This window comes from Aeromicrobium fastidiosum (assembly GCF_017876595.1).
Taxonomy (GTDB): domain Bacteria; phylum Actinomycetota; class Actinomycetes; order Propionibacteriales; family Nocardioidaceae; genus Aeromicrobium; species Aeromicrobium fastidiosum.
Genome location: NZ_JAGIOG010000001.1, coordinates 896,117 through 1,120,905 on the forward strand (window position 1 = coordinate 896,117; position 224,789 = coordinate 1,120,905).

Annotated in this window: 225 protein-coding genes, 3 tRNA genes and 1 riboswitch (2 of these 229 running past the window's edge); of the genes, 113 read left to right on the forward strand and 115 right to left on the reverse strand. The window is 69.8% G+C overall.

Annotated features, from left to right (window positions below; all coding sequences use genetic code 11):
• Both JOF40_RS04425 and JOF40_RS04430 read left to right on the forward strand, forming a co-directional pair.
• Positions 1–337: the 3' end of a DMT family transporter gene (locus JOF40_RS04425; RefSeq protein ID WP_129180459.1), read on the forward strand. Its footprint begins 578 nt before the window's first position; the window shows 337 of its 915 coding nt (coding positions 579–915); its start codon lies beyond the left edge, outside the window; the stop codon is at positions 335–337.
• Between the two features lie 104 nt (positions 338–441).
• On the forward strand, positions 442–645 hold the full coding sequence (locus JOF40_RS04430; protein WP_129180461.1) for a hypervirulence associated TUDOR domain-containing protein: 204 nt from the start codon (positions 442–444) through the stop codon (positions 643–645).
• 3 nt (positions 646–648) lie between these two features.
• Here the strand turns inward: JOF40_RS04430 and JOF40_RS04435 are convergent, their stop codons facing one another.
• Complete coding sequence (locus tag JOF40_RS04435; protein WP_129180463.1) at positions 649–1,080, reverse strand: DUF3293 domain-containing protein; 432 nt, start codon at positions 1,078–1,080, stop codon at positions 649–651.
• Positions 1,077–2,978 carry an anthranilate synthase family protein gene (locus JOF40_RS04440; RefSeq protein WP_129180465.1) on the reverse strand — a complete coding sequence of 634 codons (1,902 nt, stop codon included), beginning with the start codon at positions 2,976–2,978 and terminating at the stop codon, positions 1,077–1,079. Before JOF40_RS04440 ends, JOF40_RS04435 begins: the two co-directional genes overlap by 4 nt.
• A 216-nt stretch (positions 2,979–3,194) precedes the next feature.
• Here JOF40_RS04440 and JOF40_RS04445 point away from each other — a divergent pair, with 216 nt between their 5' ends.
• Genes JOF40_RS04445 through JOF40_RS04455 form a run of 3 tightly spaced genes read left to right on the forward strand, consistent with a single transcriptional unit; the run spans position 3,195 to position 4,959 of the window.
• Positions 3,195–3,398, forward strand: a complete 204-nt coding sequence (locus JOF40_RS04445) for a ribbon-helix-helix protein, CopG family (RefSeq protein ID WP_129180467.1) — start codon at positions 3,195–3,197, stop codon at positions 3,396–3,398.
• Positions 3,395–3,769 (forward strand): type II toxin-antitoxin system death-on-curing family toxin, encoded by a 375-nt coding sequence (locus JOF40_RS04450; RefSeq protein ID WP_129180469.1) that lies wholly within the window; start codon positions 3,395–3,397, stop codon positions 3,767–3,769. The genes JOF40_RS04445 and JOF40_RS04450 overlap by 4 nt, the downstream gene beginning before the upstream one ends.
• Positions 3,748–4,959: an ArgE/DapE family deacylase gene (locus JOF40_RS04455; protein ID WP_129180471.1), complete on the forward strand. Its 1,212-nt coding sequence runs from the start codon at positions 3,748–3,750 to the stop codon at positions 4,957–4,959. Before JOF40_RS04450 ends, JOF40_RS04455 begins: the two co-directional genes overlap by 22 nt.
• A gap of 12 nt (positions 4,960–4,971) precedes the next feature.
• Here JOF40_RS04455 and JOF40_RS04460 read toward each other — a convergent pair whose 3' ends face one another.
• Entirely contained in the window at positions 4,972–6,588 is a 1,617-nt protein-coding gene (locus JOF40_RS04460) for a metallophosphoesterase family protein (protein WP_129180473.1), read from the reverse strand.
• Complete coding sequence (locus tag JOF40_RS04465) at positions 6,585–8,711, reverse strand: HelD family protein (protein ID WP_129180475.1); 2,127 nt, start codon at positions 8,709–8,711, stop codon at positions 6,585–6,587. Before JOF40_RS04465 ends, JOF40_RS04460 begins: the two co-directional genes overlap by 4 nt.
• 164 nt (positions 8,712–8,875) lie before the next feature.
• On the opposite strand from JOF40_RS04465, the gene JOF40_RS04470 reads away from it, so the two are divergent.
• The gene (locus JOF40_RS04470) at positions 8,876–9,685 is read left to right on the forward strand and encodes a hypothetical protein (protein ID WP_129180477.1); all 810 of its coding nucleotides are present in this window, start codon (positions 8,876–8,878) and stop codon (positions 9,683–9,685) included.
• 107 nt (positions 9,686–9,792) lie between these two features.
• The gene (locus JOF40_RS04475) at positions 9,793–10,674 is read left to right on the forward strand and encodes a hypothetical protein (RefSeq protein WP_129180478.1); all 882 of its coding nucleotides are present in this window, start codon (positions 9,793–9,795) and stop codon (positions 10,672–10,674) included.
• Here the strand turns inward: JOF40_RS04475 and JOF40_RS04480 are convergent.
• From JOF40_RS04480 to JOF40_RS04530, 11 genes are all read right to left on the reverse strand, one after another.
• Positions 10,668–11,468 (reverse strand): amino acid ABC transporter ATP-binding protein, encoded by an 801-nt coding sequence (locus JOF40_RS04480; protein WP_129180481.1) that lies wholly within the window; start codon positions 11,466–11,468, stop codon positions 10,668–10,670. The genes JOF40_RS04475 and JOF40_RS04480 overlap by 7 nt on opposite strands.
• Entirely contained in the window at positions 11,465–12,943 is a 1,479-nt protein-coding gene (locus JOF40_RS04485) for an ABC transporter substrate-binding protein/permease (protein WP_129180483.1), read from the reverse strand. Before JOF40_RS04485 ends, JOF40_RS04480 begins: the two co-directional genes overlap by 4 nt.
• 132 nt (positions 12,944–13,075) lie before the next feature.
• Positions 13,076–14,275, reverse strand: a complete 1,200-nt coding sequence (locus JOF40_RS04490) for an Ig-like domain repeat protein (RefSeq protein WP_129180485.1) — start codon at positions 14,273–14,275, stop codon at positions 13,076–13,078.
• Positions 14,276–14,370: 95 nt separating this feature from the next.
• Entirely contained in the window at positions 14,371–15,117 is a 747-nt protein-coding gene (locus JOF40_RS04495) for an enoyl-CoA hydratase-related protein (protein ID WP_129180487.1), read from the reverse strand.
• 12 nt (positions 15,118–15,129) lie between these two features.
• Complete coding sequence (locus JOF40_RS04500) at positions 15,130–16,293, reverse strand: acyl-CoA dehydrogenase family protein (RefSeq protein WP_129180489.1); 1,164 nt, start codon at positions 16,291–16,293, stop codon at positions 15,130–15,132.
• Positions 16,290–18,254, reverse strand: a complete 1,965-nt coding sequence (locus JOF40_RS04505; protein ID WP_129180491.1) for an ATP-binding protein — start codon at positions 18,252–18,254, stop codon at positions 16,290–16,292. The genes JOF40_RS04500 and JOF40_RS04505 overlap by 4 nt, the downstream gene beginning before the upstream one ends.
• A 121-nt stretch (positions 18,255–18,375) precedes the next feature.
• Positions 18,376–19,980: an acyl-CoA carboxylase subunit beta gene (locus JOF40_RS04510; RefSeq protein WP_129180493.1), complete on the reverse strand. Its 1,605-nt coding sequence runs from the start codon at positions 19,978–19,980 to the stop codon at positions 18,376–18,378.
• 112 nt (positions 19,981–20,092) lie between these two features.
• Positions 20,093–21,238, reverse strand: coding sequence for an acyl-CoA dehydrogenase family protein (locus JOF40_RS04515; RefSeq protein WP_129180495.1), 1,146 nt, complete (start codon positions 21,236–21,238; stop codon positions 20,093–20,095).
• Entirely contained in the window at positions 21,235–23,025 is a 1,791-nt protein-coding gene (locus tag JOF40_RS04520) for an acyclic terpene utilization AtuA family protein (RefSeq protein WP_129180497.1), read from the reverse strand. The genes JOF40_RS04515 and JOF40_RS04520 overlap by 4 nt, the downstream gene beginning before the upstream one ends.
• 154 nt (positions 23,026–23,179) lie before the next feature.
• Positions 23,180–23,971 (reverse strand): TIGR03084 family metal-binding protein, encoded by a 792-nt coding sequence (locus JOF40_RS04525; RefSeq protein ID WP_129180498.1) that lies wholly within the window; start codon positions 23,969–23,971, stop codon positions 23,180–23,182.
• Positions 23,972–23,996: 25 nt separating this feature from the next.
• Positions 23,997–24,605, reverse strand: a complete 609-nt coding sequence (locus JOF40_RS04530) for a TetR/AcrR family transcriptional regulator (RefSeq protein ID WP_246152741.1) — start codon at positions 24,603–24,605, stop codon at positions 23,997–23,999.
• Between the two features lie 180 nt (positions 24,606–24,785).
• On the opposite strand from JOF40_RS04530, the gene JOF40_RS04535 reads away from it, so the two are divergent.
• Positions 24,786–25,388, forward strand: coding sequence for a PepSY domain-containing protein (locus JOF40_RS04535; RefSeq protein ID WP_188111674.1), 603 nt, complete (start codon positions 24,786–24,788; stop codon positions 25,386–25,388).
• A 77-nt stretch (positions 25,389–25,465) separates the two neighbouring features.
• Positions 25,466–27,295: a DUF3352 domain-containing protein gene (locus JOF40_RS04540; RefSeq protein WP_129180502.1), complete on the forward strand. Its 1,830-nt coding sequence runs from the start codon at positions 25,466–25,468 to the stop codon at positions 27,293–27,295.
• A 16-nt stretch (positions 27,296–27,311) separates the two neighbouring features.
• Here the strand turns inward: JOF40_RS04540 and JOF40_RS19915 are convergent, their stop codons facing one another.
• Both JOF40_RS19915 and JOF40_RS04550 read right to left on the reverse strand, forming a co-directional pair.
• A complete protein-coding gene (locus JOF40_RS19915; RefSeq protein ID WP_188111675.1) occupies positions 27,312–28,346 on the reverse strand; it encodes an alpha/beta hydrolase in 1,035 nt (344 codons plus the stop codon).
• A 141-nt stretch (positions 28,347–28,487) separates the two neighbouring features.
• On the reverse strand, positions 28,488–29,147 hold the full coding sequence (locus tag JOF40_RS04550; RefSeq protein ID WP_188111676.1) for an SIMPL domain-containing protein: 660 nt from the start codon (positions 29,145–29,147) through the stop codon (positions 28,488–28,490).
• A 103-nt stretch (positions 29,148–29,250) separates the two neighbouring features.
• On the opposite strand from JOF40_RS04550, the gene JOF40_RS04555 reads away from it, so the two are divergent.
• From JOF40_RS04555 to metX, 4 genes are all read left to right on the forward strand, one after another.
• Positions 29,251–29,751 (forward strand): PaaI family thioesterase, encoded by a 501-nt coding sequence (locus JOF40_RS04555; RefSeq protein ID WP_129180509.1) that lies wholly within the window; start codon positions 29,251–29,253, stop codon positions 29,749–29,751.
• A gap of 50 nt (positions 29,752–29,801) precedes the next feature.
• The gene (locus JOF40_RS04560; RefSeq protein ID WP_129180512.1) at positions 29,802–31,121 is read left to right on the forward strand and encodes an ATP-dependent 6-phosphofructokinase; all 1,320 of its coding nucleotides are present in this window, start codon (positions 29,802–29,804) and stop codon (positions 31,119–31,121) included.
• Positions 31,122–31,214: 93 nt separating this feature from the next.
• Positions 31,215–32,504, forward strand: coding sequence for a bifunctional o-acetylhomoserine/o-acetylserine sulfhydrylase (locus tag JOF40_RS04565; protein ID WP_129180514.1), 1,290 nt, complete (start codon positions 31,215–31,217; stop codon positions 32,502–32,504).
• Positions 32,501–33,613, forward strand: coding sequence for a homoserine O-acetyltransferase MetX (gene metX / locus JOF40_RS04570; RefSeq protein ID WP_129180516.1), 1,113 nt, complete (start codon positions 32,501–32,503; stop codon positions 33,611–33,613). Before JOF40_RS04565 ends, metX begins: the two co-directional genes overlap by 4 nt.
• 47 nt (positions 33,614–33,660) lie before the next feature.
• Here the strand turns inward: metX and JOF40_RS04575 are convergent, their stop codons facing one another.
• The 3 genes from JOF40_RS04575 to JOF40_RS04585 form a co-directional block, all read right to left on the reverse strand.
• On the reverse strand, positions 33,661–34,269 hold the full coding sequence (locus JOF40_RS04575) for a hypothetical protein (protein ID WP_129180518.1): 609 nt from the start codon (positions 34,267–34,269) through the stop codon (positions 33,661–33,663).
• Between the two features lie 81 nt (positions 34,270–34,350).
• On the reverse strand, positions 34,351–35,109 hold the full coding sequence (locus JOF40_RS04580) for an SDR family oxidoreductase (protein ID WP_129180520.1): 759 nt from the start codon (positions 35,107–35,109) through the stop codon (positions 34,351–34,353).
• 1 nt (position 35,110) lies between these two features.
• Entirely contained in the window at positions 35,111–35,911 is an 801-nt protein-coding gene (locus tag JOF40_RS04585) for an SDR family NAD(P)-dependent oxidoreductase (RefSeq protein ID WP_129180522.1), read from the reverse strand.
• A 192-nt stretch (positions 35,912–36,103) separates the two neighbouring features.
• On the opposite strand from JOF40_RS04585, the gene JOF40_RS04590 reads away from it, so the two are divergent.
• Both JOF40_RS04590 and JOF40_RS04595 read left to right on the forward strand, forming a co-directional pair.
• Positions 36,104–36,940 (forward strand): variant leucine-rich repeat-containing protein, encoded by an 837-nt coding sequence (locus JOF40_RS04590; protein ID WP_129180524.1) that lies wholly within the window; start codon positions 36,104–36,106, stop codon positions 36,938–36,940.
• Between the two features lie 111 nt (positions 36,941–37,051).
• Positions 37,052–37,876 (forward strand): variant leucine-rich repeat-containing protein, encoded by an 825-nt coding sequence (locus JOF40_RS04595; RefSeq protein WP_129180526.1) that lies wholly within the window; start codon positions 37,052–37,054, stop codon positions 37,874–37,876.
• A 43-nt stretch (positions 37,877–37,919) separates the two neighbouring features.
• On the opposite strand, the gene JOF40_RS04600 is transcribed toward JOF40_RS04595, so the two are convergent.
• From JOF40_RS04600 to JOF40_RS04620, 5 genes are all read right to left on the reverse strand, one after another.
• Positions 37,920–38,561, reverse strand: a complete 642-nt coding sequence (locus JOF40_RS04600; protein WP_129180528.1) for a histidine phosphatase family protein — start codon at positions 38,559–38,561, stop codon at positions 37,920–37,922.
• Positions 38,562–38,586: 25 nt separating this feature from the next.
• Positions 38,587–39,417, reverse strand: a complete 831-nt coding sequence (locus JOF40_RS04605) for an ABC transporter permease (RefSeq protein WP_129180530.1) — start codon at positions 39,415–39,417, stop codon at positions 38,587–38,589.
• Entirely contained in the window at positions 39,414–40,388 is a 975-nt protein-coding gene (locus JOF40_RS04610) for an ATP-binding cassette domain-containing protein (RefSeq protein ID WP_209674383.1), read from the reverse strand. Before JOF40_RS04610 ends, JOF40_RS04605 begins: the two co-directional genes overlap by 4 nt.
• 131 nt (positions 40,389–40,519) lie before the next feature.
• The gene (locus tag JOF40_RS04615; RefSeq protein WP_129180534.1) at positions 40,520–41,188 is read right to left on the reverse strand and encodes a fasciclin domain-containing protein; all 669 of its coding nucleotides are present in this window, start codon (positions 41,186–41,188) and stop codon (positions 40,520–40,522) included.
• A 66-nt stretch (positions 41,189–41,254) separates the two neighbouring features.
• Positions 41,255–42,814 carry a molybdopterin-dependent oxidoreductase gene (locus JOF40_RS04620; protein WP_129180536.1) on the reverse strand — a complete coding sequence of 520 codons (1,560 nt, stop codon included), beginning with the start codon at positions 42,812–42,814 and terminating at the stop codon, positions 41,255–41,257.
• Positions 42,815–42,927: 113 nt separating this feature from the next.
• Here JOF40_RS04620 and JOF40_RS04625 point away from each other — a divergent pair, with 113 nt between their 5' ends.
• The 5 genes from JOF40_RS04625 (at position 42,928) to JOF40_RS04645 (ending at position 47,729) form a co-directional block, all read left to right on the forward strand.
• Positions 42,928–44,346, forward strand: a complete 1,419-nt coding sequence (locus JOF40_RS04625; protein ID WP_129180538.1) for a hypothetical protein — start codon at positions 42,928–42,930, stop codon at positions 44,344–44,346.
• Between the two features lie 84 nt (positions 44,347–44,430).
• Positions 44,431–45,534, forward strand: a complete 1,104-nt coding sequence (locus JOF40_RS04630; protein WP_129180540.1) for a glycosyltransferase family protein — start codon at positions 44,431–44,433, stop codon at positions 45,532–45,534.
• Between the two features lie 5 nt (positions 45,535–45,539).
• On the forward strand, positions 45,540–46,094 hold the full coding sequence (locus tag JOF40_RS04635; RefSeq protein ID WP_188111677.1) for a tetratricopeptide repeat protein: 555 nt from the start codon (positions 45,540–45,542) through the stop codon (positions 46,092–46,094).
• 65 nt (positions 46,095–46,159) lie between these two features.
• Positions 46,160–47,275, forward strand: coding sequence for a hypothetical protein (locus JOF40_RS04640; RefSeq protein ID WP_188111678.1), 1,116 nt, complete (start codon positions 46,160–46,162; stop codon positions 47,273–47,275).
• Between the two features lie 169 nt (positions 47,276–47,444).
• Positions 47,445–47,729 carry a hypothetical protein gene (locus tag JOF40_RS04645; RefSeq protein ID WP_129180544.1) on the forward strand — a complete coding sequence of 95 codons (285 nt, stop codon included), beginning with the start codon at positions 47,445–47,447 and terminating at the stop codon, positions 47,727–47,729.
• Between the two features lie 5 nt (positions 47,730–47,734).
• On the opposite strand, the gene JOF40_RS04650 is transcribed toward JOF40_RS04645, so the two are convergent.
• The 3 genes from JOF40_RS04650 to JOF40_RS04660 form a co-directional block, all read right to left on the reverse strand.
• A complete protein-coding gene (locus JOF40_RS04650) occupies positions 47,735–48,133 on the reverse strand; it encodes a cupin domain-containing protein (protein WP_129180546.1) in 399 nt (132 codons plus the stop codon).
• Positions 48,134–48,302: 169 nt separating this feature from the next.
• On the reverse strand, positions 48,303–48,992 hold the full coding sequence (locus tag JOF40_RS04655) for a nitroreductase (RefSeq protein WP_129181907.1): 690 nt from the start codon (positions 48,990–48,992) through the stop codon (positions 48,303–48,305).
• 14 nt (positions 48,993–49,006) lie between these two features.
• Positions 49,007–49,762: an enoyl-CoA hydratase-related protein gene (locus JOF40_RS04660; RefSeq protein WP_129180548.1), complete on the reverse strand. Its 756-nt coding sequence runs from the start codon at positions 49,760–49,762 to the stop codon at positions 49,007–49,009.
• A 57-nt stretch (positions 49,763–49,819) separates the two neighbouring features.
• On the opposite strand from JOF40_RS04660, the gene JOF40_RS04665 reads away from it, so the two are divergent.
• The 3 genes from JOF40_RS04665 (at position 49,820) to JOF40_RS04675 (ending at position 51,590) form a co-directional block, all read left to right on the forward strand.
• Positions 49,820–50,677 (forward strand): SDR family oxidoreductase, encoded by an 858-nt coding sequence (locus JOF40_RS04665; RefSeq protein WP_129180550.1) that lies wholly within the window; start codon positions 49,820–49,822, stop codon positions 50,675–50,677.
• Between the two features lie 23 nt (positions 50,678–50,700).
• Positions 50,701–51,174 (forward strand): VOC family protein, encoded by a 474-nt coding sequence (locus tag JOF40_RS04670; protein ID WP_129180552.1) that lies wholly within the window; start codon positions 50,701–50,703, stop codon positions 51,172–51,174.
• 95 nt (positions 51,175–51,269) lie between these two features.
• Entirely contained in the window at positions 51,270–51,590 is a 321-nt protein-coding gene (locus JOF40_RS04675; protein WP_129180554.1) for a hypothetical protein, read from the forward strand.
• Between the two features lie 4 nt (positions 51,591–51,594).
• On the opposite strand, the gene JOF40_RS04680 is transcribed toward JOF40_RS04675, so the two are convergent.
• Together JOF40_RS04680 and JOF40_RS04685 are read right to left on the reverse strand one after the other, a co-directional pair.
• Positions 51,595–52,023: an OsmC family protein gene (locus JOF40_RS04680; RefSeq protein WP_129180556.1), complete on the reverse strand. Its 429-nt coding sequence runs from the start codon at positions 52,021–52,023 to the stop codon at positions 51,595–51,597.
• A complete protein-coding gene (locus JOF40_RS04685) occupies positions 52,023–52,322 on the reverse strand; it encodes a DUF2470 domain-containing protein (protein WP_129180558.1) in 300 nt (99 codons plus the stop codon). Before JOF40_RS04685 ends, JOF40_RS04680 begins: the two co-directional genes overlap by 1 nt.
• A 71-nt stretch (positions 52,323–52,393) precedes the next feature.
• Between JOF40_RS04685 and JOF40_RS04690 the strand changes: the two genes are divergently transcribed.
• The 5 genes from JOF40_RS04690 to JOF40_RS04710 are packed head-to-tail and all read left to right on the forward strand — an operon-like array spanning position 52,394 to position 56,932.
• A complete protein-coding gene (locus JOF40_RS04690; RefSeq protein ID WP_129180560.1) occupies positions 52,394–53,875 on the forward strand; it encodes an SDR family oxidoreductase in 1,482 nt (493 codons plus the stop codon).
• Positions 53,872–54,684, forward strand: a complete 813-nt coding sequence (locus tag JOF40_RS04695) for a DUF1206 domain-containing protein (protein WP_129180561.1) — start codon at positions 53,872–53,874, stop codon at positions 54,682–54,684. Before JOF40_RS04690 ends, JOF40_RS04695 begins: the two co-directional genes overlap by 4 nt.
• 52 nt (positions 54,685–54,736) lie before the next feature.
• Positions 54,737–55,000 carry a type II toxin-antitoxin system Phd/YefM family antitoxin gene (locus JOF40_RS04700; RefSeq protein WP_188111679.1) on the forward strand — a complete coding sequence of 88 codons (264 nt, stop codon included), beginning with the start codon at positions 54,737–54,739 and terminating at the stop codon, positions 54,998–55,000.
• Positions 54,997–55,395 carry a type II toxin-antitoxin system VapC family toxin gene (locus tag JOF40_RS04705; protein WP_129180565.1) on the forward strand — a complete coding sequence of 133 codons (399 nt, stop codon included), beginning with the start codon at positions 54,997–54,999 and terminating at the stop codon, positions 55,393–55,395. The genes JOF40_RS04700 and JOF40_RS04705 overlap by 4 nt, the downstream gene beginning before the upstream one ends.
• A 43-nt stretch (positions 55,396–55,438) precedes the next feature.
• Positions 55,439–56,932 carry an amino acid permease gene (locus JOF40_RS04710; protein WP_129180567.1) on the forward strand — a complete coding sequence of 498 codons (1,494 nt, stop codon included), beginning with the start codon at positions 55,439–55,441 and terminating at the stop codon, positions 56,930–56,932.
• Here JOF40_RS04710 and JOF40_RS04715 read toward each other — a convergent pair.
• Positions 56,910–57,527 (reverse strand): TetR/AcrR family transcriptional regulator, encoded by a 618-nt coding sequence (locus JOF40_RS04715; RefSeq protein ID WP_129180569.1) that lies wholly within the window; start codon positions 57,525–57,527, stop codon positions 56,910–56,912. The two genes, JOF40_RS04710 and JOF40_RS04715, sit on opposite strands and share 23 nt — an antisense overlap.
• Before the next feature lie 45 nt (positions 57,528–57,572).
• Here JOF40_RS04715 and JOF40_RS04720 point away from each other — a divergent pair, with 45 nt between their 5' ends.
• Both JOF40_RS04720 and JOF40_RS04725 read left to right on the forward strand, forming a co-directional pair.
• Positions 57,573–58,895, forward strand: coding sequence for a cytochrome P450 (locus tag JOF40_RS04720; RefSeq protein WP_246152754.1), 1,323 nt, complete (start codon positions 57,573–57,575; stop codon positions 58,893–58,895).
• Positions 58,896–58,939: 44 nt separating this feature from the next.
• Complete coding sequence (locus JOF40_RS04725; RefSeq protein WP_129180573.1) at positions 58,940–59,761, forward strand: SDR family oxidoreductase; 822 nt, start codon at positions 58,940–58,942, stop codon at positions 59,759–59,761.
• Here the strand turns inward: JOF40_RS04725 and JOF40_RS20170 are convergent.
• Positions 59,758–60,222: an Lrp/AsnC family transcriptional regulator gene (locus tag JOF40_RS20170; protein WP_129180575.1), complete on the reverse strand. Its 465-nt coding sequence runs from the start codon at positions 60,220–60,222 to the stop codon at positions 59,758–59,760. The genes JOF40_RS04725 and JOF40_RS20170 overlap by 4 nt on opposite strands.
• A gap of 143 nt (positions 60,223–60,365) precedes the next feature.
• Here JOF40_RS20170 and JOF40_RS04735 point away from each other — a divergent pair, with 143 nt between their 5' ends.
• Positions 60,366–63,278 carry an aminotransferase gene (locus JOF40_RS04735; protein ID WP_129180577.1) on the forward strand — a complete coding sequence of 971 codons (2,913 nt, stop codon included), beginning with the start codon at positions 60,366–60,368 and terminating at the stop codon, positions 63,276–63,278.
• Positions 63,279–63,293: 15 nt separating this feature from the next.
• On the opposite strand, the gene JOF40_RS04740 is transcribed toward JOF40_RS04735, so the two are convergent.
• The 7 genes from JOF40_RS04740 to JOF40_RS04770 all read right to left on the reverse strand — a co-directional run bounded on the left by JOF40_RS04740 (position 63,294) and on the right by JOF40_RS04770 (position 71,392).
• Positions 63,294–64,163: an aldose 1-epimerase family protein gene (locus JOF40_RS04740; protein WP_129180578.1), complete on the reverse strand. Its 870-nt coding sequence runs from the start codon at positions 64,161–64,163 to the stop codon at positions 63,294–63,296.
• A 1-nt stretch (position 64,164) separates the two neighbouring features.
• Positions 64,165–64,785 carry an LON peptidase substrate-binding domain-containing protein gene (locus JOF40_RS04745; RefSeq protein ID WP_188111680.1) on the reverse strand — a complete coding sequence of 207 codons (621 nt, stop codon included), beginning with the start codon at positions 64,783–64,785 and terminating at the stop codon, positions 64,165–64,167.
• Between the two features lie 52 nt (positions 64,786–64,837).
• Positions 64,838–65,659 (reverse strand): ABC transporter ATP-binding protein, encoded by an 822-nt coding sequence (locus JOF40_RS04750; protein ID WP_129180583.1) that lies wholly within the window; start codon positions 65,657–65,659, stop codon positions 64,838–64,840.
• The gene (locus JOF40_RS04755; RefSeq protein ID WP_129180585.1) at positions 65,656–66,693 is read right to left on the reverse strand and encodes a FecCD family ABC transporter permease; all 1,038 of its coding nucleotides are present in this window, start codon (positions 66,691–66,693) and stop codon (positions 65,656–65,658) included. Before JOF40_RS04755 ends, JOF40_RS04750 begins: the two co-directional genes overlap by 4 nt.
• 5 nt (positions 66,694–66,698) lie before the next feature.
• Entirely contained in the window at positions 66,699–67,751 is a 1,053-nt protein-coding gene (locus JOF40_RS04760) for a FecCD family ABC transporter permease (RefSeq protein WP_129180587.1), read from the reverse strand.
• A gap of 187 nt (positions 67,752–67,938) precedes the next feature.
• The gene (locus tag JOF40_RS04765) at positions 67,939–70,125 is read right to left on the reverse strand and encodes a 3-hydroxyacyl-CoA dehydrogenase NAD-binding domain-containing protein (protein WP_129180589.1); all 2,187 of its coding nucleotides are present in this window, start codon (positions 70,123–70,125) and stop codon (positions 67,939–67,941) included.
• A 49-nt stretch (positions 70,126–70,174) separates the two neighbouring features.
• The gene (locus JOF40_RS04770; RefSeq protein WP_129180591.1) at positions 70,175–71,392 is read right to left on the reverse strand and encodes an acetyl-CoA C-acetyltransferase; all 1,218 of its coding nucleotides are present in this window, start codon (positions 71,390–71,392) and stop codon (positions 70,175–70,177) included.
• 122 nt (positions 71,393–71,514) lie between these two features.
• On the opposite strand from JOF40_RS04770, the gene JOF40_RS04775 reads away from it, so the two are divergent.
• Entirely contained in the window at positions 71,515–72,237 is a 723-nt protein-coding gene (locus tag JOF40_RS04775; protein ID WP_246152760.1) for a MerR family transcriptional regulator, read from the forward strand.
• A 132-nt stretch (positions 72,238–72,369) separates the two neighbouring features.
• Here JOF40_RS04775 and JOF40_RS04780 read toward each other — a convergent pair whose 3' ends face one another.
• From JOF40_RS04780 to JOF40_RS04790, 3 genes are all read right to left on the reverse strand, one after another.
• Positions 72,370–72,549: a hypothetical protein gene (locus tag JOF40_RS04780; protein WP_129180595.1), complete on the reverse strand. Its 180-nt coding sequence runs from the start codon at positions 72,547–72,549 to the stop codon at positions 72,370–72,372.
• 64 nt (positions 72,550–72,613) lie between these two features.
• The gene (locus JOF40_RS04785) at positions 72,614–73,756 is read right to left on the reverse strand and encodes an acyl-CoA dehydrogenase family protein (RefSeq protein ID WP_129180597.1); all 1,143 of its coding nucleotides are present in this window, start codon (positions 73,754–73,756) and stop codon (positions 72,614–72,616) included.
• 41 nt (positions 73,757–73,797) lie between these two features.
• Positions 73,798–74,949, reverse strand: a complete 1,152-nt coding sequence (locus tag JOF40_RS04790; RefSeq protein WP_188111681.1) for a CaiB/BaiF CoA transferase family protein — start codon at positions 74,947–74,949, stop codon at positions 73,798–73,800.
• A gap of 85 nt (positions 74,950–75,034) precedes the next feature.
• On the opposite strand from JOF40_RS04790, the gene JOF40_RS04795 reads away from it, so the two are divergent.
• The gene (locus JOF40_RS04795; RefSeq protein ID WP_129180599.1) at positions 75,035–75,841 is read left to right on the forward strand and encodes an alpha/beta fold hydrolase; all 807 of its coding nucleotides are present in this window, start codon (positions 75,035–75,037) and stop codon (positions 75,839–75,841) included.
• 10 nt (positions 75,842–75,851) lie between these two features.
• Here JOF40_RS04795 and JOF40_RS04800 read toward each other — a convergent pair whose 3' ends face one another.
• On the reverse strand, positions 75,852–76,193 hold the full coding sequence (locus tag JOF40_RS04800; RefSeq protein ID WP_129180601.1) for a hypothetical protein: 342 nt from the start codon (positions 76,191–76,193) through the stop codon (positions 75,852–75,854).
• A 145-nt stretch (positions 76,194–76,338) separates the two neighbouring features.
• Between JOF40_RS04800 and JOF40_RS04805 the strand changes: the two genes are divergently transcribed.
• Positions 76,339–77,439, forward strand: a complete 1,101-nt coding sequence (locus JOF40_RS04805; protein ID WP_129180603.1) for an NAD(P)-binding domain-containing protein — start codon at positions 76,339–76,341, stop codon at positions 77,437–77,439.
• On the opposite strand, the gene JOF40_RS04810 is transcribed toward JOF40_RS04805, so the two are convergent.
• Genes JOF40_RS04810 through JOF40_RS04830 form a run of 5 tightly spaced genes read right to left on the reverse strand, consistent with a single transcriptional unit; the run spans position 77,420 to position 81,944 of the window.
• Positions 77,420–78,457 carry an alpha-hydroxy acid oxidase gene (locus JOF40_RS04810; RefSeq protein WP_129180605.1) on the reverse strand — a complete coding sequence of 346 codons (1,038 nt, stop codon included), beginning with the start codon at positions 78,455–78,457 and terminating at the stop codon, positions 77,420–77,422. The genes JOF40_RS04805 and JOF40_RS04810 overlap by 20 nt on opposite strands.
• Entirely contained in the window at positions 78,454–79,188 is a 735-nt protein-coding gene (locus JOF40_RS04815) for an amino acid ABC transporter ATP-binding protein (RefSeq protein WP_281064695.1), read from the reverse strand. The genes JOF40_RS04810 and JOF40_RS04815 overlap by 4 nt, the downstream gene beginning before the upstream one ends.
• On the reverse strand, positions 79,188–80,039 hold the full coding sequence (locus tag JOF40_RS04820; protein ID WP_129180607.1) for an amino acid ABC transporter permease: 852 nt from the start codon (positions 80,037–80,039) through the stop codon (positions 79,188–79,190). Before JOF40_RS04820 ends, JOF40_RS04815 begins: the two co-directional genes overlap by 1 nt.
• A complete protein-coding gene (locus tag JOF40_RS04825; protein ID WP_129180609.1) occupies positions 80,036–80,926 on the reverse strand; it encodes an ABC transporter substrate-binding protein in 891 nt (296 codons plus the stop codon). Before JOF40_RS04825 ends, JOF40_RS04820 begins: the two co-directional genes overlap by 4 nt.
• Positions 80,927–80,942: 16 nt before the next feature.
• The gene (locus JOF40_RS04830; RefSeq protein ID WP_129180611.1) at positions 80,943–81,944 is read right to left on the reverse strand and encodes an adenylate/guanylate cyclase domain-containing protein; all 1,002 of its coding nucleotides are present in this window, start codon (positions 81,942–81,944) and stop codon (positions 80,943–80,945) included.
• A gap of 80 nt (positions 81,945–82,024) precedes the next feature.
• Between JOF40_RS04830 and JOF40_RS04835 the strand changes: the two genes are divergently transcribed.
• Positions 82,025–82,573 carry a PadR family transcriptional regulator gene (locus JOF40_RS04835; protein WP_129180613.1) on the forward strand — a complete coding sequence of 183 codons (549 nt, stop codon included), beginning with the start codon at positions 82,025–82,027 and terminating at the stop codon, positions 82,571–82,573.
• On the opposite strand, the gene JOF40_RS04840 is transcribed toward JOF40_RS04835, so the two are convergent.
• Complete coding sequence (locus JOF40_RS04840; protein WP_209674385.1) at positions 82,540–82,788, reverse strand: SCO4848 family membrane protein; 249 nt, start codon at positions 82,786–82,788, stop codon at positions 82,540–82,542. The two genes, JOF40_RS04835 and JOF40_RS04840, sit on opposite strands and share 34 nt — an antisense overlap.
• Positions 82,789–82,814: 26 nt before the next feature.
• Between JOF40_RS04840 and JOF40_RS04845 the strand changes: the two genes are divergently transcribed.
• From JOF40_RS04845 to JOF40_RS04865, 5 genes are all read left to right on the forward strand, one after another.
• A complete protein-coding gene (locus JOF40_RS04845; protein WP_129180617.1) occupies positions 82,815–84,824 on the forward strand; it encodes an NADPH-dependent 2,4-dienoyl-CoA reductase in 2,010 nt (669 codons plus the stop codon).
• A 53-nt stretch (positions 84,825–84,877) separates the two neighbouring features.
• Complete coding sequence (locus JOF40_RS04850) at positions 84,878–85,219, forward strand: hypothetical protein (RefSeq protein WP_129180619.1); 342 nt, start codon at positions 84,878–84,880, stop codon at positions 85,217–85,219.
• A 16-nt stretch (positions 85,220–85,235) separates the two neighbouring features.
• Positions 85,236–85,763 (forward strand): DUF1697 domain-containing protein, encoded by a 528-nt coding sequence (locus JOF40_RS04855; protein ID WP_129180621.1) that lies wholly within the window; start codon positions 85,236–85,238, stop codon positions 85,761–85,763.
• Between the two features lie 105 nt (positions 85,764–85,868).
• The gene (locus JOF40_RS04860; protein ID WP_129180623.1) at positions 85,869–86,447 is read left to right on the forward strand and encodes a hypothetical protein; all 579 of its coding nucleotides are present in this window, start codon (positions 85,869–85,871) and stop codon (positions 86,445–86,447) included.
• A 9-nt stretch (positions 86,448–86,456) separates the two neighbouring features.
• Entirely contained in the window at positions 86,457–87,260 is an 804-nt protein-coding gene (locus tag JOF40_RS04865; RefSeq protein WP_246152762.1) for an NAD-dependent protein deacetylase, read from the forward strand.
• A 1-nt stretch (position 87,261) separates the two neighbouring features.
• On the opposite strand, the gene JOF40_RS04870 is transcribed toward JOF40_RS04865, so the two are convergent.
• From JOF40_RS04870 to JOF40_RS04890, 5 genes are all read right to left on the reverse strand, one after another.
• Entirely contained in the window at positions 87,262–87,780 is a 519-nt protein-coding gene (locus JOF40_RS04870) for an RDD family protein (protein WP_129180625.1), read from the reverse strand.
• 42 nt (positions 87,781–87,822) lie between these two features.
• A complete protein-coding gene (gene serA / locus JOF40_RS04875) occupies positions 87,823–89,067 on the reverse strand; it encodes a phosphoglycerate dehydrogenase (RefSeq protein ID WP_245343094.1) in 1,245 nt (414 codons plus the stop codon).
• Positions 89,068–89,111: 44 nt separating this feature from the next.
• A riboswitch (ZMP/ZTP riboswitch) is annotated at positions 89,112–89,211 on the reverse strand.
• Between the two features lie 18 nt (positions 89,212–89,229).
• Complete coding sequence (locus JOF40_RS04880) at positions 89,230–89,667, reverse strand: PaaI family thioesterase (RefSeq protein WP_129180629.1); 438 nt, start codon at positions 89,665–89,667, stop codon at positions 89,230–89,232.
• A 19-nt stretch (positions 89,668–89,686) separates the two neighbouring features.
• Positions 89,687–90,961 (reverse strand): SLC13 family permease, encoded by a 1,275-nt coding sequence (locus tag JOF40_RS04885; protein WP_129180631.1) that lies wholly within the window; start codon positions 90,959–90,961, stop codon positions 89,687–89,689.
• Positions 90,958–91,665 carry a GntR family transcriptional regulator gene (locus JOF40_RS04890; protein ID WP_129180633.1) on the reverse strand — a complete coding sequence of 236 codons (708 nt, stop codon included), beginning with the start codon at positions 91,663–91,665 and terminating at the stop codon, positions 90,958–90,960. The genes JOF40_RS04885 and JOF40_RS04890 overlap by 4 nt, the downstream gene beginning before the upstream one ends.
• A gap of 83 nt (positions 91,666–91,748) precedes the next feature.
• Between JOF40_RS04890 and JOF40_RS04895 the strand changes: the two genes are divergently transcribed.
• The 5 genes from JOF40_RS04895 to JOF40_RS04915 all read left to right on the forward strand — a co-directional run bounded on the left by JOF40_RS04895 (position 91,749) and on the right by JOF40_RS04915 (position 97,049).
• Entirely contained in the window at positions 91,749–92,522 is a 774-nt protein-coding gene (locus JOF40_RS04895; RefSeq protein ID WP_129180635.1) for an amidohydrolase family protein, read from the forward strand.
• 29 nt (positions 92,523–92,551) lie between these two features.
• Positions 92,552–92,836 carry a metal-sensitive transcriptional regulator gene (locus tag JOF40_RS04900; protein WP_129180637.1) on the forward strand — a complete coding sequence of 95 codons (285 nt, stop codon included), beginning with the start codon at positions 92,552–92,554 and terminating at the stop codon, positions 92,834–92,836.
• 11 nt (positions 92,837–92,847) lie between these two features.
• A complete protein-coding gene (locus tag JOF40_RS04905; protein ID WP_129180639.1) occupies positions 92,848–93,060 on the forward strand; it encodes a heavy-metal-associated domain-containing protein in 213 nt (70 codons plus the stop codon).
• Positions 93,057–95,288 carry a heavy metal translocating P-type ATPase gene (locus JOF40_RS04910; protein ID WP_129180641.1) on the forward strand — a complete coding sequence of 744 codons (2,232 nt, stop codon included), beginning with the start codon at positions 93,057–93,059 and terminating at the stop codon, positions 95,286–95,288. The genes JOF40_RS04905 and JOF40_RS04910 overlap by 4 nt, the downstream gene beginning before the upstream one ends.
• A gap of 165 nt (positions 95,289–95,453) precedes the next feature.
• Positions 95,454–97,049, forward strand: coding sequence for a sigma-70 family RNA polymerase sigma factor (locus tag JOF40_RS04915; protein WP_129180642.1), 1,596 nt, complete (start codon positions 95,454–95,456; stop codon positions 97,047–97,049).
• A 57-nt stretch (positions 97,050–97,106) separates the two neighbouring features.
• Here the strand turns inward: JOF40_RS04915 and JOF40_RS04920 are convergent, their stop codons facing one another.
• Positions 97,107–103,307, reverse strand: coding sequence for a DUF5979 domain-containing protein (locus JOF40_RS04920; protein ID WP_129180644.1), 6,201 nt, complete (start codon positions 103,305–103,307; stop codon positions 97,107–97,109).
• 130 nt (positions 103,308–103,437) lie between these two features.
• Positions 103,438–105,948 (reverse strand): LuxR C-terminal-related transcriptional regulator, encoded by a 2,511-nt coding sequence (locus JOF40_RS04925; RefSeq protein ID WP_129180646.1) that lies wholly within the window; start codon positions 105,946–105,948, stop codon positions 103,438–103,440.
• Positions 105,949–106,078: 130 nt separating this feature from the next.
• Here JOF40_RS04925 and JOF40_RS04930 point away from each other — a divergent pair, with 130 nt between their 5' ends.
• From JOF40_RS04930 to JOF40_RS04945, 4 genes are read left to right on the forward strand one after another with little or no spacing between them, the layout of a single operon-like run.
• Positions 106,079–106,798 (forward strand): DUF4184 family protein, encoded by a 720-nt coding sequence (locus JOF40_RS04930; protein WP_129180647.1) that lies wholly within the window; start codon positions 106,079–106,081, stop codon positions 106,796–106,798.
• 15 nt (positions 106,799–106,813) lie between these two features.
• Positions 106,814–107,653 (forward strand): SDR family oxidoreductase, encoded by an 840-nt coding sequence (locus JOF40_RS04935; protein ID WP_129180649.1) that lies wholly within the window; start codon positions 106,814–106,816, stop codon positions 107,651–107,653.
• Between the two features lie 9 nt (positions 107,654–107,662).
• Entirely contained in the window at positions 107,663–107,971 is a 309-nt protein-coding gene (locus JOF40_RS04940) for a YbaY family lipoprotein (RefSeq protein WP_129180651.1), read from the forward strand.
• A 4-nt stretch (positions 107,972–107,975) separates the two neighbouring features.
• A complete protein-coding gene (locus JOF40_RS04945) occupies positions 107,976–109,973 on the forward strand; it encodes an ABC transporter ATP-binding protein (RefSeq protein WP_209674387.1) in 1,998 nt (665 codons plus the stop codon).
• A gap of 12 nt (positions 109,974–109,985) precedes the next feature.
• Here JOF40_RS04945 and JOF40_RS04950 read toward each other — a convergent pair whose 3' ends face one another.
• Positions 109,986–110,570, reverse strand: coding sequence for a hypothetical protein (locus JOF40_RS04950; RefSeq protein ID WP_129180652.1), 585 nt, complete (start codon positions 110,568–110,570; stop codon positions 109,986–109,988).
• 9 nt (positions 110,571–110,579) lie between these two features.
• Positions 110,580–111,287: a DUF3558 domain-containing protein gene (locus JOF40_RS04955; protein WP_188111682.1), complete on the reverse strand. Its 708-nt coding sequence runs from the start codon at positions 111,285–111,287 to the stop codon at positions 110,580–110,582.
• 113 nt (positions 111,288–111,400) lie between these two features.
• On the opposite strand from JOF40_RS04955, the gene JOF40_RS04960 reads away from it, so the two are divergent.
• Positions 111,401–111,895 carry a DUF3592 domain-containing protein gene (locus JOF40_RS04960; protein WP_129180654.1) on the forward strand — a complete coding sequence of 165 codons (495 nt, stop codon included), beginning with the start codon at positions 111,401–111,403 and terminating at the stop codon, positions 111,893–111,895.
• A gap of 6 nt (positions 111,896–111,901) precedes the next feature.
• Here the strand turns inward: JOF40_RS04960 and JOF40_RS04965 are convergent, their stop codons facing one another.
• Entirely contained in the window at positions 111,902–112,564 is a 663-nt protein-coding gene (locus JOF40_RS04965; RefSeq protein ID WP_129180656.1) for a DedA family protein, read from the reverse strand.
• Here JOF40_RS04965 and JOF40_RS04970 point away from each other — a divergent pair.
• On the forward strand, positions 112,563–114,080 hold the full coding sequence (locus JOF40_RS04970; protein WP_129180658.1) for a hypothetical protein: 1,518 nt from the start codon (positions 112,563–112,565) through the stop codon (positions 114,078–114,080). The two genes, JOF40_RS04965 and JOF40_RS04970, sit on opposite strands and share 2 nt — an antisense overlap.
• A gap of 9 nt (positions 114,081–114,089) precedes the next feature.
• On the forward strand, positions 114,090–114,971 hold the full coding sequence (locus JOF40_RS04975) for a hypothetical protein (RefSeq protein WP_129180659.1): 882 nt from the start codon (positions 114,090–114,092) through the stop codon (positions 114,969–114,971).
• Here the strand turns inward: JOF40_RS04975 and JOF40_RS04980 are convergent.
• Together JOF40_RS04980 and dnaB are read right to left on the reverse strand one after the other, a co-directional pair.
• Positions 114,968–116,656 (reverse strand): RNA-binding domain-containing protein, encoded by a 1,689-nt coding sequence (locus tag JOF40_RS04980; RefSeq protein ID WP_129180660.1) that lies wholly within the window; start codon positions 116,654–116,656, stop codon positions 114,968–114,970. The genes JOF40_RS04975 and JOF40_RS04980 overlap by 4 nt on opposite strands.
• Positions 116,657–116,718: 62 nt before the next feature.
• Positions 116,719–118,131, reverse strand: a complete 1,413-nt coding sequence (gene dnaB / locus JOF40_RS04985) for a replicative DNA helicase (RefSeq protein WP_129180662.1) — start codon at positions 118,129–118,131, stop codon at positions 116,719–116,721.
• 377 nt (positions 118,132–118,508) lie between these two features.
• Between dnaB and JOF40_RS04990 the strand changes: the two genes are divergently transcribed.
• Together JOF40_RS04990 and JOF40_RS04995 are read left to right on the forward strand one after the other, a co-directional pair.
• On the forward strand, positions 118,509–119,828 hold the full coding sequence (locus tag JOF40_RS04990; protein WP_129180664.1) for an MATE family efflux transporter: 1,320 nt from the start codon (positions 118,509–118,511) through the stop codon (positions 119,826–119,828).
• 4 nt (positions 119,829–119,832) lie between these two features.
• Positions 119,833–120,522, forward strand: coding sequence for an alpha/beta hydrolase (locus JOF40_RS04995; protein WP_129180666.1), 690 nt, complete (start codon positions 119,833–119,835; stop codon positions 120,520–120,522).
• On the opposite strand, the gene JOF40_RS05000 is transcribed toward JOF40_RS04995, so the two are convergent.
• The 6 genes from JOF40_RS05000 to JOF40_RS05025 form a co-directional block, all read right to left on the reverse strand.
• Complete coding sequence (locus JOF40_RS05000; protein ID WP_129180668.1) at positions 120,519–122,225, reverse strand: ABC transporter family substrate-binding protein; 1,707 nt, start codon at positions 122,223–122,225, stop codon at positions 120,519–120,521. The two genes, JOF40_RS04995 and JOF40_RS05000, sit on opposite strands and share 4 nt — an antisense overlap.
• A 71-nt stretch (positions 122,226–122,296) precedes the next feature.
• Entirely contained in the window at positions 122,297–122,743 is a 447-nt protein-coding gene (rplI, locus tag JOF40_RS05005) for a 50S ribosomal protein L9 (protein WP_129180670.1), read from the reverse strand.
• 9 nt (positions 122,744–122,752) lie between these two features.
• Complete coding sequence (gene rpsR / locus JOF40_RS05010) at positions 122,753–122,989, reverse strand: 30S ribosomal protein S18 (RefSeq protein WP_056604045.1); 237 nt, start codon at positions 122,987–122,989, stop codon at positions 122,753–122,755.
• A gap of 33 nt (positions 122,990–123,022) precedes the next feature.
• Positions 123,023–123,589, reverse strand: coding sequence for a single-stranded DNA-binding protein (locus tag JOF40_RS05015; protein WP_129180672.1), 567 nt, complete (start codon positions 123,587–123,589; stop codon positions 123,023–123,025).
• A 96-nt stretch (positions 123,590–123,685) separates the two neighbouring features.
• Positions 123,686–123,976: a 30S ribosomal protein S6 gene (gene rpsF, locus JOF40_RS05020; RefSeq protein ID WP_119704154.1), complete on the reverse strand. Its 291-nt coding sequence runs from the start codon at positions 123,974–123,976 to the stop codon at positions 123,686–123,688.
• 229 nt (positions 123,977–124,205) lie between these two features.
• Positions 124,206–125,192 (reverse strand): putative endonuclease domain-containing protein, encoded by a 987-nt coding sequence (locus JOF40_RS05025; RefSeq protein ID WP_129180674.1) that lies wholly within the window; start codon positions 125,190–125,192, stop codon positions 124,206–124,208.
• Positions 125,193–125,385: 193 nt separating this feature from the next.
• Here JOF40_RS05025 and JOF40_RS05030 point away from each other — a divergent pair, with 193 nt between their 5' ends.
• On the forward strand, positions 125,386–125,958 hold the full coding sequence (locus JOF40_RS05030; RefSeq protein WP_188111683.1) for a molybdenum cofactor biosysynthesis protein: 573 nt from the start codon (positions 125,386–125,388) through the stop codon (positions 125,956–125,958).
• A 19-nt stretch (positions 125,959–125,977) separates the two neighbouring features.
• On the opposite strand, the gene hrpB is transcribed toward JOF40_RS05030, so the two are convergent.
• The 6 genes from hrpB to JOF40_RS05060 all read right to left on the reverse strand — a co-directional run bounded on the left by hrpB (position 125,978) and on the right by JOF40_RS05060 (position 133,694).
• Positions 125,978–128,461: an ATP-dependent helicase HrpB gene (gene hrpB / locus JOF40_RS05035; RefSeq protein WP_246152764.1), complete on the reverse strand. Its 2,484-nt coding sequence runs from the start codon at positions 128,459–128,461 to the stop codon at positions 125,978–125,980.
• A 5-nt stretch (positions 128,462–128,466) separates the two neighbouring features.
• A complete protein-coding gene (mgrA, locus tag JOF40_RS05040) occupies positions 128,467–129,537 on the reverse strand; it encodes an L-glyceraldehyde 3-phosphate reductase (RefSeq protein WP_129180676.1) in 1,071 nt (356 codons plus the stop codon).
• Between the two features lie 27 nt (positions 129,538–129,564).
• Complete coding sequence (locus tag JOF40_RS05045) at positions 129,565–130,185, reverse strand: CG0192-related protein (protein ID WP_129180678.1); 621 nt, start codon at positions 130,183–130,185, stop codon at positions 129,565–129,567.
• Positions 130,186–130,303: 118 nt separating this feature from the next.
• The gene (locus tag JOF40_RS05050) at positions 130,304–131,146 is read right to left on the reverse strand and encodes a transglutaminase family protein (protein WP_129180680.1); all 843 of its coding nucleotides are present in this window, start codon (positions 131,144–131,146) and stop codon (positions 130,304–130,306) included.
• The gene (locus JOF40_RS05055) at positions 131,146–132,072 is read right to left on the reverse strand and encodes an alpha-E domain-containing protein (protein WP_129180682.1); all 927 of its coding nucleotides are present in this window, start codon (positions 132,070–132,072) and stop codon (positions 131,146–131,148) included. The genes JOF40_RS05050 and JOF40_RS05055 overlap by 1 nt, the downstream gene beginning before the upstream one ends.
• Positions 132,066–133,694, reverse strand: a complete 1,629-nt coding sequence (locus JOF40_RS05060) for a circularly permuted type 2 ATP-grasp protein (protein ID WP_246152766.1) — start codon at positions 133,692–133,694, stop codon at positions 132,066–132,068. The genes JOF40_RS05055 and JOF40_RS05060 overlap by 7 nt, the downstream gene beginning before the upstream one ends.
• Positions 133,695–133,845: 151 nt before the next feature.
• Between JOF40_RS05060 and JOF40_RS05065 the strand changes: the two genes are divergently transcribed.
• Positions 133,846–134,283 carry an HNH endonuclease gene (locus JOF40_RS05065; RefSeq protein WP_129180684.1) on the forward strand — a complete coding sequence of 146 codons (438 nt, stop codon included), beginning with the start codon at positions 133,846–133,848 and terminating at the stop codon, positions 134,281–134,283.
• 154 nt (positions 134,284–134,437) lie between these two features.
• On the opposite strand, the gene JOF40_RS05070 is transcribed toward JOF40_RS05065, so the two are convergent.
• Entirely contained in the window at positions 134,438–135,319 is an 882-nt protein-coding gene (locus tag JOF40_RS05070; protein WP_129180686.1) for a siderophore-interacting protein, read from the reverse strand.
• Between the two features lie 89 nt (positions 135,320–135,408).
• Between JOF40_RS05070 and JOF40_RS05075 the strand changes: the two genes are divergently transcribed.
• Together JOF40_RS05075 and JOF40_RS05080 are read left to right on the forward strand one after the other, a co-directional pair.
• Complete coding sequence (locus JOF40_RS05075; protein WP_246152774.1) at positions 135,409–136,545, forward strand: lipid II:glycine glycyltransferase FemX; 1,137 nt, start codon at positions 135,409–135,411, stop codon at positions 136,543–136,545.
• A 112-nt stretch (positions 136,546–136,657) separates the two neighbouring features.
• Positions 136,658–137,719 carry an alanine racemase gene (locus JOF40_RS05080; RefSeq protein WP_129180688.1) on the forward strand — a complete coding sequence of 354 codons (1,062 nt, stop codon included), beginning with the start codon at positions 136,658–136,660 and terminating at the stop codon, positions 137,717–137,719.
• A gap of 9 nt (positions 137,720–137,728) precedes the next feature.
• Here JOF40_RS05080 and JOF40_RS05085 read toward each other — a convergent pair whose 3' ends face one another.
• Entirely contained in the window at positions 137,729–139,993 is a 2,265-nt protein-coding gene (locus JOF40_RS05085; RefSeq protein WP_188111684.1) for a transglycosylase domain-containing protein, read from the reverse strand.
• A gap of 191 nt (positions 139,994–140,184) precedes the next feature.
• Between JOF40_RS05085 and JOF40_RS05090 the strand changes: the two genes are divergently transcribed.
• Positions 140,185–140,799, forward strand: a complete 615-nt coding sequence (locus JOF40_RS05090) for a PadR family transcriptional regulator (RefSeq protein WP_129180692.1) — start codon at positions 140,185–140,187, stop codon at positions 140,797–140,799.
• Positions 140,800–140,822: 23 nt separating this feature from the next.
• The gene (locus JOF40_RS05095) at positions 140,823–141,914 is read left to right on the forward strand and encodes an inositol-3-phosphate synthase (protein ID WP_129180695.1); all 1,092 of its coding nucleotides are present in this window, start codon (positions 140,823–140,825) and stop codon (positions 141,912–141,914) included.
• 82 nt (positions 141,915–141,996) lie between these two features.
• On the opposite strand, the gene JOF40_RS05100 is transcribed toward JOF40_RS05095, so the two are convergent.
• Positions 141,997–142,917 (reverse strand): DUF808 domain-containing protein, encoded by a 921-nt coding sequence (locus JOF40_RS05100; protein WP_129180696.1) that lies wholly within the window; start codon positions 142,915–142,917, stop codon positions 141,997–141,999.
• A gap of 82 nt (positions 142,918–142,999) precedes the next feature.
• Here JOF40_RS05100 and JOF40_RS05105 point away from each other — a divergent pair, with 82 nt between their 5' ends.
• Complete coding sequence (locus JOF40_RS05105) at positions 143,000–143,620, forward strand: LysE family translocator (protein WP_129180699.1); 621 nt, start codon at positions 143,000–143,002, stop codon at positions 143,618–143,620.
• A 19-nt stretch (positions 143,621–143,639) separates the two neighbouring features.
• Here the strand turns inward: JOF40_RS05105 and JOF40_RS05110 are convergent, their stop codons facing one another.
• Positions 143,640–145,073: a CCA tRNA nucleotidyltransferase gene (locus tag JOF40_RS05110; RefSeq protein WP_246152776.1), complete on the reverse strand. Its 1,434-nt coding sequence runs from the start codon at positions 145,071–145,073 to the stop codon at positions 143,640–143,642.
• A 73-nt stretch (positions 145,074–145,146) separates the two neighbouring features.
• Here JOF40_RS05110 and JOF40_RS05115 point away from each other — a divergent pair, with 73 nt between their 5' ends.
• The 5 genes from JOF40_RS05115 to trxA all read left to right on the forward strand — a co-directional run bounded on the left by JOF40_RS05115 (position 145,147) and on the right by trxA (position 151,934).
• On the forward strand, positions 145,147–147,207 hold the full coding sequence (locus JOF40_RS05115; RefSeq protein ID WP_129180701.1) for a DUF6049 family protein: 2,061 nt from the start codon (positions 145,147–145,149) through the stop codon (positions 147,205–147,207).
• Positions 147,200–148,846, forward strand: coding sequence for a murein biosynthesis integral membrane protein MurJ (gene murJ, locus JOF40_RS05120; RefSeq protein WP_129180703.1), 1,647 nt, complete (start codon positions 147,200–147,202; stop codon positions 148,844–148,846). The genes JOF40_RS05115 and murJ overlap by 8 nt, the downstream gene beginning before the upstream one ends.
• A 78-nt stretch (positions 148,847–148,924) precedes the next feature.
• Positions 148,925–150,493 (forward strand): protein kinase family protein, encoded by a 1,569-nt coding sequence (locus JOF40_RS05125; RefSeq protein WP_129180705.1) that lies wholly within the window; start codon positions 148,925–148,927, stop codon positions 150,491–150,493.
• A 76-nt stretch (positions 150,494–150,569) separates the two neighbouring features.
• Positions 150,570–151,553 (forward strand): thioredoxin-disulfide reductase, encoded by a 984-nt coding sequence (gene trxB / locus JOF40_RS05130; protein WP_129180707.1) that lies wholly within the window; start codon positions 150,570–150,572, stop codon positions 151,551–151,553.
• A 48-nt stretch (positions 151,554–151,601) separates the two neighbouring features.
• Positions 151,602–151,934, forward strand: a complete 333-nt coding sequence (trxA, locus tag JOF40_RS05135) for a thioredoxin (RefSeq protein WP_129180709.1) — start codon at positions 151,602–151,604, stop codon at positions 151,932–151,934.
• A 117-nt stretch (positions 151,935–152,051) separates the two neighbouring features.
• Here the strand turns inward: trxA and JOF40_RS05140 are convergent, their stop codons facing one another.
• The 8 genes from JOF40_RS05140 to rpmH all read right to left on the reverse strand — a co-directional run bounded on the left by JOF40_RS05140 (position 152,052) and on the right by rpmH (position 156,923).
• The gene (locus tag JOF40_RS05140) at positions 152,052–152,942 is read right to left on the reverse strand and encodes a ParB/RepB/Spo0J family partition protein (protein ID WP_129180711.1); all 891 of its coding nucleotides are present in this window, start codon (positions 152,940–152,942) and stop codon (positions 152,052–152,054) included.
• Positions 152,939–153,910, reverse strand: coding sequence for a ParA family protein (locus JOF40_RS05145; RefSeq protein ID WP_129180713.1), 972 nt, complete (start codon positions 153,908–153,910; stop codon positions 152,939–152,941). The genes JOF40_RS05140 and JOF40_RS05145 overlap by 4 nt, the downstream gene beginning before the upstream one ends.
• A 34-nt stretch (positions 153,911–153,944) precedes the next feature.
• A complete protein-coding gene (gene rsmG, locus JOF40_RS05150; protein ID WP_246152778.1) occupies positions 153,945–154,520 on the reverse strand; it encodes a 16S rRNA (guanine(527)-N(7))-methyltransferase RsmG in 576 nt (191 codons plus the stop codon).
• Between the two features lie 74 nt (positions 154,521–154,594).
• Positions 154,595–155,065, reverse strand: coding sequence for a Jag family protein (locus JOF40_RS05155; RefSeq protein ID WP_129180717.1), 471 nt, complete (start codon positions 155,063–155,065; stop codon positions 154,595–154,597).
• A complete protein-coding gene (yidC, locus tag JOF40_RS05160; protein WP_129180719.1) occupies positions 155,062–156,141 on the reverse strand; it encodes a membrane protein insertase YidC in 1,080 nt (359 codons plus the stop codon). Before yidC ends, JOF40_RS05155 begins: the two co-directional genes overlap by 4 nt.
• Positions 156,126–156,404 (reverse strand): membrane protein insertion efficiency factor YidD, encoded by a 279-nt coding sequence (yidD, locus tag JOF40_RS05165; protein WP_307800757.1) that lies wholly within the window; start codon positions 156,402–156,404, stop codon positions 156,126–156,128. The genes yidC and yidD overlap by 16 nt, the downstream gene beginning before the upstream one ends.
• Positions 156,401–156,781 carry a ribonuclease P protein component gene (rnpA, locus tag JOF40_RS05170; RefSeq protein WP_188111685.1) on the reverse strand — a complete coding sequence of 127 codons (381 nt, stop codon included), beginning with the start codon at positions 156,779–156,781 and terminating at the stop codon, positions 156,401–156,403. Before rnpA ends, yidD begins: the two co-directional genes overlap by 4 nt.
• Positions 156,782–156,785: 4 nt before the next feature.
• Positions 156,786–156,923 carry a 50S ribosomal protein L34 gene (gene rpmH, locus JOF40_RS05175; RefSeq protein WP_056210619.1) on the reverse strand — a complete coding sequence of 46 codons (138 nt, stop codon included), beginning with the start codon at positions 156,921–156,923 and terminating at the stop codon, positions 156,786–156,788.
• Positions 156,924–157,273: 350 nt separating this feature from the next.
• On the opposite strand from rpmH, the gene dnaA reads away from it, so the two are divergent.
• The 5 genes from dnaA (at position 157,274) to JOF40_RS19595 (ending at position 162,834) form a co-directional block, all read left to right on the forward strand.
• Positions 157,274–158,731, forward strand: a complete 1,458-nt coding sequence (gene dnaA, locus JOF40_RS05180; protein ID WP_129180721.1) for a chromosomal replication initiator protein DnaA — start codon at positions 157,274–157,276, stop codon at positions 158,729–158,731.
• A gap of 349 nt (positions 158,732–159,080) precedes the next feature.
• Positions 159,081–160,223 carry a DNA polymerase III subunit beta gene (gene dnaN, locus JOF40_RS05185; RefSeq protein ID WP_129180722.1) on the forward strand — a complete coding sequence of 381 codons (1,143 nt, stop codon included), beginning with the start codon at positions 159,081–159,083 and terminating at the stop codon, positions 160,221–160,223.
• A gap of 4 nt (positions 160,224–160,227) precedes the next feature.
• Positions 160,228–161,205 carry a phosphogluconate dehydrogenase (NAD(+)-dependent, decarboxylating) gene (gene gnd / locus JOF40_RS05190; RefSeq protein WP_281286506.1) on the forward strand — a complete coding sequence of 326 codons (978 nt, stop codon included), beginning with the start codon at positions 160,228–160,230 and terminating at the stop codon, positions 161,203–161,205.
• A 20-nt stretch (positions 161,206–161,225) separates the two neighbouring features.
• Complete coding sequence (gene recF / locus JOF40_RS05195) at positions 161,226–162,350, forward strand: DNA replication/repair protein RecF (RefSeq protein WP_129180727.1); 1,125 nt, start codon at positions 161,226–161,228, stop codon at positions 162,348–162,350.
• Positions 162,343–162,834, forward strand: a complete 492-nt coding sequence (locus JOF40_RS19595; RefSeq protein ID WP_129180729.1) for a DciA family protein — start codon at positions 162,343–162,345, stop codon at positions 162,832–162,834. The genes recF and JOF40_RS19595 overlap by 8 nt, the downstream gene beginning before the upstream one ends.
• 163 nt (positions 162,835–162,997) lie before the next feature.
• On the opposite strand, the gene JOF40_RS05205 is transcribed toward JOF40_RS19595, so the two are convergent.
• Complete coding sequence (locus tag JOF40_RS05205) at positions 162,998–163,792, reverse strand: phosphatase PAP2 family protein (protein WP_129180731.1); 795 nt, start codon at positions 163,790–163,792, stop codon at positions 162,998–163,000.
• Positions 163,793–163,999: 207 nt separating this feature from the next.
• Here JOF40_RS05205 and gyrB point away from each other — a divergent pair, with 207 nt between their 5' ends.
• The 5 genes from gyrB to JOF40_RS05230 all read left to right on the forward strand — a co-directional run bounded on the left by gyrB (position 164,000) and on the right by JOF40_RS05230 (position 169,790).
• The gene (gene gyrB / locus JOF40_RS05210) at positions 164,000–166,006 is read left to right on the forward strand and encodes a DNA topoisomerase (ATP-hydrolyzing) subunit B (RefSeq protein ID WP_129180733.1); all 2,007 of its coding nucleotides are present in this window, start codon (positions 164,000–164,002) and stop codon (positions 166,004–166,006) included.
• 18 nt (positions 166,007–166,024) lie between these two features.
• On the forward strand, positions 166,025–168,598 hold the full coding sequence (gene gyrA / locus JOF40_RS05215) for a DNA gyrase subunit A (RefSeq protein ID WP_129180735.1): 2,574 nt from the start codon (positions 166,025–166,027) through the stop codon (positions 168,596–168,598).
• Positions 168,595–169,413 (forward strand): DUF3566 domain-containing protein, encoded by an 819-nt coding sequence (locus JOF40_RS20175; RefSeq protein WP_246152780.1) that lies wholly within the window; start codon positions 168,595–168,597, stop codon positions 169,411–169,413. Before gyrA ends, JOF40_RS20175 begins: the two co-directional genes overlap by 4 nt.
• A gap of 53 nt (positions 169,414–169,466) precedes the next feature.
• Positions 169,467–169,541 (forward strand) — tRNA-Ile (locus tag JOF40_RS05225).
• Between the two features lie 173 nt (positions 169,542–169,714).
• Positions 169,715–169,790: transfer RNA gene (locus JOF40_RS05230), tRNA-Ala, on the forward strand.
• A gap of 184 nt (positions 169,791–169,974) precedes the next feature.
• Here the strand turns inward: JOF40_RS05230 and JOF40_RS05235 are convergent.
• Positions 169,975–170,133 carry a hypothetical protein gene (locus JOF40_RS05235; protein WP_245343096.1) on the reverse strand — a complete coding sequence of 53 codons (159 nt, stop codon included), beginning with the start codon at positions 170,131–170,133 and terminating at the stop codon, positions 169,975–169,977.
• A gap of 170 nt (positions 170,134–170,303) precedes the next feature.
• Here JOF40_RS05235 and JOF40_RS05240 point away from each other — a divergent pair, with 170 nt between their 5' ends.
• From JOF40_RS05240 to JOF40_RS05250, 3 genes are all read left to right on the forward strand, one after another.
• On the forward strand, positions 170,304–172,481 hold the full coding sequence (locus JOF40_RS05240; RefSeq protein WP_129180737.1) for a glutamine synthetase III family protein: 2,178 nt from the start codon (positions 170,304–170,306) through the stop codon (positions 172,479–172,481).
• A gap of 94 nt (positions 172,482–172,575) precedes the next feature.
• On the forward strand, positions 172,576–173,661 hold the full coding sequence (locus JOF40_RS05245) for an S-(hydroxymethyl)mycothiol dehydrogenase (RefSeq protein WP_129180739.1): 1,086 nt from the start codon (positions 172,576–172,578) through the stop codon (positions 173,659–173,661).
• Entirely contained in the window at positions 173,661–174,287 is a 627-nt protein-coding gene (locus tag JOF40_RS05250; protein WP_129180741.1) for an MBL fold metallo-hydrolase, read from the forward strand. Before JOF40_RS05245 ends, JOF40_RS05250 begins: the two co-directional genes overlap by 1 nt.
• A 3-nt stretch (positions 174,288–174,290) precedes the next feature.
• Here JOF40_RS05250 and JOF40_RS05255 read toward each other — a convergent pair whose 3' ends face one another.
• The 4 genes from JOF40_RS05255 to JOF40_RS05270 all read right to left on the reverse strand — a co-directional run bounded on the left by JOF40_RS05255 (position 174,291) and on the right by JOF40_RS05270 (position 175,470).
• Positions 174,291–174,491 (reverse strand): DUF3618 domain-containing protein, encoded by a 201-nt coding sequence (locus tag JOF40_RS05255; RefSeq protein WP_129180743.1) that lies wholly within the window; start codon positions 174,489–174,491, stop codon positions 174,291–174,293.
• Positions 174,491–174,907, reverse strand: a complete 417-nt coding sequence (locus tag JOF40_RS05260) for a phage holin family protein (protein WP_209674389.1) — start codon at positions 174,905–174,907, stop codon at positions 174,491–174,493. The genes JOF40_RS05255 and JOF40_RS05260 overlap by 1 nt, the downstream gene beginning before the upstream one ends.
• Positions 174,904–175,212 carry a YtxH domain-containing protein gene (locus JOF40_RS05265; RefSeq protein WP_129180745.1) on the reverse strand — a complete coding sequence of 103 codons (309 nt, stop codon included), beginning with the start codon at positions 175,210–175,212 and terminating at the stop codon, positions 174,904–174,906. The genes JOF40_RS05260 and JOF40_RS05265 overlap by 4 nt, the downstream gene beginning before the upstream one ends.
• A 78-nt stretch (positions 175,213–175,290) precedes the next feature.
• Positions 175,291–175,470, reverse strand: coding sequence for a hypothetical protein (locus tag JOF40_RS05270; protein ID WP_129180747.1), 180 nt, complete (start codon positions 175,468–175,470; stop codon positions 175,291–175,293).
• 117 nt (positions 175,471–175,587) lie between these two features.
• Here JOF40_RS05270 and JOF40_RS05275 point away from each other — a divergent pair, with 117 nt between their 5' ends.
• Complete coding sequence (locus JOF40_RS05275) at positions 175,588–176,160, forward strand: TetR/AcrR family transcriptional regulator (protein ID WP_129180749.1); 573 nt, start codon at positions 175,588–175,590, stop codon at positions 176,158–176,160.
• A 48-nt stretch (positions 176,161–176,208) separates the two neighbouring features.
• Here JOF40_RS05275 and JOF40_RS05280 read toward each other — a convergent pair whose 3' ends face one another.
• A complete protein-coding gene (locus tag JOF40_RS05280; protein ID WP_129180751.1) occupies positions 176,209–176,871 on the reverse strand; it encodes an FMN-dependent NADH-azoreductase in 663 nt (220 codons plus the stop codon).
• 115 nt (positions 176,872–176,986) lie between these two features.
• Here JOF40_RS05280 and JOF40_RS05285 point away from each other — a divergent pair, with 115 nt between their 5' ends.
• Complete coding sequence (locus JOF40_RS05285; protein WP_129180753.1) at positions 176,987–177,469, forward strand: MarR family winged helix-turn-helix transcriptional regulator; 483 nt, start codon at positions 176,987–176,989, stop codon at positions 177,467–177,469.
• Between the two features lie 13 nt (positions 177,470–177,482).
• On the opposite strand, the gene JOF40_RS05290 is transcribed toward JOF40_RS05285, so the two are convergent.
• From JOF40_RS05290 to JOF40_RS05310, 4 genes are all read right to left on the reverse strand, one after another.
• On the reverse strand, positions 177,483–178,352 hold the full coding sequence (locus JOF40_RS05290) for an oxygenase MpaB family protein (RefSeq protein ID WP_129180755.1): 870 nt from the start codon (positions 178,350–178,352) through the stop codon (positions 177,483–177,485).
• Positions 178,353–178,385: 33 nt separating this feature from the next.
• Positions 178,386–181,097 carry an ABC transporter ATP-binding protein/permease gene (locus tag JOF40_RS19605; RefSeq protein ID WP_129180757.1) on the reverse strand — a complete coding sequence of 904 codons (2,712 nt, stop codon included), beginning with the start codon at positions 181,095–181,097 and terminating at the stop codon, positions 178,386–178,388.
• Positions 181,097–182,185: an ABC transporter permease gene (locus JOF40_RS05305; RefSeq protein WP_129180759.1), complete on the reverse strand. Its 1,089-nt coding sequence runs from the start codon at positions 182,183–182,185 to the stop codon at positions 181,097–181,099. The genes JOF40_RS19605 and JOF40_RS05305 overlap by 1 nt, the downstream gene beginning before the upstream one ends.
• A 71-nt stretch (positions 182,186–182,256) precedes the next feature.
• Positions 182,257–183,894 carry an ABC transporter substrate-binding protein gene (locus JOF40_RS05310; protein ID WP_129180761.1) on the reverse strand — a complete coding sequence of 546 codons (1,638 nt, stop codon included), beginning with the start codon at positions 183,892–183,894 and terminating at the stop codon, positions 182,257–182,259.
• Between the two features lie 471 nt (positions 183,895–184,365).
• Here JOF40_RS05310 and JOF40_RS05315 point away from each other — a divergent pair, with 471 nt between their 5' ends.
• The 5 genes from JOF40_RS05315 to JOF40_RS05335 are packed head-to-tail and all read left to right on the forward strand — an operon-like array spanning position 184,366 to position 189,026.
• Entirely contained in the window at positions 184,366–185,955 is a 1,590-nt protein-coding gene (locus JOF40_RS05315; protein ID WP_129180763.1) for a GAF domain-containing sensor histidine kinase, read from the forward strand.
• Complete coding sequence (locus JOF40_RS05320) at positions 185,955–186,614, forward strand: response regulator (RefSeq protein WP_129180765.1); 660 nt, start codon at positions 185,955–185,957, stop codon at positions 186,612–186,614. Before JOF40_RS05315 ends, JOF40_RS05320 begins: the two co-directional genes overlap by 1 nt.
• Positions 186,615–186,639: 25 nt before the next feature.
• Positions 186,640–187,917, forward strand: a complete 1,278-nt coding sequence (gene glyA, locus JOF40_RS05325; RefSeq protein WP_129180767.1) for a serine hydroxymethyltransferase — start codon at positions 186,640–186,642, stop codon at positions 187,915–187,917.
• A gap of 10 nt (positions 187,918–187,927) precedes the next feature.
• Entirely contained in the window at positions 187,928–188,686 is a 759-nt protein-coding gene (locus JOF40_RS05330) for an SURF1 family protein (RefSeq protein WP_129180769.1), read from the forward strand.
• A gap of 4 nt (positions 188,687–188,690) precedes the next feature.
• Positions 188,691–189,026: a DUF3817 domain-containing protein gene (locus JOF40_RS05335; RefSeq protein ID WP_246152783.1), complete on the forward strand. Its 336-nt coding sequence runs from the start codon at positions 188,691–188,693 to the stop codon at positions 189,024–189,026.
• On the opposite strand, the gene JOF40_RS05340 is transcribed toward JOF40_RS05335, so the two are convergent.
• Together JOF40_RS05340 and JOF40_RS05345 are read right to left on the reverse strand one after the other, a co-directional pair.
• On the reverse strand, positions 189,023–189,799 hold the full coding sequence (locus tag JOF40_RS05340) for an enoyl-CoA hydratase/isomerase family protein (protein WP_129180771.1): 777 nt from the start codon (positions 189,797–189,799) through the stop codon (positions 189,023–189,025). The genes JOF40_RS05335 and JOF40_RS05340 overlap by 4 nt on opposite strands.
• Complete coding sequence (locus JOF40_RS05345; protein ID WP_209674391.1) at positions 189,796–189,945, reverse strand: hypothetical protein; 150 nt, start codon at positions 189,943–189,945, stop codon at positions 189,796–189,798. Before JOF40_RS05345 ends, JOF40_RS05340 begins: the two co-directional genes overlap by 4 nt.
• A 90-nt stretch (positions 189,946–190,035) precedes the next feature.
• On the opposite strand from JOF40_RS05345, the gene JOF40_RS05350 reads away from it, so the two are divergent.
• Together JOF40_RS05350 and JOF40_RS05355 are read left to right on the forward strand one after the other, a co-directional pair.
• Complete coding sequence (locus JOF40_RS05350; protein WP_129180773.1) at positions 190,036–190,566, forward strand: peptidylprolyl isomerase; 531 nt, start codon at positions 190,036–190,038, stop codon at positions 190,564–190,566.
• A 105-nt stretch (positions 190,567–190,671) separates the two neighbouring features.
• Positions 190,672–191,406 (forward strand): rhomboid family intramembrane serine protease, encoded by a 735-nt coding sequence (locus tag JOF40_RS05355; RefSeq protein ID WP_129180775.1) that lies wholly within the window; start codon positions 190,672–190,674, stop codon positions 191,404–191,406.
• Between the two features lie 64 nt (positions 191,407–191,470).
• Here the strand turns inward: JOF40_RS05355 and JOF40_RS05360 are convergent, their stop codons facing one another.
• Complete coding sequence (locus JOF40_RS05360; protein WP_246152784.1) at positions 191,471–191,716, reverse strand: cell division protein CrgA; 246 nt, start codon at positions 191,714–191,716, stop codon at positions 191,471–191,473.
• A gap of 90 nt (positions 191,717–191,806) precedes the next feature.
• Between JOF40_RS05360 and JOF40_RS05365 the strand changes: the two genes are divergently transcribed.
• Positions 191,807–192,535 (forward strand): DUF881 domain-containing protein, encoded by a 729-nt coding sequence (locus JOF40_RS05365; protein WP_129180779.1) that lies wholly within the window; start codon positions 191,807–191,809, stop codon positions 192,533–192,535.
• Between the two features lie 9 nt (positions 192,536–192,544).
• On the opposite strand, the gene pknB is transcribed toward JOF40_RS05365, so the two are convergent.
• The 6 genes from pknB to JOF40_RS05395 are packed head-to-tail and all read right to left on the reverse strand — an operon-like array spanning position 192,545 to position 199,739.
• A complete protein-coding gene (gene pknB, locus JOF40_RS05370) occupies positions 192,545–194,335 on the reverse strand; it encodes a Stk1 family PASTA domain-containing Ser/Thr kinase (RefSeq protein WP_129180781.1) in 1,791 nt (596 codons plus the stop codon).
• A gap of 43 nt (positions 194,336–194,378) precedes the next feature.
• Positions 194,379–195,851: a peptidoglycan D,D-transpeptidase FtsI family protein gene (locus tag JOF40_RS05375; RefSeq protein WP_129180783.1), complete on the reverse strand. Its 1,473-nt coding sequence runs from the start codon at positions 195,849–195,851 to the stop codon at positions 194,379–194,381.
• The gene (locus JOF40_RS05380) at positions 195,848–197,221 is read right to left on the reverse strand and encodes an FtsW/RodA/SpoVE family cell cycle protein (RefSeq protein WP_129180785.1); all 1,374 of its coding nucleotides are present in this window, start codon (positions 197,219–197,221) and stop codon (positions 195,848–195,850) included. Before JOF40_RS05380 ends, JOF40_RS05375 begins: the two co-directional genes overlap by 4 nt.
• Positions 197,218–198,546 carry a PP2C family protein-serine/threonine phosphatase gene (locus tag JOF40_RS05385; protein WP_129180788.1) on the reverse strand — a complete coding sequence of 443 codons (1,329 nt, stop codon included), beginning with the start codon at positions 198,544–198,546 and terminating at the stop codon, positions 197,218–197,220. Before JOF40_RS05385 ends, JOF40_RS05380 begins: the two co-directional genes overlap by 4 nt.
• 3 nt (positions 198,547–198,549) lie before the next feature.
• On the reverse strand, positions 198,550–199,020 hold the full coding sequence (locus JOF40_RS05390) for an FHA domain-containing protein FhaB/FipA (RefSeq protein ID WP_129180790.1): 471 nt from the start codon (positions 199,018–199,020) through the stop codon (positions 198,550–198,552).
• On the reverse strand, positions 199,020–199,739 hold the full coding sequence (locus JOF40_RS05395; protein WP_129180792.1) for an FHA domain-containing protein: 720 nt from the start codon (positions 199,737–199,739) through the stop codon (positions 199,020–199,022). The genes JOF40_RS05390 and JOF40_RS05395 overlap by 1 nt, the downstream gene beginning before the upstream one ends.
• A gap of 147 nt (positions 199,740–199,886) precedes the next feature.
• Between JOF40_RS05395 and JOF40_RS05400 the strand changes: the two genes are divergently transcribed.
• A tRNA-Leu gene (locus JOF40_RS05400) sits at positions 199,887–199,969 on the forward strand.
• 116 nt (positions 199,970–200,085) lie between these two features.
• On the opposite strand, the gene JOF40_RS05405 is transcribed toward JOF40_RS05400, so the two are convergent.
• The gene (locus JOF40_RS05405; protein WP_209674393.1) at positions 200,086–201,012 is read right to left on the reverse strand and encodes an NADP-dependent oxidoreductase; all 927 of its coding nucleotides are present in this window, start codon (positions 201,010–201,012) and stop codon (positions 200,086–200,088) included.
• 183 nt (positions 201,013–201,195) lie between these two features.
• Here JOF40_RS05405 and JOF40_RS05410 point away from each other — a divergent pair, with 183 nt between their 5' ends.
• The 5 genes from JOF40_RS05410 (at position 201,196) to JOF40_RS05430 (ending at position 204,113) form a co-directional block, all read left to right on the forward strand.
• A complete protein-coding gene (locus JOF40_RS05410) occupies positions 201,196–201,450 on the forward strand; it encodes a type II toxin-antitoxin system Phd/YefM family antitoxin (protein WP_129180796.1) in 255 nt (84 codons plus the stop codon).
• Positions 201,443–201,847 (forward strand): type II toxin-antitoxin system VapC family toxin, encoded by a 405-nt coding sequence (locus JOF40_RS05415; RefSeq protein WP_307800758.1) that lies wholly within the window; start codon positions 201,443–201,445, stop codon positions 201,845–201,847. Before JOF40_RS05410 ends, JOF40_RS05415 begins: the two co-directional genes overlap by 8 nt.
• 201 nt (positions 201,848–202,048) lie before the next feature.
• Positions 202,049–202,468 (forward strand): GNAT family N-acetyltransferase, encoded by a 420-nt coding sequence (locus tag JOF40_RS05420; RefSeq protein WP_246152786.1) that lies wholly within the window; start codon positions 202,049–202,051, stop codon positions 202,466–202,468.
• Positions 202,469–202,518: 50 nt separating this feature from the next.
• Positions 202,519–203,760, forward strand: coding sequence for an MFS transporter (locus JOF40_RS05425; protein ID WP_246152787.1), 1,242 nt, complete (start codon positions 202,519–202,521; stop codon positions 203,758–203,760).
• Complete coding sequence (locus tag JOF40_RS05430) at positions 203,757–204,113, forward strand: ArsR/SmtB family transcription factor (protein WP_129180802.1); 357 nt, start codon at positions 203,757–203,759, stop codon at positions 204,111–204,113. The genes JOF40_RS05425 and JOF40_RS05430 overlap by 4 nt, the downstream gene beginning before the upstream one ends.
• A gap of 9 nt (positions 204,114–204,122) precedes the next feature.
• On the opposite strand, the gene JOF40_RS05435 is transcribed toward JOF40_RS05430, so the two are convergent.
• Entirely contained in the window at positions 204,123–204,278 is a 156-nt protein-coding gene (locus JOF40_RS05435) for a hypothetical protein (protein ID WP_188111686.1), read from the reverse strand.
• 99 nt (positions 204,279–204,377) lie between these two features.
• On the opposite strand from JOF40_RS05435, the gene JOF40_RS05440 reads away from it, so the two are divergent.
• The gene (locus JOF40_RS05440) at positions 204,378–204,938 is read left to right on the forward strand and encodes a SigE family RNA polymerase sigma factor (protein ID WP_129180804.1); all 561 of its coding nucleotides are present in this window, start codon (positions 204,378–204,380) and stop codon (positions 204,936–204,938) included.
• Complete coding sequence (locus JOF40_RS05445; RefSeq protein WP_129180806.1) at positions 204,938–205,600, forward strand: hypothetical protein; 663 nt, start codon at positions 204,938–204,940, stop codon at positions 205,598–205,600. Before JOF40_RS05440 ends, JOF40_RS05445 begins: the two co-directional genes overlap by 1 nt.
• Here JOF40_RS05445 and JOF40_RS05450 read toward each other — a convergent pair whose 3' ends face one another.
• Together JOF40_RS05450 and JOF40_RS05455 are read right to left on the reverse strand one after the other, a co-directional pair.
• Positions 205,601–206,479, reverse strand: a complete 879-nt coding sequence (locus JOF40_RS05450) for an alpha/beta fold hydrolase (protein WP_129180808.1) — start codon at positions 206,477–206,479, stop codon at positions 205,601–205,603.
• 32 nt (positions 206,480–206,511) lie between these two features.
• Positions 206,512–206,943 carry an SRPBCC family protein gene (locus JOF40_RS05455; RefSeq protein ID WP_129180810.1) on the reverse strand — a complete coding sequence of 144 codons (432 nt, stop codon included), beginning with the start codon at positions 206,941–206,943 and terminating at the stop codon, positions 206,512–206,514.
• A gap of 101 nt (positions 206,944–207,044) precedes the next feature.
• On the opposite strand from JOF40_RS05455, the gene JOF40_RS05460 reads away from it, so the two are divergent.
• From JOF40_RS05460 to JOF40_RS05515, 12 genes are all read left to right on the forward strand, one after another.
• Entirely contained in the window at positions 207,045–207,539 is a 495-nt protein-coding gene (locus JOF40_RS05460; protein ID WP_129180812.1) for a DUF2975 domain-containing protein, read from the forward strand.
• Positions 207,539–207,757: a helix-turn-helix domain-containing protein gene (locus JOF40_RS05465; RefSeq protein ID WP_129180814.1), complete on the forward strand. Its 219-nt coding sequence runs from the start codon at positions 207,539–207,541 to the stop codon at positions 207,755–207,757. Before JOF40_RS05460 ends, JOF40_RS05465 begins: the two co-directional genes overlap by 1 nt.
• Before the next feature lie 210 nt (positions 207,758–207,967).
• Positions 207,968–208,963 (forward strand): ABC transporter substrate-binding protein, encoded by a 996-nt coding sequence (locus JOF40_RS05470; RefSeq protein WP_129180816.1) that lies wholly within the window; start codon positions 207,968–207,970, stop codon positions 208,961–208,963.
• 107 nt (positions 208,964–209,070) lie between these two features.
• On the forward strand, positions 209,071–210,693 hold the full coding sequence (locus JOF40_RS05475; protein ID WP_209674396.1) for a sugar ABC transporter ATP-binding protein: 1,623 nt from the start codon (positions 209,071–209,073) through the stop codon (positions 210,691–210,693).
• On the forward strand, positions 210,686–211,735 hold the full coding sequence (locus JOF40_RS05480) for an ABC transporter permease (RefSeq protein WP_245343097.1): 1,050 nt from the start codon (positions 210,686–210,688) through the stop codon (positions 211,733–211,735). Before JOF40_RS05475 ends, JOF40_RS05480 begins: the two co-directional genes overlap by 8 nt.
• Position 211,736: 1 nt before the next feature.
• Complete coding sequence (yjfF, locus tag JOF40_RS05485) at positions 211,737–212,750, forward strand: galactofuranose ABC transporter, permease protein YjfF (RefSeq protein WP_129180821.1); 1,014 nt, start codon at positions 211,737–211,739, stop codon at positions 212,748–212,750.
• Positions 212,751–212,776: 26 nt separating this feature from the next.
• Positions 212,777–213,772, forward strand: coding sequence for a LacI family DNA-binding transcriptional regulator (locus tag JOF40_RS05490; RefSeq protein ID WP_129180823.1), 996 nt, complete (start codon positions 212,777–212,779; stop codon positions 213,770–213,772).
• Positions 213,769–215,454 carry a ribulokinase gene (araB, locus tag JOF40_RS05495; protein WP_129180825.1) on the forward strand — a complete coding sequence of 562 codons (1,686 nt, stop codon included), beginning with the start codon at positions 213,769–213,771 and terminating at the stop codon, positions 215,452–215,454. The genes JOF40_RS05490 and araB overlap by 4 nt, the downstream gene beginning before the upstream one ends.
• Positions 215,451–216,125 (forward strand): L-ribulose-5-phosphate 4-epimerase, encoded by a 675-nt coding sequence (locus tag JOF40_RS05500; protein ID WP_129180827.1) that lies wholly within the window; start codon positions 215,451–215,453, stop codon positions 216,123–216,125. Before araB ends, JOF40_RS05500 begins: the two co-directional genes overlap by 4 nt.
• A 15-nt stretch (positions 216,126–216,140) precedes the next feature.
• On the forward strand, positions 216,141–217,658 hold the full coding sequence (gene araA / locus JOF40_RS05505) for an L-arabinose isomerase (protein WP_129180829.1): 1,518 nt from the start codon (positions 216,141–216,143) through the stop codon (positions 217,656–217,658).
• Positions 217,655–218,068 carry a hypothetical protein gene (locus JOF40_RS05510; protein WP_129180831.1) on the forward strand — a complete coding sequence of 138 codons (414 nt, stop codon included), beginning with the start codon at positions 217,655–217,657 and terminating at the stop codon, positions 218,066–218,068. Before araA ends, JOF40_RS05510 begins: the two co-directional genes overlap by 4 nt.
• 13 nt (positions 218,069–218,081) lie before the next feature.
• The gene (locus JOF40_RS05515) at positions 218,082–218,831 is read left to right on the forward strand and encodes an enoyl-CoA hydratase (RefSeq protein WP_129180833.1); all 750 of its coding nucleotides are present in this window, start codon (positions 218,082–218,084) and stop codon (positions 218,829–218,831) included.
• Positions 218,832–218,848: 17 nt separating this feature from the next.
• On the opposite strand, the gene JOF40_RS05520 is transcribed toward JOF40_RS05515, so the two are convergent.
• From JOF40_RS05520 to JOF40_RS05540, 5 genes are all read right to left on the reverse strand, one after another.
• Positions 218,849–219,034 carry a hypothetical protein gene (locus JOF40_RS05520; RefSeq protein WP_129180835.1) on the reverse strand — a complete coding sequence of 62 codons (186 nt, stop codon included), beginning with the start codon at positions 219,032–219,034 and terminating at the stop codon, positions 218,849–218,851.
• Positions 219,035–219,062: 28 nt separating this feature from the next.
• Positions 219,063–219,572 (reverse strand): mycothiol transferase, encoded by a 510-nt coding sequence (locus JOF40_RS05525; protein WP_129180837.1) that lies wholly within the window; start codon positions 219,570–219,572, stop codon positions 219,063–219,065.
• Positions 219,573–219,574: 2 nt separating this feature from the next.
• Positions 219,575–219,892 (reverse strand): DUF4235 domain-containing protein, encoded by a 318-nt coding sequence (locus JOF40_RS05530; protein WP_129180839.1) that lies wholly within the window; start codon positions 219,890–219,892, stop codon positions 219,575–219,577.
• Positions 219,893–219,901: 9 nt separating this feature from the next.
• Positions 219,902–220,504 (reverse strand): type 1 glutamine amidotransferase domain-containing protein, encoded by a 603-nt coding sequence (locus tag JOF40_RS05535; RefSeq protein WP_129180841.1) that lies wholly within the window; start codon positions 220,502–220,504, stop codon positions 219,902–219,904.
• Positions 220,505–220,568: 64 nt separating this feature from the next.
• A complete protein-coding gene (locus JOF40_RS05540) occupies positions 220,569–220,856 on the reverse strand; it encodes a WhiB family transcriptional regulator (RefSeq protein WP_129180843.1) in 288 nt (95 codons plus the stop codon).
• Positions 220,857–220,970: 114 nt separating this feature from the next.
• Here JOF40_RS05540 and JOF40_RS05545 point away from each other — a divergent pair, with 114 nt between their 5' ends.
• From JOF40_RS05545 to JOF40_RS20180, 4 genes are read left to right on the forward strand one after another with little or no spacing between them, the layout of a single operon-like run.
• Positions 220,971–221,930, forward strand: a complete 960-nt coding sequence (locus JOF40_RS05545; RefSeq protein ID WP_129180845.1) for a MerR family transcriptional regulator — start codon at positions 220,971–220,973, stop codon at positions 221,928–221,930.
• Positions 221,931–221,952: 22 nt separating this feature from the next.
• Positions 221,953–222,753 (forward strand): crotonase/enoyl-CoA hydratase family protein, encoded by an 801-nt coding sequence (locus tag JOF40_RS05550; protein ID WP_129180847.1) that lies wholly within the window; start codon positions 221,953–221,955, stop codon positions 222,751–222,753.
• Positions 222,754–222,789: 36 nt separating this feature from the next.
• The gene (locus JOF40_RS05555) at positions 222,790–223,557 is read left to right on the forward strand and encodes a class I SAM-dependent methyltransferase (protein ID WP_129180849.1); all 768 of its coding nucleotides are present in this window, start codon (positions 222,790–222,792) and stop codon (positions 223,555–223,557) included.
• Positions 223,558–223,595: 38 nt separating this feature from the next.
• Complete coding sequence (locus JOF40_RS20180) at positions 223,596–224,168, forward strand: IMPACT family protein (protein WP_342780108.1); 573 nt, start codon at positions 223,596–223,598, stop codon at positions 224,166–224,168.
• 36 nt (positions 224,169–224,204) lie between these two features.
• Here JOF40_RS20180 and JOF40_RS05565 read toward each other — a convergent pair whose 3' ends face one another.
• Positions 224,205–224,789 carry the 3' end of a glycerophosphodiester phosphodiesterase gene (locus JOF40_RS05565; RefSeq protein WP_129180851.1) on the reverse strand. The gene runs 627 nt beyond the window's last position, so only the last 585 of its 1,212 coding nucleotides appear in the window; the start codon falls outside the window, past its right edge — the gene reads right to left on this strand; it ends in the stop codon at positions 224,205–224,207.

Genomic DNA, 224,789 nt, shown 5'->3' on the forward strand with positions numbered 1-224,789 from the left:
GGGAGTCGTCGTCTGCCTCCCCTTCGCGCCGGCCTTGGTGTCCGAGGTCTCGGGGGCCTCGTTCCACGACCTCGCGTGGCTGGTCTACCTCGGGGTCTTTCCCACGGCGATCGGCTTCAGCACGTGGTCGTACGCGCTCCAGCGCATCTCGACGGGCCAGGCCGCGTCCACGACGTATCTCGTGCCGGCCGTCACGACGCTGATCTCGTGGGTCGTGCTCAGCGAGGTGCCGGCGGCCCTGGCCTTCGTGGGCGGCGGGATGTGCCTGATGGGCGTCGCCATCACCCGCATCAGGCCCCGCACGCCTGCGCCGGCCGATCCCGGCCCGGTGCCGTAGCACCGAGGACGGATCTGTCGACCAATCGGTCGTCCCGGCGACCCAAAAGCATCGAGATCAGGCCTCAGCATGCGCCGACTCCTGCCACGACGCACGATGGAGTCATGAAGATCGGCGACAAGGTCAGCTGGGACACCTCCCAGGGCCGCACGCACGGCACGATCGTGGAGAAGAAGACCAAGGACTTCCAGCTGGCCAAGCAGACGTTCACGGCGTCCGACGACGAGCCGAAGTTCATCGTCGAGAGCGACAAGACCGGCGCGAGGGCCGCTCACGCCCCGTCGGCGCTCAACGTCCTGAAGGGCTGACCCTCACGACGTCATGACGTCGGACAGCACGAGCCTCGCGGCTGCCCCGCGCTGCACGACCACCACGGCGTTCTGGTCGAACTCGACCGCGATCTCCAGCGCGTCCCGCTCCGCCAGGTCGAGCACGAAGAATCCGTGCTCGGCACGCCAGGCCGGGTCCTCACCGAACCCGGCATGCGGCAGCGCCGTGTAGCCACGGTCCGACAGCAGGGCCGACATGCGAGCGTGGGCCTCGGCGTTCGCGGTGTCGTCGGTGGGGACGCTGCGCGGGTTCCATGCCGTGATGAAGACACCTGATGCGGCACCCTGCGCCTGCAGCACGCTGTCGACGTCCGGGCGGTGACGGCCGATCAGCGCCTCCGCCACCGAGCCACCGTCGACGTCGAGGACGGCGTACCGCGTGCCGCGGTAGGCAGCCAGCAGCTCGTCGGTCATCCGATCAGATCGGTGACGAGGTCGCGCAGGATGCCGAAGCCGTTCTGGGTCAGGATCGACTCGGCGTGGAACTGCACCCCGCGGTAGTGCGGCCCAGCCACCAGGTGGATGTCGCCGGTCGCCGGATCGGTCTCGACCGTCACACCGTCCGGCAGACCGGAGTCGGGCACCCGCGCCACGAAGGTGTTGTAGAAGCCCACGGTCTCAGGGCGATCGAGCACCGTGAGTCGGCTCTGCGTGCCCTGGAAGACGATGTCCTTGAACACCAGGTCGAGACCGATCTGGTGGCTGAGGGTCTGGTGGCCGAGGCACACCGCGAGGAACGGCCGCTCGGTGTCGAGCAGGCCCCTCACGACCCGGTGCAGCGTCGCCATCTTCGGGTCGGCGAGGTCGCGGGGGTCTCCCGGTCCGGGGCCCACCACCACGAGGTCGTACCCGTCGAGCGCACCGGCGCCGTGCTCGCGCAGCGCCTCGGCGTCGTGCCGGACGATGTCGGTCGACATGCCGAGCACGCCGAAGACATGCGACAGCATGTTGACGAAGTCGTCCTCGCCGTCAACGACGACGACCCGCTTGCCGACCAGGGACGGCACCGGGGCGGCTCCCGACTGGTCGGTCAGCCAGAACTGGCTGAGCCGCTGGTTGCGCGACCCGAGGGCGATGAGGACCTCGTCCTCGCGGGTGAACGCGTCCCAGGCGTGGGCCTCGCGCGACGCGTCGAGAGCCGGGGCGGCGTCGACCAGCCCGAAGGCACTGAGGATGCCGCCGGCCTTGGCCCACGTCTCGGACGTCTCGTAGTCGGCATCCGAGTCGCGCACCAGGGTCGCCCCTGCCGTGACCTTGAGGTTGCCGGCGAGGTCGACGTCGGCGGTGCGGATGAGGATCGGCGCATCGGCGAGCTGCTCGCCCTGCTCGTCGTGGCCGATCAGCGCGGCCACCGAGGCGTAGTAGCCGCGGCCCTCGGGCTCGTACTGCTTGATCAGTCGGCACGCGTTCTCGACGGGGCTGCCGGTCACCGTCGCGGCGAACATCGAGTCGCGCAGCACCTCGCGGACGTCACGGTTCGTGCGGCCGGCCAGCAAGTACTCGGTGTGCACCAGGTGCGTCATGGGCTTGAGGTACGGACCGAGCACGAGGCCGCCCTCGTGACAGATGTCGCACATCATCTTGAGCTCTTCGTCGACGACCATGAAGAGCTCGTAGATCTCCTTCTCGTCCTGGAGGAACGAGAGCAGCTCGCGCTTGCGATCGGCGTGGGTCTCGAGGCCGCGCATGCGGAACGTGCCGCTGATGGGGTTCATGCGCACCTGGCCGGCCTCGAGGCTGACGTGCCGCTCGGGGCTCGCGCCGATGAGGTAGCGGTCGCCCGTGAAGATCAGGAACGTCCAGAACGCTCCCCGCTCGCGCTCGAGCAGCCGGCGGAACACCGTCAGGGCAGCGTCGTGACCCCAGTCGGCGACCTGCGCTCGGTAGTGCCGCCCGATGACCAGGTTGGCACCCTCCCCCTGCCCGATCTCGTCGTCGATGATCTGCCGGACGATGCCGGCGTACTGCTCGTCGGACGTCTCGAAGCCACCACGGTCGGTGAACTCGACCGGCACGTCGGGCAGCTGCTCGAGCAGCTCGGCGAGCGGCACCTCGGCGCTGTGCCGGATCTCGATCGCCGACAGCGGCGTGCCGTCCTGGTGCGCCTCGAAGCCGCGCTCCCGCGCCTGCGCGTAGGGCACCAGCACCAGGTGGTCCCAGGCGCGCTCCCCCTCGACGCCGGTGCGCACGGGCACGTCGGCCAGCACGTCGAGATCGGTGCGGGGGCCGCCGACCAGCGTGACGGTGTCGGACTCGCGCACGCGGATCAGGGCGAACGCCGGCTGGGCGAGGGTCTCGTCGAGGGCGGTCATGTGATTCCTTCGATTGTTCGGGCCGGCGAGGGCACGTCCCGCAGAGACGACGAAGCCCAGAGCCGGCCATGAGGCGGTCTGGGCAGAAGTCGACAGGCCACCGTTTACAGGCGGCGCCACCAGGAGAGGTGCGAGGTCGACATGGCAGGAGCCTATCGCAGGGCTGCGACGACAGATGGTCTTGTCCCGGTGGTATCACACCGATACCATCGAAGGATGACCATGACACTGCGACTGAGCGATGAGGACGACGCCCGACTGACCAAGATGGCGCAGGCAGAGGGCATCAGCAAGAACGAGGTTGCTGTCCGGGCGATCCGTGAACGCGCTGAACGCTTCGCGAGCAACGACGAAGTGCGTCGGCTCACGCGCGAGGCGGTCCAGCAGTATGGCCCGCTGCTCGACCGATTGGCCCAGTGACCGTCTATCTGACGCTCGACAACCTGATGGCGATGGTCGGCGAGGCTGGCCTGCAGGCAGTCCGCGACGTCGGCCTGCTCGACTCAGCGGCACAACGCCCGCGAACGACCGTGTTCGGCGAGGACGCCTATCCCACTCTCGACGAGAAGGTCGCCGTTCTTCTCGAGTCGATCGTCCGCAACCATCCCCTGATCGATGGCAACAAGAGACTCGGGTGGTTGTCGGCGACGGTGTTCTACGGCATCAACGGGGTATTCCTGAACGCCCCCGAGGATGACGCCTACGACCTCGTCATCGCGGTGTCGACCGGGGTCATGAGCTATCCGGAGTCTGCTGCCAGACTCGCCTCATGGACATCGACGTCGACCTGATCCGCCGCGACCTGGCGCAGCTCGTCAACATCCCCAGCACCGGCGGATCCGATGCCGAGATCGCCGCACAGCGATGGTGCGCCGCGACGCTGACGGGCCTCGGGCTCGACGTCGACCAGTGGCGGCTCGACCTCGACGCCCTGCGCTCCGACCCCGACTACCCCGGCGAGGAGGTCGAGCGCGAAGAGGCATGGGGCGTCGTCGGCACGTCCGGCCCCGGCACCCCGGCGCTGATCCTCAACGGACACGTCGACGTGGTGCCGTCCGGCGACCCGGACACGTGGACGGGCTCCGATCCCTGGCACGTGCGCGAGATCGACGACCGCTGGTTCGGCCGCGGCGTCTGCGACATGAAGGGCGGCGTCGTCGCGATCATCGCCGCCGCCCGCGCCGTCAGCGACCTGCCGCTCACCCGGCCGTTCGCGGTGCACACAGTGGTCGGCGAGGAGGACGGTGGCATCGGCACGTTCGGCACCCTGCGCCGCGGGCACACCGGCGATGCGTGCATCATCGCCGAGCCGACCGCGGGCCAGGTCGTCGCGGCCAATGCCGGCTCGCTGACGTTCCGCATCGAGGTGCAGGGCCGGGCCACGCACGGATCGATGCGCTCCACCGGCCACAGCGCGATCACGGCGTTCGAGCTCGTGCACCGGGCCCTGGCCGAGCTCGAGGACGTCCGCAACACGGCACCGCCGGAGCCGTTCGGGTTCCTCCCGTGGCCCATCAGCGTGGGCATCCTGCACGCCGGCGACTGGGCCAGCACGGTGCCCGACCAGCTCGTGGCCGAGGGGCGCTACGGCGTCATGCCGGGCGAGTCGTTCGCCGATGCCAAGGCCGTGTTCGAGCGGACCGTCGCCCGGGTCGCGTCGTCCGACACCTGGCTGTCGGCGCACCCGCCCGTCGTCACGTGGCCCGGCGGTCACTTCGCGGCGGGCCGGCTGCCCGAGGGCGACCCGTTCGGCGACCAGGTCGCCACGGCCGTGGTTGCCTCGGGGCAGCCGTTGCCGCCGCTGGTCGGCGCGCCCTACGGATCCGACCTGCGGCAGTACGCCGCCGCCGGCATCCCGACGGTGCAGTACGGACCCGGCGACATCGCCGACGCCCACGCGGTCGACGAGGCCGTCGACATCGCCGATGTCGTGGCGTGTGCCATCGCGTACGCCGAGCTCATCGTCGCCCGCTGCAGCTGAGCGCAGACGGCCTCACGGGGTCGTCGGCAGCTGCTCGGGCGCGCCCGTCTCCTCGGCGCTCGGATCCTCGACCGGATCGGGTGCTGCCGGCGTCGCGCCCTGCGACGACAGCGGCAGCTCGACGTAGTCGGCGACGACGATCTCCTTGGACGGGTTGAACGACACGACCTGCACGCCCACGGGGACGCCGTCGGCGTCGAACGTCACGATCGACACCTGGGCCTGCCGCCGCAGGCTGCTGCCCAGCGCGATGGGCAGCACCGCGCCGCCCGTCGTCCCGGTGGTGAGGCGGGTCGTGGGGGTCGCTCCGGGGCCGTCGATCGCGGCCGGTCCGACCTGGTAGTGCAGGTGACCTGTCAGCACCAGGTCGACGCACCCGCTCGCGGCGACCTCGCTCGCCGAGGCCCAGGAGTGCACTGCCAGCACCCCGACCCGGTCGCCCGCGGCATCGGCCTCGCACGCTGTGTCGCGCAGTGATGTGTCCTGCTCGGCCAAGCCGCCGTTGCGGGTCTCGGCGTCCTCGGTGTAGCCCGTGAGCTTCGTGCCACGAGGATCGCTGGCGCCGAGGAACCGAACACCGCCGACCGTGACGGGCTTGCCCCTGAGCACCGTGAATCCCTTGTCGGCCATCTGATCGGCCACGGCGTCGGTGTCGTGGTTGCCGGCGACGGCAACGGTCTTGAAGCCGTCGAACTCACGGGCCAGGGAGTTGATGCTGAACGACTCCCACGACGCCCCCTGCCCCGTGTCGTCACCGAGGTCGATCAACAGTCGCGCCTGGGCGCGGTCGGCGATCGTGCGCACGACGGGGTCCATGCCGATGTTGTCGTGCCGGTCGGTGACGACGAGCGCCGTCGTCTCGCCGTCGGTCGGGGTGCGGAGCACGGCCTCCTGGGCGTTCTTCTCCAACGCCTCGTAGAACGTGACCGAGTCGCGGTACAGGTACAGCGCTCCCTCGACGAGCGCGCGGCTCGAGCTCGTGGCCGATCCCCGGGCGAGCTCGATCTGCCGGATGCCCGCGATGTCGCCGGGCACCTCGGGGAACTCCTGCGTCAGCGGCACCCACTGCCGCGACGGGCTGCCGTCGTCGCCCGGCACCGCGACGAGCACCAGCGCGCCCACGACCACCAGCGTCGTGGCCGCCGCCGTCAGCCCCTGCCTGCGCGTGGGACGGAGCAGCCGGGTGCGCAGCTCGCTGCGGCGGCTCCGCCCCAGGGCCGTCCAGACCAGCACCGTCGCCGTGCCTGCGAGCAGGCCCATTCCGAGCCCGCGCAGTGCTGCCGACGCGGCCATGCCCACGACGGCCGACCGCACCGCGCGGATCTCGCCCTCGGGCTGGCTCGCGATGACGGCATCGCGGGCCAGCACCTGCTCGAGCCCCTCGCCCTGGCTGTCGCCGAGATCGATCGCGACGCCGATGTCGCCCGGCGCGTCGATCGGCACCCTCACCTGCGGCACGAGCGCACCGAAGTCGAGCGTCGCGTGCCCGTCGGTGACAGGTCGCACCGTGGCGTCGTGCGCGCCGATGACGAGGTATCGCTCGCTCTGCAGGAACAGCGTCCACGTCGTGGGCGCGGCGACCGCGAGCACCACGACCACGACCGCCAGGACCTTGCCGAGCAACCTCATCCGATGCGGTCGCTCCACCGGTCGGTCGTGCCGACCGTCGACAGCAGCTGGGTGGCACGGGTCAGGACGACGTACAGCGTGCGCCATCCCGCCGCGGCCTCGTCGGTGATGGCGTCGGGCTCGACGACGACGACACCGTCGAACTCCAGGCCCTTGGTGTCGAGCCCGTCGAGGACGCGGAGCCGGTCGGGGTGCTGGCTCGTGAGCTCGGCCAGGTCGTCGCGCAGCCGTCCGAGCGAGGCGCGGGGTGCCACGACGGCCACGGTGCCGTCGACCCGGTCGAGCATCTCGCGGGCGCTGCGGCGGACGGTGCCGACGAGCTCGTCGGCGGACACCAGCAGGTGCTGCGGCAGCTCGCCCGTGCGGCGCACCGCGTCTGCAAGGTCGGGGTCGGGCACGCCGATGACGGCGACCTTGGCCGCGAGCTCGTAGATCTCGGCGGAGTTGCGGTAGTTGGTCGAGAGCCGGAAGGCGTGCTCGGGCTTGCCGTCGAGCGCGGCCTTGCGGGCCGACGCCGACTCCTGCGGGTGCGGCCACGACGACTGCGCGTCGTCACCCACGATCGTCCAGCTGGCGTGCCGGCCACGACGTCCGAGCATGCGCCACTGCATGGGCGACAGGTCCTGCGCCTCGTCGACCAGCACGTGCGCGAATCCGTCGTCCTCGATGCTCTGGGTCGTGCGGTTGCGGTCGACGCGCTCGTCGCGCTCGCGTCGCTCGAAGCTCATGAGCTGCTTGGGCCCGTCGTCATCGTCGTCGGTGACCTCGGGCAGCTCGCCCAGCAGGTAGCGCAGCTCGTCGACGAGCGGGACGTCCTGGATGCTCGGCTCGCCCGCGGCCCACGAGGCCTTGAGCGCGGCCACTTCGACGCGGCTGAACGTGCCCTCGCCCCCGTGACCAGCACTGAGTCGGTCGATGACGTCGGGCAGCATGCGCCAGATCTCGATCGGCTCGACCGGAGGCCACCACTGCTCGACGAAGTCGATGAAACGGTCGTCGGTCGTGACGATCTCGACGAAGTCGTCGCGTCCCTTGTCGAGGGCTCGCTCGCCCCGCACCTGGCGCCAGAGCGCCTCGACCAGCACGGCAGGCGCCTGCGCGTACGCGCGGTTGCGCTTGGCGTTGTTCAGCAGCTGGCGACGGAGCTTGTCGAGCTGCGCCGCGTCGAGCCGCAGGACATCGTCCTTGAAGAAGTAACGGAACTCGGTCGGGGCGCCCGCCATGGGGGCGGCCGCGGCCTTGGCCAGGAAGCCCGTCATGCGCGACGACCCCTTGGCCGCCGCGGCGACCGACTCGTCGTGCCGCGCGGCCCGGATGCCGTCGACGACCTCGCCGAGCGAGCGCAGCGTCACGCTGGTCTCGCCGAGGCTGGGCAGCACGCGCTCGATGTAGTTCATGAACACCGTCGACGGACCCACCACGAGAACGCCGCCCGACTCGAACCGGCGGCGGTCGGTGTAGAGCAGGTAGGCCGCCCGGTGCAGGGCGACGACGGTCTTGCCGGTGCCGGGGCCTCCGCCGATCGTGGTCGCGCCGCGACTGGGGGCGCGGATCGCCTCGTCCTGCTCCTTCTGGATCGTCGCGACGACCGAGTGCATGGTGCTGTCGCGCGCTCGGGTGAGGCTCGCGAGCAGGGCTCCCTCGCCGATCACGACGAGGTCGTCGGGGGCGTTGTCGGCGTCGAGCAGGTCGTCCTCGACACCGATGACCTTGTCGTTGGCGCAGCGCAGCACCCGACGCCGGACGACGCCGGACGGCTCCTGCGCGGTGGCCTGGTAGAAGATCGCCGCGGCGGGGGCACGCCAGTCGATCAGCAGGATCTCGCGGTCGGCGTCGCGGATGCCGATGCGCCCGATGTAGCGCGACTCCCCGTTCAGCATCGAGAGGCGTCCGAACACCAGCCCGTCGTGCGCCGCGTTGAGCGCCGAGAGGCGCCGCTGCGCCTGGAACACCATGGCGTCGCGCTCGACGAGACCGCCCTCGTTGCCGACGTGACCACGCGCCATGCCCTCGACGACGAGCGACTGGGCGACCTTGGCGGATGCGTCGAGTCGCTCGTAGACCGTGTCGACGTACGACTGCTCGGCCTCGATCTCGCGCTGTTCCGCGTTGTGTGAGCTCACCCCACTCCTTCGGTGCTGGGAGAACTCACCATTCTAGGACGTCGGGTCGTGGCGTCGCAGGCGGATGCTCGCAGTCCGGACGGTCGTGGGGCCGTCGCCCGGGTGGCCGGCCGCCGGTTCGCGTCGTACCGTCGGAGGACACGCTCTCACCATCAGGGGAACCCATGCGCAAGACACTCGTCGCCCTCGCCGTCACGGCCCTCGTCGTCGCTCCTCTCACAGCGGCCGAGGCCGCACCATCCCGCTACAAGGTCTCGGTCGGCTCGTCCGACAAGACCCTCGACCTCACGTCGGACGACGGGACGAACCGCACCACGGTCATCAAGGGACGTGTCCGTGGCGGGTCGGTCAAGGGCACCAAGGTGTACGTCTACGCCGCCAACACGAGCGCTCGCAACCAGTCGTTCCGCTACATCGGCTCCGACCGGGTGTCGTCGAAGGGCCGGTTCGCCAAGAAGTGGAAGCCGCGCGACGGCGGCAGCTACGTCGTCAAGGTGGTCAAGCGCAAGGGCAAGGGCCGCGCCGAGGGCACCGGCACCACGCGGGTCAACGTGTTCCAGTTCGTCAGCCTCAGCAACTTCTACGTCCCCGCGGCGAGCGCCGGCGTGAGCCGCGTCGACAAGGCAGGGTCCATCAACGGACAGAACTGGTCGACGGCCTACCAGCTCGAGCCCGGCGGATCGGCCGTCTTCGCGACGCAGGGCTTCCGGTGCCTGCGCATCAACTTCAAGATCGGCGTCGCCGACGTGGCTCGCGGCGGATCGGGCTCGTTCCGCGTCGGGCAGGCCAGCCGCACTATCCTGGCCGGCTCGCACAGCTTCGGCCAGTCGTTCATCCAGCCGTCGACGAGCCAGCAGAAGCGGATGACCGCGAGCCAGCCCGTCACGGTGTCGGTGGCCGGCAACGCGCCGTTCGTCCTCGGTCTGCCCAAGGCCGCGTGCACGTACCCGATCCGCACGGCACCCAAGGCCTGACGGCCGTGGCATGACAGTGGTCCCCCTGCTCTGACCGTTCGGCGACGCTGCGGATGTTGTCGCCGTACCCTTGGGGGACCTAAGTCCCGCCTCCCAAGGATGTCATCGTGCGCAAGATCTTCGTTCTGCTCGCTGCGGCCGTCGTCGTCCTGGGACTCTTCAGCCCTGCCGAGGCGGCCCGCAAGAAGAGCTTCGGCGTCTCGCTGAGCCCGACGCCGAGCGGCACCCAGAAGACCTACAACGACACGAGCCTCGACCTGAGCTCGGCCCACGGCGAAGCGCACGGGCGGACCACGATCCGCGGACGGGTCAAGGGCGGCAAGGTCGTGGGCAAGAAGGTGCAGGTCTACGCCACCAACATGCACAGCGCGTCGCGCACGCGCACGTCGCTCGGCTCGGCACGCATCGGCAAGGGCGGCGTGTTCACGAAGGCCTTCAAGCCGGCCAACGGCCACGCGGGCACGTACAAGATCGAGGTCGTCAAGAGCGCCGGCGGCGGCCGCAAGGCCAAGGTCAAGACCTTCTCCATCCGCGTGTACGAGTGGGTCAGCCTCTCGTCGTTCTACCAGCCCGCAGCCAGCACGGGCAGCGTCACGGTGGCCGACAAGGAGCAGACCGGCAGCGGCACCAACCCGAACGAGCGCTGGAGCACCGCGTACGCGCTGACCGGCGACTCGACCGCGGTGTTCAGCTTCGCCGGATACCGCTGCATGCGCTTCAACCTCAAGCTCGCGCTCTCGCAGGTCTCGCGGGTCGGCGACGCCAGCTACCAGGTCTCGCAGCCGGGGCGCGGCATCATGGCCGGCGCACTGACCAAGGGGGGCGCGTATGCCGAGCCCACCCGCGCGCAGTCCGAGAACATCGACCCGAACGCACCGTTCACGGTGTCTGTGACCGATGCCGAGGCCGGGGCGGATGCCCGGACGATCCTCGGCCTCCCAAAGGTCGCGTGCATGTGGCCCTACAAGGTCGCCGCCGCGCCCTACTGACGGGCAGCGCCGGAACCGCCCGGGTCGAGGATCCGCTTCAAGAACTGCCGCGTGCGCTCCTGCGCCGGATCGCCGATGACCTGGGCGCTCGTCCCGCGCTCGACGACGACTCCGCCGTCGAGGAACAGCACCTGGTCGGCCACCTGCTCGGCGAAGCGGATCTCGTGCGTCACGATGACCGTCGTCCAGCCCTCGGTCGCGAGGTCCTTGATGACGTCCAGCACCTCGCCGACGAGCTCCGGGTCGAGCGCCGACGTCGGCTCGTCGAACAACACGACCTTGGGCTTGAGGGCCAGCGCACGGGCGATGCCGACCCGCTGCTGCTGACCGCCGGACAGCTCGAACGGGTGCTGGTCTGCCTTCTCCGACAGGCCGACCTGGTCGAGCAGCCGGCGTGCATCGGCGACGGCGTCCTCACGAGGACGCCGCTGCACCTGGACAGGACCCTCGATGACGTTCTCGAGCACGGTCTTGTGCGGGAAGAGCTGGTGCGACTGGAAGACCATGCCGCTCTGGGACCGCAGGCGGGACGTCCGCGCCCGGGCCGCCTTGGCGCGGTGCGGCAGCGCGGCGAAGTCGACCTCGACGTCGTCGATGCGGACGGTGCCGGTGTCCGGCACCTCGAGCACGTTGAGCGAGCGCAGGATCGTGGTCTTGCCGGAGCCCGACGGGCCGATCAGCACGGTCGTCGTGCCGGCGTCGGCCGCGAAGTCGACACCCTGCAGGACGCGGTTGTCGCCGAAGGACTTCTCGAGGCCCCTGACCTCGACGAGGGGTGCGGAGGTGTCGGTCATCTGGCCACGAACCTGTTCAGTCGAGTCTCGATCCTGCCCTGGCCGGCAGCCAGAGCCGCGCACACGACCCAGTAGTACAGGCCGGCGAGCAGGTACAGCGGGAAGAACACCTGTGCCGCGGACGCCGCGTTCTGCGCCTCACGGAACAGCTCGGTGACGAGGACGACCGACAGCAGCGACGTGTCCTTGAGCAGCGAGATCAGGGTGTTGGACAGGGGCGGGACGGCGGTGCGCGCGGCCTGCGGGAACACGATGCGGCGCAGCCCCTGCCAGTAGCCCATCCCGATCATCGACGCCGCCTCGAACTGCCCCTTCGGCACCGACAGGATCGCCGATCTCACGATCTCGGCGGCATAGCCACCCACGTTGAGACTCAGGGCCAGCACCGCCGCAGGCCACGGCCCGAGGTCGATCCCGATCTCGGGCAGGCCGTAGAAGACGATGAACAGCTGCACCAGCAGCGGCGTCCCGCGGATCACGGAGATGTAGCCGCGGGCGATGCCGTGCAGCACCCGACTGCCGGAGATGTTGGCCAGCGCGGCGGCGACCGCCAGTGCCAGACCCAGCACGAAGCTGATGACCGTGATCGGGATCGTCGCGATCACCAGCTTCTGCAGCATCGGCCCGGCGGCGTCCTTGACGATGTCGGCGTCGCTGCGCACCGCCCGGCCACCCGACAGGTCGGCCTCGCCGGAGTTCTCGACCGAGACGTCGATCTTGAAGTACTTCTGGGAGATCTCGGCGATCGTCCCGTCGGCCTTGAGCGCCGCGAGTGCCTCGTTGGCCTGCTGCAGCAGCGCCGTGTCGTCCTTGCGGAACGCCAGCTTCTGCTGGTTGACCTCATCGCCTGCGGTGCCGACGATCTCGATCTCGTCCGAGCCCGTCGTGTTGAGGTAGTCGAGGGCCGCGAGGTTGTCGTTGAGGAGGGCGTCGACGCGGCCCTGCACGACGAGCGCGGCCGCCTGTGCGAACCCCTCGACGCCCTCGACCTTCGCGCCCGCATCGCGCGCGGTCTTGGCGTAGTTGGTGGTCAGCGACTGCGCCGTCGTCTTGCCCTTGAGGTCGGAGAGCTTGGTGATGCCCTTCGTGCCGGTCTTGACCACGATGACGCCGCGCGAGTACGTGTAGGTGTCGGACAACCCGTAGCGGGCGGCGCGCTCGGGGTTGTCGGTCACCTGGTTGGCGATGACGTCGATGCGGTCGGCGTCGAGCGCCGCGAAGATCGCGTCGAACGTCGTCTCGACGAACTCGAGCCGCCAGCCGGCCTTCTTCGCGACGGCCTTGATGACGTCGATGTCGAAGCCGGTGAGGTCGTTCGTGGCGGAGTCGTGGAACGAGAACGGCGGATACGTGCCCTCGGTGCCGACCCGGACGACGGGGCGGTCGTCCTGCGCGGCGTGCGCGGCACCGCCCGGGACGACCACGACCGTCAGCGACAGCAGGACGAGCGCGAGCGCCCTCAGTACGTGCCGCATGTCGTCCCCTCGTCGCGTGTGTGCTCCGACCGTACGGGGATGCCGCCCGCGGCGCACGCGGTCCAGCATCCGGACGGGAGGACAGCGACGCCCCGGCCTGGAAGAGGCCGGGGCGTCGCTCGTGGTGTGGTGCTACTTCTTGATGCGCACGGTCTTGGAGGTGCCGGCGAGGTTCTTCTTGCCGTCGAAGACGATCGTGAGCTTGTGCTTGCCCTTCTTCAGGCCTGTGACCTTGACCGTGGTCGTGCCGGCCTTGATCGAGGCGCGCTTGAGGGTCTTGCCGTCCTCGAGGACGATGATCTTGCCCTGCGACTTCCTGGATGCCTTCGGCGAGACCGCGACCTTGATCGTGGCCGTCTTCTTGCTGACGCTGGTGCGCGCGGAGATCTTGCCCTTGTTCTTCGGGACGAAGGCGGGAGCGACCGTGCGGGCGACCGTGGAGTAGCCGAGCGTCTTGTAGGTGACGACCGCGGTGATCTTCTTCTTGTAGTCGGCCTTGGCGACGCGATAGGTGCGAGCCGTCTTGCCCGGCAGCGCGGCACCGTTGCGGAACCACTGGTAGCTCACCGAGGCACCCGGCACGAGAGCACCCGGCGATGCCGCGATCGTCCGACCGACGACCGGCAGGCCGTTGACCTTGGGACCGGTCCTGAAGACGTAGTCGCCACGCCTGACGATCGCCTCCGTGGGCGATGCCCTGAAGATCTTGGTCGGCAGGGACGAGGCAACCGTCACCTCGACGTAGATGTCGCTGCCCACGTCGTCGGCGGTCGGCACGTACGTCGTGCCCGACGCACCGGCGATGGCCGCGGATCCTGAGTACCACTGGTACGAGATCGACGACACGGGCTGGGCGTACGTACCGGACGAGACCGTCAGCGGCACGCCGACCTGCGGCAGACCGGCGACCTTGGGCTGGACTCGCGCGCAGAGAGCAGTCGGTGCCGTGGCCTCGGCGGCGGTGAACTGAGGGTTGAAGGCCTGCTCGACGCCACCGGCGACGGTGATCGGCGTGGCGAAGTCGTCGAAGACCTGGCAGTTGTCGTAGACCTGGGCGACATAGCTGCCTGCCGGAACGGCTGCGGCGAACGTACCGTCCTCGTTGACCTCGAACGAGCGGCTGACGTTGTCGGCCGAGCCCGGGCCGTTCTCCGCGAAGAACGTGATGGACGTCCGAGCCAAGGCGCCACCGCCGGGCTGGCTCACGGTGCCGGTGACGATACCGGCCGTGCCGGCGGCGCTGGCCGTCACGGCCGTGGCGGCGAGGGTGCCGGCAGCGAGGGCGAGGGTGGCGACGAGCGCCCCCGTCCTGCGCAGAGGAGTGATTTTCATCTGGTCGTGCTCCTTGGTGGGAGGTGGGTGCGGTGAGACCACCTGACGCTAACCCAGGAACCCGTCCCGTGCACAGCACGGCGCGACGCGAACCGCTACTTCGTGCGGTGCAGGAACGCCGTCATCGCCTCGCGCGCCTGGTCGCTGCCGAACAGCTCGCCCGAGAGACGGGCCAGATCGTCCCCGAGGGCGTCGATGCGGGCCACGAGGTCGTGGTTCAGCAGGGTCTTGGTCTCGCGCAGGCCCTGCGGGTAGCCCTTGACCAGGTCGCCGAGCGAACGGGCCACCTCGGCCTGCAGCTCCGCGTCGGGCACGGCGCGGGTCACCAGCCCGTGCTGCGCGGCCTCGGTCGCGTCGAACGTCCGTCCGGTCAGGAACAGGTCGGCGGCAGCACGCGCGGTGAACCGAGGCAGCAGGCTCACCGAGATCACCGCCGGTGCCAGCGCGAGCCGTACCTCGGTGAGGGCGAAGGTCACCGACTCGGCGGCGATGACGAGGTCTGCGGCACCGACGATGCCGAGGCCGCCGGCCCGCACGGCTCCCGCGAGCTCGACCACGACGGGCTTGGGCAGGGTCGCGATCTGGCGCTGCAGCGCGATGAGCGCCTTCGCGCCCTCGACCATCCCGCCGCCGGCCGCCTCCGTCAGGTCGGCCCCGGAGCAGAACACCGTGCCGGCCGATCGGACGAGCACCGCACGAGCAGAGTCGTCGTCTCCGGCGTCGTCCAGTCGTCGCGACAGCTCGCTCACGAGCTGCCGGCTCAGCGCGTTGCGGTTGTGCTCGCTATCGAGGGTGATGGTGGCGACGTCGTCGGCGACGTCGAGGTGGACAAGCTCAGACATGCTGGAACTCCTCTAGTAGGACTTCGGCAGGCCGAGGCTGAACTGGGCCACGAAGTTGAGTGCCATCTCGCGGCTGACCGGCGCGATGCGCGACAGGCGCGACCCGGCCAGCATCTGCACCAGACCGTACTCGTTGGCCAGCCCATTGCCACCGTGGGTCTGGATGGCGCGGTCGACCGCGTTGCAGACCGCCTCGCCCGCGGCGTACTTGGCCATGTTGGCGGCCTCCGCGGCCCGCATGACGTCACCCGCGGCGTAGAGCGCAGCGGCCTTCTGCGTCATGAGCCGGGCCATCTCGATCTCGATGTGGGTCTGCGCGAGGGGGTGCGCGATGGCCTGGTGGGCACCGATGGGCGCGTCCCAGACCTTGCGCTCCTTGGCGTACTCGGACGCCTTGGCGAGCGCGAGCCTGGCCGTGCCGAGCGCGAACGACGCCGCCATGATGCGCTCGGGGTTGAGGCCCGCGAACAGCTGCTCGATGCCGGCACCCTCGCCGCCGATCAGCGCGTCGGCCGGTACCCGGACGTCGTCGAAGAACAGCGTGAACTGCTTCTCCGGCGAGCTGATGCCCATGTCGATCTCCTGGTAGGTGAACCCCTCGGAGTCGGTCGGGACGAGGAACAGCGCTGGCTTGAGCTTGCCGGTGCGCGAGTCCTCGGAGCGGGCCACGACCAGCACGGCGCTGGCCTCGTCGACGCCCGAGATGTAGGTCTTGGTGCCGGTGAGCCGGTAGCCGTCCGCCTCGCGGAACGCCGTCGTGATGATGTTGTGCGAGTTCGATCCCGCATCGGGCTCGGTGATGGAGAACGCGAATGTCGACGTCCCGTCGGCCAGGCCGGGCAGCAGCGCCTGCTTCTGCTCGTCGCTGCCGAACTGGGCGATGATCGTGCCGACGATCGCGGGCGACACGACCATCAGCAGCAGGGGGCTGCCCGCGGCGGCGAGCTCCTCGCACACCGCGGCGAGGTCACCGATGTCGCCACCGCCTCCGCCGTACTCCTCGGGGATCGCGACGCCGAGGAACCCGTTGCGTCCGGCCTCGGCCCACAGCTCCGTGGTCTTCTTGCCGGTGCGGGCCGCCTCCTCGAAGTAGCTGCGCCCGTACTTGTTGCCCAGGGCGGCGACGGACCTGCGCAGCGCGATGCGCTCGTCGGACTCGGTGAAGGCGATGGTCATGACGGTTCTCCTGTGGGATCGGACGGATCTGCGATGACGGCCAGCACGGCTCCGGACTCGACCTGTGAGCCCTCCGTGACCGACAGCCCGGTGACGACACCGTCGGTCGGTGCCGTGATGGTGTGCTGCATCTTCATGGCCTCCAGCACGACGACGACGTCGCCCCGGCTGACCTGCTGCCCGTCGACCACGGCGACGCTGACGACCGCGGCCGGCATGGGTGCCAGCAGCGATCCCTCGGCGACCACGTCGGCCGGATCGACGAAGACCGGCACCGGCACGAGGTCGATCGAGCCGTGCGGCCCGTCCACGTCGACGGATGCGGTGCCGATCGAGACGTCGTAGGTCTCCCTGACGCCGTCGACGTCGAGGACGACGCGGCTGGGGCCGGACTCCACGACCGCGACCGGCACACCCGTCACGAGCGCCAGACGTCCGCCCCGACTCTCGTACATGACCCCGACGTGCACGTCGGGAGAGACGGCGTAGGTGCGGACTCGCGGCGCGAACGGCACGTTGCGGTAGGCCGGGGGGATGCGGCTCAGCACCGTCGCGGTCGACGCCGCGGCGGACGCCTCGGCGAGCGCTGCCGCCCACACGCACCGGTGCATCGGCAGCTCGTCGATCGCCGGTGCCGTCCAGGCCTCCAGGCGGTCGTCGAGCAGCGTCGTGCGCAACCGCGCCGCCCTGAAGTCGTCGTCGGCGAGGATCGCCCGGAGGAAGTCGAGGTTGGTCGTCACTCCGTGCACCCGTGCGCGACGGAGGGCGTCGCCGAGGCGGCGGACCGCGGTCGTCCGGTCGGTCCCGTGGGCCACGACCTTGGCGATCATCGCGTCGTAGTGGATGCCCACGACCGAGCCCGTCTCGACCCCGGAGTCGACGCGCACACCCGGCCCTGCGGGGACGTCGAACGTCCGCAGCGTGCCGGTCTGCGGCTGCCAGTCGTCCGCGGGGTCCTCGGCATAGAGGCGCACCTCGACGGCGTGTCCGGACGGGGCGGGAGGCTCGCCGACCAGAGGGTGCCCCTCTGCCACCGCGATCTGCAGCGCGACGAGATCGAGGCCGAAGACCTCCTCGGTGACCGGGTGCTCGACCTGAAGGCGGGTGTTCATCTCCAGGAAGAACACCTTCTGGTCGTCCGGCCCGGTCCCGGCGACCATGAACTCGACCGTGCCGGCACCGACGTAGTCGACGGCCTGCGCAGCCGCGCGGGCCGCGTCGTGCAGGGTCGCGCGTGTCGCGTCGGACAGGCCCGGGGCAGGCGCCTCCTCGACGACCTTCTGGTGCCGGCGCTGGATCGAGCAGTCGCGGTCGCCCACGACCCACGTCGTCCCGTGCATGTCGGCCATGACCTGCACCTCGACGTGGCGTGCGGACTCGAGGTAGTGCTCCACGAACACCGTGGCGTCGCCGAATGCCGACGCCGCCTCCGCGGACGCCTGCTCGATCGTCGACGACAGCTCGTCGAGGTCGCGGACGACACGCATGCCGCGACCACCGCCGCCCGCCGACGCCTTCAGGAGGACGGGCAGGTCGGCGGCCGTCACGACCTCGGGCTCGAGCCGTCCCAGCTGCGGCACGCCCGCGTCGAGCATGAGCTCCTTCGCACGGATCTTGTCGCCCATCGAGTCGATGGCCGACGGCGTCGGACCGATCCAGGTCAGCCCAGCCGCCTCGACGTCGCGGGCGAATTGGGCGTTCTCCGACAGGAAGCCGTAGCCGGGGTGCACGGCGTCCGCCCCGGCCTTGAGCGCCGCCGCGATCACGAGATCGCCCCGCAGGTACGTGTCGCCGGGCGCGTTGCCCGGCAGCCGCACCGCGACATCGGCCTCAGCGACGTACGGCGCACCGGCATCGGCGTCGGAGAACACGGCGACGGTGGAGATGCCGAGCTCCCGGCACGTCCGGAACACCCGCCGCGCGATCTCCCCCCGGTTGGCCACGAGAACAGAGCGGATCACGAAAGAACCCCTTGATGAGTGGAAGACGCCCGACCACTGGCCGAGCGGAGCGAGGCTGCCGCCTGGGCGAAGCCCAGTCGCGGGGAGGAACGACCCGCGAGGCGCGCGAAGCGCGCGCGGCTCATAGGCGGAACACTCCGTATCCATCGGTGCCCTCGACGGGTCTGGTGTTGATCGCGCTCAGGCAGATGCCGAGGATGGTCCTCGTGTCGCGGGGGTCGATGACGCCGTCGTCGTAGAGCATCCCCGACGTGAAGTAGGCCAACGACTCCTTCTCGATCTGCTCCTCGATGTAGGCGCGCATCGCGACGTCACCCTCCTCGTCGTACGGCTGCCCCTTGGCCTCGGCGGCACCGCGGGCGACGATCGAGATGACGCCGGCGAGCTGCGCGGGGCCCATGACGGCCGACTTGGCGTTGGGCCAGCTGAACATGAAGCGCGGGTCGTAGGCGCGCCCGCTCATCCCGTAGTGACCGGCACCGTACGACGCGCCCATCACGACCGACAGGTGCGGGACGGTCGAGTTGCTGACCGCGTTGATCATCTGCGCGCCGTGCTTGATGATGCCGCCCTGCTCGTACTCCGCACCGACCATGTAGCCCGTCGTGTTGTGCAGGAACAGCAGTGGCGTGTCGATCTGGTTGGCCAGCTGGATGAACTGCGCGGCCTTCTGGGCCTCCTCGCTGAACAGGACACCCTGGGCGTTGGCGAGGATGCCGATGGGGTGGCCGTGCAGGCGCGCGTAACCCGTGACCAGCGACGTCCCGTAGAGCGGCTTGAACTCGTCGAACGGCGCTGAACCGTCCGGGGTCCCGTCGACGATGCGCCAGATGACCTCGCGCGGGTCGAACGGGATCTTGAGATCGGTCGGGACGATCCCGAGCAGCTCCTCCGGGTCGTGCACCGGCTCGGCGTACGTCGGCTCCGGCGTGACGCCGCCCTTGCGCCAGTTGAGGTTCTTGACGATCGAGCGGCCGATGCGGATCGCGTCGCGCTCGTCGACCGCGAGGTAGTCGGCCAGGCCCGACTGGCGGGCGTGCATCTCCGCACCGCCGAGCGACTCGTCGTCGGACTCCTCGCCCGTCGCCATCTTGACCAGCGGCGGGCCGCCGAGGAAGACCTTGGCACCCTCCTTGACCATCACGACGTAGTCGCTCATGCCCGGCACGTACGCCCCGCCGGCCGTCGAGTTGCCGAACACCAGGGCCACGGTGGGACGCCGGTCGGCGCTGGCGCGGGTGATGTTGCGGAACGAGCGGCCGCCGGGGATGAAGATGTCCTTCTGCGTCGGCAGGTCGGCACCTCCCGACTCGACCAGGTTGACCGTCGGCAGACCGCATTCCTCGGCGATCTGGGCCGCCCGCTGCACCTTGCGCAGCGTGCTGGGGTTGGTCGAGCCGCCCTTGACGGTGGGGTCGTTGGCGACGACCAGCACCTCGACGCCCTCGACGACGCCGATGCCGGTCACGACCGAGGCACCCACCGCGAAATCGGTGCCCCAGGCCGCCAGCGGCGACAGCTCGAGGAACGGCGCGTCGGCGTCGATCAGCAGCTCGATGCGCTCGCGTGCCGTCAGCTTGCCCCGTCGGTGGTGGCGCTCGATGTTGCGCTCGCCACCGGCGTCGACCGCCAGGAGGTGCTGCGCGGCGAGGTCGGCGACGCGCTCGAGCATCCGCTCGCGATTGGCGCGGTACGTCTCCGAGGTGGTGTCGACCGTCGTCCTCATCGCACACCTCCCCCGTCTCGCGAGTGGTGCGGAGTGGACATTGTGGGACGGCGTGTCTGACCACGACGCACCACTCGAGGCCCGGAATCCAGCACTCCCCGCTCAGTCCTCATCACAGTCCCATCAGCTTGGCGGCCAGATCGGTCATGACCTCGGTGGCACCGCCGCCGATGCCGAGGATGCGGGCGTCGCGGTAGTGCCGCTCGACCTCCGACTCGCGCATGTAGCCCATGCCGCCGAAGATCTGGACGGCCTCGGACACGACCCACTCGCAGGCCGCGACCGAGACGTTCTTGGCCACGACCGCCTCGAGCAACGGGCTCTGACCGGCGGCAGCCTGCTCGACCGCCTCGCGGGTCAGGGCCCGGGCGGCGGCGGTGCGGCTGTGCATCTCGACGAGCTTGTGGCGGATGACCTGGCGCGTGGCCAGCGGCTTGCCGAACGTCTCGCGCTGCTTCGAGTAGGCGATCGCGAGGTCGAGGGAGCGCTGGGCCGTGGCATAGGCCTGGGTCGCGAGGCTCAGGCGCTCGTTGACGAACTGGTTGACGATGAGGCCGAAGCCGCCGTCGACGTCGCCGACGATGTTCGCGGCCGGAACCCGCACGTCGTCGAACGTCAGCTCCGCGGTGTCGGAGCAGTGCCAGCCCATCTTGCGCAACGGCTTCGAGACCGTGAACCCGGGCAGGCCCTTGTCGATGACCAGCAGGCTGATGCCGCCGAAGCCCGCGCCGCCCGTGCGCACCGCCGTCGTCACGAAGTCGGCGCGGACCCCCGACGTGATGAAGGTCTTGGCGCCGTTGACGACGTACTCGTCGCCATCGCGGACGGCCCGGGTCGTGAGCCCCGAGACGTCCGAGCCGCCACCGGGCTCGGTGATGCCGAGCGAGCCGATCTTCTCGCCGGCCAGCGTGGGGCGCACGTAGCGGTCGATCAGGTCGGCGTTCTTGTCTCCGCCGTCGACGATGTGCGGGATCGCGATGCCGTGCGTGAACAGGCTCGCGAGCAGGCCGGTGGAGCCGCCGCCGGCCATGACGGCCTCGGTCATGATCGTCGCGTCGACGATGTCGCCGCCCGATCCGCCGATCTCCTCGGCGAACCCGATGCCGAGCAGCCCGACGTCCGCGGCCTTCCGGTGCAGCTCGCGCGGCAGCTGCCCGGCGTCCTCCCAGGCCGGGAGGTGTGGGGCGATCTCCTTCTCGGTGAACGAGGTGACCATCTCGCGCAGGGCCAGACGCTCGGTCGTGTTCCAGGTGCTCACAGGGATGCCTCCGCGGCGGTGGTGGGGTCGGGGAGCAGGACGCTCGGGATGGCGCACTCGCGGGCCCGGAGCCACTCGCCCACGCCCTTGGCCTGCGGGTCGAGCCGGGTCGACGACGCGACCCCCTCGCCCAGCAGGCCGTGGACGACGACGTTGACGGCGCACAGGTTCGGGAGGGGATGGATCTCGATGTCGAGGGCGGCCGCCTCGGGCAGCAGCTCGCGCACCGTCGCGTCGTCGAGCAGGTCCAGCAGCCAGGCGAAGGCGTCGTCGCGGCGCGGGTGGTCGGCGGGGATCCAGACCCCGATGTTGGCGTCCCCGCCCTTGTCACCGGATCGGGCGTGGACCAACCGGCCCAGCGGCGTCCGCGTCGTCCCGCCCGCGGTCTCCCCGAGTGGCGCAAAGCCGGTCTCGAGTGGTGCGTTCCGGTCAGACTCGCCGTCTCGTTTCGTCCAGTCCGCAGCACTCGCGGTTCCGGGTGGGGGGATGTGCTGGCGGCGACCGTCGGGGTGGACGACGACGTGGGGCACCTCGGCCTGGGGGACGTACGCGGCGCGGTATACGCCGTACGGGGTGCCGGCCGACGGGGGCCGGGAGACGCTGAAGCCGGGGTAGGACGCGAGCGCCAGCTGGATCGCCGCATCGCTGAACGCGCGGCCGACCGGCTCGGGCCGATCGCTCTTGACGTGCAGCCGCAGCAGCGAGGTGGCGCGCGCCTGCGTCTCCGGATCGTCTGCGTCGGTGCGGTCGAGGTGCCACTCGACGGTCTCGGGACGAGTGCCGGCCGCGAAGGCCGCCTCCATCTGCTGCTCGATGAGCGCGGCCTTCTGCGGGATGTCGAGCCCCGTGAGCAGGAACTCGACGGCGTTGCGGAAGCCGCCGAACGCGTTGAGGCACACCTTCGCGGTCGCCGGTGGCGGCTCCCCCGCGGCGCCCGTGATCGCGACCCGATCGGGACCGACCTGGCTGAGGGTCAGGCCGTCGAGCCGCGTCGACACGTCGGGGCCGAGGTAGACCGGCGACTGGATCTCGTAGACCAGCTGCGCCGTGACGGTGTCGACCGTGACCGCGCCGCCGGTGCCCTCGTGCTTCGTGATGACGACCGATCCGTCGGCCGAGATCTCCGCGATCGGGAACCCCAGCGGTGTCGACATATCGACATCAGCGAATCCGGAGAAGTTGCCGGCCGTGGCCTGCGTGCCGCACTCGATGACATGACCGGCGACGACGGCACCGGCGAGCGCGTCGAGGTCGTCCCGGCCCCAGCCGAAGTGGGCGATCGCCGGACCGACGACGACGGAGGCGTCCGTGACCCGTCCTGTCACCACGACATCGGCCCCGGCCGTCAGCGCGGCGGCGATGCCGAACGCCCCGAGGTAGGCGTTGGCCGTCAGCGCGTCGCCGCCGGCCGCCTCGTTCAGGCCGAGCTCGTCGGCACGGGCGATCAGGTCGTCGCCCTCCACGTGCGCGATCGCGATGTCGAGGCCCTGCTCGGCGGCGATCTCGCGCAGCTTCGCGGCGAGCGCTGCCGGATTGAGCCCGCCGGCGTTGGCGACGATGCGGACGCCACGCTGCTGGGCGAGTGCCATCGAGTCGGTCATCTGCCGCACGAACGTCTTGGCGTACCCGAGCGACTCGTCCTTCATCCGGTCGCGGCCGAGGATCAGCATCGTCAGCTCGGCGAGGTAGTCGCCCGTGAGGTAGTCGAGGTCGCCGCCCTCGAGCATCTCGCGCATCGCCGACAGGCGATCGCCGTAGTAGCCCGAGCAGTTGCCGATCCGGATCATGCGCGAGCCCCCGCGCGACCGATCCTTCGGCCTTTCGGCTGTCCCGGCAGCAGCAACGCCGAAACATCAGTCCCGACGACATGCGAGCACGACCGATCTGTCTGCGTTTGCGACGCCGGGACGACAGGAACGCCGAAAGATCGGTCCCCGCGGATCATCGGTCGGCCAGCCGGACGGGATCGGACCCCGGGAGCCCCGCGAAGGCCTGGACGACCGTGAGCCAGTGCGCGGCGTGCTCGCCCTCGGCCGTCACGTCGACGTCGTCGAGGTGACGCCGACGCGTGGCCAGCAGCGCGAAGTCGTACCCCGATCCGGTGACCCGCTCGGCGGCGTCGGCGGGCCCCCACGTCCACAGGTCGCCGCTCGGCCCGGTCAGCTCGACCCGCACGTCGACGCCGGGATCGGCCTCCCCGTGCACCAGGTAGGCGTAGGGACGGGCGCGCACGCCGATGTGGCACACGTGGCGGGCCCGGTCGGACGGCAGGATCGTGATGCCCAGCGCCTCGCCGACGTCGTGCCCGTGCGCCCAGGTCTCCATGATCCGGGCTGTCGCCATCGACGTGGGACTCATGGGCGGCCCGAACCACGGCACCTTCTCGCCCTCGGGCACGGCGCGCAGGGCAGCGTCGAGCTCGACCCGTCCCTCGCGCCACGCGAGCAGCAGGTCACCCGGCGGGATCAGCGCGGTCTCCGCCGACTGCGCGTCGACGAATCCCGTGGGATCGGACGCCGCCGCCTTCAGCATCGCCCCGAACGCGTCAGGATCCTGCAGCGCCGTCAGCGAGGCGGTGTCGGTCCAGTGCAGGTGCGCGACCTGGTCGGTCACGGTCCAGCCCTCCGGCGTCGTGACCGTCGTCCAGGCGGGCTCGGCGAGACCGGCGACCCACTGGTCGAGCTGCAGGCTCTCGGCGGTCAGGTCGGACAGGACGTCGTCCAGGGTGCTCATGCGATGGCCTCTCGAGATGGCTCGGTCATGACGGGTCCAGCTCGCGCTCGAGGACCGCGGCCCACGAGTCGAGGACGGTCGCGCGACGCTTGGTGTCGTCGCTCAGCGAGGCGGCCAGGCCGAGGCCACGGACGAGGTCGAGGGTCGCCTGCACCAGTTGACGGTTGTCGCCGCGGCTCTCGTCGATGCCCAGCAGCTCGACGGCGTAGGCATGGGTCTCGCGACCGATGCGACGCTCGAGCGGGCCGACCGACTCGCGCAGCCCGGCATCGGTGCGGGCCGCGACCCACAGCTCGAGGGCCGCGAAGAAGACCGGTGAGACGAACTGTGCCGCGAGGATCTCGAGGACTCCCCGGATGCGGTCGTCCTCGGGGAGGCCCTCGGCGTGACGACGCATGTCGTCGCGCCGACGGTCGGTGAGGTGCTCGACCGCCGCGACGACGAGAGCCTGCTTGCTCGGGAAGTGGTGCAGCTGGGCACCACGGCTGACGCCGGCGCGCTGGCTCACGACCGTCGTGGTCGTCCCGGCCCAGCCGAGCTCGACCAGCGACTCGACCGTGGCCTCCATGAGACGCAGGCGCATGGCGCGGGTGCGCTCGCCCTGGGTCGTGCGCGCAGCGGTGTCGGTCGTCACGCGTCCAGCATGGGTCAGATGTTAGAAACAGTCAAGCCTGATTGTTTACGGACGGGGCCAGGATGCCAAATATAAGAACTCCCTCACCGCGGTCTCACAGGGCGCTCACGGCGGTTCGGTGTGATGAGGTCATCGAGATCGACTCGATCCCCATCGCAGCCCATCGCCAAGGAGCACCCCATGCGCACGACCACTCGCACCGGCACAGCCGTCCGGACCCGCCTCGCCGCCGTTGGTGCCATCTCGGCGCTCGCCCTGACCCTCGTTGCCTGCGGAGGCAGTGACGACGAGGCTCTCTCGTCGTCCGACCGAAGCAAGGCCTCGGCCGCAGCCCTCGAGTACGTCGGCGGCGGAGCCGTCACCGACGCCGAGCGCGGCGACGGCGACGACCGGTACGCCTACCAGGTCGAAGTGACGCTGCCCAACGGCACCGACATCGACGTCGAGCTCGACACGTCGTTCTCCGTGACCAACAGCCCGGCCAAGGCCTCCGACTTCGCGACCGACACCCCGTCGTCCGCGCCGACGAGCGACGCCCCCACCGATGCCCCCACCGATGCACCGTCCGGCGTCGCACCCGACGACGACCGCGCCCTGGTGGGCGAGACGCTGACCAAGGCCAAGGCTGCGGCGCTCAAGGCCACCGGCGGGGGCAAGGTCACCGAGACCAGCGGCAGCGACGACGCCGACCACGTCTACGAGGTCGACGTGCTGCTGCCGAGCGGCGAGGACGTCACGGTCGAGCTCGACGCCGACTTCACCGTCACCAAGATCGACCGGTAGGGACGATCGCCGGGTGAGACAGCCCGTCCACCTCGGCTACCCTCAGGTGACCCAAGATTTCGCTGAGAAGGATCACCATGAGCGAGCAGACTCCCGCCCCACCGCCGCCTCCGCCGCCCGTTGATCAGTCGGCACCCCCGCCGCCTCCGCCCCCGCCCGCCGGTACAGCACCCGCTGCGCCCGCCTCGGCCGGCGGCGGCGGTCGCGGTCGTCGCACCGCCGTCATCGGCGGCATCGCCGCAGCGCTCGTGCTGGGTGCCGGCTTCGGGGCCTATGCCGTCTACGACCGGCTCAGCGGCGGTGGCCCGCAGCCCCACGACGTCCTCCCGGCGTCGACCCAGGTCTACGTCCGCCTCGACCTCGACCCGTCCGCGAGCCAGAAGGTCGACCTCTTCCGCCTCCTGCGCAAGGTCCCCGACCTCGCCGACGAGATCGGCATCAAGAGCGATGGCTCCGACATCCGCGAGCTGGTCTTCCCCAAGATCCTGGCCGGCCAGTGCGACGACGTCGACTACGACAGGGACGTCAAGCCGTGGCTGGGCGACCGCATCGGCGTGGGGGCCAACATCGAGGACCGCACCGTCCTGATCGCGGTCCAGACGACCGACGAGGACGAGTCCCGCGCCGGCATCAAGAAGCTGTTCGACTGCGCCGACGAGAAGTACGGCATCGCCTACGTCGACGGCTACGCGATCCTCGCCCCCAAGCAGGCGCAGGTCGACCGTGCCGTCGCCGCCACCGAGAAGGAGTCGCTGGGCGACAGCAAGACCTTCGCGGACGACTTCGACGAGCTCGGCAACCAGGGCATCGCGTCGGTCTGGGCCGACCTGAAGGCCGTCGCCGAGCTCCCTGAGGCCAAGGAGGCGCTCGGCGACCAGCTCGACGCGCTCACCAAGGCGGGCTCCGTCGCGGGCACGCTGCGCACCGACGGTGATGCGATCGAGCTCGCGGTGCTCGGCGCACCGTCGGCGGGCGGCGGCAAGGACGCCAAGGCCACGGCCCTGGGTGCGCTGCCCGCCGACACCGTCGCCGCCGTGTCGCTCGCCGGCCTGGGAGACCAGGTCTCGGAGGGCTTCGAGTCCTTCGTGCAGGAGTTCGACAAGCAGTTCGCCGCCCAGCTCGACAGCGGGCTGATCCCCGACCAGGACTCGGCTCTCTCGTCGACCCCGTCCGCGACCGCCGACCCCGTCATCGCGAAGCAGTCGACGCAGCCGACAGAGCCGGTGCCAACGATCCCGACGTTCCCGTCTGATCCCCCCACGGACCCCACGGACCCCACGGACCCTCAGCCTGAGACCGAGGAGCTGCCCCCGCTCTCGCCGTTCGGCGTCCCCGGCGGCGGTTTCAGCGCCCAGAGCTTCATCGACCAGTTCGAGCAGGCGACGGGATTCAAGCTGCCCGAGGACCTCGAGACCCTGTTCGGCGACAGCCTCACGCTGGCCGTCGGGTCCAAGAACCTCGAGACGCTGCCGACCCTCTCCGGCCCTGACGACATCTCCTCGCTCGACGTCGCACTGTCGCTGTCGTCGGAGTCCGCCCCGGCGCTCGACCTGGTCAAGCGCATCGCGGCGCTCGCCAGCGATGCGGGCATCCCGCTCGTCACGTCGCCGACCGACGACGGCGCGGTGCTCGCGACCAACGAGGACGCGGCCGACGCGATCACCGATCCTGACGGTTCGCTCGGCGACGAGGACGCGTTCAAGAGCGTCATCCCCGACGGCGACAGCACGTCGGGCGGCGTCTACGTCAACATCGGCACGATCATCGACAAGCTGCTCGAGGCCGATCCCCCGGCCGACGTCCGCCAGGACATCGAGTCCGCCAAGGCGCTGTCAGCCGTCGGCGTGTCGACCAGCGAGCAGGGCGAAGACCGGTCGCTCGTGCGCCTGCGGGTGGCGTTCAAGTAGCGCCGACCGGACGCGCTCAGGCAGCGGAGTCGGGGACCATCCCGGCGATCTGCTCCTGGTGCGCGTCCGGGTCGACCGTCGCGGGACGGTCGAGCTCGCCGACGGCGCGACGGGCGAAGTCGGCCGCCAGCTGCAGCGCCATCTCGCTCTCGGGCAGGACGTCGGCCATCACCGGGAACGCGTGCACCTGCTTGCGCCACAGGTGGGTCTCGACCTCGACCCCGCGCTGCGACAGCAGCAGAGCCATCGCCTCGACCTCGGGGCGCAGCATCTCGTCCTCGACCGCTACGAAGAATGTCGGTGACGAGATGTACGCGCTGGCGTGCAGCGGCGACGCGTAGCCCTCGATCGACGACCCCTCCGGCAGCCACCGCTCGCGGATCTTCGCGATGCGCTTGATCGGCAGGTAGGCGTCACGGGAGCGGATGATGCGGACGACGTCCTTGTCCTCGCGGTCGGGGTCGACGCTCAGCAACGGGGAGAACCCCAACAGCGCCGCGGGAGCCTGCAGGCCGCGCCGCGTCGCCAGCTCGGCGATCTTCATGGTCAGGTAGCCGCCGGCCGAGTCGCCGGCGACGACGATCTTGTCGGCGTGGGTCGACTCATCGAGCAGGGCCGCGTAGGCCGTGATCGCGTCGCTGACCGAGTCGGCGATCGAGCCCTCCGGCAGCTGCACGTAGTCGACCGAGACGACCGTCGCCCCGGTCTTGAGGGCCAGGCGCTCGCAGATGCGGCGGTGGCTCTCGATGCCGCACGAGAAGAACCCGCCACCGTGCAGGTACAGGATCGTCATGTCGCTGTCGGGGCCGTAACGGTGCGTCATCGCCTCGACCCGCACCCCGCCGAGGCGGTACTCGACGGGCTCGATGTAGCGCGAGCGGGGACGACGGGCCGACAGCTTGTCGAGCGCGCGGATCGTCGCCAGCGAACGATCGTTGATCGGCGTGTACTGCAGCAGCGGCTTGAAGACCAGGCGCATCGTCCGCTGCACGACCCGGGCCTTGAAGCTGAACGACTCGTGCACGACCGCCTGCTCGTAGACGACCTTCATGGGCCCGCGCCCCGCGCGGGCGGATCTGTCGCGCGGCACGGGCGTCCGCGGGTGAGGGACCAGGCCCACGAGCCTGGCCGCACGGTCACGCCACGACGACCACCACATACTGCGAGCATACCCGCAGTATGTGAACAGGTGTCAGTCGGCGCGGAACCTCGCGTCGACCTCGACCCGGATCACGATCTCCTCGGGTGCCAGGTCGAGCCCTGCCCCGGGGCCGTCGGAGAGGGCGAGGGCCGCGTTCTTGTGGAACGGGGACGCCACGGCGTCGCCGGGCCCGGCCAGCATGCCGGGGTCGGCGATCTGCACCGCGACGACCTTGCCGCGGCGGACCGCGTTGGCGTACGACTGCGCCTTCTGCACCGCGTCGTCGACGGCCGACTTGCGCACCTCGGCCTCGAAGACGCGACGGTTCTTGGCGCTGACGTCCCACTCGATCTGGCCGACCTCGACGCCGTCGGTGCCCGACCAGAAGTCGAGGAACCCGCTCAGCCGCTCGAAGTCGGTGAACTCGGCCCGCACCTGAACCCGCGCCACATGCACCGTCGCGCCACGCTTGCCGTCGCCGTCCCACGGGCGGTGGCTGAACACGCGCACCTGGTCGCTCGACCACGAGTGGACGGCGTGCAGCTCGACGAGCTCCTTGAGCTGCGCCGACAACGGCTCCTGGATGGCGATCGCGGCGGCGAAGGCCTTCGCCTTGTCGGGCCCCTCGATGGCGGCCGCCATCGAGACGGTCGCGCGTTCGGCCGGATGGTGCTGCTCCGCGGAGCCTCGCACGGTGATGTCGAGCGTCATGCCGCCATCTTGCCTCATGCGGCGACACGCCACCGGGCTCGCGCACCGCCCGCTACGCTCGCGACGCCACCCCACCGCGTCCACCGGAAAGCGAAGGGCACCGATGACCGAGCCGGTCGAGCAGTCGAAGACCATCACGTGGGTCGATCCGCGACCCCAGGCCGCGAAGGCGCTGACGATGTCGGGCCTCGACTACCTCCGCGCGATCCTGGCCGGGGAGATCCCCGGTGCCCCCATCGCCAGTCACATCAACATGGACTTCGTCAGCGTCGAGGTCGGCACCGTCGTCATGGGCGCGACGCCCGACGAGTCGCACTACAACCCCATCGGTGCCGTCCACGGGGGCTTCTTCGCGACCCTGCTCGACTCCGTCTGCGGGTGCGCCGTGCAGACGACCCTGCCGGCGGGCACCGCCTACACGTCGCTCGACCTCAACGTCAGCTTCCTGCGCGGCATCACGGTCGACACGGGTCGCGTCGTCGCGACCGGGCGGGTCACCAAGCCCGGCTCGCGGGCGGCGTTCGTCGAGGCCGACATCAAGGACGCGGACGGTCGCCTGCTCGCCACCGCGACCTCGACGTGCCTCGTGTTCCCGGCGGGATGAACCCCTCGGATCCCGCAGAACATGAGGGTCTCCTCGGATAGGATCGAGGTGTGGTCACTCTCGCCGATCTCCAGGTCCGCACGCTCGGTCCGTGCACCGTCAGCAGCCCGCTCGCGATGTACGTCAGCGAGCGCGAGACCAACGAGTACTACGTCGGCGAGACCGATCGCATCCTCTACGACGACACCGTCGAGCTGATCACGGCCCGTGGGCTGCCCCTCGACGAGCTGCCGACGTTCGAGGCCGGCGGGCCTCGCCGCTCGATCTTCTTCGACCCTGCCGCGACCAAGGTCGGCGTCGTGACGTGCGGCGGCCTCTGCCCCGGCCTCAACGACGTCATCCGCGCGATCGTCCTCGAGCTGCACACCCACTACGGGGTGCGCGACGTCGTGGGCTTCCAGCACGGCTACGCCGGGATGGTCGAGGCCAACGGCCACCCCGTCGTGCAGCTCACGCCCGAGTACGTCGCGCGCATCAACGAGCGGGGCGGGACGATCCTGGGGTCGTCGCGCGGCGCGCAGGACCCCGTCGCGATCGTCGACCGGCTCGTCGAGCTCGACATCGACATCCTGCTGGTCATCGGCGGCGACGGCTCGATGCGCGGCGCGCACAACATCGGCCGCGAGATCGAGTCGCGGGGGCTGTCGATCGGCATCGTCGGCGTGCCGAAGACGATCGACAACGACATCCCCCACATCGGGCAGAGCTTCGGCTTCTCGACGGCATTCGCCAAGGCCGCCGAGTCGATCAAGGCCGCACGGGTCGAGGTCGAGGCGGCCGTGGGCGGTGTCGGCATCGTCAAGGTCATGGGTCGTCACGCGGGGTTCATCGCCTGCTACGCCGCGCTGGCCAACCACGACGCCGACTTCGTGCTGATCCCCGAGGTCGAGTTCTCGCTCGACGGCGAGAACGGCCTGCTGCCGCTGCTGGCCCGCCGCGTCTCCGAGCGCGGCAGCGCGGTCATCGTCCTCGCCGAGGGTGCAGGGCAGGACCTCATCCCCGCCGACGACCGCACCGACGCCAGCGGCAACGCCGTCCTCGGCGACATCGCCGGCTTCCTGCGCGACCAGATCGGCAAGGATTTCGCCAACCGGTCGCAGCCGCTGACGATGCGCTACTTCAATCCCGGCTACGCGATCCGGTCGGTGCCCGCTGACGCGTCCGACTCGGTCTACTGCGCACGGCTGGCGCAGATCGCCGTCCACGCCGCGATGTCGGGACGCACCGACATGGTCGTCGGCCGCCGCCGGCACCGGTTCGTCAATGTCCCGATCCCGTTCGTCACCTCCGGGTCGCACAGTGTCTCCCCCGACGGCGACCTGTGGCTCTCCGTCCTCGAGTCAACCGCCCAACCCTTCAGCATGCGCTGACCTCGCCGAGGACCGGATGCTGAGACGGCCTTGTCAACCCGCGAGACGGTGGCACTCTCGGAGGCAAAGACCTTCGACTCCCCGGGAGACACCATGAGCGACACCTGGTCCTTCGAGACCAAGCAGATCCACGCCGGGCAGACGCCCGATCCGACGACCGGTGCCCGCGCACTGCCGATCTACCAGACGACCTCGTTCCAGTTCCGCGACACCGATCACGCCGCCGCGCTGTTCAGCCTCGCCGAGCCCGGCAACATCTACACGCGCATCATCAACCCGACGCAGACCGTCGTCGAGGAGCGCCTCGCCGCGCTCGAGGGCGGTGTCGGTGCCCTGCTGTTCGCCTCGGGCCAGGCTGCCACGACCGGCGCGCTGACCAACGTCGCCGAGGCCGGCGACCACATCGTCGCGTCGGCCAGCCTCTACGGCGGCACCGACAGCCTGCTGCGCCACACGTTCCCGAAGCTCGGCATCACCGTGACGTTCGTCGAGGACAACAACAACCCCGACGCGTGGCGCGCCGCCGTCCAGGACAACACCAAGGTGTTCTTCGGCGAGACGATCGGCAACCCCAAGGGCGACATCCTCGATCTCGAGACCATCTCAGCCGTCGCGAAGGAGGTCGGCGTGCCGTTCATCGTCGACAACACCGTCGCGACGCCGTTCCTGCTCAACCCGCTCAAGCACGGCGTCGACACCGTGGTGCACTCCGCGACCAAGTACATCGGCGGCCACGGCACGACGATCGCCGGTGTCGTGATCGACGGCGGGACGTTCGACTACGCCGCGCACGGCGACAGGTTCCCGGGCTTCACGACCGCCGATCCCAGCTACCACGGCCTGGTGTTCGCCGATGCGCTCGGACCCGCGGCGTACATCGCCAAGCTGCGCGTCCAGTACCTGCGCAACGTCGGTGCCGCGCTCAGCCCGTTCAGCGCCTTCCTGATCGCCCAGGGCCTCGAGACCCTGAGCCTGCGCGTCGAGCGCCACATCGAGAACACGCGCAAGGTCGCGGAGTGGCTCGAGGCACGCGACGACGTCTCGAAGGTGACGTGGGCGAGCCTGCCCAGCAGCCCCTACAAGGCGCTCGCCGACAAGTACGTGCCGAAGGGTGCAGGTGCCGTGCTGACGTTCGAGCTGCCCGGCGGCCTCGAGGCCGGCAAGGCGTTCATCGACTCGCTCGAGCTGTTCAGCCACGTCGCCAACATCGGCGACGTGCGCAGCCTCGCGATCCACCCGGCCAGCACGACCCACTCGCAGGGCTCGCCCGAGGAGCACGCCGCGACCGGCGTCACCCCCGGGCTCGTGCGTCTCGCGATCGGCCTGGAGGGCATCGACGACATCCTGGCCGACCTCGACGCCGGATTCCGCGCAGCCAAGTGAGTCTCGCTCCCGGCATCGATCCCTCTCTCGTCACCGGCGCGTGGCGGGAGGGGGATCCGCCGGGCGGTCGCACGTTCACCGACATCGGTGACCTGACCCTCGACTCCGGTGTCGTCCTGCCCGTCGTACGCCTGGCGCACGAGACGTGGGGGACGTTCGACGGCGGCAACGCCGTGCTGATCCTGCACGCCCTGACCGGCGACAGCCACGTCGTCGGCGACGCCGGCCCGGGCCACCCCACACCCGGCTGGTGGGGGACGCTCGTCGGCCCCGGCCGGCCGATCGACACTGACCGGTTCTTCGTCGTCGCCGCCAACATCCTCGGCGGCTGTCAGGGATCGACGGGCCCGGCGTCGCTCGACCCCGACGGCCTGCCGTGGGGCGGCTCGTTCCCGGCGCTGACCGTCCGCGACCAGGTGCGTGCCGAGGTCGAGCTGGCCGATCGTCTCGGCATCGAGCGCTGGCACACCGTGATCGGCGGCTCGGCCGGCGGCATGCGCGCCCTCGAGTGGGCGGTCGAGCACCCGGCGCGGGTCGAGCGGCTGTTCCTGCTGGCCACGTCCGCGGCGGCCTCGGCCGAGCAGATCGCCCTCTCGCGCACGCAGGTCTCCGCGATCGAGAACGATCCGGCCTGGTTCGACGGCGACTACTACGACGGACCCGTCGGACCACTCGCCGGTCTCGACCTCGCCCGCCGCATCGCCCACATCGCGTACCGCAGCGAACACGAGCTCGCCGCGCGGTTCGGCCGCGACCGCGAGGACGACGGCACGTGGTCGGTCGACTCCTACCTGCAGCACCACGGGGCCAAGCTGGTGCGGCGCTTCGACGCCAACGCGTACGTCGTGCTCACCTCGGCGATGGACACTCACGACGTGGGGCGCGGCCGCGGCGGCATCGAGTCAGCCCTCGCCCGGGTCACGGCGCGCACCGTCGTGGCCGGTATCGACTCCGACCGGCTCTACCCGCTGCACCAGCAGCAGGAGCTCGCCGACCTGATCCCGGGGGCGGCGCCACTGGCCGTCGTGACCTCCGACCACGGCCACGACGGCTTCTTGGTCGAGCACGACCAGGTCGGCGAGCTCGCCTCGGCGCTGCTGCGCCTGTAGCGCCGAGGGCCGGTCAGTACTGAGGGTGGGTCAGTACTGACGGAGGGTCAGTAGAGCCGGCGTGCGGCGGTGTGCCCCTCGAAGAACTGGGTCGACTCCTTGCGCCACAGCAGGACGAGGATCACGACGGCGAGCACCAGGTTGACCACCGACAGCAGCAGGGTCGGGGTCTCGACGCCGCCGGCCGCGAAGCCGAACAGCGTGAAGACGACGTTGAGCGCGCCCAGCACGGTGGCGGTGACGCGGGCCCACGAGCGGCCCTGGCCGTTCTTCCAGGCCATCCAGAGCCACAGCAGCACGCTGATCGCCCCGACGACGATCGCGAACACGATGCCCACGGCGTAGGCCGCGTCGATCGTCGACTGTGTCACAGAGGGGTCGGCCTCCCGCATCTGCCGCGCGATGTCGTCCTTCAAGGACCCGAGCCCCAGCAGGGACACGATCAGCGAGATCAGGCTGACGCCGGCACCAGCGCCCATGAGCTTGACGGCCAGCGAGATCGACGCGGGCTGCTCGGGGGCGGGCGGACCCTGGCGCGGGGCACCTGCGGGACCTGTCGGATAGGCACCGTACGCAGGCTGGGCGGGCTGTTGTCCGGGATACGGCGTCTGGCCCGCCCCGAACGGCTGGTCGGGCTCCGGCGGTGTGGTCGTCATGATGATCCCCCTGGTCGTCGACGGTCTGTCTCGGTGCCACGAACCTACCGACTCCGGCGGGCACACCGCACGTCGAGCAGATCAGACCAGGCGGCGGACGATGCCCAGCGGGGCGTGCTTGAGCACCTGTCCGAGGGGGGCCCACGGCCACGTCGGCACCGCGGCGTCGACGACCTCGGCCTCGATCTTGGCGACGAGCGCGCGGCATCCCGTCTCGGTGTCGACCATCATGCGCGACTCCTGCTCGACACCGTCGTTCATCTCCGAGGCGATGTAGCCGGGGTAGAGCGTCGTGACCTTGATGTCGAGCCCCTTGCGCCCCATCAGGTCGGCGCGGATGCCCTCGGCGAGCATCGCGATGCCGGCCTTGGTCGCGGCGTACGTCGTCATCGATCCCGGCATGCCGCGCATCGCCGACATCGACGAGATCACGACGAGGTGGCCGGACTTGCGCTCGTAGAAGTGCTCCATGGCGGCCTCGCACTGGGCGAGCGCCGCGATGAAGTTGGTCTCGGCGGTCTGCTTGTTGGCGTGGAACGTGCCGGTGCCGATGCGTCCGCCCTTGCCGAGGCCCGCATTGACGATGACCCGGTCGATGCCGCCCAGGTCGGTGATGACCCGCTTGAACACCGCGAAGACCTGGTCGTGGTCGTTGACGTCGAGGGCGTGGACGACGACCTCGATGTCGGGGTGCGCCGCGAGCAGCTCGTCGCGCAGCGCCTCGAGCCGGTCGACGCGGCGGGCCGTCAGCGCGAGGTGGTGCCCCTTGGCGGCCAGGATGCGAGCCATGCCGGCACCCAGACCCGAGCTGGCTCCCGTGATGAGGACGTTGGTGCGCACGTCAGTCCTTCGCAGCCATGCGGAACGAGGCGCGCCGCATCATCTGGTCGTACACGGGTCGGGCGAACCGCTTGGCCGCGTAGGCCATGACGCCCTGCCGGTCGGTCAGGATGATGTGCCGTCCAGCAGAGACGGCCTTCAGCACCGTGGTCGCGATGTCGTCGGCCGTGACCTGCGAGCGGTCGATGAGCTTGGCCGCCGACCGCTGAGCTGCCTCGTCCTTGCCGCGCATCGACGCCGTGAGGTTGGTCTTGAAGAACGTCGGGCAGACCACCGAGACCTTGACGTCGTATGGCGCGAGCTCGTGCTTGAGGGTCTCGCTGAGCGCGACCACCGCGGCCTTGACCGCGTTGTACTCGCTCATGCGCGGCGGGTGGATGAGGCCCGCCGCCGACGACGTGTTGACGATGTGGCCGCTGCGCTGGGCCTTGAACATCGGGGCGAACGTGCGGCAGCCCCGGGCGACGCCCAGCAGGTTGATGTCGACGATCCACTGCCACTGGTCCATCTCGGTCAGCTCGATGCGTCCACCCGCGGCGACGCCCGCGTTGTTGAACAGCAGGTCGAGGCCGTCCCAGTGCTCGACGACCCAGTCGCGTGCGACGGACCAGTCGGCGTCCTGCGTCACGTCGAGGCGCAGGTAGTCGACGTTCTCGAGATCGCGGAGGACGTCCGGCACGTCGGCGTGGACGTCACTGGCGAGCACACGGCACCCCCGCGCGGCCAGCTGCTGGACCAGGGCCAGGCCGAGGCCGGAGGCACCCCCGGTGATGAGGGCTCGGGAGCCGGAGGCGATCGTCATGTCTCAGATACTACCGGTATCCGGGCGTCCGGACCGGCCTGGCTCCAAGCGGCCGAGAAGGACCCGAGGCGGGTCTGCGGCCCTTCCGGCCCAAAGGCGACTCCGGGCCCGGGTGCTCGATCGGCCGGCGAGCAAGTATCCTCGTCGGCAACTTGTCAGGAGACAGGTTGTTCTGGGGGAAGGAAGTTCGTCATGGCGTCAGCCGACATGATCCGCGAGTCACAGGACCCGTCCACCACAGCCGCGCGGCTGGCCGAGCTGGCCCAGCTCGACCGCGGCCTGTGGACATCCATCGCGGTGCACCCCGCGGCCTATCCTGCGCTGCTCGAGTGGCTCGGGCAGCAGGGCGATCCGACGGTCGACGCCGTGCTGGAGCTGCGTTCCGGGTCACCTGCCACCGCAGCCGCACCGGCAGGGCCACCGCCGCCACCAGCCGATACACCCAGCGCGCACGTGGGTCACGCCTCCGTCCCGCCCGTCAACAACGAGGTCTCGTCGACGCACGGCTCAGCAGGCGACGGCAGCAAGAACGTCTGGGTCGTCGGTGGCATGATCGCCGTCGTCCTCGTCCTGATCGGCGGCATCGCATTCGGTGCCACGAAGGTCTTCGGCGGAGACGACGACAAGGACGAGGCGTCGCCATCACAGACGGTCGACGCGCCCAAGCCGTCCGCCCCGCCGACAGTGACCCGACCCACCCTGGACTCGCCCACCCTCGACTCGCCCACGCTGGGCTCACCTTCGTCCAGCTCGTCCCTGGCGTTGTTCTGCGAGGGATTCAAGTCCTTGGTGAGCGTCATCACCGCCAATCCCGACGCCAAGCCGGGCTCTGGCCCCGTCAAGTCGATGGTCAGCATCCTCGACAACGTCGAACGCTTTGCGCCCGCCGAGGTCAAGAGCGATGTCGGCATCATGGCCACCTACTTCAGAACATTGAGCGATCCCAACGCATTCGACGGCACTCCCCCCGCCGAGCTCACCGCTGCACAGAAACGGGCCGCGGACTACTACACGGCCAACTGCAGGTAGCAGGCTGGCAGATGCCTCGCTCGCGCTACCGCACGTCACAGAGGTCGGCGAGCCACCATCTTCCTGTCAGCCTGCCAGGCGACAGGGATCATTCCGGGAAGGAACAAAGCCATGACATCGGATGACACGATCCGCGAATCGCAGGATCCCTCGACCACAGGCGCGCGGCTGGCCGAGCTGGCCCAGCTCGACCGCGGCCTGTGGACATCCATCGCGGTGCACCCCGCGGCCTATCCTGCGCTGCTCGAGTGGCTCGGGCAACAGGGCGATCCGACGGTCGACGCCGTGCTGGCGCTGCGTTCCGGGTCACCGGCCGCTGCACCCGCACCGGCAGGGCCACCGCCCTCCGGGGCTCCCACCGCGCCCGCGGGCCACACCGCCGTCCCCCCCACCAGCAACCCGAGCACGTCGACACCCGGCTCGACCAGCGGCAACGGCAAGAACCTCTGGATCGTGCTCGGCATGGTCGCGGTCGTCCTGGTCCTGATCGGCGGCATCGCATTCGGCGCCACGAAGGTCTTCGGCGGAGACGACGACAAGGACGAGGCCTCGCCGTCCCAGACCGTCGGCGCGCCCTCCGACGACGCGCCCGACTCATCCGACTCGCCCGCGCCGTCCGACCCGCCCACCGTGGACTCCAACATCCCGTTCTGCACGGGGTTCCAGTCGGCGCAGCGTGCCGTAGCCGGAGCCGAGAGCGACGCGCCGGGCTCTGCCGCCGCTGCCGCCAAGGCCAGGGCCACAGCCAGCATCTTCCGCAACATCGAGGCCACGGCCCCCGCGGAGGTCAAGAGCGATGTCGGCATCCTGGCTGACTACTTCGAGGCCGCGAGCGATCCCAGCACGATCGACCCGTCCACGATCACCGAGCGCGCCAGGGAGTTCGGCGACGCAGCGAGGAGGCTCTCGTCCTACTACCGGTCCAACTGCACGTAGCAGGCTAGATCTGACGAGTCGTCGGTCATGCCGACCGGATTCACTAGCGGAAGGTCACCATGTCGCGCGGCAGATGACCCGTCTCGTTGAACGCCAGCAGCCGCGCACCCCCGGCCCCGACGATGACGGTCGTGACGCCGGCGTTGATCACGACGTCGTTGATGCGCTGGAACAGGGAGTCGTCGCCGGCCAGCAGGTGCGACGCGACGAGCGCGATCGGACCGCCCGACGTGAACACCGCGATCTGCTGACCCGAGGTCGCCTGCGACACCACGGCATCGAACGCGGCCAGGACCCGATCGCGGAACGCGACGTAGGGCTCCCCGGCACCGGGCTCCCCGGCCATCCACCCCGTGATGGCCACGTTGAGCGTGCGCTGGAACGCCTTGCTGTCGGACCCCATCGCGGTGGAGTCCTGCGCCCGCGCGAGCGCGAGGTGGTCGTACTCGTCCCACCCGGCGTCGACGTCGTAGCCGTCGCCCTGGCCGCACGCGTCGATCGCGGCGATCGCCGTCTGCGCATGGCGCTTCATGCCGCCCGCGACGGCCGCGGTCGGGGCCCACACGGACGCCTCCCAGGAGGTGCCGAGCGAGGTCGACTGCTCGTGGCCCAGCTCGGACAGCTGGTCGTAGTCGGCCGCCCCGAACGAGGCCTGGCCGTGCCGGACGAGGTGGATGGAACCCATGGGCGTGACCCTACCGGCGGCGGTCTCAGCTCTTGTTGGCGAACACCCGCATCGTCAGCGGCCCGAAGACCGCGACCAGCACCGCCGACATGATCAGCACCGTCACGATGGCCCCGCCGTCGGCGCGGCCGTCCATGAGGCTGCGTGCCGCGTCGACCAGGATCGTGACGGGGTTGACGTTGACGACGCTCCGCAACACGTCGGGCATCGTGTCGGGCGACACGAAGACGTTGGACAGGAACGTCAGCGGGAAGAGCACCATCATGCTGACGCCCATCACCGCGTTGGGCGTGCGCAGCTTGAAGCCCAGGAGCGTCCAGATCCAGCTGAGGCTGAAGCAGAAGATCAGGAGCAGCGCCACCGCGGCGACGACGCCCGTGACCCCGCCGGCCGGACGGTATCCCAGCAGCAGCGTCATGGCGATGATGATCGTCGACGCCATGGAGTAGCGCAGGGTGTCGCCGAGCAGGGAGCCCACGAGCAGGGACGGTCGCCACACCGGCAGCGAGCGGATGCGGTCGAACACGCCCTTCTCGATGTCGTTGTTGATCGTCATCGCGGTGTACATCGTGATCATCACGACGGTCTGCACGAGGATTCCGGGCGCGAGATAGGGCAGGTAGTCCTGCGGAGAGCCCGCGATCGCGCCGCCGAAGATGAACGTGAACATCAGCGTGAACATGATGGGGAACATCGTCACGTCGAAGAGCTGCTCCGGGACGTGCTTGATCTTGAGCAGGGCGCGCCAGCCGAACGTCAGCGACGAGGCGATCGGCGACGCGGGGGCGGGCCGAACGCCCGTCCCGAGTGCCGCGGCGACCTTGGTGTCCATCCGCTGTCCGGCGTCGGTCGTCATGCCGTGACCTCCTCGGTCGGCTGGTTCTCCTCGTCGGGGACGGGCTCGCCGGTCAGTGCCAGGAAGACCTCGTCGAGACTCGGCTGCCCCAGCGAGAACTCGGTCGTGACGATGCCGTGGTCGTGCAGCCGCGCCAGCGCCGCCGGGACGGCCGTCGGGTCGGCGACACGCATCGTCAGGCCCGTCAGGTCGCCGGTCGCGGTGGCTTCGCCCGAGAGGGACGCCTCGAGCAACCGGGCTGCCTCGTCACGCCGCGACGCGTCGCCGACCCGCACGTGCAGCGCTCCACTGCCGACGGACGCCTTGAGCTCGCCGCTCGTGCCCTCGGCGATGACCCTGCCCCGGTCGATGACGGCGATGCGGTCGGCCAGCTGATCGGCCTCGTCGAGGTACTGCGTCGTGAGCAGCACCGTCGTGCCGGCCGACACGAGTGCGCGGACGATGTCCCACACCTGGTTGCGGCTGCGCGGGTCGAGACCGGTCGTGGGCTCGTCGAGGAACATGAGATCGGGGCGCACCACGATGCTGCCGGCGATGTCGATGCGTCGCCGCATACCGCCGGAGTACTTCTTGACCTGCCGGTCGGCGGCATCGGTCAGGTCGAAGGCGTCGAGCAGCTCGGCCGAGCGCTCGCGCGACTGCTGCCAGCTGAACCCGTAGAGCCGGCCCAGCATCACGAGGTTCTCCGTGCCGGTCAGGTCTTCGTCGAGCGACGCGAACTGGCCCGTCATCGCCACCTTGGAGCGCACCGTGGACGCCTCGGCGACGACGTCGTGCCCCAGCACGAGGGCCGTGCCGCCGGTCGGCCGCAGCAGTGTCGCGAGCATGCGGATCGTCGTGGTCTTGCCGGCTCCGTTGGGTCCGAGCACGCCGTAGACGCCGCCGGCCGGCACCCGCAGGTCGACCCCGTCGACGGCGCGGTTGTCGCCGAAGGCCTTGACCAGGCCGTGGGTCTCGATCGCCAGCTCCATGGCGACATCGTGACACATCTTCCTAATAGGAACAAGAGCTTGGAAGCGCCGAAGGGGCCGGCCCTGGTGAAGTCAGGACCGGCCCCTCTGGGTGGTGCGATGGTGCGGAGCTACCTGGTGACGAGCAAGGATCAGGCCGCGGGCGGCATGAGGACCGTGTCGATCAGGTAGACGGTCGCGTTGGCGGTCTGGACGCCGCCGCAGATGACGGACGCCTGGTCGCCGACCTTGATGTCGTCGCCCGAACCCGTGATGGTCAGGTCGGCGCCGTTGACGGTCTTGAACGTGCCGTCGATGTCCGCGGGCGCGATGCGCTCGGGGATCACGTGGTACGTCAGGATGCTGGACAGCGTCGTGCCGCCGGCCTCCTTGGCGAGGGTGTCGATCGTGTCGGCCGGGATCTTCGCGAACGCGTCGTCGACCGGCGCGAACACGGTGAACTCGCCGCCGTTGAGGGTGTCGACCAGGTCGACGTCGGGGTTGACCTGGCCGCTGACGGCCTTGACGAGCGTGGTCAGCAGCGGGTTGTTGCTGGCGGCCGTGGCGACCGGGTCCTGCGACATGCCGCTGACGGAGCCCTTGCCGTCCGGGACGGCCTTCGCGTAGTCGGCGCAGCCGGGTCCGACAAGGTCGGCAGCCGGGTCGGCAGCCGAGGAGTCGTCGGAGGGAGCGGCCGAGGTGGCCGTGTCGTCGGCCGGAGCGGACGCGTCACCCTCGGAGTCGCTCGAACCGCAAGCAGCAGTGAACAGTGCCAGCGAAGCGACCGCCGCGACGGCGAAGCTCTTGGTGGTGGTGCGCATGGTGTGTCTCCTCGGTGTGGATGATGCTGTGGTTGGGTTGTGTTGCTCTCGTACGGGTGCTGCGTGTTACTCGACGCGGAACTGGACGCTCTGCCAGCCGGTCGTCCCGTTCGGGCGAATCGGTGCCCGCTCGGAAGTCTGTGTCTCGCCGTTCTTGTTGGTGGCCCGCACCTGGACGCTGTGGATGCCGGCCGTGGCCTCGTCCCACACGTACGACCACTGGCGCCAGGTCTCGACGTTGTCCTCGGCGGCGAGCTCGGCCTCGAACCAGTCGCCCTTGTCGATGCTGAGCTCGACCTTCTCGATGCCGACGGTCTGCGACCAGGCGACGCCGCCCATGCGGACCTTGTCGGCCGGGAAGGCCTGGAAAGACTTGGGGACGTCGATCCGCGACGAGAACTTGATGGGAGCCAGCGCGGTGTAGTCGCGCGTCGTCCAGTAGCCCTTGAAGTCCGAGAACTTCGTGACCTCGATGTCGGTCAGCCACTTGGTCGCCGAGACGAAGCCGTAGAGACCGGGCACGACGAGCCGCGCCGGGAAGCCGTGGGCCAGCGGGAGCGGCTGACCGTTCATGCCGATCGCGACCATCGCGTTGCGGTCGTCGGTGACGGCCTCGATCGGGGTGCCCGCGGTCCAACGGTCGGCGCTCGTCGACTTGATGGCGTCGGCACCGTCCTGCACGCCCGCCATCTCGAGCAGCGTCGCGGTGCGGATGCCGAGCCACAGGGCGTTGCCGACGTAGGGACCGCCGACCTCGTTGGAGACGCACGTCAGGGTGACGCGGTGCTCCTCGAGCTCCATGTCCATCAGGTCGCGGAAGGAGAGGTTGAGCTCCTTGTCGACCATGCCGTGGATGCGCAGGTTCCAGCCGTCGGCCGGCACGTCGGGGATGCGCAGCGCGGTGTCGACGCGGTAGAAGTCGCGGTTGGGGGTGACGAACTCGCTGACGCCCTCGATCTCGACCTGGGCACCTGCCGGCACCGCGGGTGCAGGCTTGGCGGCCCGTGGCAGACGGATGCCCGCACGAGAAGCGGCAGCGGCCGCGTTGCCGAAGATCTGGCCGACCGCGCCACCGATGACGACCAGGGCCGTCACGCCGAGAGAGGCCTTGAGGAATCCTCGACGTCCGAGACCCAGCGGGTGCGCCGCCGCGGCCTCCTCGCGGCCGCGCAGGTTGGCCAGCAGCACGAGCAGCGCAGCGAGCGAGACGACGAGGGTGATGACCGAGGGGACGAGCGTGAGCGCGCGGCTCGCGGTCGTGGTGCGGTCGATCGCGGCAGCGGCGATGGCCAGCGCGCCCAGCAGGGCCACGGCGATGATCGCGACCCGCGGCTTCTTGCGGCCGATGACGCCGGCGACGATCGCAAACAGCGCCAGCGTCGCGACGACTCCACCGATCAGGATCGGCTTGTCGGCGGTGCCGAACTGCTTGACCGCGAACTCCTTGAGGAACGGCGGCGCGTAGTCGATCGCCCGGTTGCCGACCGACTCGATCGGCGAGGGGACGCCCTGCAGGAGGGCTGCCACCCCCGTGCCCACGGCGACGCCCGAGGCGGCGGCCAGGAAGCCTGCGATGGCTCCGGCCCACCATGGCGCTGAGGCCCGGGTCTGCGTCGTCGTGTTCACATCATGGGTTCGGGGCCCTCGGGGTCATGGATTGGTCGATCGTCGAGAAACTTCTGCGAAGGATCTCCGAGCCTGTCTTCACGGGCGGACCCGGCTGCTCCTACGCTGGCGAGATGAGTGCACGCGAGGGAGTCAGCTTTCCGTCCGACAGCTCGACATCGGCGGCACGCACCGTCATGGCCGACGCGCTCCGCAAGGCCGATCCGGTCGGGTCCCGGGCGATCGAGAACGAGACCAACTGGCGACGCAACTACCTCGCGCACTTCCGCCGCGCGGTCGAGGCAGGGGTCGGCGAGGCGACCGCCGCGCACCGCATCGCGGCCGACGGGCTGCGCAGCGCTCACGACCTGATGCGGTTCGGCGACCTCCCGCTCGACGAGGCGATCACCGGCAGCGCTCTCACGCAGGCGTTCGGCACGCGCACGGTCGAGGGCGCTGGCGACCCGGAGACCGAGCTGTCGATCCCGTACCGCGGCGAGCGGCTCAGTGGACGGGCCCTGGTCGAGCAGCTCGACCGGTGGGTCGCCGCCGGCGTCATCACCGCATCGGCGTCGCAGGCCGTGCAGACCGTGCAGGACAACCCCGACTGGCTGCGGCTCGACGGCGACACCGTCGTCGTCCTCGGTGCGGGTGCCGAGATGGGGCCCTACCGGGCGCTGCTGCGCTGGGGTGCGCAGGTCGTGGCACTCGACCTGCCCCGCGACGACGTGCAGCAGCGGATCCGCGCCCTGGCGGACGAGTCGGCCGGACGCGCGCTGCTGCCGGCGCGCATCGTGACCCGCGGCGACGACACGGGGGCCGATCTTCTCACCGAGCTGCCGGGCGTCGCGCAGTGGCTCGAGGGCCTGCCGGGACGGCTCGTGATCGGCAACTACTGCTACGCCGACGGCGGCACGCACGTCCGCCTGTCGATGGCGGCAGACGCCCTGGCCGAGCACCTCGTCGACCGGCGCGACGACACCGCGCTGGCCTTCCTGGCCACCCCCACCGACACGTTCGCCGTCCCGGCCGAGGAGGTGCGGATCGCCAACGACGCCTACGCGTCGCGGTCGCGCCTGATCCGCACCCCGCTGCGGCTGGCCAGCGGCGGACGTCTGCTGCAGCGGCATTACCCGCCCGGGGCAGACCCCGGCATCTGCGACGCGCTCGTGCCCCAGCAGGGCCCCAACTACGCCCTCGCCAAGCGGCTGCAGCGCTGGCGGGCCACGACGTCACGGCAGGCCGGCACCACGGTCTCGCTCAACGTCGCGCCGGCGACGCGCACCCGGTCGGTCGTCAAGAACAAGGCCCTGGCTGCCGCGTACGCCGGCTCGCACCGCTTCGGCGTCGAGATCTTCGACCCCGCGACGAGCAACACCCTGATGGCGGCGCTGCTCGTCCACGACCTGCGCGCGGGAGCCTCGCCGCAGGCCGAGCCCTGGCAGGACGAGGCCGTCAACGCTGCGCATGGCGGACTGTGGACCGCGGCCTACGACCCGCGCAGCGCCCTCGGCCTGGCCGCCGTCCTCGGCATCGGTGCCCTGCGGAGCTGACAGGCCGAGATCGAGACGACTGAATGCGGCGGAGTCACCGAACGTGATGCCCGACAGCCCCCCGAGACCTTAGACTCCGTGGCTGTGGCTGACACCCGAGCCAGGCTCTGCCTGACCATGATCGTCAAGGACGAGGCCGGCATCATCGAGCGCTGCCTCGCGGCCGCGGCTCCATGGATCGACGCCTACGCCATCCACGACACCGGCTCGTCCGACGCGACGGCAGACATCGTCTCGTCGTTCTTCGAACGCCACGGCATACCGGGCGAGGTGACCCACGGCCGCTTCGAGGACTTCGCGCAGGCTCGCAACGAGTCCCTCACGGCAGCGCGCAGCACCGCCGCAGCGCACGGTGCCGACTACCTCCTGCTGTGTGACGCCGACATGGAGCTCGTGGTCGAGGACTCGGCCTTCCGCGACTCGCTGACCGCGGACGCGTACCTTCTCGGCCAGCGATCCAGCGGCCTCCACTACGCCAACGTGAGGCTCGTGCGCGCCGGCGCGACCGCGCAGTACGTCGGCGTCACTCACGAGTACGTCGACATCGGCTCTGCCCCGCGTCCGGCCCTCGACGGTGCCTGGTTCCGGGACCATGCGGAAGGCTCCAGCCGCGCGGTCAAGTTCGAGCGCGACCTCGCACTGCTGGAGCGGGGCCTCCTCGCCGAGCCGGAGAACGCCCGCTACGTCTTCTACCGGGCGCAGACCTTGCGCGACCTCGGCCGGAACCGGGAGGCCGTGGCCGCCTACGAGCATCGGGCATCCCTGGGGGGCTGGGAGGAGGAGGTCTGGTACTCGCTGCTCCAGACGGCGATGCTGCGCGAGCGACTCGCGGACAGCGCTCCGGAGGTGCTCGCGGCCTACCTGACGGCGTTCGAACGCCGGCCCGGGCGCGCCGAGACCCTCGTCGAGCTGGCCCGTCACCTGCGCGAGAGTGGCCGCCACGAGCTGGCGCACGTCTTCGCGACCCGCGCGGTCCAGCTCACAGCGACGGACGACATCCTCTTCGTTGCCCAGGACAACTACGGCTGGCGCGCGCGCGACGAACTCTCGGTCTCGAGCTACTGGGTGGGCAGGTACGCCGACTCCGCCGCGCTCGCGGAGACCGTACTGGCGGATCCGCAGCTGCCGCCCGACGAGCGTCCTCGCGTCGAGCAGAACCTCGCCCTGGCAAGCGCAGCCGTAGGATGACCGGCGTGACCCGTCCTCGGCTTGCCGCTCTCGCGCTGCTCAGCATCCTCGTCATCAGCGGATGCAGCGGCGGCTCGGACGACGGCCCATCGTCGTCAGGTACGTCCACGGCAAGCCCCTCAGCAGCGGACACCCTGGTGCAGACCGGCCTCGAGCAGCTCCAGAAGGGCGATGACGCCAAGGCCCAGGCCACGTTCGAGAACGTGCTCGCGCTCGACACCGACAATGTCTACGGCCACTACAACCTCGGCCTGCTGGCTCAGCGCGCAGGCAACAACACTCTCGCGATCAAGCACTACGACGCGGCGCTGAAGGCGGATCCGGCGTTCTCGTCGGCGCTGTACAACAAGGCCATCATCCTCGAACCCGATGATCTCGACGCCTCCGTCGAGCTGTACCGGCGAGCCGTTGCCGCGGACCCTGAGCTCGCAGCCGCCCACATGCGACTGGGCTTCGCGCTCCTGCACCTGGGCAAGAAGGCCGAGGCCGAGAAGCACCTCGCAACCGGCGTGAAGCTGGACCCGTCGATGGTCGACGTCAAGGCTCCGTCGTACGACTGACGATTTTTCGCTACAGGTTTTCCGAATCTGTCACGCTGGGCCTCTCGAGACCATATCTTGATTCCATGTCGACCTCGCGACCTCGCGCCTTCGCCGCCCTGTCCATCGCCACGCTCGCTCTGACCTCCGTCGTCGGAACTGCTGGAACAGCCGTCGCGGCTGACACGTCAGACGCCGCCAAGGTCGTTCGTGCGTGCCTCAAGCTCAAGACGGGCAAGATCCGCATCGTCGACACGAAGACGAGCTGCCGGCGCGGCGAGGCCCGCATCCTCTGGCTGCGTGACAACTACCCGACCCAGGGCAAGGACGGCGCTACCGGTGCTGCCGGGCCTGCGGGAGCCACCGGAGCGGCCGGAGCGCCCGGCGCTGCCGGTGCCACCGGCCCCGCGGGAGCCACTGGTGCGACCGGTGCGACCGGTGCGACCGGAACAGCAGGCGCGAACGGAGCCACCGGCGCGACCGGTGCGACCGGTGCGACCGGTGCGACCGGTGCGACCGGAACAGCAGGCGCGAACGGAGCCACCGGCGCGACCGGTGCGACCGGAACAGCAGGCGCCACCGGTGCGACCGGTGCGACCGGTGCGACCGGAACAGCAGGCGCCACCGGAGCCACCGGTGCCACCGGTGCGACCGGAACAGCAGGCGCGAACGGAGCCACCGGAGCCACCGGCGACATCGGCCCTGCGGGCCCGACCGGGCCTACGGGAGCAACAGGGGCGACGGGTGCGACGGGTGCGACGGGCGTCAACGGAGTGGCGGGCACCACCGGTGCCACCGGCGCGACGGGAGGCATCGGACCCATCGGCGCGACCGGACCGACCGGCGCGACCGGCGCCACGGGAGCCACCGGCGCGACCGGCGCCACGGGAGCGACGGGTGCCACCGGAGCCACCGGCGGCATCAGCGGCATCTACTACAAGTCCTCCGCCGCATCGGCCGCGTACGGCAGCCTCGACCCGAACGTGGCGACCACCAGCTGCAACGCGGGGGGAATCGCGATCGGAGGCGGCCTGTCCAGCGGCACCCCCAACACTGTCTCCGCCAGCTATCCCAGCAACGCCAGCGGTACCGCCAGCACGACCTCCCCGTCGTCATGGACCGTCACCTACTACCCCGACCCCACCGCGACGGCGATCACGGCCTACGCCGTCTGCGCACCCGGAGCGACCCCACCCGTCTGATCAGGCGGTTCGCCGCCCCCAAAGCTTCGCCATCACGGGCCCCCAGCTGCGCTCGTGGGAGGTACCCCAGCTGCGCTCCCTGGCGATCGGCGGGCGGCGCGGGGTCTCAGTCGACAAAGGTCGCGACCTGGTCGATCGGGGCGCGGGTCGACGTGAACCCGGACGACGGGTGCTCGGAATCGGGGCGGCCGAACGAGATGCCGCAGACCACCAGGCGATCGTCGGGCAGCCCCAGCACCTCGCGCACAGCAACTACTGCTGCGCCGACGGCGGCACGCACGTCCGCCTGTCGATGGCGGCCGACGCCCTGGCCGAGCACCTCGTCGACCGTCGCGACGACACCGCGCTGGCCTTCCTGGCCACCCCCACCGACACGTTCGCCGTCCCGGCCGAGGAGGTGCGGATCGCCAACGACGCCTACTCCTCGCTCGGCATCGGTGCCCTGCGCAGCTGATCAGCTCACACGTCGCACGGCCCCTGGGGTGCGTCGCAGAAGTCGATCGCGAAGGGCTTGTTGACGATGAACAAGAAGGTGACGCTCTCGGTGGGAGTCGCGCCGTGCTGCATCTTCCCTCCCTCGGGGAACCAGACGAACGACCCGGGCCCGTACTCGCCGTCATGCGTCATGAGGATGCCCTCCAGGACGTAGATGCCGTGGGCGCAGGGGTGCGTGTGCCACGTGGTCACGTGACCGGCCGGGTAGACGATCTTGATGACCGACATGCCGGTGTCCGGATCGTCGATGAGCGGGAGCACGTCGAGCTCGACGCCGAGCTCGGGGATCGGCAGCTTTCCCCACGGAGCGCTCGTGGTGTCGACCACCTGCAGCTGGGTGACCGGAGTGGTTGTGGTGGTCATGACAGTCCCTTCGACGACTCCGGCACCGTGCGCGCCGACTCATGGGTCCAGCATCGGCGTCGCGCATTTCCTGACGATGTCGAACGATGTGTCACTGGGGCGACGAATCGTGACGTCCGTGTTTCGCAGCGGATCGGACTCCGAGGTGACCCCGATCTGCTGAGCGGTCTCAGTCGACGAACGTCGCGACCTGGTCGATCGGGGCGCGGGTGGACGTGAACCCGGCCGACGGGTGGTCGAGGTCGGGGCGGCCGAACGAGATGCCGCAGACCACCAGGCGATCGTCGGGCAGCCCCAGCACCTCGCGCACCGCGGGCGTGACCTGCGCGATCGCGGCCTGTGCGCACGTGCCGAGCCCCAGCGCCTGGGCCGCGAGCATGAACGAGTTGACGTAGAGGCCGCAGTCGATCGCGCCGTAGACCCCGAGATCGGCGTCGGTCGTGACGATCGCGACGTGCGGTGCCCCGAAGAACTCGAAGTTGCGCAGCATCTGGGCCGCCGAGGCGTCGCGGTCGCCGCGCTCCACGCCGACCGCACCGTACAGCTGCCAGCCGACCTCCTTGCGACGCTCGTCGTAGACGCCGGTGTATGCCGCCGGGAACGGGAAGTCGGACGGAGCGGGCTGGCCGAACATCGCGATGACGTTGTCGACCGCGGCCTTCGACAGCGACTCACGGGCCTCACCCGACACGATGTGCACCTGCCACGGCTGCGTGTTGCACCACGACGCGGTGTGCTGCGCAGCACCAAGCAGCTGCTCGATCGTCGCGCGGGGCACCTCGTCGGGCAGGTAGCCGCGGCAGCTACGGCGGCCGGTCAGGAGTCTGTCGAGCGTCTCGAAGTCGTGCTGGCCGGTCATGTCGTCTCCCATGGTCATCGCCCCTCGAAGACGGGCCGGCGCTTGCCCATGAAGGCACTCGTGCCCTCGGCGAAGTCGGCGGTGTCGAACAGCTGGACCTGCAGGTCGCGCTCGCGGTCGAGGGTGTCGTCGAGGTGCCCGAGCGTCGCGGCGGTGATCGCGGTCTTCGTCGCCCGGTAGGCCGCTCCCGCGCCCTGCGCCAGACGGTCGACGAGCTGCTCGACCTCGGCGGCGAAATCGTCATCGGGCACCGCACGGTGGATCAGCCCGCTCTCCGCGGCCCCGGACGCAGAGAGCCGCTCGCCGAGCAGCGCCATCGCCGAGGCGCGGGCCCGTCCGATCGAGGCGGCGACGACCGCGGTCGCGCCGCCATCGGGCATCAGGCCGATGTTCGTGAACGGCAGCAGGAAGTAGGCCGACTCGCGGGCGATCGTGATGTCGGCGGCCAGGGCGACCGAGCAACCGAGCCCCGCTGCCGGCCCGTTGACCGCTGCGACCACGGGAACGGGTGCGGAGACGATCGCCCGGGTCAGGGCGTTGGCCAGGTCCATCGGTTCGGTGCCGCTGATGGGTCCGTCCAGGCGTGCACCGGTCGAGAACGCCCGCCCGGCACCCGTGAGCACGATGACCCGCGTCGTGCCGGGAGCCCTCTCCACGGCATCGGTCGCGGTGGCCACCATGTCGCCGGTCAAACCGTTGAGCCGGTCGGGATCGTTCCACGTGATGGTGCGGACGGCACCGACGTCATCGACCAGCACGGGTGCGTTCATGTCGTCAGACTAGGCGACCCCTGGCCACCGTGACAGTGGTGGTGGCAAGATCGGCACATGTCACTCGCGGGAAAGACCATCATCATGTCCGGCGGCAGCCGCGGGATCGGCGAGGCCATCGCGGTGCGCGCCGCCCGCGACGGGGCCAACGTCGCCCTGCTGGCCAAGACCACGGAGCCGCACCCGGCGCTGCCCGGCACGATCCACACCGCCGCCGCGGCCATCGAGGCCGCCGGAGGGCACGCACTGCCGCTCGTCGGCGACATCCGCGACGACGCCTTCGTCCTCGACGCTGTCGCGCGGACGGCCGAGGCCTTCGGCGGCATCGACATCGTGGTCAACAACGCCTCGGCGATCGATCTGTCGAGCACCCGCGACGTGACCATGAAGAAGTACGACCTCATGAACGACATCAACTCTCGCGGCTCGTTCCTGCTCGCCAAGTCGTGCATCGACCACCTGGCAGCAGCCGACAACCCGCACGTCCTGACCCTGTCTCCGCCCATCTCCCTCGACCCGAAGTGGTTCAAGACGGCGACGGCCTACACGATCGCGAAGTTCGGGATGAGCCTCGTGACGCTCGGCCTGAGCGAGGAGCTGCGCGAGCTCGGCATCGCCGCCAACTCGCTGTGGCCCCGCACGGCGATCGACACCGCCGCGGTGCGCAACGTCGTCGGTGCCGGTCTCACGACGCACTCCCGCACGCCGGCGATCATGGCCGACGCCGCCTACGAGATCCTCGTCCGTCCGAGCCGCGAGTGCACCGGCAACTTCTTCATCGACGATGACGTGCTCGAGGAGGCGGGGGTCACCGACTTCTCGATCTACCTCAACGGCGGCGAGGAGTCCGAGCTCGCGCTCGACTTCTGGGTCGAGCCGAAGGGTCCGCACGACCCGACCCTTTCGCTGCACTGACGATCGCTGGTAGACCGGTCGGCATGAGCAGCCACATCACGGTCACCCCGTTCCTCTGGTTCGACGCCGACGCCGAGCAGGCGATCGAGCGCTACCTGTCGATCTTCGACACCGCCGAGCTGCTGAGCGAGCAGCGCAACCCTGACGGTTCGCTGTTCGTCGGCGAGATCAGCCTGCAGGGGCAACGGCTCACGCTGCTCAACGGCGGACCGCACTTCACGCTCACCGAGGCGTTCTCGCTGTCGGTCAGCGTCGAGACGCAGGAAGAGGTCGACGAGATCTCGGACGCCCTGATCGCCGGAGGCGGACATCAGTCGCAGTGCGGCTGGCTCGTCGACGCCTTCGGGCTCAGCTGGCAGATCGTCCCGACGACCCTTCACCGCCTGCTGGGCGACCCCGACCGCGAGGCCGCCGGACGGGCGCAGGCCGCCATGATGACGATGCAGCGGTTGAGCATCCAGGGTCTCGAGGATGCCTTCGCAGCCCGGAAGGACTAGTCCGTTCGGATCAAATCTGCACGACGCGCGCCGAATCCGCCCGCATGACGCGATCCCCTCGTAACGTCGATGGCGAGGGGAAGGTTTCACACAGCATGAGCGTCTACCTGTTCGACATGGGCGGCCAGCCGGTCGCCTTCCGTCGCACCTGGTCCGATCCGCACGTCTTCGATCTCGAGGGGCACCGCATCGGGTGTCTGCCGTGGGAGGACAACGACGTCGTCGACCTCGACGGCCGCTACCTCGGCACCGTCGTCGACGACCGCCTCGTCCGCCGCAATGACTGGTGCGAGCGCCAGTGCTCCCGCATCCCGGACGATCCCGGCCCCGCCGAGCCCACGGGCAGCCCGTTGACGCCGCATCACTTCCCGAACTGCTTCGCCTACGAGGACGTCCTGGTCCACCACCACGCGTGAGCGGTCAGACGTCGTCGATCTGCACCTCGGCCTCGACCCCGAGCGCCAGCGTGCGGCTGACGGTGCACAGCCGTGTCTCAGCCTTGTGGATCGCATCGGGCAGCAGCGCCCTGGCCCGCTCGCCCGCCTCGCCCTCGGGGAAGGCGACGTCGAACCGCATCAGCAGGTCGACCAGGTGGTTGCCGAGCTCGTCGCGGATCTTGTCGGCCCGCGTGTGGACGTCGAAGGTCGTGGGCTCGGCCCGCCGCGACACCAGCGGGTCGACCGTGATCGCGGTGCACCCGGCCAGTGCGACGAGCAGCAGCTCGACGGGCGTGAAGTCGTCGGTCGACCCGTCGCCGATCTCGAGGGTCGTGCCGCGGACGTTGGTCGCGCGGTAGCGGGACGGGCCGGTGCGGGTCAGCTCGACGCTGCGCTCGGTGTCGTCCGACATCAGTGCGCCTCCCTCGCCGGCAGGCCGAGCCGCGCGACCGCCGCGTCGTGCAGGTGCACGACCTCGCGGCGGATGTCGGCCCGCTCGACCACGGGGCCCAGCCACGGGACGGTCGCCGATCTCGTCGTGCCGTCGACCTCGACGTCCCACGTGCCACCGGCGGCGTCGACGCCCGTCATCGAGGCTGCCGAGGCTGCCGGGTCGACGAACGCGCGGACGATCGTGAGGCTGTCGTCGGTGTGGTCGTCGTTCATGTGGTGGAGGATCGCGCCCACCACCTCGGCGGAGAAGGTCGTCATGACCCGACGGTATCTCCCGAGCGCGACCGACAGATAGTGCGAGGAGGGCGCCCGGCCCGGAGACTGGAGCCATGTCATCCCCCCGCAGTCTTGTCACCGGCGCGACCGGCTACGTCGGCGGCCGCCTGGTCCCCCAGCTGCTCGAGGCCGGCCACACCGTGCGGGTCATGGTGCGCGACGAGCGCAAGGCCCGCGCCCACGAGTGGTCGCACGGCGTCGAGATCGCGGTCGGCGACGGCACGAGCGACTCGGACGTGCGAGCCGCGATGGAGGACGTCGACGTCCTCTACTACCTCCTGCACTCGATCGGGACGGGCGACGACTTCGGCAAGACCGAGCACGACATGGCCCAGCGGTTCGCCGACGCCGCCAAGGAGGCCGGCGTCAGCCGCATCGTCTATCTCGGCGGCATGATCCCCGAGGGCGAGGAGCTCTCGGAGCACCTCAGCTCGCGCGGCGAGGTCGGCGACGTGCTGCTCGCGTCGGGCGTGCCGACGACCGTCCTGCAGGCCGGCGTCGTGATCGGCTCGGGCTCGGCCTCGTTCGAGATGCTGCGCTACCTGACCGAGCGGCTGCCCGTCATGGTCACCCCGAAGTGGGTCAACACCCGCATCCAGCCCATCGCGATCCGCGACGTCCTGCGCTACCTCGTGGGCTCCGCCGCGATGCCGTCCGAGGTCAGCCGACGCTTCGACATCGGCGGCCCGGAAGTGCTGACGTACCTCGACCTGATGCAGCGGTTCGCCGGCATCTCGGGCCTGCCGAAGCGTCGCGTCCTGAAGGTGCCGCTGCTGTCGCCGGGGCTCTCGAGCCACTGGATCGGCCTCATCACGCCCGTGCCGGCGAGCCTGGCCCGTCCGCTCGTGGAGTCGCTGCGCAACACTGTCGTCGCCGCCGACACCGACATCAAGGAGCTCATCCCCGACCCGCCCGAGGGCCTGATCGACTTCGACCGCTCGGTCGAGCTCGCACTGACCAAGATCCAGGACCTCGACGTGCCGACGAGCTGGTCGTCCGCCGCCACCGCCGGCGCGCCCGCCGAGGGCCTGCCGACCGACCCCGACTGGGCGGGCGGCTCGCTCTACAAGGACGAGCGCACCCGCGAGGTCAACGCCAGCCCCGCCAACCTCTGGAAGGTCATCGAGGGGATCGGCGGCCGCAACGGCTGGTACTCGTGGGCGCTCGCGTGGTGGGTGCGCGGCGTGCTCGACCGGTTCGCCGGCGGTCCGGGTCTGCGCCGCGGCCGCCGCAACCCGCAGGATCTCGTGGTCGGCGACGCCCTCGACTTCTGGCGGGTCGAGGACACCGACGACGCGACGTTCCTGCGCCTGCGGGCCGAGATGAAGCTGCCCGGGCTGGCCTGGCTCGAGATGCAGGTCGGCTCGACCGAGGGCGGCACCACGACGTTCCATCACCGCGCCCTGTTCGCGCCCAAGGGCCTGCTGGGACACGCCTACTGGTTCGCGATCCTGCCGTTCCACGGCATCGTGTTCGGCTCGATGCAGCGCAACATCGCCAAGGCCGCCGAGGCTTTGGAGGAGCAGCCGACATGACGTCGTCCGGCGCCCAGCAGGTGCGGCACAGCGACCTGCTCAAGCACGGCGCCCGGGTGGGGCTCGTCGCCTATGGTGTCGTCCACCTCGTCATCGCGTGGATCGCCCTGCAGGTCGCGTGGTCCGGCGGCGGCGACGCGAGCAGCGGCGGCGCCCTACGGACCGTCGCCGAGCAGCCGTTCGGGCGCACCCTGCTGTGGCTCACGGTCGCGGGTCTCGCGGCGCTCGTGGTCTGGCAGCTCGGCACCGCCGTGTGGGGGTATCAGACCGAGGACGGCGCCAAGCGGGCGCGCAAGCGTCTCGGGGCAGCCGGGCGCGTCATCGTCTACGGGGCGCTCGCCGTCTCGGCCGCGAAGATCGCCGCCGGGACGGGCGGCGGGTCGGGCGGCGACTCGAAGGAGGAGGGCCTCACCGCCGACCTCCTGGGTGCGCCGGCCGGACGCTTCCTCGTCGCGGCCGTGGGGCTCGCGATCATCGCGCTCGGCATCCGGCAGGTGCATCGGGGCGTGACCGACTCCTTCACTCACGACCTCGAAGGTCCGGCCACGTCGGGCGACTCCGGATCCGTCGTGGTCCTGCTGGGGCGGGTCGGCTACGTCGCGAAGGGTGCCGCGGTCGGCGTCGTCGGCATCCTGTTCGGCTGGGCCGCCCTGGCGTACGACCCCGAGAAGGCCGGTGGGCTCGACGACGCCCTCCAGACCGTCCGCGACCAGCCATTCGGTCCGTACCTGCTGAGCGCCGTGGCCCTGGGGCTCGCGGCGTTCGGCCTGTTCTGCTTCGCCTGGGCCAAGAACCCCCGCACGCGCTGAGCCGTCCACCGGAGCCCGGGTTGCTACACTCTGCTACAGGAGTGTGACAGTCATGCGGACCATCCCCCATCGAGAGCTGCGCAACAACAGCAGCGCCGTGCTGGCCGACGTGAAGGCCGGCGAGACCATCGCCGTGACCAACAACGGCGAGATCAGCGCCATCCTGGTGCCTCCGTCGACGAGCGCGTACGACCAGATGGTGGCTGCGGGTCTGGTGTCACGCGCCCGCCGACCCGGGCACGCCCGTGACATCGCCAGGATCGTGCCGTCGCGCACGTCGCAGGATGTTCTGGACGAGCTGCGCTCCGACCGATGAGCCTCCACTACGCCGACACCTCGGCCTGGCTGAAGCTCGTGGTCGACGAGGCCGAGACCGAGCCGATGCTCGACCACCTCACTGCGGTGCAGACGGCGGGCGGACGCTTCGCCTCGTCCCAGCTCCTCGCCACCGAGCTGCTCCGCGCGGGGGGTCGTCTCGGGGTCAACGCTGCCGGCATCGACGACGCCTTGGCCGAGATCGACCTCGTCCTGCCGACAGCTCAGACCTATCGACTCGCCGGACGCCTGCCGGGCGCATCGCTGCGATCGCTCGACGCCCTGCACCTGGCCACGGCCCTCGAGACCGGCGCAGACGCCTTCGTCACCTACGACCTGCGACAGGCCGACGCCGCCATCGACGCCGGCCTGCGCGTCGTCGCGCCCGGCACCTGACCGCGCGGTTGCATCCGCACGGCGCGGGCAACAGAATGTCCGGATGGATCTCTTCCGCATCAAGTCCGTCGAACGCTCCATCGCGGAGACCGACGAGCCCGAGACCCGGCTCAAGAAGGAGCTCTCGGCGTGGGACCTGACGGTCTTCGGCGTCGGCGTGATGGTCGGCACCGGCATCTTCGTGCTGACCGGGGAGCAGGCCTACAGCAACGCCGGACCCGCGATCGTCATCTCGTTCGTCATCGCCGGCATCGTGTGCGGCCTTGCGGCGCTCTGCTACGCCGAGTTCGCCTCGACGGTGCCCGTCGCGGGCAGCGCCTACACGTTCTCGTACGCGACGCTCGGTGAGCTGATCGCGTGGATCATCGGCTGGGACCTCGTGCTCGAGCTGGCCCTCGGGGCGGCGGTCGTGGCCCGCGGCTGGTCGGCCTACCTGCAGTCGCTGTTCGACCTGCCGACCTGGCTGGCCGGCGACGAGGCGATCCCCGACTTCGGCGCCATCGCGATCGTCTTGGCGCTGACGGCCCTGGGCGTCTTCGGCACCAAGCTGTCCGGACGGTTCACGAGCGTCCTGGTGATCGTCAAGGTCGCAGTCGTGACGTTCGTGATCGTGGCGGGACTGTTCTTCATCAAGGCGTCCAACTACACCCCGTTCGTGCCCGACTCCCAGCCCAGCAAGGGCGAGTCGGGGCTCGACTCGACGCTGCTGCAGTCGATCTTCGGCGTCGACCCGACGGTGTTCGGCGTGTACGGCATCATCGCGGCGGCTTCCGTCGTGTTCTTCGCGTTCATCGGCTTCGACGTCGTCGCGACGTCGGCCGAGGAGACCAAGAACCCGCAGCGCGACATGCCGCGCGGCATCCTCGGCTCGCTCGCGATCGTCACGGTGCTGTACGCCGCGGTGTCGTTCGTCGTGACGGGCATGCTCAAGTACAGCGACGACCGCATGAACACCGCCGCCCCGCTCGCGGAAGCCTTCAAGGCCAACGACCTCGACTGGGCCAGCAAGCTCATCTCGGTCGGTGCCGTCGCCGGCCTGACGACCGTCGTGCTCGTCCTGATGCTGGGTCAGTCGCGCGTGCTGTTCGCGATGTCGCGCGACGGCCTGCTGCCCGTCAGCCTCGCGAAGGTGCACCCCCGCTTCGGCACGCCCTACCGCATCACGGTCATCACGGGCCTGTTCGTCGCCGTCCTCGCGGGCTTCGTGCCGCTGTCGGAGCTGTCGAAGCTCGTCAGCATCGGGACGCTGTTCGCGTTCGTCGTAGTGTCGGCCGGGGTCATCATCCTGCGCCGCACCCGCGCCGACCTCGACCGCCCGTTCCGGGTGCCGGCCGTGCCGCTCATCCCGATCCTGTCGATCGCGGCGTGCCTGTGGCTCATGGTCAACCTGTCGGTCGAGACGTGGGTGCGATTCCTGATCTGGCTCGCGATCGGCTTCGTCGTCTACTTCGCGTATGGCTACAAGTCGTCGCGACTCGGCAAGGGTCTCAGGCAGGCGGAGGTCGACGGCGACGTCAGCGGTGGGCCGTCGACGTGAAGTGATGAGTCGCGGCGTCGACGATCATCTGCGGATCGGCCTCGAGGACACCCTCGATCCAGGCCGTGACCAGCTCTGCGACGCCGCCGATGAACATCGTGGCGGCGATCCGGCCCTCGACCTCGTCCCACGCCTCGACGCCGTACAGGCCCCGCGCCTCGTGCGCCGCGAGCTCGGCGAAGCGCCGCAGCAGCTCGGCGCGGTGGGGCCTCAGGGCATCGATCGACATCGACTCGACGATCGCCACCCGCCCCTTGCGTGGGTCGTCGGTCAGGATCTCCACGAACGCGCCGATGCCCGCCCGGACGCGTTCGGTGGGATCGCCCGTGGCGGCGCCGAGCGCCGCGACCGACCGGTCGGCGATCTGCTCGGCGATGCCGTCCATGACGGCCCGTAGCGCGGCGTCGAGGCCGTCGAAGCTCTCGTAGAAGTAGCGCTCGGTCAGGCCCGCCTCGGCGCAGATGCGGGTCATCGTGACCTTCGGTCCCCCGTCGCGGCCCCACACCTCGAGGGTCGCCTCGAGCAGCCGTGCGCGGCGCTCGGCCGTCCGCTCCTCGGCCGACCGACCCTTGTACGTCCCCGCCTTGACCGCCATGCGCCCATCTTGACAGAGCGTCCTGTCTGAATGCAAGATGCCGGTGTGACCCAGACCACCACCCTTCCTCCCCGCCGCCGCGGCCTGCCCTGGATCGGGCAGACGATCCACTACGTGCGCAATCCGATGTCGATGATGCGCAGCCAGTACGACGGCTGGGGTCCCGTGTCCGACACGGCCTTCCTCGGCAAGCGCTGGACGATGCTGCTGGGGCCCGATGCGTGCGAGGCGGCGTTCCGCAACGCCGACAAGGCCTTCGCGAGCGGCGAGGGCTGGGGCTACCTCGTCGGACCGTTCTTCGACCGCGGGCTGATGCTGCTCGACTTCGACGAGCACCACCGCCACCGCCGCATCATGCAGTCGGCGTTCACCCGCGACCGGCTCGAGGGCTACACCGCCGCGCTGCAGCCCGCCGTGTCCGCGGGCCTCGCGCACTGGCGCACCGGGCCCGACTTCCGGGCCTACCCGGCGCTCAAGGAGCTCACGCTCGACCTCGCCACCGAGGTGTTCATGGGCGGTGCCGAGCTCACGACGCCCGACGAGCTCGAGCGCGTCAACCAGGCGTTCATCGACTGCGTGCAGGCGGCCACCTCGATCGTCCGCGCCAACGTGCCCGGCACGCGGTGGGGCCGGGCACTGCGGGGACGACGCCTGCTCGAGGAGTTCTTCGGCCGCCACCTCGAGGCCAAGCGCAGCAAGCCGGGCGACGACCTGTTCTCGGTGCTGTGCCACCTCGAGACCGACGACGGCGAGCGGTTCAGCGACGCCGACGTCGTCAACCACATGATCTTCCTACTCATGGCCGCGCACGACACGTCGACCATCACGGTCTCGACCATGATGCAGCAGCTGGGCCAGCACCCCGAGTGGCAGCAGCGATGCCGCGAGGAGGCCCTCGCCCTGCCGGACAACCCGACGATGAGCGAGCTCGACGGGCTCGTCGCGATCGACCTGGTCATGAAGGAATGCCTGCGGCTCGTGCCGCCCGTGCCCATGGTGGCCCGCAAGGCCGTCAAGGACACCGAGGTCCTCGGGCACCACATCCCGGCCGGACGCCTCGTGGCCGTCATGATGCACCTGTCACACCACATGCCCGAGCTGTGGGACGACCCAGAGCGGTTCGACCCCGAGCGGTTCGCCGACCACCGCCGCGACGACAAGGTGCACCGTCACGCCTGGGACCCGTTCGGGGGAGGCGTCCACAAGTGCCTCGGCCTGTTCTTCGCCGGGGCCGAGGTCAAGACGATCCTCGTGCACCTGCTGCGCCAGTACGAGTGGACCGTCGACCCCGGCTACGTCGCCCCCATGAGCTACGCCTCGCTGCCCTTCCCGAAGGACGGACAACCCGTCCACCTGACCCGCCGCTGACACCCATCGACCCCAGACCCCTGCCCCCAAGCCCCAGGAGCGCCATGTCCCGCATGCTGACCAACCAGGTCGTCGCCATCACCGGAGCCGGTCGTGGCATCGGTCTGGCCGCTGCCAGGCAGTTCGCCGCCGCAGGAGCGATCGTCGTGATCGGCGACCTCGACGACGACGTCGCGGCCAAGGCGGCCCTGGCGGTCGGCGGCCGCGCCGTCGCGCACGTCGTCGACGTCGCCGACCGCGAGTCGTTCGCCCGCTTCGTCGACCTCGCCCGACAGCAGGGACCCATCGACGTCCTCGTCAACAACGCCGGCATCATGCCGCTGTCGCCCCTCGTCGACGAGACCGACGCGGCGACCGACCGCATCATCGACGTCAACCTGCGCGCGGTCATCACCGGAACCAAGCTCGTGGCTCCCGAGATGATCGCGCGGGGCCACGGGCACATCATCAACATCGCCTCTGCCGTCGGCCGCATCGCCGTGGCCAACGGCGCGACGTACAGCGCGAGCAAGTACGCCGTCATGGGGTTCTCCGAGGCCATGCAGTCCGAGCTCGCGCCCTCCGGTGTCGACGTGTCGTGCATCCTGCCGACCGTCGTCGACACCGAGCTGGCTGCAGGTGTCTCGGCGGCCAAGGGCATGCGTGCCGTCAGCCCCGACGAGGTCGCGGCCTCGATCGTCAAGGTCGCCCAGAAGCCACGGTTCGAGACGTGGGTGCCGGCGTGGAGCAAGGGACTGTTCTACTCCATGAACGTCCTGCCGCGGCGCGTCCGCAACGGTGCCGGTCACGCGATCGGAGCCGACGAGGCACTGCGGGCGGTCGACGTCGACGCCCGCGCCGAGTACGAGCGGCGCGCTCGCCGCTAGCGGGTTCCCCAGGTGAACCGGTGGGTGTGGGTGCGGTAGTACGTGAAGGTCTGCAGCCCCCGCACCCCCGGCACCGACCTGATCTGGTCGTTGACCACGGCGTAGAGGGCGTCGTGGTCGGGCGCGATCACCTCGACGAGCAGATCGGCGGGCCCCGCGGCCACGACGACGTAGATGACGGCGTCGATCGCGCCGATCGCGCCGGCGACCGGCTCGACGTCGCCCTCGACCTCGATCGTCAGCATCGCCATGCTGCGGTAGCCCAGCTGGAGGGGATCGGTGACGCCGATGACGCGCAGGATGCCGCGCTCCTGCAGACGGAGCACGCGAGCGCGGGCAGCACCTGACGAGAGGCCGGTCGCGGACGCGAGGTCGGAGTACGGGAGGCGGCCGTCCTCCTGCAGCAGCGTCAGCAGCTGACGGTCGGTCGCATCGAGTCCGTCGTCGGGTGAGGGTGTCACGTGGACACCCTAGACCACCGCGAACAGCAGAATCGGCAGTGCTTAGACCGTTTCACACACGATCTTGCGGCCTTGAATCCGTCTGGCCCTATGATCGGGAGCACCAGCGTCGGCGTCCGGCGCCGTCTGCACCCGGAGGATCCATGGACCCCGTCACCACCGGCCTTCCTCGGCCGGCCGTCACCGTCGACCAGGCCATCGCGTTCGCGCGCGAGCACTTCGGTGTCGACGGCACCGGTGTCGAGCTCGGCAGCCAGCAGGACCGCAACGTCCTGCTGACCACCCCTGGCGGCACCCGCTACCTGTTCAAGGTCAGCAACCCGGTCTTCACGCGTGCCGAGATCGAGGTACAGAACCTCGCCATGCGCCATCTCGCGGAGCGCGGGCACGTCACGCCGCAGCCCACCGCAGCCCTGGACGGCGCGGAGATCGTCGAGGTCGACGTCGACGGTGTGCCGCACGCCGTGCGCCTGCTGACCTTCGTGCCCGGTGCGCCCCTGTCGTCCGGGGGCGCACCCTGGCCGGCCACGCTCGCGCGGATCGGCCAGCTGGCCGGACAGATGACGGCCGCGCTCGCGGACGTCACCCACCCGGGCCTCGAGCGCGACCTGCAGTGGGACCTGCGTCAGGGCGAGGCGGTCGTCGCCGAGCGGCTCCACCTGATCGAGGACCCCACGCGGCGGGAGTCGGTCGAACGGGCACTGCGCCGCGTGACCGCCGATCTCGACCCCGTGCGGGACGCGCTGCCGACCCAGCCCGTCCACGGCGACCTGACGACCGACAACCTGGTCGGCGACCGCGACCACGAGGGCGTCCTCCGGCCCACCGGCATCATCGACTTCGGCGACGTCATGACCAGCTGGCGGGTGGCCGAGCTGGCCGTCGCGTGCAGCGCGGTGTTCCGGCACGAGCCCGACCGGCCGCTCGCGATCCTGCCCATGGTCGCGGCCTTCGATGCCGAGGTGGGTCTCACCGATGACGAGCTGGCTGCGCTGTGGCCGCTGATCGTCCTGCGCGGCACGACCCTGGTGGTCAGCGGTGCCGAGCAGCTCGCGGTCGACCCGAACAACGCGTACGCCGCGGCCGCTCTCGACGACGAGTGGGCGATGTACGAGGTGCCTGCCGCCCAGGATGCCGCCGTCATGACCGCGGCGATCCGGCTGGGCCTCGGACGCCCGGTCGCAGAGCCCGCGTCACCGGCCGGCATCCGCCCCTTGGCGAGCTCACTCGTCGATGGGCCCCCGGCGATCGTCCGGCTCGGACACGACAGCGATGCCCTGTGGGACGGCGTCTGGCTCGAGGACGGCCCGGCGCAGGAGGAGGTGGCCCTCGGCGATGCCGTGTCGCGCGCCCCGGCGGCCATGACCCTCTTCGGCGAGGCCCGGCTCACCCGCGCCCGCGCCAACAGCCGCGACGAGCCGACGAACGTCGCCCTTGCCTGCGACCTGCGGACAGCGTCGCCCGTGACGCTGACGGCCCCCTTCGACGGCACCGTCGGCCACCGCGCGGGAGCCCTCGTCCTGACGGGCCGCGACCACGCCGTCGTCCTGCGCATTCCGTCGGTCCATGGAGCCGCCGGCGACGGCGACGTCCTCGCGGCCGGCGACGCGTTGGCGACGACCAATCGTGCGACGGTGTGGCTCACCGTGCCGGCGGCCGTCGCCGACAGCCTGCCGCCGGCCTTCGTCAGGTCGTCCGAGCTGCCCGCCTGGCGCACTCGGGTGCTCGATCCGGCGCCCTTGCTAGGCACCGAGCCGTCGCCGGCCCCGACCCGCGACGCCGTCGACCTGCTCGAGCGCCGCACCGGGGCCTACGCGCCCTTGCAGGAGCACTACTACGCGGCCCCGCCACAGATCGAGCGCGGATGGCGTGAGCACCTGGTCGACACGACTGGTCGGCACTACGTCGACATGGTCAACAACGTCTCCGTCCTCGGGCACGGGCACCCCGAGGTGGCGGCCACGGCCGCCGACCAGTGGCGCCGGCTCAACACCAACTCACGGTTCCACTACGCCGCCGTCGCCGAGCTGAGCGAACGCCTGCTCGCGACCGTCCCCGACGAGCTCGACACGGTCCTGCTGGTCAACAGCGGCTCGGAGGCCGTCGACCTGGCGCTGCGACTGACCCGCGCGTTCAGCGGACGCGAGGACGTCCTGTGCGTCACCGAGTCGTACCACGGTTGGACAGTCGCCTCGGACGCCGTCTCGACCTCGACATCGGACAATCCGCTGGCCGAGCAGACCCGTCCCGGATGGGTGCACACCGTCGAGCTCCCCAACGCCTACCGCGGCACGCACCGAGGAGCCGGTGCCGGCGAGGCCTACGCGCGCGACGCCGTGGCCGAGATCGAGCGACTGTCGCGGGCCGGCACGCCGATCGGCACCTGGATCGCCGAGCCGCGCAACGGCAACGCCGGCGCGATCGGTCTGGCCGACGGATTCCTCGCCCCGGTCTTCGAGGCGATTCGCGCGGGTGGCGGCATCTGCATCTCCGACGAGGTGCAGGTCGGCTACGGACGGCAGGGCGAATGGTTCTGGGGCTACGAGGAGCACGGTGTCGTGCCGGACGTCATCACGATGGCCAAGGCGATGGGCAACGGGCACCCGCTCGGAGCCGTCATCACCAGGGCGGAGATCGCGCAGGCCCTGGCCGACCAGGGCACGTTCTTCTCGTCCTCGGGCGGCAGCACGCTGAGCAGCCGCATCGGCGCGACGGTGCTCGACGTCATCGAGCGCGACGGGCTGCAGGAGAACGCCCGCATCGTCGGTGCGCACCTCAAGAGCGAGGTCGAGCGACTCGCCGAGAGGCATCCCCTCATCGGCACGGTCCACGGCCGTGGGCTCTACCTCGGCATCGAGCTGGTGCGCGACCGCGAGACGCTCGAGCCGGCACCCGACGAGACCGCCGCGCTGTGCGACCGCATGCTGCAGCTCGGTGTCGTCGTGCTGCCGACCGGCGACCGGCAGAACGTCCTCAAGGTCAAGCCGCCGCTGTGCATGTCGCGCGACAGCGTCGACTTCTTCGTGGCCCGGCTCGACGAGGCCCTCGGCGGCTGACACCTCCCCGGAGGACTAGGGCAGCAGCGGCTCGACGCGATAGCCCATCGTCAACGTCTCGCCGGGACCGACGATCCGGACGCCCGGCTTGTCGCGCAGCTCGCCGGCGAAGTCGATCGGGGCCGCTCCGCCCACGCACGGCTCGAGGCACAGCAGGTCTGCTCCGGTCGGGCGCGACCAGACCACGAACACGTCGACCGCGTCGTCCCAGGTCATCCGGATGCCGCGGCCGGACGGGGCGAGGTAGCTCAGCCCGCGGCTGGCGACCTGATCCATCACGATCGCATCGGCGGCGAACAGACCGGGATCGAGCCGCAGCGTGCCGCCGACGACGGGCGTCGGCTGCGCCTCGGGCAGCACGAGGGTGTGGTCGAGGCGGCGGATGGGGGCGGGTTCGGGCTCGTCGAAGACGACCACGTGGTCGGTCCTTGCCACGCCGGGCTCCAGCGGCCAGGCGAAGGCGGGATGCGATCCGATCGAGACCGGTATCGGCGAGTCACCGGGATTCAGCACCTCGTAGGTCGTGGCGAGCCCGACGTCGTCCATGACGTAGCGCGCAGTGAGCTCGAAGGCGAAGGGGAACCGCGCGCGCGTCTCGGCGCTGTCGCTCAGCTGCAGCGTCGCCGACGACTCAGTGGCCTCCACGACGTCCCACTCGAGGTCGCGGGCGAAGCCGTGCTGCGTCAGCGGGTACGTCGCGCCGTCGACCGTGATCGTGTCGTCCGGCACGCGACCGACGATCGGGAAGAGGATCGGCGCATGGCGGCGCCACTCGGCACCCGCCTGCCAGAGCAGCTCGTGACCCGTCGCGTCGCGCAGGGAGTGCGGCTCGGCACCCAGGGGCGAGATGTCGGCCGTCCCGGCACCCCCGCGCAGGCGCAGCACGTCACAGCCCCCTGACGTCGTAGGTCTCGCCGGCGTCCTGCGTCGCGGCGAAGACCGCGTCGAGCAGCTCGCGAGCCGTCGCGCAGCCCAGCAGCCGCAGCTGGTCGAGCGGCCCGAGCGGGGCGATCGCCGCGAGCTGCCACAGCGCGTCGACCGGGTCGTCGCTGAGCTGGACGGCGGGCGACCAGCTGAGGTCGTCGAACTCGCTGGCACGCGCCAGCGTCCGGCGCACCAGCGCCTCGGTCTGGTCGAACCGCTCCCGCAGCTCCTCGTCCCACTCCAGGGCGGGCAGGTCGCGGACGCGGGCTCGTGGGTAGGGGTGCTCGCCCAGCCACTCGACGACCTCGATGCGGCGGGTGCCCTCGCCGAGCAGGGCCAGGTAGCCGTCGGCGACCTTGAGCTCGGCGACCTGCGCGATCGTGCCGACGTCGAAGCGCTTCTCGCCGCCGCCGACCTCCTGGCCGCGCTCGATCAGCACGACGCCGAACTCGGCGGGCCCGTCGGGGAGCAGGTCCTGCAGCATCTGCAGGTAGCGCGGCTCGAAGACCCGCAGGGGCAGCGGCATCGCCGGGAACAGCACCGAGCCGAGGGGGAACATCGCGATCTCGGTGACGTCGTCCATGCCGACCATCCCACCACGCGACCGCCCGGCGGCAACCCGAACCCGCCCGACGTCAGGCCAGCGCCGGGGCGGCCTCGGGTCGTGCGTGGTGGCGGCCGCGCGGCACGATCATCGGCGTGCCGCTCACCGGGTCGGGGACGACCTCGCAGGCCAGGCCGAAGACGTCGGTGATGACGTCGGCGGTGATGACGGCTGACGGCGGACCCTCGGCGACGATCGCACCCTTCTTCATCGCGATGATGTGGTCGGCGTAGCGGCACGCGAGGTTGAGGTCGTGCAGCACGATGACGACGGTCTTGCCCGACTCGCGGTTGAGATCGGTCAGCAGGTCGAGCAGCTCGACCTGGTGGTTGATGTCGAGGTACGTCGTGGGCTCGTCGAGCAGCAGCAGGTCGGTGTCCTGTGCCAGGGCCATCGCGACCCACACCCGCTGGCGCTGGCCGCCCGACAGCTCGGCGATGTTGCGGTGCTCGAGATCGGTCGTGCCAGTGGCCTCGAGAGCCGCCGCGACCGCCTCGTCGTCGTCCGCGTTCCACCGTCGGAACCAGCCCTGGTGGGGGTAGCGGCCGCGGCCGACGAGGTCGCCGACCGAGATGCCGTCGGGGGCGACGGGCGTCTGGGGCAGCAGGCCCATGACCTTGGCGACGTCGATGCTCTTCATGTCCTGCACCGAGGTGCCGTCGAGCACGACCCGGCCCGACCGGGGGCTCAGCAGCCGGGCGAGTCCACGCAGCAGCGTCGACTTGCCGCAGGCGTTGGCGCCCACGATGACGGTGATGCGGCCGTCGGGGATCTGGACGTCGAGGTCCTTGACGATGTCGACGTCGGCGTAGCCGAGGGTGAGGTTCTCGGCCCGCAGGTCGTGAGAGGTCATCCGCCGCGTCCTTCCCGGTTGACGGTGGCGAGGAGCCAGATGAGGTAGGGCGCGCCGATGATGCCGGTCACGACGCCTGTCGGCAGGGGGGTGGGCAGCACCTGCTGCGCCACGAGGTCGGCACCCAGCACGATGACCGCTCCCACCAGTCCGGCGGCCAGGATGCCGCCCGAGGGGCCTGCCAGCCGCTGCGCGATGGGGCCGGCGATCAGGGCGACGAACAAGATGGGTCCGGCGACGGCGGTCGCGAAGCCGATCAGGACGATCGAGATGCCGAGGAGGGCCAGTCGGTTGAGCTCGACCCTCGACCCGAGCGCCTTGGCCGTGTCGTCGCCGAGCTCGAGGGTGCGCAACGGCCGCTCGAGCACCAGCGCGACCGGCACGATGACGACGACGGCAACCAGCAGGGTGCGCAGCTCGCCGGCTCCGGACTGGCCCACGGTGCCCGCGAGCCACGTCATCGCCTCGCGTGCCTCGTAGAGCTCGGCCCGCGAGATGACGTAGCCGACGATCGAGAGCATGAACTCCGAGACGCCGATGCCGATCAGGATGAACCGGTAGCCCGAGATGCCGTCGCGCCACGCCAGCACGTAGATGAGCAACGCGGTGAGCAGTGCGCCCACGAGGGCCGAGCCGGAGATCACCGAGCTGCTGGCGTTGAACAGCACGATCGACGAGACCGCGAACAGGCTGGCCCCCGACGAGATGCCGACGAAGTCGGGCGACGCCAGCGGGTTGCCCAGCAGCTTCTGGAACACGATGCCCGCCACGCCGAGCGCGATGCCGACCGCGAGCCCGGCCGAAGCCGTCGGGAGCCGCAGGTCGCGCACGATGAAGTCGTTGGTGGGGTCGTCCCCGATCCCCAGGACGGCCTTGACGACGCCAAGCGGCGAGACGTAGTACGAGCCGACCATCATCGTGAGAACGAACAAGCCCAGGACGAGCGCGGCCAGCACGATCGTCACGACGGTCGCGCGACGGTGGCGGTGGCGGCGTCCTGCGCGGACGACGGGTACGTCGAGGGTCGAGGTCATCGCGATCAGAGCTCCGCGAGGTTGCGGTAGCGGACGAGCAGGATGAAGGCCGGGGCCCCGAGGACACCGATCACGACACCGACCTGCAGCTCGCCGGGCGAGATGATGAGGCGACCGACGATGTCGGCGGCGAGCAGCACGATGGGTGTGAGCAGCAGCGAGTACGACAGGATCCAGCGGTAGTCGGGGCCGCAGATCATCCGGGCCAGGTGCGGCACGATGAGGCCCACGAACACGATCGGGCCGCAGGCGGCGGTGGCCGCGCCGCACAGCACCGCGACGGTCACGAACATCATGACGCGGGTCAGCCGCACCCGCTGGCCGAGGGCGAGAGCGAGGTCCTCGCCGAGGGCCAGGCCGTTGAGGGCCCGGCCCGTGCCGAGCGCCAGCACGATGCCGAGCGCCAGGAACGGGAGGGTCTGCCAGAACACCGGGAAGTAGCGACCGGCGAGCGACCCGACCTGCCAGAAGCGCAGCTCGTTGAGCGCCGAGACGTTGGTCATGATGATCGCCGACGTGAACGACGACAGGATCGCGGTGACCGCCGCCCCGGCGAGGGCCAGCTTGACCGGCGTGGCCCCTTCGCGTCCGAACGAGGCGATGCCGTAGACCACGACGGTGGCCAAGCCGGCGCCGGCGAAGGCGAACCAGACGTAGGTGCTGACCGACTGGACGCCCAGCACCATGATGCCGAACACGATGAACGCCGCCGCGCCCGCGTTGATGCCCATGATGCCGGGATCGGCCAGCGGGTTGCGGGTGACGCCCTGCAGGATCGCGCCGCTCAGGCCGAGCGCCGCGCCGGCGACGATGCCGATCAGGGTGCGGGGCACGCGCAGCTCGCGGATCACGGTCTCGGACGCGTTGCCGGGGTCGTAGTCGTCGAACGCCTTCCAGATCGTGGAGAGGCCGACGCCGCGGGCACCCATCGTGATGCTGAAGAAGCACACGACGGCCAGCACGCCGATCAGGATCACGAAGCCGGTCGAGAGCACGGCCCGGGAGCGGTGGGTCGGGCGCTGCTCGGAGGCAGGCACGAGGCGGTCGCTGACGGTCATGGCCCCGTCAGCCTAACTTAGGTATGCCTTGCCAATCCACCGTGCCTGCGTCACAGCGGACGGGACGGATCTTTCGACGTATAGGTCGTCCCGGCGACCCGAACGTCGACACGTCAGTCATGCACGACGCCCCCGCAACCCTGGGGGCTGCGGGGGCGTCGTCGCGGACGAGCTCGGACGAACGTCCTCAGACGTACTTCTCGCCGTTCTTGCTCTTCTCGAGCAACGAGGCCGGCGGGGTGAACCGGTCGCCGTACTTGGCGGCGAGCTCCTGGGCGCGAGCCGTGAAGGCCTCGATGCCGATCGAGCCGTCGGCGGCCTCGTAGCCGTTGACGTACTGGATCGCTCCACCCTGCAGGGCCGGGAAGCCGATGCCGAAGATCGAGCCGATGTTGGCGTCGGGCACCGACAGCAGTCCCTCGTCGAGGCACTTGATCGACTCGATGCTCATGATGAACGTCAGCCGCTCCTTGAGGTCCTCGAAAGCCGGCTGCTCGTCGGCGACCGGGAACTGCTCGGCCAGTCCGCTCCAGAGTCCCTGGCGCTTGCCGTCGACGTACTCGTAGAACCCCGCACCCTTCAGGCGGCTCGGGCGGCCGAGCTCGATCATCGTGTCGATGACCTTCTCCGACGCGCTCTCGGGCCACGCCTGTCCGGCCTCTTCGGCAGCGGCCTTCGACTCGTTGCGGATCTTGACCATGAGCTCGAGGTTGAGCTCGTCGCTGAGCTGCAGCACAGGAGCCGGGAAGCCGGCCTGCGTCGTGGCCCGCTCGATGCTGACGGGCGAGACGCCCTCGGACAGCATGCCGACGCCCTCGTTGACGAACGTGCCGATGACGCGGCTGGTGTAGAAGCCGCGGCTGTCGCCGACCACGATCGGCGTCTTCTTGATCGCCTTGGTGTAGTCGATGACGCGCGCGATGGCCTCGTCGGACGTGTCCTTGCCGGCGATGATCTCGACCAGCGGCATCTTGTCGACGGGCGAGAAGAAGTGGATGCCGATGAAGTCCTCGGGACGATCGACGCCGTCGGCGAGGATCGTGATGGGCAGCGTCGACGTGTTGGAGCCCAGCAGGGCGTCGGACTTGACGACCTTCTGCACCTCGCCGAAGACCTCGTGCTTGAGCTTGACCGACTCGAAGACGGCCTCGACGACGAAGTCGCAGCCCTCAAGGTCGGCGTAGTCGTCGGTCGGCGTGATGAGTGCGAGGAGGGCATCGGCCTTCTCCTGCGTCAGACGTCCTCGCGAGACGGCCTTGTCGACGATGGTCTGGCTGTAGGCCTTGCCCTTCTCGGCGGCCTCGAGCGAGATGTCCTTGAGCACGACCTGCATGCCGGCCTTGGCCGAGACGTAGGCGATGCCCGCGCCCATCATGCCGGCGCCGAGGACGGCGACCTTCTCAGCCTTGGTGGGCGCGATGCCCTCGGGGCGCGACTTTCCGGCGTTGATCGCGCCGAGGTCGAAGAAGAAGGCCTGCGTCATGTTCTTGAACTGCTGGCCGACGATGAGCTCGACGAGGTAGCGCGACTCGATGCGGGTCGCAGTCTCGAAGTCGACCTGCGAGCCCTCGACCGCGGCGCTCATGATGTTGCGCGGCGCCTTGTAGAGCGCGCCCTTGGTCTGCTTGCGCAGGTTGGCCGGGAACGCCGGCAGGAACGCGGCGAACTTCGGGGTGGACGGCGTGCCGCCCGGGATGCGGTAGCCCTTGCGGTCCCAGGGCTGGGTCGCGGCCTCCTCGTTGCCGGCGTTGGCCTCGATCCAAGCCTTGGCGGCCGGGATCAGCTCGTCCTGCGTCGCGACGACCTCGTCGACGAGGCCCTCCGAGAGCGCCTTGGACGGCTTCATCTGCTGACCCTGCAGCAGGAACTTCATGAGCGCGTCGGAGATGCCGAACATGCGGACGGTGCGGGTGACGCCACCGCCGCCGGGCAGCAGGCCGAGCGTCGCCTCGGGCAGGCCGATCGAGTAGCCGCCGTCGACCGCGATGCGGTGGTGGGCCGCGAGCGCGATCTCGAGCCCGCCGCCGAGCGCGGCGCCGTTGATCGCCGCGACGACGGGCTTGCCGGACGTCTCGAGCTTGCGGAGCGTGGCCTTGATGCCCTCGACCTCGTCGAACAGACGCTGGGCGTCCGCCGGGGTCGACTGGGTCATGAGCTTGAGGTCACCGCCGGCGAAGAAGGTCTTCTTGGCCGAGGAGATGATGACGCCCTGGACCGAGTCGGGGTCGTCGGTGATCTGCTGGACCAGCCGGTCGACGGCCTTGGCCATCGAGGCGGAGTAGTCCTGGTTCATCGTGTTGGCACTCTGGTTGGGATCGTCGAGGACGAGGTTGACGACGCCGCCCTCGGCCTCGTAACGCACTGCTTCGGTCATGGGTGTGTCTTTCTGGTCAAGAAGAAGGAGGAGGAGACGAGCGGAGGGATCAGCGGAGGCGCTCGACGACGGTGGCGATGCCCATGCCGCCGCCGACGCACAGCGTGGCCAGGCCGTAGCGCTGGTCGCGACGCTCGAGCTCGTCGACGAGCGTGCCGAGGATCATCGCGCCGGTCGCACCCAGCGGGTGACCCATCGCGATCGAGCCGCCGTTGACGTTGGTCTGGTCGTGCGGGTAGCCGCCGAGGTCCTTCATGAGGCGCAGGGCGACGGCCGCGAAGGCCTCGTTGATCTCGAGCAGGTCGATGTCGCCGATGCTGAGACCGGCACGCTCGAGGGCCTTGAGGCTGGCCGGGCCGGGGCCCGTCAGCATGATCGTGGGATCGGATCCCGAGACCGCGGCCGAGACGATGCGCGCGCGGGGCTTGAGACCGTGGCGCTCGCCGGCCTTCTCGTTGCCGATCAGCACGAGGGCCGCGCCGTCGACGATGCCCGAGGAGTTGCCGGCGTGGTGGACGTGGTCGATCTTCTCGACCCAGTGGTACTTCTCGAGGGCGACGGAGTCGAAGCCGCCCTGGTCGCCGATCTGCGCGAACGAGGCGGGCAGCTTGCCGAGGCTCTCGGCCGTGGTGCCCTCGCGGACGAACTCGTCGTGGTCGAGGATCGTCAGGCCCGAGGCGTCCTTGACCGGGATGACCGAGTTGGCGAAGTAGCCGTTGGCGATGGCCTTGGCGGCGCGGGCCTGCGACTCGGCGGCGAAGGTGTCGACGTCGTGGCGGCTGTAGCCCTCGATCGTGGCGATCAGGTCGGCACCGATGCCCTGCGGCACGAAGTCGGTGTCGAAGGACGTGCGGGGGTCCATGGCCCACGCGCCGCCGTCGGAGCCCATCGGGACGCGGCTCATCGACTCGACTCCACCGGCGAGGATCAGGTCCTCCCAGCCCGAGCGCACGCGCGCCGAGGCCTGGTTGACGGCCTCGAGGCCCGAGGCGCAGAAGCGGTTGAGCTGCACGCCGGCGACGGTGTCGGGCAGCCCGGCGGCGAGCGCCGCGGTCTTGGCGATGTCGCCGCCCTGGTCGCCGACGGGCGACACGCTGCCGAGGACGAGGTCCTCGATGCCGTCGGTGTCGAGCGTGGGGTTGCGCTTGCGCAGCTCGTCGACCAGACCGGTGACCAGCGAGATCGGCTTGACCTCGTGGAGCGATCCGGTCTTCTTGCCGCGGCCACGCGGCGTGCGGATGGCGTCGTAGACGAAGGCCTCGGTCATAACGGATTCCTTTGAGATGTGTCCCGCAGATGTGGATGGAGAACAGGTGCCGCACGAAGGCGGCACTGTCGATTGTGACACCAACACTGTCAAAGTCCAAGGGTCGGGTGTTGAATGGGTTCGTGACCACCAACACGACCCCCGCAGAGACGATGAGCGTCGAGCAGCTAGCGTCCCGCGTCGGCATGACCGTCCGCACGGTGCGCTTCTACGCCGGCCGCGGCCTGATCCCGCCGCCTCGCCGCGAGGGCCGCAACGGGTTCTACGGCCCCGACCACATCGCCCGACTCGAGCTCGTCCGCGAGCTGCAGGGTCACGGGTTCACGCTGTCGGCGATCGAGGGCTACCTCGAGAACATCCCGTCGACCGCGACGCCCGAGCAGGTCGCGCTGCACCGCACGCTGCTCGCCCCGTGGATGGCGGACCGCCCCGAGGAGCTCGACCGTCCGTCGCTCGAGCTGCGCGCCGGGCGACCGCTGACCGACGACGACATCGAGATGCTGATCGCCCTCGGCGTCGTGGAGCCCACCCCCGCCGAGGACGTCTTCCAGGTCGCCCCCGCCCACCTGGCCGTGGGAATCCAGTTCATCGAGACCGACATGCCGATCGAGGTCGCCCTGGCCTCGCGCAAGATCTTCGACGAGGCGGGCAAGGCCGTCGCCCGCGAGATCACCGAGGTCTTCCGCACCATGTGGTGGCCCGAGCTGCGGGCGTCCGGTCGTCCACCCGAGGACATCACGGCGCTGGTCGAGCGGTTCAAGCCCCTGACGATCCAGGCGCTCGTGACGGCGTACGAGTCGGCCGTCGACGAGTCGAAGCGCGAGTCGGTGCGGCGCCGCACGTAGCCGGGCCGGCTACGGCGTGTCTGGGCCGTCCATCAGGCGGCTGGTGATGGCCGTGACGTCGCGATCGAGGGCGTCGACCCGGTTCTCGATGCGGTCGAGGCGACGCTCGACCTGCTCGAACCGGCGGTCGACCTACTCGAACCGGCGGTCGACCTGCTCGAAGCCGGCCGTCATGACGGCACTCAGGGCACCGAAGCGGGCGTCGAGGTTCTGACCGAACAGCCGCACGAGGATGGCCATGAACGCCAGCATGAAGGTGGCCTCCACCACGAAAGCGCCGCCGATCGTGGTCCAGGTCTGCGCGTCGCTCATGTGGCCAGAATAGACGCGGCCCCCGACGACCGGAAGGTGTCGGGAGCCGCGCCGTGGACGAGGCTCAGATGCCCATGCCGCGTCCCACGATCTCCTTCATGATCTCGGTCGTGCCGCCGTAGATCGTCTGGATGCGCGTGTCGAGGTACGCCTTCGAGATCGGGTACTCCGACATGTAGCCGTAGCCGCCGTGCAGCTGCAGGCACTGGTCGGCGACCCTCTTCTGCAGCTCGGTCGTCCACCACTTGCCCATCGCGGCGTCCTCGACCGTCAGCGTGCCGGCGTTGAGCTGCGTGATCGACTCGTCGACGAACACCTGCGCGATGCGCGCCTCGGTCTCCATCTCGGCCATCGCGAAGCGCGAGTTCTGGAACGAGCCGATCGGCTTGCCGAACGCCTTGCGCTCCTTGACGTAGTCGAGCGTCATGTCGATCATCCGGCGGGAAGCGGCTGCTGCGACGACCGAGATCGACAGGCGCTCCTGCGGCAGCTTCTCCATCAGGTAGATGAAGCCGTGGCCGGCCTCGCCCAGCAGGTTGCTCTTGGGCACCCGCACGTCGTCGAAGAACAGCTCGGCGGTGTCCTGCGCCTTGAGGCCGATCTTGTCGAGGTTGCGGCCGCGCTCGAAGCCCTTGGCCCCGCGCTCGACGACGACCAGCGAGAAGCCCATCGCGCCGGCCGACGGATCGGTCTGGCACACGACGATCACGAAGTCGGCGTTGATGCCGTTGGTGATGAACGTCTTGGAGCCGTTGATGACGTACTCGTCACCGTCCAGCACGGCGGTGGTCTTGATGCCCTGCAGGTCGGAGCCGGTACCGGGCTCGGTCATGGCGATCGCGGTGATCATCTCGCCGCTGCAGAACTTCGGGAACCAGCGCGCCTTCTGCTCCTCGGTCGCGTGCGAGAGCAGGTAGCCCGACACGAGATCGGTCTGGATGACGAAGCCGATGCCGCTGGCACCGATGCGGGTGATCTCCTCGGTGAGGATCGCGTTGTACCGGAAGTCGGTGACGCCACCTCCGCCGTGCTCCTCGGGCATCATGAAGCCGAGCAGGCCCATGTCGCCGGCCTTGGTCCAGATGTCGCGGGGGACGATCGCGTCCTTCTCCCACTGGTCGTGGTGCGGAGCGATCTCCTTCTCGCAGAACGAGCGGACGGTGTCGCGGAACGCCTCGTGGTCGGCGTCGAAGATGTTCCTCTTCATGATGGTCCCTGTCTTCTGTGGTGGCGGTGGTGGTGGTGGTGTCAGTTGGCCTGGACGGCGACGCCGTCGGCGATGAGCTGGTCGACGTCGGCGACGCCCCAGGCGGTGAGGGCCGCGGAGGTGCTCGCGCCGGGGCGCTCGGGCGGGGTGGTCAGCGTCGCGGGGGTGGCGGAGAAGCGTGGTGCAGGTGCCGGCTGGGTCAGCCCGTCCTTCGTGACGTACGTGCCGCGGGCGACGTTGTGAGGGTGCTCGTAGGCCTCGGGCAGGCTCAGGACGGGGGCCACGCAGGCATCGGTGCCGTCGAACGTCTCGACCCACTCGTCACGCGTGCGGCTCGCGAAGGTCGACGAGAGCGTCTCGCGCAGCTCGCCCCACCGGGCGAAGTCGTACTGGCCCGGCAGCTCGATGCCGAGGCCCTGCTGCAGCGCGGCGAAGAACTGCGGCTCGAGCGGTCCGACCGACATCCACTGCCCGTCGGACGTCTCGAAGACGTCGTAGAACGGCGTGCCGGTGTCGAGCATGTTGGTGCCGCGCTGGTCGTTCCAGCTGCCTGACTGCTGCATCGCGACGATCATCGACATCAGGTGGGCCGTGCCGTCGGTGATCGCGGCGTCGACGACCTGCCCCTCGCCGGTCGCTCGTGCGTGGGTCAGCGCTGCGAGCAGCCCGGTCACGAGGTAGAGCGAGCCGCCGGCGAAGTCGCCGACCAGGTTGAGCGGCACCTGGGGCGGACCGCCCGCACGACCGATCGCGCCCAGCGCTCCCGCGACGGCGATGTAGTTGATGTCGTGGCCGGCCGTCTGGGCCAACGGACCGTCCTGGCCCCAGCCGGTCATGCGTCCGTAGACGAGGGCGGGGTTGCGGGCGTGGCAGTCGGCGGGTCCGAGACCGAGCCGCTCGGTGACGCCGGGGCGCAGGCCCTCGATCAGGATGTCGGCGGATGCCACGAGGTCGAGCACGGTCTCGACGCCACGCGGGTTCTTGAGGTCGATCGCGACGGACGGTCGACCGCGGCCGAGGATGTCCTTGTCGGCGGGGCCGAGCTGCAGGGCGTTGCCGCCGGGACGGTCGACGCGGATGACGTCGGCCCCGAGGTCGGCCAGCAGCATCGCGGCGAAGGGGCCTGGGCCGATGCCGACGAGCTCGACGACACGCACGCCGTGGAGGGGTCCGGACTTCTCTGTGATCGTCACACCACAATTGTGACAGTAGTGCTGTCACAATGGCAACCGGACGGCATGGGTGACACATCCACATACCGTCGGTATCTTGATCCGCATGCTCTCCGAACTGGTCTACACGCGCAAGGGCTCCGGCGAGCCCCTCGTCCTCATCCACGGCATCGGCCACCGGCGCCAGGCGTGGGACCCGGTGTTCGAGCTGCTCGCGCAGTCGTACGACGTCATCGCGGTCGACCTGGCCGGGTTCGGCGAGTCGCCGGCCTATCCGCTCAAGTCGTCGTACGACATGGACAATGCCTGCGACAACCTCAGCGACAACTTCGCCCACTGGGGCATCGAGCGGCCGCACGTCGTCGGCAACTCCCTCGGCGGGGCGATCGCCCTCGAGCTGGGTGCCCGCGGGCTGGCCCGCTCCGTGACGGCGCTCAGCCCCGCCGGCTTCTTCGGCACCCTCAACCGCGTGCAGACCCTGGTGCTGCTCGTGCTGCTGCGCGTCACCAGCCAGCTGCCCGACAGCGTGCTGCGTGCGGTGTCACGCAGCGGCTTCGGACGCCGGCTCGCCGGGTCCTCGCTCTACGCGCACCCCGAGCGGTTCACGGCCGACGAGGTCTTCGGCGACGCCCTCGCGCTCAAGCGCTGCCACGGCTTCGAGCGGACGATCGTCAAGGGCGTCACGTACTCGTTCCGTGAGCACCTCGACGTGCCGACGACGATCGCCTGGGGCACGCGCGACCTGATCCTGCCGTACAGCTCGTCGGCGATCGCCCAGGAGCGACTGCCCGAGGCGCGTCACGTCGCGCTGCCGCACTGCGGGCACGTGCCGATGATCGACGATCCCGCGCTCGTGGCCCGGGTCATCGAGCAGACCACCGCCGCCGATCGTCAGGCACCGGCCGCGGCCTGACACCTCACCATCACCGGCGTCGCGTCAGGGATCTGGGCTCGGCGGCCCCGAGCCGGTAGACGAGCCGGTCCGATTCGACCGTCATCGACGTGAAGGTCCTCTCCTGCGACCATCCGGGCACCTTGCCCCCCGCACCGAGACCCACAGCACCGAACTTCTCCACCGTGATCGTCCTGCTGACGACGTCGACGCACCACGAACCGCCCACCAGGCGACAGCCGTCGAAACCGCGATAGAAGCCATGCTCGTCGAACTGGATCCACGGCTCGGTTTGGAGGTGCGCAGGCGTGGAGCGTGCGTCGGCGTCAGCACCCCAGAGGCCGACTACGTCGTCTACGTGGAGCGCCGGCACGCGGCCGACAGTAGGCCGCGCGACTGCCAGGGAGCCAGCGGAGACAGCAGCGATCTGCACAATGGTCGGATACTTATCAGTCGCATGACAAGTTCTGGGCCGACACCTCCGGAATGTCCATCTCCAACCGGGTGTTGACGCGTCCATGTCACGCGTCCTCGACAGCCTCGTGATCGGGGCGGGCCAGGCCGGGCTGTCGACGTCGTACCACCTGGGGCGACGCGGCATCCGGCACGTCGTGCTCGACGCCGACGAGCGCCCCGGCGGGGCGTGGCAGCATCGCTGGGACGCGCTGACGATGGACGACGTGCACCGCGTCGCCGACCTGCCAGGCCAGGACATCCCGGCCGACTCGGGGCACGAACGGGCCAACCAGTTCGTGCCCGCCTACTTCGCCGACTACGAGGCACGTCACGAGCTGCCCGTCGAGCGGCCCGTGCGCGTCCGCCGCGTGCACGACGTCGACGGGCAGCTGGTGGTCGAGGCCGAGGGCGGGCAGTCGTGGACGACCCGCACGCTCGTCAACGCCACCGGCACCTGGACGCGGCCCTTCGTCCCCCACGTGCCCGGCATCGAGACGTTCGCGGGCGAGCAGCTGCACACCGTCGCCTACCCCGGCCCCGAGCACTTCCGCGGCCGGCGGGTCGTGGTCGTCGGGGGCGGTGCCTCCGCGGTCCAGTTCATCGGCGCCCTCGCACCGATCACCGACACCCTGTGGGTCACCCGGCGCGAACCCGTCTGGAACGACCGCGACTTCTCGCCCGAGCTGGGCCGCGAGGTCGTCGCCAAGGTCGAGGAGCGCGTGCGGCAGGGGCTGCCGCCGCGCAGCGTCGTCAGCGTGACGGGTCTGCAGCTGCGGGAGCAGGAGCGCGAGGCCGAGCGGCTCGGTGCGTATGCCGACCGGCGACCGATGTTCAGCTCGATCGAGCGGGACGGCGTGCGGTGGGCCCCTTCGACAAGCTCAGGGGTCGGAGCGACGGGCTCAGGGGGCAGAGCGTTCGAGCGGGCCGACGTGATCCTGTGGGCGACGGGATTCCGACCCGCCGTCGAGCACCTGGCACCGCTGCACCTGCGCAGCCCCCTGGGCGGCATCCAGCTCGACGGCACGACCGCCGTCGCCGATCCGCGGGTCCAGCTCGTGGGCTACGGCCCCTCGGCGAGCACGATCGGTGCCAACCGGGCCGGACGTGTCGCGGCTCGCGGCGTGGTCGCTGCTCTCGGGAGGATCAGCTCGGACGTCGGGTGACGTACGACCCGTCGAGGTCGCGGGCCCGCGGGCAGCCGAGCAGGCCCAGGGTCTCGTCGAACTCCTCGACGAGCTGCTCCAGCGCCTGCTGGGCACCGGCCGCACCCTCGCACGCGAGCCCCCACAGCACCGGACGTCCGACCAGCACCGCGTCGGCTCCCAGGGCGAGGGCCTTCGCGGCGTCCCACCCCCGGCGGATGCCGCCGTCGACCAGCACGTCGATGCGCCCGTCGACCGCCTCGACGACAGGACCCAGGGCGTCGGCCCCCGACAGGACGGTGTCGAGCTGGCGGCCGCCGTGGTTGGACACCACGATGCCGGCCACGCCCGCGTCGACCGCACGCGCGGCATCGGCCGGGTGCAGGATTCCCTTGAGGACGACGGGCAGGCCACTGGCCTCGCCGAACGCGGCGATGTCGTCCCACGTGAGGGTCGGATCGTGCATCGCGTGGCGCTCGGCCAGCGACAGCGGACCTGCGAGGCCATCGACGAAGGGAGGGTGGCTCAGCGTGAACCCGGAGCGTTCGGTGCGCTCACGACGACCGCCGAACGGGAAGTCGACCGTGATGACGAGGGCCTCGTAGCCTCCCTCGCGCGCTGCCGCGACGAGATCGTGCGACAGGCCGCGGTCGCGGTAGACGTACAGCTGGAACCAGCGGTCGGCTGTCCCCACAGCCGCCGCCACCTCCCGCGGGTCGGTCGTCGTCTGCGACGACAGCACCATGATCGAGCCGGTGGCCGCGGCCGCGCGCGCCGTTCCGGTCTCGCCGTCCTGGTGCGCCTCGAGCTGGTACGCCGTCGGCGCGACGAGGAACGGGTGCGCCCGCTCACGTCCCAGCAGGGTCACGGACGTGTCGCGGTGCGCGACGTCGACCAGCACCCGCGGCGTCAGGGCCACACGCCCCCAGGACGCCTCGTTGTCGCGCAGCGTCAGCTCGTCACCGGCACCACCGGCGAAGTAGCCGTGCGCACCGGCGTCGAGCAGCTCGGCGGCCCGCGCCTCGAAGTCGTGCGTCATGACAGGTGCCTGGCCAGGAACTCGGCTGTGCGGGGGCTGCGCGGCGCGGTGAACATCTGCTCGGGCGTGCCCGACTCCTCGATGCGCCCGTCGGCCATGAACACGATGCGGTCGGACACCTCGCGGGCGAAGGTCATCTCGTGCGTCGCCATGACGATCGTCATGCCCTCGGCCCGCAGGTCGCGGATGACGTCGAGCACCTCGCCGACGAGCATGGGGTCGAGCGCCGACGTGATCTCGTCGAGCAGCAGCAGCCGCGGCTGCATCGCGATGGCCCGCACCAGCGCGACCCGCTGCTGCTGACCACCCGACATCGCATCCGGGTAGGCACCGGCGCGGTCGGCCAGGCCGACCCGTTCGAGCAAGGTGTGAGCCCGGGTCCGCGCTGCCTCCCGCGACTCGCCCCGCGACTTCACGGGTCCGAGCACGATGTTCTGCTCGACCGTCAGGTGCGGGAACAGGTTGTAGGCCTGGAACACGATCCCGATGTCGCGGCGGACGGCATCGGCGTCGACGCGCGGATCGGTGATCTCGCGGTCGCCGAACCAGATGTCGCCGTCGTCGACCTGCTCGAGCAGGTTGAGGCAGCGCAGCAGGGTCGACTTGCCCGAGCCGGAAGCACCGATCAGGCAGACGACCTCGCCCGCGGTGATGTCGAGCGAGACGCCCTTCAGCACCTCGTGGTCGCCGAACGACTTGCGGACGGCATCGGCCCGGAGCATCGCGCCCATCAGATTCCGTTCTCGCGGCGCAGCGAGCGCACCGTCAGGTAGTCGGTGAAGCGGGCCAACGGGATCGTCGCGACGATGAAGAAGCATGCCGCGACGACGTACCCCGTGAACGCGAAGGTGCGTCCGGAGTCGACCTGGGCGACGCGCAGCGCCTCGACCAGTCCGATGATCGACAGCAGGGCGGTGTCCTTCTGCAGCGACACGAAGTCGTTGAGCAGCGGCGGGGCGACCCGGCGGATCGCCTGCGGCAGGACGATGTGGCGCATCGTCTGCCCGTACGACAGCCCGAGCGCGCGTCCGCTGGCCCACTGCGTGGGGTGGATCGACAGGATGCCCGCGCGCAGCACCTCGGCGACGTACGCGCCGTAGCTGAGGGTCAGGGCGATGACACCGAGCCAGAACAGGCTCGTCGGCAGACCGGCCAGGGCCAGCGCCGGCACGCCGAAGCCGACGAGGAACACCACGAGGATCGTGGGCGTGCCGCGAAAGACGTCGGTGTAGACGACGGCCAGCAGCTTGATCGGCGCGAGTGCCGGCGACGGCACCACCCGGATGATCGCGACGGTGATCGCGACGACCAGGATGAACACCTCGGCCACGAGGAACAGCCGGATGTTGAGCCAGAAGGCCCTCGCGACGTCGGGCAGGACGGCCTTGGCGTCGCCCAGGTCGAAGTACGTCGCGCGCACACGGGGCCAGCCCGGGGACTGGGTCACGGCCAGGGCCAGGGCACCCAGCACGACGACGGTCGAGAGCACCGCCACCGCGGCCCGCGTGCGGGCACGGCGACGGCGGTACGAGGCTCGCTCGAGCTGACGCTGGCTGACCCCGGACGCTGCGGCCTCGGTCACTTCAGCTCGGGCACGTCGGTGGCCTGGTTGAGCCACTCCTCCTGGAGGGCCTTGAGAGTGCCGTCGTCGGCCAGCGCGTCGACCGCGAGGCTCACGCACGGGGTCAGCTTGCTGTCCTTGGCCAACAGCAGGCCGAACTGCTCGGACTCACCCGTCGTGGGCTGGAACTGCCCGACGATCGTCGCGCCGTCGAGCTCGGCCGCGGTCAGGTAGTAGGCCGAGGGAAGGTCGGCGACGACGGCGTCGACCTGACCGTTCTGCAGGGCCTGAGCAGCCTTGGTCGTGTCGTCGTAGACGAGCGGGTCGCTCGTGGGCGCGATCTGCTTGATGGCCTCGAGCGAGGTCGTCGCGACCTGCGCACCGAGCTTGGCGTCCTTGAGCTCGGCGAGCGAGGTCGCACCCGCGAACTTCGAGTCCTTCAGCGTGATGATCGCCTGCGCGGCCGAGTAGTACGGCGACGAGAAGTCGACCGCCTTGGCGCGGTCCTTCGTGATCGAGAACTGGTTGATGTCGACGTCGAACGACTTGGTGCCGGCCTGGACGGCCTGGTTGAAGCCCGCCTTGACCCATGTGACGTCGTCCTTGGCGAAGCCCAGCTTGTCGGCGACCGCGTAGGCCACGGCGCTCTCGAAGCCCTTGCCGGTGGTGGGGTCGTTGTCGACGAACCACGGCTCGAAGGCGGGGTCGTCGGTGGCGATCGTGAAGGTGCCGGACTTCAGCAGCGGCAGGTCGGCGGGCTTGCAGTCGGCCAGCGAGGTGGCTGTCGCGACGGCCGACGAGGAGGAGGCACCGTCGGACCCGGCCGAGTCGGTGGGGGCGCAGGCCGCGGTCAGGGCGAGCGCGAGCGCCGCGAGGCCGGTGAGGCCCGTGGAGGGGGAGATGTTCATGAAGAGAATCGTAGTGTCAGTCGCCGCGCAGCCGCGGCCGCTTCAGCGCCCACGGCTCCAGGTGCTCGTAGCCCTTGACCGAGGTGCGTCGTGTGCGCCGCAGCCGGTAGGTGTCGGACTCCTCGCGCAGGATGCCGGCGAGCTCGGAGTCGACCAGCACGCGACCCGGCCGGGCGATCGACGTGAGCCGCGATGCCAGGTTGACCGTGGGCCCGAAGACGTCGCCCAGACGGGCGAGAACGGGGCCGTGCGCGGACCCGACCCGTACCTCCGGGAACTGCTCGTCGTGCTCCGACCGCTCGACCAGAAGCAGCGCGAGATCGGCGGCGTCGAACGGGTCGTCGACGGTGTAGAGCACCTCGTCACCGATGGTCTTGACCACCTGGCCGTCGCGCTCGACCACGAGGTCTGTGACGACGCGCTCGAACCACTCGACCATCTCGCCCAGCGCGCGCGTGCTCATCTGGCGGCTGCGTGACGTGTAGCCGACGATGTCGACGAAGCCGACCGTCGTCTCGGTCGACGTCGCGCCGCCGGCGGAACCGCGCAGTGCCATGCGGCTCGCGGTCGCCAGCAGGTGACGCCGCCAGATGTAGCCCTGCACCTCCTCGACCATCGGGATGACCTCGGTCAGCACCTCGAGCGGCGGCTCGTCGCCCCCGTCGTCGGCGCTGAGCGAGGAGAGGAGCAAGCGGGTCTGCCAGTCGGCCAGACGCGAGAACGAGCGACCCATCGACCGGACGAACTGCGGCATGCGCTCGGGGTCGACGACGCCGAGATCGGTCAGGCGGCGGGTGATGCGCAGTGCCTCGACATCGGCCGGGGTGAACGCCACGACCCCCGGCCCCACCTCGGAGAACCCGAGGTGCCGCCACATCGCATTGGCCTCGTCAATGTCGACACCCGCGGCCTCGGCGACCTCCTCCTGGGTCAGGGAGGGCGGCGCGTCGAACAGGTAGGCCGAGGCGACGTCGATCAGCAGGGACGGATCGAAGGCCGGCTGGTCGTCTGACGTCATCGCCAGATGCTATCCCGCCCGGGACGTCCCCGCTTATGCAACCAGTTGCACATGCGTGCTGGACGTACTACCGTCCGGCCATGGCCCTGGAGCATGCGATCCTCGTGTCCCTCGCGGAGCGCTCCGCCTCGGGCTACGACCTGGCACGCCGGTTCGACGCCTCGATCGGCCACTTCTGGAAGGCCAGCCACCAGCAGATCTACAAGGTGCTGGCCCGCATGGAGGGCGATGGCTGGGTGTCGTCCGAGACCGTGGCCCAGGCCGGACGGCCCGACAAGAAGGTCTACGTCGTGACGAGCGCCGGTCGCACGGAGCTGGCGGCGTGGACGGCGCGTCCGACCGCCGAGGAGCACCTGCGCAGCGAGTTCTCGGTCAAGCTGCGCGCCCTGCCGTTCGGCGACGCCGCCGCGATCGTCGAGGACGTGCGCCGGCAGCGCCGCCACCACGCCGATCGCCTGGCCTACTACGTCGAGAGCGCGGCGAAGTTCTACCCCGACCCGGACTCCCTGACGCACGATCAGCTCGGCGGCTGGCTCGTGCTGCGCGGCGGCCTGCTGACCGAGGAGACCGCGATCAGGTGGTGCGACGAGATCCTTCAGCGACTGCTCGACGCCGAGGCGGACCGGTGAGCACGCACACCCACGACCAGCACGCCGAGGCCGATGACGATCGCGGTCGTGATCAGCACGGCGTGCACCCAGAAGAACGCCTGCGGGGTGCTGTGCCAACGCTCGCCCGACCACGCGCGGTCGTCGTCGACGATCGCCTTGGCGAACCGGGGCCAGATCACGACGTTGAAGACGCCCGCCACGACGAGGAACCGGGCCGCAGTCTTCGAGATCACCAGACCATCCCATCACAGGAGACCCCATGAGCCCCTATCCCCACCTGCTCGAGCCGCTCGACCTCGGGCACACGACGCTGCGCAACCGGGTCATCATGGGCTCGATGCACACCGGCATGGAGGACCGTGCCAAGCACCTGCCCGAGCTCGCGGCCTACTTCGCCGAACGGGCCAAGGGCGGGGTGGCCCTGTCGGTCACCGGCGGCTACGCCCCCAACTGGCACGGCTGGCTGCTGCCGTTCGGCTCGCTCATGACGTCCGCCCGGCTCGCCGACAAGCATCGCGTCGTGACGGACGCAGTGCACGAGCACGACGGCAAGATCGTGATGCAGCTGCTGCACGCCGGCCGCTACGGCTACCACCCGTTCAAGCGGGCCGCCTCGGCCAAGCCGTCGCCCATCACCCCGTTCGGCAAACCCAAGGCCATGACGACCAAGGAGGTCGGCCGGACGGTCGACGACTTCGCGGCGTCCGCCGTGCTGGCCCGGCGCGCCGGCTACGACGGCGTCGAGATCATGGGCTCCGAGGGCTACCTGATCAACCAGATGCTGACCGCCCGCACCAACGACCGCACCGATCGCTGGGGCGGCAGCGCCGAGAACCGCATGCGGTTCCCCGTCGAGATCGTCGACCGGGTGCGCCAGGCCGTCGGCGACGACTTCATCGTGATGTACCGGATGTCGCTGCTCGACCTCGTCGACGACGCGCAGAGCTGGGACGAGACCGTCACCCTCGCCACGAAGATCGAGGCTGCCGGCGTCTCGATCATCAACACCGGCATCGGCTGGCACGAGGCCCGCATCCCGACGATCGTCACGTCGGTGCCGCGCGGGGCGTTCTCGTGGGTCACCGGCAAGCTGCGGCCCGAGGTGTCGGTGCCCGTCGTGGCGTCCAACCGGATCAACACCCCCGAGGTGGCCGAGGAGATCATCGCCTCGGGGCAGGCCGATCTCGTGTCGATGGCCCGTCCGCTGCTGTCCGACCCGTACTTCGTGCAGAAGGCCGCCGAGGGGCGCGCCGATGAGATCAACACCTGCATCGCGTGCAACCAGGCCTGCCTCGACCACACCTTCCAGAACAAGCGCGCGAGCTGCATGATCAACCCCCGTGCAGGGCACGAGACGACCCTGGTGCTGTCGCCCACCCGCGCCGCCAAGCGCATCGCCGTCGTCGGTGCCGGGCCTGCCGGACTCGCCGCCGCGGCCGAGCTGTCGGGACGCGGTCACGCCGTCGAGCTGTTCGAGGCGCTGCCCGAGGTGGGCGGACAGTTCCGGATCGCGATGCAGATCCCCGGCAAGGAGGAGTTCACCGAGACGATCCGCTACTTCTCGCGACGCCTCGAGCTCGGCGGGGTCGTGCTGCACCTCGGCACCCGCGCCACGGTCGCCGACCTGGCCGGCTTCGACGAGGTCGTCGTCGCGACCGGCGTCACGCCGCGCATCCCGTCGATCCCCGGGGTCGACCACCCGTCGGTCGTCGACTACCAGCAGGTCGTCCGCGACCGCGTCCCCGTCGGCCGGACGGTGGCTGTCGTGGGCGCCGGCGGCATCGGCTTCGACGTGTCGGAGTTCCTGCTGCACGAGCCCGACGAGTCGGTCGAGGAGTGGATGCACCGCTGGGGCGTCACCGATCCGGCCCTGGAGCGCGGCGGGCTGGCCACCAAGGTCAAGGCTCCCGCCCGCCGACAGGTGCACCTGCTGCAGCGCAAGACGACCGAGCTCGGCAAGGGGCTCGGCAAGACGTCCGGCTGGGTGCACCGTCAGACGCTCAAGGACGCCGACGTCGAGATGATCAAGGGCGTCACGTACGACCGGATCGACGACGAGGGCCTGCACATCACGGTCGGCGACCACAGCCGGGTGCTCGAGGTCGACACGATCGTGCTGTGCACCGGCCAAGAATCCGTCCGCGACCTCGTCGACCCGCTCGAGGCCGCCGGCGTGCCCGTCCACGTCATCGGCGGAGCCGACGTCGCGGCCGAGCTCGACGCCAAGCGGGCCATCAAGCAGGCCACCGAGCTCGCGGCCCGCCTCTGACGGCGTCGCCCGAAACGGTCCGTGACAGGTCGTCGTCGCGCTACGGTCACGCGGTGAACGACACCTCCACGACCCGCTCCGGCACCGCCGCCGCCTGGGTCATCTACGTCCTGCAGCTGCTGCTGTCGGCAGTGCTCGCGCTGCTGGCGATCACGTCGGTCTTCATGACCGACTCGTGCGGCAGCGTGAGCGACGAGCCCGCGGTCTGCGACACCGACTACTTCGGGGCCGTCCTGTTCGGCTACTGGATCGCCCTGGCCGTGCTGCTCGTGCTGGTCCCGATCGCGATCGTCCGCGCGTCGCGCCGCGGCCGACCCGCCTGGTTGCGGGCCCTCGGCGGCATCGTCGTCACGGTGGCGCTGACCGTCGGCTTCGTGATGCTCATGGTGCGCTGAGCGCGATACTGGAGGCATGCCCGTCCGGATCATCCTGCTGCGCGCCGTCAACGTCGGCGGCGGGGGAAAGCTGCCGATGGCCGACCTTCGCGCCATCGCGACCGACCTCGGAGCGACCGACGTGCGCACGTACATCGCGTCGGGCAACCTCGTCGCCGACGTGCCGAGCGACCCGGACGCCTTCGACCGCTCGCTCGAGCAGGCCGTCGAGCAGCGCTTCGGCTTCTTCCGCGACGTCATCTCGCGCTCTCCCGAGCAGGTGCGGGACGCTCTCGACGCCCATCCGTTCGAGATCGTCGAGCCGAAGTTCTCGTACGTCAGCTTCCTGGCCGGGGTGCCGACCCCCGCGGCCCTCGAGAAGGCGCGCACCCACGAGACGCACGACGACCGCTGGGACGTCATCGGCAGCGAGATGCACATCCGGTACGCGGACGGTGCTGGTCGGCCGCAGATGAAGTCGGACCAGATCGGCAGGGCGCTCGGCGTGCCCGGCACGGCCCGCAACCTCAACACGGTCCGCAAGCTCATCGAGCTCGCGACGTGACCGACCTCCACGACGTGCTCGGCCCTTGCCGGTCGCGCACCATCTGCGCACCCCGCCACGCAATGACACCGCTCGCCGATCGCTGAACTCGCGTAGCCTCGAGCGATGGGTGCATTGATCGTGGGCTATGTGCTCGCGGGCTCGGCACTGGCCCTGACGGTCTTGGGCCTACGCTCCGTCGGCCATCTCGATCGAGCCGACGAGGACCAGCTTCGCTACACGCGCCAGAACGCCGAGTCTCCCGTGGTGGCTGTATACACGGCGACGTGGTCGCTGCTGAGCGTGGCCGGCGCGATCGCGCTGTTGGTGCACGGTCATCCCGTCGGCCTCGGCTGGCTGGGTGTCGCACTCCTGTGGGCGGGGACGTTCGCGGGCGCGCGCATCCAGCGCCGAAGAGTGCTGAGGACCCTCGGCGACCGCGGCCGTACGGTCCGCAGCCCTCGCAACCAGCGACGCCTGGCGGCTGCCCGGCGCTGGGCCACTGCTGCGATCGCCGCGTACGCCACCACCTTCCTCGTCGGCTACGCGTACCCCGACCCGTTGCCGGAAGGAACCGAGGCAGTTCGTGGAGCCCTCGGCATCTTCGCTCTCGTCGCTTCGGCCGTTTGGTTGGTGTTCCGCACGCTGGTCTACACGGCGCTCGACGACGACAAGCGTGAAGCGCGCCGCCAAGAGTCGACCTAGGCTGGACGCGTGTCCATCCCGTCCGACCTCCACGACGTGCTCGGGGACCGGCGCTTGCTCGTGCTGACCGGCGCGGGGGTCTCGACCGACTCGGGCATCCCCGACTACCGGGGACCGACGTCGCCCGTCCGCACGCCGATGACCTACCAGGAGTTCGTCCGCACGGCGGAGGGACGGCAGCGCTACTGGGCGAGGTCGCACGTCGGCTGGGCGCGCATGTGGACTGCGGAGCCCAATGCGACCCACGAGATGCTGGTCGCGATGCAGGACGCCGGCCGGCTCACGGGTCTCATCACGCAGAACGTCGACGGCCTGCACGAGCGGGCGGGCCACCGCGACGTCATCGACCTGCACGGCCGCATCGACCGGGTCGTCTGCCTGGCCTGTCGCGAGGTCACGACCCGCGCCGACCTGCATGAGCGGCTCGCAGCCCTCAACCCAGGCTACGAGTCGCGCGTCGGCGAGATCGCCCCCGACGGCGACGTCGTGCTGGGCGACACGGGCGACTTCGTGGTCGCCCCGTGCCTGACGTGCGGCGGGGATCTCAAGCCCGATGTCGTGTTCTTCGGCGAGAACGTGCCGAAGGACCGGGTCGAGCGGTCCTACGCGCTGGTCGCCGAGGCCGAGGCGCTCGTCGTGCTCGGGTCGTCGCTGCACGTCATGTCGGGCCTGCGGTTCGTCAAGGCCGCGCACCAGCGGGGCATCCCGATCGTCATCGTCAATCGGGGGACCACCCGCGGCGACCCGCTCGCCAGCATCAAGCTCGAGGCCGGCGTCGCGGAGACGCTCGCGCGGGCGGTCCTTGCGGGCTGAATCAGCCCAGGATCTTGCGGGGGTCGTGGACGACGACGGTGCTGGCGATGAGGTCGGGCAGCGACTTGCGATCGGGGCGCGTCAGGAACAGCACGAACGAGATCAGCATCGTGATGATCGACAGGATGCCCTGGGCGATGCCGCCGATGATGTTGCGCAGCGCCATGGTTCCCCACGTGGCGGTCGAGCGCTGCTCGGGCCGGTAGACCTTCATGCCGAGCACCTGCAGCGCGGGCGACGTGCCCTTGCCCCAGACGATGGCGCCCCAGATGAGGTAGCCGATGCCGAGCGTGACGATCGCCAGCGGGATCGACAGGAAGTAGGCACCGATGCGGCGGCCGTTCGAGGCGAGCTCGACGCCGTCGGGCAGGGCGAGCCCGCTGGCCTGGTCGACGTGGAAGCCGGGGCCGACGGGTGCAGGGGCCCATCCGGCCGGGGGCGGCTGGTAGGCACCGGCGGGCGGCGGGGGCGGGAAGGCCGAGCCGGCGGGCGGGACGGGGGGCGTCTGTGGGTCTGACATGGGAGACACCCTATCGAGATCGCGCCCCGCCCCGCACCATCGTCAGCTCAGCTGGCGCAGGCGAACCGTCTCGGGCAGCCCGGCGAGCTCCTTGAGCACCTCGGGACCGACCTCGTCGGCGACGTCGGTCAGCACGTAGCCGATCTCGCCGCGGGTCGACAACGACTGCGCCTCGATGTTGACGTCGTGCTCGCCGAGCAGGCCGTTGATCGTCGCCAGCACGCCGGGGGCGTTGCGGTGCACGAGCGCCAGACGGTGCTTGGTGGTGTCGGCGGGCAGGTTGATCTCGGGCATGTTGACGCTCAGCGACGTGCCGCCGAACGCGGCGTACGAGCGCAGCTTGGAGGCCACGAAGCGTCCGATGTCCTGCTGCGCCTCCTCGGTCGACCCGCCCACGTGCGGGGTGAGGATGACGTTCTTGAGCCCGCGCAGGTCGGACTCGAAGGCATCGCCCTGCTTCTTGGGCTCGATCGGGAAGACGTCTACCGCGGCACCGGCGATGTGGCCCGACTCCAGGTGCGTGCGCAGCGCCGCGGTGTCGACCGCGATGCCGCGCGACAGGTTGAGGAACAGCGAGCGGGGCTTCATCTGGCGCATCTCGTCGTCGCCGAACAGCCCGGCGTTGCCGGGGCGGCCGTCGACGTGCAGCGTGACGACGTCGGAGATAGCGAGCAGCTCCTCGAGCGTCGAGCAGCGCTTGGCGTTGCCGAGCGCGAGCTTGTCGTCGATGTCGTAGAACACGACCGACAGGCCGAGCGCCTCGGCGATGACCGAGAGCTGGCTGCCGATGTTGCCGTAGCCGATGATGCCGAGCGTGCGGCCGCGGATCTCGTGGCTGCCGGCGGCCGACTTGTTCCACACGCCGGCGTGCATGTCGGTGGACTTCTCGTGCAGGCGGCGCGCGAGCGAGATGATCTCGGCGATCGCGAGCTCGACGACGCTGCGGGTGTTGGAGTACGGCGCGTTGAACACCGCGACACCGCGCGCCGTCGTGGCGGCGAGGTCGATCTGGTTGGTGCCGATGCAGAACGCGCCGATCGCGAGCAGGTCGGGAGCCGCGTCGAGGACCTTCTCGGTGATGTAGGTCGTCGAGCGGATGCCGAGCAGGTGCACGCCCTGGATCGCCTCGATGAGCTCGTCCTCACCGAGTGCGCCGGTCTGCGTCTCGACCTGGAATCCCTTGCCGCGCAGGAAGTCGGCCCCGTCGGTGTGGATGTTCTCGAGCAGCAGCACGCGGACGTCGCCGTCGTCCAGCAACGAAGTAGGAAAGGGATCAGTCGTCGTCATGGTCATCATCATCTCTGGTGTCTCCAGTCAGCGGAACTCGGCTGACGTGGGGCCCAGGCGAACGGTCCCGATGTCACGGTGTGCATCGTGCTCAGCAGTCGCTCCCCGGTGGTATCCACCTCAACGCCAGTTGCGGCTGCTTGCCCCAGTCTAGCGGGACTCTCAGGCGTCCTTGTCGCCCAGCGCGAAGGCGGCCCGCGCCTCGGGCGGCAGCTCGCGATCGAGATTGGCCAGGCGCACCTGGCCCTGCGCCATCAGCCGGCCGTCCTGGTCGACGGAGTCGAGGTGCCACAGCTGCTGGCTGCGGCCTCGGTGGATGGGCGTCGCCGTGACGGTGATGACGTCGCCGACCTTGCCCTGGCGGAGGAAGTCGGTGGAGTTGTTGGTGCCGACCACGACCCCCTGGCCCGTCGTGTTGAGCCAGATCATGCCGGCGGTGCTGGCGGTCGACTCGTGCACCGCGCAGTAGACACCGCCGTGCGGGATGCCGAAGGGCTGGAGGTGCGCCTCGCCGATCGTGAACCGCGCGACGACCTTGTCGGGACCTGCCTCGACGTGCTCGACGCCCAGCACACCGTCGAGTCCGGGGATCTGAGTCATGCACTCACCCTAGGGCTGCTCACGGCCACAGCACGACGAAGGCCAGCCAGGCGAAGAGCGGGGCGACCACGATCATGCTCGCTCCCCAGAACATCAGGCCGCGGAAGAGCCGGTCGCGATCCTGCTCCTCGCCGTTGGCGATGACCAGCGCTCCACCTGTCGAGAACGGGCTCGAGTCGACCGCCGAGGCCGCCACGCACAGGGCGACGACGAACCCGAGCATGCCGAGCTCACCTCCCAGCAGCAGCGGTGCCGCCAGCGGGACGAGCACGACGAACATCGCGTTGGTCGACGCGAAGGCCGAGACGACGCCGGCGATGAACAGGATCGTCAGGGCCGCGACGAGCGGCACGCTGATGGTGCTGACGGTCTGCGCGAGGTCCTCGATGACACCGGCCGTCTGGAGCATCCCGATGTAGGTGACCATGCCGCCGATCAGCAGGACCGTGTTCCAGCCGATGTGCGCCATCGCGTCGGAGGAGTCCTGGGGCCGGATCGCGGCCAGGACAACCGCGGCCGTCAGGGCCATGAAACCGACGTCGAGCGACAGGGTCAGGGCCAGGACGACGAGGGCCACGACGCTGCCGATCGTCAGCAGCTGCATGACCCCCCAGCGGGTGTCGACCCGGGTCGTCGTCGACACCCCTCCGCCGTTCTCCGGACGCTCGTCGGCGGACTCGCGACCTCGGCGGACCAGCTCCCGGCCGCCGAGCAGCCAGAACGCGACGAGGTTGAGCAGGAGGTTCGTGACGAAGGTCAGGGCGAAGACGGGGCCCGGCGAGACGGCGATGTCGTTCTGCTTCAGCACGCCGTCGACGATCGAGAAGTAGACCGAGATCGGCGAGAAGCCACCGGCGTTGGTGCCGTTGAGCACCGACAGCCCCAGCAGCAGCGGGTTGATGCGGTAGCGGTAGGCGAAGGCCAGCGCGACCGGCACCAGGATCGCGTTGGTGGCAGCGCTGACGGCACCCACGCCCGTGATGATCGCGGCGAGCCCGAAGAAGACCCAGGGGATGAGTGCCGTACGCCCCCGGACCATGGCGACGGCACCGGACACCATGAGGTCGACCGTTCCGTTGGCGCGCGCGATCCCGAACAGGAACGTCACGCCGACGAGGGTCACGAACAGGTTGCCCGGGAAGCCGCCGACGATGTCGTCGACCTCGAGGTCGTAGTAGGTGACGCCGAGGACGAACGCGGTGACGAGTCCGACCGCGCCCATGTTGATGCCTCGCGACATGCTGATCGCGAAGATGGCGACGAGGCCGAGGACGGCCACGATCTCGGGGTTCATGAGATCTCCATTCGGTAGTGGAAGCGGGAGGCCGGACCGCGGGAGATGCGGTGCTCGAGCACCTGCCCGGTCACGGACCTGGCGGAGCGCTCGACGCGGACGAGCGGGGAGGCGTCGGCGCAACCGAGGACGACGGCGTCGTCGGCCGATGCCGTGACGACCGACAGGTCCTCGGTGGCAGCCGCCACGACGAGCCCCGTGAGCCGTTCGTAGGCGGGGTAGAGCAGGTCGCCCAGGTCGTCGAGAGCGGCCACGGCGACCGGCTCGAAGGCCGGCAGCGGGAGCCAGATGTCCTCGACGAGGTACGGCTCGTCGTCCAGCAGGCGCAGTCGCAGCAGGTGCAGGACCTCGCCGGACGATCCCAGGGCATGAGCGACGTCCGCGGGTGCGGCGACCCGCTGACGGTCCAGGATGCGACTGGCCGGGACGCGGTCGCCAGCCCGGAAGAATCGGGCCAACGAGTGCTCGAAGGCGGCTCGACGCACGAAAGTGCCGCGCCCCTGACGACGTTCGACCAGGCCGTCGGACGTGAGGGTGCCGAGCACGCGTCGCATCGTGCCGACCGAGATGCCGTACTCAGCAGCCAGCTCGCCCTCGCTCGGCAGCGGGACGTCGTGAGGCCACTCGCCGGCCCTGATGCGTCGGAGCAGGTCGTCGTGGGTGCGCGCGTGGAGCGGCAGGCGGGCGTCGTCGGTCTGTGTCACGGCTCACACCTTTCCACAACTTTCTGTAAATCTCCATACCTTTATAGGTTTACAGGTCTTCACGGTCTGTCTACGCTCGACTCGTGAACCCCCTTCGCCTCGTCGACACCCATGCGCATGTATTCGAGCGCGATCTGCCGATGGCCCCGGGCAGGCGCTACCAGCCCCACCACGACGCCACCCCCGAGGCGTATCTCGCGATGCTCGACGATCACGGGTTCGGCTCCGGCGTGCTGGTGCAGCCGAGCTTCCTCGGCACCGACAACTCGTACCTGCTGGCCGCCATCGCCGGCGCGCCCGACCGACTGCGGGGCGTCGCGGTGCTGGACGATCCCGCGACGACCGATCTGGCCGAGCTGCACGACGGCGGCGTCCGCGGAGTGCGGCTCAACCTCGTCGGCCGCGACGTCCCCGACCTGTCGTCGTCGAGCTGGCAGAGATCCGCCCGGCGACTCGCAGCGCTCGGGTGGCACCTCGAGATCCAGGCGACGGAGACGCAGTGGGCCGAGCTGGCACCCCATGTGGTCTCGTGGCCGGGTCGGGTCGTCGTCGATCACCTCGGGCTGCCGGGGCCCGCCGACGCCGGTGTCGTGGCGTCACTCGCCGCACTCGATCACGTGTGGGTCAAGGTGTCAGCGCCCTACCGGTCGGGCCTCGAGCTGGCCACCGCCCGGGGCCGCAGCCTCGTCGACGCGGGACTGGTCGATCGACTGGTGTTCGGCACGGACTGGCCGTTCACGCAGCACGAGGGCCAGCTCGTCTCCTCGCTCGTCGGATGGGCCCGCTCGCTCGTCGGCGACGCGATGTTCGACGACCAGCTGCCTCGGCAGGCCGCAGAACTCTTCCAGCTCGGCTGACCATTACCCCCGGGGGGTATACTGGAGCCATGGAACCCGGATACAGCGACGACAAGATCGCCGTCCTCAAGCGGCTCAGGCGCATCGAGGGGCAGGTGCGCGGACTGACCCGCATGGTCGAGGACGACACCTACTGCATCGACGTGCTGACCCAGGTGTCGGCGACGACCAAGGCGCTCGAGGCGGTCGCGCTCAAGCTGCTCGACGAGCACCTGAGCCACTGCGTCGTCACCGCGGCGCGCGCCGGTGGTTCCGAGTCCGACCTCAAGATCAAGGAAGCGTCCGACGCCATCGCGCGTCTCGTCCGCTCGTGAAGGAGACCGACATGACCACCCACACCTACCGAGTCACGGGCATGACCTGCGAGCACTGCGTGCAGGCCGTGACCGAGGAGCTCACCGCCCTCGACGGCGTCACCTCGGTGACGATCGACCTGGCGGCCGGCGGCACCTCCGACGTGACCGTCCACAGCAGCGCGCCGCTCGACCCGGCCGACGTGGCCGAGGCCGTCGACGAGGCCGGCTACGTGCTGGCATGAGCACCGTCAGGCTCGACATCGCCGGCATGACGTGCACCTCGTGCGCCGCCAGGGTCGAGAAGAAGCTCAACCGTCTCGACGGCGTCGAGGCGTCGGTCAACTACGCGACCGAGAAGGCGACCGTCCGCATCGACGACGACTCGGACGTCGACGTGCAGGGCGTCATCGACACCGTGGCGCGCACCGGCTACTCGGCGAGCGTCCCTTCGACGGGCTCAGGGAGCGGAGACGGCTCAGGGGGCGGGGCCGGGCACGAGGGGATGCATGGCGCTGGGTCGATGCTGCGGCGTCTCCGCATCTCGGCTGCCCTGGCGCTGCCGGTCGTGCTGCTGTCGATGGTCCCGGCCTGGCAGCTCGACGGCTGGCAGTGGTTGGCGCTCGCGCTGGCCACGCCCGTCGTCACCTGGGGCGCGTACCCGTTCCACCGGGCCGCCTGGATCAACGCCCGGCACGGCGCGGTCACGATGGACACGCTCGTGAGCGTCGGCGTGGGTGCCGCCTACGTCTGGTCGCTGTGGGCCCTGCTGATCGGCGACGCCGGGATGATCGGCATGACGATGCAGTTCTCGCTGATGCCGGCGTCGGGCGCCGGGCACGACGAGATCTACCTCGAGGTCGCCTCCGCGGTCACGGTCTTCATCCTTGCCGGTCACTACCTGGAGGCGAGCGCCAAGACGCGGTCGAGCGCCGCGCTGCGCGCCCTCATGAGCCTCGGAGTGCGTGACGTCACGGTGCTGCGCGACGGTCAGGAGCAGGTCGTCGCCCTGGCCGACCTGCACCCGGACGACCGGTTCGTGGTGCGTCCCGGCGAGAAGATCGCCACCGACGGGGTCGTCGAGCACGGCTCGTCATCGGTCGACGAGTCGATGCTGACCGGCGAGCCGGTGCCTGTCGACGTCACGGTCGGCAGCATCGTGACTGGTGCCACCGTCAACCACGGCGGACGCCTCGTGGTGCGCGCGACAGCGATCGGGGCCGACACCCGTCTGGCCCAGATGGCCCGGCTCGTCGAGGAGGCCCAGGAGGGCAAGGCCGACGTGCAGCGCCTCGCCGACCGGGTGTCGTCGTGGTTCGTCCCGGCTGTCATCGCCCTGTCGCTGGTGACGCTCGGTGCCTGGGTGGCCGCCGGCTCGTCGTGGACCGATGCGTTCACCGCGGCAGTCGCCGTGCTGATCATCGCCTGCCCGTGCGCTCTCGGCCTCGCGACGCCCACCGCACTGATGGTCGGGACGGGCCGCGGCGCACAGCTCGGCATCCTGATCAAGGGCCCCCAGGTGCTGGAGTCGACCCGTGCGGTCGACACCGTCGTGCTCGACAAGACCGGCACGGTCACGAGCGGTGCCATGCGGGTCTCGTCGGTCGACGCGCTGCCGGGTGTCGACGAGGACGAGCTGCGCCTCGTCGCGGCATCGCTCGAGCACGCCTCCGAGCACCCCATCGCCCGGGCCGTGGCGACGCTCGCGGACGCCGTGGAGGTCGGCTCGTTCGCCAACCACGCCGGCTTCGGGGTCACCGGGGCCGTCGGCGGGCGTGACGCGGCCGTCGGACGTCCGTCGTGGCTGGCCGAGCGCGGCATCACGGCTTCGCCCCTCGAGCCTGGCCCCTCGCCCCTCGAGCCTGTCGAGAGGACCGGCACCACCGTCGCGGTCGCATGGGACGGCGAGCTGCGCGGCACGATCACGGTGTCCGACACCGTCAAGCCGACGTCGGCGCAGGCCGTCGCCGACCTGCGGTCGCTCGGACTGGAGCCGGTGCTGCTGACCGGAGACAGCGCCGCGGTCGCCGACGCCGTCGCCCGCGAGGTCGGCATCGACCGCGTCATCGCCGACGTCACGCCGGCCGACAAGCTGCGGGTCGTCCACGAGCTGCAGGCCGAGGGCCGGGTCGTCGCCATGGTGGGTGACGGGGTCAACGACGCCGCGGCGCTGGCGGCCGCCGATCTCGGCATCGCGATGGGCACCGGCACCGACGTGGCGATCGAGGCGTCCGACCTGACCCTCGTGAAGGGCGACCTCGCCACGGCCGTCGACGCGGTGCGCCTCTCGCGCGCGACGCTGCGCACGATCAAGGGCAACCTGTTCTGGGCGTTCGCCTACAACGTCGCGGCGATCCCGCTGGCCGCACTGGGCCTGCTCAACCCGCTCATCGCGGGTCTCGCGATGGCCTTCAGCAGCGTCTTCGTCGTCACGAACAGCCTGCGACTGCGGCGGTTCTCGCCCCACGCCTGACATATCAGCAGGCATGTGCGGCGCGATCGGCAACCAGGGTGAAACCGGGGGTGAAAGCCCGGGATGACCTGGAGGGCGAAGGCCGCTCCGTGACAGACTCGAGATTTGGCCGACCGACTGTCGGCAGCCGATCCCCGGACGACCGAGCGCCAGAGGAAGTAGCCCGTGCAGACCGACCAGGAAGCGGCCGACGCCGACCTGATCAGCCGCTACCGCGGGGGCGACGAGAGCGCCGCGGGAGAGCTGTACGCCCGACACCACCAAGCCGTCTGGCGGCTGGCCGTGTCGATCGCCGGACGCTCGGACGCCGATGACCTGGCCTCCGAGGCGTTCGTGCGGGTCTTCGCCGCTATCCGCAACGGCCACGGCCCCGAGGTCGCCTTCCGCGCCTACATCATGACCACGGTGCGCAACGCCTTCGTCAACGGCATCCGTCGCGACAGCCGCTACGTGTGGGTCGAGGACTACACGGGCGTCGAGGGCAGGGCCGCGACCGATGACGGTGCCGGTCTGCGCATGGAGTCGTCGCTGCTGGCCCAGGCGTTCTCGACGCTTCCCGAGCGCTGGCAGGCGGTGCTGTGGCACACCGCGATCGAGAACGAGTCGCACGGCGAGGTCGGCCGGCTGCTCGGCATCAAGCCCGCGGCCGTCGCGGCGCTCTCCTACCGGGCCCGCGAGGGACTCCGTCAGGCGTACCTCGCGGCCCACCTCGCCGAGACGTCCGACCTCGCGTGCCGCCAGACGCGCGAGCGGCTGCCCGCGTACGTCCGCGAGCAGCTGGGTGCCCGCGCCCACAGCGAGGTCGAGGCCCACCTCGACGAGTGCCACCAGTGCACCGCCGTGCTGGCCGACCTGCGCGGCGTGACCAGCGCTCTCGGTGCCGTCCTCGCACCCGCCCTGCTCGGTGCGGCGGCGACGTCATATCTCTCCACCCGCCCCGGCGGCCGGTCGCGACGGCCACGCCGACCCCGCGTCCCGCGATCCCTCGTGGCGGCGGGGGCTGCCGTGGCTGCCGTCGCGGCCACCGTCGTGGCCGCCGCTGCGGTGTCGTCCGACTCCTCCGACACCGCGGTGCTCGCGAGCCTGCGTCCCCCGACCGCGATCGCGACTCCGGATGCAGTCGAGCCACCCGCGGCGGAATCGCCGAACACCCCCGACGAGGCCAGCTCGCCGGTCGCCCCGGAGCTCCAGTGGCCCCCGGTCGTCGACCCGGTGCCCCGGGCCGAGCAGCCCCGCGCGGCCGACGATCCCTCGCCGCGGACCAACCCCACGCCACGCCCCACCGCGCCGACCCGTGTGCCCCGGACGCCCACCCGCGTCCCGACGACCCCCGTGGGGACGCAGCCGACTCCGCCCACGCCGTCGACGGAGCCGACGCCCCCGACCGAGCCCGAGCCGCCCACCGGCACGACGTTCGACCAGCAGCTGACCGCGGGTGCCACGACCGTGGCGGGCGACGCCGGGATCTTCGAGATGGATGTCAGCTCGCCCGACATCGCCCCTGTGCTGACGGTCGACATCACGTCGACGGGCGGCTGGAGCTTCGACCCCAACCCTCCGGGTGCCACCTGCACCAGCAGCTCCGGAGGCAGCTCACCGACGACGGTCGTCTGCACGTTCGCCGAGGCCTACTCCGGCGCCCTCACCCTGGTGCTCACGGGCCAGACGGCCGGGATGGCGTTCACCGCCACGGTCGACGCACCCGGCAACACCGACCCCGTCCCGTCCGACAACACGATCGTCCAGGACGTCCAGCCCTGACACACCTACCCTGACGCGCCGACCCCCCTGGAGCCGGCGCGTCAGGTGCCGGTGCCGCTAGGCCCGGCGGCGTGCGGTCCGGGTCACGACGACCCCGGCCAGCACCAGCCCCAGGCCGGTGACCAGCCACAGGAGCCGCGCGCCTCCTGTGCCCGGAAGGATGCCGTTGCCGTTGTCGTCGCGATCGGCGTCCGGACGGTCGGAGGCGTTGTCGCTCAGCACCGCGGCGAAGGTGTTGGTCACCGTCACCGAGGCGCTCGGCCCGACGACGACCTTGCCATCACCCTTGCCGGTCGAGTCCTTGTACGAGACGTCGGCGTCGTCCGGCACGTCGACCTCCCTGACGATGCACGAGGCACCCAGCGGCACCTCGAAGACCCGGCTCTGGCCTGCCGTGAGGGTGAACCGGGCGACCGAGTCCTTCAAGGGCACGTCGCCGCGCGGCGTCGTGCAGGTCAGCGTGAAGCTGAACCGACCCTCGCCGGGTCCGACGACCTTCTTGCTGACCTTCAGCCGGCCGGTGTCGAACGTGTTCACGACCTCGATGCCCGCCGTCCGGTCGGCCACGACCGTGGCCGGCGTGGTGGCGCTGTCGTGCGAGATCGTCGTGCGGGTCGCCCCGCCGCCGTCACTCTCCCCCGCCCAGCACTGCGCACCGATCGGCAGATCATCGACCTTGAGGGTCTGACCGCCGGTCAGCGACAGCTTCTTGCCGGCGAACAGCACCGTCGGGGTCGGACCGCCCTGCGGCAGGACGCACGTGACCTCGACCGCGTAGGTCCGGCCGGCGACGAACGGTGCACCCGCGCCGTCGACGGTCTTGGTCACCGCGACGGCACCCAGGTCGAACCTGTTGGTGGCGGTGAGGGCCAGCTTCTGCACCTCGCTCGACGTCGTGACGACGACGCCCTTGTCGAAGGAGTCGTGGTCGACGACCGCGGTGGTCGCTCCGCCGGTGACGGTCTCGGTGCCGAAGCAGTGCGTGCCCAGCGGGAGCGGCAGGGGCTTGCCGTCACTGCCCTCGATCGTCAGCGTCTGACCGCCCTTGATCTGGACGGGGCCCGAGAAGACCGTCGTCCGGACGTTCGCGACGTCGCGCTCGCACGTGACCTGCACCGTGAAGACGGCGTCGGCCGCGTACGTCTTGTCGGCACCCGCACCGGCCAGCACCTTGCTCAGGCTGATCGTGCCGGCGGAGAACACGTTGGTGAGCCCGGCCACGACGACCTGCGGCTCGCCGTCGACCTCGTCGGGGATCGTGACGGTCGCGGGGACCGGGGTCTCGTCCGCTCCACCGTTGTCGGTCTCCGTGACGGTGCACACGGCACCGACCGGCAGACCCGTCATCGTGGGCGACGTCACCAGTTTGCTGCTTCCGTCACCGGTCAGGGTCACGTTCTTGGTGAACACGTTGGCCTTGCCGTCGAACGAGCACGCCACCGCGAAGGTGAACGGCCCGTCCGACAGCGACGGCGCACCGGGGCCAGCGAGCTCCTTGGCGATGGACAGGCCGCCGGCCCGGAACTCGTTGGTGACACCGATGACGGACCGCTTCTTGCTCGTCGTCGACACCGCGCCCGAACGATCGGCGGACGGACCCGCGGGGTCGTACGTCACCGCGGTCGCGCTGCCGGTGTCGGTCTCGACCGCGTAGCAGCTCGCGCCGGCCGGGACCTTCGTGACGACCCGGCCGTCGTCGACCGCCGGCTTCACCGTGAGGGCCTGGGGCGACAAGCCGTCGAGCGGCGCACCGCCGAAGGAGCAGAACAGGTTCACGTCGAACTCCGCGGCGGCGTAGTCGGACGCTCCGCCGGTCACCGACTTCTCGACGGCCAGCTCGGCGTCGGCGAAGTCGTTGGTGATCGTCGCGGTCTGCACCGAGGCCTGGCCCATGCCCGGCTCGATGGCGATCGTCAGCGGATCGGATGCCGGGTGGTCGGAGATGCCGCCCTTCGCATCGGTCTCCGACACCGAGCACGACGCTCCTGCCGGCAGGCCCGTCACGTCGACGGGTGTCGTCGACGAGACCTGATACGTGTCGTCGAGCACGGTCTGCACCGTGCCGCCGACGGGGTCGATCGTGCAGACCACGTGGAACGGGAAGGTCAGGCCGGCCAGCGGCAGGTTCGACGGGTTGTCGCCGATCTTCTTCTCCAGGTGCAGGGCACCGTAGGCGAGGCCGACACCGACCTTGATCGGCTCGGTGCGCGGCAGGACGTGGGGACGTCCACCACGCAGCGTCGTCTCGGCGTGCGCGTAGGAGTTCCACGCGATCGTCGGGTCCGACACCTGCTCGATGTCCAGCGGCGTGTTCATCGAGAACGTGATGTCGACGCCCTCGGCGGGCTCGAGCGGCGTGGCGAAGGTGAGGCGCATCTGCGCCGCCGTGACGCCCGGACCGAACGGCGTCGACCAGTCGCCCGGCGCGCACTGGGCGGCCGACGATCCTGCACCGCCCATGTCGAGGTCGGCGATGCACAGACCGGCCCGGTCGGTGTAGCTGGTCGTCAAGGCACCCTTGCCCGTCAGCTTCGGCTGCGTCGCGAGCGTCGGACGCTTGTCCCACTCGGTGCCACGCGCCTGGTCGACGTGCACGCCGCGGTCGCCCGGAGCGGGGAACCGGTCGATGATGCGCATGTCGGTCGCGGACTCCGTGCCGGCGTTGACGAGCCGCAGCAGGTAGTCGTACCGGTCGCCCGGATCGACCATCGCGATGCAGGGATGCGCGGTGTACTCGACCCCGGCGGCGTCGGTCGCCACGGGGCACGAGGGGTCGCCCACCGGCACGGCCTCGGCCGTGCGGGTGTTGTACCAGCCGCGGCTGACGGTGCCGGCGACCCACTTGCGGGCCTGGAAGGCGGCACCTGCGCGCACCGTCACGGCGGCCGTGTCGGTGCAGTAGGTGCCCGAGCCGAACGCCGAGTCGGTCGCTGAGGTGCCGTCACACGCCAGGTTGGGCCCCTTGCCGATCGCTCCCATGGTGTTGGTGATGACCTGCCCCGAGCCGACACCGGGCTCCAGGAGCACCTGGATCTCGATGGTCAGCGTCGCTCCGGGAGCGAACAGCCACGGGTCGCCGTCGGCGGTCTTGCCGAAGTCGAAGGCGAGGCCGCTGACGCGACCGCCGTCGCGCTCGACGTCCAGCACGGGCTTGGGGACGGCGGGAGTCCCGGACGGCACCTGCGTGTCGACGATCCTGAACGGCTCGCCGCCGTCGCCGACGTACGTCTCGTCGAGCTGCAGACCCGCGGGCAGGACGTCCTTGACCACCAGATCGGTGATGTTGGACGTGCCGGTGTTGGTGACCTTGAGCTTGAACGGTGCCGGGTCGCCCGGGGCGATCGTCGAGTCGGGGGTCTTCTGCACCGCGAGGCGCGCGGCACCGTCGTTGAGGTTCAGCGTCGCGCGCACCGGCGCGACGGTCTTCGGCGACGACGGGTCCTGCAGTCGCGTGACGAACTCCGCCGAGGCCGAGTTCTCCATGTGCCTCGGGATCGTCGTCGACGAGTCGCTGCGCAGGAACTGCCGGGGGCTGACCCGCAGCTTCAGGACGCCGCCGCAGTCGGCGGGCTTGGCGCACGGCGTGATGCGAGGATCACCGCTGGAGTGGCTGAACGTCGCCCGGATGCCCGTGACGCTCGCGGCCGACACGCCGGACGGGAGCGCCGGGTTGGCAGCCGCGGTGCCGGTGACCCACGAGCCGGCGACGAGCGCGTCGATGCGCACCCGGTCAGCACCCGCAGGCAGCTTGACCTGGCCGAAGTCCACGAAATCCACGGCGTCGAAGAAGTCCGTGTCGGCATCGGTCAGCCGCAGGGTCGACATGCTCAGGTTGCCCGTGTTGGTCGCCGAGAGCTCGACCGTCGCGTACTGCCGCGGCAGGCCCGGGACGTACGCCGGCAGGTCGCCCGGGGTGATCGACTTGTTGATCGACGCGGCGTCGGAGACGGGGCCGGTCGTGATCTCGGGCGAGCAGGCCGGGTCGTCGGCCACGTAGCCGTCCGCGCTGGTCGTGAAGCAGTTGAGGATCTTCACGGCGTCCGCCGTCCCCGCGCGACGCTGCGTCACGAGGTCGAGGGTGAACCCCTGTGTCGGCGCGAGCTCGCCGTTCATGGCGGCACGGACGCCCTGCGCGCGCTCGAGCAGAGCGGCATCGGACGCGTCGTAGGCGACCCAGGCGGTCACGGTCGGGTCGTACAGCTCGATCGCGACAGGCGGCAGACCCGTCGCCGAGACCTTCGCGCTGGTGATTCGCAACGTCGTGAACGGGTTGGGACGCGTCGGGTCGGGCCGGCCGTCGACGCCCGTCGGCGGATCGGAGATGACGGGGTCGACGAGCGGCAGGTTGCCGTTGTTGGTGACCTTCAGTCCGAAGGGGATCGGCTGGCCCTCGGGCACCGAGGTCTGGCCGACCGTCTTGACGCCGGTCGATCCGTTGCGGGGCAGCTCGACCGTAAGGTTGGCGCAGGCCGTGCCGGACGCCGTGCCGGTGCCGTCGGTTCGACCCGCGGAGCCCTGGTAGCCCGCGCAGTTGACGACGTGGGGGCTCGAGCCGTTCGGCAGGTCCGCCGACGTGACGAGGCTGTTGAGGTGTCCGCTCAGGTCGAGACCGGCCACGGCGCCCTCGTCGATCGTCGGATCGCCGTCACGTCCCGTGTAGGTGACCTGGACCCCGACGACGCGGGTGCCGGTCTTCGCGACGGCGAGCGTCACGCCGGTGGTGTGGTCCTCGGACCTGACGGTGCCGTCGGCGTACGTGACCGTGAGGGCGGCCTTGGCCGCGCCCGCAGGCAGGCGCAGGCGGACGGTGTCGATGTCGAGCTTCTCCAGCTCGCTCGACGTGCTGGTCGGGTCCGGCTCGGTGATGACGATCGAGGAGAGCTCGAACGGCGACTTGTTGCTCACGTCGACCTTGGCCGAGACGCGCGAGTCGCGGCCGATGACGGCGTACTCGCCGTTCTCCCTCGTGAAGTCCTTGTCGGTGTCGGCGAAGTACGTCTTGGACGATCCGAGCACGAGGGTGTCGGGCAGGATGTCGTAGCTGTGGCACGCGTCGGCGCCGGTGACGGTCCCGGAGTCGGCGTCCTCGGCCGCTGGCTCGGCGCAGTTGTTGACCGCGATCTTGGTCGTCGGTCGCATCGGTGCGTCGTCCGACCGCGTCGTGTCGCGGAGCACGAGCCCCATCTCGACGCTGCCACCTGTCGCGTCGTACGGCAGCACCCCGCCGTCGACGTCGGTGAAGACGACGCGGACAGCCGTCACGTCGGAGGCCGAGACGCCCGAGGGCAGGCCCAGCGCGCCGGTGGAGCTGACGGCTGCCGCGTCGACCCAGCCGCCACCGGTCTTGACCGAGAGCACGGCGCGGTTCGCACCGGCCGGGAAGCGCTTCAGCTCGAGCCCCGTCAGGTCGAAGTGCTCGAACGTCGTCGCGGTCTGGTCGACAATGCTCAGATCGGTGACCTTCGCCGAGCTCGACGACGCGTTGCGCACGCCGAGCGTCACGGTGCTGGCCTCGCCCAGGCCGGCGACGGCCGAGCCGTCGGTCCACGTCTTGGTCGCGACGGGGCGCACGACCCGCGGCACCTCGACCGTGACGACGTTGGTGTCGTCCTTGGGCGTGGCGTTGTCGGCCGTGACGTCGGCGGTGTTGGCGATCTCCGTGCCGTCCAGCAGCGCGGTGTCGGCCGGCAGCCGCATGCCGATCTCGAAGTTGACGGTGCCGCCGGCGCGCAGACCGACCTCGCCGACCGGGTCCTGCAAGGCCTGCTTGAACACGACCGTGAGCTTGCGGGTCGTCTGGTCGAACGTGACGGTGCGAGTCGAGGTCGACGGCGGCAGGTTCGTGACCGTCAGGCCCTCGGGGAGCACGTCGGTGAACGTCTCGTTGACGCAGTCGGTGACCAGGCTCGAGCACTCGACCGTCAGCTCGTAGGCGAAGTCGTCGCCCGGCTTGAGGGTCTTGCCGTCGAGGTTGTTGCTCTTGACGACCCCGACCTGGGCCGAGTCGGCGGCCGCGGCGACGGGAGCGCGGTCGGCCTTCTGGTCATTCTTCTCCGTCGGGTCCGTCTTCTTCGTCGGTGCCGGGGACGGCTCGGGCGTCGCGGTGGCCGTCGTCTCAGGTGACGGAGAAGGCACCGGCACTGGATCAGCCTGGGCCGGGATGACCGGCAGCAGCAGCGCGAACAACGTCGCGAGAACCACTCCTGACCTGATCGACGTGCGGTGCTGCTGACGCGTGCGGTGGCGCGCTGAACTCATGTGCTGCTGCTCCCAAGATGGTCGTGCTGAACTGGCCGACGGCGATGCCGTGTGCCAGTAGACGGGAACAGCTGGTCTCCATTACGCCCGTAACGGGTGAATCAGAGGGTGATCGTGCGCGCGGGGAGATTCAGCGCAGCAGGCCGAGCTCGTACGCGCGGGCGACGACGTCGTCCCGGGTCTTGACGCCGAGCTTGCGGTACAGGGCCTGCAGCTGGGTCTTGATCGTGTTGGTCGAGACGAACAGGCTCCGGGCGATGGAGTCACGCGACTGCGGGGTGGGCAGCAGCTCGAGCAGCTGACGCTCCCTCTCGGTGAGCACGACGACCTCGAGGGCTTCCGGGTAGCCGGCGACCGGCTCCCGGCTGTCGATCTCGTCGAGGACGGCTCGCAGGGCAGGTACCGCCTCGACGTGCTCGTCGAGCACCGACCGCGACACCGACGCGAAGGTCGAGACGAGCTCAGCGTGCACCGCCGCGCCCGCCAGATAGGTGCGCGCGACCTCGGCGTCGCCCAGCTCGTGGTGGACCTGCGCGGTGAGGAGCAGCGCCTCGGCCCGCACGCGGGTGAAGTCGTGCGGGGTCTGGGTGATCGAGGCCAGCAGTCCCAGCGCCTCGCGCGAACGTCCCGACAGGTGCAGCAGCCGGGCGCGGACGGTCCTGGTGCGGAAGGCGCCACCGTGCTCGGCCAGCAGCGTCTCCGCCCGGGTGCCGTGACCGAGCGCCATGTGCAGGGTGGCCTCCCACGCGTTGAGCTGGGCCTGCGCGAGCGTCCCCTCTGTCATCAGGTGGCCTCGTTCAGCCCGGGCCAGCTGGATCTCGTGCAGCACGACGTGGCCCCCGTCCCACAGCAGCGCTGCCGCCGCACGCACCGTGAGCTCGAGGAACCACAGCTCGTCGGTCGAGATCGTGGCCGACAGCTCAGCCATGTGACGTTCGGCCTCGGCCCGGTCGAGACGGTCGAGCGCCATGATCGCCTCGGCCACCCGACGGGGTGCCTCGATGTTGGGGGTCAGCCACCCCGTGGGCGGGTCGATCGCGTCGGACCGGTGCAGCCAGGCTCGCGTCGTGGTGTGGTCTCCCCGCAGGGCACTCACCAGCGCCAGCTTGTTGGCGGCCTCGCGCCGCAGGACGTCGGGCGACTCGTGCCGGTCGGGACCGTAGCCGCGACGGAAGGCGAGCTCGGCAGCGGTCAGATCGAGATCGAGCAGGTGCATCAGACCGGCCTGGACGAAGAACCGTCGGATGCTGGCGGGGAGGTCGTGCTGGGTCTCGTGCGCCATCGCCGCGACCATGAGCATCCCGCGCCGGACCTCCTCGCGCGCCGCGGCACGCTCACCGCGGAACCGGGCGGCCATCAACGCGATCATGATGCCGTCGAGCAGCACCGTGGCATCGGGATCGGCGGCACGCGCCCGCAGCTCGTCGTCGTCGACCGGGATCGTGTCGATGGGCTCGAGCTGCTGGTCGGCCACCCGGTCGGGGATGAGCTCGGCCAGATGCCGCATGAGCGCCGAACGTGGCTCGAGCAGCTCGTTCGGGATCTCCGTCAGCGCCTCGGCCAAGATCGCGACGTCCTCGGCCGCGATGTCCCACCAGTGCCGCTTGACCAGACCCACGAGGGCCTCGTGCCGGCCCGCCCGCCGGGCGAGGTCGACGGCGTCCATCACGCGACCGAGGCGCTCGAGCTCGCCGATCACGCTGTCCTGCAGGGACGCCAGGTAGCGGTCGCCGTCCACGTGGTGCGTCCCACGCAGTGCCTCGACGACGACGGGGGGCACCGAGAGGTGCAGCCTGTCGGACTCCCTGCGACGCTCGACCACGCCGAGCCCCTGCACCGCGTCCACCAGCTGCCGGTGCTCGGGGCCGAGACTGGCCCGGAGCACGTCGATGTCGATGCCTCCGAGCTGCGTCACGGCACTCACCGCCGCCACGGCATCGGCACCGACCATGGCCGTCACCTGGTCGCGGATGAAGTCGCGGACATTGCCCCATGACCACCAGCTGCCGACCGTCTCGTCGCGGCGTGCCTGCATGCCGACGCGGATGAACGCGGCGAGCCCGGCGGTGCCCTGCAGGATCTCCTCGACGGTCTGGTCGTCGGCGCGGATCCCCTGGGCCGACGCCATCGTCACGAGCTCGTCGGCGGTGAACGCCAGCTCGTCCATCGCGATCAGCCGGTAGCCCGCGCCGGCGACGGCATGCCAGACGAAGTCGTGACGTCCCCGGACGCACATGACGGCGTGGATCGACCGGCAGCGGCGCAGCAGCGACATGAGCGGTTCGCCGAGCTCATCGGCCAGCGGGTCGAAGGCGTCGATGACCAACACGAGGGGACTGGAGAGCCGCCGCAGCCGGGGCGTGAGACCGGCCAGCGCCTCCTCGGTCGACGAACCGACCGGCACGACGGCACCTGCCACCTCGGCCAGCGCCTCGACCACCGTGGCGGGGGTGTCGACCGTGCCGTCGAGCCACAACACCTCGTGCCCGGCGGCTCGAGCCTCTGACGCCCACTGAGCGGCGAGCGTCGTCTTGCCGGAGCCGATCGGACCCCGCACGAGGGTCAGCGCCGGCAGCTCGTCGAGCCGGGCCAGGAGTCGCGGACGACGAATCGCCTTCTCATCGATGCGTGGGAGTCCCATGTCGACCTCCTGAGTGTTGTCCGTCGGTGATTGTCATCCCGATGGAGACGTCCTCATGGCCCCATCATGATGGACGCCCGACAGACTTTCTTCCTCGCCCTCGTCGCCCCCGCCTCAGTAGGCTCTGCGGGTGCCGCTGACCCTGAGCCATCCCGCCGCGGTGCTGCCGCTGCGCCGACTCGGGCTGCCGGCCTCGGTCATGGTCATCGCCTCGATGGTGCCCGACGTGCCGCTGTTCCTCGGGTCGAGCGCCGGCTACTCCGCGACCCATGCGTGGACGGGGGTCGTCACGATCGACCTGCTCCTGACGGTCGGCGTCGTCGCCGTCTGGTTCGTCGTCGTGCGCGACGCGCTCGTCGACCTGGCTCCCGACGCCGTGCGGCTCCGCCTGCCGCCCCGTGCCCGGCTCGACCGCCGGCAGCTCCTCCTCCTGCCCGTGGCGGCATGCCTCGGCTCGGCCACGCACGTCGTGTGGGACGCGTTCACCCATCCGGGACGGTGGGGCGTCCGCCAGGTGGGGTGGCTGCAGGCCGATCACGCCGGGCTGGCCGGCCATCAGTGGGCGCAGTACGCCTCGGGTGTCATCGGGCTCGCGATCGTCGCGGGTGCCGTGCTCGCGCACCTGCGGTCGGCCGGGCCGCCCGACGTCGACCGGCCCGCTCGCCGTCTCCCGGCAGCGACGCTGCCGGCCGTCGTGGGTCTTGCCGCCGCGGCGGGAGTCTTCTCCGCCCTGCGCACTGCACCGGCCGCGCTGGACCTCCTGGCGTTCAACGGCGTCGTCGACTCCTTGATCGTCCTCACCCTCGGCCTGGTCGTGGTCAGCCTGGTGTGGAATGCCCGCCGGCCGTAGGCAGTTGCACCCGGCATGACGATCATCGCCCTCACCGGCTCGACCGGAGCCGTCGGCGGCACCGCTGCCCACCTGCTCGCCGACGCCGGAGTCCCCGTGCGGCTGCTGGTGCGTGACGCCGCCAGGGCACCACACCTGTCGGGGGCCGACGTGCGGCAGGCCTCCTACGGCGACGCCGGATGCGTCGCAGCACTCGAGGGCGTCGACACGGTCTTCATGGTGTCGGGGCACGAGGCGGCCGACCGGCTCGACCAGCACCGCTCCTTCGTCGACGCGGCGGCGCAGGCCGGCGTGCGGCAGATCGTCTACCTGTCGTTCGTCGGAGCCTCCACGACATCCGGCTTCACGCTCGGCCGCGACCACGGAGCGACCGAGGAGCACATCCGCGCGTCCGGGCTCGACTGGACGTTCGTGCGCGACAACTTCTACGCCGAGATCCTGCCGATGTTCGCCGACGACCAGGGCGTGATCCGCGGACCCGCCGGCACCGGACGCGTCGCAGCCGTGTCGCAGCGCGACGTCGGAGCGGTCGTCGCCCACGTGCTGCAGGACCCCCGCGACCACGTCGGTCGCACGTACGACCTGACCGGCCCCGAGGCCCTGACCTTCGACGACGTCGCCGCGATCACGAGCCGCATCACGGGACGTCCGTTCCGCTTCGTCGACGAGACCCTCGAGGAGGCGCGTGCCAGCCGCGCCCACTTCGGCGCACCCGACTGGCAGGTCGATGCCTGGGTCAGCACCTACACCGCGATCCGCGACGGCGAGCTCGAGCACGTCAGCGGCGACGTCGAGCGTCTGCTCGGACGGCCGGCCACGTCCTTCGACGAGGCGATCGCCGAGGCCGGGCTCTAGCCTGTAGCCATGTCTTCCCAGCTCCTGACCGTCACCGGCACCGTCTACGTCCGCGAGCGCATCTCGCTCCCGCCGGGCGCGATCGCCACGATCAAGCTCGTCGACGGCGAGGGCGAGGTGCTGGCCGGCACGGCGATCGAGTCCGTCGCGCTGCCGACCGAGTTCGCGCTGTCGGCCGATCCGGCCCTCGCACCCGATCCCGACACGCTGTTCATCTGGGCCGCACTGCGCAGCGAGACCGGGGTGTGGGGCACGCCCGAGCTCGTCCCCGTCGCCTCCGAGGCCAACGCCGTGCTGCTGACCAAGATCGAGGACTGACCGGGTGCCACGCGGGGGCGGACCGACCGTCACGCACCTGAGCGAGGCGGAGCTGCACGCCGGGGGCGCTCCGATCCTGCGCCGCATCGCCCTGATGCTCAAGCCCTACCGCACCAAGATGGCGTTCGTCGCCGTCGCGGTGGTCGTCTCCGCGGCCCTGACCTCGGTCGTCCCGTTCCTGACCAAGGCGGTCTTCGACGATGCGCTGTTCCCGCCGGACGGCGTTGTCCGCACCCACCTCCTGGCCTGGCTGGTCGTGGGGATGTGCGCCATCCCGATCGTCACGGCCCTCATCGGCATCGGTCAGAACTGGCTGACGTCGACGATCGGCAACTCCGCGATGGCCGATCTGCGCAGCGATCTGTTCGCCCACCTGCAGAAGATGGAGCTGGCGTTCTTCACCGCCACCAAGACCGGTGCCATCCAGTCGCGCCTGGCCAACGACGTCGCGGGCGTCCGCACCGTGCTCACCGATACCGCGACGTCGATCCTGCAGAACAGCGTCACGGTCATCGCCGCCTTCGTGTCGATGGTGATCCTGTCGTGGCAGCTGACCCTGTTGACCCTCGTGCTGATGCCGCTGTTCGTCTACATCCAGCTGCAGGTCGGCAAGCGCCGCCAGCGACTCGCCCGGCGCACGCAGGAGTCGCTGTCCGAGATGACCGCGATCACCGAGGAGGCGCTCAGCGTCTCGGGCATCCTGCTGTCGAAGGTCTTCAACCGGGCCGACTCCGAGGTCGACCGCTACCGCCAGGCCAACCGCGAGCAGACCCGGCTGCAGGTCGACCAGGCCATGACGGGTCGGGCGTTCTTCGCGACCGTGCAGACGTTCTTCGCGATCACGCCCGCACTGATCTACCTCGTCGCCGGCACGCTCCTGCAGGGCTCCGGCGCCCTGACCGCCGGCACGCTCGTCGCGTTCACGACGCTGCAGGCCCGGCTGCAGATGCCGCTGCTGCAGCTCATGCGGGTCTCGCTCGACGTGCAGACGTCGCTCGCCCTGTTCCGGCGGCTGTTCGAATACCTCGACCTCGAGCCCGCGATCACCGAGCGTCCCGGTGCCGTCGCGCTCGACCCGCAGCGGCTGCGGGGCGAGATCGAGTTCCGCGACGTGTTCTTCCGCTACCCCGAGCCGCGCAGCCTGAGCGGCACCGTGTCGCGCGACCGCTTCGGCGACACCGGCGTGCGCATCGACCGCACCGAGCCGGCACCCGAGCAGGGCTGGGCGCTCGACGGCATCTCGCTCAAGGTCGAGCCCGGCCAGCTCGCCGCGATCGTCGGCCCGTCCGGGTCGGGCAAGACGACCATGACGTACCTCGTGCCGCGGTTCTACGATGTCGACACGGGTGCCGTGCTGATCGACGGCACCGACGTCCGTGACCTGACGATGGGCTCGGTCGCCGAGGCGGTCGGCATGGTGACGCAGGAGCCGTACCTGTTCCACGGCTCGATCCGCGACAACATCGCCTACGCCAAGCCCGACGCTAGCGCCGACGAGATCGAGCAGGCCGCGCGCGACGCCAACATCCACGACCGCATCCTGTCGTTCGCCGACGGCTACGAGACCATCACGGGCGAGCGCGGCTACCGGCTCAGCGGCGGTGAGAAGCAGCGCCTCGCGATCGCCCGGGTGCTCTTGATGGACCCGCGCATCCTGATCCTCGACGAGGCCACGTCGGCCCTCGACACCGAGACCGAGCGGCTCGTGCAGGACGCGCTGGAGCGCGCGACCCACAACCGCACGACGATCGCGATCGCGCACCGCCTGTCGACGATCCACAACGCCGATGTCATCTTCGGCCTCGAGGACGGGCACCTGGTCGAGCAGGGAACCCACGACGAGCTGCTGGCCCGCGGCGGGCTCTACTCGCGGCTCTACGTCGAGCAGTTCGGCTCGGGTCAGATCGAGGCGCGGTTCACCGACGGCGTCCGCTACTCCGACGGCACGATGCACTGCGACCGCACCGACCGTGACGGTCGCCGCGCCGACGTGTCGCTGTAGCTCCGGCCTGGCTCAGTCGAGCTCGTCGGCCCGTTCGAGCGCCGTCGGCAGCAGGTCGACGGCGTCGACGGTCGGTCGATCGTCCCCGGTGCCGCGCGTGCTGACGATCACGACCTCGTCGCCGTGCGGCGCGAACACCCGGGTCAGCACCATGTGGCGTGACACGCTCCTGACGGTCGCGCGGTAGCCGTACGCAGCAGCCGGCAGACCATCCAGTCGCTCGACGGTCGTGCTGGGCAGCGGCTCGCGGCTCGAGCAGTAGTCGATCGCGGAGTCGACCAGCGCGAGGGCGGCGGCCGCATCGGCGAAGCGGCGGTCGACCCCGTTGGCGCTGGAGCCCACCACCTCGTTGCTGTGCAGGATCAGCCGGCGGTCTCGGTCGGCCGAGCCGTTGTCGAGCCTGATCCTCCGCTCGGCGATCGTGAGTCGCGAGCAGGGCGCGACGCCGATCCCCTCGAAGGTGTCTGCCACCGACTCGACGCGCGGGACGTCGTCCTCGGTCAGCACTCCGCGCGTGCCACCACCACCACATCCACCCACGACCAGCAGCACGCCGAGGGCCGCGACGCCCTTTGTCAGGACATCGGTGGTCGGCATGCGAGCAGACTACTGGGCGGCGGCCAGACGCTTCTGGGCCCGCTCGAGGATCGTCGTGACGGTCGCGTCGACCGCGTCGGTCTGCTTGAGCCCCGGGACCGAGTAGAGCACCGACGTCAGGTCGCCGTCGACGCAGGTCTGACCGGAGATGCCCGACTCGGTCTCGGTGATCGGGATCGACGTCACGGTCGTCGTGGTGCCCTTCTTGGCACCGCCCAGCTCGGCCAGCGTCGTGAACGCGTCACAGGCCTGCTGGTCGTCGAACGAGGCGGCACCGGCGAGCAGCTTCTTGGCGGCGGCGAGGTCCTTCTTGTCGGTCGCGGAGTCGACGTCGCTCGACGACGCGAGCTGCTCGACGACCTGCGGCAGCGACTTGGCCCACTCCTTGGCAGGCAGTGTCGTGACCTGGATCAGGGCCGATGCGGCCTGCCACCGGCACTGGCTGCTGCCGTCGGCACCCGATGCGGCGACGATGTCGTCGACGGACGAGCCCGCGAGCTCGGTGCGGTCGGAGCCGGTCAGCAGCTTGCAGGCGACCTGGTCGGCATCGACCGGAGGCGGCGTGGGTGACGCGGTGGCGCTCGGCGTCGCGGACGACGTCGGGTCCGCAGCGTCCCCGCCGTCCGAACCGTCGGAGTCGCTGCCGCTGCACGCCGACAGCAGGACGAGGGAGGCTGCCGCCACCGGGACGAGACGCCGGATCACCGAATGAGTCACCCCGCCACTGTAGGAGAGGGCCCACAACCGCGGCAGCCACGACGGTGACCGCAGCGTCACCCGCCCCCCGGTACCGTGACGACCGGTGCTCAACCGCTCGAGGGGAGTCGACGATGCAGCCACGACGCAGACGTCGGATCACCACCGCTGTCCTGACGGTCGTCCTGCTGGCCTTCGGGACGGCCGGGGTCGTCGCGGTGCGAGGAGGCATCGCCGAGCACGGCAACGCCACGGCGCTGGACGATCCCGACAGCACCTTCGTCCCCGTGGTGGGCACCGTCGAGATGCCGCCAGCTGCGGCCCAGGCGTCGGGCAAGGAGTGGAGCCAGATGTCGGTGCGCTACACGACCTCGGACGATCGCCACGTCACGACGATGGTGTGGACGCGCCGCGACGACAAGGAGTACGACGAGGGGCAGCGCATCGGTCTCGAGTACGTCGCCCAGCACCCGACCGCGGCGCGACTCGCGGGCAACCGTGGCGGAGACGCCGAGCCGTGGAGGACGCTCCTCGTCGGCATCGGCATCCTGGCCGGGGTGATCGTGGTGCCGGTCGCCCTGCTGTTCGACGAGGTGTCGCGTCGCCGCCGTCGCACTACCGTCGACTGACGCGCCTCAGGCCTGCGCGCGACGCGACCTCAGCTTGTAGACGATGAACCACGCCACGAACGCCAGGACGGCGGCCACGAGCAGGTACTTCAGGACGTTGCCGTACTTCTCGACCGACTCCCAGTTCTCGCCCAGCTGGTAGCCCGACACGATCCAGATGACGTTCCAGATCAGGCTGCCCGCGGTCGTGTAGATCAGGAACCGGCGCAGCGACATCCGCTCGACGCCTGCGGGGATCGAGATGAGGCTGCGGATGCCGGGCACCATGCGTCCCCAGAACACCGCCTTGGCGTCGTTGCGCGCGAACCAGGCCACACCCTTGTCGATGTCGTGCTCGGTGACGAAGGGGACCTTCGACAGCACGGCGCGGGTGCGGTCGAGGCCGAACTTGAGCGAGATCCAGTAGAGGACCAGCGCCCCGCCGACCGATCCGACCGTTGCGGAGATGATGACCGGCACGAGACCGAAGTCGCCGCGATTGGCGCTGAAACCGGCCAGTGGAAGGGCCACCTCGCTGGGCAGGAACGGCAGGATCGTCTCGACCGCGAGGATCAGTCCGACGCCCACGAGACCGACGGACCCCATGACATCGGCGACGAAGCCTGCGAGCCCGGAATCGGGAACTCCCGACGTGGACGAGGCAAGGACGGTCAGTAGGGTCACGGGCATGAGCGTATCTTCCGGGCTCAATCGGGTGACCTTGATCTGCTGCGCCGTGGCCGCGGCTCTCCTCGTGACCGCAGTCGTGGTCGGCCGCGACTCCTCGGCACCGACGCCGCAGCGGGCGGACGGGCGTGACGTGCCGACCTCGACGCAGACGCGTGACCCTTCCGAGCCGGTCGACGTGATCCGTCCCGTCTCGACCGTCCAGGCACCCACTGAGATCTCCCGGCGGCTGTTCTCGGCGTCCCCGATCGCGGTGCTCGCCGACGCCGCCGACCCGGAGGCGCAGCGCGTGGCCACCGCCACGGCGGTGGGCCTCGGCGTGCCGGTGCTGGTCGACACCCCGGAGGCACCGACCGAGCTCACGCGCCTCGGGGCGACGCAGGTGCTCACGTTCGGACGCACCCAGGCCGTGCCCGGCGCTCGGGCCGTGCCGGTCGACGACGCACAGGCTGCCGCCGAGGTGGCGTCCCTGCGCGGCGACGAGCCAGCACCGTCCCGCACGCTCGACGCGATCGTGCTGACCCGGTCGGAACAGGCCAATGCCGTCGCCGTCGCCAACGCCCGCACCGCGGGTGCCCACGTCATCGAGCTCGCGGACGCCGACCCGCGCCGCAACCCCGAGGCCGCCGCCTACTTGGCCGAGCACCCGCAGCAGCCCGTCATCGCGCTCGGGGAGGCCTTCGCGCACGTCGCCTACCCGCTCGAGGTCGTCCGCCGCGACATCCAGCAGCCGACCGGTGGCTACCTCGCGCTCGGCGGCCGCACGTACACCGCGATGTACGGGCACCCCGGGGCACCGCAGCTCGGGGTACTGGGCGAGCAGGGCGTGCGGGCGTCCGTCAAGCGTGTCGAGCGGCTGGCTCGCAAGTACCGACGGGTCAGCTCGTCGACGTTCGTGCCGATGTTCGAGATCATCGCGACCGTCGCCTCGTCGTCGGCCGGCAAGGACAAGGACTACTCCACCGAGACATCGGTCAAGAAGCTGCTGCCGCTGGTCGACGCCGCCGAGAAGGCCGGCATCTACGTCGTCCTCGACCTGCAGCCCGGCCGCACCGACTTCCTGACCCAGGCCAGGCGGTACCAGTCACTGCTCGAACGTCCTCACGTCGGACTCGCGCTCGATCCCGAGTGGCGGCTCAAGAAGAAGCAGAAGCACCTCGTGCAGATCGGCTCGGTCACCGCGGCCGAGATCAACCGCACCTCCGCCTGGCTCGCCGACCTCACCCGTGAGAAGGCGCTGCCCCAGAAGATCTTCGTGCTGCACCAGTTCTCGCTCTCGATGATCAAGAATCGCAGCAGCCTCGACACGACCCGGCCCGAGCTCGCCACCGTCATCCACGTCGACGGGTCGGGGCCCCAGGGGGCCAAGCAGGACACGTGGCAAGTGCTGCGCCGCAACGCCCCGGCGGGCGTGGGATGGGGCTGGAAGAACTTCGTCGACGAGGACTCGCCGATGCTCAACGCCCGCGAGACGTGGCGCGAGGTCAAGCCCCACCCCGACCTCGTGACGTATCAGTAGCCTGCGTCCATGCGCCTGCACCACCACCAGTTCCGGCACCGACCGCTCGGCACGGCCGTCGTCATCGCGCTCCTGACGCTCGTGGGAGCGTGCACGGGAGGCTCCGCCGGCGACGAGGAACCACCCTCGGTCCAGGAGCTGGCCGACGGCGAGCTGGCCGGTGGACAGGCGGTCGATCGCATCGAGGTCAGCGAGTCACCGACCGAGGGCACGGTCGACGTCGCGGTCGTGATGGACGCCGGTGCCACCGCCGCACAGGCGGGCGAGGTGGCCGACGACGCCCGGGCGTTCGCCGAGCGCCACCGCAAGAGAGCGGCGTCGCGGTGGACGTCGCAGCTGTACGTGGGCGAACCCGGATCGTCGTCGGTGCAGGTGGAGATCTATCCGACCGTCGACGAGTCCGCCGGACAGGACGTGGCCGACGCCTTCGCGCTCGCGTCCCTGCCGGGGGTCACCAGCGCATCCTTCGCCGGCGGCACGCCCTACATCGAGGTCGGCGAGGTGGCCGATGTCGTCGCACTCGTCCCGAGGCTCCGGGCGAGCCCTGCCTGGGACGAGGGCGGCAACGTGCACGCGGGCGACGACCGGCTACGGATCATGGACGAGCCCCGACGGGTCACGACCGCCCAGCTCGAGGCGATCGCGCGGGCGTCCGACCGCTACCCCGACGGGAGCTTCGCGGTCGAGGCCGCCGCTTCGGGCGAGCGCTACCCCGAGGTCTTCGTCAACCACGTCACGAGCGAGCAGGCGACCGAGATCACCCGCACTTTCACCGATACGTCGCTGGCGTCCGACAACACCGAGGGCTACGAGCTCGACTTCACGATGCGCGCCGAGAGCGCGTCCGATCCCGCCGCGACGGTCGACTCGGCCGGCACCTTCGGACGCTAGGAACCTGGCCGCGAGCCCGGGAGGACGTACCTGGCGGTTCTCCGTTCGCCCAGCTGCTCCAGGAGTCCCGCGGCCCGCATGCGTTGGAGAAGCTTGCTCGCCTGCGGGCCATCGAGCATGCACAGGTCTGCCGCAACGGACCGGACGATCGATCCATACTCGGTCACATAGTTGATCACCATCTGCTCGTGCTGGAGAGGCTCTGTCCCCCGCACCCGGATGTAGGCCGAGTCGTCCTCGCTCAATCGGTAGAAAGCGGCTGTCAGATGATGGCGCCGACCGCGACCCACACCCCTGGATTCGACCAGCCCCTGCTCGACCAGACCGGCCAATGACAGCCGGGCCCGCTGGTCGTCGAGGTGAAGCGCATCGACAATCTCACTGGTCTGCAACGTGCCGTACGTCCGTAGCTCGTGCAGAACTCGCAACTCGTCCAGCGAGAACTCGCGCTGGGTCTCATCTTCGCGCTGCAGGATGAACCTAGTCATCTCGAGGTCCACTTCCGATATCTCGAACGAGACCGTCACGGATCGATCCGTCGACCTCGAGTAGTCCGGTTCAGCGCGCCCCGTACGCAACAGCGCATCAAACATCAACCCGACCCCGCGACCGGATCTTTCGACGATACCCGCTCGTTTGAACGCGTCGGCCAACGTCCTACTCCGGGGCCTCGACGTCGAGAGCAGGTTGTCCCGCGTGACTCCAGGAGGGAATCCTCCAGGGCTTTCGACAGTCAGGAGCTGCCGGTCGATTTGCACTCGCGTCATTCCTCGTTCGGCGTAGTCGCGGTGAACCATGGCGTTAGCGACTGCTTCGCGGACCGCGATCTGCGGAATTCGCTGCACTGCGAGTCGATGAAGACCCCATTGAATCTCGCTCTCCGCGTTCCGCGACTGCACGGCCGCAAACAGCTCCTCAGCACTTCTGAGCAGGGGTCTGGCGAAGTCATCGTTGACCGACACCTTCAACCCGTTGAGCTCGACGAAGGCCGCCTCGGCGTTGGGTACGAACCGCCGCAGCGACGCCTCTCGCCCGAACAGCAGGATCCCACCGAGTGTCACCGTGTGATCGGCAACGCCCCCGCTTCGCAGAACTCCGAGCGCACGTCCCAGATCCTGGTCGGAGAGCTTCGCGATCGACTGGTCGCCGCCCGGCCGACCCGCCATCGTCCGAAACCGCTCGAACTCGGCGGGATCGAGATCATCGAGCGTCGCAGAACGGGCCTCGACATCGGCGTAGTCCTGGCCGGAGAGGACAAACTGCTGCGACCACATCTCCATCGGCTCGTACGGCACGCACTCCGGAGAGCCATCGACCTTCAGCGATCGACGTTTGTACACCCCGTCCTTGGTTCCCGTCACGGTCTGAGCGGGCGGCACGTCGATGATGATGACCTCGCCCTCGGGCACTGTTTCGACTGTAACGGCGCAGACGAGCGAGGGGTTCGTGCGATTGAGGATCAATGCCTCGACCAAGGTGGGGTTCGTCGCCGCCCCATGGCGCGGAGGGGTCCCGGTCACAGTCCCGTCATCGTCAACTCCCACGAGAATGGAGCCGCCAGGACCGTTGGCCATGCAGACAGCCGCTTCGATCAACGTGCGGTCATTCGGAGCAGGTCGACCCCGCTTGAACTCGACCGACAGTGACTCGCCGGCCCCGGCAAGTTCAAAGGTCCTTACCGCCATGACAGCATATTATCAAAGTTTTGACCACTTAGCGGTAGTCCGACTTATCGTGTTGATAACTGTCAACCAAAGAACTCGCCGGCGGCGACGGCCGGGGGCTCGGCGTCACGGGCCATCGGCGTGAACCGTGAGTAGTGACCCTGGAAGCTGACGGCGATCTTGTTGGTCGGGCCCGAGCGGTTCTTGGCGATGATGATGTCGGCTTCGCCCGGACGGTCGGACTCGCCGGCGCCCTGGGCGTCGGGACGGTTGAGCAGCAGCACGATGTCGGCATCCTGCTCGATCGAGCCCGACTCACGCAGGTCGGAGATCTGCGGCGTCTTGTCGGTGCGCTGCTCGGAGCCACGGTTCAGCTGGCTGATCGCAACGACGGGGCACTCGAGCTCCTTGGCCAGGAGCTTGATGTTGCGGGAGAACTCCGAGACCTCGACCTGACGGTTCTCGACCCGCTTGCCCGATGTCATGAGCTGCAGGTAGTCGATGACGATGAAGCCCAGACCGTGCTGCTTCTTGATGCGCCGCGCCTTGGACCGGATCTCGGGCATCGTCATGTTGGGGCTGTCGTCGACGATGATCGGCGCGGAGTTGACCCGCGGCATCGCCTTGGTGATGGCGTCCCAGTCGCGCTGGTGCATGCCGCCACCGCGCATGTGCCCGATGCTGACGCGCGCCTCGGCCGACAGCATGCGCATCGCGATCTCGGCGCCTGTCATCTCCAAGGAGAAGATCGCGCACGGGATCTGGTGCCGGATGGCTGCCGACCGCACGAAGTCGAGCCCGAGCGTCGACTTGCCGACACCCGGACGGGCGGCGACGACGATCATCTGGCCGGCGCGGAAGCCCGTCGTGAACTTGTCGAGATCGGGGAAGCCCGAGGGCACGCCCGAGAGGGTGCCGTCGCGGCCCTGGATCTCCTCGATCTCGTCGATCGTGAGCGGCATGAGCTCGGAGACCAGCCGGTAGTCCTCGGCCTGGCTGGTGCCGTCGACGTCGAGCACCTCGGCCTGAGCGCGGTCGACGATCTCGGACAGCTCGCCCTCCTGCGCCTGCCCCATCTGCGCGATGCGCTGACCGACCTGCACGAGCCGGCGGAGCACGGCCTTCTCACGGACGATGTGGGCGTAGAAGTCGACGTTGGACGCGATGGGCACGGTCTGCACGAGATCGTGCAGATAGGGCGCGCCGCCGATGCGTCCGACCTCGCCGCGTCGCTGCAGCTCGGCGGCGACCGTGATGGCGTCGGCGGGCTCACCTCGGTTGGCGAGGTCGACGATGATGTCGAAGATCAGCTCGTGGGCGGGACGGTAGAAGTCGCGGCCCTGGAGGATGTCGGCAGCCGGATCGATCGCGTTCTTGCTGATCAGCATCGCACCGAGGACGCTCTGCTCGGCCGCGATGTCCTGGGGTGGGACGCGCCCTGATCCGGGGTCTTCGCCGGGCCCGGGGCCTGCCTCGTAGAGGTCCGCCACACTCACCGATGAGCCCACCTTTTCTCCCGTACCACCCGATGTCGACAACCCTTGCTGTCGCCACCGACAAACACCGACCCGTCACACTAGGCCTGTCGATCCGGCTGTCCAACACGGTCCCGGAACACCCTGTGCGCAACTGCCCTCCAGGTGTGGAAAACGCCGCGCGGCCATGTGCACAGCCGGTGGACGAACATGTGGACAACCAAAAATCTTTTCCGGCCGAACACGCTCTGACCTGCGGAAACTCCTTTTGTTCGATGTGGAGACAAAATAGTTTTCATGACTCGGTCGTCCACCGCCGCCTGTTCATAGACTTGTCGACAAACCCCGTCACTTTGGTCACTCGTCACCCGCTGGACACTTTCGGAGAGGCCCGCACGATGCTGTTGAACGAGGTCGATCGGCGCATCGTCGCGGTGGCAGTGCCTGCCTTCTTCGCGCTCGTGACCGAGCCCCTCATGCTCCTCGCCGACACCGCGATCATCGGCCACCTCGGCACCCCGCAGCTGGGCGGGCTCGCCGCCGCCTCGGTCGTCCTCGGCACCGTCGTCGGCCTGTGCGTGTTCCTGGCCTACGGGAGCACCGCAAGCGTCGCTCGGCACCATGGAGCCGGTGACGAGCGCGCCGCCTACGGGCTCGCGGTCAGCTCGTTGTGGCTGGCGGTCGGTCTCGGCGTCGGGCTGGGTGCGATCGTCGCGGCGACCAGCGGGACGCTCGCGGACGAATTGTCGAGCTCACCCGCTGTCGCCTCCCACGCCCGCGACTACCTGCTGGTGTCGGCGCTCGGAGTGCCGGCGATGCTCCTGCTGCTGGCCGCCACGGGCGCCCTGCGCGGAGTGCTCGACCTGCGCACGCCGCTCGTCGCCACGATCGTGGCGAACGTGCTCAACATCGTCCTCAACCTGGTGCTCGTGTACGGCCTCGATCTCGGCGTGCGCGGTGCCGCCACCGGCACCGTCATGGCCCAGTGGCTCGCCGCGACGTGGCTCGTGACGGCTGTCGTCCGCCGCGCGCGCCCCGCGCGGGCGTCGGTGCGACCGCGCATCGCCGAGATCCTCGCCGCCGCCGCGCAGGGCGTCCCGCTCGTCGTGCGCACCCTGACCCTGCGGGTGGCGGTCGTGCTGGCCGCTCTCGTGGCTGCGGGTCTCGGCGACGTGCAGCTCGCCGCCCACCAGGTCGCCGCGACGATCGTGGCGTTCCTCGCCTTCGCCCTCGACGCCATCGCGATCGCCGCGCAGACACTCACCGGCCGCACGCTCGGCGCGGGTGATGCTGCCGGCACCCGGGAGCTCACCCGGCGGATGATCCGGTGGGGCGTCGGCACGGGTCTCGTGGCCGCCGTGACACTGGCCGTCGCGGCACCCTGGATCCCGCACCTGTTCACGTCCGACCCGGCCGTTCGCAGCGCACTCGTGCCGGCCCTGCTCGTGGTCGCGGCCGTCCAGCCGCTCTCAGGGGTGGTGTTCGTGCTGGACGGTGTCCTGATCGGCGCGGGCGACGGCACCTACCTGGCCCTGGCCGGCCTCGCGACGCTCGTCGTCTACGTCCCGCTGGTGGTGCTGGTGGGTGCCACGGGAGCCGGGTTCACATGGCTGTGGGTCGCGTACGGAGGCTTCATCACCGCACGTCTCGCGACACTTTGGCGGCGGCAGCGCGGCGACACCTGGATGCTGCTCGGCGCGAACCGTTCGGCACACTGATCGCATGACGACCCAGGAGTACGGGCCGGGCCGCCACGTCGAGGTCATCGGCCACCCCGAGCGGGGCATCGTCCTGCTCTGGCACGGCATGAGCGTCGACCACGGATCGTGCCTGCTGCCCCTGGCGCGCCGGCTGGCCGATGGCGGCGCCATGGCCCTCGCCGTCGACTGGGACCCCACCGCCGCCGACGGTGGCCGCAGCGACCTGCTGTCGTCCGTGCGTCACGCCCGCGACACCGCGGCCCTCCACGGGCTCGACCCCGACGACCTCGTGGTCGTCGGCTGGTCGCTGGGCGGCACGGCCGCGGTGAGCCTGGCGGTGCACGCCAAGCGGCTCGGCATCGACCTCGGCGGAGTCGTGCTGGTCGCACCGGCAGGATCGCCGCACGTGGTCGACCCCATCTCGGGGTCTCGCCTGCCGACGCCGCTGCCGCCGGGTGAGGGACGGTGTCGCGTCGACGTCGTCTACGGCACGGCCGACACCGTGACACCCCCTGACGTGGTGGGCGGGCTGGAGCTCAGGCTGCGCGCCGCCGGGTGGTCGACGAGCCTGCACGCGGTCGACACCGATCACGGCGGCGTCGTCGGGGCCCGTTACCACCCGCGCACCGAGCAGTACCTGCCGTCGACCGACGCCGCGGCGCTGACCGCGCTCGGACACGTCGCGACGATCGTGCTCGACGCGGTCGGCTAGTCGTTCTTCTTCGCCGCGGACTTCGGCGCGAAGCCGACGGTCGTCCAGTCGGGCTGCTCGAACTGCGCCGCCCCGTAGTTGAGGACCCGCGGCCGGACGCCCATCGCGATCGGCGTGACCGCCAACGGCACCACCGGGACGTCCTCGAACAGCCACTCGTCGAGCTTGGCGACCCGTTTGAGCCGCAGGTCGTCGTCGAGCGTGCCGAGCACGGTGTCGAAGCCGGTGCCGAACCGCGCGGTGCCGATGCCGGTGTAGTTCTCGGCCGAGTCGAGCGGGAAGTACTGCGGCTTGGCCGGGGTCAGCGGGAACGCCGAGGCACGCCGCACGAAGGTCACGAGGTCGAAGTCGAGCGGGATCACGACGTCGTCGAAGAAGGTGTCCGCCGGCACGGGGCGAAGGGTCACCGCGATGCCGACGTCACGGAGGTCCGCGGCGATCGCCTTGGCGCGTGCATTGTTGACCGGCGTGTCGGCGGGGACGGGCAGCGTCAGCTCGAGCGGCTTGCCGTCCTTGGCGAACATCGTGTCGGCACCCTCGACGTAGCCGGCGTCGACCAGCAGCTGGCGGGCGGCGGCGGGGTCGTAGCCGAGTTCGGCGGACGAGTCGACGTAGCCCTTCTGCCCCGGGACGAGCAGCAGGCTGCCGAGGGGCGCAGCCGGTGCGCCCAGGGCCTTGGCCGACGTGGCGGCGATGGGCGTCCGGTCGATCGCCCGGGCCACGGCACGGCGGACCTTGACGTCGGCCAACGGCCCGCGACCGCCGTTGAGGGTGATCTGCGACCACTCCACGCCGGCGGCTCGCTGGACGGTGCCGGTGCCGCGGGCGATGCGATACGTCGAGGCCTGCAGGTCGACGGCGTCGAGCTCGTCGTTGACGTAGGCCTCGGCCTGCAGCTCGGGATCGCCGATGTTCCAGGTGATCTCGTCGAGCTTGGGCTTGTCGCCCCACCACCGCGGATTGGGCTTCTGCGTCACGACACCCGCGTCGCGGTCGATCGACGACACCACGAAGGGGCCGTTGGACGAGATCGCGCGGGTGCGGAAGGCCTCGTTGAACAGCTGGGGCGACGACGAGACGTTGGACGCCAGCCGTGGGTAGACGTACTGCGGCCACTCGGCCGTGGGCGTCGAGAACGTGACGGTGTACGAGAACGTGTCGTCGCCCTGCACGACGTTCGAGATCGCGTCGTAGCCGGCCGTCGAGATGACCTGGTAGGCCTCGTCGGAGCCGTTCTGGGCCTTCCAGAACGCGATCATGTCCTTGGCGGTGATGGAGGTGCCGCCCTCCCACACCGCGTCCGGGTTGAGCTCGACCTCGACCGTCAGTGGGCTGTCGTCGACGACCTCGACCGACTCGGCGTAGTCGGGGTCGACCTCCCAGCCTCCGTCGGCGGTCGTGCGGACGGCGCTGCCTGTCGTGGGCGCGAGGATCTCGGCCGCATCGGACTCGGCGGAGTCGGACTGCAGCGGGTTGAAGTTGGTCGGCAGGGCCGAGGCCGCCAGCCTCAGGGTGCCGCCCTGCGACACCTCGGCGGCGTCGGCCTGCTTCCAGGCCGTGCTCGGCAGCGCGGTGACCGGGGCCTTGGTTGCGGTCGGCTCGGGAGCCGTCTTGTCATCGCCCCCGGACAGCACCGAGCAGCCGGAGAGCACGAGGCTCCCGGCGAGGAGGGACGACGCCGCTGCGGCGAGGAGGGATCGCATGACGCGTGTGCCACCGACAACGGGCCGACACCGCCGAGCCGATGGCTCAGCGGGTCGACCCGTCGAGGGGACTACTTGGAGGCGACCACGTTGAGCTTGACCCGGGCGCTGACCTCGGGGTGCACGCGGACGGACACCTCGTGGGCTCCGAGCGACTTGATCGGGTTGCCGACCTCGATGCGACGCTTGTCGACCTTGGCACCGGCCTCGCCGAGGGCGTCGGCGATGTCGGAGACCGTGACGGCGCCGAACAGGCGTCCGCCCGCGCCGGAGCGAACCGGCACGTTGATCGGGTTCGACTCGAGGTTGCCCTTGATGCTCTTGGCCTCTTCGAGGTCGTGGACGGCGTGTGCGTCACGCGCCGCCTTGATCGACTCGACCTGCTTGGCAGCACCCTTGCTCCACCGGATGGCGAAGTTGCGGGGCAGCAGGAAGTTGCGGCCGTAGCCGTCCTTGACGTCGACGATGTCGCCGGGGGCGCCGAGGTTCGTGACCTCGTGCGTGAGGATGAGCTTCATCGATACCCCTTAACGGCCGGTGGTCGTGTAGGGAAGCAGTGCCATCTCGCGGGCGTTCTTGATGGCCTTGGCGATGAGACGCTGCTCCTGGACGGTGACACCCGTGACGCGGCGCGCGCGGATCTTGCCGCGGTCCGAGATGAACTTGCGCAGCAGCGCGGTGTCCTTGTAGTTGATGTCGGTGACCTTGGCCGCGGCGAGCGGGTTGCTCTTCTTCTTCGGCTTGCGGACGACTGGCTTAGCCATGTTGCTCCTGTGATTCGTGAATGACGTGAGTGGTTAGAAGGGGGGCTCTTCGGACGCGCCGGAGCTTCCACCCCATGAACCAGACCCACCCTGCGCCGGCTGCGACGACCAGGGGTCGTTCGCGGGTGCCGGTGCACCTCCGCCGGAGTTGCCTCCGCCGTAGCCACCACCTTGGTTGCCTCCGCCTCCGCCGCCGTTGCCGCCGCCGAAGCCACCTCCGCCGCCACCGCCGGAGCGGTTGGCGCGGGTGACCTTGGCCGTGGCGAAGCGCAGCGAGGGACCGATCTCGTTGACCGTCATCTCGACGCTCGTGCCACGGGATCCGTCCTGGCGCTCGTAGTTGCGGATGCTCAGCGGGCCCTGGACGATGACCTGCTGACCCTTCTGCAACGACTCGGCGACGTTCTCGGCGAGCTGGCGCCATGCGGCACAGCGGATGAACAGAGCCTCGCCGTCCTTCCACTCGTTCGTCTGACGGTCGAGGGTACGAGGCGTCGACGCGACGGTGAAGTTGGCAACTGCGGCGCCCGAAGGAGTGAACTTGAGCTCCGGGTCGTCGGTCAGGTTGCCGATGACGGTGATGATCGTTTCGCCTGCCATGGGGCGCAGCCTTTCAGGTGTGTGGGTGTCTGGCTCGAGTGTTCCGCAGTGCGGGCGAGAGCGATAGCGCTCGTCCACATCGGGAACGGGTCAGGCCTACTTCACGTCGGGACGTGTGACCTTGGTACGCACCACGGACTCGTTGAGTCCGAGCTGGCGATCGAGCTCCTTGACCGTGGCGGGCTCGGCCTTGAGCTGGACGACGGCGTAGATGCCCTCGTTCTTCTTGTTGATCTCGTAGGCAAGACGGCGCTTGCCCCACACGTCGACCTCGTCGACGGAGCCGCCGTCCTGGCGCACGACGTTGAGGTACGTGTCCAGGCTGGGGGCGACGGTACGTTCTTCGAGATCAGGATCGAGGATGATCATGACTTCGTACGGGCGCAGTGACATTCAGTCTCCTTCGGACTAAACGGCTACGGGGATTCCGTAGCAGGAGTGGTTGCCGAACAGCAACCGCCCAAGTCTACGGGACCGGCGACGTCCGAGGGAAATCGCGCCCCGTATCCCGCGAGTGGTGCCGAGTGTGGTCCCGCGAGTGGTGCCGAGTGGACACTCCGAGACGGCGTGTCTGACCAATCGCCAGCACTCGAGACCCAGAACGCAGCACTCGACGTCATGAGGCCGCACGACGTGCGACCCGCTGGGACGTCTCGCGGGTCAGCTTCTCGAGGCGTCTGGCCAGGGCAGCCCGTCCCGAGAGGGTGATGCTGGCGAGCCTCGCCTCGGCCAGCCACGGATCGGCGCGGGAGTCGACGTGCGGGCGTCCGGTCGCGTCCTCGGCGTCGCGCACGATCTGCCGCGCACCACGGACGATCTCGGTGGCGACGTATCCGTAGCGTTCGAGACCCTCGCGGTTGAGCGCCTTCTCGCGTCGCAGGTCGTCCTGGTGCTGCGATCTCTCGCGGTGACCGGCACCGTCGTACTCGGCGACCCGCCTGGTGCCGCGGACACGCAGGTCAACCCGGGCGATCTCGACACCAGCCGCGTTGAGGACGCGCTCCTGGGGGTCGACCTCGAAGCCCGAGAGGACGTGCACGAGCCGCAGCATCGTCTCCCACCACGACTCGCTGCGTCCGTCGCACAGGTCGAGGGCGCGGCGAAGCACCCGGACGCCCCGCCGGCCGCGCCGCATCGTCGCGCGGATCGCGTCGACCGTCGTGTGACCGAGGTGCAGCGCGCTGTCGATGACCGCCACCAGGTCGAGCAGGGCCAGGTGCTCGGACAGCTCGACGATCGTCCACTCCGGCGACGCGACCGCGATGTCTCCCAGCGCGTGCCGGTGCCCGGGCGGGACGTCACACCGCCGGACGTACACGCCGCGGCGGTCGTGGTGCGTCGTCTCGCCGTCGGTGCACGCCACGACCGGGAAGCTGTCGGCCATCGGCATCCACCACCCGCGCAGCTGGGCGCTGGTGACATGCGTGAACACGGTGGTGGCGGGCAGCACCTGCGCCACCGCCCGGCACGTCGACGCGAGGTCGTCGGCGCTCGACGCGAGCTGGGCCACGCCCCGCACGGGATGGATGAAGCTCGAGGAGCGACGCAGGGTGCGGGACGTGAAGCCGTGCGCCTCGGCGGCGCGGTGGAGGATCGGGTCCATTCCGCGACGATCCGCCGACGGCGGAGGTTCCGGCCAGAGGTCGTCCGACGCCTGTGGACGTCCGCGCGCCGTCCACAGAACGCGCCGAGTGGTGCGTTCACGGTCTCGGGTGGTGCGGCGTGGACCGACACGCCGTCTCGGACTGTCCACTCCGCACCACTCGCGGAAAGGTGTTGGTGTCTAGGCTGCGGGGGTGGAGATCGCGATCGAGCACCTGGTGGTCTCGCCGGTGCGTCGCATGGACGGACGCCCCCGCGACGGGATGACGCCCTACGACGGCGACGAGACACCGGCCACCGTCAAGGTGCGGGCGCACAAGGGCCTGCTCGGCGACCGCTACTTCAACACCCGGTTCACGTACGCCTCGGTGACGATCATCGCGGCCGAGAAGATCGAGCAGCTCGAGACCCAGGTCGCCGGCGACGGCCTCTTCCCGGCCGAGAACACGCCGTTCGACCCCGTGCTCGCCCGCCGCAACATCGTCACGCGTGGCCTCGACGTCGATGCGCTGGTGCGGTGCACGTTCACCCTCGACGGCGGCCACGGACCGATCCGGTTCCGGTCGATCACCCCGGCCAATCCTTGCGCGTGGATGAACGAGGTCTTCGCCCCGGGATCGCACCAGGCGCTCCGCGGACACGCCGGCATCCGCTGCGAGCCGCTGGACGACGGACAGCTGTCGATCGGTCCGGCCACCGTCACGGACGTCGTGCCGATCCCGCAGGACGAGCTGACCCGTCAGGTGCGCCGGGCCCCCACGGCCTGATCGTTGACTGGCTGATCGGTCATGGCCTGACGGACGGGTCCTCGGGCCAGGCGTGCTTGGGATACCGGCCGCGCAGCTCGGCACGCACCTGCCGGTAGGGCCCGGCCCAGAACGACTCGAGATCGGCCGTCACGGCCGCGGGGCGACGGGCCGGCGTCAGCAGGTGGAGCAGCAGCGGCACCCGTCCGTCGGCGAGCCGCGGCGTCGCCGTCCACCCGAAGGCGTCCTGCAGTCGCACCGCCAGCACGGGCTGCTCGGTGCCCGTCGGGCCGTACTCGACCCGCACCGCGGGCCCCTTCGGCACCGCCACCCGTTCGGGTGCCAGCTCGTCGAACCGGCCGGCAGCAGGCCAGGGGAGGAGACGGCGCAGCGCACCGAGGACGTCGAGACGCGCCAGGTCGCGGCTCCCGCGCACCCGGGCGAGGTCGGCACCCAGCCACGTGTCGATGCCGGCGAGCAGCGCCTCGTCGCCGACATCGGGCCACGGCTCGCCGACTGCATCGTGGAGGAACGCCATGCGGCGACGCAGCGCACCGGCGGCCTCGCTCCACGGAAGCGCTGCGAGCCCGTCCCGCGACAGCCCCTCGGCGACCGCCGCCGCGACGGCCTCGGGAGGAGGGTCGGGCACCGTGACGGCCGACAGCTCGATCGCCCCGAGCCGGGTGACCCGTCGCGCCACGATGCGGCCCTGCGTCCAGGCGATCTCGTCGGCCTCGAGCCACGTGCCGGACGCCGCGTCGAGGGCGATGTCCTCGTCGATGGGAGCGGCCGAGCGGATCGTCGCGTCGCGCGCGCCCGGACGTCGTTCGGCGTCAGCGATCGCGATCCACGGGACGCCTGCCAGCGCCGGGTCAGCGGCGCGGAACGACGCGCCCGTGCCCGACACCATGAGGTAGGACGTGCCGCCCGGGCGGCGACGCGCGATGCGTCCCGGGTGGGCGAGCGCCACGACGGTGCCGACCGCGAGGTCGTCGGTGAGCTCGGTGCGCGGCGGACGGGACGGGAGCAGCGACTCGAGCCGTGCCACGGCATCCGACCACGAACGGGACGCAGGGCCGCCCCGGCGCAGCGCGCGCAGTGCCGCGACGAGGTCTCCGCCGGGGGCGCGGACGTCGTCGTCGAGCAGGGCGACGACCTCGGCGGCCCGGCGGGCTCCGACGGCCTCCGCGCCGTCGAGGAGGGCACGGGCGAGGCGGGGATCGGCAGGCACCTGGGCCATCGCGCGTCCTCGGGCCGTGATCGCACCGCTCGCATCGACGGCACCCAGCTCGACCAAGGTCTGCCGCGCGGTCTCGAACGCCAGCGGCGGTGGGCGGTCGAGCAGTGCGAGCCCCGACCCGTCGCTGTCGCCCCACGCCGCGAGCTCGAGGCAGAAGCCCGTGAGGTCGGCGACCGCGATCTCGGGTGCCGGGTGCGCCGCGAGGTGGCCGTGGTCGGCGCGCGCCCAGCACCGGTGCACCGCGCCAGGACCCTCGCGGCCGGCGCGGCCGGCCCGCTGCTCGGCGGCCGCCCGGCTCACCCGCACCGTCACGAGCGACGGCAGGCCCCGCACCTGGTCGGTGCGGGGCTCCCGCGACAACCCGGCGTCGACGACGATGCGCACGCCCGGCACGGTCAGCGACGACTCCGCCACGGCGGTCGACACCACGACGCGGCGACGTGCCCCGCTCGCCAGGGCGGCGTCCTGCTCGCGCGCGGGCAAGCGTCCGTGCAGGGGCAGCACGTCGACGTCGGCGAAACCGGCCAGCCGGCGGATGACTCCGTCGACCTCGCCGACCCCCGGCACGAACACCAGGGCGTCGCCGTCATCGGCGGCCAGCGCCTGCCGGACCGTCGCCGCGACGTGGTCGAGGAAGCGCGGTGGCACCCCGCGCTCGTCCGTCGGCAGGACGCCCGGTGGCGGGGGCGACCAGTGCTGCGTCACGGGATGCAGCGAACCGGGCACGTCCACGACCGGGGCGTCGAGCACCGCCGCCAGCCGCTCGGCCTCGACCGTCGCCGACATCGCGACGAGCAGCAGGTCGTCGCGCACCGTCGCCCGCACGTCGACGAGGAAGGCGAGCACCAGATCGGCGTCGAGCTGACGCTCGTGCACCTCGTCGAGGACGACGGCCGCGACGCCGGGCAGCTCGGGATCGCGCTGGAGCCTGCGCAGCAGCACTCCCGTCGTCACGAACTCGATGCGCGTGTCCGGACCCACCGCCCGGTCTCCGCGCACCGTGTGGCCTACGGTCTCGCCCACGCGCTCGCCCAGCAGGCCCGCGAGTCGTCGCGCCGCCGCCCGGGCTGCTATGCGCCGCGGCTGCGTCACCACGATGCGTCCGCCGGTGGCCAGCGCAGCCACCGCCGGCGGCACGAGCGTCGTCTTGCCGGTGCCCGGCGGGGCCTGGACGACCGCGACTCCCTGCGCCCGCAACGCCGCCGTCAGCGCCGGCAGCCCGCCGACAACCGGGAGGTCGGGCGGGCTGTCGAGCAGACGCTGGATCCCGGTCGTCGGGGGCACGGTGGTCAGAGGTCGGCCGAGACCTTCCAGAGGTCGACGCCCTCGGCGGTGCCGGCGAACTCGTCGATCGCCGCGAGCTCGTCATCGGTGAAGTCGATCTGCTTCGCCGCCGCGAGGTTCTCGTCGAGCTGCTCGACCGACGACGCGCCGATCAGCGCTGAGGTGACCCCGCCCGGTCGCAGGATCCACGAGATCGCGAGCTGCGCGAGCGACTGACCGCGCTGCTGCGCGATGTCGGCCAGCCCCTTCAGGCGGTCGAGGTTCTCGTCCGTGAGCACCGAGTCGTCGAAGCTGCCGCGGTCGCCCTTGCGCTCGACCGGCTCGTCGCCGAGGTAGCGGTCGGTCAGCAGGCCCTGCGCCAGCGGCGAGAAGCCGATCGCACCGAGGCCGTGCTCGTCGAGCACCGTCAGCAGTCCGCCCTCGACCCAGCGGTTGAGCATCGAGTACGACGGCTGGTGGATGATCAGCGGCGTGCCGAGGTCGCGGGCGATCGCGACGGCCTCGGCCGTCCGCTCCGGCGAGTACGACGAGATGCCGGCGTAGAGCGCCTTGCCCTGGCCCACCGCGGTGTCGAGCGCCGTGATGGTCTCCTCCAGCGGCGTGCCGGGGTCGACCCGGTGCGAGTAGAAGATGTCGACGTAGTCGACGCTCATCCGCTCGAGCGACGCGTCGAGGCTCGAGAGCAGGTACTTGCGCGAGCCGAGCTTGCCGTACGGCCCCGGCCACATGTCCCAGCCGGCCTTGCTCGACAGGATCAGCTCGTCGCGGTACGGCTTGAAGTCGGTGCGCATCATGCGACCGAAGTTCTCCTCGGCCGAGCCATACGGCGGACCGTAGTTGTTGGCCAGGTCGAAGTGCGTGATGCCGCTGTCGAAGGCGTGCCTCAGCACCTCGCGCTGGGTGTCGAACGGACGGTTGTCGCCGAAGTTCCACCACAGGCCCAGCGAGATGGGCGGCAGCAGGAGCCCCGACGTGCCGACGCGGCGGTAGTCGAGCTGCTGGTAGCGGTCGTCGGCAGCGACGTAGGGGCGGTGGATGTCGGGCACGCGGTCGGCGTAGTAGCGCTCTTCGGTCATGTGGTTCACGCTATCCGTGGGGTCATGTCAACGCGCGGCGGCGAGCAGGACGGAGCCCTCGCGACCGGGCCAGGTGCCGCTCAGCGTCTCGCCGCCCATCGCCCACGAGTCACCCACGACGCGCAGCAGCTCGATGTCGGCCACCGACGTCACGACCAGCGTGGCGCCGTCGAGGTCGCGGACGTCGACGAGCCCGACCGTCCCGACATCGGTCGACGAACCGCTGCCGGTGACCCGCATGGACGGCTCGACCGGCGCACGCTCGCCGTCGGTGTCGCGCTCGACGGATGCCTCGGAGCCCCCAGCGAGGATCGTGGTCGCGAGGGCTGCGGCGTAGACGGGGTCGCCGCATGCGTCGTACACCCACCGGTCGCCCAGCACGGTGTGCTCCATCGTCGAGATGAGCCACTCGTCGGCACCTGCGAGCGGCGCACCGCGATACGTCAGCGGGATCTGGAGCACCGGCCCGTCGCCCGACCGCACCAGGATCGTCTCGATGCCGACCTCGTCGTCGGGGTCGTCGAAGCGATAGGCCGCTACCTGCTCGAGGCCGAGGTCGTCGCCTGTGAACCACGGCTGGGTGGGGGCCCAGGTGCGGATCAGCTCGATCTTGCTCGGACGGATCTCGGCAGCGTGGATGAGGGCCATGTGCTCATCCTGCGGCACCCCCGCGAGTGGTGCGAACCCGACCTCGACTGGTGCGGCGTGGACAGACACGCCGTCCCGGAACGTCCAGTCCGCACCACTCGCGGGAACGGGGGTGCGGCTAGCGCAGGCGGGTGATCTCGACCCCGACGAACAGCTCGGAGCCGCCCGCGGTCGAGAAGATGCCGCGCAGGGGCGGGCTGTCACCGTAGTCGCGTCCCTTGGCGACCACGACGTGGCGGGGTCCGGGGGCGATCGCATTGGTCGGATCCCAGGCCACCCACTCGCCGTCCCACCACTCGATCCAGGCGTGCGACTCGCCCTCGACGGTCTCGCCGACGACGGGGTCGCGCGACGGGTGGAGGTAGCCGGAGACGTAGCGCGCGGGGATGCCTGCTGACCGCAGCGCGCCCAGGCTGAGATGCGCGAAGTCCTGGCAGACACCGGTCTGGGCCGCCCAGGCGTCGGCCGCAGAGGTCGTCACCTCGGTGCTGCCGGGCACGTACGCGATGCGGGAGTGCAGCAGCTCGACGACCGCGAGGGCGTAGTCGCCGGGACGCTCGGCCGTCGCGCGGATCGGGTCGAGCAGCTGCTGGAGCTCGTCGGCGGGTGCCACCCAGCTGGACAGCGCGAGGTACTCGCACCACTCGTCCTGCACGTCGGGCGTCAGGTCGTCCCACCCGATGGCCTGCGGCTTGGGCGGCACCTCCTGCGTGTCGACGATCGAGGTCGCCACGACCGTGAGGTCGGCATGCGGGTCGTGCACCTCGAACGACGTGACCGTCGTGCCCCAGTAGTCGCGGTACTCGTACGACCACGGTGCCGGCGAGATCTCGAGCCGCGACCGCAGGACGTACTGCTCGGACGTCGTCATGGGCGTCATGCGGGCCTCGTTGAACGACGCCATCGCGCCCTTCTCGTAGTGGTATCCCGTCGTGTGCTTGATGCGCAGCTGGTACGTCATCAGATCATCACCCCTCCGCGCCAGGTGTGGACCTCGGACTCGGCGAAGTAGCGCGCCGAGACGGCGTCGCTCGCCGCGGCGCAGCTGCGCTGCAACCGCTCCATCTCGACCGGCAGGTCGAAGACGATGTCGGCCAGGGGCCGGTACTCCAGCTCGGTGCGAGCCCGGCCGAGCAGCCGCTGGGCCTCGTCGCTGAAGCCCGAGCGCTGACCGGACGCCGCCAGGTTGCCGAGCGCCCGCTCGGCCTCGGCCAGCGACGACACGATCGATCGCGGGAACCAGCGGTCGAGCAGCAGGAACTCCGCGGCCTGACGGTCGGCCTCGATGCCGCGGTACGCGCGGATGAAGCTCTCGTACGCACCGCACGCGCGCAACGTCGTGGGCCACGCGACCTGCGGGCCCGATGCGAGCGCCGCAGTCGACAACAGGCGCGCGGTCATGTCGACGCGCTCGATGCTGCGACCCAGCATGTAGAAGTGCCAGCCGTCGTCGCGCGACATCGTCGAGTCGGCGATGCCCGAGATCATGGCGGTGCGGTTGCGCACCCAGTTGAACATGTCCGGCGGACGCATGGCCCGAGCCGTGCTGAGACCTCGCCACGTCGTGTTGATCGCAGCCCAGATGTCAGTCGACAGGGTCTCGCGCGCTCGACGCGAGCTCTCGCGGGCGGCACCGATCGCCGCGGCGATCGACACCGGCGAGTCGGGGTTGTGCGCCAGCAGGTCGAGCATCATCCAGCGGTTGGGGTTGCCCGTGTAGCCCTCGACCCCCATGACCGACAGCAGCTGCTCGCACGACGTGCGCTCGTCCATGCCGGGATCCTCGATCAGCACCTGCATCTGGACGTCGAGGATGCGGGCGGTGTCGTCGGCGCGCTCGAGGTAGCGGCCGATCCAGAACAGCGACTCGGCGATGCGGCTCAGCATGTCGGCTCCTCCTCGCCCGTCGACGAGCTCGGGGGACGGTCTGTCGAAAGGATCTGCTGTTGCTGCTGTTCCTGCTCCTGCACGTGGATCTCCCCGGCGTCGGTGTCGAGCGCCGGGCCGGCCGACTGCGCGATGCCCGACACGGGCGACGCAGTCGGTGCGATCTCGCCCTCGTCGTCCGGGTCGCTCGGGCGGGCCAGCACCCAGGTGTCCTTGGAGCCGCCGCCGCGGCTGGAGTTGACGATCAGCTCGCCCTCCGGCAGCGCGACGCGCGTGAGTCCGCCGGGCAGCACGAAGACGTCGTCGCCGTCGTGCACCGCGAAGGGCCGCAGGTCGACGTGGCGGGGACGGATGCCGTCCTCCACCAGGGTCGGGACGGTCGACAGCGAGATGACCGGCTGGGCGATCCACGCCCGCGGGTCGAGCAGGATCTTGCCGCGCAGCTCGTCGAGCTCGGCCTTGGAGGCGGCCGGTCCGATCACGATGCCCTTGCCGCCGGAGCCGTCGACAGGCTTGAGCACGAGCTCGTCGAGCCGGTCGAGCACCTCCTCGCGCTGATCGGCCTCGCCCATGCGCCACGTGTCGACATTGCGCAGGATCGGCTCCTCCGAGAGGTAGTAGCGGATGAGGTCGGGCACGTACGTGTAGAGCAGCTTGTCGTCGGCGACGCCGTTGCCGACCGCGTTGGCGATCGTGACGTGGCCGGCGCGGGCCGCGTTGATGATGCCGGGCACGCCGAGGGCCGAGTCGGGACGGAACTGCACCGGGTCGAGGAACTCGTCGTCGATGCGGCGGTAGATCACGTGGACCGGCTCGAGACCCTGCGTCGTCCGCATCATCACGCGGCCCGAGCGGCACACGAGGTCGCGGCCCTCGACGAGCTCGACGCCCATCGTCCGGGCCAGCAGCGTGTGCTCGAAGTAGGCGGAGTTGAAGACGCCCGGCGTCAGCACGACGACCGTGGGATCGCTGACTCCCGCGGGGGCGGCCTTGCGCAGCGCGGCGAGCAGCTGCTGCGAGTAGTGGGACACCGGGCGGATGCGGTGGTCGGCGAACACCTCGGGCAGCGCGGCCGACAGCGCACGACGGTTGGTCATGACGTACGAGACGCCCGACGGGACGCGCACGTTGTCCTCGAGCACCCGGAAGTCGCCGTTGCCGTCGCGGATCAGGTCGACACCGGCGACGTGCACGCGCACGCCGTTCGCGGGCTCGAGGCCTGCGACGACGCGGTGATAGTGGGGGGAGGTGACGACGGTGTCGCGGGGCACGACGCCGTCGGCGAACAGCTCGCCGGGACCGTAGGCGTCGGCGAGGAACTTCTCGAGCGCGAGGACCCTCTGCCGCACACCCTTCTCGACGTGGTCCCAGTCGTCGGCCTCGATCAGGCGCGGTGCGATGTCGAGCGGGAACGGCCGCTCCTCGCCCTCGACGCCGAACGTGACCCCCTGCTCGAGGTAGGAGGACGCGAGCGAGTCGGCCCGCAGGCGCACCTCGTCGGCGCCCATCGTCTCGAACGACGTGTGCACCTGCCCGTAGCTGGGCCTGACCTCGGTGCCCTCGAACATCTCGTCAAATCCGGCAACGGGGCCATAGCCGTCGAAGAGCTCAGAGGTGTCCACGTGTTCACCGTAGGACAGATTTGCTAACGGCGTGTTTCAGCGACCCGCGTCCGCGGGCGCGGCCGGAAGTGTTCATCCTGTCGTTGCAGCCCGGATCGTGGTCCGGGCGGCTAGGCTCGGGCCAGGTTCTACCGTCGGAAGGCGGTCAGGGATGTCCGATGCGCACGTGCTCGTGCTGAACGCGAGCTACGAGCCCCTGCAGCGCGTATCGATGCGGCACGCCATCAAGATGCTGGTGCGCGAGGTCGCCGTGATCGAGGAGGCCGCGGTCGGCACGTTCGGACCGTTCCCGGTGCCGAAGGTGCTGCGACTCGTCCGCTACGTCGTGACCCGGTGGATGCACCGCCGCTCCAACCTGTGCACCAAGTCGGCGATCAAGGCCCGCGACAAGATGTGCGCCTACTGCGGTGGCAAGGCCGAGACGGTCGACCACGTCATCCCGCGCAGCCGTGGTGGTGCGCTGACGTGGGAGAACGCCGTGGCGGCGTGCGTCCGGTGCAATCACCGCAAGGCCGACCGCACCCCGGCCGAGGCCGGCATGACCCTGCTCGTCGTGCCCCGCCAGCCCCAGTACGAGGTCCCCGCCTGAGCACGACAAGGCGCACGCGTCGTCGACTCGAGCAACCTCGCCCAGAGAACTGGCGCCTCGCCCCTGTTGCATCCGGGGCGAGGTGCCAGTTTTCTGGGTGCACCCAGAAAACTTCCGGGGTGCACCTGGGAAGCCGCGGCCGAGGCGGAGCGAGCTACAGCCCGACAGACTCGTAGATGTCGTCGAGGGCGTCGAGGTAGGCCCCCTGGTCGTCGCCGACCTGCTGCTGAACCTCGGCCGACTTCTGCTCGACGACCGCCGCGACCTCCTCGTAGCGGGCGTTCCACTTCTCGGCCTCGATCTGCCAGTAGCCGCAGGTGTAGAAGTCGGACTGCGGCCACTTGAGCTCGCGACGCAGGTGACGACGCGCGGCCCGGCTGGCGCGCGCTTCACCGGCGAGCCACACGTAGCGGTCGGATGCCGGCAGCTCGCGTGACGTGACGGCATCGGCCAGCGCCTCGCAGATGTCGGTGTCCTTCGCGACGACCTGCCACGTGACGTCGACGTCGGCAGCGCTCGGCAGCGGGATCTCGTCGGCGGGATCGGTCAGGACGACGTGGGCGACGACCTTCTGCCCGGCGGACAGGCCGCGCAGGATGCGGGCCAGCGCCGGCAGTCCGGTGATGTCGGCGACCAGCAGCTGCCACGCCACGTCGGCGGGCGCGGCGTAGAGGCCGTGCGGCTCGATCAGGCCGACCTGCTCGCCACGCTGGCACCGACGCACCCAGTCGGAGCCGACGCCCTCGTCGTGCAGGGCGATGTCGAGGTCGATCTGGGTCACGCCCTCGACGACCCGGTGGTCGGAGATCGTGTACACCCGGAAGTCGGGCTCGACGGCACCCTCGGGATACGTGATGGCCCACTTCTCGTCGATCTCGGGCAGGGCGAGCTCGGCCCCGACCGGCGGGATCAGCAGGCGGATGTACTCGTCGGGCACCCCGGTCGTGGCGTAGTCGTGCAGGCCGCCCAGGGTCACGGTGACCAGGTGGGCCGACAGCTGTCGCTTGCCCAGCACGGTCGCGGTGTACGTCTTCACAGTCAGGTCTTCCTGATGGGGTGCAGAGTAAGGCAAGCCTAACTCATGTGTCGGGCGGCGGGCCGGCTGCCGGTTGGTAGCGTGGTGCGGTGACGACACCAGCCTCCCGGGCAGCCCTGACCGTCCGCCCGATCGACGCCTCCGAGCACCTCGACTTCGTGCGCGGCCGATCGTCCGTCAGCTTCCTGCAGACGCCGGCCTGGGCCGCGGTCAAGGCGGAGTGGCGAGGTGAGTCGATCGGCTGGTTCGACGGGACGACGATCGTCGGGTCAGCCCTGGTGCTCTACCGGCAGCTGCCGAAGCTCAAGCGCTACCTCGCCTATCTGCCCGAGGGCCCCGACATCGACTGGACCGACGCCGACCTGGCCCGGTGGCTGACGCCCATGGCGGCGCACCTCAAGGCGCAGGGTGCGTTCGGCATCCGCATGGGTCCGCCGGTCGTGACGCGCCGGTGGCACGCCGGCACGATCAAGCAGGCCATCGCCGATCCCGTCCTCGGCTCGTTGTCGGAGGTGCCGGCCGATGAGCTCGACGACACCGCGATCGGAGTCGTCGCGACGCTCGAGCAGCTGGGATGGAACGAGATCCCCACGACGGGTGGCTTCTCGGCCGGGCAGCCCAAGTTCAACTTCCAGCTGCCGCTGGCCGGGCGCGACGAGGACGCGGTGCTCGCCGGCATGAACCAGCTGTGGCGGCGCAACATCAAGAAGGCCGCCAAGGCCGGCGTCGAGATCACGACCGGCACCCGCGACGACCTCGCCGAGTTCCACGCCGTCTACGCCGAGACCGCCGAGCGCGACCACTTCACACCGCGTCCCCTGCCCTACTTCGAGCGCATGTGGGACGCCATGACGGCCGAGGAGCCCGACCGGGTCGTGCTGTACCTCGCGCACCACGAGGGCGACCTCGTCGCCGCCACCACGATGGTGCGCGTCGGCACCCACGCCTGGTACTCGTACGGCGCCTCCACCACGGCCAAGCGCGACGTCCGCGGGTCCAACGCGATCCAGTGGCAGATGATCCGCGATGCGATGGCCGCCGGCGCGACGACCTACGACATGCGCGGCATCACCGAGACCCTCGATTCGGACGACTCGCACGTCGGCCTGATCCAGTTCAAGGTGGGCACCGGGGGCGAGGCGGTCGAGTACCTCGGCGAGTGGGACCTCCCCCTCAACCGAGCCCTGCACCGCGGGTTCACGACCTACATGAGGAGACGAGGATGAGCCAGGACATGCGCCGCCACCGGCTTGCGATCACCCAGCGCGCCTCGGCGCTTGTCATGGAACGTCCGAGCGACGAATGCGGCGACGAAGGAGCCCACATGAGGAGGCGCGGATGAGCGGCTTCGAGCTCGACGTCGACGCCGCCCGCTGGCGCCGGCACGTCGCCGCGACCGTCGAGGCCCGCCGCGGCCTGGTGCCGGTCATCAAGGGCAACGGCTACGGCCTGGGTCGCAGCCTGCTCGCGATGGAGGCCGCCGCCGTGGGGCTCGGCACGATCGCTGTCGGCACCTATGCCGAGGTGCCGGGAGCGCTCGCGTCGTTCGCGGGCGACGTCATGGTGATGACGCCGTGGCGCCCGTTCTTCACCGACGCGGTGCTCGACGATCGCGTCATCCACACGCTCGGCCGCATCAGTGACGTCGCCGACCTGGCCGCGCTGGCCCCCAGTGCCCGTGTCCTGCTCGAGGGCGAGACGTCGATGTCGCGCCACGGGCTCGACCGGCACGAGCTCGCCGCGGCCGTCGCCGCCCTGGGCGACCTGAGGCTCGAGGGCTTCGCGATCCACCTGCCGCTGCAGGCGGCGTCCGGGGGGCCAGGCCGTCCAGGAGGCAATGTCGCCGAGGCCGAGAGCTGGGCCGCGGCCCTCGAGACGTCACAGGTCGACACCACCACGTTGTACGTCTCGCACCTCACTCCCGGCGAGGTCGGTGCGCTCGCCGCCCGCCGCCCGCAGCTCGACATCCGCCCCCGCATCGGGACGTCACTGTGGCTCGGCGACCTCGGCGCACTGTCGGTGCGCGCGACGGTTCTCGACTCGCACCTCGTGTCGCGCGGCGAGCACATCGGCTACCGCCAGCGCGCGATGCCCCGTGACGGCACCCTTCTGGTCATCGCCGGCGGCACCAGCCACGGCATAGGGCTCGAGGCACCCAAGGCGTCGTCCGGTGCGGTGCAGCGCGGCAAGCTGCTGGCCAAGGGCGGGCTCGAGGCCGCGGGTCTGTCGCTGTCGCCGTTCACGATCGCCGGCAAGCAGCGCTGGTTCGCCGAGCCCCCGCACATGCAGGCCAGCATGATCTTCGTGCCGGCCAGCGTCACGGCCCCCGAGGTCGGCGACGCCGTCGACGTCGCGGTGCGATTCACCACCGCGACGTTCGACAGCATCAACCTGCGCTAGGTAGGCCCCCTAGGGGCCGACGACCGGCGGGGTCCCCGTCGGTGCCGGGGTCGTCGGCTGCGCCGGCGGCGTGGTCGGCACCGGCTCCGGTGCCGGCGGGACGGTCGGCTCCGGTGCCGGCGGCTGCGTCGGCTCGGGATCCGGCTGCTCGATCGTGCGCGACGGCTGCGGCTTGGGCTTCTTGGTCGGCTTGGGCTTCGGCGCGACGTACGTCGTGCCCTTGTCGGCCTTGATGTTGGCTGCCGGCGGGAAGGTGCCGCACTCGGAGGGGTTGAGGGCCCGATCCATGTAGGCCTTGAACGTGCGGGCAGGTGTCTGACCGCCGAAGAACGTCGGCAGCATGTAGCCCTCGAGGTCTTCGTTGCCCTTGCCGCGGTTGTACATCACGGCTGTCGCGAGCTTGGGCGTGATGCCAGCGAACCACGACGACGACACGTACTGGTCGGTGTCGGTGCCGGCGGTGGCCGTACCGGTCTTGCCGGCGGTCGTGCAGACCGTCCGCCCGTTGACGCCGGTGCCAGACCTCACGACTCCCTGCATCGCCGAGACGGTGTCGGCGACGACGTCCTCGGGGATCGTGCGCTTGGTCTTGTTCTCGTGCTCGTGCATCACCGAGCCCTGGAAGTCGGTGACCTTCTGGATCATGTACCAGTCGGCTCGCTTGCCGCCGGCCGCCAACGTGGCGTAGGCGTTGGCCATGTCGATCGGTGCCACGGGCGCATAGCCGAGCGGCGTCACGGCCACAGGATCGATCGCATCGGCCACGGAGGCGGGAATGCCCGCGGCCTTGGCCGCGGCGAGCACCTTCTTGGCGCCCACCGAGATGTCGCCGTCCTCGCTCATCTGGTTGGTGAGGTCGACGAACGCCGTGTTGACCGACTCCTCGGTCGCCTTCGACAGCGGGATGCTGCCGAAGGAGCCACCGCCACCATCGCCCTGGTTGTAGGTGGCGATCTTGCCGTTGATCATGAGGGGGGAGTTTCCGTTGAGCTTGGTCTGCAGGCTGTAGCCGTCCTCCAGCGCCGCGATGATCGCGAAGACCTTGAACGTCGATCCGGGCTGAGTGCCCAGCATCGCCCAGTTCTGCTCGCTCTTGAGGTAGTCGGGCCCGCCGTACATCGCGCGCACCGCACCGGTGCCGGGCTGCACCGACACGAGTGCCGGGTGCAGCTCGGGGGCACCGGACGGGCGGTTGGCCTTGACCGACTCGACGGCGTCCTTCTGGTCCTCGTAGTCGAACGTCGTGACGATGCGCAGGCCACCGCCCTCGATCTGCGAGGGGCTGAACTCGAGCTTCTGCATCTGGTCCTTGACCGCCGCCAGCAAGAAGCCCTTGGTGCCGCCGAAGCGGTTGAGGTCCTTCTTGGGCTGCACCTCGGGCAGCGTGTCGGAGAACTTCGCGGCCTCCTCGGCCGTGATGGCGTTCGACTTGACCATGCCCTCGAGCACGTAGGTGAACCGCGGCTGGATGCGCGCCTGCGCACCCTCGGCGTACGGGTCGTAGTAGCTGGGGCTGTTGATGATGGTCGCGAGCAGCGCCGACTGCGCGTAGTTGAGCTCGGACGCCGGCTTGCCGAAGTAGTTCTGCGAGGCGACCTGGATGCCGTACGAGCCGTTGCCGAAGTAGATCGTGTTGAGGTAGCCCTCGAGGATCTGCTTCTTGCTGAGCTGGTTGTGGATCTTGATCGAGAGGACGGCTTCCTTGACCTTGCGCGTGTACGACCGCTCCTGCGTCAGGTAGAGGATCTTGACGTACTGCTGCGTGATGGTCGAGCCGCCGCCCTGGATCTCGCCGCTCGTCGTGTTGTCGCGGACGGCGCGCAGGATGCCCTTCAGGTCGATGCCGCGGTTGGTGTAGAACGTGCGGTCCTCCGCGGCGATCGCCGCGGCCTGCATCGAGGCCGGGATCTCGTCGATCGAGACGCTCTCACGGTCCTGCAGCGCGAACTCGCCGATCTTGTGCTTGCCGTCGGAGTAGTAGACCTGCGTCGTCTGGGTCTGGAAGTCGGCGTTGGCGTCGGGAATGCTGATCGCCCGGTAGAGCACGAAGAACGTCAGTGCCGCGGCGAGCACGCCCGAGACCACGAGGAACGAGAACCACCGCAGCGTCTTGGTCCACCACGGTCCGCGGCCACCGATCTTGCGTCCGACCGCGAAGAGTCCGCCCGCTCCGGCGGTCGACTTCTTGGCCGAGGCCTTCGTCGAGGACGACCGCGTGCTCTTGCTCTTCGGGGCGCTCCTCGACGTCGAGGGGCGCTTTCGCTGGGCTGCCAAGGGTCCGTCTACCTCCATACGGGACCCGTGGTGCGAGTCCTTCGTCGATCCAGTGTGCCGAACGTACCTGAGAGATGACCAATCGCCTGCGACTCCGGTGTCGGGGGTCACGTCGGGGGGTGGGTGCCGACACGTGCAGTTTCGATGTATCGTCTCGATATAACAAACGGACGACTATGTATGGATGGGCGATGACACGACGCGGCGCGGCACTCGAGGTGGCAGTCCTCGGCCTGCTCCACGACGCCCCCATGCACGGCTACGAGCTGCGCAAGCAGGTCAACGCCCTGCTGGGCTGGGGACGCATCCTGTCGTACGGCACGCTCTACCCCGCGCTCAAGGCACTGGGCCGCGCCGGCTTCATCGTGGCCGACGAGACCGTCGACCCCGCCGGACGCAGCAAGCGGCCCCGCATCGTCTACGAGCTCACCGCCGAGGGCAAGGAGCACTTCGCCCAGGCCCTCGAGGACTCCGGTCCGTCGACGTGGGACGACGAGACGTTCGGCGTCCGCTTCGCCTTCTTCTCCCGCACCGACGCCGCCTCGCGGGTCCGCATCCTCGAGGGGCGTCGCAGCCGGCTCGAGGAACGGCTCGACAACGTCCGCAAGTCCGGTCAGCGCAAGCGCGACCGGGTCGACTCCTACACGCTCGAGCTGCAACGGCACGGGCTGGAGTCGGTCGAGCGCGAGGTCCGGTGGCTCACCGAGCTCATCGACCGCGAGCGCGCCGGCGGATACCCCGACGTCGAGCCGTCGCACGACCAGACCACCGACCAGCAAGCACCGACCAACACCACCGAGAAGTGACAACCATCAACAAAGGAGAACCCATGGGTTCGATTCGCGTAGCAATCGTGGGAGTGGGCAACTGCGCCACGTCGCTCATCCAGGGCGTCGAGTACTACAAGGACGCCGACCCCGAGGGCAACGTTCCCGGGCTCATGCACGTCAAGTTCGGCGATTACCACGTCAACGACATCGAGTTCGTCGCCGCGTTCGACGTCGACGCCAAGAAGGTCGGCTTCGACCTGGCCGAGGCCACCCAGGCCAGCGAGAACAACACGATCAAGATCGCCGACGTCGCCCCGACCGGCGTCATCGTGCAAAAGGGCAACACGCTCGACGGCCTCGGCAAGTACTACCGCCAGACCATCGAGGAGTCGGACGCCCAGGCGGTCGACGTCGTCCAGGTGCTCAAGGACACCAAGGCCGACGTGCTCGTCTCCTACCTGCCCGTCGGCTCGGAGCAGGCCGACAAGTTCTACGCGCAGTGCGCGATCGACGCGAAGGTCGCCTTCGTCAACGCCCTGCCGGTCTTCATCGCCTCGGACCCCGAGTGGGCCCGCAAGTTCGAGGATGCCGGCGTCGCGATCATCGGCGACGACATCAAGAGCCAGGTCGGCGCGACCATCACGCACCGCGTCATGGCCAAGCTGTTCGAGGACCGCGGCGTCGCGCTCGACCGCACGTACCAGCTCAACGTCGGCGGCAACATGGACTTCAAGAACATGCTCGAGCGCGAGCGACTGGAGAGCAAGAAGGTCTCCAAGACGCAGGCCGTCACCTCCAACCTGACCGGCTCGCTCGCGGGCCTGAAGGACAGCCGCAACGTCCACATCGGTCCCTCGGACTACGTCGCGTGGCTCGACGACCGCAAGTGGGCGTACGTCCGCCTCGAGGGTCGCGCATTCGGCGACGTCCCCCTCAACCTGGAGTACAAGCTCGAGGTCTGGGACTCGCCCAACTCGGCCGGCATCATCATCGACGCGATCCGCGCGGCCAAGATCGCCAAGGACCGCGGCATCGGCGGAGCGCTGTTGTCGGCGTCGTCGTACCTCATGAAGTCGCCGCCGGAGCAGCGTCCCGACGACCTCGGTCGCGAGATGCTCGAGAAGTACATCGCCGGCGAGGTCGAGCGCTAGACCCCACCAAGCCCCGCTGGGCCTGACGTTTCTGCAGACACGCCGTCGGCGTGTTGGTCAGAACGTCAGGCCCAGCGTGGTTCTAGTGCTTCTTGCGGGGGATCAGGTGCATGACGGCGACGACGATCGCGCCGACCACGATGCCGATGACCGCCGAGGACGCGGTGTTGACGATCCAGCCCACCGCGCCACCGCCGGCGTCCTTCTCCCAGTGGTGCACCGTCTCGTACGGCCAGTGCCAGCCGAGCTCGTCGGCATTGACCAGCAGGATGTGGCCGCCGACCCACAGCATCGCGACGATGCCGATGTTGGCCAGCACCGTCAAGAAGATCGGCATGCCGACGACGAGGCCGCGACCCACCTTCTGCGCGACCGCGGACGACTTCTTGGCCAGGTGCAGCCCGATGTCGTCCATCTTGACGATCAGCCCGACGGCTCCGTAGACGAGCGCCGTGATCGCGACGGCGACGACCGCCAGGATCAGCGCCCGCGACACGAACGGCTCGTCGGTCACCTCCTTGAGCGCGATCACCATGATCTCGGCCGAGAGGATGAAGTCGGTGCGGATCGCGCCGCTGACCATGGTCTTCTCGTGGTCGGCGCCCCCGTCGGCCGCGACCGGCTCGGCCGGACCGTGGTGATCTCCGGGGCCGAACTTCTCCCACAGCTTCTCTGCCCCCTCGAACGCGAGGTACGTGCCGCCGAGCATCAGGATCGGTGCCAGCAGCCACTCCGCGTACTGGCTCAGCAGCAGCGCGGCCGGCAGGATGAACACGATCTTGTTGCGCAGCGACCCCACGGCGATCTTGCGGATGACCGTGAGCTCGCGCGACGGGTCGAAGCCCTGGACGTATCGCGGCGTCACGGCCGCGTCGTCGATGACGACCCCGGCCGCCTTGGTGCTGGCGCGACCTGCGGCGGCACCGATGTCGTCGACGGAGGCTGCCGCCAGCTTGGCCAGCGCCGCGACGTCGTCGAGCAGCGCCATGAGTCCACCGGCCATCAGGCACGTCCCAGAAAGGTCATGCGCACCAGCCTACGGTCGATCGGCCCCGAGCTGGCATGACGGGCCATATGCTCACGGGATGACCGAGTACGTGACGTTCGTGGCGTTCGCCGCCCTCCTCGCGGTGGCACCGGGGCCCGACAGCTTCCTGACGTTGCGTGCGACGGTCGCAGGTGGACGCCGTCGCGGTCTGGTCACCGCGGCCGGCATCACGACGGCCGGCGCGATCCAGGGACTTCTCGCCGCGACGGGACTCGGTGCCGTCCTGCTGCACGCCGAGCCCGTGTTCCTCGCGATCCGCTGGGCCGGCGTCGCCTACCTGACGTGGCTGGGCGTCACGGCGATCCGCGATGCGCTGCGGCGCGACGGGAGCGTGTGGACGGTGGGGGCCAGCGGCGCGACGGTCTCGGCCAGGCGCGCGTTCCGGCAGGGATTCGTCTGCAACATCACCAACCCCAAGGTCCTCGCGTTCAACCTGGCGGTGCTGCCCCAGTTCGTCGGCGACGACCCGGGCGTGCCGGTGCTCCTGGCCTACGCCCTCACGCTGGTCGGCATCGGTGCGATCGTGCTGGTGACGCTCGTCCAGCTGGGCTCGCTGGCCACCGACCGGCTGACCCGACCGGCCTTCCGGCGCGGCGTCGACGGCGTGACGGGCGTCGTGATGCTGGGCTTCGCGACGGCCCTCGCCGTCGAGGCCTGACCTGCCGTCAGCCCCCGCCTCAGCCGCGCGCGGCCCAGAAGGCCTTGAGCGCCTCGGTCGCGTCGGCCTCGCTGAGCGGGCCGCGGTCCATCCGCAGGTCGAGCATGAACCGGTACGCCTCGCCGACCTCGGGCCCGGGCGGGATGCCGAGAATCGACATGATCTGGCCGCCGTCGAGATCGGGCCTGATCGAGCCGAGCTCCTCGGCCTCGGCCAGCACCGCGATCCGGCGCTCGAGCTCGTCGTAGGTGCGCTGCAGGCGCTGCGCCTTCTTCTGGTTGCGGGTCGTGCAGTCGGCGCGGGTCAGGATGTGCAGGCGCTCGAGCTGGTCGCCGGCGTCGCGGACGTAGCGGCGCACCGCCGAGTCGGTCCACTCGCCCGAGCCGTAGCCGTGGAACCGCAGGTGCAGCTCGATCAGCGACGCGACCTGGTCGGTCGTGTCGTTGCTGTAGCGCAGCGCCTTCATCCGCTTGCGCGCGAGCTTGGCACCGACGACGTCGTGGTGGTGGAACGTGACGGTGCCGCCGTCGGCGAAGCGACGGGTCTTCGGCTTGCCGATGTCGTGCAGCAGCGCCGCCAGACGGATCACCAGGTCGGGTGCGTGGTCGAGCCGGTCCTCGAGGGCGATCGCCTGGTCGAGCACCGTCAGCGAGTGCTCGTAGACGTCCTTGTGGCGGTGGTGCTCGTCGCGCTCGAGCATCAGTGCGGGCAGCTCGGGCAGCATGTGCTCGGCCAGGCCGGTGTCGACCAGCAGGCGCAGGCCCTCGACGGGATGTGCGCTGGTGATCAGCTTGTCGAGCTCGTCGCGGATGCGCTCGGCCGACACGATGTCGAGCCGGCCCGCCATCGCCGCCATCGCCTCGACGACCTCGGGGGACGCCGTGAATCCCAGCTGCGCGACGAAGCGCGCCGCCCGCATCATCCGCAACGGGTCGTCGCTGAACGACTGCTCGGGCGTGACGGGGGTGCGCAGCACGTTGGCCTCGATGTCGTCGAGACCACCGAACAGGTCGACGAACTCGCGCGACGGAAGCCGGATCGCCATGGCGTTGACCGCGAAGTCGCGGCGCGACAGGTCGCCGTCGAGGGTGTCGCCGAACTGGACGTCAGGCTTGCGGGAACCGGCGGCGTACGCATCGGTGCGGTACGTCGTGATCTCCAGCTGTCGGCCGGCCTTGCGCAGGCCGATCGTGCCGAAGTCGCGGCCGATGTCCCAGATCGCGTCGGCCCATCCCGCTGCGATGCGCTCGATCTCGTCGGGGCGGGCCGAGGTCGCGAAGTCCCAGTCGTTGCCCGGACGCCCGAGCACCGCGTCACGCACGGGACCGCCGACGATGACGAGCTCGTGGCCCGCCGCCTCGAACAGCGCGCCGAGTTCGGCCAGGAACGGGTTGGCGTCGAGCTCGGCGTCGATCCGGGCCCGGCGGTCTGCGGTCAGCGAGGGCGTGGGCACGGGGACACACTCTACCGTCCGGACCCGCGCGCTGAGGTCCTGGCGACGGGGCCCGTGCGTCTAGCATGTCCGGGTGAGCAGCCGTCGGTGCACGATCCTCGTCGCGCTGCTCCTGACGGCGCTCGTCACGCTCGCCGGAGTCGCGCCCGCGTCCGCGGCCGATGACGACCCGGGCCTCACCGTCACGATCGGCACGGTCTCACCGACCCTGCTGGCACCCGGGCGCGACGTGTCGATGAGCGGCACCGTCACCAACGCGGACGACCACGCCTGGACCAAGGTGCAGGCGTACCTCGTCATCCCGGCCTCGCCCTTCACGACGCGTCGACAGGTCGACCAGGCCATGGCCGACGGCCGCGCGTACACGGGCGTGCGGGTCATCGAGACCGGTTCGTTCGACGAGGTCGGAGACCTCGCGCCGGGTCAGACGAGCGCGTTCCGGGTCGACGTGCCGTTCGAGCAGCTGCGCATCACGGGTGCCGAGGGCGTCTACCCCGTGGGCGTGCAGATCCTCGCCACCGACGACGAGGGCAACCGGGACACCGTCGCGGTGGCACAGGCCACGACGTTCGTGCCGCTCGTGTCGTCGGCCACCGATCCGGTGCCCACCTCGATCGTGTGGCCCTTCGTGATGCCCGACCACCGCCGCGCGGACGGCGACTACGCCGATCCCCGGAGCCTGCTGACGTCGGTCGGGGCGGGCGGCCAGCTGCGCAACCTGCTCGACCTCGCCGCCAGCACACCGGGTGCGGGGGCCACCGTCGTGATCGACCCCGCGCTGCTGGTCGGGGTCGGCGACCTCGCCGAGGGACGGCACATCGCGGACGACGTCGAGGTCACCGACGACGAGCGGGCCGCAGCCGGCCGGTTCCTCGACGACCTGCTCGCGTTCGCGCGGCCCCGCAGCCCCTGGATCCTCGACTACGACCGCCCCGACTCACTGGCCCTCTCGCAGCACCCCGACCTGCGGGCACCGCTGCAGGAGGCCGTCGACCGGGCCACCGACGAGGCGCTGTCGACGTACCAGCTCAGCGGACGTCGCGTCTCGTGGCCGACGCGCGACGGGGTCGACCGCACGCTGCTGTCCGATCTGCGCGGCGAGGGCGATGCCCCGGTCATCGTGACGCCGAAGGCCGTGCCCGACTGGGACCGCCGCCTCGGCTCGATCGTGCAGTACGAGTCGGCACGCGGACCCGTCCCGCTGCTGGTCGACGATGCCGACGTGTCCGGGGACCAGACGCCCGCGACGCTGCGGCAGCAGGTGCTGAGCGAGGCCGCCCTGGCCGTCCTGGAGCGGACGATCGACCCCGCATCGCGTGCCGATGCCGTCGTGATGGTCGACCCGCAGTGGAACCCCGGCGCCGACTGGGCGTCCGGCGAGCTGGCGACGGCCTTCTCGGCCCCGTTCGTGCAGCCGACGAGCCTCGACTCGGTGCTGACCCGGCCCGTCTCGACCTACGCGGGCGACGTTCCCGCGACGGCTCGCGCCCGTCCGCTCTCCCGCGACCAGCTCGAGGCGGCCGACGCGATCGTCCAGCAGGGCCGCACCCTCAGCACGATCATCGCCCAGAACGACGGCTTCGACGTCTCGCTGGCCCGCGGTGTCGCGGAGGTGCTGGCGGTGAGGTGGCGGCTCGATCGTCCTCGCGCTCTCCAGATCGCGACGTCCCGTGCCCGCCGTGCCGGTGCCGAGCTCGACAAGATCGCGATCGAGGCACCGCCGTCGGTCACGCTGTCGAGCTCGAAGGGTGGGTTCCCGCTCACGATCCGCAACGACACCGACGAGGCCATCCGCATCGGCGCCGACCTCGACTCCAGCAACCCCGCCCTCACGATCCCGTCGGTCAAGTCGGTGACGATCGCGGCGGGCGAACGCCGCACGCTGACGGTGCAGATCGACCTCGGCAACCAGCGCACGACCTACCTGACCGCCCGCCTCATGACGACCGACGGTCAGACGATCGGCACCAAGACGACGTTCAAGGTGCGGTCGAGCAGCATCAGCACCGTGCTCTGGGTCGCGATGGGTGCCGCCGGGGTGTTCGTGCTCATCGCGCTGGTGAGGCGCTTCCACCGTCGGCGCACCTCCGGCACCGGGGACGCCCCTGAGCAGCTCGCGGACGACGATGACTGAGGCCTCGGCCGGACGCACGATCGCCCGGGCCAGTGCCTGGATGGCCCTCGGCACGATCGTCTCGCGCGTCACGGGCTTCCTGCGGGCCGGTCTGCTCGCGGTCGTGATCGGCACGGCCCTGAACGGCGACCTGTTCGACGTCGCCAACACGATCCCCAACTCGCTCTACATCCTGCTGGCCGGCGGCGTCTTCAACGTCGTGCTGGTGCCCCAGCTCGTCCGGGCCATGAAGAACGACCCCGACGGAGGCGATGCCTACGCCAACCGCGTCATCACGCTCGGCGTGATGGTGCTGGCCGTCGGCACGGTGGTGCTGATGCTGCTCGTCCCCGTGCTGCTGCGCATCGTCTTCGACGACTACCTCTTCCGTCCCAAGTTCGCGGTGCAACGCGACTCGGCCGAGTTCTTGATGCTGCTGTGCCTGCCGCAGGTGTTCTTCTACGGCGTTTTCGTCCTGGCCGGTCAGGTGCTGAACGCGCGCGGTCGGTTCGGGCCCATGATGTGGGCACCGATCGTCAACAACGTCGTCGCCTGCACCGTCGTCATCGTCTATGCGCTCGTCTTCGGGACGAGCCAGGGAGGGGACGGCTTCACGACGACCGAGTCGCTGGTGCTGGGCCTCGGCTCGACGGGCGCGATCGTGCTGCAGGCGTTGGTCCTGGCGCCCTATCTCCGGCTCGCGGGATTCCGCTACCGGCCGCGCTTCGACTTCCGCGGCGTCGGCCTGCGCCACACGGCCCGTCTGGCCGGTTGGACGCTGATGTTCATCGTGGTCAACCAGATCGCCTTCATCGTCGTCGTCAAGCTGGCCACGTCGGCGACGCTGCAAGGTGCCGCCGACGGCGAGAAGGGGGCGGGTTCGACGGTCTACGGCCTCGGCTTCCTGATCAGTCAGCTGCCCCACGGCGTCATCACGGTGTCGCTGGCGACCGCCGTCATCCCGACCCTGGCCGCCCTGGCCGCCGACCGCAGCTACGACCGGTTCCGGCTCGAGCTCGGCCGCACGGTGCGCATCGCGCTGGTCATCGTGGCCCCTCTCGCCGTCGCGCTGGCCTGCCTGGGGCAGTCCGCGGCCGCCATCGCCGGTGGTCTCGGCGCCCTCGGCGGCAGCACGCTGGCGATCGGCCACACGATCCAGGCCTTCTCGCTGGCCACCGTCGCGTTCACGGTGCACTACCTGATGCTGCGCGGCTTCTACGCCAACGAGGACAACCGCACCCCCTTCTTCATGCAGCTCGTCATCGGCGTCGTCAACGTCGCGCTCGCCCTGGTGCTGGTCCCCCTCGTCGAGCCGAACCGGGTCGCGATGGTGCTGGCGCTGTCGTACGGCATCGCCTACGTCGTGGGCGCGATCTTGTCGGTGACCCTGTTGTCGCGGGCGATCGGCCCGATGATCGACCGCGAGATGCGGTTCTTCATCCGCCGCATGGTCGTGGCCCTGATCGTGACGGCCTTCGTGACGCTCGGGGTGGCCGGCGGCCTCGACGCGCTGGGGGTCGAGCCGCTCAGGGCAGTGGGCGGACTCGTGACGACCGTCGTGGCGGGGCTCGTGGGCATGCTCACGTTCATCTCGGCCGCCAAGGTCGTCGGGCTGTCCGAGCTCGACCACCTCGTGGGCTCGCTGCGCCGCAGGGGCTGATCACCCCGTGGGGTGCCCCCGTCCCGTCTAGCATGGTCGCAGGCACCAGCCGGGGCGAGGCGATGAAGGGGTGAGGGCATGACCGACCGACGGTCACTGGCCTCCGGCGACGTCCTCGCCCACCGCTACGAGCTGCAGGACCTCGTCAACGAGCGCCACGGATCGACGACGTGGCGGGCGCACGACAAGACGCTCAACCGCAACGTCGGGATCGAGATGATCTCCAGCGCCGATCCACGGGCCCAGCACTTCCTGGAGGCGGCCCGCGAGTCGACGTCGGTCACCGATCCGCGGTTCCTGCGGGTGCTCGACCTGATCGAGGACGAGCAGCAGCACCACCTCGTCGTGCGGGAGTGGGCTCGCGCGTTCCCCCTCGACCAGCTGCTCGCCCAGTCCCCTCTGCCCAACCGCCGCGCTGCCACGGTCGTCGCCGAGGTCGCCGAGGCCATGGCGCACGCCCACGAGAATGGCGTTTACCACCGGCGACTGACGCCTCACCAGGTGCTGCTCAAGCAGTCGGGTGCCGTGCGGGTCGTGGGCCTCGGGGTGGCAACCGCGCTGGCACCCGTCGGCCGCCAGGACACGCTCTCCGACCTGCAGGCCTACGAACAGCTCGACGTGCAGGCCCTCGGCCGGCTGCTGTACGCCAGCGTGACGGGCCGGTGGCCCGGCGGCGACGTCGACGGGCTCGCGGCGGCACCCGTCGAGCACGGACGTCTGCTCAGGCCCCGGCAGGTGCGTGCCGGTGTCTCGCGCGACATCGACTCGATCGCCGACCGCATCCTCGGCACCCCTCCCCGTCACCACGCGACCCCCCTGCGCAAGGCCGCCGACATCGCGCGCATCCTGCGTCTGTCGGGCGAGGACGACGACATCCACGACGACCAGCCGAGCCTGGCCGGCATCTCGTCGCCCGATCTGCTGCGGCTCGACCCCGTGATCGTGCCGGGCGGTCCTCCCCCGGGGCTCGAACCGCCTCGCCGACGGCCCAAGGCCTACGAGCCCGCGCCGCCGACGACGTTCGAGCGCAGCAAGCAGCGGGCACGGCACGCGGCCAAGGGTGACCGTGGGCTCGTGCTGCTGGGGGTGGTCGGTGCGCTGGTCATCCTGTCGCTGATCGGCTTCCTGGTGTTCCGCACCGACAATCACAGTGCCGATCCCATCGATGCCTCGTCCCCCGTGCGAGTGCTGCCCGTGCAGCGCGCCACCGATTTCGATCCGCAGGGCGAGGACGGTCGCGAGAACCGCGAGCAGGCACGGCTGGCCGTCGACGGCGTGGCGACGACGGGCTGGCAGACCTCGACCTACCTCGGTCTACCGACGCTGGGGGGCGTCAAGGACGGGGTGGGGCTGGTGCTCGACCTCGGTGGTCTCCGCGAGGTCGACTCGCTCCGCCTGCGACTCGCTGGTGAACCGACCAGCCTGGTCGTCTACGCGGCATCCGACGACGTCACGCGCACGCCGAGGTCACGCCGTGACCTGGAGCCCGTCGCGACGGTCGACGGCGTGGGCACCGACGCCAGCATCGCCCTGCGATCAGGCATCGTCACCCGGTACGTCGTGGTGTGGCTGACCTCGCTGCCCGAGGTCGAGACCGGCGTGTTCCGCGGCGAGATCCGCGATGTCGTCGTGCGTGGCAGGTCATGACACGACGTCAGGCAGTCGAAGGAATGTCCGGCACCTAGAATTCGTTGACACCGGTCCAGCAACCAAAGGGAACAGCATGAGCGACGACGTTCGCAATCTCATCATCATCGGCTCGGGCCCCTCGGGCTACACCGCGGCGATCTACGCGGCGCGCGCCAATCTCGAGCCGCTCGTCTTCGAAGGATCCGTCACCGCCGGCGGTGCGCTGATGAACACCACCGACGTCGAGAACTTCCCGGGCTACCCCGACGGCATCATGGGCCCCGAGCTCATGGACAAGCTGCGCGCGCAGGCGGAGCGGTTCGGTGCCGAGCTCGTGTCTGACGACGTCACGTCGGTCGACCTCACCGGTGACATCAAGACCGTGAGCCTCGATGACGGCACGACCCACCGCGCGAAGGCCGTCGTGCTGGCGATGGGCTCGGGCTACCGCAAGCTCGGAGTCGAGGGCGAGGACCGTCTGTCGGGCCACGGCGTCTCGTGGTGCGCGACGTGCGATGGCTTCTTCTTCCGCGAGCAGAACATCGTCGTCGTCGGCGGTGGAGACTCCGCCCTCGAGGAGGCCACGTTCCTCACGCGCTTCGCCTCGAAGGTCACGATGGTCGTGCGCCGTGACGAGCTGCGCGGGTCGAAGATCATGCAGGACCGGGCGATCAGCAACCCCAAGATCGAGATCGCCTGGAACTCGCAGGTCGCCGAGATCATCGGTGACGACAAGCTCGAGGCGCTGACGCTGCGTGACACCGTCACCGGCGAGGAGCGTCGCCTCGACGCGACGGGGCTGTTCATCGCGATCGGCCACGACCCGCGCTCGGAGCTGCTGACCGGTCAGGTCGATCTCGACGACGAGGGCTACGTGCTGGTCCAGCCCGGATCCACAGCGACCAACCTCACGGGTGTGTTCGCCGCTGGTGACCTGGTCGACCACACCTACCGTCAGGCCATCACGGCAGCGGGCACCGGCTGCGCCGCCGCGCTGGACGCCGAGCGGTTCCTCGCCGACATCGACTCGGCCGGCGAGCCGGCCACCGATGTCGCGATGGCGCAGTGGGCGGAATAACCACCTCCCCCACACGTTGAACCCCACACAGACCTGAAGGAGAACCCCATGGCAGATTCCACCCTGGCCGCCGTCACCGACGCCACGTTCGACGAGCTCGTGCTCAAGGCTGACGGACCCGTGCTCGTCGACTTCTGGGCCAGCTGGTGCGGCCCGTGCCGTCAGCTCGCCCCGATCCTCGAGGAGATCGCGACCGAGAAGGGCGACAAGCTGACGATCCTCAAGATGGATGCCGACGCCAACCCCGTCACGCCCGCCCAGTACCGCGTGACGGGCCTGCCCACGATGAACCTCTACGTCAACGGCGAGGTCGTCAAGTCGATCGTCGGTGTGCGCCCCAAGAGCGCCATCCTCAACGATCTGAACGAGTACGCAGGCTGATCGACGCTGCACGACGAAGCCCGGCATCCGCGAGGATGCCGGGCTTCTTCGTCTCCCCATATGATCACTTTGTCGACAAGTCACCTAGTAGACAAGTCGTTAGAGCGATATAACTATTTATGGCTTCGTGGGATCCATCATGCCGACGATCCGCTCGAGGTCGTCGATCGTGGCGAACTCGACGGTGATCTTGCCCTTCGACCGGCCCAGGTCGACCTTCACCCGGGTGTCGTAGCGCTCCGACAGGCGGGCTGCCAGATCGGCGAGCCGTGGCGCCGATGCCTTCGCCGACTGACGGGCCGCAGGACGCTTGGAGTCGTCCGGCCCGACCGTCACGATCTCCTCGAGCGCTCGCACCGACAATCCCTCGGCGACGACACGGGCCGCGAGGCGGTCCTGGATCTCCGGGTTGGCGACGCTCACGAGGGCGCGGGCGTGTCCCGCCGACAGCACTCCGGCGGCGACGCGTCGCTGTACCGTGGGCGTCAGCTTGAGCAGCCGCAGGGTGTTGCTGATCTGCGGTCGTGATCGGCCGATGCGGTCGGCAAGCTCCTCGTGGGTGCACCCGAAGTCCTCCAGCAGCTGCTGGTAGGCCGATGCCTCTTCGAGCGGGTTGAGCTGCGACCGGTGGAGGTTCTCCAGCAACGCGTCGCGGAGCAGGTCCTCGTCCGACGTCTCGCGCACGATCGCGCCGATCGTGTCGAGCCCGGCCTTGCCGCTGGCTCGCCACCGCCGCTCGCCCATGATGAGCTCGTAGCGGTCCTTGGCCACCTCGCGGACGACCACGGGCTGGAGCAGCCCCACCTCCTTGATGGAGTGGACCAGCTCGGCCATGTGGTCCTCGTCGAAGACCTGACGCGGCTGGCGGGGGTTGGCGACGATCTGGTCGAGGGGGATCTCGGCGAACCGCGCGCCCTCGATCTCCTTCAGACCTGATGCGGCGGCATCGGCGGAGCTCGACGGGATGAGTGACTCCAGCCCTCGTCCCAGTCCTCGGCGTGTGCTCATCGGGCGGTCCCCTTCCGTGCCCCGGCCAGGGCGATCTCGCGTGCAGCCTCCAGGTACGACAGTGCTCCGGAGGACGTGCCGTCGTACGTGATGACGGACTGCTGGTAGCTGGGCGCCTCCGAGATGCGCACCGAGCGTGGGATGGGCGTCGTGATGACCTTCTCGGCGAAGTGCCCTCGCACCTCCTCCGCGACTCCCGCCGACAGCCGCGTGCGGGCGTCGTACATCGTCAGCAGGATCGTCGTGACCTCGAGCTTGGGATTGAGGTGCGCTCGGATGAGGTCGATGTTGCGGATGAGCTGACCGAGACCCTCGAGTGCGTAGTACTCGCACTGGATCGGGATCAGCACCTCGCGTCCAGCGACCATCGCGTTGACCGTCAACAGTCCGAGAGACGGTGGGCAGTCGATCAGCACGTAGTCGATGCGGTCGCCTGCTGCGGCACAGTCGGTCAGGTAGGTCTGCAGGGCCCGGTCGAGACGCGACTCGCGTGCCACGAGCGAGACCAGCTCGATCTCGGCACCTGCCAGGTCGATCGACGCCGGCAGCACCGTGAGACCGGGGATGTCCGGACACGGCTTCACGAGCTCATCGAGATCGGTGCCCTCGACGATCGCCTCGTAGACGCCGGGCGTTCCCTCTGCGTGAGGGATGTTGAGGGCGGTCGACGCGTTGCCCTGAGGGTCGAGATCGACGACCAGCACGCGCAGTCCCTTGAGGGCCAACGCCGCGGCGATGTTGACCGTCGTCGTGGTCTTGCCGACGCCACCCTTCTGGTTCGCGACGACGAACACCCTGGTGTTGATGGGCTGCTCGAAGCGCGAGATCGACGACGCGCGCTGCAGCAGCGATACGTGCTCCTCAGCGGCTGCCGCCAGAGGGGTCGAGTCGTCGTTCGAGGGGATCGGGACGCTGTAGGTGTTGGCTGCCGTGCGTGGAGCTGGCCGTGTGGGCTGGTGCTCGTTCATGCCTCCCCCTTCGTTGTTTCACGTGAAACATGATTCATCGGGTGACCTCCACGACCGTGGTCGGCACATCACCGTTCTCGTACGAAGCCACCACGATAGACGTCGCACCGAGGCGGTGGAGGGTCGCCGTGGCGACCTCGACCTCCTCGACTGCGGACCGGCCCTTCATCGCCAGCAGGGCTCCGCCCGGTGCCACCAACGGCATGCACCAACGGGCCAGCTTGTCGAGGGCGGCAACTGCTCTGGCCGTCACGACGTCGAAGGTCCGACCGACATCCTCGGCACGGCTGCGCAGCACCTCGACATTGGTGAGTCCGAGGTCGGCCACTGCCTGGTCGAGGAAGGTCGTCCGTCTCAGCAGGGGCTCCACCAACGTGACGTGCAGATCGGGACGGGCTATGGCCCACACCAAGCCGGGTAGTCCAGCACCGGTGCCGATGTCGGCCACAGTCGCACCCTGGGGGACGCGGGGGACCACCACCGCCGAGTTCATGACATGGCGGTCCCAGATGCGGGGCACCTCGCGAGGACCGATCAGACCCTTGACCACACCATCGGTCGACAAGATGTCGGCGTACTGCTCAGCCAGGTGAAGCCGGGACGCGAACACCCCCGCCGCGTGCGGCGGGGGTGTTTCACGTGAAACATGACCGTCGTCGGACGGCAGATCGGACGTCGAGATGACTACTCACCCGCCGAGTGGACGACCACGTAGCGGTGTGGCTCCACACCGTCGGACGAGCTCTCGAGGCCGGCACCCGCCACGGCATCGTGCACCACCTTGCGCTCGAATGGCGTCATGGCATCCAGCGACACTGACGTCTCGCCACCCTTGACCTGGTCGATCGCACCCTGGGCGATAGCCACGAGCTCGCTACGACGAGCGGCACGGAAGCCGGCGACGTCGAGCATCAGTCGACTGCGCTCACCGGTCTCGCGGTAGACGGCCAGCCGGGTCAGCTCCTGCAGGGCGTCCAGGACCTCGCCGTCCTGGCCGACCAGGTGACCGAGGTTGCCGCCGACGACCTCGACCGCAGCGCGATCGCCGTCGACGTCCATGTCGATGTCACCGTCGAGATCGGCGATGTCGAGCAGTCCCTCGAGGAAGTCCGCGGCGATCTCGCCCTCGTTCTCGAGCTGTCCGGCGTCACTCATGCCTTGCCACCCTTCGTTCCGCGACCGTCTGTGTCGTCACCCTTGGACGTGATGTCCGGCTTCTTCTTCGGCGGTCCAGTCTTCTTCTGCACGCCCTTGGCCGGGTTCGGCTTCTGCTGACCAGCACCGGGCTGAGCCGGCTTCTTGCGCTGGCTGCGCGGCTGGTTCTTGGGCTGAGCGCGCGGCGCGGGCTTGGGTGCCTCGTCCTCGACGGCCTTCAGTGGATCCTCGGCCACGGTCTTGCCGCGCTTCTTGTCACGGTCCTGCTTGGCCTTGAAGGCCGGGGTGCCCGGAGCCGGGTTGTTGCGGATGACGTAGAACTGCTGGCCCATGGTCCAGAAGTTCGAGGTCGTCCAGTAGAACAGCACGCCGAGCGGGAACGCCACACCGCCGACGGCGAAGACCACGGGGAGGATGTAGAGCAGCATCTTCTGCTGCTGGGCGTACTGCCCCGTCATGGCGTCAGCCGGCATGTTCTTGCTCATGAGCTGGCGCTGCGTCGTGAACTGCGTGATGCACATGATGACGACCAGCGACATCGTCAGGATCTTGGTCTCGGTCGCGTCGCTCTTGACGAAGGTGTCAGCGATCTGCGCGCCCAACAGCTTGGCCTTCGACAGCGACTCCGCATCACTACCGTCGAGGAAGCCACGCGCACCGGCGGCACCATCCTGAGCCGCGCGGTCGATGACGCGGAACAGGGCGAAGAAGATCGGCATCTGCAGGATCAACGGCAGGCACGAGGCGAACGGGTTGGTGCCCGTCTCCTTCCAGAGCTTCATCTGCTCCTGGGTCAGGCGCTCCCGGTCGTGCTTGTACTTCTGCTGTAGTGCCTTGATCTGCGGCTGCAGCAGCTGCATGTTGCGGCTCGACTTGATCTGCTTGACGAACAGCGGGATCAGCAGCGTCCGGATCGTGACCGTGAGCCCGATGATCGACAGCGCCCACGTCCAGCCTGAGTCGCCCGAGAGCCCGACCAGCTCGAACAATCGGTGCCAGGCGAGCAGGATCCCGGACACGGCGTAGTACAGGGGCGTCATGATCGCGCCGCCGATGTCGCCTAGGAAGCCGAACATTGTTCTCCTCTGTGTGACTGCGGAACCGGGTCGTATCCGCCCGAGCTCCACGGGTGGCATCGCAGGACGCGACGACCGGCGAGCCAGGAACCCCGCGCCGCCCCATGAGTCTCCACGGCCTGCAAAGCATAGGCCGAACACGTGGGGTGGTAGCGGCACACCTGGCCGTACAACGGACTGATGGCGAAACGGTAGCCCTTGAGCAGCCAGACCAGCACGGTCTTGACCGGCGAGAACCGTCGCACCGACGGGACGTGCGTCACCGGGCACCTGCGCGGACGAGTGCCGCGTCGAGGTGCTCAGCGAGAGTGGCGCTGTCAGCGGACTGCGCAGCAGGCAGGGCCCGGACCACGACTCGTGATCCCCGGGGCAACCTGTCGACGCGGTCACGCATCAGGTGGCGCAGCTGGCGCTTGACCCGGTTGCGCTCGACAGCCGAGCCAACTGCCTTGCTCACGACGAAACCGACGGACGTCTGTCCGCCGGTTCGTGGAACGCGAGCCCCGGTCACGCCCGAACGAAGGGGATCGGGTCCGATCACCAGGTGCGTGACGAGGGTGGGTTGGGTGCCTCTGGCGCCACGACGGATCGTGTGCCGGAAATCCTCCCCGCTGCGCATGCGTTGGCTGCGCGCGAGCAACGGATCAGGCAGACAGCTTGGCGCGACCCTTGCGCCGGCGATCGGCGAGGATCGCGCGGCCCGCGCGGGTGCGCATGCGCAGACGGAAGCCGTGCTTCTTGGCGCGACGACGGTTGTTGGGCTGGAAAGTGCGCTTGCTCACGATTGTTCCTCGGATCTAGGACTGGGCCGTTCGACGGCCACCGCTCGCCCACGACCAGACACGGTCATGGGCATGCGGCAGAAGTCGCTCAGGGACGACCACACAACGGTACGGGGGCGCCACGAGCCGGTCAAACCGACCTCTCTACGCCTCCCGCGCGACGACGTCCAGACGACACGCCGCGAAGCCCTTCTCGTCTGGGGACAAGTCGCTTGTACGGCACCTGCAACGCTGCTAGCGTCACCGCGGTACCGGCTTTTCCACAAGCTGCCGAGAACCCTCGAGTTCTGATTCACACCATGTGGACAACACTGTGCACACACCAGCAGGGACATGTCGGGAGGCATCACATGCAAGACGGCCAGGACGGTCCCGATGAACACCTCGCGCAGGTCTGGCAGCGAGCCGTCGACACGCTCTCGCCCGGTGCCAAGGTGTGGGTCTACTCGGCCAAGCCACTGACGCTGCACAACAACATCATGATCGTCGCGGTGCAGGACGACCTCACGCGCGCGCAGCTCGAGTCGCGGGTACGACCGGCGCTCGAGCACGCGATCAGCACGACCCTGCAGCAGGAGACCCGCTTGGTCGTCACGATTGAGCCCTCGCTGATCGAGACACTCCATAGTCAACAAGACGACATGTCGATAAATCGACAAGTAGGTGCGGCCTACGACGTTGAGAACGACGAGGACGACGACAGCGGCGACGAGTTCGTCCCGAGCTGGGCCGAGCGCACCACCGCGCCGCCACGCATCGGAACCGTCGCCGAGGCGCGCCTCAACCCGAGGTACCTGTTCGAGAACTTCGTCATCGGATCGTCCAACCGCTTCGCACATGCCGCTGCGGTCGCCGTGGCCGAGGCGCCCGGCAAGGCCTACAACCCGCTGGTCATCCACGGCGAGTCCGGGCTCGGCAAGACGCACCTGCTGCACGCGATCGGTCACTACGTCCTCAATCTCTACCCGTCGTCGCGCGTGCGCTACGTCAACAGCGAAGAGTTCACCAACGACGTCATCAACGCGATCCGCGAGAACCGGACGGCAGCCCTCAAGCGCAAGTACCGCGAGATCGACGTCCTGCTCGTCGACGACATCCAGTTCCTCGAGGGCAAGGAGTCGACGCAGACGGAGTTCTTCCACACCTTCAACGCGCTGCACAACGAGAACAAGCAGATCGTCATGACGTCCGACCGGCCGCCCAAGAACCTGACGACGCTCGAGGACCGTCTCCGCAACCGGTTCGAGTGGGGCCTCACGACCGACGTCCAGCCGCCCGACCTCGAGACCCGCATCGCGATCCTGCGCAAGAAGGCCGCCAACGAGAAGCTCACGGCGCCGGCCGACGTCCTCGAGTTCATCGCGAGCAAGGTGCAGACCAACATCCGCGAGCTCGAGGGCGCCTTGATCCGTGCCACGGCCTTCGCCAACCTCAACGGGACGACGGTCGACCTCCAGCTGGCACAGATCGTGCTCAAGGACCTCATCGCCGAGGGCGAGGAGCCCGACATCACGGTCGGCATGATCATGGCCCAGACCGCCGCGTACTCCGAGTTCTCGATCGACGACCTGTGCAGCACCAACCGCAGCCGCAACCTCGTGCTCGCACGGCAGATCGCGATGTACCTGTGCCGTGAGCTGACCGACATGTCGCTGCCCAAGATCGGCCAGGAGTTCGGCAACCGCGACCACACCACCGTGATGCACGCCGATCGCAAGATCCGCAAGCTCATGGCCGAGAAGCACGCGGTCTACAACCAGGTCACTGAGCTCACCGCACGCATCAAGCAGCAGGCCCGCCAGTCATGAACCGCTCCGTCCTCAGCACCGCAGTGCACAACTGGGGACGGAGCTGTGGGAAACCACACGCGTTCCGTGGACATCAGGTGTCCCAGTGTGAACGCCGTGTGAACGCATCGCCGACATCCACAGGAACGCGTAGTTTCGGCGGTGCGAGCCACACAGGTTGTCCACCGGTGAATTCGCCGGGCTCGCAGCCCATCTCCGGCTTGTCCACCGAATCCACAGACGCTACTACGACTACTACTCTTCTATTCATCGACAACTCCCGCCGAAGTGACGTCCCGCGATGTGTGTGGACGACTCGTCGTGGCAGGATTCACCACGACGGATCCCGTCCCCGGAAAGGCCCCATCACGTGAAGTTCCGTATCGAGCGCGACACCCTCGCTGACGCTGTCGCGTGGACGGCACGCAGCCTGCCGAACCGTCCGAGCGTGCCGGTCCTCGCCGGCCTCCTCGTCGAGACGGCCGCCGACGGGCTGACGCTGTCCGGCTTCGACTACGAGACGTCCACGCGTGCCACGCTGCCGGCCGAGGTCAGCGCAGACGGTCGCGCCCTGGTGTCGGGCCGTCTCCTGGCCGAGATCGTCAAGTCGCTGCCAGCCAAGCCCGTCGACGTGTCGCTCGAGGGCACCAAGGTGCAGGTCGTGTGTGGCAGCGCCCGCTTCAGCCTGCAGACCATGCCCGTCGAGGAGTACCCGCAGCTGCCCGACATGCCGACGGCCACGGGCACGGTCCGTGCCGAGGACTTCTCGACCGCGGTGGCCCAGGCCAGCGCGGCAGCCGGTCGCGACGAGATGCTGCCCCTCCTCACCGGCGTGAGGCTCGAGCTCGAGGGCTCGACCATCTCGCTCATGGCCACCGACCGGTTCCGCGCGAGCCTGCGCGACCTGCAGTGGTTCCCGCAGGCGAGCGATCTGTCGGCCAACGCCCTCGTGCCGGCCCGCGTCCTCAACGAGACCGCCCGTTCGCTCACCGGTGGCGGCGACGTCACGATCGCGGTGTCGTCGGGCGAGGCCGGCGACGGCCTGATCGGCTTCGAGGGCGTCGTCGGCAATGGCACCCGTCGCACCACGACGCGCCTGCTCGAAGGTGACTTCCCGCGTGTTCGCCAGCTGTTCCAGGCCGCCGCCGAGACCGTCGCCTACGTCCAGACCCAGGCCTTCGTCGACTCGGTCAAGCGCGTCGCCCTCGTGGCCGAGCGCAACACCCCGGTGCGCCTGACGTTCTCCGACGGCATGCTGCTGCTCGAGGCGGGCAGCGGCGACGAGGCACAGGCATCGGAGTCGATCGAGGCCACGATCAACGGCGCCGACATCTCGATCGGGTTCAACCCGACCTACCTGCTCGAGGGGCTCGCCGTCATGTCCGAGCCGGTCGTGCACCTGTCGTTCACGCAGCACACCAAGCCCGCGGCCATCTCGGGCGTCCCGGAGATCGGCGCCGACCCCGACGTCGCCTTCCGCTACCTGATCATGCCCGTCCGCCTGCAGAGCTGACCGCATCCGGGGCACGGGCAGGGCACACCGCAACACATCGCACGCGGAGACACCGCAATCGAGCTTAGGGAGCGACATGCACATCGGACTCGTGGGACTCGGCAAGATGGGCGGCAACATGCGCACCCGCCTGCGCAACGGCGACGTCACGGTCGTCGGCTACGACCGCAATCCCGAAGTGACCGACGTCGGCTCGCTGGCCGAGCTCGTCGAGCAGCTGCCCTCGCCGAAGGTCGTGTGGGTCATGGTGCCGGCCGGCGACATCACCCGCTCCACGGTCACCGAGCTGATCGAGCTGCTCAGCGAGGGTGACGTCATCGTCGACGGCGGCAACTCCCGCTGGACCGACGACGAGAAGCACGCCGCCCTCGCCGCCGAGAAGGGCATCGGCTACGTCGACTGCGGTGTCAGCGGTGGCGTGTGGGGTCTCGAGAACGGGTACGCCCTGATGGCCGGTGGCACCGCCGACGACATCGCCAAGGTGCAGCCGGCCTTCGACGCCCTCAAGCCCGAGGGCGAGTCGGGCTTCGTCCACGCCGGCCGCGTCGGTGCGGGCCACTTCTCCAAGATGGTCCACAACGGCATCGAGTACGCCATGATGCAGGCCTACGCCGAGGGCTACGAGCTGCTCGAGAAGGTCGAGATGGTCGACAACGTCACGGCGGTCTTCGACTCGTGGCGCGAGGGCACCGTCGTCCGTTCATGGCTGCTCGACCTGCTGGTCAAGGCCCTCGAGGACGATCCGGGCCTGTCCAAGATCCGCGGCTACGCCGACGACTCCGGTGAGGGACGCTGGACCGTCGAGGCCGCGATCGACAACGCCGTGCCGATGCACACCATCGCGGCCTCGCTGTTCGCCCGCTTCACCTCGCGCCAGGACGAGTCGCCGGCCATGCAGGCCGTCGCCGCGATGCGCCAGCAGTTCGGCGGCCACGCCGTGCAGGCCGCGGCCGAGGCGGGTCACGACCCCAAGGACGCCTGAGCCGTGACGGCGGGCACTGCATGCACGTCAGCAAGCTGATCCTGCACGACTTCCGTTCGTACGAGGACGTCGAGATCGTCCTCGAGCCCGGTGCCACGGCCTTCATCGGCTCGAACGGCCAGGGCAAGACCAACCTCGTCGAGGCCATCGACTACCTGTCGCGCCTCGACTCGCACCGGGTCTCGAGCGATGCTCCGCTGGTGCGGGCCGGGGCCGAGCAGGCGATCGTCCGCGCCGACGTGGTGCGCGGCGATCGCACGGCGCTGCTCGAGCTGGAGATCACGCCGGGACGGGCCAACCGGGCCCGCATCAACCGGGGCGCCCTGCCGCGCACCCGCGATCTCGTGGGTGTCCTGCGCACCGTGATCTTCTCGCCCGAGGACCTCGCGCTCGTCAAGGGCGACCCGTCCGATCGCCGGCGCTTCCTCGACTCGCTGCTGGTGCTGCGCACCCCCAGGCTCGCGGGGGTCAGGGCCGACTACGAGCGGGTGCTCAAGCAGCGCAACACCCTGCTCAAGTCGGCCCGTGGCCGGCGCAACGTCGAGATCGCGACCCTCGACATCTGGGACGAGAACCTCGCGCGTACGGGTGCCGAGCTGATCGCCGCCCGCCTGGCGCTGCTCGACGCCCTCGCACCCCACCTCGTCGAGGCCTACCAGCGGGTGGCTGCCGCCTCGGCACCCGACCGTCGCGTGGTCACGGCGACGTACCGGTCGTCGGTCGACCTCGATCCCGACGTCCGCGATCAGCAGGTCATCCACCAGCTCGTGCTCGACGAGATCGACAGACGTCGCAGCGACGAGGTCGATCGCGGCATCAGCCTCGTGGGTCCGCACCGCGACGACGTCGTGTTGGCGATCGGCGACCTGCCCGCGAAGGGATACGCGAGCCACGGGGAGTCGTGGTCGTTCGGGCTCGCGCTCAAGCTCGCCTCGTTCGAGCTGCTGCGCGACGACGGCGACGACCCCGTGCTGATCCTCGACGACGTCTTCGCCGAGCTCGACCAGGGACGACGCGAGCAGCTGGCCGACCTCGTCGCCGGTGCCGAGCAGGTGCTGGTGACGGCGGCCGTCGCCGACGACGTGCCCGACGGGCTCAAGGGACATCGGTTCAAGGTGGCGGGGGGCGTGGTGACGCGTGACTGACGACGACCCGCTCGAGCTCGCCCGCCGCATCGCGCAGTCGTACCGCGGTGAGGGCCAGGGTGCCGGACGTCCCGGCCCCGGGCCGAAGAAGCGTTCGCGCCCGATCAAGCCATCGCGCGCCAAGAACGAGGACCCCTCGACGATCTCCGACCTCCTCGGCCAGGTGGTCCGCAACCAGGGCTGGACCGAGAAGCTCGACGACCAGCGCATCTTCACCGAGTGGGCGACGATCGTCGGCCCCGAGGTCGCGCAGCACGCCCAGATCGACGGCTTCGACGACACCGTCGTGCACGTGCGGGCCACGTCGACGGCGTGGGCCACCCAGCTCAAGCTGCTCGCGCCGCGCATCGTGGCCAAGCTCAACGAAGCGCTCGGCGACGGCACCGTCACCCGCATCGACGTGCGCGGACCCCAGGCGCCGTCCTGGAAGAACGGTACCCGCTCCATCCGCGGTGCGCGGGGGCCGCGGGACACTTACGGCTGACCGCTCCTTCGTCGCGGTACGCGCGGTTCGTCCCTCACCGCGCCCGTGCTTCGCACGGCAGCCTGCCTTCGCTCGCAGAGCTCGCTCGGCCCATGGGTGGGACGCAGGGCTCGCTCGGCCCATGGTCGGGTCAGTGGCAGCGTGTGCTTGATCGGCTTGGTGTTCAGTCGTCGGTGCAGACGGATGCGGCTGCCACGACGAAGATCGTGGTGGCCGCGGTGATGAGTCCCAGCACGAGTCCGGCCTGGACGAAGCCGTCCCAGCCGAGCACGGGGCGCACGCCGATCGCGATCAGCAGCACCGCTGCCGTGACACAGCCGACTGCGGCTCCGGCGGTGGTGCCCGCGATGGGTGCCGACGGTCCGCGCAGCAGCAGCGCGACCCCCGCCGTCCACACCAGGCTCACGGCGAGGGCGGCGATGACGTCGGACGGCCGGTGCCATCCGGCCACGACCGTCGACGCACCCGTGAGCGTCGTGGCGAGGCCGCCGGCCAGCGCGATGAGCGGCCTCCACGCACGGGGTGCGACCAGCAGCGACGCGCCGACGGCACTGGCCACGACGGTCGTGTGCCCGCTGGGCAGGCTGTTGAGGGTGCCGAGTCCCAGATCCGGCCGATCGAGCAGGGTGCGCTTGAGCACCTGGGTCGTCACGTTCGACCCGGCGATGACGACGACGGCACCCGCAGCGAGCAGCAGGCGTCCGCGCAGCACCGCCACCACGACGCATCCCGCCACGACCGCCACGAGGGCACCGATGCCGACGTATCCCAGCAGGCTCAGCATCGCGAGCTGGGTGTCACGTCCACCCATGACGGTGTGCATCGCGGTGTCGTCCCACGACTGGCCGCGCTGCGACCCGAGGGCGACACGCACCAGGACGACGAGCGTCAGGAGTCCTAGAGTGGCAGCCGCGACCGCAGAAGCGGTCGTGTCGCGGCGCAGGGTCGTGGTGGTCATCCCTCCACGATGCACGACAGGGCCTCACGATGCGTGTTCCACGTGGAACACGTTCACCCGATGGGCGGCTGAGGACGGACGGGACCTTACTGGGACTTGACTCCGGGTCTGCTGTGTCGTCACAGGTGCCATTGCGTGTCTCTCAGGCCCACCGTGAGTCGCTCCATTAGAGGCCGACACCTGTGGGCAGTTCCTCAGACGCACAGAATGGCCCCGTATACTGGTGAGGTGACCCAAACTCCAGATCCTGCCGCTTCTTACGACGCCAGCAACATCCAGGTTCTCGAAGGTCTGGAGGCGGTGCGCAAGCGTCCGGGCATGTACATCGGGTCCACCGGCGAGCGCGGCCTGCACCACCTCGTCTACGAGGTCGTCGACAACTCGGTCGACGAGGCCCTCGCCGGCTACGCCAGCCACATCAAGGTCGTGATGCAGGCCGACGGCGGCATCCGGGTCGAGGACGACGGGCGCGGTATCCCCGTCGACGAGCACCCCACCGAGAAGATCCCGGCCGTGACGCTCGTGCTCACCTCGCTGCACGCGGGCGGCAAGTTCGGCGGCGGTGGCTACAAGGTCTCCGGCGGTCTGCACGGCGTCGGCGTGTCCGTGGTCAACGCTTTGTCGACAAAGCTCTATGTCGAGGTCAAGCGCGACGGCTACGTCTGGACGCAGTCGTTCACGTATGGCGAGCCCGACGCTCCGCTCGAGCGTGGCGCCGCGACCGACGAGACCGGCACGACCACGACGTTCTACGCCAGCGCCGACATCTTCGAGACCGTCGAGTACAGCTACGACACGCTCGAGAAGCGCTTCCGCGAGATGGCCTTCCTCAACAAGGGCCTCGAGCTCGTCCTGCGTGACGACCGTCCCGACGTCGAGGGCACCGAGGGGCCCAAGGGAGACGACCGGGTGCGCGACGCGCGGTTCCGGTTCGACAAGGGACTGGTCGACTACGTCGAGCACATCAACGTCGGCAGCAAGTCGCCGATCCACCGCGACGTCATCTCGATCGAGTCCGAGGACGAGTCGAAGGGCCTGTCGCTCGAGATCGCGATGCAGTGGAACGACAGCTTCATCGAATCGGTGCACACCTTCGCCAACACGATCAACACCCACGAGGGCGGCACCCACGAGGAGGGCTTCCGCGGAGCGCTGACCGCGACGGTCAACAAGTTCGCCACGGCGCAGGGCCTGATCAAGAAGGCCAGCGACAACCTCTCGGGCGAGGACATCCGCGAGGGCCTCACCGCGATCATCTCGATCAAGCTCGAGGAGCCCCAGTTCGAGGGCCAGACCAAGACCAAGCTCGGCAACAGCGAGGCCCGCTCCTACGTGCAGTCGGTGCTCAACGACGAGCTCGGCGCGTGGTTCGAGCAGAACCCCGCCGAGGGCAAGACGATCGTGCGCAAGTCGATCGATGCCGCGACCGCCCGCATGGCGGCCCGCAAGGCTCGCGACCTCGCCCGCAACCGCAAGGGCCTCATGGGCGGCGGTGGTCTGCCCGGCAAGCTCGCCGACTGCCAGTCCCGCAATCCCGAGGAGTGCGAGATCTTCATCGTCGAGGGCAACTCGGCCGGTGGCTCCGCCAAGGGCGGACGCGATCCGTACGCGCAGGCGATCCTCCCGCTGCGCGGCAAGATCCTCAACGTCGAGAAGGCCCGCATCGACAAGATCCTGCAGAACACCGAGGTGCAGGCGATCATCTCGGCGCTCGGCACCGGCGTCCACGAAGACTTCGACATGGCCAAGCTGCGCTATCACAAGATCGTGCTGATGGCCGATGCCGACGTCGACGGCCAGCACATCTCCACCCTGCTGCTGACGCTGCTGTTCCGCTTCATGAAGCCCCTGATCGATGCGGGCCACGTCTACCTGGCGCAGCCCCCGCTCTACAAGATCAAGTGGACCAACGCGCCGGCCGAGCTCGCCTACTCCGACAGCGAGCGCGACGGGCTGCTCGCCGCCGGCGCCGAGGCCGGGCGCCGGTTGCCCAAGGAGGCCCCCGTCCAGCGCTACAAGGGTCTCGGCGAGATGAACGACTCCGAGCTGTGGGACACCACGATGGATCCGGCACAGCGCATCCTGCGCCAGGTCACCCTCGAGGACGGCGCCGTCGCCGACGAGATGTTCACGATCCTGATGGGCGAGGACGTCGAGCAGCGACGCAGCTTCATCCAGAGAAACGCCAAAGACGTCCGCTTCCTCGATATCTGATCTGACAGGCACCCACACATGACTGACACCACGCCTCCCCCCGAGCACGACCGGATCGAGCACGTCGAGCTGCAGGTCGAGATGCAGCGCTCCTACATCGACTACGCCATGAGCGTCATCGTGTCGCGTGCGCTGCCCGACGTCCGCGACGGCCTCAAGCCCGTTCACCGCCGCGTGCTCTACGCGATGTACGACGGCGGCTACCGTCCCGACCGCGGCTTCTCCAAGTGCTCGCGCATCGTCGGCGACGTCATGGGCCAGTACCACCCGCACGGCGACACCGCGATCTACGACACCCTCGTGCGTCTCGCCCAGCCGTGGGTCATGCGTGCCCCGATGATCTCCGGACAGGGCAACTTCGGCTCACCGGGCAACGACGGCGCCGCCGCGATGCGGTACACCGAGTGCAAGCTCGCCCCCATCGCGATGGAGATGGTGCGCGACATCGACAAGAACACCGTCGACTTCCGCCCCAACTACGACGGTCGCTCGCAGGAGCCCACGGTGCTGCCGGCCAGGTTCCCCAACCTGCTGGTCAACGGCTCGGCCGGCATCGCGGTCGGCATGGCCACCAACATCCCGCCGCACAACCTCATCGAGGTCGCGGATGGCGCCCAGTGGGCGCTGGCCAACCCCGACGCCTCGCAGGAGGAGCTGCTCGAGGCGCTCATGGAGCGCATCAAGGGCCCCGACTTCCCGACCAACGGCCTGATCGTCGGCACGCAGGGCATCGACAACATGTACCGCACGGGTCGCGGATCGATCACGATGCGCGGCATCGTCGAGATCGAGGAGGACGCCAAGGGCGGCCTCAGCCTCGTGGTCAAGGAGCTGCCCTATCAGGTCAACCCCGACAACCTCGCCGAGAAGATCGCCGACCTCGCGATCTCCGGTCGCGTGCAGGGCATCGCCGACGTCAACGACGAGTCGTCGTCGCGCGTCGGACGCCGCCTGGTCGTCAAGCTCAAGCGCGACGCCGTCGCGCGGGTCGTGCTCAACAACCTCTACAAGCACACCGAGCTGCAGAGCAACTTCAGCGCCAACATGCTCGCGATCGTCGACGACATCCCGCGCACCCTGACGCTCGACGGCTTCATCAGCAACTGGATCACGCACCAGATCGAGGTCATCCAGCGACGCACCCAGTACCTGCTCGACGAGGCCGAGGCGCGGGCGCACATCTACCGCGGTCTGGCCAAGGCGCTCGATGCGCTCGACGACGTCATCGCGCTGATCCGTCGCAGCCCCACGGTCGACGAGGCGCGTAGCGGTCTGATCGCGCTGCTCGACATCGACGAGCTGCAGGCCAATGCGATCCTCGAGATGCAGCTGCGTCGCCTGGCGGCCCTCGAGCGTCAGAAGATCATGGACGAGCTGGCCAAGCTCGAGCTCGAGATCGCCGACTACCAGGACATCCTGGCCCGGCCCGAGCGCCAGCGTCAGATCGTGTCGGACGAGCTCGCCGAGATCGTCGAGAAGTACGGCGACGAGCGGCGCTCGCCGATCGTCCCCGCCGACGGTGACCTGTCGATGGAAGACCTCATCCCCGACGAGGAGGTCGTCGTCACGATCACCAAGGGGGGCTACGCCAAGCGCACCAAGACCGAGCTCTACCGCGTGCAGAACCGCGGCGGCAAGGGCGTGCGCGGGGCGTCGCTGCGCGGCGACGACATGGTCGACCACATGTTCTCGACCACGAGCCACCACTGGATCCTGTTCTTCACGACGGCCGGGCGCGTCTACCGGGCCAAGGCCTACCAGCTGCCCGAGGCCGGCCGCGACGCCAAGGGCGGCCACGTCGCCGGCCTGCTGTCGTTCCAGCCCGACGAGGAGATCGCGCAGGTGCTGGCGATCCGCGACTACGAGCAGGCGCCGTACCTGGTCCTGGCCACCCGCAAGGGCCTGGTCAAGAAGACGCGTCTCGAGGACTACAACAGCCCCCGCCAGGCCGGCGTCATCGCGATCAACTTCCGCGATGACGACGACGAGCTCATCGGTGCCGAGCTCGTCACGCCCGACGACGACCTGCTGCTGATCTCGCGCCGCGCCCAGGCGATCCGCTTCCGCGCCGACGACGAGCAGCTGCGCCCCATGGGCCGTGCGACGTCCGGCGTCACCGGCATGAAGTTCCGTGGCGACGACTCGATGCTGTCGCTGTCGGTCATCCGCCGCTCGGCCGACGCCCTGGAGCAGGTCGAGGTGCCCGAGGCCGACGAGCTGTTCGTGTTCACGGTCACCGACGGTGGGTACGCCAAGAAGACGCCGATCGATCAGTACCGTTTGCAGGGACGTGGTGGACTGGGCATCAAGGCCATGCAGATCACCGAGAACCGCGGTGAGCTGGTGGGCGGCCTGGTCCTGGTCGACACCGACGACGTCATCTCGGTGACGGCCAGCGGACAGGTCACCCGCAGCCTCGTCTCCGGGGTCAATCCCACGGGGCGTGGCACGATGGGAGTCAGCTTCGTGAAGTTCAAGGGGGACGATCGGGTGGTGACGATCGCGCGCAACGCCGAGGTCCTCCAGGACGAGGCAGTGACCGAGGTGACGTCGACCGACGAGACGCAGCCAGATGAGGGCGGGGACCAGTGACCGAAGAATCCGAAGGCCCGAGCTCCGCACCCGGTGCCGGTGCCGGAGACGCCGCGCCCACGCAGGCCATCCCGCGCCTCGCCAAGGCACCTGCCAAGAAGTCGGTCCCCAAGGTGCCTGACTCCAAGGCTCCGGCGTCCAAGCCGTCCCAGACCGACAAGGGGCGCCCACGCACCCCGGCGAAGCCGGCCAAGACCGCGACAGCGGCCTCGAGCGGTGGCCCCACGAAGGTGCCGGCTGCCAACACGTCAGATGCCCCGAAGGCACCGGCCGACCAGAAGCGACTCATCCAGCCCGTCGGTGGTCCGAGGGGTCGGCCGCTGACCGCTGCTGACTACGAGCACACCACGAAGGGCTCGCCGGCCTCGACCTCGGTCATCCCCGCGGTCAAGGACCGTCCGCGCGACCCTGCGCCGTCCCAGCCCCTCGCGACGGTCGAGGCAGGCACGGGCCGGCGTGCGAGCCTGCGCCTCACGCACGTCGAGCCGTGGTCGGTCACCCGCCTGGCGTTCGCGATCTCGGTCGCGATGATGATCGTGGCAGTCGTCGCAGTGGCGATCTTCTGGTTCGTGCTCGACCTCGTCGGCGTCTGGGACCAGATCAACGAGAGCTTCACGACGGTGCTGAGCGACGACAGCTCGAGCTTCAACGTGACCGACTACTTCGGCATCGGGCGGGTCATCGGCCTCACCCTGGTGCTGTCGGCGGTCAACGTCGTGCTGATGACGGCACTGTCGACGATCGGTGCGCACCTCTACAACCTCGCCGCCCAGCTCATGGGCGGCGTCGAGGTGACGCTCGCTGAGGACAAGTGACCCACCCCCGTCACCGGGTCGATCAGCGGTGAGGTAAAGTTCATCGCTGTTGCGGGCGTATAGCTCAGCTTGGTTAGAGCGCTTCCCTGATAAGGAAGAGGTCCGAGGTTCAAGTCCTCGTACGCCCACTCAACGAGGAGGTCAGATGAAGAAGTTCATCGCCCTCGGTCTCGCGGCCGCCGGCGTCTTCTGGGCCCTCGGCAAGAGGTCGAGTGACACGCCGGTCGACACCTGGGCCGCGGCCACCGACCGCCTCTGATCGGCATCACCGCAGCACCAGCAGCACCACCTGTATGACACTGGGGCCATGGCGCAATTGGTAGCGCACCTGCTTTGCAAGCAGGGGGTTCGGGGTTCGAGTCCCCGTGGCTCCACCAACATCAAGACCCCTGCCCAACACTGGGCGGGGGTCTTGTCGTTGTCCCCACGGCACCCGGCCTCGTCCCCAAGTGTGCACACACCTGTGGATAGTTACATCGATGTGGTTCCGCAGGTCAGCGAGGTTTACGCACAGCTGTGCACACACCTGTGGATGAATGACACGGTTGTGATTCACAGTCCTCAGGACGCGGGGCGCCAGCCGAGCAGGGGGCCGAGCACCTCGGCGATGTCGGTCAGGATCTGCACGTAGTCGTCGTGGCCGAACGTGAACGGCAGGGCGAAGGCCACCTCGTCGGACGACGCGGAGTCGGTGGGGATGACGACGAGCCCCAGCGACACGCGGGCTTCCGCGCCGAGGGGGTGCAGGTCGCGGACGCGGGGTGCTCACCTCCTCAGCCCATGGTTCCGCGCTCGAATCGCGACCGACACGGATCCGTAACGCGCGTCGACCATCCTGACCGTGACAGCTGGAGGACGGCTGTCCCTCGCCCCCGAGAAGGAACGATCACATGAGCGCCAACCCCGTACGCCTGCAGGCCATCACCGACGTCGAGGCGTACGTGCCGCCGGCACCCAGCTTCAGCCCCGGCGAGACGCCCGGCGACATCTTCGGCATGAACGTCTTCAGCAAGACCGTGATGCAGAAGCGCCTGCCCAAGTCGGTCTACAAGTCGGTCATCGCCACGATCGAGAACTCCGAGATGCTCGACCCCATGGTCGCCGACTCCGTCGCGTCCGCCATGAAGGACTGGGCGATCGAGAAGGGTGCCACCCACTACGCGCACGTGTTCTACCCGCTGACGGGCTTCACGGCAGAGAAGCACGACGGCTTCTTCGACCCGGTCGGCGACGGCACCGCACTGGCCGAGTTCGCCGGCAAGACCCTGGTGCAGGGCGAGCCCGATGCGTCCAGCTTCCCGAACGGCGGCCTGCGCAACACCTTCGAGGCGCGCGGCTACACCGGCTGGGACGTCACGAGCCCCGCCTACATCCTGGAGAACCCCAACGGCAACACGCTGTGCATCCCGACGGTGTTCATCTCGATGACCGGCGAGGCGCTCGACCACAAGACGCCGCTGCTGCGCGCCCAGCAGGCCATGGCCGTGCACGCCGAGCGGGTGCTGACGCTGTTCGGTCACACCCCGTCGGCGGTCGTCTCGTACTGCGGTCCCGAGCAGGAGTACTTCCTGATCGACCGGCACTTCTTCGTCGCCCGTCCCGATCTGCTCAACTCGGGGCGCACCCTGTTCGGGGCCAAGCCGCCCAAGGGCCAGGAGTTCGACGACCACTACTTCGGCGCGATCCCCGAGCGGGTGCTGGGCTTCATGGCCGACACCGAGCGCGAGCTGTTCAAGCTCGGCATCCCCGCCAAGACCCGCCACAACGAGGTGGCACCCGGGCAGTTCGAGATCGCGCCGATGTTCGAGGCCGCCAACGTGGGCGCCGACCACCAGCAGCTGCTCATGACGACGTTCAAGACCGTCGCCCGCAAGCACGGCATGGAGTGCCTGTTCCACGAGAAGCCGTTCGAGGGCGTCAACGGATCGGGCAAGCACGTCAACTTCTCGCTCGGCAACGCGACCGAGGGCAACCTGCTCCTGCCGGGCGACACCCCGCACGACAACGCGCAGTTCCTGGTGTTCTGCGCGGCCGTGATCCGCGCCGTCCACCAGTACGGCGGACTGCTGCGCGCATCGGTCGCATCGGCCAGCAACGACCACCGTCTCGGTGCCAACGAGGCACCGCCGGCGATCATCTCGATCTTCCTGGGCGACCAGCTGGCCGGCGTGTTCGAGCAGCTCGCCAAGGGGCCTGCGACCTCGTCGAAGGGTCGCGGCACGCTGCAGATCGGCGTCGACACGCTGCCCGTCCTGCCGACCGATCCGGGCGACCGCAACCGCACCAGCCCGTTCGCGTTCACCGGCAACCGCTTCGAGTTCCGCGCGCCCGGGTCGTTGCAGTCGGTCGCCGGCCCGATGACGACGATCAACGCGATCATGGCCGAGGCGCTGGACCACATCGCCACGAAGCTCGAGACCGCGATCGAGCTCGGCACCGAGTTCAACGAGGCCGTGCAGGCGCTGCTGACCGAGCTCATCACCGATCACGGCTCGGTCGTGTTCAACGGCAACGGCTACTCCGACGAGTGGCAGGTCGAGGCCGCCGAGCGCGGTCTGCCCAACCTGCGCACGACGCTCGACGCGCTGCCCGAGCTGATCACGGATGCGTCGGTGCAGCTGTTCGAGCGCTACGGCATCTTCACCGAGAGCGAGGCGCACTCGCGCTACGAGATCGGCCTCGAGCACTACACGCAGAGCATCATGGTCGAGGCGCTGTCGACGCTCGAGATCGGTCAGACGTCGGTGCTCCCCGCGGGCGTCCGCTACCAGACCGAGCTCGCGACCAACGTCACCGCGCTGAAGACCGCCGGCATCGACGCCGACATGGACCTGCTCGAGGAGGTCACGGCGATCATCGCTGACCTGCGTGCGGGCATCGGCGCGCTGCGCATCGCGATCGAGGCCTCGCACTCCGCCGAGGACGCGCTGGCCGAGGCGACGCACGCGCAGTCGGCGCTGCTGCCCGCGATGGCGACGGTCCGTGCCGCCGCCGACCGGCTCGAGTCGACCGTCGCGGACGACCTCTGGCCGCTGCCGACGTACCAGGAGATGCTCTACATCCTGTGACGCCGGCAGGCCTCGGGGTCTCTTCGGGGCGGACGAGCGAGCGCCACCCGCGCCGACTACCGTCGTGGTGACTGCTGACACACGAGGAGACCCCATGCCGCAGATCGTTCGAGGAGTTGTCGCCCTGTCGAAGGGTGAGCCTGTCGTCACGACGAACATCGTGATCCCCGACCCGGGTCCGGGTGAGGCTGTGGTCGACATCAGTGCGTGCGGGGTGTGCCACACCGATCTGCACTATCGCGAGGGTGGCATCAACGACGAGTTCCCGTTCCTGCTGGGTCACGAGGCTGCGGGTGTGGTGGAGTCGGTCGGTGAGGGTGTCACGGATGTGGCTCCGGGTGACTTCGTGGTGCTGAACTGGCGGGCGGTGTGCGGGAGCTGTCGGGCGTGTCTGCGGGGGCGTCCGTGGTACTGCTTCGACACGCACAACGCGAAGCAGAAGATGACGTTGGAGGACGGCACCGAGCTGTCGCCGGCGTTGGGTATCGGTGCGTTCGCCGACAAGACGCTGGTCGCTGCGGGTCAGTGCACCAAGGTCGATCCGGCCGCGTCGCCGGCTGCGGTGGGTCTGTTGGGTTGCGGTGTGATGGCGGGTCTGGGTGCGGCGATCAACACCGGCAACGTGCAGCGGGGTGACTCGGTCGCGGTGATCGGCTGCGGCGGGGTCGGGTCGGCGGCGATCGCCGGTGCGCGTTTGGCGAATGCGGCGAAGATCATCGCGATCGATCTGGACGATCGCAAGCTCGAGTGGGCCAAGGGCATGGGTGCCACCCACACCATCAACGCGGGGGCAGGCGACGTCGTCGAAGCGATTCAGGCGTTGACCGGCGGCCATGGCGCGGATGTGGTGATCGATGCGGTGGGTCGTCCCGAGACGTGGAAGCAGGCGTTCTACGGACGTGACCTGGCCGGCACGGTCGTGCTGGTCGGTGTCCCGACGCCCGACATGCAGCTCGAGCTGCCGCTGATCGACGTGTTCGGACGCGGCGGGTCGCTGAAGTCGTCCTGGTACGGCGACTGCCTGCCGTCCAGGGATTTCCCGATGCTGGTCGACCTGTACCAGCAGGGACGGCTCGATCTGGATGCGTTCGTGACCGAGACGATCGGCATCGACGACGTCGAGGCCGCGTTCGCCAAGATGCACCACGGCGACGTCCTGCGCTCGGTCGTGACGCTCTGATGGCCGCACGGGTGCAGAAGGTCGTCACGTCGGGGCAGTTCGCCCTGGACGGTGGGTCCTGGGATGTCGACAACAACGTGTGGCTGGTCGGTGACGACGCCGAAGTGATCGTGATCGACGCACCCCACGACGCGCCGGCGATCCTGGATGCGATCGACGGACGCAGCGTGGTGGCGATCGTGCTGACCCACGGGCACAACGACCACATCAACGCCGCGGTCGAGCTCGGCAGGGCCACCGGCGCGGACGTGTGGTTCCCGCCCGAGGACCGCATGTTGTGGGATGCCGAGCACGACTCCCCGCCGGACCAGGAGCTGCACTCGGGGGCCACGTTCGAGGTCGCCGGCACCACGTTGCGGGCGATCCCGACACCGGGTCACTCCCCGGGCAGCACGTGCCTCTACGCACCCGACCTGGGTGTCGTGTTCTCCGGCGACACGCTCTTCAACGGCGGACCGGGAGCGACGGGCCGGTCGTACTCGGACTTCGACACGATCATCGAGTCGATCCGCGAACGCCTGCTCACGCTGCCCGACGAGACGGTCGTCCACACCGGCCACGGCGACGACACCAGCATCGGCGCCGAGAAGCCCCACCTCGACGACTGGATCAAGCGCGGTTCGTGAGCTTCAGCGGCTGCGCGGCCACACCCGCGCAGCCGCGAGCACGCCCACGGCGAGCACGACGATCGCGAGGATCGGACGCTTGTCGGTCTCGGCGACCTTCTCCTGGGCTCGCGACTTGACGTCGAGCTTGGCCGCGAGCGCATCGACGGTCTTGCCGAGGTGCTCGCGGGTCTCCTTGATCTCCTGCTCGAGGTCAGAGCTCATCAGGACGTCCCATCGTGGTCGGTGCCGTGCTTGGCGGTGTCGATGTCGGCCTTGACGCTCTCGACGCGCGCGGCAGGCGGGTCACCGGCCGTGCTGATGCTGCCCTTGCCGACGAGCGCGGCGACTCCCGCAGCCGCGAAGAGCACGACGGCCACGATCGCCGCGGCGATCCACGGCTCGAGTCCCTCGGCGATGCCGAGGATCGCCGCCGCGATGAGAGCGCCGAGGCCGTACAGCGCGAGGGTGCCGGCGAGTCCGAACAGTCCCGCACCGAGGCCGACCCTCTTGCCCGTCGTGGCGAGGTCCTGCTTGGCCATGGCCAGCTCGTCGCGGATCAGCGTCGAGATGTCCTCCATCGCCTGCGTCATGAGCTGGCCCGTGGACGCCTCGCCGACGGGGGTGCGGTCGTCGCTCACGCCGTCCCCTGCCCCGGCGCGATCGTCGAGGGCTGCTCGTGGCTGGTGTCGTGCGACGACACCTTCTCGGCGACCTTGTCCTTGACGCTCGAGGCGGTGTCAGCCACCTTCGAGCCCGCCTTGTGGCTGAGGTCGGCACCCGCCTGCTTGGCGTGAGTCTGCACCTCGTCGACGGCATCCTGCACCGACGGGCTGTTCCAGGTCTTGTTCGCCTGGCTCTTGATCTGCTCGTATCGCTCGCGGCCGGCGCGGGATCCGAGGACGTACCCGGCTCCCGCGGCCACGAGCAGCGTCAGCTTCTTCACGGTGAACCACTCCTCTGTGGGTGCTGGACCCAGGGGGTACCCCGTCACCCAGAGATGACGCACATCGTGCTGGCGGGGTCAGCGGCCGAGGATCAGGTTTCCGTAGTACGCGGTGACGGGCTGGTGACGCGCGACGCGCACCTTGCGGTTCTCGAGCAGGAAGTTCGCGAACACGCTCAGCAGGACGGCTGCGCTCAGGATGGCGGCGACGGCCAGGACGACGAGCAGGGCGGTGGGGGTGGGGATGTCGAAGGTCATGATGTCCTCCTAGTAGGTGATGTAGATTCTTCTACACATGTAGAAGTCTACACCTGTAGAGAACGGCCCGACAACCCGGAACGTTAGTGTTCTGACACACAGTGGAGGACGGTGTTCATGGCAGGCAGCCCCCGGATGCAGCAGCTGCTCGATGCGGGTGTCGAGGTGGTCGGCAGCGTCGGCCTGCGTGGTTTGACGCACCGGGCCGTCGATCGTGCCGCCGGTCTGCCAGAAGGCAGCTGCTCGGCGTACCTGCGCACTCGCTTGGCGCTGCTGACCGCGATGACCGAGTACGTCTCGGGCCGGATGGCCGACGACGTGCGAGCACTGGCCGACGTCATCAACCAGCATCCCGGCGACGACGAGCGCGCGGTGCGGGAGACCTTGAACCTGTTCATCGGGTGGTTGGAGCATCCCGAGCTGCTCGTCACGCGACTCGAGCTCGGTCTCGAAGGGCGACGCCAGCCGGAGCTGGCCGAGATCTCGACGGCGTGGGACCGTCAGCTGCGAGCCATCGTCACCGATGTGATGATCCGCGGCGAGCACCCGGAGCCCGAGGAGCGGGCAGAGACGCTGCTCGCGGCGATGGACGGTGTCCTGACCCGGGCCCTGCGGGAGGCACCCGACCGGCGTCGCGAGTTCGTGGAGCGAAGCCTGCAGCTGCTGATCTTCTCGCTGGCGGGACGGTAGCCCCGGCCGCCGTGCACATGACCGGGGCTGCCGGGCCACCCGCACTGATCAGGCAGCAGCTGCCCGCAGCTTGAGCGTCACGGATCGACCGCCGGCACGTGCCGCGTCGTGCGACTCGGCCAGTTGCTCGCGCGCCAGGTCGCGCAGCTCGGCCATCTGCGGGTTCACCTCCGCGAGCGTCAATTCGGTCTCGATGACGTCGAGGTCGAGCTGCCAGACGTCCTCGAGGATGCGGCGGAGGTAGGCCGTCGCGTGGTCCCACCCGGCGCGCGGCGTGCCCTCGCCGTAGCCCCCGCCGCGTGCCACGACCAGGAAGGCGGGCTTGCCCTTGACGGTCTCGGTGCCGGGAGCGAACCGCGGATCGGAGATCAGGGTGTCGATCCAGAGCTTGAGGTGTGCCGACACGCCGAAGTTGTAGAGCGGCGTGGCGATGATGAGCACGTCGGCCGCCACGACCTCGTCGGCGAGCTCGGCCGCGAAGGCCTTGGCGGCACGCTGCTCGGGCGTCCACTCGGTCTCGGGCACGAATCCCGCGAACGCGGACGTCGCCCAGACGTCGCCTGGCAGCGGCTGCGTGCCGACGTCGCGGCGGGTCACGGTCGTGTCGCCGCCCTCGGCCTCGAGGATCGCGGCCTCGAGCGTGTCGGCGACGGCGCGGCTGACCGAGCCCTCGGTGCGGATGCTGGAGTCCAGCCGGAAGATCGTGCTCATGGTTGCTCCTTCGTCGTCGCGAGAGCGACATAGTCTGTATGGCCGATCATATTACACGCCGATCATCTCGATCCATGATGATCTGGATCTCGACCCTCGGGGATAGACTCGGCTCATGGACGAGTCGACCCCACCCGCGGCAGCGGGTCAGGTCGATCTCGGACGCGCCCTCAGTGCGGTGCTCCGTCGTTACCTCAAGGGCGCGGGTGCCGCGATCGAGGACGTTCCGGGCGGACCGCGGGGCTTCCAGGTGCTGTCGATCGCCGACGAGGGAGCCTGCAGCAACCAGGCCATGATCGCCATGCGGCTGGGTCTCGACCGTACGGTCATGACGTACCTGGTCGACGACCTCGAGGGGGCAGGGCTGGTCGAGCGACGTCCCGACCCGGCGGACCGCAGGGCTCGTCAGGTCGTGGTCACTCCCCGGGGACGCTCGCTGCTGGAGACCTCTACCGCGAGCATCCGCGACGTCGAGCGCGCCGTGCTGGCCGGGCTCTCCGACGACGAGGTCGAGACCTTCAGGTCGCTGCTGGCTCGGGTCACCGACGGAGCCCCCGACGACCACTCCGGGTGCGGCGCGCCTGTACCCGAGTGCTGAGGGACTTGAGGGGCTAGTGGCCCGCTGACGCGGGAACGCCGGCACCCATGGCCCACCGGATGGCCCCCGTGACCGCGATCCCGCTGGTGCGCACCGCCGTGGCCTCGGTGAGCGGCAACCACGGCAGGCGCAGCGGGATGCGGGTCCAGCGGGGCATCATCGACACCGCGGCCGCCGACAGCAGCCCGTACGGACCGCGCAGCGCGATCGGCACCGGCGGGTGCACGAGGATGAATCGGGCCGTCCGGCGGGCGGCAGGGGTGCCGCGCAGCTCGGGGCGGTAGAGCGCCATGACCTCGGCGAGCTCGGCCACGGTCTCCGGGACGTCGACGGCCCCGAGCGCGCGGGCCACGTGCGCCGTCTCGGACACGTACGCGTCGCGACCGGCAGCGTCGAGCCGACGGGCCCCGTAGCGGTCGTGCGCGCGCAAGAAGCTGTCGATCTCCGCGACGTGCACCCAGCGCAGCAGATGCGGGTTGGACGCCTCGTACGGACGTCCGTCGGGTGCCACGCCATGGATGCGACCGTGCACCGCGCGCACGATGCGGACCGCGCGATCGGCGTCCTCGATCGTGCCGAAGGTGGTTTCGGCCAAGAAGGTGCTGGTGCGCTGGAGGCGTCCCCACGGGTCTCCGCGATACCCCGAGTGCTCATCGACCGCGGCCATCGCCAACGGGTGCAGCGACTGCAGCAGCAGAGCACGCATGCCGCCGACGAACATCGACGCGTCGGAATGGACCCGCTGGATCGCCGAGTCGGGCCCGAAGCGACGGGGCCCCTCCGCGAGGTGGATGCGATCGCGCCGCGCGGGCCCCTCGTCGCCTGCAACGCGGGCGAAGATCGCCGCGCCAGCGCGGTCACGGACGATGTTGAACGGGTTCATCTTCTCAGTCTGCGCCCGCGCGGCGGTCTTCGCTCAGGTGATGTCGGTCAGCAGGGCTCCGCGTTCGGCCCGTCGCCGAGCCTGCTCGTCCGGATCGGGCACGGGCACGGCGGCGATGAGGCGTCGGGTGTAGTCCTCGCCCGGGTTGCCCAGCACCTGGTCGCGGGCACCGATCTCGACGAGTCGACCGTGCTGCATGACGGCGACGCGGTTGGCGAGCGTGTCGACGACGGCCAGGTCGTGGCTGATGAACAGGCACGCGAACTGCAGCCGTTGCTGCAGCTCGGTGAACAGGTCGAGCACCCGGGCCTGCACCGACACGTCGAGGGCCGAGGTGGGCTCGTCGGCGATCAGCAGATCCGGATCGAGCGCGAGCGCCCGGGCCAGGCTGACGCGCTGGCGCTGCCCGCCCGAGAGCTCGTGCGGGAACCGCTCGGCGTAGGACCCGCCCAGCTCGACGTTGTCGAGCAGCTCGGCGACCTTCGTTTCGATCTGCGACTGGGTCATGTCGGTCTGCACGTGAAGGGGCTCGGCCACGCACTGACCGATCGACATCCGCGGGTTGAGCGACATCCGCGGGTTGAGCGACGACGCGGGGTCCTGGAACACGAACCCGAAACGCGACCGGAGCGGACGCAGCTGGCGGTCGCTCAGACCCGACACCTGGTTGCCCGACACGTGGATCGTGCCCGACGTCGGCTGCTGCAGCCCGACCGTCGCGCGTCCGATCGTCGACTTGCCCGAGCCCGACTCGCCCACCAGACCCAGCACCTCGCCCTTGCGCACCTCGAGGGAGACGTGGTCGACGGCGCGGAAGGCGGGCTGCCCGAAGCGTCCGGCGAACTCGACGACGAGGTCGTCGACCTTCAGCACGATCTCGCGGTCGTCGCCGACGAGTCCGGGTCCGCCCTCGCGCCCGAGGTGCGGTACGGCATCGAGCAGCGCGCGGGTGTACGGGTGGCCCGGGCTCGCGAACAGCTGACGCGCTGGTGCCTGCTCGACGATCGAACCGCGGTACATCACCACGACGCGGTCTGCCATGTCGGCGACGACGCCCATGTTGTGGGTGATGAGCACGATCGCCGTGCCGAGGCGGTCACGCAGCGACAGCAGCAGCTCGAGAATCGCCGCCTGCACCGTCACGTCGAGCGCCGTGGTCGGCTCGTCGGCGATGATGACGTCGGGATCGCAGGCGATCGCCATCGCGATGACCACACGCTGCTTCTGCCCGCCCGAGAGCTGGTGGGGGTAGTAGTTGACCCGCTCGGCCGGATCGGGCATGCCGACCATCTCGAGCAGCTCGACCGCCCGCGCGCGGGCGGCCTTCTTGGAGATCTTCTGATGGGCCTGCAGGCCCTCGATGATCTGCCAGCCGACGGTGTAGACGGGGTTGAGCGCCGTGGCCGGCTCCTGGAAGACCATCGACACCCGGTCGCCGCGGACCGGCTGCAGGGCACGGTTGGACAGACCCAGCAGGTCGCGGTCGCCGAGGCGGGCGGATCCGCTGACCTCGGCGGTCGACGGCAGCAGTCCGAGCACGGCGCGCGAGCTGACCGACTTGCCGGATCCCGACTCGCCGACGACAGCGACGACCTCGCCGGGCGCGACGTCGAAGCTGATGCCCTTGACCGCCCGCACCTGGCCGCCGTCGGTGCGGAACGAGACGGCGAGATCGGTCAACGACAGCGCCGCGACCCGCTTGGCGTCAGTGGGGGTCCCTTCGCTTCGCTCACTCTCGGCCGCGGGCGGCCTCGCCAGGGACCGGTCTTCGTCGGCCGTGAGCTCGGCGAACTCCTGCTCGATCTCGGCCTGGTCGGCCTCGCTGGTGTCGGCACCGCGGGTGCGCAGCAGCGGGTTGAGGATGTCGTTGAGGCTCTCGCCCACGAGGGTCGCGCCGAGGACGATCAGCACGATCGCCAGACCCGGGAAGACCCCCGTCCACCAGATGCCCGAGGAGGCGTCCGGCAGGGCCTTGTTGAGGTCGTAGCCCCACTCGGCCGCCGCCGAGGGCTCGATGCCGAACCCGAGGAAGCCGAGGCCTGCGAGCGTCAGGATCGCCTCGGACGCGTTGAGCGTCCCGATGACCGGCAGCGACGACGACACGTTGGAGAAGATGTGCTTGCGCAGGATGCGCGGGGTGCGCACGCCCACGACCTTGGCCGCGTCGACGTAGGGCTCGGCCTTGACCGACAGCGTCGCGTTGCGGATGACCCGGTAGTACTGCGGCACGAACACGACGGTGATCGAGATCGCCGCGGCGAGGATGCCGCCGAGGGCGCTGCTGTTGCCGCCCGACAGGACGATCGAGACGACGATCGCGAGCAGCAGCGACGGGAAGGCGTAGAGGGCGTCCATGACCAGCACGAGAACCCGGTCGAGCCAGCCGCCGAGGTATCCCGACACCAGCCCGAGGGGGACGCCGACGACGCCCGACAGGACGACGGCCAGGACGATGACCTCGACGGCGGTGCGTGCCCCGTAGATGACGCGCGACAGCACGTCGGTGCCGCCGACCGTCGTGCCGAACCAGTGATCGGCCGACGGGCCCTGCTGCGTGCCGAAGACGACGCCACCGGCGCGGTCGGCGTTGAAGTCGTAGGGCGCGAGCCACGGCGCGAAGATCGCCACGAACACGAACAGGAAGACCAGCCCGAAGCCCAGCAGCAGCATGAACCGCTGCAGGCCGTGCGACTGCCTGACCACGCTGGGGACGACCTTCGACAGGCTCAGGGAACGGCGAGACATCAGAACCTCACTCGGGGGTCGACGAATGCGACGATGACGTCGATCAGGAAGCTCATCGCTCCCACGATCAGGGCGATGACGGTGACGATGCCCTGCACCGCCAGGAAGTCGCGACGGATCAGGTACTCCGACAGCTGGTAGCCCAGCCCCTTCCACTCGAACGTCGTCTCGGTGAGGATCGCGCCGCCCAGCAGCAGTGCGACCTGCATGCCCATGACGGTGACGACGGGCACCAGCGCGTTGCGGAAGGCGTGCTTGTTCATGACCCGTCGCTCGGAGATGCCGCGGGCGCGGGCCGCCGTGACGTAGTCCATCCGCAGGGTCTGCAGCAGGTTGACGCGCACGAGGCGCAGGAACACGCCGCCGGTCAGCAGGCCGAGGGCGATCGCGGGGAGCATCGCGTGCTTCAGCACGTCGCCGATCAGCGCCGGGTCTCCCCACAAGATGGCGTCGACGATCATGATGTTGGTCTTGGGGTGGACGTCCTGCAGCGTCAGCTCGGTCGCGATGCTGGCGCGCCCCGACGAGGGCCAGCCGAACGGCGTGAACGCCAGCTTGAGCAGCAGCCCCACGAAGAACACGGGTGCCGCGTAGACGAGGATCGAGAACAGCCGCAGCAGCACGTCCGGCACGCGGTCGCGGTAGCGTGCGGCGAGGCGTCCGAGCGGCACGCCGACCGCGAAGGCCACGAGCAGCGACCAGAAAGCGAGCTCGAGAGTTGCGGCGCCGTTGACGACCAGGATGTCGGAGACCTTGCGGTTGTCGGTCAGCGTCGTGCCGAAGTCACCGCGGAACAGGCCCGAGATGTACTCCCAGTACTGCGTGAGGATGGGCCGGTCGAGGCCGGCGTCGGCCTTGCGCTCGGCGATCTGCTCGGCGTTGAGGCGTCCGCCGAGCGCGGCCTGGATGGGGTCGCCGATGACCCGCATCAGCACGAACACCATCGTGACGAGCACCCAGATCATGGGCACGAGCAGGGCCAGTCGCACCAGGAGGTAGCGGGCCAGGGGGCTCAGTGGCCCGCGACGACGGGTGGGCGTAGGCGCACCGGCCGGTTCGAGCGGTGCCAGGACTTCGGCGGTCGACATGTGGTCTCTTCCTGGTGGTGGTCTCATGCCGAGGAGGGACGGACCCGATGGGCCCGCCCCTCCTCAGGTGGTCACTTCGACAGCGAGGTGAACCGGAACTTGAACGATGCGTCGAGCGTCTTGTCGAGACCGTCGATCCCATCGACGCCGATCGCGACCTGCGAGCCGGTCAGCAGCGGCAGGTACGGCACCTGGTCGGCCAGGCGCTCCTGGATCTTGCCGAGCGTGGCCTCGCGGGACGCCTTGTCGCCGTCGGTGCGCTCGCTGTCGAGCAGCTTGGTCATCTCGTCGTCGGCGAACTCGGTGTCGAGGTCGTTGTAGTGCGAGTTGGTGAAGTTGCCGCTCTTCTCCTTGTCGTACGGGCTCAGGAACGGTGACAGGTAGTTGTCGGCGTCCGGGAAGTCGGGGAACCAGCCGAGCTGGAACACCGGGTAGGCGTCGGCGTTGTACTCCTCGGAGTAGGTCACCCACTCCGTCGACTGCAGGTCGACCTTGAACAGGCCGGACGCCTCGAGCTGACGCTTGATCGCCGCGTACTCCTCGCCCGAGCTCGAGCCGTAGTGATCGGGGTTGTACTGCAGCTTGATCGTGACGGGTGCCGTGACGCCGGCGTCGTCGAGGAACTTCTTGGCCGCGTCTGCGTCGGGTGCGTCGCCGTAGGTGTCCTTGAACGCCTCGGTCGCGCCGGCCTGTCCGTCCGGCACCATCGAGTAGGCCGGCGTGAAGGTGTCCTTGTAGACCTGCTTGGCGATGTCGGCACGGTCGACCGACGACGCCATGGCCTTGCGGATCGCGAGCTTCTGCTCGGGCGAGTCGCCGGGCATCGTCTCGAGGTTGAAGGTGATGTAGCGCAGCTCGCCGCCGGCACCCGTGACGACGTTGATGCCGTCGGTCTTCTCGAGGTCGGCGATGTCGGTCGGCGTCAGCGAGCGGTACGCGACGTCGATGTCCTTGTTCTTGATGTCGAGCTTGAGGTTCTCGGGCTTGGCGTAGTACTTCATCGTGACCGTCTTGGTCTTGGCCTTGCCGTAGGTGCCGTCGTAGGCGGGGTTGGCCTTGAACTCGGCCAGCTGGTTCTTGCTGTACTTCGCGATCGTGTACGGGCCCGAGAAGCCGTTCGCCTTGACCGCGGCGTCGTCGTCCAGCACCTTGTCGGCCGGATACGTCTCCTCGTCGACGATCGGACCGGCGGAGGTGACGAGCACCTGCGGGAAGGTCTGGTCGTTCGGGGCGTTGAGCGTGAACGTCACGGTCGAGTCGTCCGTGGCCTCGACGCTCTTCATGGCGCCCAGCAGCGAGGCGGGCCCGCTGGGGTCGTTGATCGTGACGATGCGGTTGAACGAGAACGCCACGTCGGAGGCGGTGAGCTCGTTGCCGTTGGCGAACGTCAGGCCGGGCTTGATCGTGCAGACGTACTTCGTGGGGTCGTCGGTGGCGAACTCGCACTTCGAGGCGGCGTCCGGCGTGAGATCGGTCGTGCCGGCCGGGAAGTTCAGGAGGTACTGGTACACCTGCGTCTGGACGTTGAGCGAGCCGTTGTCGTACGAGCCGGCCGGGTCGATCGACACGACCTTGTCGGTCGTGCCGACGATGATGCCGGCACCGCTGTTGCTGTCACCGCTGTTGTTTCCTGCACCGCAGGCGGCGAGGGCGACGCCGGCCAGTGCGGACACCGCGACGAGCGCGGTCCCCCGACGGAAGTGGGTCATGGGTCTCCTATGAGATCGGGCCGCTCGGATCGCGGCTGGGAATGTCCACATGATGGGACAGGCCTGCCCGCACGCTACACGCGCGCGGACGGCAGGTGGGGGTCTCGAAGATTGCGTTTCGATGACGACCGGCGACAGTCGCCCGGAGCCGGGCAGGTCGAGGGCCCCCGCAGCGCGAGTGCCGATGGGGGCCGATACCTGGAGGCGCGGGAGGACGGTCCGGTGCGAATTCGAGTCGTCCGGAGCAGGGCCGGCCGGGAGAGGCCACCTGGCACCCGAGGCCCGGGCGGAGAGAGATCCGCTGGCGGGTCGTGGCGGGAGCGCCTATGTTCGACGGAGCTCGCACGTCCATCCTGACCCGGGGAGGTCTTCGGCGGCAGGGATCGATGTCCTCATGAACGCTGCCGAAGGTCGGTAAACTCAAGACCTCAGGTCCCGGGGGTCGTGGACTGGTACCCAGGGAGTGTGTTCATGCCGAGGAGCGCCCAGGTCGCGGCGGAGCGAGTCCGCGCCATCCTCGACGCCGTCACGTCGATGTCGTCCGACCTCGCCGTCGAGGGCCTGCTCGACCGCATCCTGCGGCAGGCCGGCAACCTGGTCGACGCCGAGAGCGGCTTCATCGACGTCCTCGGCTGGGCGACCGACCGGCGCATCGGCTCCTTCGCGGCCTACAACCTCCCCGGTGTCGTCGACGACGAGCACCCCGGGCGCCAGCTGCTGGTCAAGCTGCTGGAGCGTCCTGACGCGCGGGTCCGGTCGGGAGCGTCGGCCGGAGACGAGGCCAGCGCGTTCATCGGCGTGCCGATCAAGATCCACGAGCGCGTGTTCGGCAACCTCTACCTGATCGGCAAGCGCACGGGGCACGGCTTCACGCACGAGGACGAGGAGGTCGCCCACGCGCTCGCCTCGGCCGCAGGCGTCGTGATCGAGAACGCGCGCCTGCACGAGCAGGGCGAACGGCAGCGGTTGTGGCTCGAGGCAGCCAGCGAGATCACGACGTCGCTGCTGGCACCCATCTCCCGCAGCTCGGCCCTCGAGCTCGTGGCCGACCGCGCCCGGCTCGTGGCAGGGGCCGACTTCGTCGCCCTGCTGATGCCGCACGAGGGCGACGAGCTGGTCGTCCGCGCCGTGTCGGGGGTGCCGGCTGCCGGTGTCCTCGACGAGGTGGTCGGGCAGGGCCGCAGCCTCGTGGGCGAGGCCGCCCGGCTGGACCAGCCCATCGTCGTCCCTCGCACCGAGCTCGATCCGCGCTACCGGCGCGACAAGACGACGGCCTGGCCCGATCTCGGCTCCGTCATGGTGCTGCCGCTGCGTGGCACCGACACGATGGGCGTCCTGGTCGTCGGTTGGTTCAAGGGCCACCAGACCGAGCGCTGGGAGCTCGACCCCGTCGTGCCGCAGGGCTTCGCCAACCAGGCGGCGCTGGTGCTGCAGGTCGCCAAGGCGCAGGAGGACCAGGCCCGGCTGGCCGTGTTCGAGGACCGCGACCGCATCGGCCGCGACCTCCACGACCTCGTCATCCAGCGACTCTTCGGCATCGGCCTGATGCTCGACAACACGACCAAGCTCATCGAGGCACCCGCGGCGGTCGACCGGCTGTCGTCGGCGATCGACGACATCGACCAGACGATCAAGGACATCAGGCGCACGATCTTCGCGCTCAGCTCGGACACGGAGTCGACCGACATCCGCGCCCAGCTCGACGAGGTCGTGCTCGGCGCCTCGAAGCTGCTGGGGTTCATGCCCCGTCTGACCCTGGTGGGGCCGGTCGACAGCGTGATCGACGGCGAGACCCGCGAGCAGCTCGTGGCAGTGCTCCGCGAGACGTTGTCCAACATCGTCCGTCATGCGGACGCCACCGAGGTCTCTGTACGGTTGAGCGTTGTGAAGGACGTCCACCTCGAGGTCGAGGACGACGGCCAGGGTCTGGGCTCGGGCACGTCCGGCAACGGTCTTCGCAACATTCGTGAGCGTGCGGAGCTGCTCGGCGGCACCTGTGCCGTCACTGGTGGTGCTGGCGTGGGCACGACCGTCCTGTGGACCGTACCGAGGAGAATCTGATGAGCGCCGCACCGATCAGGCTGTTCCTGCTCGACGACCACGAGGTCGTCCGGCGGGGGCTCAAGGATCTGCTCGACCACGAGGACGACATCGAGGTCGTCGGCGAGTCCGGTCTGGCCGAGGACGCCGTCGAGCGCATCCGGACGATCAAGCCGGACGTCGCGGTGCTCGACGCACGGCTGCCCGACGGGTCCGGCATCGAGGTGTGCCGCGAGATCCGCTCGACCGACCCCTCGATCGCGGTCATCATCCTGACGTCGTACGACGATGACGACGCCCTGTTCGCGGCGATCATGGCCGGTGCCGCCGGCTATGTGCTCAAGCAGGTGCGCGGCACCGACCTCGTCGACGCCGTGCGCCGCGTCGCCGCCGGGCAGTCGCTGCTCGACCCCGCCGTGACCCAGCGGGTCCTGCGCCGCATCCGCGAGGGCGAGCCGGCCGAGGACCCTCTGCACTCCCTGACCAAGCAGGAGCGCCGCATCCTCGACCTGATCGGCGAGGGGCTGACCAACCGGCAGATCGCCGCCGAGATGTTCCTGGCCGAGAAGACCGTCAAGAACTACGTGACCCAGCTGCTGTCCAAGCTGGGCCTCGAGCGTCGCACCCAGGCTGCGGTGCTCGTCACCCGGCATGACGGCAAGAACCCGCGCGCCCGCTGACGTAGCGACCGTTATCCTTGGGGGCATGAGCCACGATCAGCACCTGTCCGAGTTCGACCCCGACATCGCCGCTCTGCTCGACGCCGAGCTGCATCGTCAGCAGTCGACGCTCGAGATGATCGCCTCCGAGAACTTCGCGCCCGTCGCCGCGCTCGAGGCACAGGGCAGCGTGCTGACCAACAAGTACGCCGAGGGCTATCCCGGCAAGCGCTACTACGGTGGCTGCGAGTTCGTCGACCAGGTCGAGACGATCGCGATCGACCGCCTCAAGCAGCTGTTCGACGCCGGCTACGCCAACGTCCAGCCGCACTCGGGTGCCACCGCCAACGCCGCGGCCCTGCACGCCATCGCGACGGTCGGCGACACGATCCTCGGCCTCGACCTGGCCAACGGCGGTCACCTGACGCACGGCATGAAGCTCAACTTCTCCGGCAAGCTCTACAAGCCGGTCGCCTACCACGTGGTCCCCGAGACCGGACTGGTCGACATGGACGAGGTGCGCTCGCTGGCCCACGAGCACAAGCCGCAGGTCATCATCGCCGGTTGGTCGGCCTACCCCCGTCAGCTCGACTTCGCGCTCTTCCGCGAGATCGCCGACGAGGTCGGTGCCAAGCTGTGGGTCGACATGGCTCATTTCGCCGGTCTCGTGGCAGCGGGCCTGCACCCCAGCCCCCTCCCCCACGCGCACATCGTCACCACCACGACGCACAAGACGCTCGGCGGCCCGCGCGGTGGCGCGATCCTGACCAACGACGACGACGTCGCCAAGAAGATGCGCTCGGCGGTGTTCCCCGGCCAGCAGGGCGGACCGCTCGAGCACGTCATCGCCGCCAAGGCCGTCGCGTTCAAGATGGCGCTCGAGCCGTCGTTCAAGGAGCGCCAGCAGCGCACCATCGAGGGTGCCCAGATCCTCGCGGCCCGCCTGCTCGCCGACGACATGACGGGTGCCGGCGTCAAGGTGCTCAGCGGCGGCACCGACGTCCACCTGGTGCTCGTCGACCTGCGCGACTCCGAGCTCGACGGACAGCAGGCCGAGGACCGGCTGCACGAGGCGGGCATCACGGTCAACCGCAACGCCGTCCCCAACGACCCGCGTCCCCCGATGGTGACGTCGGGCCTGCGCATCGGCACGCCCGCCCTGGCCACCCGGGGCTTCGGCGCCGAGGAGTTCACAGAGGTCGCCGACATCATCGCGGCCGCCCTGCAGCCGGGCGACGTCGATCTCGAGGGCCTGCGCAAGCGGGTCACGGTGCTGGCCGAGCGCTTCCCGCTCTACCCCGACATCACGCCGTTCACGGCGTGACCCGGTCGACGTGAGCGACCGGCCTCCGTTCTCGCCGCGCGCCTGGCTCTCGCCGGGCCTGCTCGGTCTGCACGTGCTCGGCATCGTCGCCGTGGTGTTCTGCGTGCTGATGGGGCTGTGGCAGATGGGGGTCTACGACTCGCGACAGCACGACGAGCAGGCCGACAAGCGGGAGGTCCCACGGGTGGCCCTGACTGATCTCTGGACACCCGACACCCCGTTCACGCGCGTGCTGAACCACCGGCCCGTGACGATCGACGGATCGTTCGCGCCCGCCGACGACCAGATCTGGGTCACGCCCAAGGAGCAGGACGGCCGCGAGGGGGCCTGGCTCGTCGCACCGCTGCAGGTCGACGGCGGCGACACGATGCTGGTCGTGCGCGGCTGGTCGGCCTCGACCGACACGTTCCCTCCGGTCCCGGCCGGACGCGTGTCGATCGACGCGGTGCTCGAGCCGGGCGAGCCGGCCGAGGCAGCAGCGGGTGCGTTCGACCCGGCCGATCGCACGATCGGGGCGGTGCGGCTCCCGACGCTGATCAACGAGATGCCCTACGACCTGTACTCGGGCTTCGCCGTGAGCACCGATGCGTCATCCGCCGGGGGTCTCGACCTGGTGCCACCGCCCCAGCCGGGCGACGTCTCGTGGACCGTCGGTCTGCGCAACCTCGCGTATGCGCTGCAGTGGTGGGTCTTCGGGATGTTCGCGGCGTTCATGTGGTGGCGGATGTGCACCGAGACGATCGAGGCTTCGCGGGCGAAGGTAGCCTGACGCCGTGAAATCCGCACTGCTCCGCTACCGCGTCATGGCCACGATCGTCGGCGTGCTGCTGATCATCCTGATCCTGATCGGCGTGCCCCTGAAGTACCTCGCGACCGACGGGTCGTCGGCACAGCAACTCGGCGAGAACATCACGACCTACCTCGGCGTCGCGCACGGCTGGCTCTACATGATCTTCCTGGTCATGGCGGCGATCCTGGCCCGGGCGGCCCGCTGGTCGATCCCGTTCACGGTCACGACGCTGCTCGCGGGCACGATCCCCGTCGTGAGCTTCTGGGCCGAGCACCGGGCGACCAAGGCCGTCCGCGCCGCCCACCCCGAGACGGTCTAGCGACCTTCGAAGGTCGCCTTGCCGGGACCGTTCTCGAGGAACGACTCCATGCCGTGCTGCAGGTCGGCGGTGTCGAACAGCTCCGAGGCGATTGCCGTGGTGTGCTCGATGGCCTGGGGCACGCCGCCCGCCTCGAAGTGGCGCAGGATGTCCTTGGCCGCACCGAACGCCTTGGTCGGTCCGACCGCGATCGCCCGGACGAACGCCACCACCGCGTCGTCGAACCCCTCGATCGGCAGCACCCGGTTGACGACGTTCCATCGCTCGAGCGTCGCGGCGTCGTAGAGGTCGCCGGTGAAGACGAATTCCTTGGCGCGGCCGACGCCGGCACGGGCCGCGAGTCGCTGGGTGCCGCCCATCGTCGGCGTCAGGCCGATGACCCGCTCGACGAGGCCGAACTTGGCCTTCTCGCTGGCCAGGATGATGTCGCACGCGACAGCGACCTCGAAGGCCCACGTGAGCGTGAGCCCGTGCGCGGCGAAGAACGTCGGGAACGGCATCGCGTCGATGCGGGTCGGCAGCTCGAGCATCCGGTCGTAGAGCTTGAGCGTCTCGGCCTTGCTCTTGCGGGCGTGGAACTGGGCGACGTCGACGCCGCCGGAGACGATCTTGCCCTCGGCGCGGATCAGCAGCGCCCGGGGCGGATCGGCCAGCACCTCGTCGAGCGCGGCGTCGAAGTCGGCATGCATCTCCAGGGAGTACAGGTTGACCGGCGGCGCGCTGAAGGTGACGACTGCGATGCCGTCGGCGAGACGCTCGACCGTGACGCTCATCGGACGTCCGCCGGGTCGTAGGAGCCGCCCTTGTCGGCGACGGCTGCGCGCAGGCCGAGGGCGGCACCGATCAGCAGCGCCAGCAGGAACAGGGTGCGGACGCGGTGGGGCCCGGAGGAGGTCGACATGTCGATCACGATAGCCACCAGATCTCCCGTCCGCTGCCCCGCCAGCCGCGCGGCCGAAGTTGCCGGGCCATGAAAAGATAGAGACACCACACCGAAAGGATTCCCCCTGTGGCCTCGCAGCTCATCGCGACCTTCTCGACCAATCACGGCGACATCGTCGTGAACCTCTTCCCCGACCACGCTCCCAAGACGGTCGACAACTTCGTCGGCCTCGCCGAGGGCACCAAGGAGTTCGTCGACCCGGCCACCGGCCAGGTCGCGACCAAGCCCTTCTACGACGGGCTCGGCTTCCACCGCATCATCGCCAACTTCATGCTGCAGGGCGGCGACCCGCTCGGCACCGGAACGGGTGGCCCCGGCTACACGTTCGAGGACGAGTTCCACCCCGACCTGCGCTTCGACAAGCCCTACCTGCTGGCGATGGCCAACGCCGGACCCGGCACCAACGGCTCGCAGTTCTTCATCACCCTCGTGCCGACCGACTGGCTCAACCGCAAGCACACGATCTTCGGTGAGGTCGCCGACGATGCGAGCCGTGCCGTCGTCGACGCGATCGGCAAGGTGTCGACCGATGGCTTCGACCGTCCGGCGAAGCCCGTCGTGATCGAGAAGCTGACGATCGCCCGTTCCGAGGCATAGGCACGGGTGAACTTCCCGGCGGAGGACTATCGCTGCTACAACCACCCTGACCGCGAGGCCTACATCTCGTGCCAGCGGTGCGAGCGGCTGATCTGTCCGGAGTGCATGCGAGAAGCCTCCGTCGGGTTCCAGTGCCCCTCGTGCATCGCCGAGGGTGCCAAGACGATCCGCCAGCCCCGCACCGTCGCGGGCGGCGCGATCACCGGCCGCGAGGGCCGGGTCTCGATGATCCTCATCGCGATCAACGTCGCGGCGTACGTCGCGCAGGTCGCGACAGGCGGTTTCTCTAGTGAGATCTACCAGCGCGGGGCCATGCAGGGCTACCTCGTCGCTGATGGGGACTACTGGCGTCTGCTGACGTCGGCCTTTCTGCACAACGGTCTTCTCCACCTGGCCTTCAACATGTACGCCCTCTACCTGTTCGGGCCGTTCGTCGAGCGGGCGCTCGGCACGGCTCGCTACGTCGTGGCCTACCTGACCGCCGCGGTCGGCGGTTCGATCTCCGTCTACCTAATCACTGATCCACTGGTGGGCACGGCGGGTGCCTCAGGAGCGATCTACGGGTTGCTGGCCATGGCGCTGGTGTTCCTGCTGAAGGCCAAGCAGGACGTCCGAGCGCTGCTGGTACTGCTGGCGATCAACGCGTTCATCAGCGTGGCTGGCGCCAGGATCAGCTGGGAAGGACACCTCGGCGGCTTCGTCGCGGGCCTCGCCCTTGGTGCCGTCTTCGCCTACGCCCCGCGCGACCGCCGCACGCTGGTGCAGGTGCTCGCCATCTCCGCGATCTGGATCGCCATGATCGTGGCCTTCGTGCTCAGGACGTCGGCACTCACGCCTTGATCGTCAACAGGTGTGCACACGCCTGTGGAGAACTACACGCGTGTAACTCGGAGCCCGGTGAGGCTCACTCCCACTTCATGGCGAAGCCGAACGCCGCCACGATGAAGCCCATGCCGATGACGAGGTTCCAGTTGGCCAGGTCGGCGTACCACTGCAGGAACGACGGGTAGTCGATCGTCTGGCCGTTGAGGACGTAGAACACCACGATCCAGAGCAGCCCGATCAGGGCCGAGGTGACCATCGCCGGACCTGCCCAGCGGTTGCCGATCTTCTGGGCCTTGGGACCCTTGGGGGCCTTGTCTCTCGCCACGACGTCTCCGGTGGTTGGGTGCGACCTCGGCCGCATCGGTGGGTGCTCACGGGTAGCCTAGTCGGCGACCGGTCATCGAAGGAGTGCGGCATGGGCACCAAGGGCAGCCACGCTCTGCAGCGCAAGCCGCTGGCCGTGCTCGCGGCCTTCAGCGTCACCGGCTTCCTGTTCGTGGCCGCGGCCGTCAGCGCCGACGGCGACGACCTGAGACCGTCGGGCGGCGACGTCGCCTCGCTGCTGCGCGAGCGGTCCGAGCGCATCGACGCCCGCCGCGACACCGCGCAGACACTGCGCTCCGAGATCGACCAGCTGTCGTCGAGCGTCACGGGCAAGGACCTCGACGCCCTGCGCAAGCGCGTCAAGCAGCTGGAGCCCGTCACGGGGCTCACCTCGCTCGTCGGCCCCGGCATGCGGGTCACGCTGACCGATGCGCCGCGCACCGGCGACGACCCCGACATCGATCCGCGCCTGCTCGTCGTGCACCAGCAGGACATCCAGGCCTACGTCAACGCGATGTGGGCCGGTGGGGCCGAGGCCATGTCGCTGCAGGGACAGCGGCTCATGTCCACCAGCGGCATCACGTGCGTCGGCAACACGGTGCTGCTCGACGGGGTCCCCTACTCGCCTCCCTACGTCATCGAGGCGATCGGCCCCGTGGGGGGCATGAACCGCGCCATCGACGAGTCGGCGGAGGCGTCCAGCTATGCCGACTACTCGCGCCGCTACGACCTCGGCCTCGAGGTCGACCAGCTGGCGCAGGTCACGATCAAGGCCTACGCCAACCCGGTCGCCCTCAGCCACGCCCGGGCAACGAGCTGACGCTCCCGGTCAGCCGCCGAGCGCATCGCCGTCGGGCAGCTCGCCGTCGGTGGCCGGAGGCGTCGGCGTGGTCGGCGCCGGCGTCTCGGGCCTGGCCGACACCGTCAGCGTGATCCTCGACCCGCGCGGCACCTGCTGACCGCTCGACGGCGACTGGCGGGTGACGGTGTTGGCCGGATCGGTGGCGTTGGGGTCGTAGGTGACGTCGTACTTCAGGTCGAGCTCGTCGAGGGCAGCCTGGGCCTCGTCCTGCGTCTTGCCCACGAGATCGGGCACCGTGACCTCTCCCCGCGACACGATCAGCTTGACGGTGGATCCTGCCTCGACGGCGGTGCCGCTCGGCGGATCGGTGTTGATGACCTGGTCGCGGGGCAGGTTGCTGTCCTGCATCTCCTTCTCGACCTCGAGCCCCAGGCTCGTGAGCAGCTCCTTGGCGCGGTCGTACGTGTAGCCCGACAGGCTCGGGACGTCGACCGTCTCGGGGCCGGAGCTCACGACGAGGTTCACGGTGGACCCTTCGTCGACCTGCTGGCCGGCCGGAGGATCGGTCTCGATGACGTCACCCTCGTCGACGTCGTTGCTCGGCTGGGTCGTCTGGTCGCCCACGACGAGCTTGTCGTTCTCGAGCGCGCGCGTCGCGACCTCGACGGACTGGCCCGCCACGTTGGCGATCTCGACCTGCGGCGTCGGCGGCGGCTCCTTGGCGTCGAACGTCCCGGTCATCCAGAGGACGCCCACGATCGCGGCGATCAGCACGAGCGCGAGGGCACCGATGGCCCACCACTTGCCCGATCCGTCGGAGTCGTCCTCGGGCTCGGGCAGGGCACGACGCGTGCCACCTGCGCCGGCAGCCGCAGCGGCGACGGCGGGGGCCACGGAGGTGCCACCGACGATCGCGGTGGCCGCAGGAGCCGCGACGGATCCGCCGGCGAGGACGCGGTCGATGTCCTTGCGCATGTCGGCAGCGCTCTCGTAGCGATCGTCGACGCGCTTGGCCAGCGACTTGGCCACGATGTTGTCGATCGCCTGGCTGACGTCGGGGTTGAGCTGCGACGGGGGCTTGGCCTCCTCGCGGACGTGCTGGTAGGCCACAGAGACCGGGCTGTCGCCGATGAAGGGGGGCCGTCCGGTCAGCAGCTCGTAGAGCAGGCAGCCGGTCGAGTAGATGTCGCTGCGGGCATCGACGGTCTCGCCGCGCGCCTGCTCGGGCGACAGGTACTGCGCAGTGCCGATGACGGCCGCGGTCTGCGTCATGGCCGAGGACGTGTCGGCGATGGCGCGGGCGATGCCGAAGTCCATGACCTTGACCTGACCCGACGGCGTCAGCATGACGTTGGCGGGCTTGATGTCGCGGTGGATGATGCCGGAGCGGTGGCTGTAGTCGAGGGCGCTGAGGATGTCGGCGGTGATCGACAGGGCGCGCTCGGGCAGGATCTTGCGGCCGTTCTCGGCCCCCCGCATGATGTCGCGCAGCGTCTGGCCCTCGACGTACTCCATGACGATGTAGGGAACGTGGCTGCCGTGCTTGTCGATCGACTCGCCCGTGTCGTAGACCGCGACGATCGAGGGGTGGTTGAGCGCGGCGGACGACTGCGCCTCGCGGCGGAAGCGGGCCTGGAAGGTGTCGTCGGCCGAGAGGTCACCGCGCAGCTGCTTGACCGCCACGGTGCGTCCGAGGCGCAGATCGCGTCCGACGCGCACGTCGGCCATGCCGCCACGACCCAGCAGACCGCCGAGCTCGTAGCGGTCGCCCAGGCGGACGACCCCGTCGTTGGCGTCGATGTCGCCGGATTCGGTCATGGTGTGATTCTCCCGGTGGATGCGTTCGTTACGAGTACGTCTGTCATGAGCCCAGCACCGCCTGCATGACCGACTTGGCAATGGGCCCCGCCAGGCGTCCGCCGGCGATCTCGTCGCGAGCGGTGTCGCTGGACTCGACCAGCACGGCGACGGCGACCTCTTTGTCGCCGTCCTTGGCGTACGACACGAACCAGGCGTACGGGGGTCGGTCGGGCGTCGACTGGGCGGTGCCGGTCTTGGCACCCACCTCGACGCCGGGGATCTGGGCCGACGTCGCGGTGCCCTGCGTGACGGTGCTGACCATCATCTCGCGCAGCTTGCGGGCCGTGGTCGAGCTGACGGCCTCGCTGAGCCGCTCGGGCTGCGTCTTGTCGAGGACGCGCAGGTTGGGTGCGCGCACGGTGTCGATGACGTACGGCTTCATGACGTTGCCGTCGTTGGCGATGCCGGCGGCGACCATGGCCATCTGGAGCGGCGTCGCGGCGACGTCGTACTGGCCGATGCCGCTCTGGCCGAGCTGCGGCGGCTCGAGGGTCGTGTCGGGGGTGGTGAAGCGGCTGGGGCTGGCGGCGAGGCCCGAGATGGGATCGGTGCCGAAGCCGAACTTGGCGGCCTGGGCGGCCAGCTTCTCCTGGCCGATCTCGAGTGCCAGACCGCCGAAGGCGACGTTGCACGACACGTTGAGCGCGCGCTCGAAGGTGATCTCGTTGCCGCCGCAGTTGCCGCCGTTCTCGTTGGGCAGCGTGTAGCCGTAGCCCGGGAACTTGAGCGTCGAGCCGGCCTTGACCTTGTCGTCGATGTTGTTGACGACGCCGTTCTCGAGGGCCGCGGCCGCCGTGATCAGCTTGAAGGTCGAGCCCGGGGGGAGGGTCGACTCGGTGGAGCGGTTGGTCATGGGCTGGTCGGCGTCGCCCGTCAGCTGCTTCCAGGCGGCCTGCACCTTGTCGAAGTCGTGGCTGGCCAGCTGGTTGGGGTCGTACGAGGGCTGGGTGACCATCGCGAGCACGGCTCCCGTGCGGGGGTCGATCGCGGCGACGGCGCCCTTGGTCTCGTCGCCCAGGCGCTCGAGTCCCTCGGAGGCGGCCTTCTGCGCCAGGGGGTCGATGGTGAGCTCGACGCTGCCGCCCTTGGGCTGCTTGTTGGACACCAGGTCGACGACCCGGTTGACGAACAGGCGGTCGTCGCTGCCCGACAGCACGTCGTTCTGGGTGCTCTCGACCGCGCTGCGTCCGAAGATGTACGAGAAGTAGCCCGTCAGTGGCGCGTACAGCTCGGCGTCGGGGTACTTGCGCTGGAACTTGTACTCGTCCTTGCTCTTGACGCTCTCGGCGACGGGCTTGCCGTCGACGAGGATCGAGCCGCGGTCGCGCGAGAACTCCTCGTTGATGACGCGTCGGTTGCCGTTCTTGCTGTTGAGCGAGTCGGCCTCGACGAACTGCACGTAGTTGGCGTTGATGATCAGCGCCAGGAACAGCACGAGGCAGGCGACGGCGATGTTGCGGATGGGACGGTTCATGACATCTTCACCACTTGCGTCTCCTCGTTGCTGTCGAACGTGGAGATCTCGGGGGCGGGTCGACGGGTCTGGTCGCTGATGCGCAGCAGCAGGCCGATGATCGCCCAGTTCATGACGACGGACGAGCCGCCCTGCGCCATGAACGGGGTCGTGAGACCCGTCAGCGGGATGAGCCGGGTGACGCCGCCGACGACGACGAACACCTGCAGGGCGAACGAGAACGCGAGACCCGCGGCGAGCAGCTTGCCGAAGGCGTCACGGCAGGTCAGGGCGATGCGCAGGCCGCGCTCGACGATCAGCCCGTAGATCAGCAGGATCGCCATGAGCCCGGTGAGGCCGAGCTCTTCGCCCATCGATGCGGCGATGAAGTCGGAGAACGAGTAGGGCGTGAGCTGCGGGCTGCCCTGGCCGAGGCCCTGCCCGAGGATGCCGCCGTGGGCGAGGCCGAACAGGCCGTTGATGACCTGCCCGTTGCGGTCGGGGTCGCCGAACGGGTCGAGCCAGGCGTCGAACCGCACGCGCACGTGGCCGAAGGCGGCGTAGCCGAAGTAGGCCCCCGCGCCGAAGAGCAGGCCGCCGACGACGATCCAGCCCGGACGCTCGGTCGCGACGTAGAGCATCACGACGAACAGGCCGAAGAACAGCAGCGAGGAGCCGAGGTCGCGCTGGAAGACCAGGATGCCGACGCTGATGAGCCAGCACGCCAGGATGGGTCCGAGGTCGCGGCCGCGCGGCAGGTCGATGCCGATGATGCGTCGCCCGGCCAGCGCGAGGGCGTCGCGCTTGACCACGAGGTAGCCGGCGAAGAAGATCGCGAGGCACACCTTGGCGGCCTCGCCGGGCTGGAAGCTGAAGCCGAACAGGACGACCCAGATGCGGGCACCGTTGATCGTCTGGCCGACGCCGGGAATCAGCGGCAGGATCAGCAGGCCGATCGCGGCGGCGCCGAACGTGTAGGTCAGCGTCTGCAGGCGGCGGTGGTCGCGGACGGCGATGAGGATGCCCGCGAACGCCGCGATGCCGACGGCCGTCCAGACCAGCTGCGAGTTGGCGAACGCCGCGCGGTCGGGGTCGATCTGCTGCCGGCCGAGGTCGAGCCGGTAGATCATCGCGAGGCCGAGGCCGTTGAGCGCGATGACCAGCGGCAGCAGAACGGGATCGGCGTACGGGGCGACGCGGCGGACGATCAGGTGGGTCGCGATCGCGACGACGATCAGCGCCCCGCCGAGCTTGTAGGTGTCGGCCGGGATGCGACCCTCGGCACCGAGACCGACCGAGGCGTAGGCGGCGATGCCGATGAACACGGCCAGGAAGGTCAGGAAGAGCTCAGCCCCGCGCCGCTTGCGGGGGACCCAGACCGGCGTCGTCATCGGAGCCACACCGCGGACGTCGCCGTGGTCGGGGTCGTGGCCGCCGGATCGGGCGTCGCCGGCGGGGTGGTGGGCGCAGGTGTCGTGGGCGCGGGATCGGGTGTCGTGGGCGCGGGATCGGGTGTCGGCGGGATGACGTCGAGCTCGTCGATCGTGCGCAACGCGTCGGCCCGGCTCGACGCCTCGATGCCGTCCTCGATCTCCCGGCGCTGGAACTCGGTCAGGGAGCTCAGCTCGATGTCGGTGAGCTCGTCGACGTGGCTGAGGGTGACGCCCGGGATGTCGGCCTGCACGCCGCGGAACACCGCGACCTTGCCGTCCTCGACCGAGACGTAGTACTGGTCCTGCGACCACTGGTAGGCCAGGGTGCCGGCTCCGGCCAGGATCGCGGCGAGCACCAGGATGCCGGCGGTCCAGCGCACCCACCGGCGGCGGCTCGGCGGACGGGGCGCGTAGCGCAGCTCCTCGGGGTCGAACGTCGACTCGGTGCGGGTCGTGTCGGTGCCGGAGGCCGCCCCGCCCGTGCGTGGACGCTGCTGGCTGGCGGCGGCACCCACGAGCTGGGGCTGACCGTCGTGCGACGACAGGTGCTCGTCGGGCTCGGTGCCCTTCTCGACGAACTCGGCGATGACGACCGTGACGTTGTCGACGCCGCCGCCCTCAAGGGCGAGCCGCACCAGCTCGGTGGCGGCCATGTCGATCGTCTCGGACGAGAGCGCCCGCGCGATCGCAGGATCCTCGACCATGTCGGAGAGGCCGTCGCTGCACAGCAGGTAGCGGTCGCCCAGCACGGGCTGCACCCAGCTGAGGTCGGCACCGTTGTCGTCGCGACCCAGCATCGCGCGCAGGATCAGCGATCGGTGCGGATGCGTGCGGGCCTCGGCCTTGGAGATGCGGCCCTCGTCGATCAGGCTCTGCACGAACGTGTGATCGGTGCTGAGCTGCTGCAGGTCGTTGCCGCGCAGCCGGTAGACCCGGGAGTCGCCGATGTGCGCGAAGGCGAACTTCTCGCCGTCCCACAACAGGGCGTCGAGCGTCGTGCCCATGCCCTCGACGGAGGGATCGCTGGCGATGATGTCGGCGAGCCGCTTGTTGGCGTCGATGACGGCCCGGTCGAGGGCGTCGATCGCGTCGATGTCGAGATCTTGGTCGAGCTGCCGGATGACGTGCAGCGTCTCGGACGAGGCGATCTCACCGGCCGCGGCACCGCCCATCCCGTCGGCGATGACCAGCAGTCGGTCGCTCGCGTAGCCGGAGTCCTCGTTGTCGGCGCGGCGCAGACCCGTGTCGGTCAGGGCGACATAGCGATACGTGAGGGCGGTCATGGACTACTTCTGCAGCTCGACGATGGTCTTGCCGAGGCGCACCTGGATGCCGAGGCCGATCGGGATGGGCGTCGTGATGCGCTGGCTGCCGAGGTAGGTGCCGTTCGTCGAGCCGAGGTCTTCGACGAACCACTGCTCGCCGTTGGTCGCGAAGCGCGCGTGCCGGGTGGAGACGTAGTCGTCGTCGAGGCGGATCGCGGCGTCGGTGCCGCGGCCCAGCAGGATCGGGCCGTCGCCGAGGGGGACGCTCTGGCCCATGTTGGGTCCGTCGACGATCTTGAGCGTCGTCGGGTTGCCGCGGGGTGCCTTGCGGGGCTTGCTCTTGGCCGGGGCCTTCTGCTTGGCCGGACGCGGCGTCGACGGGGCCTTGGTGCCGAAGATGTCGGACCGGATGACCGAGACCGCGGACAGCACGAACAGCCACAGGACGGCCAGGAAGCCGAGCTTGATCAGGGTGAGGGTGAGCTCGGACATCACGTCACTTCCGTCATGCGGATGATGATCACGGTGTTGCCGAGGCGGATCTCCGAGCCGTCGGCGACGACCGCGGTGGAGACGCGGTGCCCGTTGAGCACGACCCCGTTGGTCGACTCGAGGTCGACGATCGTCACGGTCGTCTCGGCCCCGCTCTGGTGGATCTTGATCTGGGCGTGACGCCGCGAGATGCCCGGGTCGTCGATCTTGAGGTCGGCCTCGTTGCCACGACCGATGACGACACCGGGAGGGCTCAACGGGTGCTTCATCCCGTTGACCTCGATCACGACGTTGGACGAGCGCACCGCCGTCTCGGTCATGCGCTGACCTGCGACGGGGGTGACCGACGCGGTGGTCTTGCTGCGCACGCGGAAGCGTCCGGTGCTGAGGTCGTTGACCTGCTTGAAGGCGATCTCGAACTGACCGGCCATCGTGTAGCGCTGCTCGGTGACATGCTCCTTGACGAGGGTCTCGAGCTCGTCGGCCAGCGTCGTGCTGAACGGGTTGAGGCGGTCGAAGTCGGGCGGAGACAGCTCGACCGTGAAGTCGTTGGGCACGAGCATCCGCTCGCGCGACAGGATGTGCGCGGAGTTGTCGACCTCGCGCTGCAGGGCGGCCGCGATCTCGACCGGCTGCACCGCGCTGCGGAACGCCCGGGCGAACGCGCCGGTGACGGCACCCTCGAGACGTTGCTCGAACCGTTGCAGCACCCCCGCCATGGCCACCCACCTTCTGCTCGGATCAATGATGTTCCCTGCGATGGTATCGGGACTGCCCGCAACGGCACCCCATCCAGTGGTGTCGGGCGCGGGGCGACGTCGCCCTGACGGGCCTGTTAGACTCTACTCTCGGTCCTTCGGGACCATGCGCGGGTGGCGGAATGGTAGACGCGCTGGCTTCAGGTGCCAGTGTCCGCAAGGGCGTGGGGGTTCAAATCCCCCCTCGCGCACAGAGCAGCAGAGAAGGGCCGGAGCCTCAGGGTTCCGGCCCTTCGTGCGTCGGGGCCGCACGCGGAACACGTTCCATCGTTCGTGCAATGGGGACGTTCCACGTGGGGCCGGTGCGTCAGCTGAAGTCGAGCACGATGCGGCCCCGCACGCCGCCGCCGGCCAACAGCTTGTGGGCCTCGGCGGCCTGCTCGGCCGGGAACGTCCTGGCCACCCGCAACGTCAGCGTGCCGTCCTCGGCCTGCTGGCGGAGTCGGTCTAGCTGGTCGGTGTGGCCGATCGCGGGGAAGACCCAGATCGGGTGCACCGAGATGTCGCGCTCGCCCGGACCTTCCCATCCGCGGATGGTCGCCAGCGCACCGCCGTCCTTGATGGCCGCGAGCGTCTGGTCGATCTGCACGGAGCCGTCGGCCAGGCCGTCGACGCCCTCGGGCACGGCGGCGCGGATGTTGGCGGCCACGTCGTCGCCTCGGGTGACGACGATGTCGGCACCGAGCTCGCGGACGAGGTCCTCCTCGCCCTCCTTGGCGTCGGCGACGACGCGCAGGCCGTCGGCCTTGGCCAGCTGCACGACGTACCCGCCGAACGACCCGGCCGCGCCGGTGACGGCGACGGTGCCACCGGCCGGGACGGCCAGCTCGTCGAGGGCCAGGCGCGCGGTCAGCGCGTTCATGAGCAGGGTCGACGCCGCCGCGTCGTCGGCACCCGCGGGGGCGGCGACGACCTGCTCGGCAGGCAGGACGATCTGCTCCTGATAGGCACCGCGGGTCTCGCTGGTGGGGGCGACGACGGCGATCACCCGGTCGCCGACCGCGAGCCGGTCGACCCCCGGCCCGACGGCGTCGACGACCCCGGACAGGTCCATGCCGGGGATGTGCGGGCCGGGCGGCACGTCATCGCCGCGGTAGTAGGCGCCGCGGATCATCGCGGTGTCGGTGGGGTTGACGGTCGCGGCGTGGACGCGGATGCGGATCTGGCCGTCCTGCGGATCCTGCACAGGGAGGTCGAGCACCTCGAGATCGTCCTCGTCGCCGGGCGTGGTCACTCCGATAGCTCTCATGTCGTGGGCAACCCGGCCTGCATCGTGCCTATTCCGGCCCCCGTCGCCCCGGACGTCATCCCTTCTGTCCGTGGACCAGCTCGATCGTGATGACGTCCACTCGGCTGCGCTGACGCGGCGGCGTGCTGGACTCGGGCCGCATGTAGCACATGGTGCTACGCTCGCGAGATGACGGAGCAGATCAGCCAGCGCGAGCTGCGCAACGACAGCGGTCGCATCATGCGGGCGCTCGACGAGGGCAAGAGCTTCGTCGTGAGTCGACACGGTCAGCCGGTGGGCGAGCTGCGCCCGCTTCGGCGCGCGCGTTTCGTCGATGCGGGCGTCGTCGGCGCGGCGTTCAAGGACAGCCCCGAGATCGATCTCGCACAGCTTCGGCGCGACGTCGACGATGTCGTCGACCAGACGGTCGAGCCGCGTGGCTGAGCGGCTGGCCCACGGCCTGCTCGACACCTCGGTGGTCATCGACCTTCCGGTTCTCGATCCCGATCTCCTGCCACGGTCCGTCGCGATCTGCGCGATCACCGTGGCCGAGCTGGCGGCCGGGACCCTCGTGGCGATCGATCTGACCGAACGGGCGAGGCGACAGGATCGGCTCCAGCGCGTCGAGGCGATGTTCGAGCCGCTTCCGTTCGACGGTCAGGCCGCGCGTGCCTACGGCCGGATCTTCGCGGCTGTGGCGGCCGTGGGACGCAAGCCTCGAAGCCGACTGGCCGACCTGCAGTTAGCCGCTGTGGCCCTGGCGAACGACCTGGCCGTCGTCACGCGCAACGATGCCGACTTCATCGGGCTCGAGGGTCTCGTCGACATTGTCCCGGTGTAGGGGTCGGCTGGCGAGGGGTTCTCCTCCGAGTGCTGGGCGGCGTCGTGGTCGAATCGCCTCATGACGCACGCACAGCTGGTCGACGACTACCTCGACGCCCTCGAGCAGGGGGCCACCGAGCGCGTGCTGGCGCACTCGGCCTGACGGTCCATGGTTCGCGAACGTGACGACACGGGTCTCAGGCTGGTCGAGCCTCGCGACGTGGCACGGGTGCGTGACTTCCTCCGGTCTGTCGACCTGACCCTCGCCGGTCTCGACGCACCCGCCGTGCGGTTGTGGGTCGAGCACGACGAGCGCGGCGAGATCATCGGCAGCACGGGCTTCGAGGTGAGCGCCGACGGCCGCAACGCGTTGATCCGGAGTGTCGCCGTCGCGCCCGGACGTCGCGCGGCCGGTGCCGGATCGAGGCTCGCCCGGCACGCTCTCGACGAGGCGCGCGCCTCGGGCGCTGACCGGGCGTGGCTGTTCTCGCGCAGGTCCGGACCGTTCTGGCAGAGCCTCGGCTTCGCGCGCGCCGACCGTCACGAGCTGGCTGCGGCCCTGCCCGACGCGCACCAGGTCGTCCTCTTCACGCAGACGGGTCAGCTCGACCGTGAGGTCGCGTGGTCGCGCGTTCTCTGAGCTCCTCGCACAGATGCACGAGTGCGCACCTGTGCACATATACTGGGGGCGTGTCGTCGAGACCGGGGTTGCTGCAGAACCGCGCCTACCGCTCGCTGCTCGCCGCGCAGGTGGTCGCGCTGCTGGGCACGGGACTGCTGACGGTCGCCCTGAGCCTGCTGGCCTACGACGTCGCTCCGGGCTCGGCCGGAGCTGTCGTCGCCACGGCGCTGACGATCAAGATGGTCGCCTACGTCGCGGTGGCACCCGTCGTGTCGGCGCTGGTCGTGGGCCTGCCCCCGCGCGTCGTGCTGATCGGGTCGGACGTCGTCCGTCTCGCCGTCGCCGCGACGTTGCCGTGGGTCGACGAGGTGTGGCAGGTCTACGTGCTGATCTTCGTGCTGCAGGCGGCGTCGGCGACGTTCACGCCGACCTACCAGGCGCTGCTGCCCACCGTGCTGCCCGATCGGGACGACTATCTGCGCGCGCTGTCGTTCTCCCGGCTGGCCTACGACCTGGAGGCGGTCGTCAGCCCGCTGGTCGCTGCCGCGGCGCTGCTGGTCGTGTCGTACCACGGGCTGTTCGCCGGGACGGCGCTCGGCTTCGCGGGTTCGGCGATGCTCGTGCTGCACTCGCGCCAGGGCCGCGCAGCGACCGGCTCCAGCGAGACCGGCCCGTTGCGCCGTCGCCTGACGGCGGGTGTGCGCCTGTGCGCGTCGCGCCGGGAGCTGCGTGCCGTGATCGCCCTTCACCTGGCCGCGGCCGGTGCCACCGCCTTGGTGCTCGTCGACACGGTGGTCGTCGCCCGGGACGTCCTCGGTCGAGGTGACGACTCCGTCGCCGTCGCGCTGGGCGTCTTCGGGGGCGGTTCGATGATCGTGGCGCTCGTCCTGCCGCGCGTGCTCGCGGCGTCGACCGAACGGAGGGTCATGCTGACCGGCGCGGTCGCTGTGGTCGTCGCGCTGGCTGTCGCGGTGGTCGCGACGTCGTCCGCCGCGTCGTGGCCGCTGCTGCTGATCACCTGGTTCGCACTGGGTGCGGCCGGCTCCGCCGTGCTGACGCCGACGGGCCAGGTCATCACGGCGGTCGTCGGGGAGGACGAGCGCCCCGCCGCCTTCGCCGCCCACTTCTCGCTGTCGCACGCCTGCTACCTGGTGGCCTATCCGATCGCCGGATGGGTCGGTCAGCTCGCCGGGGTCCCCGTTGCGGCCGCGGTCTTGGGGGTGGTGGCCGCCCTGGCCGCTACCGTCGCTGCCATGACCTGGCCGGCAGCCGAGCCGGCCACGGAGCACGAGCACCGGGGGCAGGCATGACCGCAGCCGACGAGACGATCGCGAGCCTCGACCACCCCGTCCGCCCGGATGCCGACCGACTGCGGCACGGTGCCGTGATCTTCGCGATGCTCGGCGAACCCACCCGCCTCGAGCTGCTCTGGCTCATGACGGAGGGACCGCAAACCGTCACGGCGCTGGTCGACGCGGTGGGTGCCTCGCGGACGTCCGTCAGCCAGCACCTCGCCAAGCTGCGGCACGCCGGTGTCGTCGACGTCGTCCGCGAGGGGCGCACCGCCCGCTACTCGCTGCGCGGCGGTCACGTGGAGCGACTCGTGCGAGAAGGGCTCAACCACGCCGATCACGTGGTCAGCGGCGAGCAACCGCACGGCTGACCGGCGGGCTCACAGGCCGCCGATCAGGACGCGGGTGTCAGGGACGATCGTGAATCCATCGATCTCGCCGGCGGTCTGCAGGGCCAGCTCGACGTCGTCGCGGACTTCGCCGTCGAGGTACGACAGCGCAGAGGTCGTGGCAAGGGGTCGTGGGACGATCGGCATGGCGACGTCACAGGTGTGCGGTGACCGGGCGACTCGGCGGTCGTGCAACCTCGCCGGGGTCCACATCCGTCATAGGGGCATGAGAACAAAGGAAAGCCCATGAGATCGGAGAAGGACGAGGAGTTCCGCGCGTACGTGCTCGCGCACCGCGCCGACCTCGTCCGCACCGCCACGTTGCTGACAGCCGGCGACGCGCACCTGGCCGAGGACGTCGTCCAGTCGACCCTGACTCGCCTGTACGTGTCGTGGCCGCTGTTCGTCCGAGCGGGCAATCGCGAGGGGTACGCGCGCCGGGCCCTGGTCAACGCGTTGATGGACGAGCACCGGCGGCCCTGGCGACGAAGAGAGAGCGCTGCAGAGTCGGTGCCCGACCTCCGCGTCGTGGAGCCCGATGCGGGATCGACCAGGACCGAGGCGCTGATGTCGGCGCTTCGCGAGCTGCCGCCGCGCATGAGGAGCGCCGTCGTCTACCGGTACTTCCACGACCTCAGCGTCTCGGAGACCGCCGATGCGCTCGGCTGCTCACAGGGGACGGTCAAGAGCCAGACAGCTCGCGCCCTCGACCGGCTGCGGGGCGTCCTCGACCCGCCGGCCGGCCTGACCCCGAGCAACCCGACCGTCCCTACCCGCCAGACCCCTTATCTCCCCAGGAGCTTGTGATGTCCGATCTTCGTACCCTGCTGCACGAGGCAGCACCCCAGCCGACCGCCGTCTCCGAGCTCGTCGTCGAGCGCGACCTCGTGCGTGCTCGACGTGCCCTGCGCGTGCGCCGGGCGCGCCGCACGGGCATCGCCGGCGGGCTGGTCGCGGCCTCCACCCTCGCGGCCTTGGCGGTCGTCAACCCGGGCAGCGCGCCGTCGACCCCGTCCGCGACGGTCAGCACCCAGCCGGGCGACGCGGGCATCGAGCTCGTGGCGTACACCGGGGCTCAGCCGAGCGGCTTCGAGCTCGACAAGGTGCCTGCCGGCTGGGCTGTGCGCGACAGCACGCCGAGCCTGCTGACGCTGGCTCCCGAAGGCACCAGCGCTCCGGCGACCGCCGGCGGACCGACGAGCCTGGTCGGCACGATCGCGGTCTCGACCCAGAGCGACACGGGCATCCCCTCGGGCGTCCGGCTCGACGACGTCACGGTCGGCGGCCGACCCGCGGTCATCGCCCACATGCTGGGCTCCGGCGACACCAGGACGCTGTTCCTCGAGCAGGCACCGGGCACGTACCTGACGATCCAGGTGTGGGACGGGCTCGGCTGGGACAACGCCCGCATCGCCGAGTTCGCGGCGTCGGTGCACGTCACCGGCGACGCGAAGCCCACCGTCGGCTGATCAGCCCTGGCGACCGAGGTGACCGTCGAGCCACGCGATGACGTCGGCGGTCACCTCGTCGCGGTTGGTCTCGTTGAGGATCTCGTGCCGTCCCTGCGCGTAGAGCTTCACCTCGACGTCGGCGACTCCCGCGTCGCGGTAGCGCGTCGCGAGCAGCTCGATCAGATCGCCGCCGCCGGCGAGGGGGTCGTCCGTGCCTGAGGCGAGCAGGATCGGCAGCTCGGAGCGGATGCCCGCCAGCGCCGACGGGTCGGCGAGGCGCTCGGTGCCGGCGAACAGGGACGGCAACGTCTCGGGCGGCAGGTCGAAGCCGCACAGCGGATCGGCGACGTAGGCGTCGACCTCGGCCTCGTCGCGCGACAGCCACTCGTAGCCCGTGCGGTGCTCGAACGGGGCGTTGAACGCGCTGAGGTCATCGACCGGTCCGTCGCCCATGCCGGCCGCGAGGACGTCGAGCGCCGTGGACCCGGACAGCACGACGGCGTCGTACAGCTCGGAGTGGTCGAGCAGCACGTGCTGGGTGGCGAACGACCCCATCGAGTGCCCGAGCAGCACGAGCGGCAGGTCGGGGTGCTGGGTGCGCAGCTGCTCGCCCAGCTGGACGACGTCCGCCTGCAGGCCCGCGAATCCGGGGGCCCCGAAGTCGCCGGGTGCCGCGTGGATCGAGCGGCCGTGACCGCGGTGATCGCTCGCGTGCACGTGGTAGCCCGCCGCGTTCAGCGCCGTCGCGAAGCGGTCGTAGCGACCGGAGTGCTCGGCGAGGCCGTGCGCGATCTGGACGACGCCGCGCGCGGCCGCTCCGTGGGGCAGCGGCCACGCATAGGTCGCGATGTCGATGCCGTCCTGCTGCGAGCTGAAAGATCCCTCGAGGTAGGTCATGCCACTCAGCGTGCCAGAGGAGAGGTCCTCGATCAGAGCCGGTTGAGCACCGTCACCATGTCGTCCTCGGTGTCGCTGCCGATCTTCTCGAAGACCAGCTTGACGATCGGGGTGGCGAGCTTGGCCGCACCGCTCATCTCGATGACGGCTTCGTACGTGATCTCGCTGCCCGAGCCGGACGGCACGACCGTGATGGTGTCGGTCGTCGTGGCGGTCTCGTTCTTGCCGCTGAACACGACCTTCGAGTCGGTCAACTCGTCGAGCGTGTACTCCAGCTCGGTCGAGACCCCGGCGATCTTGGAGGTGTTGTGCCACGTGCTGCCGACGGTCAGGGGTCCGTCGTCGATGCGGACACACTTCTCGGTGCCCGGGTCCCACTCCTCGGCGTGGGAGAAGTCCTTGAGGTAGTCGAGCACCACGGACGGCGCGGGGGTCACGATGAACGTCCTGCTGATGGTTGTCATGCGAGTGACGTACCCGCCTCGGGGTTGCGCAACCAGACAGGAACGACCTAATCTATCGTTGCTCGATAGAAAACTGTCGAACTTCGAGTCGAGGAGCCGCCATGTCCGTCATGACGATCAGAGCGCTGCGCATCGTGCTGGGGCTGGCGATGGTGGCATCCGTGCTGGTGCAGGTGGTTGCCGTGCCGGGCCTGTCCCGTGACTTGGGCACAGATTCCGACGTCGCCGACGTCCGCGTGCCTCTCATCGTCATCGTGGTGCTCGGCGTGCTGATGGCGCAGGTGTGCGCGGTCTGCATCTGGCGGCTGCTGTCGATGGTGCGCCGCGGCACGGTCTTCACCTCGGCTGCGCTTCGGTGGGTCGACGTGATCGTCGGCGCGATCGCCGGGGCCGCCCTGCTCTGCTTCGCTCTCGGCGCGGTGCTCGCGCCGGGCGAGGCGGTCGCGCCAGGGGTCGTCCTGCTGCTCGGGTTCCTGGGTCTCCTCGTCGCCGGCGTCGCTCTGGTCGTCTGGGTTCAGCGCACGCTGCTGGCGCAGGCCATCGCCCGCGACGCCGAGGCGCGGGTCCTGCAGGCCGAGCTCGACGAGGTGGTCTGATGCCGATCGTCGTCGACATCGACGTCATGCAGGCGCGCCGCAAGCTCTCGGTCGCCGAGCTCGCCGAGCGGGTCGGCATCACGCCGGCCAATATCGCGGTGCTCAAGAACGGACGCGCCAAGGCCGTCCGGTTCACGACGCTCGAGGCGCTGTGCGAGGTGCTCGACTGCCAGCCCGGCGACCTCCTGCGGTGGGTGCCGGAAGACTCGGCTCGTTGAGCGGCGAGGAAGAGGTCGAGGCAGCCCGTCTCCAATGTTAACGCTCACAATTGTTTCAGGAAATGGTTGACAGGCGTAATGTGAGCGTTAACAATCGAGGCCATGGTGATGCAGGTCACTCAGAGCCTGCACCACTTCGCGTGTCCGGATGTCCGCCCGCCACGCACCCCTGACCGCCGGTCCGGGGACCACCACGATGGAGGAAACACCATGTTGAAGAAGATCATCACGGCCACGGCGGGTGTAGTTCTCGTCGGTGGGCTGGCGGCCTGCGGAAGCAGCAGCTCCGACGGAGCGGGCAGCAGCTCGGGCGGCGGCGACATCTCGATGGGCTTCGCGCAGGTCGGCGCGGAGAGTGGCTACCGCACCGCCAACACCGAGTCGATCAAGGCGGCCGCGAAGTCGGCCGGGATCGACCTGAAGTTCTCCGACGCGCAGCAGAAGCAGGAGAACCAGATCAAGGCGATCCGCTCCTACATCCAGCAGAAGGTCGACGTCATCGCCTTCAGCCCGGTCGTCGAGACCGGCTGGGACACCGTCCTCCAGGAGGCCAAGCGCGCCAAGATCCCCGTGATCCTCACCGACCGCGCCGTCGACTCCAAGGACGACAGCCTCTACGAGTCCTTCCTCGGATCTGACTTCGTCGTCGAGGGCGAGAAGGCAGGCGACTGGCTGGTCCAGAACGCCGACACCAGCGACACCGACGGCGACGGGACGATCCGCGTGGCCGAGCTGCAGGGCACGACCGGCGCCGCTCCCGCGATCGATCGCAAGGAGGGCTTCGAGGAGAAGATCGCTGCCGACGACAAGATCGACATCATCGCGTCCCAGAGCGGCGACTTCACCCGCGACGGTGGCAAGAAGGTCATGGAGTCGTTCCTGAAGTCCAACGACAACATCGACGTCGTCTTCGCGCACAACGACGACATGGCCCTCGGCGCGATCGAGGCCATCGAGGCCGCCGGCAAGAAGCCCGGCACCGACATCAAGATCATCTCGATGGACGGCGTCCGCGACGCCATGCAGGCGCTTGCCGACGGCAAGATCAACTTCATCGTCGAGTGCAACCCGCTGTTCGGCGACCAGCTGATGGAGATCGCCAAGAACGTCGTCGACGGCAAGAAGGTCGACAAGCGGGTTCTGGTCGAGGAGGGCACGTTCGACCAGGAGCAGGCCAAGGCCGCGCTGCCCGACCGCAAGTACTGAGAGCGGTGGGTGCGGGGGTCCTGGACCCCCGCACCCGTCACCTCCCGTTCGTCCCACCACTCGGCGATCCACACGTCGCCGGTTCCCACGCACCGGAAGGACCACCCATGACCGTCAGCCTTGAGCGTGACCCATCACCCTCAGCCGCAGACGCGGTCCCGGTCGTCGCCATGAGCGGTGTCGAGATCGCCTTCCCGGGCGTCAAGGCGCTCGACGGCGTGGGCCTGAGGTTGTTCGCCGGGGAGGTCCACTCGCTGATGGGCGAGAACGGTGCCGGCAAGTCGACGCTGATCAAGGCGCTGACCGGTGTGTACGACATCGACGCCGGCACGATCGTCGTCGAGGGCGTCGATCGGCACTTCGCGACACCCTCCGCCGCGCAGGACGCCGGCATCAGCACGGTGTACCAAGAGGTCAACCTCTGCGCCAACCTGACCGTGGCCGAGAACATCATGCTGGGCCGCGAGCCGCGACGGTTCGGACGCATCGACTTCAAGAGCATGAACCGCCGGGCAGCCGCGCTGCTCGAGCGCCTCGACCTCGACATCGACCCGCGGTCGGTCCTCGCGGAGCACCCCATCGCGGTGCAGCAGCTGGTCTCGATCGCCCGGGCGCTCGAGGTCGACGCCCGCGTGTTGATCCTTGACGAGCCGACGTCGTCGCTGGACGCCGACGAGGTCGCGCAGCTGTTCGTGGTGATCCGCCGCCTCCGTGACGCCGGCGTCGCGGTCGTCTTCGTCTCGCACTTCCTCGACCAGGTCTTCGACATCTCCGACCGCCTGACGGTGCTGCGCAACGGCACGTTCGTGGGCGAGTACCTGACTCGTGACATCACGCCGGTCGGTCTGGTCTCGAAGATGCTCGGCCGCGAGCTCGACGCACTCACCGACCTCGACGACGAGAGCCGCGCGCCGGCCTCGGCCGTCCCCGGTGCCGAGCCCGTCGTCCGGGCCGTCGGAATCGGCCGCAAGGGCGTCATCGAGCCCATCGATCTCGATCTCTTCGAGGGCGAGGTCGTCGGTGTCGCGGGGCTGCTCGGCTCGGGCCGCACCGAGCTGGCCCGCCTGCTGTTCGGTGCCGACCGGTCCGACGAGGGGTCCATCGAGGTGCGCGGCCGGCTCACGAAGCTGCGCACTCCGCGCGCCGCGATCGGCCAGGACATCGCGTTCTGCAGCGAGAACCGTCGGTCGGAGGGCGTGGTCGGCGACCTGTCGGTGCGCGACAATCTCGTGCTGGCCCTGCAGGCCTCGCGCGGGTGGCTGCGACCCATCCCCCAGAAGACCAAGGACGCTCTCGTCGCTCGGTACGTGGAGGCGCTCGACATCCGCCCCGCCAACCCCGATGCCCTGTTGCGCAACCTCAGTGGCGGCAACCAGCAGAAGGTGCTGTTGGCTCGGTGGCTGATCACGCAACCGAAGGTCATGATCCTCGACGAGCCGACCCGCGGCATCGACATCGGTGCCAAGACGCAGATCCAGAAGCTCGTGTCCGAGCTGGCCCGCGACGGCATGTCGGTCGTGTTCATCTCCGCCGAGCTGGAGGAGGTGCTCCGCATCAGCGACCGGGTCGTGGTCATGCGTGACCGCCGCAAGATCTCGGACCGCCGCAACGTCGACACCTCGGTGGCCGACCTGATGGAGACCATCGCCGCCGGAAGCTCCGAGCCCGACGGCACACGACGAGACGGTGCGGGCCTGACCGGCACCGATGGAGGCCCTACCGATGCGTGACACCCGCAACCCCCTCGTCTGGCCGATCGCGGCCCTGGCCGCGCTGCTGCTGATCAACCTCGTCGTCAGCCCGTCGTTCTTCTCGATCGACGTCCGCAACGGCCAGCTGTACGGCAACCTGATCGACATCCTGCGCAATGCCGCCCCGACGCTGCTGATCGCCGTCGGGATGACGCTGGTCATCGCGACGCGCGGCATCGACCTCTCGGTCGGCGCGATCGTTGCGATCGCGGGCGCCGTGACGTGCACCCACATCGCCGGCTCCAGCCAGCCCGCGAGCGCCTCGACGGCGCTGGTCGCGATGGGCATGGCCATCGCGCTGTGCCTGGCTCTCGGCGTCTGGAACGGCTTCCTGGTCTCGGTCATCGGCATCCAGCCGATCATCGCGACGCTCGTGCTGATGACGGCCGGCCGCGGTCTGGCCATGCTGATCACCGATGGTCAGATCGTCACCGTGAACAACCCGACGTTCAGCAAGGTCGGCGCGGGATTCGTGTTCGGCGTCCCGCTGGCCATCTTGATCTCCGGCGTCGTCTTCGCGGCGGTCGCTCTCGTGGTCCGACGGACGGCGCTCGGTCTGCTCATCCAGGCCGTCGGCATCAACCCCGAGGCCAGTCGGCTCGCGGGCGTGAGGTCGCGCAGCATCGTCTGGACGGTCTACGTCTTCGTCGCGATCTGTGCCGCGGTCGCCGGGCTCATGATCGCCTCCAACACCAAGGCCGCCGATGCCAACAACGCGGGGCTGTTCATCGAGCTCGACGCAATCCTCGCGGTGGTCATCGGTGGCACCTCGCTCGCCGGCGGACGGTTCTCCCTCGTGGGGACCGCGATCGGCGCCCTGTTCATCCAGACTCTCACCACGACGGTCTACGCGACGGGCATCCCGCCCGAGACGACCTTGGTCTTCAAGGCCGTCGTCGTGATCGCGGTGTGCCTGCTGCAGTCGCCCAAGGCCAGGGCAGTCCTGGTCCCACGACGCCGCACATCACCCCCCGCGGCCGCCCCGTCCGCCCCGACGCCGACCGCCCCGACAGGAGCATGAGATGACCCTCCAGCTCGATCCGCCGCAGGTCGGCGCACGTATCAAGCCCCGTCGGCGCATCGGCGTCGTCCCGCAACGCTTCTGGTCGGTCATCGCGACGTTCGCGCTGCTGATCGCGATGTTCGGCACCGGCGCTTCACGCTACGAGGGCTTCGCCTCACCGCAGGTGGTGCTCAACCTCTTCGTCGACAACTCGTTCCTGATCGTGCTCGCGGTCGGCATGACCTTCGTGATCCTCACGGGAGGCATCGACCTGTCGGTGGGTGCCGTCGTGGCCCTCTCGACGATGATCGCGGCGTCGACGCTGCGGGCAGGATGGCCGGCCCTCGCGACGGTCGTGGCGGTGCTTCTCGTCGGCACCGTGCTGGGGCTGCTGATGGGCCTGGTGATCCACTACTTCGAGATCCAGCCCTTCATCGTGACCCTCGCCGGGATGTTCCTGGCGCGCGGCCTCTGCTACGTCGTGAGCGTCGACTCGATCCCCATCACGAACGGCAGCTTCCAGAAGGTGGCCCAGGGCACGGTGCCGCTGCCGGGCGGACTGTTCGTCACTCCGGCCGTGCTCATCGCACTCGTGGTGGTCGGCATCGGGATGTACGTGTTGCACCAGACACGGTTCGGACGCACGGTGTACGCCGTGGGTGGCAGCGAGCAGTCGGCGACCCTCATGGGCCTGCCTGCCGCCCGCGTCAAGGTCGGCGTCTACGTCATCAGCGGCTTCTGCTCGTCCTTGGCCGGCCTGCTGTTCAGCGTCTACAGCCTCTCCGGCTACAGCCTCGCGGCCGTCGGCATGGAGCTTGACGCGATCGCGGCCGTCGTGATCGGCGGCACTCTGCTCACCGGCGGCTCGGGGCTCGTCATCGGCTCGATGCTCGGGGTCCTGGTGCTCGGCACCATCCAGACGTTCATCTCCTTCGACGGCACGCTCAGCTCGTGGTGGACCCGCATCACGATCGGCCTGCTCGTGCTGGTCTTCGTCGTGGTCCAGAGGCTGTTCTCGCGGGGCCCGCGATGACGGTCGAGCGGGTGCACGCGCCGGTCATGGCAGATGTTGCCCGCATGGCGGGGGTCTCGCACCAGACGGTGTCGCGAGTCATCAACGAGATGCCCAACATCCGCCCGGAGACGCGGGCCAAGGTGCTCGAGGCCATCAGTGTCCTGGGCTACCGGCCCAACAGGGCTGCTCGCGCCCTGGTCACCCGTCGGTCGTCGACGATCGGCATCATCAGCACCGAGACCGGGCTGTACGGACCCAACAGCATCCAGCGCACCGTCGAGGAGTCGGCGCGGCAGGCAGGCTACTTCGCGGGGTCGGTGAGCCTGCAGACCGTGACCGAGGACGGACTGACTGGCGCGATCGAGCACCTGCTGCGCCAGAGCGTCGAGGGCATCGTGCTGATCGCGGCCCAGTACGCGGCGCTCGACCTGATCGGCCGCCAGGACTTCGGCGTGCCGTTCCTCGTCGTCGACGCGGACGTCGAGCGGGCCGACCTCGCAGTGGGCGTCGACCAGCACCGCGGTGCGTATGAAGCCACGCGGCACCTGCTCGGGCTCGGACATACCCGCATCGCTCACGTGCGCGGCCCGGTGCAGTGGACAGAGGCGGAGGCGCGGCGACAGGGGTGGGAGGACGCGATCCGCGAGGCGGGGCACGAGCCGGGTCGGCTCTACCTCGGCGACTGGACGGCCCGCAGCGGTTACGCCGCAGGCCGGGAGCTGCTCGCCGATCGCGACAGCACCGCCGTCTTCCTTGCGAACGACCAGATGTCGGTGGGGCTGCTCCGCGCCGCCAACGAGGCCGGGCTCGTGGTGCCGAACGACCTCAGCGTCGTCGGCTTCGACGACTCGCCGGAGTCGGAGTACCTCACCCCGCCCCTCACGACCGTTCGACAGAACTTCCACGAGGTCGGGCGCCGGGCGATCGCGGTGCTCGACGCAGCGATCACCGGCCGTCCAGACGCCACACCCCGGGTCATCGAGCCCGAGATCATCCTGCGGTCGAGCACGGCCGCCCTTCCGAGAGCAGGTTCGACGTGAGCGAACGCGAGCGGTATGTCATCGGCGTCGACTACGGGACCCTGTCGGGCCGCGCCCTCGTGGTGCGGCTGTCCGACGGGGCCGAGGTCGGCACCGCGGTGACCGAGTACGCCCATGCGGTGGTGTCCGAGCGGCTGCCATCGGGCGGCCCGATGCTGCCGCCCGACTGGGCGCTGCAGGTGCCGTCGGACTACGTCGACGTGCTGCGCACCGCGGTGCCCGCCGCCGTGGCCCAGGCCGGGATCGATCCCTCCGACGTCATCGGCATCGCCACCGACTTCACGGCCTGCACCATGGTGCCGACGCTGGCCGACGGCACGCCCCTCAACGAGGTGCCGGGCCTGGAGTACCGCCCGCACGCCTACGTCAAGCTCTGGAAGCATCACGCCGCACAGGGCCAGGCTGACCGCATCAACGATCTCGCCCGTGCCCGCGGCGAGGAGTGGCTGCCGCGCTACGGCGGGCTCATCTCGTCGGAGTGGGAGTTCGCCAAGGGTCTGCAGCTGCTCGAAGAGGATCCCGACACGTACGAGCGGATGGAGCGCTGGGTCGAGGCGTCCGACTGGATCGTCTGGCAGCTGTGCGGAACCTACGTGCGCAACGCGTGCGCAGCCGGCTACAAGGGCATCCTGCAGGACGGTCACTACCCGTCCGAGGAGTTCCTCGCGGCCCTCGCCCCGGGCTTCGCCCGCTTCGTGGCCGACAAGCTCGACCAGCCGATCGGCCAGCTCGGCCAGCGTGCCGGCGGCCTGACGGCCGAGGCAGCCGCCTGGACCGGCCTTCCCGAAGGCATCGCCGTCGCGGTCGGCAACGTCGACGCCCACGTGGCTGCCCCTGCAGCACAGGCCGTCGACCACGGCCAGATGGTCGCCATCATGGGCACCTCGACGTGCCACGTCATGAGCGCCGGCGTGCTGCGCGAGGTGCCGGGGATGTGCGGCGTCGTCGACGGCGGCATCGTCGAGGGCAGCTGGGGCTACGAGGCCGGACAGAGCGGCGTCGGCGACATCTTCGGGTGGTTCGTCGAGCACGGCGTCCCTCCGTACGTCCACGAGGCCGCCGCGGCAGCCAGCATCAGCGTGCACCAGCACCTGACGGCGCTGGCCTCGCAGCAGGCGGTTGGCGAGCACGGCCTCGTGGCGCTCGACTGGCACAGCGGCAACCGCTCGGTCTTGGTCGACCACGAGCTCTCGGGCCTCGTGGTCGGTCAGACGCTCGCCACCCGGCCCGAGGACGTCTATCGTGCCCTGATCGAGGCGACAGCCTTCGGTGCCCGCACGATCATCGAGGCGTTCACGAGCAGCGATGTCCCGGTCGACGAGCTCGTCGTCGCCGGCGGCCTGTCCAAGAACCCGCTGCTGATGCAGATCTACGCCGACGTCACGCGACTCCCGCTGTCGATCGTCGGTTCCGAGCAGGGCCCCGCACTCGGCTCTGCCCTCCATGCCGCCGTCGCGGCCGGCGCGTATGCGGACATACGCGCCGCCGCGAAGGCTCTCGGCTCGGTTCGCCGGGCCGTCTACCTCCCCGACGAGGCTCGGGCCCTCGTGTACGACGAGCTGTTCGCGGTCTTCACCGCCCTGCACGATCATTTCGGGCGTCGCGAACGGCAGATCATGCACGGGCTGCGCGCCATCCGGCGCAGTGCCCTGGCCTCGTCGGGAGAGGTGGTCGACGCATGACCATCACCCATGACGTCCGCGCCACGATCTCCGCGCTGCGCGCCGAGGTCTGCGGCCTCCACTCCGAGCTGACCCGCTACCAGCTGGTCGTCTGGACCGCCGGCAACGTGTCGGCGCGCGTCCCCGGGCACGACCTGATGGTCATCAAGCCCAGTGGCGTCTCCTACGACGACCTGACACCCGAGTCGATGGTGCTGTGCGATCTCGACGGCGAGGTCGTCGAGGGCGATCTGGCCCCCAGCTCCGACACCGCGGCGCAGGCCTACGTCTACCGGCACATGCCGGACGTCGGCGGTGTCGTGCACACGCACTCCACCTACGCGACGGCCTGGGCCTCGCGCGCCGAGCCCATCCCGTGCGTCCTGACGATGATGGCCGACGAGTTCGGTGGGCCGGTCCCGGTCGGCCCGTTCGCCCTCATCGGCGACGACTCGATCGGGCGGGGCATCGTCGAGACGCTGCAGGGCAGCCGGTCGCCGGCGGTGCTGATGCAGAACCACGGCGTCTTCTCGATCGGCACGAACGCCCGTTCGGCGGTCAAGGCCGCCGTGATGTGCGAGGACGTGGCCCGCACGGTGCACATCGCCCGCCAGCTGGGCGACCCCGTGCCCATCCCCGACCACCAGGTGACGAGCCTGTTCGACCGCTATCAGAACGTCTACGGGCAGTAGCCCCGAGGGAGATCCATGAGCACGCAGCAGCAGAACGCCCCGGAGCGCACCGTCTGGTTCCTCACCGGGAGTCAGGGCCTGTACGGCGAGGAGACCCTCGCCCAGGTCGCGCAGCAGTCGCGCGAGGTCGCGGCGATGGTCGACGGCGACGAGCGCATCCCGGTGCCGGTGGTCTGGAAGCCCGTCCTGACCACGGCCGACGCCATCCGGCGCGTCATGCTCGACGCCAACGCCGACGACTCGTGCGTTGGCCTGATCGGCTGGATGCACACCTTCAGCCCCGCCAAGATGTGGATCCAGGGCCTCGAGGCGATGCAGAAGCCGTTCCTGCACCTGCATACGCAGTGGCACCGCGACATTCCCTGGTCGACGCTCGACATGGACTTCATGAACCTCAACCAGGCCGCCCACGGCGACCGCGAGTTCGGCTTCGTCCAGACCCGGCTCCGCCTGCCGCGCAAGACCGTCGCGGGGCACGTCAGCGATCCGGCGGTCGGTGCGCGCATCGCCACGTGGACGCGTGCCGCCACCGCGGCGCACGACATGCGCACCCTGAGGCTGGCACGCTTCGGCGACAACATGCGCGACGTCGCGGTCACCGAGGGTGACAAGGTCGAGGCTCAGCGACGCTTCGGGGTCTCGGTCAACACGTTCGGCGTCAACGACCTCGTCGCCGTCGTCGACGATGTCGAGCCGGGCGCCGTCGACAAGGTTGTCGCCGAGTACGCCGACCTCTACGACATCACGCCCGACCTGCGAGCGGACGGCGACCGCCACGAGACGCTGCGCTACTCGGCGCAGCTGGAGGTGGGCATGCGCCGCTTCCTGGAGTCCGGCGGATACGGGGCCTTCACGACCAACTTCGAGGATCTCGGCGGGCTTCGCCAGCTGCCGGGCATCGCGGTGCAGCGGCTCATGGCCGACGGGTACGGCTTCGGTGGCGAGGGCGACTGGAAGACGTCCGTGCTGGTGCGGGTCACCAAGACCATGGCCGAGGGGCTTCCAGGGGGCACCTCGTTCATGGAGGACTACACGTACCACCTCGAGCCCGGGCGCCAGAAGTCGCTGGGTGCGCACATGCTCGAGGTGTGCCCGACGATCACGAGCGGACGTCCGAGTGCCGAGGCGCACCCGCTCAGCATCGGCGACCGCGGGGACCCGGTGCGGCTGAAGTTCCTGGCCGACCCGGGCGACGGCATCGTCGTTGGCCTGTCCGATCTCGGTGACCGGTTCCGTCTGACGGCCAACGACATCACGCTGGTCGAGCCCGACGAGCCGCTGTCGAGCCTGCCGGTCGCGTGCGCGGTGTGGAAGGCGCAGCCGTCGCTGACGACGTCTGCCGAGGCTTGGCTCATGGCCGGTGGTCCGCACCACACGGTGCTGACGACGGCCGTCGGCGCGGAGGCGTTCGAGGATCTCGCCGAGATCCTTCGCACCGAGCTCGTGCACATCGATGAGGACACGACGCCGCGGCGGTTCTTGCAGGAGCTGCGCTGGAACCAGGCGTACTACCGCCTCGCCGACGGGCTGTGAGCTCGGCACCTGCCGTCGACGGCTCGATGGACGATGCGGGCCATGTGGACCGCCGGCTGGGGCTGGCGCGCGGGCGGCACCACCACACATGGCTCGCGACCCTCGACGAGATGCGACGGCAGGGGCAGGACGTCGAGGGCCTCGCGCTGCTGCTCGAATGCATCGAGGCCGCCGAGCAGGAGGCGCGCGCGGGGAGCGTGCCCCCGACGCCGACGTACACGCGACGGGCTGCGGTCATCTTGCGGCGCTGGCGTGACCTCGACGCGGAGGTGAGTCTTCTCGAGAGGTGGACGGCGGCGTTCCCCGCCGACGCCGACGACCCCCGCGTGCTCGACGTCCGTCTGGCACGCGCCCGCCGCCTGCGCGACGCCAGAAGTCGCAGCCGACCGCGATCAGCGTCCAGGGTCTGACTATCGTCGCGGCATGCCTCTCGTGCTGCTCGACTCCGACGGTCCCGTCCGCCTGCTGACCCTCAACGCACCGGAGCGCCGCAACGCGCTCGACTGGCCGCTGCTCGACGAGCTCGCCGCAGCCGTTCGGGACGTTGCCGCCGACGCGGATGCCCGGGCGCTCGTGGTGACGGGGGCCGGCAAGGGATTCTGCGCCGGAGCCAACCTGAGCAACCTCTTCGGCGACCTCGACCGTCCGACCGACCAGATGCGCGAGCACCTGATGAAGGTCTACGCCTCGTTCCTCGGCATCCGCGACCTGGCGATCCCGACGATCGCCGCGGTCAACGGGGCCGCGATCGGCGCCGGGATGAACGTCGCCTTGGCCTGCGACGTGATCGTCGCGGGCCCGCACGCTGGTTTTGGACCGACCTTCGCCGAGATCGGCCTCCACCCCGGCGGTGGCTGCAGCTGGATGATGACCGAGCGCATCGGTCGCGGACGCACGACGGCCGCGCTGCTCTCGGGTGTGGTGATCGGCGCCGACGAGGCGACGCGCATCGGGCTGGCCGATCAACAGTCCGACGACCCCGTCGACACGGCCCTCGGCCTCGCCCGCCTCTACGCCGGCCGCGAGCCGAAGCTCATGGCCGACATCAAGCAGTCGGTGCGCATCGCGGCGGCGTCCGACCTGGCGACATCCCTCGCGTTCGAGTCGCAGGCTCAAGCCGAATCGATGCGCAATGAGCGCTTCCGCGAGTTCATGCAGCGCTTCGCCGACTGAGGAGGTCGGCGACCGGCTCAGCTGCTGGGCTCGTCCTCCGGATCGGCAGTGAGCTCGGGATCGCCGGGCTCGGGGTCGTCGCCGGTGTGGGAGGGCTGCGTGCCAGGCGGCTTGGTGCCGTCGATCGCCTCGGGGCCGAACTGCGACGGGTCTACCGTGCCCGGCTCGTCGTCTGCGGGTGTCTCCTGCGGTGTCTCGCTCATGCGGCGCGCGTACCCGGCACGATCGGTTTCACGCGTGGGCGAGGAGGCCGGCCAGCAGCTCGGCCTGGCCGAGGTGCTTGAGATCGTCCTCGACGACGCTGACGAGTCGCGCTCCGAGCGTCACGGGCGGATCCCAGGAGTCGTCGACGACACGGTCGAGATCGGCATCGGCCAGCCGGTCGACGAACGCGGTCGTCGCGGCATGCACGGCGGCGGAGTAGTCGAGCAGCACCGCCGGGTCGACATCCGTCGCGGCGACCTCGGCGGACGACTGCCCGTGGCCCGTGGCCGCAGCGTCGAAGGGCAGCTGCGAGCGCTTGAAGAACCCGCCGGACGTCCACACCTCGTCCGTCGCTGCGACGTCGGCGACGTGGGAGTCCTGCACGCGCAGCAGGTGCCAGACCAGCCACCCGATCGTGTTGGCGTCGTCGGCGACCCGGCGGGTGAGGTCAGTGCGGTCGGCACCGTCGAGCACCGCAGCCACGCCGTCGTGGATGCGTCCGAAGGCGTCGGTGAGCAGATCGCGGCCGGCGCTCATGCTCAGGACCCGGGCCACTCGCCGGTCGCGCGCTCGAACGTGCGCGCGCCCTGGCGCTGGATGACGGTCTTGACCGCGGAGTAGATCGCGCCCTGGATGACCGCGGCGAGCAGGATCTCCTTGAAGTCGTACTCCGACTCCAGCGGTCCGGGCGGATCGACGGCGTCACCGGCGCTGACCCGCTTCCAGACCTGCTTGAAGATGATGCTGGCGAGCAGTCCGCCGGCGATCGAGCTGACGATCCCGACGGGGCGGTACAGGATCTTGGCCGAGGTGCTGGGGGCCTTGCCGGGGGCGCGGCTGGCGTTGTGTGCGGGCACGGTGGGGCCTCAGGCTTTCGCGAAGACGTCGGTGAGGGTGGCGTTGAAGGCGTCGAGGTCATCGGGATTGCGCGACGTGACGAGGTCCCAGCCGTTGGCGGGGCAGTGGAAGACCGTTTCGTCTACCCACGAGCCGCCGGCGTTGGCGATGTCGGTCCTGAGGCTCGGGAACGACGTCAGGGTCTTGCCGGGCAGCACGCCGGCCTCGACCAAGGCCCACGGTCCGTGGCAGATCGCTGCGACGGGCTTGCCGGCGTCGGCGAACGCCTTGACCATCGCGACCGAGTCGTCGTCCGCGCGCACGTGGTCGGCGTTGACCGTGCCACCGGGGATGACGAGGGCGTCGAAGTCGGTCGCCGTGGCATCGGCCACGGTCAGGTCGGGGTCGAAGGTCGCGTCCTTGTCGACGTCGCCGACCATCGACTGCACCGGCGAGGTCTCGGGGGCGATGAGCGTCGGCTCACCGCCGGCGTCGATCACGGCCTGCCACGGTGACTCGAGCTCGGCCTTCTCGACGCCGATCTGCGAGGTGAGGAAGGCAATCTTCTTGCCGGACAACGGCTGGCCGGGCTGCGGCTTGTCGGCCTGGGAAGCGGTGGACGGTGATGACATCGAAACTCCTGGAAATGGGTCGGCGCGGCCACGGAGCTGAGCTGCCGTGACCGCGCCGGTGAGATCAGCTGGCGATCTTCTCCTGGCGGGCGAGTGCGGCGCGCTCACCCTCGGTCAGACCGCCCCAGACGCCGTACGGCTCGCGCACGGCGAGGGCGTGCTGGCGGCAACGCTCCATGACGGGGCAGCTGAAGCACAGCTGCTTGGCTGCCTGCTCGCGACGCTCGCGCTTGGCACCGCGTTCTGCCTCAGGGGAGAAGAAGACGGAGCTGTCGACGCCCATGCAGGCGCCCTCGTACTGCCACTCGTACGCGTCCATCATCGGACCGGGGAGCCTGTTGACGTTGACCATGATGTCCTCTTTCCCCGAATTGAACGGGATCAAACCCTTGAAACAGAATGTGTTCGAAACTTACTCAGAACTTGTTCAGAGCGCAAGCCCCTGAACAAGTTCTATGCTGAGCACATGCCGAACCCCCAGAGCGACGAGGCCGCCGAGCCTGTCGCGACGGGGACGCCGGTGGCCGCCATGGTGTGGAACGTCGGGTCCGTCGCCGAGCGGCTGGGCATCTCGCCGTCGACGCTGCGCACCTGGGAGCGCCGGTACGGAGTGGGCCCCACGCATCGCACCGCGGGAGGCCATCGCCGGTACACCGAGGACGACATCGCGCGGGTCACGCTGGTGCAGGCCCTGATCAACCGCGGGGCACCGCCCATGGAGGCCGCCCGGGTGGCTCAGGAGCTGCCGGCGACCGGTCTGGCCGCGGCCCTGTCCGATGCCTCGGACGACGACCACGGTGCCGACCTCGACCACGCGCAGATCGTCGACGGCATCATCGCGGCGGCGGAGGCGTACGAACCGACCGGTATCGCGTCCCTGGTCTCGGGAGCACTGCGCCGAGACGGCGTCATCGGTGCATGGGCGGGGGTCATCGCCCCCGCACTCATCCGCATCGGACAGCTGTGGTCAGAGGGGCGGCTCGGCATCGAGACCGAGCACCTCACGAGCGAGGTCGTGGTCTCCGAGCTGCGCGCACACACCCGGGCGATCGGACGACTCGACACCTCCGGCCCGACCATCATCGTCGCGAGCGCCGAGAGCGACCTGCACTCGATGCCGCTCATCGCGCTGGAGGCCGGACTCGCCGAGGCCGGCTTGGCATGCCACGTGCTGGGTGCGCAGTTCCCGGCCAAGGCCCTGGCCAGCATGACGGCCAACCTGCAGCCGACGATCGTGTTCGTCTGGGCCTCGCTGCCGCGCACCGAGGACGACGAGATGTGGCAGGTCGTCACCGGCATGGCACCGCCGACGACCGTGATCCTCGGCGGACCCGGTTGGCCCGACAATCCCCATGCCCGCGGTCACGCCACCGTGAGCGTCAACCTGGAGTCGACGGTCGCGCGCATAGCGTCCCTCGTGGGCTGAACCGGCCGTTACCGTTGCGTCCATGACCGAACCCCGAGTCCTCGTCGAGATCGACGGCCCGATCGCGTACGTGACGCTCAACCGTCCCGACAAGCTCAACGGCATCGACCTCGACACGATCGACGGACTCATCGCCGCCGCCGCCACGGTGCGCGCCGACCGCGACGTCCGGGCCGTCGTGCTGCGAGGTGCCGGACGCTCGTTCAGCGCCGGGCTCGACTTCGGGGCGGCGTTCGCCGACAAGAAGCGTGTGGCCCGCTACTTCGTCGCCGGTCCCCGCCGGCTCAACCGCTTCCAGCGGGTCAACCAGGTGTGGCGCGAGCTGCCCGTGCCGGTCGTCGCCGTCGTCCAGGGCCACTGCTACGGGGCAGGGCTGCAGCTCGTCGCGTGCGCCGACGTCAGGTTCACGACGCCCGACGCGACGTGGGCGATCCTCGAGGCCAAGTGGGGGCTGGTGCCCGACATGGCCGGCACCGTGCCCTTCAGCGAGCTGCTGCCGGCCGACGTGCTGATGCGGCTCGCGATGACGGGCGAGTCGTTCTCGGGCACCCGGGCCGCCGAGCTCGGACTGGCCACCGAGGCCGTCGAGGATCCGCTCGCAGCGGCGTTGTCGCTCGTCGACCAGATCGTTGCCCGCTCGCCCGACTCGGTGGCAGCCACCAAGCAGCTGGTCTACGGCACGCGTCGCGGCACCGCGCGCCGGGCGTGGCGGCTCGAACGCAAGCTGCAGGCCGTGATGTTCAAGGCTCGCAACACCTCGATCGCCCGCAAGGCGGGTGCCGCGAAGGAGACCCCTGAGTTCGGCCCCCGCACATTCGGCTGATTCCGCGGGTCTGCTCGCGGTTGCTAGGGTTCCGACGTGACTGATCACAACGAGCCGTCCAAGAAGGTCGCCAACCAGTACGAGCGCGACTACGACTACACCAAGTACTGGGACAACCGCGACTACGAGAACGGTGCCGAGCACATCGCCATCCGGCGCCTGCTCAAGGGCAACCACTACCGCAAGGCCGCCGACATCGGTGGTGGCTTCGGCCGCCTGTGCCTGCTGCTGCGCACGTTCTCCGACGAGGTCACGCTGGCCGAGCCCGCTGCCACGCAGCTCGAGGCCGCCAAGAAGGTGTTGGCCGGCACCGACATCAAGCAGGTGCAGATGCAGGCCGACGACTTGAAGTTCGCCGACGGCGAGCTCGACCTGATCACGATGGTGCGCGTCATGCACCACATCCCCGAGCCGTCGGCCGAGTTCGCCGAGATCTCCCGCGTGCTCGCGCCCGGCGGCACCGCGATCATCGAGGTCGCCAACTACGGCCACTTCATGAACCGTCGCCGCCACAAGAAGCAGGGCACGCCGCTGCCGACCGCGCCGGTCGACATCCGCCAGACCAAGGCCGACGAGCCCGACGCGATCGCGTTCGTCAACCACAACATCGACACCGTCGTGGGGCAGCTCGCCGCTGCGGGTCTGGTGCTCGACAGCAAGCTCTCGGTGTCCAACCTGCGCAGTCAGAAGGTCAAGAAGGTGCTGCCCAAGAGCGTCATGCTGGCCGCCGAGCGCATCAGCCAGAAGCGCCTCGCCAAGAGCGACTTCGGCCCCAGCATCTTCCTCAAGCTCCGCAAGAGCTGAACACCTACCGCACGGTCGCCAGGTCGGCCACGGCCGAGATCGAGGTCAGGCGCTCCCGGTTCCTCGCGGTCGTCGTCCGAGTCGACGACGAGGCGGGAGCGCGCGACGTCATCGCGTCCGCCCGGCGTGAGCACCACGACGCCCGCCACCACTGCAGTGCCTTCGTGATCGGTGCGGACACATCGCTGCGTCGCAGCAACGACGACGGCGAGCCGGCGGGCACGGCCGGGGCCCCGATGCTCGAGGTGCTGACCCGCCGGGGCGTGAGTGACGTCGTAGCCGTGGTCACCCGATGGTTCGGCGGGACGCTGCTGGGCGCCGGCGGTCTGGTGCGGGCCTACGGTGACGCGGTCGGCCTGGCGCTCGACGAGGCCGGGGTGCAAGAGCGTCGCCTGCGCCACACGATGCGGGTCACGGCGGCGGCCACCGACGCCGGTTCCTTGGACCATCGCCTCCGATCGCTGGGGACGGTGACGGACGTCCAGTACGGGGACGACGTCGTGTTCACGGTCGGTGTGAGCGACCCCGCTCGCTTCGCCGACGAGGTGGCTGCGGCCAGCACCGGCCGCGCGACGGTGGACCAGTCCGGCACATCATGGGGCGACACCTGAGGCCGCTGGGTCCTGACCATGGACGAGCGGAGCGAGTCACGCGGCCTCGTGCGAGCCCTGGCGAGCGCGAGAAGTGAGCGACGACGTCGCGCCCGCGTACCAGTTGCGCGCCGCCACCGCGGTGTCCGGGTAGTCGCTGAAGACCGCGTCGATGCCTGTCCGGAAGAACGTGTCGAGCTCGCCGAAGATGTCGCCCTTGGCGTTGGGGTCGTCGCCGTCGCGGAAGTCGGCGGGCAGGAACTGGTTCTCGTCGCGGAACGTGTAGACGACGACCTTGAGCCCGGCGCGGTGGGCGTCGTCCACGACAGACGTCGGCTGGGTCAGGAAGCCCGCCGCGTCGCGCGGGATGACGCTGCTCTTCTCGGGTCCGAGCCAGTCGGCGTAGGTCGCGACCCGGCGCAGCCCGGCAGGTGACATCAGGTCGGCGTAGGTGCGGGGATCGCCCTGAGCGACCAGGTCGTACGGAGCCCCCGTCGCCGACGTCAGCTGCACGAGCTTGACCTTGGTCTCGCGCGACAGCTGCCGCAGGTTGCTGGTCTCGAACGACTGGATCACGACCTTCGACTTCTTGGAGTCGAGTCCTGCCAGGCGCAGCGACCGCAGCAGCGGACGCTCGAGGGG

Bases quoted from the DNA above. Each gene is read 5' to 3' on its own strand.
- JOF40_RS04430 (WP_129180461.1), top strand. From the start codon at position 442: ATGAAGATCGGCGACAAGGTCAGCTGGGACACCTCCCAGGGCCGCACG.
- JOF40_RS04435 (WP_129180463.1), bottom strand. From the start codon at position 1,080: ATGACCGACGAGCTGCTGGCTGCCTACCGCGGCACGCGGTACGCCGTC.
- JOF40_RS04440 (WP_129180465.1), bottom strand. From the start codon at position 2,978: ATGACCGCCCTCGACGAGACCCTCGCCCAGCCGGCGTTCGCCCTGATC.
- JOF40_RS04445 (WP_129180467.1), top strand. From the start codon at position 3,195: ATGACCATGACACTGCGACTGAGCGATGAGGACGACGCCCGACTGACC.
- JOF40_RS04455 (WP_129180471.1), top strand. From the start codon at position 3,748: ATGGACATCGACGTCGACCTGATCCGCCGCGACCTGGCGCAGCTCGTC.
- JOF40_RS04460 (WP_129180473.1), bottom strand. From the start codon at position 6,588: ATGAGGTTGCTCGGCAAGGTCCTGGCGGTCGTGGTCGTGGTGCTCGCG.
- JOF40_RS04470 (WP_129180477.1), top strand. From the start codon at position 8,876: ATGCGCAAGACACTCGTCGCCCTCGCCGTCACGGCCCTCGTCGTCGCT.
- JOF40_RS04480 (WP_129180481.1), bottom strand. From the start codon at position 11,468: ATGACCGACACCTCCGCACCCCTCGTCGAGGTCAGGGGCCTCGAGAAG.
- JOF40_RS04485 (WP_129180483.1), bottom strand. From the start codon at position 12,943: ATGCGGCACGTACTGAGGGCGCTCGCGCTCGTCCTGCTGTCGCTGACG.
- JOF40_RS04490 (WP_129180485.1), bottom strand. From the start codon at position 14,275: ATGAAAATCACTCCTCTGCGCAGGACGGGGGCGCTCGTCGCCACCCTC.
- JOF40_RS04495 (WP_129180487.1), bottom strand. From the start codon at position 15,117: ATGTCTGAGCTTGTCCACCTCGACGTCGCCGACGACGTCGCCACCATC.
- JOF40_RS04500 (WP_129180489.1), bottom strand. From the start codon at position 16,293: ATGACCATCGCCTTCACCGAGTCCGACGAGCGCATCGCGCTGCGCAGG.
- JOF40_RS04510 (WP_129180493.1), bottom strand. From the start codon at position 19,980: ATGAGGACGACGGTCGACACCACCTCGGAGACGTACCGCGCCAATCGC.
- JOF40_RS04520 (WP_129180497.1), bottom strand. From the start codon at position 23,025: ATGATCCGGATCGGCAACTGCTCGGGCTACTACGGCGATCGCCTGTCG.
- JOF40_RS04525 (WP_129180498.1), bottom strand. From the start codon at position 23,971: ATGAGCACCCTGGACGACGTCCTGTCCGACCTGACCGCCGAGAGCCTG.
- JOF40_RS04535 (WP_188111674.1), top strand. From the start codon at position 24,786: ATGCGCACGACCACTCGCACCGGCACAGCCGTCCGGACCCGCCTCGCC.
- JOF40_RS04540 (WP_129180502.1), top strand. From the start codon at position 25,466: ATGAGCGAGCAGACTCCCGCCCCACCGCCGCCTCCGCCGCCCGTTGAT.
- JOF40_RS19915 (WP_188111675.1), bottom strand. From the start codon at position 28,346: ATGAAGGTCGTCTACGAGCAGGCGGTCGTGCACGAGTCGTTCAGCTTC.
- JOF40_RS04550 (WP_188111676.1), bottom strand. From the start codon at position 29,147: ATGACGCTCGACATCACCGTGCGAGGCTCCGCGGAGCAGCACCATCCG.
- JOF40_RS04555 (WP_129180509.1), top strand. From the start codon at position 29,251: ATGACCGAGCCGGTCGAGCAGTCGAAGACCATCACGTGGGTCGATCCG.
- JOF40_RS04565 (WP_129180514.1), top strand. From the start codon at position 31,215: ATGAGCGACACCTGGTCCTTCGAGACCAAGCAGATCCACGCCGGGCAG.
- JOF40_RS04575 (WP_129180518.1), bottom strand. From the start codon at position 34,269: ATGACGACCACACCGCCGGAGCCCGACCAGCCGTTCGGGGCGGGCCAG.
- JOF40_RS04585 (WP_129180522.1), bottom strand. From the start codon at position 35,911: ATGACGATCGCCTCCGGCTCCCGAGCCCTCATCACCGGGGGTGCCTCC.
- JOF40_RS04590 (WP_129180524.1), top strand. From the start codon at position 36,104: ATGGCGTCAGCCGACATGATCCGCGAGTCACAGGACCCGTCCACCACA.
- JOF40_RS04595 (WP_129180526.1), top strand. From the start codon at position 37,052: ATGACATCGGATGACACGATCCGCGAATCGCAGGATCCCTCGACCACA.
- JOF40_RS04600 (WP_129180528.1), bottom strand. From the start codon at position 38,561: ATGGGTTCCATCCACCTCGTCCGGCACGGCCAGGCCTCGTTCGGGGCG.
- JOF40_RS04605 (WP_129180530.1), bottom strand. From the start codon at position 39,417: ATGACGACCGACGCCGGACAGCGGATGGACACCAAGGTCGCCGCGGCA.
- JOF40_RS04610 (WP_209674383.1), bottom strand. From the start codon at position 40,388: ATGGAGCTGGCGATCGAGACCCACGGCCTGGTCAAGGCCTTCGGCGAC.
- JOF40_RS04615 (WP_129180534.1), bottom strand. From the start codon at position 41,188: ATGCGCACCACCACCAAGAGCTTCGCCGTCGCGGCGGTCGCTTCGCTG.
- JOF40_RS04625 (WP_129180538.1), top strand. From the start codon at position 42,928: ATGAGTGCACGCGAGGGAGTCAGCTTTCCGTCCGACAGCTCGACATCG.
- JOF40_RS04640 (WP_188111678.1), top strand. From the start codon at position 46,160: ATGTCGACCTCGCGACCTCGCGCCTTCGCCGCCCTGTCCATCGCCACG.
- JOF40_RS04650 (WP_129180546.1), bottom strand. From the start codon at position 48,133: ATGACCACCACAACCACTCCGGTCACCCAGCTGCAGGTGGTCGACACC.
- JOF40_RS04655 (WP_129181907.1), bottom strand. From the start codon at position 48,992: ATGACCGGCCAGCACGACTTCGAGACGCTCGACAGACTCCTGACCGGC.
- JOF40_RS04660 (WP_129180548.1), bottom strand. From the start codon at position 49,762: ATGAACGCACCCGTGCTGGTCGATGACGTCGGTGCCGTCCGCACCATC.
- JOF40_RS04665 (WP_129180550.1), top strand. From the start codon at position 49,820: ATGTCACTCGCGGGAAAGACCATCATCATGTCCGGCGGCAGCCGCGGG.
- JOF40_RS04670 (WP_129180552.1), top strand. From the start codon at position 50,701: ATGAGCAGCCACATCACGGTCACCCCGTTCCTCTGGTTCGACGCCGAC.
- JOF40_RS04675 (WP_129180554.1), top strand. From the start codon at position 51,270: ATGAGCGTCTACCTGTTCGACATGGGCGGCCAGCCGGTCGCCTTCCGT.
- JOF40_RS04680 (WP_129180556.1), bottom strand. From the start codon at position 52,023: ATGTCGGACGACACCGAGCGCAGCGTCGAGCTGACCCGCACCGGCCCG.
- JOF40_RS04685 (WP_129180558.1), bottom strand. From the start codon at position 52,322: ATGACGACCTTCTCCGCCGAGGTGGTGGGCGCGATCCTCCACCACATG.
- JOF40_RS04690 (WP_129180560.1), top strand. From the start codon at position 52,394: ATGTCATCCCCCCGCAGTCTTGTCACCGGCGCGACCGGCTACGTCGGC.
- JOF40_RS04695 (WP_129180561.1), top strand. From the start codon at position 53,872: ATGACGTCGTCCGGCGCCCAGCAGGTGCGGCACAGCGACCTGCTCAAG.
- JOF40_RS04700 (WP_188111679.1), top strand. From the start codon at position 54,737: ATGCGGACCATCCCCCATCGAGAGCTGCGCAACAACAGCAGCGCCGTG.
- JOF40_RS04705 (WP_129180565.1), top strand. From the start codon at position 54,997: ATGAGCCTCCACTACGCCGACACCTCGGCCTGGCTGAAGCTCGTGGTC.
- JOF40_RS04710 (WP_129180567.1), top strand. From the start codon at position 55,439: ATGGATCTCTTCCGCATCAAGTCCGTCGAACGCTCCATCGCGGAGACC.
- JOF40_RS04715 (WP_129180569.1), bottom strand. From the start codon at position 57,527: ATGGCGGTCAAGGCGGGGACGTACAAGGGTCGGTCGGCCGAGGAGCGG.
- JOF40_RS04725 (WP_129180573.1), top strand. From the start codon at position 58,940: ATGTCCCGCATGCTGACCAACCAGGTCGTCGCCATCACCGGAGCCGGT.
- JOF40_RS04735 (WP_129180577.1), top strand. From the start codon at position 60,366: ATGGACCCCGTCACCACCGGCCTTCCTCGGCCGGCCGTCACCGTCGAC.
- JOF40_RS04745 (WP_188111680.1), bottom strand. From the start codon at position 64,785: ATGGACGACGTCACCGAGATCGCGATGTTCCCCCTCGGCTCGGTGCTG.
- JOF40_RS04750 (WP_129180583.1), bottom strand. From the start codon at position 65,659: ATGACCTCTCACGACCTGCGGGCCGAGAACCTCACCCTCGGCTACGCC.
- JOF40_RS04755 (WP_129180585.1), bottom strand. From the start codon at position 66,693: ATGACCTCGACCCTCGACGTACCCGTCGTCCGCGCAGGACGCCGCCAC.
- JOF40_RS04760 (WP_129180587.1), bottom strand. From the start codon at position 67,751: ATGACCGTCAGCGACCGCCTCGTGCCTGCCTCCGAGCAGCGCCCGACC.
- JOF40_RS04765 (WP_129180589.1), bottom strand. From the start codon at position 70,125: ATGACCGAAGCAGTGCGTTACGAGGCCGAGGGCGGCGTCGTCAACCTC.
- JOF40_RS04770 (WP_129180591.1), bottom strand. From the start codon at position 71,392: ATGACCGAGGCCTTCGTCTACGACGCCATCCGCACGCCGCGTGGCCGC.
- JOF40_RS04780 (WP_129180595.1), bottom strand. From the start codon at position 72,549: ATGAGCGACGCGCAGACCTGGACCACGATCGGCGGCGCTTTCGTGGTG.
- JOF40_RS04785 (WP_129180597.1), bottom strand. From the start codon at position 73,756: ATGAAGAGGAACATCTTCGACGCCGACCACGAGGCGTTCCGCGACACC.
- JOF40_RS04795 (WP_129180599.1), top strand. From the start codon at position 75,035: ATGCTCTCCGAACTGGTCTACACGCGCAAGGGCTCCGGCGAGCCCCTC.
- JOF40_RS04805 (WP_129180603.1), top strand. From the start codon at position 76,339: ATGTCACGCGTCCTCGACAGCCTCGTGATCGGGGCGGGCCAGGCCGGG.
- JOF40_RS04810 (WP_129180605.1), bottom strand. From the start codon at position 78,457: ATGACGCACGACTTCGAGGCGCGGGCCGCCGAGCTGCTCGACGCCGGT.
- JOF40_RS04815 (WP_281064695.1), bottom strand. From the start codon at position 79,188: ATGGGCGCGATGCTCCGGGCCGATGCCGTCCGCAAGTCGTTCGGCGAC.
- JOF40_RS04825 (WP_129180609.1), bottom strand. From the start codon at position 80,926: ATGAACATCTCCCCCTCCACGGGCCTCACCGGCCTCGCGGCGCTCGCG.
- JOF40_RS04830 (WP_129180611.1), bottom strand. From the start codon at position 81,944: ATGACGTCAGACGACCAGCCGGCCTTCGATCCGTCCCTGCTGATCGAC.
- JOF40_RS04835 (WP_129180613.1), top strand. From the start codon at position 82,025: ATGGCCCTGGAGCATGCGATCCTCGTGTCCCTCGCGGAGCGCTCCGCC.
- JOF40_RS04845 (WP_129180617.1), top strand. From the start codon at position 82,815: ATGAGCCCCTATCCCCACCTGCTCGAGCCGCTCGACCTCGGGCACACG.
- JOF40_RS04855 (WP_129180621.1), top strand. From the start codon at position 85,236: ATGCCCGTCCGGATCATCCTGCTGCGCGCCGTCAACGTCGGCGGCGGG.
- JOF40_RS04860 (WP_129180623.1), top strand. From the start codon at position 85,869: ATGGGTGCATTGATCGTGGGCTATGTGCTCGCGGGCTCGGCACTGGCC.
- JOF40_RS04870 (WP_129180625.1), bottom strand. From the start codon at position 87,780: ATGTCAGACCCACAGACGCCCCCCGTCCCGCCCGCCGGCTCGGCCTTC.
- serA (WP_245343094.1), bottom strand. From the start codon at position 89,067: ATGACGACGACTGATCCCTTTCCTACTTCGTTGCTGGACGACGGCGAC.
- JOF40_RS04880 (WP_129180629.1), bottom strand. From the start codon at position 89,667: ATGACTCAGATCCCCGGACTCGACGGTGTGCTGGGCGTCGAGCACGTC.
- JOF40_RS04885 (WP_129180631.1), bottom strand. From the start codon at position 90,961: ATGAACCCCGAGATCGTGGCCGTCCTCGGCCTCGTCGCCATCTTCGCG.
- JOF40_RS04900 (WP_129180637.1), top strand. From the start codon at position 92,552: ATGGAACCCGGATACAGCGACGACAAGATCGCCGTCCTCAAGCGGCTC.
- JOF40_RS04905 (WP_129180639.1), top strand. From the start codon at position 92,848: ATGACCACCCACACCTACCGAGTCACGGGCATGACCTGCGAGCACTGC.
- JOF40_RS04910 (WP_129180641.1), top strand. From the start codon at position 93,057: ATGAGCACCGTCAGGCTCGACATCGCCGGCATGACGTGCACCTCGTGC.
- JOF40_RS04920 (WP_129180644.1), bottom strand. From the start codon at position 103,307: ATGAGTTCAGCGCGCCACCGCACGCGTCAGCAGCACCGCACGTCGATC.
- JOF40_RS04925 (WP_129180646.1), bottom strand. From the start codon at position 105,948: ATGGGACTCCCACGCATCGATGAGAAGGCGATTCGTCGTCCGCGACTC.
- JOF40_RS04935 (WP_129180649.1), top strand. From the start codon at position 106,814: ATGACGATCATCGCCCTCACCGGCTCGACCGGAGCCGTCGGCGGCACC.
- JOF40_RS04940 (WP_129180651.1), top strand. From the start codon at position 107,663: ATGTCTTCCCAGCTCCTGACCGTCACCGGCACCGTCTACGTCCGCGAG.
- JOF40_RS04950 (WP_129180652.1), bottom strand. From the start codon at position 110,570: ATGCCGACCACCGATGTCCTGACAAAGGGCGTCGCGGCCCTCGGCGTG.
- JOF40_RS04960 (WP_129180654.1), top strand. From the start codon at position 111,401: ATGCAGCCACGACGCAGACGTCGGATCACCACCGCTGTCCTGACGGTC.
- JOF40_RS04970 (WP_129180658.1), top strand. From the start codon at position 112,563: ATGAGCGTATCTTCCGGGCTCAATCGGGTGACCTTGATCTGCTGCGCC.
- JOF40_RS04965 (WP_129180656.1), bottom strand. From the start codon at position 112,564: ATGCCCGTGACCCTACTGACCGTCCTTGCCTCGTCCACGTCGGGAGTT.
- JOF40_RS04975 (WP_129180659.1), top strand. From the start codon at position 114,090: ATGCGCCTGCACCACCACCAGTTCCGGCACCGACCGCTCGGCACGGCC.
- JOF40_RS04980 (WP_129180660.1), bottom strand. From the start codon at position 116,656: ATGGCGGTAAGGACCTTTGAACTTGCCGGGGCCGGCGAGTCACTGTCG.
- JOF40_RS04990 (WP_129180664.1), top strand. From the start codon at position 118,509: ATGCTGTTGAACGAGGTCGATCGGCGCATCGTCGCGGTGGCAGTGCCT.
- JOF40_RS04995 (WP_129180666.1), top strand. From the start codon at position 119,833: ATGACGACCCAGGAGTACGGGCCGGGCCGCCACGTCGAGGTCATCGGC.
- JOF40_RS05000 (WP_129180668.1), bottom strand. From the start codon at position 122,225: ATGCGATCCCTCCTCGCCGCAGCGGCGTCGTCCCTCCTCGCCGGGAGC.
- rplI (WP_129180670.1), bottom strand. From the start codon at position 122,743: ATGAAGCTCATCCTCACGCACGAGGTCACGAACCTCGGCGCCCCCGGC.
- rpsR (WP_056604045.1), bottom strand. From the start codon at position 122,989: ATGGCTAAGCCAGTCGTCCGCAAGCCGAAGAAGAAGAGCAACCCGCTC.
- JOF40_RS05015 (WP_129180672.1), bottom strand. From the start codon at position 123,589: ATGGCAGGCGAAACGATCATCACCGTCATCGGCAACCTGACCGACGAC.
- JOF40_RS05025 (WP_129180674.1), bottom strand. From the start codon at position 125,192: ATGGACCCGATCCTCCACCGCGCCGCCGAGGCGCACGGCTTCACGTCC.
- mgrA (WP_129180676.1), bottom strand. From the start codon at position 129,537: ATGACCGAAGAGCGCTACTACGCCGACCGCGTGCCCGACATCCACCGC.
- JOF40_RS05045 (WP_129180678.1), bottom strand. From the start codon at position 130,185: ATGGCCCTCATCCACGCTGCCGAGATCCGTCCGAGCAAGATCGAGCTG.
- JOF40_RS05050 (WP_129180680.1), bottom strand. From the start codon at position 131,146: ATGACGTACCAGCTGCGCATCAAGCACACGACGGGATACCACTACGAG.
- JOF40_RS05055 (WP_129180682.1), bottom strand. From the start codon at position 132,072: ATGCTGAGCCGCATCGCCGAGTCGCTGTTCTGGATCGGCCGCTACCTC.
- JOF40_RS05065 (WP_129180684.1), top strand. From the start codon at position 133,846: ATGTCCGATGCGCACGTGCTCGTGCTGAACGCGAGCTACGAGCCCCTG.
- JOF40_RS05080 (WP_129180688.1), top strand. From the start codon at position 136,658: ATGAGCGGCTTCGAGCTCGACGTCGACGCCGCCCGCTGGCGCCGGCAC.
- JOF40_RS05090 (WP_129180692.1), top strand. From the start codon at position 140,185: ATGACACGACGCGGCGCGGCACTCGAGGTGGCAGTCCTCGGCCTGCTC.
- JOF40_RS05095 (WP_129180695.1), top strand. From the start codon at position 140,823: ATGGGTTCGATTCGCGTAGCAATCGTGGGAGTGGGCAACTGCGCCACG.
- JOF40_RS05100 (WP_129180696.1), bottom strand. From the start codon at position 142,917: ATGGCCGGTGGACTCATGGCGCTGCTCGACGACGTCGCGGCGCTGGCC.
- JOF40_RS05105 (WP_129180699.1), top strand. From the start codon at position 143,000: ATGACCGAGTACGTGACGTTCGTGGCGTTCGCCGCCCTCCTCGCGGTG.
- murJ (WP_129180703.1), top strand. From the start codon at position 147,200: ATGACTGAGGCCTCGGCCGGACGCACGATCGCCCGGGCCAGTGCCTGG.
- JOF40_RS05125 (WP_129180705.1), top strand. From the start codon at position 148,925: ATGACCGACCGACGGTCACTGGCCTCCGGCGACGTCCTCGCCCACCGC.
- trxB (WP_129180707.1), top strand. From the start codon at position 150,570: ATGAGCGACGACGTTCGCAATCTCATCATCATCGGCTCGGGCCCCTCG.
- trxA (WP_129180709.1), top strand. From the start codon at position 151,602: ATGGCAGATTCCACCCTGGCCGCCGTCACCGACGCCACGTTCGACGAG.
- JOF40_RS05140 (WP_129180711.1), bottom strand. From the start codon at position 152,942: ATGAGCACACGCCGAGGACTGGGACGAGGGCTGGAGTCACTCATCCCG.
- JOF40_RS05145 (WP_129180713.1), bottom strand. From the start codon at position 153,910: ATGAACGAGCACCAGCCCACACGGCCAGCTCCACGCACGGCAGCCAAC.
- JOF40_RS05155 (WP_129180717.1), bottom strand. From the start codon at position 155,065: ATGAGTGACGCCGGACAGCTCGAGAACGAGGGCGAGATCGCCGCGGAC.
- yidC (WP_129180719.1), bottom strand. From the start codon at position 156,141: ATGTTCGGCTTCCTAGGCGACATCGGCGGCGCGATCATGACGCCCCTG.
- dnaA (WP_129180721.1), top strand. From the start codon at position 157,274: ATGCAAGACGGCCAGGACGGTCCCGATGAACACCTCGCGCAGGTCTGG.
- recF (WP_129180727.1), top strand. From the start codon at position 161,226: ATGCACGTCAGCAAGCTGATCCTGCACGACTTCCGTTCGTACGAGGAC.
- JOF40_RS05205 (WP_129180731.1), bottom strand. From the start codon at position 163,792: ATGACCACCACGACCCTGCGCCGCGACACGACCGCTTCTGCGGTCGCG.
- gyrB (WP_129180733.1), top strand. From the start codon at position 164,000: ATGGCCCCGTATACTGGTGAGGTGACCCAAACTCCAGATCCTGCCGCT.
- gyrA (WP_129180735.1), top strand. From the start codon at position 166,025: ATGACTGACACCACGCCTCCCCCCGAGCACGACCGGATCGAGCACGTC.
- JOF40_RS05240 (WP_129180737.1), top strand. From the start codon at position 170,304: ATGAGCGCCAACCCCGTACGCCTGCAGGCCATCACCGACGTCGAGGCG.
- JOF40_RS05245 (WP_129180739.1), top strand. From the start codon at position 172,576: ATGCCGCAGATCGTTCGAGGAGTTGTCGCCCTGTCGAAGGGTGAGCCT.
- JOF40_RS05250 (WP_129180741.1), top strand. From the start codon at position 173,661: ATGGCCGCACGGGTGCAGAAGGTCGTCACGTCGGGGCAGTTCGCCCTG.
- JOF40_RS05255 (WP_129180743.1), bottom strand. From the start codon at position 174,491: ATGAGCTCTGACCTCGAGCAGGAGATCAAGGAGACCCGCGAGCACCTC.
- JOF40_RS05270 (WP_129180747.1), bottom strand. From the start codon at position 175,470: ATGACCTTCGACATCCCCACCCCCACCGCCCTGCTCGTCGTCCTGGCC.
- JOF40_RS05275 (WP_129180749.1), top strand. From the start codon at position 175,588: ATGGCAGGCAGCCCCCGGATGCAGCAGCTGCTCGATGCGGGTGTCGAG.
- JOF40_RS05280 (WP_129180751.1), bottom strand. From the start codon at position 176,871: ATGAGCACGATCTTCCGGCTGGACTCCAGCATCCGCACCGAGGGCTCG.
- JOF40_RS05285 (WP_129180753.1), top strand. From the start codon at position 176,987: ATGGACGAGTCGACCCCACCCGCGGCAGCGGGTCAGGTCGATCTCGGA.
- JOF40_RS05290 (WP_129180755.1), bottom strand. From the start codon at position 178,352: ATGAACCCGTTCAACATCGTCCGTGACCGCGCTGGCGCGGCGATCTTC.
- JOF40_RS19605 (WP_129180757.1), bottom strand. From the start codon at position 181,097: ATGTCTCGCCGTTCCCTGAGCCTGTCGAAGGTCGTCCCCAGCGTGGTC.
- JOF40_RS05305 (WP_129180759.1), bottom strand. From the start codon at position 182,185: ATGTCGACCGCCGAAGTCCTGGCACCGCTCGAACCGGCCGGTGCGCCT.
- JOF40_RS05310 (WP_129180761.1), bottom strand. From the start codon at position 183,894: ATGACCCACTTCCGTCGGGGGACCGCGCTCGTCGCGGTGTCCGCACTG.
- JOF40_RS05315 (WP_129180763.1), top strand. From the start codon at position 184,366: ATGCCGAGGAGCGCCCAGGTCGCGGCGGAGCGAGTCCGCGCCATCCTC.
- JOF40_RS05320 (WP_129180765.1), top strand. From the start codon at position 185,955: ATGAGCGCCGCACCGATCAGGCTGTTCCTGCTCGACGACCACGAGGTC.
- glyA (WP_129180767.1), top strand. From the start codon at position 186,640: ATGAGCCACGATCAGCACCTGTCCGAGTTCGACCCCGACATCGCCGCT.
- JOF40_RS05340 (WP_129180771.1), bottom strand. From the start codon at position 189,799: ATGAGCGTCACGGTCGAGCGTCTCGCCGACGGCATCGCAGTCGTCACC.
- JOF40_RS05355 (WP_129180775.1), top strand. From the start codon at position 190,672: ATGCGAGAAGCCTCCGTCGGGTTCCAGTGCCCCTCGTGCATCGCCGAG.
- JOF40_RS05365 (WP_129180779.1), top strand. From the start codon at position 191,807: ATGGGCACCAAGGGCAGCCACGCTCTGCAGCGCAAGCCGCTGGCCGTG.
- pknB (WP_129180781.1), bottom strand. From the start codon at position 194,335: ATGACCGAATCCGGCGACATCGACGCCAACGACGGGGTCGTCCGCCTG.
- JOF40_RS05375 (WP_129180783.1), bottom strand. From the start codon at position 195,851: ATGAACCGTCCCATCCGCAACATCGCCGTCGCCTGCCTCGTGCTGTTC.
- JOF40_RS05380 (WP_129180785.1), bottom strand. From the start codon at position 197,221: ATGACGACGCCGGTCTGGGTCCCCCGCAAGCGGCGCGGGGCTGAGCTC.
- JOF40_RS05385 (WP_129180788.1), bottom strand. From the start codon at position 198,546: ATGACCGCCCTCACGTATCGCTATGTCGCCCTGACCGACACGGGTCTG.
- JOF40_RS05390 (WP_129180790.1), bottom strand. From the start codon at position 199,020: ATGTCCGAGCTCACCCTCACCCTGATCAAGCTCGGCTTCCTGGCCGTC.
- JOF40_RS05395 (WP_129180792.1), bottom strand. From the start codon at position 199,739: ATGGCGGGGGTGCTGCAACGGTTCGAGCAACGTCTCGAGGGTGCCGTC.
- JOF40_RS05410 (WP_129180796.1), top strand. From the start codon at position 201,196: ATGACGGAGCAGATCAGCCAGCGCGAGCTGCGCAACGACAGCGGTCGC.
- JOF40_RS05430 (WP_129180802.1), top strand. From the start codon at position 203,757: ATGACCGCAGCCGACGAGACGATCGCGAGCCTCGACCACCCCGTCCGC.
- JOF40_RS05435 (WP_188111686.1), bottom strand. From the start codon at position 204,278: ATGCCGATCGTCCCACGACCCCTTGCCACGACCTCTGCGCTGTCGTAC.
- JOF40_RS05440 (WP_129180804.1), top strand. From the start codon at position 204,378: ATGAGATCGGAGAAGGACGAGGAGTTCCGCGCGTACGTGCTCGCGCAC.
- JOF40_RS05445 (WP_129180806.1), top strand. From the start codon at position 204,938: ATGTCCGATCTTCGTACCCTGCTGCACGAGGCAGCACCCCAGCCGACC.
- JOF40_RS05450 (WP_129180808.1), bottom strand. From the start codon at position 206,479: ATGACCTACCTCGAGGGATCTTTCAGCTCGCAGCAGGACGGCATCGAC.
- JOF40_RS05455 (WP_129180810.1), bottom strand. From the start codon at position 206,943: ATGACAACCATCAGCAGGACGTTCATCGTGACCCCCGCGCCGTCCGTG.
- JOF40_RS05460 (WP_129180812.1), top strand. From the start codon at position 207,045: ATGTCCGTCATGACGATCAGAGCGCTGCGCATCGTGCTGGGGCTGGCG.
- JOF40_RS05465 (WP_129180814.1), top strand. From the start codon at position 207,539: ATGCCGATCGTCGTCGACATCGACGTCATGCAGGCGCGCCGCAAGCTC.
- JOF40_RS05470 (WP_129180816.1), top strand. From the start codon at position 207,968: ATGTTGAAGAAGATCATCACGGCCACGGCGGGTGTAGTTCTCGTCGGT.
- JOF40_RS05475 (WP_209674396.1), top strand. From the start codon at position 209,071: ATGACCGTCAGCCTTGAGCGTGACCCATCACCCTCAGCCGCAGACGCG.
- JOF40_RS05480 (WP_245343097.1), top strand. From the start codon at position 210,686: ATGCGTGACACCCGCAACCCCCTCGTCTGGCCGATCGCGGCCCTGGCC.
- yjfF (WP_129180821.1), top strand. From the start codon at position 211,737: ATGACCCTCCAGCTCGATCCGCCGCAGGTCGGCGCACGTATCAAGCCC.
- JOF40_RS05490 (WP_129180823.1), top strand. From the start codon at position 212,777: ATGGCAGATGTTGCCCGCATGGCGGGGGTCTCGCACCAGACGGTGTCG.
- JOF40_RS05500 (WP_129180827.1), top strand. From the start codon at position 215,451: ATGACCATCACCCATGACGTCCGCGCCACGATCTCCGCGCTGCGCGCC.
- araA (WP_129180829.1), top strand. From the start codon at position 216,141: ATGAGCACGCAGCAGCAGAACGCCCCGGAGCGCACCGTCTGGTTCCTC.
- JOF40_RS05515 (WP_129180833.1), top strand. From the start codon at position 218,082: ATGCCTCTCGTGCTGCTCGACTCCGACGGTCCCGTCCGCCTGCTGACC.
- JOF40_RS05520 (WP_129180835.1), bottom strand. From the start codon at position 219,034: ATGAGCGAGACACCGCAGGAGACACCCGCAGACGACGAGCCGGGCACG.
- JOF40_RS05525 (WP_129180837.1), bottom strand. From the start codon at position 219,572: ATGAGCGCCGGCCGCGATCTGCTCACCGACGCCTTCGGACGCATCCAC.
- JOF40_RS05535 (WP_129180841.1), bottom strand. From the start codon at position 220,504: ATGTCATCACCGTCCACCGCTTCCCAGGCCGACAAGCCGCAGCCCGGC.
- JOF40_RS05540 (WP_129180843.1), bottom strand. From the start codon at position 220,856: ATGGTCAACGTCAACAGGCTCCCCGGTCCGATGATGGACGCGTACGAG.
- JOF40_RS05545 (WP_129180845.1), top strand. From the start codon at position 220,971: ATGCCGAACCCCCAGAGCGACGAGGCCGCCGAGCCTGTCGCGACGGGG.
- JOF40_RS05550 (WP_129180847.1), top strand. From the start codon at position 221,953: ATGACCGAACCCCGAGTCCTCGTCGAGATCGACGGCCCGATCGCGTAC.